The sequence below is a fragment of the Devosia sp. ZW T5_3 genome (genome assembly GCF_044987315.1).
Taxonomy (GTDB): domain Bacteria; phylum Pseudomonadota; class Alphaproteobacteria; order Rhizobiales; family Devosiaceae; genus Devosia.
The window spans coordinates 1-187,017 of sequence record NZ_JBJDRE010000010.1 but is presented as its reverse complement, the minus strand read 5'-3'; the positions used below and the strand labels follow the sequence as shown (position 1 = coordinate 187,017).

The window sequence follows — 187,017 nt, the reverse complement described above, 5'->3', positions numbered from 1 at the left end:
CTGGCTCGGGAGCCGGCGTTGGTTCCGGCGCAGGTGCGGGCGTTGGCTCCGGCGCAGGCTGCGGCCGGGTTGCGGGCGTTGGCGGGGTGGGAGCGGGTTCGGGTTCCGGCGCCGGTTCAGGCTGTGCCGCCGGTGGAGGCGGGGTCGGCTCCGGCTCGGGTTCGGGCTCCGGCGGTGGTGGGGCGGATTCGGGCGCGGGGGCGCTATTGGTCACCGGCATGGGCGTTGGCGTATCGGCCGGCGATGGGGTTTCCTGATCGCGCTCGGTATTGCCGGTGGGCTGGGCCAGCTCGGCCGGCTGGTCGGATTCGGCGATGGCGGGGGTCTGGGTATCGACCACTTCGCTGTCGAGCGAGCCCATGCGGATATTGTTGAAATCGCTGACCGGCACCAGATCGACCGCAATGGCGTTTTCGACCGTGGTCATCGGCTCCGCCAGGCCCAGATTGATGAGGCCGATGGTCAGAACCGTGACATGTGCGACGATCGAAACGATGAGGCCGGTGCGCATGGGGCTGGCCTATTGATCCTGCTGCTGGGTGATAAGGCCGATCTTGGTGAAACCGGCGGCTGACAGCATCCCCATGACCCGCATCACCGAGCCGTAATTGGCCGTGGTATCGCCGCGCAGAAAGATGCGGTCTTCCGTGCCATTGGTCGCCAAAGCCGTCACCGTGTTGATCAGATCTGCCTCCGCCACAACGTCGTCACCCACATAGATGGTGCCTTCCGGCGTCACCGCAACGGTGATCGGCTGGGTCTGGCTGGAGAGTTCGGCGGCCGCCGTCTTGGGCAGGTCGATCGGCACGCCCGATGTCATCATCGGGGCCGCCACCATGAAAATGATAAGCAGCACCAGCATCACGTCGACCATCGGCGTGATGTTGATCTCGCTCATAATCGCCTTGCGGCCGCGACGGCGGCGGCGTCCGCCCCCGCCTCCACCGCCAGATGCTACACCCATGCCCATATCAGCGGCTCCGTGCTTCGAGCTGACGGCTGAGAATGGTCGAGAATTCGTCGGCAAAGCCTTCCAGCCGGCCGATCATCTTGCCGGCATCGGCGGAGAGCTTGTTGTAGGCGATAACGGCCGGAATAGCGGCAACCAGACCAATGGCGGTGGCGAACAGCGCTTCGGCGATCGGCCCGGCCACCACGGCCAGATTGGTGTTGGACGAGGCGGCAATGGCGGTAAAGGCATTCATAATGCCCCAGACCGTACCGAACAGGCCAATGAACGGACCGGCTGAGCCGACTGTTGCCAGGAATCCCAGGCGCTTTTCCAGCGTCTCGCTCTCGCGGGCAATGGCCACATCGAGCACCTTATCGAGGCGTTGCTGCATGCCCACGAAGGAGGCCGCATTCTGCTCGTGGCTGCGCTTCCATTCCTTCATTGCTGCAACAAAGACCGCGCCCAAGCCGCCGGTCGCCTTCTCCGATTGCTGCTGATAGAGCTCTTCCAGCGACTGACCCGACCAGAACACGCGCTCGAAGCGGTTCATCTCGGCCTGGGTGCGGCGATAGGTGATGGTCTTGTCCACGATGATGGCCCAGCACCAGATCGAGGCACCCAGCAGCCCGAGCATGACCGCCTTGACGATCCAGTCGGCCGCCCAGAACAGTCCCCAGATGGACAAGTCGGCGTGTGGAGCAACAGCTCCAACAGCATCCATGGCTTCCATGAAGTGATCCTTTTCGGCCCGGTCTACATGCCCGACCCACAGGCCACAGGCGATGGGGTCGAAATCTGTCAAAATTAAGAGAAATGCCCCATTTGCCGGGCTTTGCAGCGCGGCGAACGGGATCAGTGTCCCTTTGCCGCAATTATGGTCAAGGAGTAGTTAACAAAGAGAGTCAGCGTGGCCTTTATCGCCAGCCCCGCTAGGCCTTAGCGGCGAAGCGGGCGACGAGTTCGCGCGGCAAGCGAGCCGCGCCGCCCGCGGTTTTGATGGCGACGACAACCACATTGGCGCGGGTCAGCACGGTCTGATCACGTAAAATTGCCTGGGTGAGTGTCAATCGTGCACCAGTAATCGCGCCGATTTCGGTCGTCACCGTCAATAGATCATCGATATGGGCGGCGCCATCGAACTGGATGTCCATTGAGCGCACGGCAAAGGCAATGCCCTGCGCCGCGAGTTCGGAATGATGAATGTCGGCATCGCGCAAGAATTCGGTGCGACCGCGCTCGAAGAATTTGAGATACGCCGCATGATAGACATTGCCCGAAAAATCGGTGTCCTCGTAATAGATGCGGATGGGAAAACGATGCTGGGTCAAATTGATCTATCCCCGCCCAGATCGATGACCACGATCTCGGATTTTGTGCCCAGGCGGATCGGCCAGCCGGAATAGCCCAGGCCCGAAGACACGATCAAGTGACGATCCTCCTCCACGATATGGCCATAGACATAGCGGCTGCCATAGCGCGAAGGAACCACCGGCGTCTTGCCAAACAGCTTGACCTGCCCGCCATGAGTATGGCCGGACAAGGTCAGCGCGACCCGGCCGGGGACATCGGGAAAGATATCGGGTTCATGGGCCATCAGCAGGACCGGATCGGCAGTGGAGATCTGCGCCAGGGTGCCATCCAGGTCGGCAATGCCGTCGCTGCGCGCAAAGCGCCGGTCCCGCTTGGGCGCGAAGGCGAATTGGTCGCCCAACCCCGCCAGCCAGAAGCCGCGCCCGGCATGATCCAGCCGGACGGCGCGATTGATAGACCGGGATGCCGGCGGCAATCAGCGCCCGTTCGGCCTCGATCGGCCCATGCGCCAGATCGGCGCGGCGATAGCCGTCATAATCGTGATTGCCCAGAATGGCGTGCACGCCCAGCGGTGCTGACAGCATGCCCAACTGGGCCGCCCACCCGCTCGCATCCATGGGGCGGGAAAACCGCGGCCCCGTGACGTAATCGCCCAGTAGCAGGATGATATCGGCGCCCAAGCCATTGGTTTGGCGACAGAAGGCGCTGAACTGCGCTGGGCCCGTCCAGGGCAGGCAAGCATGCAGATCGGTCAGCACGGCGATGCGCAATGGCAGATCTCTGGGCCATGGGGGCAATTCGGGCGCATAACGCGTGACGTGCAGGGTCAAGTGAGCATTGGCCTGCGGCTCACGCCTCCGGCTCCTCGAACAGGCTCGCCTGCATGCCGACGAAACCCTGCGGCACGGCCCGGCCCATATGCTGGAAGGCCAACCCGGTGAGCATGCGGCCCCGCGGCGTGCGCTGGATGAAGCCTTGCTGGATGAGATAAGGCTCGACGATTTCTTCGATCGCGTCGCGCGGCTCGCTGAGCGCGGCCGAAATGGTTTCGACGCCCACCGGGCCGCCATTGTAGAAATCGGCAATGGTGGTGAGATAGCGCCGGTCGAGCTGATCGAGCCCGCGCGCATCCACATCGAGCCGCAACAGAGCCTTGTCGGCCAGCTTGCGATCGATTTCGGCGGCGCCATCCACCAGCGCAAAATCGGTGACCCGCCGCAACAGGCGCCCCGCGATACGCGGCGTGCCGCGCGAGCGGCGGGCAATTTCCAGGGCGCCATCGGCCGCCATGGGCATGCCGAGCAGCCGCGCCCCACGCGTCACGATCTGCACCAATTCCTCGGGTGTATAGAAATTGAGCCGCACCGGAATGCCGAAGCGGTCGCGCAAAGGCGTGGTGAGCAGGCCCGCACGGGTGGTGGCGCCGACCAGCGTGAATTTGGCCAGATCAATCCGCACCGAGCGGGCGGCGGGGCCCTCACCGATGATCAGATCGAGCTGGAAATCCTCCATCGCCGGATACAGGATTTCCTCGATGGACGGATTGAGTCGATGGATTTCATCGATGAACAGCACATCGCGGTCTTCAAGATTGGTCAGCAGCGCCGCCAGATCGCCCGCCTTGGCGATAACCGGGCCTGACGTGGCGCGGAAGCCGACACCCAACTCACGCGAAATGATCTGCGCCAGCGTCGTCTTACCCAGGCCCGGCGGCCCTACGAACAGCACGTGATCGAGCGCCGCCCCGCGCTGCTTGGCGGCCTGAATGAACACTTCAAGATTGGCCCGCGCCGCCGCCTGCCCGACAAACTCGGAAAAACCGGAGGGGCGCAGCGACACATCGAGGGGATCATCGCGCCCGGCGGCTGGGGAAGTCAGATCGGTCACGCGAGCAATTCCATTCCCGGTATGCGTTTAGCCGCCGTTTTGTCGAATGTCATGGTGGCGGCACAACCGGCCCGTGACGCGATCTCGGCAATGAGCACATCTGCCAATCCGAAGCGATGAGCGCCGGCAGTATCGACGGCGGCGAGAACAATGTCCCGCGCTTCGACAGCAAAATCTGCGCTGTCGAGCAGCGCCATGACCGCTTCCAGAATTGCCTGGTGCGGGTAATCGTAGGTTCGCCTGAGCAGCCACGCCAATTCCGCGATGACCACGAGACTGACAAAGGCGGGATCGGATGGCGTCCGATCGGCAAAAAACCGGTTGGCAAGCTCCCGCTGCCGATCGTCGTCATCGACAAACAGCCGGGCCAGAATATTGGTATCGACACCAATCATTCTCTCGTTGCCCGCCTGAACCGCTCGGTGACAGCTTCGGCGATAGCGTCGTCCATGTCCTCGACCGTGACGTGACGGCCGTTAGGCGGCTTGCCCAAAAATCCGGCCAGGTCGACTGCGCGCAATGTCTTGGGCTTTACGATCGCCGTCCCATCCTGTTCGTTGACGATCCACTCCATCAAGGTGCCCTCCTTCAACTTAAGGAGCGAGCGGACTTCCTTGGGAACAGTGGTCTGCCCCTTGCTGGTCATTTTGGACCGGGCCGAAATTTTCGGGTGTTCATTCATGTCCGCCTCCAAATTCCTTACTTTTTAACATAGTAAGGAATGGCGCTATTCGCAAGGAATCAACTGCTCAACTCCCGCAGGCCCAGGCGGATCAGCTTCTCGGTTGGCGTGTCGTCGCCTTCGCGCGCCACGATGCGGGCCAAAGCGGCCGAGGCCTGGGCGCTGGAATAGCCCAGATTGACCAGGGCGGAAACGGCATCGGCCACAGTGCCGGCGGCGCGGCCTTCACCGAGCGCGGTTTGGAGGCCCAACGTGCCGGCATCGATCCCCGGCCCGGTGGGCACCTTGCCCTTGAGTTCGGTGACGAGGCGCACGGCCAGCTTTGGCCCCACGCCATTGGCGCGGCCGATCATCGCCTTGTCTTGCAGGGCAATAGCGCTTGAAATTTCCGACGGCGACAGGGCCGACAAAATGCCCAGCGCGACGCGGGCGCCCACGCCCTGCACCGTCATCAGCAGGTTGAACCAGGCCTTTTCGGTTTCGCTGGAAAAGCCATAAAGCCGGATCATGTCCTCGCGCACGATGGTTTCGATGAACACGACAGTGGCTTCGCCCACGCGCGGCAAGGCCTGCAGCGTGCGGCTGGAGCAAAAGGTCTCATAGCAGACCCCGCCGACATCGATCAGCGCGAAATCGTCGCCAATGCTGTCGACCAAGCCCTTGAGCTTACCGATCATGCCAAAGCCCTCAGCCGCTGCTGCGATACCCGGTGATGGGCATGGCAGATGGCAATCGCCAGGGCGTCGGCAGCGTCGGCGCCTTTAAATTGCGCCGCCGGCATTAGGGTTCGCACCATCAGCTCCACCTGCCCCTTTTCCGCGTGGCCGGTGCCCACGACGGACTTTTTCACCAGATTGGCCGCATATTCGGCTACCGGCACGCCACGGGCCGCCGGAGTCACCAAGGCGATGCCCCGCGCCTGCCCCAGGATCAGCGCCGAACGCGCGCCCTGATTGACGAAGGTTTCTTCGACGGCAGCCTCGTCTGGCGTGAACTTGTCCAGCACTTCGCCAAGTCCCGCGAACAATACCGCAAGCCGGTCGGCCAGCGCGCCATCGGTGGGCGGCGTCAGCGTGCCGGCTGCCACAAAGCTCAGCCGATTGCCCTGCGTTTCAATCACGCCCCAGCCGCAGCGGCGCAGGCCCGGATCAATGCCAATGATTCGTACGCTCGCATTCATGGCTTCATCCTTAGTGTGGCCGGCCCAACTTACCAAGCCGAATGTGAACAAAGCGGCAACAAAACCCGGTGGAAAACCGGGGAAAGATAAAATTGCAGCTAAGCTCACAAGACCATGTTCAACAGCGCCTCCTAGTCTCACGCTTGGGAATGCAAGGACGAAACAGATGACCGGACTCCACCGGAGCCTCCCCAAGCGGGCCTGGGCTCATGTCTATCGTGTGACCGGAGGGATCGTTGCCGTTTCAATCGTCATTTCGATCATTCTGACCAACCTCTTCATGGAAGTCCTTTCGAACGGCGTGAATGTGCAGGGGCTGGCTGTCTCGGTGATCATGCCCATCGTGCTGGGCGGCCCGATGACGTTTTTTCTTGTGCTCAAGCATGAGCAATTGCGCTTCGCCAATGAGCAACTCGCCCATATGGCCACTGTGGACTGGCTGACCGGGTGCCTCAATCGCGGGGCCTTTACCGGCAAGGTCGCCACCTATCTCGACCGGCGCAACCAGCGCCCCGGAGAAGGCGGGGCTTTGCTCATCGTGGATGCGGATGATTTCAAGCGCGTCAATGATACGTATGGCCATCACAATGGCGACGAGGCCCTGCGGCTAATGGCCGGGGCCATCCGCGGCGCCGTGGGACGGCATGATCTGGTGGGGCGGCTAGGCGGCGAAGAATTCGGGATCTTTCTGGCGGGTGCCAATCTCGACGCTGCCGACACGGCGGCCGAGCGCATCCGGCAGGCCGTCAATGCCATCGCCTTTGCCCCGGGCGAGGCGCCCTGCCCGCTTTCGGTCAGCATAGGCGGCGCCGCCTATGTCAACCGCACCCGCTTCACCGATCTTTATCGCCTCGCCGACCAGCGGCTTTACGAAGCCAAGAATACCGGACGCGACCGCGTCGCTATCATGCAGGCCGCCTGACCATGGAACACTCATTGTACACCTGAACGACATTTCCCGGCATCCGATTTTTCTCAGCAGCGAGTTTTTCATGCTTCCTTCCAAGACCTTGACTGCATTGCAAAGCTGGTCGGGCGTGGCCCGCTCGACCCTTTTTGGGACTCTGGCTTGTGTCGTGGTGTCGGTGGTGTTCAACGCGCTGTTCTTCGATGATCTGGGCACGCGCGCCTTGCACCGCTCGCTCATCAGCGCCACGGTGCTGCCGGTCATCCTTGGCTTGCCGCTGTTCTGCTATGTCAGCCTCAAATTGCGGGACCTGGCCACCACCAATAGGCGCCTGGGCAAGGTCGCCCGCACCGACAGCCTGACCGACTGCCTCAATCGCGGCGCCTTCACCGCCAAGGTCGCGGCCCAATTGGCTAAAAGCCAGAAACACCCGAGCGGCGCGCTGCTGATGATCGACGCCGACAATTTCAAGGCAATCAATGACCTGTTCGGTCACGATGCCGGCGACGAAGCGCTGACCATCATCGCTCGCTCGATCCGCGCCGTGCTGCGCAGTGGGGATCTCGTGGGCCGCATGGGTGGCGAGGAATTCGGCGTCTATCTGCCGGGCGCCGATATGCGCGACGCCGAAGTGATCGCCGAACGCATCCGCCGCTCGATCAACCTGGCCGTGTTCCAGCCGCACGGCCGGCCACGCTCGCTTTCGGTCAGTGTCGGCGGCGCCGTGTTCGACCAGCCCACCAGCTTTTCCGAGCTGTTCCATATCGCGGACCAGCGTCTCTATGGCGCCAAGCAGACTGGCCGCAATCGCGTGACCATCGCCCATGCCAGCGATTATCCGGTGCTCGACCTCAAAATCGCATAAAAAAGGGCGACGCCGCAGCGCCGCCCTCAAAATTTCCAGCTCGAACCAGCCTCAGCCTTCGAGCTTGGCCATGTCCTCTTCGCTCATCTCGAAATTCGAATAGACGTTCTGCACGTCATCGTCTTCTTCGAGCGTCGCGATCAGCTTCATTAGCGTCGCGCCCTTTTCGGCGTCGATCGGGGTCTTGGTCTGCGGCTCCCAGATGGCCTTGACCGATTCGGCCTCGCCCAGCACCTTTTCCAGTGCGGCGGCAACTTCCACCATCGCCTCGAACGAGGTGTAGATATAGTGGTTTTCCTCGTCGCTCTCGACGTCGTCCGCGCCCGCTTCGATGGCCGCTTCCATCACCTTGTCTTCAGAGCCGACCTTGGCCGGATAGGTGATTTCGCCAATCTTGTCGAACATGAAGCCGACCGAATTGGTTTCCCCCATCGCGCCGCCATTCTTGGAGAAATAGGAGCGGACATTGGAGGCGGTGCGATTGCGGTTGTCGGTCAGCGCTTCGACGATGATGGCGACGCCACCAGGGCCATAGCCCTCATAGCGGATTTCATCATAATTCTCGCCATCGCTGCCGATCGCCTTCTTGATGGCGCGGTCGATATTGTCCTTGGGCATGGACTGGGAACGGGCATTGGTCACCGCCAGACGCAGACGCGAATTGAAGGCCGGGTCGGGCATGCCCATCTTGGCGGCGACGGTGATTTCGCGCGCCAGCTTGGAGAAAATCTTGGAGCGCACCGCGTCGGACTTGCCTTTGCGGTGCATGATGTTTTTGGCGTGGGAATGGCCTGCCATTCGAAACCCTCGGAACAGTCGGAACTTTGAATTTGGCCCGCTTATAGGGGCAGGCCGCCCAAAAATAAAGCGCTAGCCGAAGTCGGGCTCCGCCTGGGCCAGCGTGCCGCCTAGGCGCAGCGGCAGCACCCTGCGAGCAAGGCCCGTGCGCGGATCCGTCTCAACCGCGACACCGCACAGCGTTGCCTCCCCTTCGGCCGGAGTGAAGCGGCCATTGGGAATACCGGTGAGGAAGCGATTGAGCGGTTCATCGGTTTCACTGCCGATGATGGAATCGAAATCCCCGCACATGCCCGCATCCGCCATCAGCGCCGTACCGCCGCGCAGCACGCGCTGGTCGGCCGTGGGGATATGGGTATGGGTGCCGACGACGAGGCTCACCTTGCCATCGAGAAACTGCCCCATGGCCTGGATTTCCGAGGTCGCCTCGGTATGAAAATCCACGATGATCGCATCAGCCTGCTCGCCCAGCGGGCAGGCGGCGACGGCGGCTTCCACCGCCCGGAACGGATCGTCGGCCGGCCCCATGAAGACGCGGCCCAAAGCATTGATCACCAGTACGCGATGGCCATTGCGGCCCTCGACGAACATCGCCCCGCGCCCCGGCGTGCCGGGCGGCATGTTGATGGGACGGATCAGCGTCGTCTCGCGCTCGATATAGGAAATCGTCTCGCGCTGATCGAAGGCATGATCGCCCAGGGTGACCACATCGGCCCCGGCATTGCGGATGGCATTGAAATGGGCCTCGGTCAGGCCCTTGCCATGGCTGGCATTCTCGCCATTGACCACGACGAAATCAAAGCCATAGCGTTCGATAATGCCCGGCAGGCGTTCATTGATCGCGTCGCGGCCGGACCGGCCCATCACATCGCCCAGAAACAGAAACTTCATTGGCTGGCGCCAAAGCGGCGAAGGCCTGTTTCGGTGATGATGGCATCGAGCGGAATGTCATGCGCTTCGCGCGGGAGTTGGGGGAACTCCTGCGCGGCAAAGGCGAGCCCGATCAATTGCGGTTTCTTGGTCATGCGCACGATAGTCCTGTCGTAATGGCCCTTGCCATATCCCAGCCGTGTGCCCGTGCTGTCAAAGCCCAAAAGCGGGATCAGCATGATATCGGGCTCCACCACCGGCGCCGTTTCGATCGGCGCCAGCGTGCCGAAGCCGGACGGATAAAGCGCTTCGCCATCCTGCCAGAGGCGCATGGTCAGCGGCTGATCGCCTTCGGTCACCGGCAGGCAGACGGGCTGGCCAGAATCCATCAAGCGCACCAGGATTGGCCGGCAATCGAACTCGTCGCGGATCGGCCAATAGCCGGCCACGATCCAATCGGCATCGAGCGCGAAATTGTCAAAAAATGCTTTGGCCGCGGTTGCGGCGGCCTCGGCGCGGATATCGGCGGAAACGGCAGCGCGGGCGGAGCGCGCCTTGTCGCGCAACCCCGCCTTGGCGTCTTCGATGTAATCGTCAGCCATGCGCGCCGCTCGAAACAAAACTAGGTGCCACCCTGGCCGTGGGATATGCGATCCCGGGAACCTACTTTACGTAGGTGGGCGCCGTATATCTAAGCCCAGGGGCTCAGTCAGGGACAGCTCCCATGAGATCGTTAAGGCCCCGGGGATATTGTTATCCACACGCACCGGGCAGCACCAGAGATATAGGCGCTTCAGCGGCCGGCTGCAAAGGGGGGAACCTGCTAAAGCTGTTCAAACCAGTTCTGCAGACCATGCAGCACGCGTAGGATGATCACATCATCGGCGTCGACGACGTACAATATGTTGTGCGCACCGACGGGCATCAGCCTGATAGATCCCGCTGCGCTGTGCCGCTCCACTGCCATGTAAGGATTGGCGGCCAGCATGTCGAACATATCAACCAATTGAAGTTCATACACCTCAGATTGAGCAAATCCGAACTGCTTGGCGCCCTCCGCGGCAATGTGATCGATGTCGGCAATCGAGTCGGCCGTTAGTATCCACGCCACGAACTAGGCGCTTTTCTTCTGGCCGACAGCCGCAGCCGCCTTTTTGCGCATTCGCGCCAGCAACTCATCCCGGCTCATTTCGACTAGACCACTGGCAAGAGCGCTATCGACCATTTGCTGCAATTTTGCTCGTGCCTCGGTTCGCTCCTGATCTCGCCGGACCAGATCGCGCACATAATCGCTGGAATTGCCGTAGCGCCCCGTCTCGACCTGGGCCTCGACCCATTCCTTCATCGCGTCGGGCAGCGAAACATTCATCGTGGCCATAACAGGTCTCCTTCCACCTCAAAAATAGTGCAACTGGCAAACTTTGCCAAGGTTGGTGATTTTACGTCCCCTCCCCTTGCCGCCCGGCGCAGGCGCCCCCACTATTCACGCGCTGTTGCCGGGCCCCGTACATGATCGCTCAGATTCTCATCGTCATCATCGCCGCCATAGCGGTCACGGTCTTTGCCGAGCGGCGCGATATCCAGCCGCCACTGCTAGTGGCCATGGTGGGGCTGGCCGCATCGTTCATTCCGGGCATGCCGCGGCTGGAACTGGAACCGGAGATCATTCTGGGCCTGGTGCTGCCGCCCATGCTGTTTTCGGCAGCGGCCGACTTTTCGTTTTTCAGCTTCATCAAGCGGCTCGGCTCGATCGTCAATCTGGGCGTGTTCCTCGTCGTGGCGACGACCTTTGCCGTGGCGGGCGTTGCCAGCTTCGCCATTCCCGGCATGACCTTTCCGGTCGCCCTGGTGCTGGCCGCCGTGATCGCGCCGCCCGACGCGGTCACCGCCATTACCATTGGCCGCAAGGCAGGCTTGCCCTCGGGATTAATGACGGTGCTCAAGGGCGAAAGCCTGATCAATGACGCGGCCGCGCTGACCCTCTTCGCTGCCGCCGTTGCAACGGTCGCCGGCACACCCGCCTTTATCGACAATCTGACGCTCTATTTCATCTATTCGGCCATCGTCGCCATCATTGTCGGCGTGGCTTTGGGCTGGGCCGTGCAATCCTTCCGCGTCCGGCTGAGCAATCCCTCGCTTGCCACCGTGGTTTCCGTACTCACCCCGTTCGCCGCCTATTTGCTGGCCGAAGAATTGCATGCTTCCGGCGTTATCGCCGTGGTCGCTGCCGGGTTCTCGCTGGGTCACAACGCGGCGGCGGTCAGCTATGCCGAGCGCATGCAGGAGCGCCAGTTCTGGCGCACCATCGATACCCTGCTCGAGACCTTCGTCTTTGCCTATATCGGCCTGCAATTGCGCTTCGTGATTGACGACGCCCAGGGTGCCGGCTTCGAATTGCCCGAGCTGCTGGCTATTGCCGGGCTGATCCTGCTGGCCACCATTGTGGTGCGCTTCGCCTGGATCTACGGCACCGCCGTGCTGGGCCGGCTGCGGCATCGCGGCATCGAAAAACGGCTCCAACACGTCAAGGCGCCACGCGGCCGCCGCTTCGAATTGCTCGCGCCGTTCAGTTGGAAGGAAAACTTGGTTCTGTCCTGGAATGGCATGCGCGGCGTGGTCACCTTGGCCGCTGCGGCCGGTATTCCGCTACTGACCGCCAGTGGCGAGGAATTCCCCTGGCGCGACGCCATATTGGCACTGGCCTTTCTGGTCACCATCGGCACGCTGCTGCTGCAAGGTCTCACCCTGCCCTGGCTGATCAAGAAGCTCGACGTGTCCGATCCGCGCGATGCCGAGCACGAGCAGCAGCAGCGCAATCTGGCCCGCTCACTGTCGCTGGAGGCTGCCAATAGTGCGGTGGACGATTATCTGCGCGACAATGATTCAGAGGACGACCGGCGGCTTGGCGAGATGATGCGCCGTCGCATGCCTGGCAACCAGAAGCTCGCCGGCACCGACCGCAATCTCGACCGCGCCAAAATGCTGACGCTCAGCCAGACCATGCTCGCCGCCCGCCGTAACCGGCTGATCGCAGCACGCGATGCCATGGAGCTGGACGACAGCGTGGTGCGTGAAATGCTCGAACAGATGGATCTGGAACAGGCGGTGGCCGACAATATGCAGAGCCGGATGCGCTAGCCCTGCGGCAGCGGCGCCGTTTCGTCGAGCGCAACAGCCGCCCCTTCAAGCGCCCGCGCGGCATCGCCGAGCTTGGACGCAAATTTGTGTTCCAAGGCCTCATATTCGGCGGCAACTTCCTGCCCGGCCCGCGTCAGCACGACCACTTCGGTCTCGAGCGCCTTGATCTTGCGTTCGGCCTCGGCCAACTCGTCGACGACCGCTATGCCGGCCATGACCGTCAGGCGATTGTCGCCGATTTCCCCGACTGCGCCCTTGAGCGCCTCGACCTGGCTGTTGAAGCGCTCGGCCAGCCCGATCAGGTGTTTTTGCTGGCCCTCTTCACAGGCCATGCGGTATTTACGGCCATTGATCTCGACATTGACTTCAGGCACCGGTCTACTCCGCCTTGGCCAGCACGTGCCGGACCGTTTCCATCGCCTCGACCAGGCGCCGCGACACGTCATGGGCACTGTCGTCGAGCCGCTTGGCCCGCGCCGAAGCCTTGTCAAGTTCGGTCGCTAGCCGCGCGCGCTCCTGCACCAGCCTTTGGGTATCGACCTCGATGCGGTTATGCTGGCGCATCCGCGTGCCAAGATTTTTGACGCTCTGATCCAGTCGCGCCATGGCCCGGTCGAACCGCGCCGTAGCAGCCGTCAATCCGTCTTCAAGTTCATTATCGCTCATCGCCGTCAATGCCTTTCCGGCTCATCGGGCCCCTGCCGAATCCTGCCTCAGCCATGCCGCCAATGCAACCACTGCGCCAATCGGCCGTCATTGACAGGCAATCCTAACCTGTTATGCCTCGAACCGCCTTTTGGGAGGAGGCGCCCCACGCCTCTTCTCCCCAGTTTTAGAGCAATTCAAGAGAGCGGAAGCCGCGATGACGAATACAGCCCAGCAGAACGATTTGGCCAATGCGATCCGGTCCTTGTCCATGGACGCCGTCGAAAAAGCCAATTCCGGCCATCCGGGCCTGCCCATGGGCTGCGCCGATATCGCCACTGTGCTGTTCACCAAGGTGATGAAGTTCGATCCCGCTGACAGCAAATGGGCTGACCGCGACCGCTTCATCCTCTCGGCCGGCCACGGCTCGATGCTGCTCTATTCCAGCCTCTATCTGCTCGGCTACGAAGACATGACCCTCGACCAGGTCAAGAACTTCCGCCAGCTCGGCTCTAAAACCGCTGGCCACCCCGAATATGGCCACGCCACCGGCATCGAAACCACCACTGGCCCGCTCGGCCAGGGTCTGGCCAATTCGGTCGGCTTTGCCGTCGCCGAAGCCAAGCTTGCTGCTGAATTCGGCTCCGACATCGTTGATCACCACACCTGGGTTCTCGCCGGTGACGGCTGCCTGATGGAAGGCATTTCCCAGGAAGCCATTGCTCTGGCCGGTCACCTCAAGCTCAACAAGCTGACGGTGATCTGGGACAATAACTCGATCACCATTGACGGCGCGGTCTCCAATTCCGACAGCACCGACCAGATCGCCCGCTTCAAGGCGGTACAGTGGAACACTATCGAGATCGACGGCCACGACCAGGACGCCATCGAAAAGGCGCTGCTTGCCGCTAAAAAGAGCGACAAGCCGACCCTGATCGCCGCCAAGACCACGATCGGCTTCGGCGCACCCAAAAAGGCCGGCACCGAAAAAGTGCATGGCGCTCCGCTCGGCGCCGAGGAACTGGCTGGCGCCAAGGCCGCGCTCGGCATCACCTACCCCGCATTCGAAATCCCCGCCGAAATCCTGGCCACCTGGCGCGCTGCCGGCACCCGCAGCCAGAATATTCGCGGCGAATGGCAGTCGCGCCTCGCGGCTCACCCGCAAAAGGCCGAGTTCGAACGCCGCATGAAGGGCGATCTGCCTGCCGCATTCAAACCCGCTATCGACGCCTTCAAGAAAAAGCTCGTTGAGGACAAGCCAAAGGTCGCGACCCGCAAGTCGAGCCAGATGGCGCTTGACGTGATCAACGCCATCTTGCCCGAAACCCAGGGCGGTTCGGCCGATCTGACCCACTCGAACCTGACCAACACCAAGGAAATGGTGCCGTTCCAGGCCGATAACTACCTGGGCCGCTATATGATGTACGGCATCCGCGAGCATGAAATGGCCGCGGCCATGAATGGTATCGCGCTGCATGGCGGGCTCATTCCCTATGGCGGCACGTTCATGGTCTTTACCGACTATGCCCGCCCTTCCATTCGCCTTGCTGCGCTGATGGAAGTGCGCTCGATCTATGTCATGACCCATGACTCGATTGGCCTGGGCGAAGACGGCCCGACCCACCAGCCGGTGGAACATTTGACGGCCCTCCGCGCGATTCCCAACCTCTTGGTCTTCCGCCCGGCCGATGCCGTGGAAGCGCTCGAATGCTGGCAGCTGGCGCTGGAATCGACCCATGCGCCGTCCATCTTGGCCCTGTCGCGCCAGAACCTGCCGGCCCTGCGCACCGAATATCAGGCCGAAAACCTGTCGGCTAAGGGCGCCTATGTCATTGCCGGCGACAAGAATGCTGACGTCGTGATCTTCGCCACTGGCTCGGAAGTTGCAATCGCCGTCGAGGGCCAGAAGCAGCTCGCCGAGCAAGGCATTGCCGCCAAGGTCGTGTCGGTGCCCTCGATGGAATTGCTGGCCAAGCAGTCTGATGCCTATAAGGCCGAGCTCTACGGCAATGCCAAGGCGCGCGTCGCCATCGAAGCCGGCATCGAAATGAGCTGGAGCAAGCTGCTCGGCGACAAGGGCCGCTTCATCGGCATGCATAGCTTCGGCGCTTCCGGCCCGATCGACGCGCTCTATGATCACTTTGGTATTACGGCCAAAGCCGTTGTTGAAGCCGTCACCGCACAGTTGTAAGAGAGCCCCGCCTCCCTTTTCCACCTCCCACCTTTGAGGAGCCTCCTATGGCAGTTCGCGTCGCCATCAATGGTTTTGGCCGTATCGGCCGCAATGTTCTGCGCGCCATCATCGAATCCGGCCGCACCGATATCGAAGTCGTTGCGATCAACGACCTCGGCCCGGTCGAAACCAATGCCCATCTGTTCCGCTTTGACAGCGTGCATGGCCGTTTCCCGGGCACGGTGACGGTTGATGGCGACACCATCGATGTGGGTCGCGGCCCGATCAAGGTGACTGCGGTCCGCAATCCCGAAGAGCTGCCGCATGCCGCCATGGGCGTCGACATTGCGCTCGAATGCACCGGCATCTTCACCTCCAAGGAAAAGGCCGCGCTGCATCTCAAAGCCGGCGCCAAGAAGGTGCTGATCTCGGCACCGGGCGAAGGTGCCGACCTGACCGTGGTCTATGGCATCAACCACCAGAAGCTGGCCAAGGAGCACATCATCGTCTCCAACGCCTCCTGCACCACCAATTGCCTGGCCCCGCTCGCCTATGTGCTGAACGAGACCGTCGGCATCGAAAAGGGAATGATGACCACCATCCATTCCTATACCGGTGACCAGCCGACCCTCGACACCATGCACAAGGATCTTTATCGCGGCCGCGCTGCGGCCCTGAGCCAGATCCCGACCTCGACCGGCGCTGCCAAGGCCATTGGCCTGGTGCTGCCCGAGCTCAAGGGCAAGCTGGACGGCGTCTCGATCCGCGTGCCGACCCCGAACGTGTCGCTGGTGGACTTCAAGTTCATCGCCAAGCGCAACACTACCGCCGACGAGATCAACGAAATCGTGCGCAAATATGCCGATTCCAGCCTCAGGGGCATTCTGGGCTATACCATCCACCCCAATGTCTCGATCGACTTCAATGGCGACAGCCATTCCTCAACCGTGGCGCTGGACCAGACCAAGGTGATGGACGGCAATTTCGTCGCCGTGCTCTCCTGGTACGACAATGAATGGGGCTTCTCCAACCGCATGGCCGATACCGCCGTGGCGCTGGGCAAGACGCTCTAAGCTTTCGCCTGCATTGCATTAAAGGCCCCGTCGTGATCCACGGCGGGGCCTTTGTGCTGCTGACAGCTTTTGTCATATCGATTTGTTCTGTGACGATCAGGAGGGCCTCGCATGGACAAGATCGATTTCAAGACCGAGCTGAAACATCTCTACCAGCCCGGCTCCCGGGATTTTGTCTTTGTCGACGTGCCCGCCATGAACTTCCTCATGGTCGATGGCCAGAGCGACCCCAACACAACCGAGAGCTACCGAGTGGCCGTGGAATGGCTCTATTCGGTGAGCTATGCCATGAAATTCGCCTCCAAGGACTTGGGGCAGGACTATTTCGTGCCACCGCTGGAAGGCCTGTGGTGGGCCGATAATCCCGGTGATTTTCTCGCCCGCAACAAGGCGAACTGGCACTGGATCATGATGATCATGGTGCCCGATTTCATCACCCGCACCATGTTTAACGCCGCCGTCGAGAAATCCGCTGAGAAACTGACCGAGGCGCCGGCCAGCCTGCGTCTCGAGACTTTGGACGAGGGCCGCGCCCTGCAAATCATGCATCTGGGCAGCTATGATGACGAAGGCCCGGCATTGGAGCATCTGCATGAAGTGGAAATGCCGGGGCGCGGCCTGACCTTTAATGGTCATCACCACGAAATCTATCTCAACGACCCGCGCAAGACCGCGCCCGCCAAGCTCAAGACCATCCTGCGCCAGCCGGTCAAGCCTGCCTGAGCGCTTGCCAGTGAGGTCTCCGCGCCCCTAATCTCCGCTCAAAGCCACCATTTCCCCGAGATGCCGCATGAGCCTAGACCGATCCATCCGTTGGCGTGGTCTTGATCCGGTCAGCCTTGAGCATTGCCACGTCATCTCGACCCCGCGCGACACCCGCATTCGCGGCGCCATCGTCACGCCGGCCTATGGCCTGTTCTACCGCATCAAGCTGGACGATACCGAGCAGGTCCGTACGGTGAGGCTCGAGCGCACCGATGGGGCGGTGCTGGAACTGTTTTCCGACGGCGCCGGCAATTGGTCGGATGACCGCGCCGAGCCGCTGCCCAACCTGGCGGGCTGTATCGACATCGATATCTGGCCAACCCCGCTGACCAATTCGCTGCCCATCTGGCGCGCCCAATGGACCATCGGCACGCCGCAACGCTTCGCCATGGCCTGGATCGACGGCGACGAAATGACAGTGCAGCGCAACGAGCAGATCTATACCAAGCTCGATCCCAGTCATTTCCGCTTCAAGGGCGCCAATGGCTTCGAGCGGGTGCTCGAAGTGGATGGTGATGGTCTGGTGCTCGACTATCCCGGCCTGTTTGCGCTGGCGCCCTAGCCGTCATCGCAGAGTCATCAAATCAGCCCAAAATCGACCTCGTTCATGTCGTTGGGGCGAGCAACCATGTTCCAGATTATGCGGCACATCTTTGCGGGCCTGCCGATTGCGTCGGTCCTGATCGGCTTTGCCGGGCAACCTGCCGCTCTCGTGGTGCCGCCCGCGCTCACCGCCGGGTTCGTACTGATCCGCGACCGTATCATCCGCCGCCGCGTGGGCCTTGCCGCCTGGCCCAGCGATGGCTTTGCCCGCCATGTGCTGGTTGATGACCTGGGCTGGCTGCTGTTCCTGACCTTGGCCGGCCTGCCGCTCTTCTTCATCGGCACCCTTCTGCGCGGCTTGCTCATTGCGGCCTGACACCGCAATTTTTGCCGCCCCGGCTTCCCCCTCCTCTCATGCTCTGCTACGCCACGGCTGATATTTCTCCGGAGGCCCGACTGTGACCGCAACCTTCAAGACCCTCGACGAACTCGACCTGACCAACAAGCGCGTGCTGCTGCGGGCCGACCTCAACGTCCCGGTCGCCGATGGCAAGGTTAGCGACGCCACCCGCATCGAGCGGCTGGTGCCCACCATCCGCGAAATCGTCAAGCATGACGGCAAGGCCATCCTGCTCAGCCATTTCGGCCGCCCCAAGGGCAAGGTCGATCCAGAATTCTCGCTCGAGCAGGTCTGCTCCGCCGTAGCCGACCAGACCGGCCACCCCGTCGGCTTCGTCGCCACCGACTGGAACGATGTCAGCGCCGCCAAAAAGGCGATCGACGCCGCCCCTGCCGGCTCGGTGCTGGTGCTCGAAAACACCCGCTTCCACCCCGGCGAAGAAGCCAACAATCCCGAATTGGCCCAGCGCATGGCCAGCCTTGGCGATGTCTACGTCAACGACGCCTTCTCGGCCGCCCACCGCGCTCATGCCTCCACCGAAGCGCTGGCGCATCTGCTGCCGGCGGCGGCGGGCCTGGCCATGCAGGCCGAGCTCGAAGCTCTCGAGGCAGGCCTGGGCAAGCCGAAAAAGCCGGTGGTCGCCATTGTCGGCGGCGCCAAGGTGTCTTCCAAGATCGATCTGCTGGAAAACCTCGTCACCAAGGTAGATGGCCTCGTCATCGGCGGCGGCATGGCCAATACCTTCCTGCATGCCCAGGGCCATGGTGTCGGCAAATCGCTGGCCGAAAAGGACCTGGCGGAAACTGCTTTGCGCATCATGGACAAAGCCATCGATAGCGGCTGTGCCATCATCCTGCCGATCGACGCTGTGGTTTCCTGGCATTTCAAGGCCGATAGCCCCACCCGCCTCTATGGCGTGGACGCCATCGATCCCGACGGCATGATCCTTGATATCGGCCCCTCCTCCATCGAGCGCATCACCGGCGCCATCGACGACGCCCATACCGTGGTCTGGAACGGGCCCATGGGCGCTTTCGAGATGAACCCGTTCGACGCGGGCACCGTGGCCATCGCCAAACATGTGGCCAAACGCACCCATGACGGCAAGCTGGTCTCGGTGGCCGGCGGCGGCGACACGGTTTCGGCCCTGGCCCATGCCGGCGTCAAGGACGCCTTCACCTATGTCTCCACCGCCGGCGGCGCCTTCCTCGAATGGATGGAAGGCAAGCCCCTGCCGGGCGTTGAAGCGCTGAAGAAGTAGGCAGACATGCCTCATCCGGTGGTCGCTCCGACGCTGACGACCGAACGGCTGACGCTGCGCCCACAACGGCGCAGCGACTTCGATCTGCTGGTTGCGCTCTATACGACCGATCGCTCGCGCTTCGTCGGCGGCCGCAGAGCCCCAGCCGTCGTTTGGCGGGACTTCATGAACTCGGTGGGCCATTGGCCAATCTGTGGCATGGGCGGTTGGGCGATCGACATTACGGCGAGCGGCCAATGCATTGGCGAAGTCGCCGTGTGCCAGCCTCCAGAATATCCCGAGACCGAAATCGGCTGGGTGCTGTTTGAGGGTTTCGAGCGACAAGGCTTTGCCCTCGAGGCGGCAAAAGCCGCCCGGGACTATGCGCGCCTGACGATCGTTCCGCCAAGTCTTGTGTCCTACATCGACCCCGACAACGCCCCCTCGATCAAGCTCGCTCAGCGACTGGGTGGCCAACTGGACAAGACGGCAGCAACGCCGAATGGTGATGCGTGCCTGGTGTTCCGCTATTGGTAGGAGCGCAAGCCATGCAACTGGTCAGCATTGATCATTCCGAGCTTGGCGGCGCGTTGGCAAGGCAGACCCAAGATCTGCTTGATCTGGCATTTCCCGACATGGCCGGACAATATTACCAGGGCGAGATACCCCGGAAGCTCATTCTGCTGCTGGATGATGACACGGTTGTAGGGCATCTCGCAGCCTATATCCGACAGGTGAGCGTCGGCGGAGAGCCCATGGAAATTGGAATTCTGGGCGGCGTTGCCATCGCGCCGAACTATCGCGGCAAGGGGCTGTCAAAACGTCTCATCGCAGCGGCACACCAGTTGCTGGTCAACGCCAATATTGGCTTTGCGGTGCTCTTCGCGTTCGAACCCGAACGCTATCTGTCATCGGGCTATCGCCGCATGACCACGCAAATGCGGTTCACCGAGCACGGAGAAATCAAGCAGTTCGTCTATCGCGGCGGCATGGTCGCTGAGCTTGGTGATCGACCATGGCCCGACGCCCTGCTCGATCTAAAAGGGCCCACGGTCTAGCCTTCCATACAAGATACATCTTTCGTCTAATAACCCTAGGTCTAATCGAAGCCGGCGTGACGAAAGTCTAATCTGCCACCAAGTTCACCACTTGAGGCTGATATCCATGACGAAGTCGCTTAACGCCATCGCGCAGAAATTGATGGAATCCGGCAAGGGCATCCTGGCTGCCGACGAATCCGAGGGCACCATCGGCAAGCGTTTCGCCAAGATCAACCTGCCCAATACGCTCGATCTGCGCCGCGATTATCGCGAGATGCTGTTCCGCTCGACCAATGCGATGCAGAACTACATTTCGGGCGTCATCCTGACCGAAGAGACACTCGAGCAATCGGCCGCCGATGGCACCGCATTCCGCGCCATTCTGGCCGATGCCGATGTCATTCCCGGCATCAAGGTCGATCGCGGCACCTTCCCCATGCCCGGTGATGGCGGCGAAAAGATCACCGAGGGTCTTGATGGCCTGCGCCAACGCCTCGCCCGTTATGCCACCCTAGGCGCCGGCTTTGCCAAGTGGCGCGCCGTCATCACCATCAATGACATCGCCCCCACCCGCAACAATATCCGCGCCAATGCCCATGCGCTGGCCCGCTATGCCATTCTTTGCCAGGAAGCCGGCATCGTGCCGGTGGTCGAGCCCGAAGTGGTCGGCGATGGCGAGCCGGGCAACCATTCACTGGAGCGTTGCGCGACCGTGACCGGCGAAGTGCTGGAAAACGTGTTCAAGGAACTGCGCCTCGCCGGTGTCGATCTCTCCGGCATGCTGCTCAAGCCCAATATGGTGTTGCCCGGCATCAATTCGCGCGATCGCCCTTCGGTTGAGGACGTTGCCAAGCGTACGGTCGAAGTGCTGCGCGAGCATGTGCCCGCCGCCGTCCCCGGCATTGCGTTCCTCTCAGGTGGGCAGACCGACGAAGAAGCCACCGCGCATCTGTCGGCCATGAACCGGATCCCTGGCAAGCCCTGGCCGATGACCTTCTCCTATGGCCGTGCGCTGCAGAACGTTGCCCTGCGCACCTGGGCCGGCCGCCGCGAGAATTTCCCCCAGGCCCAGGCCGCCTTCAGCCACCGCGCCCATATGAACTCCCTGGCGGCGCTGGGCACCTGGACGGGCGAGCTGGACCGCGCCGCCTGACATAAAGTTCCCTGCGACGTTCTCCCAGTCGCATCCGAAATGCGCGCCTCCCTCCCGGGGCGCGCATTTTCTTTGCGCGAGCCCTGCCACTTCGCCTATTGCAAGAGCCGTCCCTTTTGTCGCCAAAATGGCGATCTATTGAGCACGCGCGTCGAGTATCCGGAAGCCATGGCCCCTCAGCTTTATCTCATCACCCCCGCTGCCGCCGATCCGGAAAGCTTTCCCGCTCTCCTGATGAGCGTATTGAGCGCTGCCGAAATCTCCGCGCTGCTGGTGCGCCGGGGCGACTTGGCCGATGCGGCTTATGCCGCGCTGGCCGGCAAGATTGTCAATATCGGCCAGGGCGCCGGTTGCGCGGTCTTGCTGGAAAACGACACGGCGCTGGCCAAAAAGCTTGGTGCCGATGGTGTGCATGTCACGACCGGCAGCAAGGACACCAAGGCCGCCATCGCAGCGCTCAAGCCCGCCGCCATTGTGGGCGCCGGCAATATCAACAGCCGGCATGACGCCATGACCATGGGCGAGCTCGACGTCGACTACGTGTTTTTCGGTCCGTTCCACGGTCAGGCCGACGCCACTGCGGCCGATCTGGCGCAATGGTGGGCCGAGACCTTCGAAATTCCCGCCGTGTTCAGCGATCCGGCGGCGACCAGCGGGCTGCATCACGGCGCCGAATTCCTCGCGCTTTCGGACTCCATCTGGTCCGCCCCTTCTCCGGCCGCCGCCATTGCCGCGATCGCCGCTTCGTTCGAGGAAACTGCATGACCCGGCTGCTCCCCGCCATCGCCCTGCTGCTGGCGCTCGCCCCCCTGCCCGCCCTAGCGCAGGACGAAGCGGCCGAGGCCATCAGCAGCGAGGTCTTCGGCCCGCGCGCCAATGTGGACTATGCCTTTGGCGCATTTCAGCGCGGCTATTTCCTGACGGCGCTCGAATATGCCCTGCCGCGTGCGGAAAAGGGCGATGCCGCCGCCCAGACGCTGATCGCCGAAATCTACGCCAAGGGCCTGGGCGTGACGCAGAATGATGAAAGCGCCGCCAGCTGGTATCAGCTGGCCGCCAATAATGGCGGCGTGCTCGCCATGTTCGAGCTAGCGCTCTACTATCAGGACGGCATTGGCGTACCCAAGAACCGCGCGCGCGCCGCCGATCTGTTCAAGAAATCCGCCGAGGGCGGCTATATTCCGGCCAAGTACAACCTGGCTTTGCTGCATGTCGAAGGCATCTATGCCTCGCCCAGCCTCACGGAAGCGGCAAGCCTGATGAAGGAAGCCGCCGACGCCGAATTGCCCGAGGCGCAATATGACTACGGCACCATGCTGATCGAAGGCGCGGGCCTGGCACCCAACGAGGCCGAAGGCGCCAAATATGTCAAGCTGGCGGCCGAGCAGGACCTGATCGCCGCCCAGATCGATTACGCTACCTTGCTCTATCTCGGCCAGGGCGTGGAAAAGAATGTCGAGGAAGCAGCTAGCTGGTATCAGCGCGCTGCCGAGGCGGGCAACGCCGTGGCGCAGAACCGCTATGCCAAGCTGCTCGCGGTGGGCGAAGGCGTGCCGCTCAGCCTCGAGGACGCGGCCATGTGGCGCGCTTTGGCGCGGCGCCAAGGGCTGTCCGACCCATCGCTCGACCGGCTGCTGGTCTCCATCCCCAGCGATCAATTGGCCAAGGCCGAGGAGCGCGCCCGCTTCTGGCCCTCTACCCCGCCAACCGCAGAAACCATCGCCACCATTCCCACCACCACGCCGGCGCCGCAGGATGGTCCGCCGGTGCTGCCGGCACCGACCGACCCGAACGAGGCCCCTGCCGCGCCGGCCGAGCAAAGCAGCGATCCGGCACCCCAACCGCAAAACCCTTGAACCTTTGGGCATTCTGGGGCAATAAGCCCGCCACACACGGGTTAAGCGCAGCGGGTCGTCATTCGGCCTCATGATGAGCCTGTCGAAACCCTGATCGAACGGGCATGGCGCGCGGATCCGGCATTTCGGCAAGCCCAGGATGAGGTTTGTTGCCAGCCGGCCCCGTCGCCCCACAGCGAGAAAAGACTTTCTTCATGGCCAAGATCAACGGCAACGAAATCCGCCCCGGCAATGTCGTCAACCACCAGGACCGGCTCTGGGTCGCGGTCAAGGTCGATCACGTCAAGCCCGGCAAGGGCGGCGCCTACGCCCAGGTCGAACTCAAGGCCATCCTTGGCGGCACCAAGCTCAACGAGCGTTTCCGTTCGGCGGAAACCGTGGAAACCGTCGAACTCGAATTCCGCGACTTTACCTATCTTTACGAGCAGGGCGACAGCCTCGTATTCATGGATCAGGACAGCTACGAGCAGGTCGAACTGGCCAAGGACTTCGTCGGCGAGCGCGCCGCGTTCCTGCAGGACGGCATGAAGATCACCCTCGAAATGCACGAGGAAACCCCGCTCGGCATCAAGTTCCCGGCCAACGTCATTCTCGAAGTCACCGAAGTCGATCCGGTGCAGAAGGGCCAGAGCGTCTCCAGCCAGTTCAAGCCGGCGATCATGTCGAATGGCCTCAAGGTCATGGTGCCGCCCTTCATTGCCGTGGGCGAACGCATCGTCGTCGACACCACCGAAGCCACTTACATGCGCCGGGCAGACTGATCATGGCACGTTCCGCAATTCTCAATGTCATGGTTTCAGCCGCGATCAAGGCTGGCCGTTCGCTGACCAAGGACTTTGCCGAGGTCGAAAACCTGCAGGTTTCCCGCAAAGGACCGGCCGATTTCGTCTCCAAGGCGGATCTGCGCGCCGAGCAGATCGTGTTCGACGAACTCAAGAAGGCCCGCCCCACCTATGCCTTCCTGATGGAAGAAGGCGGGGAAGTCACCGGCACCGATGGCCAACACCGCTGGATCATCGACCCGCTCGATGGCACCACCAATTTCCTGCACTCGATCCCGCTCTTTGCCGTTGCCATCGCGCTGGAACGCGCCAATGAGATCGTGGCCTCGGTGATCTACAATCCCGTGCTGGACGAGCTCTACACCGCCGAAAAGGGCGGCGGCACCTGGGTCAACGACCGTCGCCGCCTGCGCATTGGCGGCCGCCGTCATCTGGCCGATGCCGTGGTCTGCACTGGTATCAAGACCCAGGGCACGGCCAATGACAGCCTGCAGCTGCGCCAGCTGGCCGCCATCAATCCCGCCGTGGCCGGCATCCGCCGCTCCGGCTCGATTTCCATGGACTTGGCCTGGCTCGCTGCCGGCCGCTATGACGCGGTCTGGGAAGCCGGGCTCGCCCCCTGGGACGTCGCGCCGGGCCTGCTGATGGTCAAGGAAGCCGGCGGCACTATTTCGGACTTTGCCGGCAGCCCCGGCTCGGTCTGGAATGGTCAGGTCGTGGCCGGCAATGAAGCCCTGCATGCCGCGCTGCTGAAGCAACTCAGGCGGATCCAGTAACGACGAATCCGCAGCGGCCCAGGCTTGCATCTTGCCCGGCCGCTGCGCATCTATGCTGCCGGAGGCGTTTTCCCATGGCAGTGCCCACGCTCTATGACTGGATCGGCGGCATCGAGCCGTTGCGCCGTCTGACCGCCGAATTCTACCGCCGCGTGCCCGATGATCCGGTGCTGGCGCCGGTATTCGCCCATATGGCGGCCGACCACCCCGAACATGTCGCGCTGTTTCTCGCCGAAGTGCTGGGCGGCCCTGCGCTTTATTCACGCGAACATGGCGGCCATCCCGAAATGGTGCGCCATCATCTGGGACGGCATCTGAGCGAGGTGATGCGGCGGCGCTGGATTGGCCTGCTGCTCGATACCTATACCGATCTGGGCCTGCCGGCCGATCCCGAATTTGCTTCGGCGCTGGTTGGCTATCTCGAATGGGGATCGCGGCTGGCGGTCATCAATTCGGCGCCCGGCGCGACCGTGTCCGAACAGGCACCAATGCCCAAATGGGGCTGGGGTGAAACTGGCGGTCCCTATATTCCCAAAGCCGACTAACCGAGTGGCAGCAGCTCCTCGAACCAGTTCATATCCTCAAAGCTGCAGAAGGCCGGCGTGCGCAATTCCAGCACCGGCGCCTGCACACGGATCATGGCCAAGGCATCGTCCAACATATCCTGCCAGCCGGGCAGCGCCGCCTCGTCGAACCAGTCGATCAGATAGGCGAAGGTGATGTGGAATTCGTAGCTGTCGTGATCGGGATGCCGATAGCCCAACAGCGCCGCCAGATCATTGCGCCAGCCGGCCATGGCGCGCCGATCGGCTTCGGTAATCCCCTGCACCGCCAGCCCCGTGGGCAGCGCCCGGACGGCTTCCACCGCGAATGCCGTCCCGCCCGCATAGGGCGCCAGCCGCTCCAGCATCAGCTCGGTCATCGTATCGACGGACGTATCGGGCGACACGCCCATCGGCCAATAGGTCGGCTCGCGGCGGGTTTCGATAATGCCCTGGAACAGCGTCATATGCAGGCTCTCCGCCGCCGTAAAGGCCAGCTGGCGCGCTTCGGGCATGTCTAGATAATGCTGCCGCGCCGCACGCAGGACGCGCTCGGTATCCGAACCCTCCTGCAGATGACACACCACGGTATTGCCCCGCTCAGGCAGGAAAATGCCGTCCTTGTTGTAGCGCTGGCCCAGATGGCGCGGCGCGGCGGGACGGTGGGTGCGGGAAAATGCCTGTAGATCGGGCGAGATCATGGCCATGGACATGGCGGGGCTCCGGATAAGGTTTGCTGGGCACAGCGCTATCCGCCCTAAACGAAACCTCTGTGACAGCGATGCCAACACACAAACCTTTGTCATTGCCCTGCCACGCTGCACTGACTAGTCTTGGCAGTGATTTGCGCGCATGAGGCAAGGTTCCGGCAAAGATGACGCAAGGCTACGATCCATACCATCTCGCCAGCCCGACTGTTTACCTCATCAAGATCGTGATTTTTCTGGTGCTGGTGGCGCTGGTGGGGGCGATCCTGTTCACCACGATCGTCACCTTCTTCTGGGCCAATCCGTTCATCAATTCGATGATCTTCCTGGCCTTGTTCGTCGGCATTTTCCTCAGCTTCCGCCAGATATTCCGCCTGTTTCCCGAGGTGAAATGGGTCAATTCGCTGCAGGACGGTAATGTCACCAATGTGCGCCCGCCCGTGCTGCTGGCGCCCGTCGCGGGCCTGCTGCGCGAGCGGATCGGGGAAGCGATCATCACGCCTTCCTCCATGCGCTCGATCCTGGACAGCGTGGGTAACCGGCTCGATGAAGCCAAGGATACCTCGCGCTACCTGACCGGCCTTCTGGTGTTTCTGGGCCTGATGGGCACGTTTTACGGCCTGCTCGAAACCGTCAGCAGCGTCGCTGGCGTGATCAATTCGCTCGACGTGACCAATGGCGATAGCGCCGCGCAATTCTCAAGCCTGCGCGAGGGCCTGTCGGCCCCGCTGGCCGGCATGGGCACCGCGTTCTCCTCCTCGCTGTTCGGTCTTGCCGGCTCGCTCGTGTTGGGCTTCCTCGACCTGCAGACCAGCCAGGCGCAGAACGCCTTCTATACCGACCTTGAGGACTGGATGACCTCGATGACCGAGCTAGACCATCCCGTTTCGGCCATGCAGGCCAATGCGGGTGGCCCCGAAATGCAGGCCATGTTCGACAAGCTCGGCAGCTCGATGCAGAACCAGAATTCCTCCCAGAACGCCATCCGCGCCATGGCCGAACTGGCGCGCGGCATTGACGGGCTGGTCAAGCATATCCGCACCGAGCAGGACGATCTGCGCAAGCATATTGCCGACCAGGCCGAGACCAATCAGAAGCTGCGCGAGTTGATCGAGGCCGTACTGTCCCAGGCAGATAGCGAGCGGCGGAACTAATGCCAGGAGCCCGCTCCCGCCGGCGCATCGAGGCCAATTACTGGCCCGGCTTCGTGGATGCCCTCTCGAGCCTGCTGCTCGTCATCATCTTCCTGCTCTCCCTGTTCATGCTGACCCAGTTTTTCCTGGGCCAGGAATTGCAGGGCCGCGACACCGCGCTCTCCCGGCTCAATAGCCAGATTGCCGAACTGACCGACCTGCTCCAGCTCGAGCGGTCCAATTCCGATGACTTGAACTCCCAGATCGCCAATCTGACGGCCACGCTCGCCACCGCCCAATCCGACAATGCCGAGCTGACCGGCCAGCTTTCGGGCATCGGCGCGGGACTGGCGGGCAAGGACGAGACCATTGCGGGCCTGCAATCCGAGCTGGCGGACGCCCAGGACCTGTCCGACGAGGCCAATGCGCAGATCACCCTGCTCAACCAGCAATTGGCCGCGCTGCGCACCCAGATCGGCGCGTTGGAAAACGCCCTCGAAGCGTCCGAAAGCCGCGACACCGAATCGCGCACCCAGATCGCCGATCTGGGCCGCCGCCTCAATCTGGCATTGGCTCAGCGCGTGCAGGATTTGAGCCGCTATCGCTCCGACTTCTTCGGTCGCTTGCGGCAAATCCTGGAAGGTCGTGCCGATGTGCGCGTCGTCGGCGACCGTTTCGTGTTCCAATCCGAAGTGCTGTTCGATCCCGGCCAGGCCGATATCCAGCCCGGCGGCACGCCCGACCTCGATGCCTTGGCCGCGGCCATATTGCAGCTCGAAACCGAAATCCCGCCCGACATCAATTGGGTGCTGCGCATCGATGGCCACACCGACAAGCGCCCGATCTCCAATGCCCGCTTCCCCTCGAACTGGGAACTGTCAGCCGCCCGCGCCATTTCGGTGGCGCAATATCTGGTGACCAAGGGCGTCTCACCCAACCGGCTGGTCGCCGCCGGCTTCGGCGAATTCACCCCGCTCGACCCCGCGGATAATGACGAAGCCTACCGCCGCAATCGCCGGATTGAGTTCAAGCTGACCGAGGGGTGAGCCAAACCTGGGCCCCGACTTCGTCCTTCGACAGGCTCGGGATGAGGTCTACTGGTCGGTCTGCGCTCTAGAAGTAGACCTCATGGTGAGCTTGTCGAACCACGAGGTCGTGGCACCTAAGCCAGATCATCCAGCCGGAACTGCAGCCGTGCCAGTTCGGCATAGCGGCCGCCCTTGGCAACCAGTTCGTCATGGGTGCCCTGGTCGATAATGTGACCGCCATCAAGCACCAGGATCTTGTCGGCATCGCGGATGGTGGCCAGCCGGTGGGCGATCACCAGCGTGGTACGGCCCTGCATCAGATGCTCCAGCGCCTTCTGCACCAATTGCTCGCTCTGGGCGTCCAATGCACTGGTCGCCTCGTCGAGCAACAGGATCGGCGCATTCTTCAAAATCGCCCGCGCAATGGCCAGCCGCTGCTTCTGCCCGCCCGACAGCATCACCCCGCGCTCGCCGACAATGGTGTCATAGCCCAACGGCAGATCGGTGACGAAATCATGCACCAAAGCCGCCGTGGCGGCCGAGATCACTTCAGCATCGCTCGCATCGGGTTTGCCGAAGCGGATATTGTCGGCAATCGTGCCGGCAAAAATGGTCGGCTCCTGCTCGACATAGGCAAAGCGCTGCCGCAACTCGCTCAGCCGCACCTGGCGAATGTCGATACCGTCGACCAGGATGGCGCCGCTCTTGACGTCGTAAAAGCGCTGCAGCAGCGACAAAGTGGTCGACTTGCCCGAACCGGAGGCGCCCACCAGAGCCACAGTTTCCCCATGCCCCACGGTAAAGCTGAGATCGGTCAGCACATGCTCGTAGCCGCCGGTATCATAGCCGAAATTGACTTGCTCGAATGCCACGGTGCCCAGCGGCGGATTGGGCAGCGCCACCGGCTTTACCGCTTCGGTAATGCTGGGTTCGGTATCGAGGATTTCGGTCAGCCGCTCGGTGGCGCCGGCCACCGTCTGCAGGGTGCCTAGCACTTCGCTGACATTGGTCAAAGCGCCCGAGGCCATCAGCGCATAGACCAGGAACTGCGCCAGTTGGCCGGCGGTGACAGTGCCCTCGAACACCGAACGGGCGCCCCACCAGACCAGGAACACAATGGCCGCCGAGCCGAGGAAAATCACCATGCCCACCAGCACCGAACGGGCAGCGAGGCGCTTGGTTTCGGCCACATAGCTGGCTTCGCTGCGCTTGCCGTAATGGGAGGATTGCGCATCTTCCTGGGTGAAGGATTTGACCGTGCGGGTGGCGCCCAGCATTTCGGTGGCCATGGCGGACAGATCCGCCAGCGCATCCTGGGTCCGGCGCGACATGCCGCGCAGGCGGCGCGAATAGGCGATCAGCGGCAGCAGGATCAGCGGCGCAGCAATGACCACGGCAATGGTCAGCACCGGGCTGGTCAGCAGCATCATGATCAGCGCGCCGATAATGGTGACGATGGAGCGCAAAGCCAGCGTCATGCTGGAGCCCACCGCACTGCGAATCGTGGCGACGTCGCCATTGAGCCGGCTGGTCAGCTCACCCACCCGATGGGTATCAAAGAACCGGGCATCCAGCGCCAGCAGGTGCGAAAACACCGCCTGGCGCAGATCGGCCAGCACGCGCTCGCCAATGACCGAGATGAAATAAAAGCGCAGTCCGCTGGCAATGGCCATCACCAGGGCAATGGAGACGATCAGCCAGCCATAGCGACCGACATTTTCCAGGTTCTGCTCGACAAAGCCCTGATCGATCGCCCCGCCCAGCATGGCGGGAATGGCCAGCGAAGAAATCGCCGAGACGAGGAGAAAGAGAATAGCCAGGACCAGCCGCCACGGATAACGCAGCACAAAGGGCATAAGGCGCCGCAAGGGTTGCAGCTTGCGCGGATTCATATTGGGCGTTTCGAGTAGTTTTTCGGCCCCGGTCGGTGCCTGGGTCGCCTGATCTGTCATCGCTCGGATACGCCACTCTGGTGGAGTTGGGGTCCGGAAGAGCCCGGGCCGCGCTGCGGCTTCGATATAGGCGCTGCCCGAAATGCCCGCAACAGCTTTGTCCCGCGCAATTTTGCCACGCCCATACCCTTGCAGACCGGGCCTGCTTTCTGTATGAAGCCGCCAACACCAGTTTTAGATGCTCTCCGGGCGCCACGGCGCCCGTTTGATTTGAGGCGATACCGATGAAGGCTGACATCCATCCGGACTACCACACGATCACTGTGGTCATGACCGACGGCACCAAGTACGAAACCCGTTCGACCTACGGCAAGCCCGGCGATACGCTGCAGCTCGACATCGATCCCAAGACCCATCCGGCCTGGACCGGCGGCACGGGCCAGCTGCTTGACCGCGGCGGCCGCGTCTCGCGCTTCAAGGAGCGCTTCAAGGGCCTGGGCATCTAAGCCAGTCCTTCTCGGAATTCGAAAAGCCCGGCCTTGTGCCGGGTTTTTCTTTTGCCGGTAAGCCCTTATCCTGGTGCAAGATTTGGGGATTGCCATGCGCGCCTTGCTGTTTGCCGCCGCTGCCGTGTTTGAAATCGGTGGGTGCTACCTGGTCTGGCAGGCCCTGCGCCTTGGCCAAGTTTGGTATTGGGCGCCGGCTGTGGTCCTGCTGGGCCTCTTCGCCTGGTGCCTGGCTCTGACCGGAACCGACAGCGCCGGCCGGATTTTCGCGGTCTATGGCGGCATCTATATCGCCGCGTCGGTGATCTTCATGGTGATGGTCGAGCGGGTCCGGGCCGATATCTGGGATATTGCTGGTGTGCTGATCTGCCTATTGGGTGCGGCCGTGATCTATTTCGGCCCGCGCGGTGCCTAGGCCCGCCCGAACGCGGCCTTGAGACGTGCCAACTGATCGGCAATGCCATTGGCGACGCCGATATCGAGCTCGGGCAACTTGCCGCGTTCCAGCGTATCGAACTGCATCACCCGGTCGAACAGGCGGTCGCCCTTGTCGATATAATCGCGCAGAGGCGCGGGCAATTGGGCATAACCCGGCCCGCCGCGCTCGGATGGCGTGGCGGAGAATTTGACCTTCTCCTTTTCGGAGCGGGCATTTTCCTTGGTGATTTCGCCTTCGTTGACCGCGCGCTGCAGCAAGAGCCAGGAGGCCAGCTGCATCAGGCGCGTGGTCAGGCGCATCGATTCGGTGGCGTAGAGAAACGAGGCTTCGCGGCCCAGGATGCGGCTATCGCCACGGCCCTCGCCATCGAGATAGGCCGCAACCTCCTCGATCAGCGCCATGCCTTCGCGATACAGCAGGTCAAACCCGCCGGACGCCACGATGCGCGGCCCGATGGCAATCGCCCTACCCTTTTCGCTCAGTTCCGTCACGCGACCTCCTCGCTCATCGTTCCATGCTAGGCGCAAACGCTGCAAGCGTCACCCGCCACTTCGCATCAAGCTGAAAAGAGCTTTAAGAACATGAAGATAGTGACGATAAAACGGCCCTGGAAAAGAAAAAAGAGCCGTAAGAACGGCTCTCGAAGTTAACAGGGAGGCGTCAAACAGAGGGAGAAACCACTCTGAAAAATTCAGAAGAACCTGAATAATGAGAGGTTACCGCGCAAACATTAATTGCCGGTTAAAGCGTGGCGATTTCTTAACCCTGTACGTTTGCGGAGCGTTGACCGCTCCGCTGGTTAGAACTTGAACACCGCATCGGCCGCCTTGCGCGTGGCGCCGCGCGCTTCGATGGCCGCGCGCAGACGGACGATCTCGGCCTCGAGCAGCCCGATGCGTTCGCTCAATTCTTCCACCGACATGGTATCGATCGGCATGCCCACTTCGTGGCGTTTTGGCTTGCTGACTTCCTCGTCATCCATGCTCAGCCTCCTGTTGTTTACCCCATAGGATAGCGTACCGCTCTTGCCGGGCAAGATCACTTCGTCCAGCATATCGCCCATGACCCTCCCCGACAGCATGACCGTGATCGCCATCGCCAGCCCCGGCGGCCCTGAAGTCTTGACGGCACGACAGCAGGAATTGCCCCAGCTGGGCGCCAATGACGTGCTGATCCGGGTTGCGGCAGCCGGCGTCAACGGCCCCGACCTGGCCCAGCGCCGTGGCCATTACGATCCGCCGCCCGGCGCCTCACCCCTGCCCGGCCTTGAAGTCGCCGGCGAAATTGCCGCCATCGGCGCGGCGGTAACCGGCTGGCGGCTTGGCGACCGGGTGATGGCACTGACCAATGGCGGTGGCTATGCCGAATATGTGGCTGTGCCGGCCGGCCAGGTGCTGCCGGTATCAGACCAGTGGCTTTTGAGCGAGGCGGCGGCCCTGCCCGAAACCTGGTTCACCATCACCCAGACCCTGGTGATGCGCGCCGGGCTTACCGCGGGCATGAGCGTGCTGGTGCATGGCGCGGCGGGCGGCATTGGTGGAGCGGCCATCCAGATCGCGACGATTTTGGGCGCCAAGGCCATTGCCGTGGTCTCCTCGCGCGAAAAGGCGGACTATGCCCGCGAACTCGGGGCCGTGGCGGTGATCGACTATACCAGCGAGGACATCGCTGCTCGTGCATTGGCGCTAACGGACGGCAACGGCGTTGACCGCGTGGTCGATATTATCGGCGGCGCCATGGCCCAAACCAATATCGCCGCCTCGACGCGAGGCGGGCATATCGTCCAGGTCTCGACGCTGGAGGGCGGCAAGGCCGAGCTGTCACTGGGCCTGCTGATGGCCAAGCAATTGACGCTGTCGGGATCGACGCTGCGGCCACAGTCTGCGGAATTCAAGGCAAGTGTCGCGGCGCGGATCCGGACCGATTTATTGCCGGCACTGGCGGCGCCAGGATTCCGCCGGCCGCGCGTGACAAATTTTGCATTGGCGGACGCGCCAGCGGCGCATGCGGCCATGGAGGCGCGACAGCATATCGGCAAGATCGTGCTGGTGACCCCGTTTGGGGGAGCGCAGTGACGGGCGCCACATCACTATAGTTACAATCTCATTGCAGATTGGCCGAGCAAGCCATATATTAGGCATCTGTTCCCCTCAGCAATGAAGCACGAGGCGGAGCGGTCCGGAGGAATACCGGCCGCGCCACGAGGAGTTATGTATATGACCCAGCCCCTGTTGATGCCCAAGGCGACCGCCGTTTGGCTCGTCGACAACACTGCGCTGTCATTCGAGCAGATCGCGGCCTTTTGCACGCTGCATCCGCTGGAAGTCCAGGGCATTGCCGACGGTGACGTCGCAGGCGGGATCATGGGTGTGAACCCGATCCAGAACGGCCAGCTGACGCGCGAGGAAATCGAAAAGGCCGAGGCCGATCCCAATTATCGCTTGAAGCTCAGCGAACCCAAGGTGCGTGTCGCCGCGGCCAAGCGTAAGGGCCCGCGCTACACCCCGATTTCGCGCCGCAACGAACGCCCCAATGCCATCAAATGGCTGGTTCGCAATCATCCCGAGCTCAAGGACGCGCAGATCATGCGTCTTGTCGGCACGACTAAATCAACCATCGAATCGGTGCGCGAATCCACCCACTGGAACGCCGCCAACCTGACCGCCATGGACCCGGTGACGCTGGGCCTGTGCAGCCAGATCGACCTCGATCTTGAAGTCAAGCGCGCCTCCAAGGGCGGCCCTGGTGTTGATGAGGCCGATGAGGGCACCACTCTGATGACCGCAGAGGAAGCCATGGCCCGCTCCGGCAGCCGCAGCAATGCCCCTGCCGAAGACGGCGAATACGCCGAAGGCGACCACCGCCCCCACCACAGCCCGGCCCAGGAAGAGTTCGACGCGGATTCCGTGTTCGCCAAGCTCAAGTCGCTCAAGAGCGATACGGATAACTAAGGCCGGTTTGGGCCTCAGGTTTGATGAGAATGAGATCCCCGCGCGCGCGGGGGTCTTTGTTTTTGGGGCTGTACGAGTTGCCCACTAGACCGATCACCCCCTCAATGTCATTCCGGCGCAGGCCGGAATCCATGCTGAGGACCATCAGCCACATCGTATGCCGGGATAGAGCACAGCATGGATTCCGGCCTGTGCCGGAATGACACCGCGGTTTGTTGGGACATGGCATGCAAAACCCGATGCCTCAAATTCACGTCACCAGCGACAATACCTCGACAGCGCCACTTCCCCGTCCCATGATTTGCCGGCGCAGCTTTGTGAGAGACCCGGTCGTTGGAAAACAACATCTTGCTGGCCATTTTCGTTCTGCTGGCTGCCAGTGTCGCGCTCGCGCCGCTGGCCAAGGCGCTGGGACTGGGCACGGTGCTGGGCTATCTGGCCGCCGGCATTCTGATCGGTCCCTATGGACTGGGGCTGGTCTCCGATAGCGAGCTGATCCGCCAGATTGCCGAATTCGGTATCGTCATGATGCTGTTCCTGATCGGGCTCGATCTGCAGCCCTCCGAAGTCTGGCGCATGCGGCACAAGGTTTTAGGCCTGGGCGTCACCCAGTTGGTCATCACCACGGTGATTCTGGCCCTGGCCTTGCTGGTCGCAGGCTTCACGCTCAACACCGCCATCATTGTCGGGCTGGCGCTGTCCATGTCCTCCACCGCCATTGCCATCCAATCGGCCCAGCAACGCGACATCACCCGCACCGATGCGGGCCGGGCGAGCCTGGCCGTATTACTGGTGCAGGATGTCGCCGTCATTCCCATCCTGGCGGCCATTCCCCTGCTGGCCGTGTCAGGCAGCCGGCACGCCGTGCATGTGGAACTGGACCACGCGGTGCAGGCCATTGCCGACCCGCTCGATTGGGTGACCCCGCTGATCCTGATCGGGGCCTTTATCGGGGCCATTGTGGCGGGGCGCTATCTGGTACGCCCGGTGCTGGGCTATGTGGCGCGCACCGGCGTGCGCGAGGCCTTTACCGCTCTGGGGCTGGCCATCGTGTTTGGCGCCGCGCTGCTGACCCAGCTCGAGGGTCTGTCCCCCGCTCTGGGCGCCTTTATCGGCGGCGTGCTGCTGGCCGATAGCGAATATCGCCATGAGCTTGAAAGCAATCTGGAGCCGTTCAAAGGCCTGCTGCTGGGGCTGTTCTTCATCTCGGTGGGCATGTCCATCGCCTTTTCGGTGCTGTGGTCCGAGCCGCTGCGGCTGCTGGCGCTGGTAGGCGGCTTTGTCGGGGTCAAGATCGCTGTCATGTTTGGGCTCGCCAGCCTGTTCCGCATGCATCTGGCCGATCGGCTGCTGCTGGCAATCCTCTTGAGCCAGGCAGGAGAATTCGCCTTCGTCATCCTGCAATTTGCCCAAAGCGCCGGAGCCCTGAGCGCCGAGGATCATGGCCTGCTGGCCGTGGCGGTGGCGCTGTCCATGGCGACCACGCCGCTGCTTCTATTGGCTTTCGACCGGCTGGTGGCGCCCCGGCTTGATGCGCGCAATGCCCGCGACAGCGATGACATTACCGAGCACCGCAAGATCGTGGTGCTGGGCTATGGCCGTTTCGGTCAGATCATCACCCGCATGCTGCGGGCGCAGGGCTTCGAGACCACCCTGATCGATGACGATCCGGCGCAGATCGAACTGGTGCGCAAATTCGGCGTCAAGGTATTCTACGGTGATGGCTCGCGGCTCGACCTGCTGCACGCCGCCGGCGTCGGGGAGGCCGAGCTGGTGGTCGTGGCGGTAGGCGGAGCCGACCGGATCCTCGACATCGCCCGCAAGGTGCGGCGGCATTTTCCCGACGTGACCATTGCCGCCCGGGCGATCGATCGCGGCCATGCGCACGAATTGATGGCCATGGGCGTGGAAGTCTTCGAGCGCGAAACCTTCCTGTCGGCCATCAGCCTGGGTGCCAAAGTGCTGGTGCAGTTGGGGGTGGCGCCGATCGACGCGCACCACATGGCACAGGCCTTCGAGCGACACGACAATCAATTGCTGACTGATTCCTTTGCAGTGCGCGAGGACGAGGACGCCTATGTCGGCATGGTGCGCCAATCTATGAGCCTGCTCAACGAAACCATGGAAGGCGACGAGCCACCCACCCCGCTCGACAAGAAGGACTCGCCACGGGGCGAATAGCGCGCTAGCCATTGAGACCTACCGCCTCCTCCCCACCCGCCGGAATGCCCCAAAATGTTCGATCCCTATTTCGTCACGATCGCCGCGATCGCGGTGCTGATCGTTGGCCTCTCCAAGGCCGGTCTGTTGGGCAGTCTGGGCATGGTCGGCGTGCCGCTGCTGAGTCTGGTCATGCCTGCCCGCGACGCCGCCGGCATGATGCTACCGGTGCTGCTGGCCATGGATATCATCGCGGTCTGGACCTATCGCAAGGAAGTGGACTGGCGCATCATCCGCATCATGCTGCCCGGCGCGGCCATCGGCACCATTGCGGGCTGGGTGCTGTGGTCCTTCGTTTCCGACGATGCGGTGTTGTTGTTTGTGGGCGTAGTGACGCTGCTCTTCATCCTCGATGCCATCCTGCCGCTGCGCAAGAAGCTCGAAGGCCTGCACCCGTCAAAGCCTTGGGGCGTTTTCTGGGGCGGCTTTGCCGGCTTCACCAGCTTTATCAGCCATACCGGCGGCCCCCCATTCCAGATCTATGTGCTGCCCCAGCGCCTGTCGCCCGCCATCTATGCCGGCACCACGGCGGTGTTCTTTGCCATCGTCAACACGGCCAAGCTAGTGCCCTATTTCTTCTTGGGCCAGCTTAACCTGCACAACCTGACCCTCTCGGCATCGCTGATCCCGGTCGGCCTTGCCGGCGTGCTCATCGGGGTCTGGCTGGTGCGCCGCATCTCCATGGTCTGGTTTTACCGCATCGCCTATTGGCTGGTCTTCATCCTGTCGCTCTACATCATCTGGAAAGGCGCAACGGGGCTGTTTGGCGGGGCCTAAAAGCGTTTCCAGCAAAGTGGCAACGGTTTTGCGGTTCGGAAACGCGACCAACAAAGCACAACAAAAAAGGGCCGCAGCCGTGTGCTGTGACCCCTTCCGTTCCTGTTTGAGGAACAACGCCGCTTTTACTGTGAACTCGCCGCGTATTTGTACAATTCGTCCTTCACTTCGAGTTTTTTGCGCTTGAGTGCGCTGATCGCCATCTCGTCATACCGTGTGCTTTTGATCTCGGCCTGGATCTGGCGATCCAACTCCTGGTGACGCCGTTCCAGCGCCGCAACATGGCCTTCAGTCGTCATAACAACTCCTTGAAGCTTGGTGGACATCCCGATGGTCACAAATAATTCACGCTTTGTCGACCACCTTCCGCTGGCCTTTGGAAATCTGGTGCAAAACCTATTGTGATCGGTTAACCAAGGGTGAGGGTTGAGGGCCGGAGAAGCATTAAATTCGATGTTGCCATTAACCAGAGAGCAGGAAGCCAATCTTGGGCTGGAGCTGGCCACAAAACGCCAGGAACACTCCGATCTCAATGCGGCGATCGATACGCTAACCCAATCCCATGTCGCCGATCGAATGCTGTTGCAGCGCCTCAAAAAGCGTAAGCTTCAGCTGAAAGATCGCATCGTCCAGCTCGAGAATATTTTGCTGCCCGACATCATCGCTTGAGGACTCGCCGCGCTTGTTTTGTGGCGGCAATTGGGCTAATTCCCCGTTTTGCAACGACCGATAGGGATCAGGCCTTTGCTCACCAAGCCTTCCGTTGCCATCGTCATGGGCAGCCAGTCCGACTGGCCCACCATGCGGCTTGCCGCCGAAACGCTCGAAACCCTCGAAATCGAATATGAGGCGCGCATCGTCTCGGCCCATCGCACGCCCGAGCGCATGGTGGAATTTGCCACCAATGCCCGCGCTGAAGGGTTCAAGATCATTATCGCCGGCGCTGGCGGGTCTGCCCACCTGCCCGGCATGATCGCCGCCATGACGCCGCTGCCGGTGTTCGGTGTGCCCGTCAAGTCCAAGGCGCTGAACGGGCAGGATAGCCTGCTCTCAATCGTGCAAATGCCCGGCGGCATTCCGGTGGGCACGCTGGCAATTGGCGAGCCAGGCGCCATCAATGCGGCGCTGCTGGCCGCTGCCGTCCTGGCTTTGTCCGACGAAGACCTGGCCGACCGGCTTGACCATTATCGCGCCCAGCAAAGCGCGCGCGTGCCCCTTTTCCCCTCCGACACCGAGTAATTTAGTGGCCCACGACCTCTCAGCCCTCCCTCCCGGCAGCATGATCGGCATTCTGGGGGGTGGGCAGCTGGGCCGCATGCTCTCGCTGGCGGCCGCCAAATTGGGTATGCGCACGCATATCTATTGCCCCGATGCCAATAGCCCGGCCTTCGAGGTGACTCCGCACAAGACGATCGCCGCCTATGACGACGAAGTGGCTTTGGCCGCCTTTGCCGATGCGGTCGATGTCATCACCTATGAATTCGAGAACGTGCCGGCCGCCACGGCCGAATTCCTCGCCGCGCGCAAGCCGCTGCGGCCCGGCGCCAAGGCATTGGCCATCTCGCAGGACCGGCTGGCGGAAAAGGGTTTTCTGGCCAGCAAGAACATTCCGGTAGCGCCGCATCGCGCTGTCGAGACGCTGGCGGAGCTCGAAGCCGCAATCGAGGCCCTCGGCCTGCCCTCCGTGCTCAAGACCACGCGGCTGGGCTATGACGGCAAGGGGCAGCGGGTCATCCGCGAGCGGGGGGAAGCCGCCGAGGCCTTTGCCGCACTTGAGCCCAAGCCGCTGGTGCTCGAAGCCTTCGTGCCCTTCGAGAAGGAAATCTCGGTGGTCGTGGCGCGCAATCTGGGCGGCGAAGTCAGAAGCTTCGACGCCGCCGAAAATGTGCACCGCCATCATATCCTTTTCACCAGTACCGTGCCGGCTGATATTGCGCCGGGGCTGGAAAAGCACGCCGCCATGCTGGCCAAGGTGATCGTGGTGGCCCTCGACTATGTCGGTGTGCTGGGTGTCGAGTTCTTCGTCGTGCCCGGCGAACGGCCCACGCTGATGGTCAACGAGATTGCCCCGCGCGTACACAATTCGGGGCACTGGACGGAGGCTGTGTGCCTCACCGACCAGTTCGAGCAGCACATCCGGGCGATCCTGGGCTGGCCGTTGGGCGATCCGGCGCGCCTGGCCGATGTTGTCATGGAAAACCTCGTCGGCGACGAAGTGACCATCGTGCCCGGTGGGATCGATGGGAATACGCAGCCGCATTTGTACGGCAAGACCGAGGTCCGGCCGGGGCGGAAGATGGGGCATGTGAACAGGATTGTGCGGGGGTAGACGCTACCTGGCGAGCCACGTCCGCATGACCGCCACTACCGCGCCCGGATTCTCCATCGTCGGCAAATGCGCGCTATCGGGAAACACCACCAGCTCCGCCCCAGCAATCCCGGCCGCCATTTCCTCGGCCATGGCGCGCGGGGTCAGCACATCCGCCTCGCCCACGCCCACCAGCGTCGGCACCTTTATCGCCCCCAGACTCGAGCGGGAATCGACTCTACCGAGAATCGCCGTCTGCTGGCGGACATAAGCCTCCTGCCCGACGCGCTCCGACATCGCCTGCACTTCATCGGCCAGCGGCGTACCCTGATGCTCTGGCGTCAGCAGCGACGCCAGCAAAGCCCGCGACACGCCGATGAACTTGCCCAGCTTGATGCTCTCGATCCCCGCCCGGCGCTTGGCGCGGCGTTCTTCGTCATCGGGGCGGGCGCTGGTGTCCAGCAGCGCCAGATGGGTGACACGCTCGGGCGCCTGTCGCATGATCTCGAGCGCCACATAACCACCCATGGAGAGGCCTGCCAAAGCGAAGCTTTCCGGGGCTTTGGCCAGGGTGCGGGCGGCCATGGCAGCGATGGAATCGTCCTGTGTCAGGTCGGCGACCATCGGGGAAACCGCCTCGCCCATCGCCGCCAGTGGGTCGCGCCACAACCGGCTATCGCATAATAGGCCAGGCAGCAGCACGAGATTGCGGGTCATTCTGATCTCCATTATTCTGGATTTGCTCTCAAAACTGCGCCGGCCGGGTGGCGGGAGCAAGCCCGGACACGGGTTTGCGCGGTTTTTCTGAGCGTGACAGTGGACAAGCCCCCGAGCTTGGGCTATAGACCCACCCACGGTGACTGGCTCTGCTGGTCGGCGGCGTGGTTGTTTTGGCCCCGCTGCTTCCATCCAAACACATTGTCCAAGCTTCGAAAGGGCGGTTGACCTTTGCAAGTAGTCGTTCGCGATAATAACGTTGATCAGGCGCTGCGCGCGCTGAAGAAAAAGCTGCAGCGCGAAGGCGTCTTCCGTGAAATGAAGCTGCGCAACTACTACGAGAAGCCCTCTGAGAAGAAGGCTCGCCAGAAGGCCGAGGCCGTGCGCCGCGCCCGCAAGCTGGCTCGCAAGCGCGCCCAGCGCGAAGGCGGCCTGCCCGCTCCGACCACGACGCGCCCCGGCGCTCCAGTCCGTCCGAGCGCAGCCAACGTTCGCAGCTAAGAGCTGCAACGCAGAATTTGAAAACGCCGTCCTTCGGGGCGGCGTTTTTGTTTTGGGGCTTTGACATGTGCGGGGGGGCACCCAGCCTCCCTAACCCATACAGTGTCATTCCCGCGAAAGCGGGAACCTCTGTTTGCTTGGAGAGCCCGGTCAACGGAGGTTCCCGCTTTCGCGGGAATGACATTGTGGAGATGATAATTTTTGGTGGGAGTGGCTAGGCCCCCACGAGGGGAGAAGGAAGACCCCTCAGGTCTCCGGCGGCGCTTCAGCCACTGGCCTTGCGGAGATGCGGCGCCAGAGGGCGACGAGGACGGCAAGGCCTGCCATGATCGGCAGTAGCGTTACGATGGCGCTGCGCGCGTCGGGGAAGAGCACGCTGGCCAGCGTCGAGCCGATAAAGCCGCCGCCGACCTGGAACACGCCGGTCAGCGCGCCAGCGGCGCCAGCAATGGTGCCGAAGCCGGCCATGGCGGCGGCTGTGGTGCTGGGGCCGATAAAGGCCAAAGCCAGCATCCAGAGCCCCACCGGGATCATCACGGCAAACAGCGAGTCGGGAAAAAGGCGCGGGCCGATAGCAAAGCCCAGCCCGGCCAGCACGAGGAGCACGAGGCCAATCCGCACCATCTGCAGCCCCGAGGCGCGGCGGGCCACCTGCCCGGCCACCAGATTGCCGGTGATGAAGGAGCCAGTTTGGATCAGCATGGTCATGGCGAACTGGAAGGTGGTAAGCCCCAGATCGTCGAGCAGTACGAAGGGCAGCAGCGCCGAAAAACCGTAAAAGCCGCCAAAGGCGATGGCCAGCAGCAGCGCGGGGGCCATGAACTGGGCGGAGGCCAGCAGGCGCCGGTAATTGGCGAGAATGCGGCTGGGCTTGAGCGGAGTCTGCGCGGCCACGGGCTGGGTCTCCCGCGCACCCCAGGCCAGCATGGCGATGATGGCCATGCCGAACCCCGCCATGACCACGAACAGCAAATGCCAGCTGCCGGCCAGCAGCAGCACGCTACCTAGGGTCGGCGCCACGGCAGGGGCGACGGTGAGAATCAGATTGATCAGGGTGAGGATGCGGATCGATTCCGAACCCACGAATTGATCGCGCACCATGGCGCGCGACAGGGCGACGCCCGCCGATACGCCCACCCCTTGCAGGGCGCGGCCCAGCAGCAGCATTTCAACGCTCGGAGCCAGCGCGGCGGCAAAGCTGCCCAGCACGTAAAGGGCAAAAAACGCCATGGCGACAGGCTTGCGCCCGAAACGATCGGAGAGCGGTCCGCAGACCAGCTGTGCCAGAGCGAAGGCGCCGAAATAGACCGAGAGGGTCAGCTTGCCCATGGCCTCGGTGGTCATCAGGTCGGCGACCATGGTGGGCAAAGCGGGCGCATAAAGCGTGATGCTGAGCGGCCCCGCGGCCACCATCAGCCCCCCGATGATGGCGGTGCGCCGCGCACTCATGGGCTGGCTGGTGGAGGGCGATGTCATAGCGTTCTTCCGCGAGGGCCTAAAGGAGAGGCGTGAAGGCCAGCGCTATCCCGTGGGAAGGTCAAGCCACATTTGCATGGGATCAATGCCCCGCGGCAGCTTCCGCACGCTCGAAGAAGGGCTCGGCATGGCTCCAGATGTTGAGTTTCCAGAGGTCATTGTGGTCCGCGCCGGGCTCGATCCACAGCTCGTCCTTGTTCTTGGCCAGGGCATAGACGCGCTCGCCATTGGAAACGCCAATGGTCTGGTCGGCCGTACCATGGGCCACCAGCACGGGTTCGTCGACCTTGGCGATCCAGTCATTGACCGGGAATTGGTCCTGCATCACCCAATAAACCGGCAGGATGGGATAGCGCTCGGCGGCCACGTTGACCGCCGAATAGAACGGGGTTTCGAGCAGCAGCGCATCGGCGGCACGTTCGCTCGCAACATAGGTGGCCGGCCCAGTGCCGATCGAGCGGCCCCAGATGACGATGGGCGCGCCCCGCGCCTGCGCCCAATCGAACGCTGCCAGGGCATCCTCAAGAATATTGTCCTGGCTGATCGTGCCGGGCGAGAGCGGGAAGCCACGATAATCAAAGGCCAGAAAACCGTAGCCATCGCCCACCCAGCGCTCGAAGCGCTCATGCTCGGAGGAGAAGCTGCCGGCATTGCCCTTGTAATAGATGATGAGAGGCTTGCCGACCTGTGGCGGCTGATACCAGCCATTGATCGTCCCATCGCCCGAAGGAATGGCGACCTCCCTGGCCTGCGGCAAAGCCGTATCGGCCAAGGCCACCACGTCTCCACTGGGGTCATACTGCAGCGCACGCTGGTTGGCATACATGTAGATGACCACCGCCGCGTAGAGCACGACAACGGCGATCAGCACAGCAAGGACGATGCGGCGCAACAGCTTCATGGGAGAGCCTCAGAGAGTCGGGACAAACCACACTAATGCGGTTTTCCCATCCGTCTAGAGTTCCTCGATGATCTGCGCCAGCGCCTTGTCGAACACTTCAGCCGGCTGGGCCCCCGAGAGAGCGTATTTTTCCCCGAAGATGAAGAAGGGCACGCCGCGAATACCCTGCTGGGCAGCGTCGGTTGCCAATTGTTCGGTGATCGCCAACTCATTCTCGTCATTCATGGCGTCAAGTGCATCGCCCCGATCATAACCGAAGGTCACCGCGATATCGGCCAGCACATTGTCGTCGTTGATCTGGCGATGCTCGAGGAAATAGGCCTCGGCAATGGCATTGGCCAGCTCGTGCTGGATACCCAGGGGCTTGGCGAGACGGGTGATGGTATGCGCCTTGGCAGTGTTGAACATGCGCGGCTGCTTGCTCAGATCCAGCTCGATCCCGGCTTTCTGTGCCTCGCCTTCAACGCGTGCCCACATCTCGCGCGGGTCTTTGCCGTATTTGGCGCGCAGCATTTCGCCGACGTCGACGCCTTCGGGCGGCACGCTCGGATCGAGATAGAAGGGATGGTTCTCCACCACTACCTCGATATCGTCAGGGAGTGCCGCCAGCGCCGTATCGAGCCGCGCCGAGCCGACCAGGCACCAGGGGCAAACGACATCGGTGAACACATCGATCTTGAGGATTTTGGACATCGGGCAATCCTTGCCAATTCACATTGCCCAATCACATGGCGCGGAAACGCCCCGCCTGCAAGAACGCACGTCGAGGTAACTTAGCTCAGTTCTGATTATTGGTGGGCCCGAAGGGCGGCGACCAGCCGCTGAGAAAGCTCAGCCCCATCAGTGCGCTAAAGCCCATCCAGGCCAGGCCCGGCGCCATCAGCAGCGCCGCGCGGGGCGAGACCTTGCTGACGCGGGCGATAGCGGCCAGGCCCACAATCAGCAGCGCCATGGCCACGGCGCTCAATGCGAGGGAATCAAGTGGGGCGACAAGGAAGGGGAAGGCGATCGTGCCGGCCATCAGCCCAACCACCCACCGGCCGGCGACACGGCCAGCGCGGCCCCTGCCAGCGACCATCCAGCGCGCCGCGCCGAACAGCGGCAAGGCGCCAAGATGGAGCCCTGCGGCAATCGCTGCCGGCATGCCGAACGGGGCAAAGAACATGGGCCGCGTACCGACCAGATGAGCCATGCCGTGGGCGAGGATGAACAGGGCTAATGGCAGGGCTGCGCTAAGCACCAGCCCGAGGACATCGGACCGATCCACGTAGGGCGCCGAACCATAGGGGATCGCTATTGTCTTGGCGGCCATGACGGCACCTGTTGCGCGTTATCACGCCCAACCAATGGCCCAAACGCCAAGAGAGTTCCCTATACGTCAACACGCTCGCGTGATGCAGAATTCCCGGCCCATGGGCCGGGGATAGTTTTAGCGGTGGCCGCGCGCAATGCTTGTGGGATTACTAATACCAGCAGCCTGTACACTGGCCGTCAGGGCCAGCACAGCTGCAACCACGATCATAAACGTCTTCATTTTATCTCCTAAAATGAGCCCGGAGCCCGTTGTTGCTGGGAACGGGGACTATCTTCAGCGCCCGCTGTAAAAGGTCTTGCCCGGGATTGAATTGCCGGTGTGAGCTGTAGACGACCGCTGCGTGCCGGCGGCCTGCGCGGTGACGGTCAGGGCCAGGACGGCCGTGGCCACAATCATGATCAACTTCATGGATCATCTCCTAAAATGGGCCAGAGGCCCGCTGCGACTAGGTAATTTCCCGGTCCGTGAGCCGGGATTAGCTTCAACGTCCCGAGTAAACGCTCCTGCCTTGGGGCAATTCACCCACGTTATGGCCGCCGTTCCGGGCCGGACCGGCGGCATAAACGGTAGTGGTCAGGGCCAGAATAGCCGTGGCCACGATCATGATCAGCTTCATGGGTCATCTCCTCAAATGGGCCGAAGCCCTGGCGCGGCAAACCAATAGCGGAGGGCGCCCCCGCGCCATGGACCGCCCCGAGGATGACTTCTAGAAGCTGGAGGCGACCGATCAGATACGACCGATGCCGTATTTCGTGCCTGCGTCTGCGGCGGTAGTTACCGAGAGCTTGCCTTTATGGCTTGCTTTAGCGCATCGGGATCGACCGGCTTGTGCAGCAGCTTATGCCCGCTGGCAGTGGTCTCGCGCAGACGATCGGGCGCGGTGTCGCCGGTGACGATGATGATGGGAATGGTCCGCCCCAGATGGCGCCACACCGCCTCGGCGGCGGCAATGCCAGTGATGCCGTCGCCCAGCCGATAGTCAGTGACCAGCAGGTCCGGCGTGCCGCCTCCCATAGTGGCGATAAGCTGCTCGGCCGAGATGCCGGCCCATACGTGATGGCCCCACACCTCGAGCAGGTTGACCAGCCCATCGAGAGCGTCCTGCTCATCATCGATCACGGCGATATTGAGCGGCGCGGCGCCCATGTCCTGCGCGATATCCTGTTTCACCACACCGGGAACAGCAGCCGCAATGAGAATGGAAAACACCGACCCCCTCCCCTCCTTCGAGCGCAAATGCAGATGATGGCCCAGTAGATCGGCCGTGCGCCGCACAATGGAGAGGCCCAGCCCCAAGCCCTGTTTCTCCGCATTGGGAAGTTGCACGAATTCATCAAAAATCGCTTCGGTCTGGCCGGCGGGAATGCCCGCGCCGGTATCGAGCACCGCAATTTCGAACTGCCCCTTCCGACACCGCACACCCAGCAGCACTTTGCCTGTTTTGGTATAACGAAAGGCATTGGTCAGCAGATTGCCCAGAATGCGCCGAAGCAAGGCCGGATCGGTGTCGACCCAGCCCGTGCTGCCCACGACGCGCCAATCGAGCCCCCGTTCTCGGGCAATGTCGGCAAATTCGCCCTTGAGCTCGTCCAGCAAATGGGCGAGCGAAACCGGCTCCTTCTGCATTTTGACGACGCCCGCATCGAGCCGGGAAATATCGAGCAGGCCATTGAGCACGCCGCCGAAATTGCCGATTACCGCACGAAGGCGCCCGGCAATATTGCGGGCTTCGGCAGCGAGCACATCGCCGCGCTGCGCCATGACCGACAGGGCCTCGACGAACAGGCTCATGGCATGCACCGGCTGGCGCAGGTCGTGGCTGGCCGCGGCCAGAAAGCGGGATTTGGAGCGATCGGCCGCCTGGGCGCGGTCGCGCTGCTGTTCGAGATCGCCAATCAGCGCCAAGTTTTCCGAGCGCAGCCGAACGGTTTCGGACAGCATGCGGAAGGTCTGGCGGCTGTAATAGAGATTGACCGCGACGAGGCACAGGATGAAGAGCAGATAAATGCGGAAGATCTCGCCCTCGCCCAGCACGCATCTTATCGCCATGGGCAGCAGCATGAAGACGGCCGTGCCGGCATAGGCGGGCGGAAAGGCCGAGAGCGAGGGCACCGCGCCGCAGGCAAGGCCGGTCAACACGATGCAGGTAAAAGCTGCCAGGTTTGGATCGCCGGGGATAAATCCCACCCAGCCGATCGCGCCCCACAGCGCGGCGGACGCCCAGGAGAAGGCCGTGGCCCGCCAGGCCCAGCGCAGGGCATCCTCTGCGGCTTCATGGCTAAAATAGAGCTTGGCCAAGACAATACGGGCGCCAGTCAGCAGATACATCGCGCCGATCCAGCCGATCAGCGCCGGCTCCGGCACCTCATTGCGGAACACATAGGCCACCGGCAGCGGAATGACGAAATTGGCGAACAGAATGGCATAGGATTGGCGGTAGAGCAGCGCGATAAGGGCTTCCCAAATGGGTCTTTCCTGCACGATCCTGCCCTCCATTTCGTCCAACCATAGTCAGGCAGGCCATGATTCGCGCGCTGAAGGTCATCCTGGCCGATGATCACGCCATTGTTCGCGAAGGGCTCAAGCTGCTGCTCTCCACCATGGAGGGGATCGAGGTGGTTGCGGAAGCCGCCGACGCCGCCGCAGTGCTGGCGCAGCTTGTGGCAAATGACGCAGACCTGCTGGTGCTCGATCTGGGCATGCCGGGCATTGCCGGGGTGCAATTCATCCGCGATCTGCGGGGGGCTCATGCAAAGCTGCGCATCCTGGTGCTGACCGCCAATGTGGAGCCGCGCATGGTCACAGCGGCGCTCGAAGCGGGCGCCGATGGCTATCTGACCAAGCATGGCGATGCCGCCGAGATCGGCCTGGCCATTGCGGCTATGCGGGATGGCCGCCCCTATATCAGCCCGGTGACGGGCGCCGCTTCCCAATCGCTGTCGCCCATTCCGCTGACCCGGCGCGAGCGGGAAATTCTGGCGCTGATCGCCAATGGCACCACGACCCCGGAAATTGCCGCCCGGCTGGGCATCAGCCCGCTGACGGCCCGCAAGCACCGGGAAAACCTGATGCGAAAACTGAACCTGCACAATGCGGCGGAGCTGACCGCCTATGCGGTGCGATTGGGGCTGCCGGCCGGATAAACCGCGGCTCTCAAATGCTCCTGCACTCCTTCACCCTTTCTTCACGACGAAACCCGACGCCACGCCGAAATACGACAGCCGGCGTATGCCGCCCGCCACCCCGGCGCAGCTATTGACTGCTCCCAGGCGCAGCAGCGCATTGGGGGAGCCTCATGTTGGCGATCGAGCCGTGGATTCCGTTTATCGTGGCGACAATGCTGTTTGCCTGCATGCCCGGACCCGCCATTCTCTATATGACGGCACAGACCTTGGCGCATGGCCGCAAGGCGGGCGTGATGGCCGCTTTGGGCATTCATGTCGGCTGCTATGTCCATATCATCGCTGCCGCGGTGGGGCTTGCGGCCATTCTCGAACATCTGCCCGGGCTTTATGCCGCCATCCGCCTATTGGGCGCGGCCTATCTGGTGTGGCTGGGCGTCTCCATGCTGCTGGGCCGCGCGCAGGCTGGCGATCATGCCATTGCGGGCAATGGCCGTGCCATTTTCCGGCAAAGCGTCGTGGTGGAAATGCTCAACCCCAAGACGGCGCTGTTCTTCCTGACCTTCCTGCCGCAATTCGTGAACCCATTGGCTGGTATGCCCGTCGGCCTGCAATTTCTCGGCCTGGGAATGATCGTCAACCTGGCTCTGTCCATGGCCGATCTGGCGGCAGTGGGGCTTGCGTCCCTGGTGTCCCGCCATCTGCTCAGACACGGCGCGGGCAACCGGGTCCTGCCCGCGGTGAGCGGTTCGGTATTGATCGGGCTTGGCGTCATGCTGGTCTGGCCACCAATGTGATTTTTGCCTTTCACACCGGCCGCAGCATGCGACCGGCCTGGCTTGCCGCCTCGGCGGCCTGCAATTCGGTGAGCGTGGCGCCTTCCTCCAGCAGCGCATTGAGCCGATAGGGCGTGAGGCGACGCGCGAGTTCATCGCTTAGCCGCTGATGCGTCACTTGCTCGGTCAATTCCCGGCTGGCCGTGCCCCTGGCATAAAAGGCGCTGGAAAAACCCAGCAAGCGCGCACCCAGATCCGCATCCCCGCTCAGCGTGGCGACCAGCGCCAGATGCTCGCCGGCGCGCACGATGGCACCGGACCACCCCAAGGCCCGCGCCTCGCGCAGGCTTTCGAACGCCGCCTGTGCGGCCTGCTCGACATTGCCGGCCGCCAGCAGATAGGAGGCCAGATTGGCAAGACCCAGCGTGGCCTGGCGGCGATTATGGTCGCGGCCTTCCAGCATCAGGCGGACGCCATCAATGGCGTCTTCCACCTTCCCGGCGCCGAAATCGAGTTCGGCCAGGGCGATCTGTGCGCTGGCCGTGCCCCGAGAATCGCCCACGCTGCGGCAGACCGCCATGGAGCGGCCGATCAGCGTGCGCGCCGCGCTGAAATCGCCACCGAGATAGGCCGCGACCCCTTTGGAGCGCAGGCAATTGGCCAGCGGCTTGGTCGGCCCCATTGGCTCCAATGCGGCCAGCGCGTCATCCAGATAAGGCAGCGATTTGGCAATCGTCTGCGGAGTGAGCAGCGCCGCCCCCGCCCGCGCCAGCGCCTCGCCCAGATCGAGCGCCCGCCCGCTGGTGCGAAACAGCTGCACGGCCTGGTCGGCATAGGAAAACCCCGATTGATCGCCGTGGGCGCTATTGGAGGTGCGCGCCAGGCACAGCCGCCCCACAATGGCCGGCGGGGTATCGGCCTGGCGATGGGCCATCGCCGTTTCCGTCCACCGCTTGCGCTCGCGGAACAGCGACAGCTCATCCCACAGCCGCATGCTGTGCCCGGCCAGTTCCACGCCCAATACGGCATCGCCATCGCTGCCAAAGGCCCATTCCAGCGAGGCGCGCAGATTGTCGAGCTCGGGTTCATACCGCGCCAGCCAGGTCACGGTGGGGGTGGCAGGCCAGCTCTCGCCTGCATCGGCAAAACGGTGGATGAGATACTCGGCCAATTGGCGCTGCCGCCCCGGCTCGCCCTTTTCGCGCTGCTTGTCCATGGCATAGCGGCGCGTGGTTTCGAGCAGCCGGTAGCGCGGCTCGGCCTCGGACAGGTCCGCCGTCAGCAGCGATTTTTCAACCAGCGAAGAGAGCAGGTCGAACATGTCATGCTCACCCACCGGCGAGCCGCCAATCACCCGGGCGGCAGAGGTCAGCGTGCAGCCACCGGCAAATACTGAGAGCCGGCGCAGCAAGGTCTGCTCAACCGGCGGGAGCAGGTCATAGCTCCAGTCGAGCATGGTCTGCAGCGTGCGGTGGTGTGGCGGGGTGGCCTGGGCGGCGCCGCGCAGGGTCAGGAAGGATTCGCTTAGATTGGCGGCCAACCAATCGGGTCGCATCATCTTGAGTCGCCCCACGGCCAACTCGATGGCTAGTGGAATGCCATCGACCTGTCGGCAAATGCTGGCTACAGCAGGCGCCGTTGATGCATCGAGCACAAAGCCATCAATGGTGGCAGCGGCGCGTTCGACGAACAATTGCACCGCGCTGTAATCAATGGCGGCGTCGGGCGTGATCACTTCGGTATCGGCGGGAAAGGCCAGCCGCGGCACGCGATAAAGGCTTTCCCCACCCACTGACAGGCTTTCGCGGCTGGTGGCAAGGATTGCGATGGACGGACAATTGCGCAGCAGAGCCTCGGCCAGCCGCGCCGAATTGGCCACCAGATGCTCGCAATTGTCGAAGATCAGCAGCGCTTCCTTCTGCGCCAGATAGGCGATGGCGCTTTCCACCGCCGGCCGGTCGCCGGCCACGGGCACACCCAGTGCACCGCACAGGGCCTCGCCCACCAGTTGCGGATCGGCAATGGAGGCAAATTCCACCAGCCAGATGCCATCGGCATAGGAACCCACCAGGCGAAAACCGGTATCGATGGCCAACCGCGTCTTGCCGGCCCCGCCCGGCCCGGTCAGCGTCACCAGCCGGTAGCGGCGCAGCCGGTCGAGCACTTCGCCCACTGCAGTATCGCGGCCCACCAAAGCATTCATCTGCCGGGGCAGGTTATGGGCCCGATGCGGCCGGAACTGTTCGTGCAGGAATGGCGCCGGCCCACCCAGTTCTGCCACCGGCTCGGCCGCCATCCGCAGCAGCGCCTTGGTTTCCGCCGATGGCTCGACCGATAATTCCCGCGCTAGGATGGCCCGGCAGCGCTGATATTGCCGCACCGCCATGGCGCGCTTGCCCCCCGCCAGTAGCGCCCGGATCAAGGCGCGGTGCCCCTCCTCGGCCAGCGGATCGATCTCGATGAGCCTGGTGGCCACCGGCTCGGCTTCGGCATGGCGCCCCGCCTGCGCATAGGCGCTCAGCAGCCATTCGAAGCGCTTGGTGGCAATCGCCCGCAATTCGGCGCGCCGCCCCTGCAGCCATTCCTGGGCCAACGGATCGTGAATGCTGATGCCTTCGAGAAACTCCCCGCCATATTGGCCCACGGCCCGCTCCAGCTCCTCGACCGGACTATCGGGCGTGCACCGGACCAGCAGGCCCACATCGGACTGCACGGCGCCGGGAGTAAAGGCCACCGTCTCGCGATCGATCCCTAGAATCTTATCGGCCAGCTCGGCCAGTTCTACCCGGCTCACCGCCAGAGTCTGGCGCAGGCTTTGATGCGCCTGAGCCTCGCTGCGCTCGCTCCACAGCAGCGCGCCGATCTCTTCGCGACTGCCGCTTTGCCCCCGCCGCAGCGCCAGCCAGGCCAGCAAAATCCGCGCCCGCTTGAGCTTGAACGCCAGCCGGCGCCCGTCATTGGCCCGCGCCTCGAACGGCCCCAAAAGACGGAGATAAAGATGCGGCGCGTCCATAAGCCGTTGCAATTCCTGCTACCAACTTGCAGCAGGCTAGCAGAACCAAGAAAAAATCACGAGTAAATCACGCATCTACTTGGCCGGCATCACGACGCCATGACGTTGCCCCCCTATTTCATATATCGAGGGGCACGAAATACAGTGCTGTCCAAAGAAAAGTGGCTTCCAGTGTTGCCCTGGTTGTCCACCCATCGAGGGAGCGGCGCCTTTCCGCCGCACATGGGTGCTGCTTCCTCGACCTTTAGTTGACCGCCGCTAGCCCCCGCCTAACCAGCGGGGGCGCTTTTTTATGGCCGAATCATCGATATGGTAAAACTTTCGTAAATATGTAACGATCCCCTCGGTCATCTCGGGGGAATGTCGATGGCGGAGCTGAACGTTCAACTGGCGCGCGCGGTCAAGACCAGCGCGGTCTACGACCTAGTTACTTGCCTGCCGCTGGCTTTGCCGGGCATTGCCGGGGTTTACCTGACCATTCTTGATACGCTCAATGGCGCGGTTGGGCTGGGCGGCCATGTCGGCGACCTCTCGCCGCTGGCCATGATGTTCATCAATTTCCTGGGCTCGCTGATCTCGATCTGGGCCGTGCTGCGGCTGATCAATCCCAGCTGGGCCAACGGTCTGACCGACGTGGTGGTCCGCGCCTTCTTCTCCATCGCCATGCTCAACGCCATTTTCAACGGCGTGCCGGGGCTGATCGGCGTGCTCTGGGTGTGCGAACTGGCCCTGCTGCTGGTCCAAGCCTATCTGGTGCACCGCGTCTGGCGCTCCGAACACGCCGCCGTGTTGCGTCCATCGGCTGCCCCCGGTTTCCAGGCCCACGCGCCGGCAGAATGATTTAGCGCATCGCGCTCACAACGAACCCATAGAGGGCCCGTCGCTCCCCACTCGGAGCGGCGGGTTTTTTTAAGTGCAGTGACGCGCTTGCCGACGGCAGCCAAACACCCTAAAAGCTAAAGTAACATTGAGCTTTTGAAGGTCGCCATGGCTCTTGGCATGAGCGTGGGTGAAATTGCCGCGCGCAGTGGTGTGGCGGTATCAGCGCTGCATTTCTACGAAAGCAAGGGGCTGATCCATGCCCACCGCACGCCGGGCAACCAGCGCCGCTACGATCGCGATGTGCTGCGGCGTCTCGGCATTATCCGCGTCGGCCAGGAATTAGGCATTCCGCTCGCCGAAATCGCCACCGCGCTAGCCGATCTGCCGCGCGATCACACCCCCAGCCGCGCCGATTGGTCGGTGATTGCCAGCGCCTGGGGCAAGGCTCTTGACCGCCGCATCGAAAGACTGCAGAGCCTGCGTGAAGGGCTCGACAGCTGCATTGGCTGCGGCTGCCTGTCGCTCGACCACTGCCCGCTACGCAACCCGCATGATCGGCTGGGCGCAGAGGGCAGCGGCCCCCGCTTGCTGCTCGACCCCGATGATGGAGATTCCCCATGAGCGATTTCGCCGAGCGGCTCGAGGCCCTGGAAACCCGCATCGCCTTCCAGGACCAGACCATCGAGGAACTGAACGCCACCATAACGGCGCAATGGCGGGTGATCGATGGACTGACGCGCAAGCTGACGACGTTGGAAGAGCAGGTGCGCTCCGGTAGCCAGATTGCCGATCCCAGCACGGAAGCCCCGCCGCCGCATTACTGAGCCAATCGTACGGAGAGCCGACAGATGACGTTTGCCGATGATGAGCTGATCGCCTTTGCCGAACACGGCGCAGCACCTTTGCCCGCCGCATTGACAGAAGGCCACCTGCCCCATGACGGCGCCCGCATCTGGTACGCGACCTATGGCAGCGGCACCCCCGTGGTGCTGTTGCATGGCGGCCTCGGACATTCGGGCAATTGGGGCTATCAACTGCCCGCGCTGATCGAAGCAGGCTACCAGCCCATCCTCATCGACAGCCGCGGCCATGGCCGCAGCACCCGCGACGAGCGGCCCTATACCTATCACCTGATGGCATCCGACGTGCTTGCCGTGCTCGATCACCTGGGCATTGCCCGCGCCGCGGTGATCGGCTGGAGCGATGGCGCGTGCATCGGCATGGTGCTGGGGCACCAATCGCCCGAGCGCGTTGCCGGCGTGTTCTTTTTCGGCTGCAACATGGACCCCAGCGGCTCCAATGTGGAAGTCGCCGGCGGCCCCCTGCTCGAGCGCTGCTTTGGCCGCCACGGCAAGGATTATGCTGCTCTTTCGGCCACGCCCGACCAGTTCCAGAACTTTGTCAGCGCCGTCGGACGCATGATGGCCAGCGAACCCAATTACACTGCGGCCGATCTCGCTGAGATCGCCGTTCCGGTCACCATCGTGCAAAGCGAGCACGACGAGTTCATCAAGCCCGAACATGCCCGTTATCTAGCGGACACCATTCCGAGCGCAAAGCTGGTGGAGCTAAAAGGCGTCAGCCATTTCGCACCGCTGCAGCGGCCGGATCTGTTCAACCGCGTGGTGTTGGAGTTTTTGGAGTCTGTAACGGGTACCCCCTCCTAGTCTCCCCTGACAGGGGAGGGACCGCCTTGTGGTTAGAACGCGATCCAGTTCCAAGAGTGGAGATACCCCCCATCAACGGGAGGCCAGGTAGGGCTACTCCGATCTACGAGTCAACGATCGTATTCTGCCCCGCCACGATCCTCCAGCCGTCAATCTCCAGCCCGATCACGTATAGAGCTGCGCCATGGCCGCCATCGATGGCTATTCCATCCGCATCCGTCGGAGTCTGGTCGACGCCAACCGCGAGCAGATCAGGTCGGAGGGCGACAATGGATGCTATCTCGTAGCGCGCGTAGCTGTCCTTGAGCCTCGAGATGACCGAGTGACCGAATTCCGCAACGGCCGCTCGACCCAGCAGTCGCCTTCCCATCGCATTGGTCCAGACCGTGTTTTCGGAATAGCACGCGGCCAAGGCATCTGGATCATGCGCGTTGAACGCGGCCTCAAGGCTACGCACCACCTGCTCGACGGCGTTGCGGTGCCAGCTATCGGCAAAACTGGCGGCATGTTCGTTCATCATCTTGCTCCTCTTGGGTGAGAAAACTGCCTACAACCTCAAGTAAAGTCGAGGTCAAGCGAGCAAACAAGGAAAAAGCCCGCCGAAGCGGGCTTGGTTTTGGTTGCCGAAAGAGGTGTCCCCCTAGTGCCCCAGCGCCTTGACAATGTCCTCGGTGACCTTCTTGGCGTCGCCGAACAGCATCATAGTGTTGTCGCGGAAGAACAATTCGTTCTGCACCCCGGCATAGCCCGCCGCCATGCCGCGCTTGATGAACAGCACCGTGCCGGCATCTTCGACATTGAGCACGGGCATGCCGTAGATCGGCGACGTCTTGTCCGTCTTGGCAGCCGGGTTAGTCACGTCATTGGCGCCGATGACGAAGGCGACGTCGGACTGGGCGAATTCGGAATTGATATCTTCCAGCTCGAACACTTCGTCATAGGGCACATTGGCTTCGGCCAGCAGCACATTCATATGCCCCGGCATGCGGCCGGCCACCGGATGGATGGCGTATTTGACGGTGACGCCTTCCTTTTTGAGCATGTCGGCCATTTCGCGCAAAGCATGCTGGGCCTGGGCCACGGCCATGCCATAGCCGGGCACGATGATGACCTTGCCGGCATTTTTCATCAGGAATGCCGCGTCTTCAGCGGCGCCCTGCTTGACCGGGCGGTCATCTTCGGCCGCGGATGCCGCGGCGCTGCTATCGGCGCCAAACCCGCCCAGGATCACCGAAATGAAGCTGCGGTTCATCGCCTTGCACATGATGTAGCTCAGGATCGCGCCGGACGAGCCCACCAATGCGCCGGTGATGATCAGCGCGGTATTGCCTAAGGTGAAGCCAATGCCGGCGGCGGCCCAGCCCGAATAGGAATTGAGCATCGAGACCACGACGGGCATATCGGCGCCGCCAATGGGGATGATCATCAACCCGCCCAGCACCAGCGCCAGGAGCGTGGTGAGCCAGAACAACCAGGGATTGCCGGTGACGACAAAAGCCCAGACGAGCCCGATCAGCACCAGACCCAGCGCGATGTGGATCGCATGGCGGGCCGGCAACAGAATGGGCTTACCCGACATGTTGCCATTGAGCTTGGCAAAGGCGATGACCGAGCCGGTAAAGGTGAAGGCCCCGATGGCGACGCCCAGGCTCATTTCGATCAGCGCCTGGGTATGGATCGCGCCAACCTCGCCGATATTGAACGCCTCGGGCGCATAGAGCGCCGCGGCGGCGACGAAGACGGCGGCCAGGCCCACCAGCGAGTGGAAGGCCGCGACCAGTTGCGGCATGTCGGTCATCTTGATGGTGCGCGCCATATAGGCGCCGATGCCGCCACCAAGGGCAATGCCGCCGATGATCAGCGCCCAGCTCACCCAATCGGAGGGCGCGGCCAGGGCCAGCGTGGTGACGATGGCAATGCCCATGCCGATCATGCCGAAGCGGTTGCCCTGCTGGGCCGAACGAGGATTGGAGAGGCCCCGCAGCGCTAGGATGAACAGCACCCCGGCAACGAGATAGAGCAGGGCTGCGATATCTGCAGAGATCATCGGCTCAACCCTTTTTCTTGTACATGGCCAGCATGCGCTGGGTGACGAGGAACCCGCCAAAAATGTTCACGCTGGCAAAGACCAGGGCGATGAAGCCGAACAGCTTGGACACCCAGCTGGCATCAGCCGCCAGATGCACGCCCACGGCCAGCAAGGCGCCCACCACGATCACCGAGGAAATCGCATTGGTGACGCTCATCAGCGGGGTGTGCAGCGCCGGAGTCACCGACCAGACCACGAAATAACCGACGAAGATCGCCAGCACGAAAATGGCCAGGCGGAAGGTGAAGGGATCGATCGCGCCGCCCAGCGCGCCATGCGCCACGGCCGCAATCACATCGGCGCTTTGTCCTGCCGTCGTTTCCATTTACTTGGCCCCCTTTGGCGTGGTCGGCTTCTTGGCCGCCGGTTTCTTGGCGGCGGGCTTTTTGGCAGCAGCCGGCTTGGGTGCTTCCGCCGCAGCTTCGATCACCGCACTGGCCTTCTTGACGGCGGCACGCTTACGTGCCGGAACCGGTGCTTCGGCGGCGGCAGGAATCGATTGCTCTACGCCCGGCGCAGCCTTTTTCGGCGTGTCGGCCATGGCAGCGCTTTCGGTCTTCTTGGCCGCAGGCTTTTTGGCAGGCACCGGCTTGGCAGCACCGGTCTTGACCGGGGCAGGCTTGGCTTCGACCTTGGCAGCCGGCGCCTTGGGCGCGGCTTTGGGTACCGCGACCGGCTTTGCCTCGGCCGCCGGAGCAGCGGCAGCAAAACTTGGGTGCACCACGGCGCCATCGCGGGTCAGCACCGTCGCCTTGACCAATTCGTCATCCCAATTGATCGCCAAAGCCTTTTCCTTGGCGTCGATCAGCGTGGTGACAAAGGCCAGCAGATTGCGCGCATAAAGCTGGCTGGCCGTGGTGGGGATGCGGCCCTGCACATTGGTATAGCCGATAATGGTCACGCCATTATGCTCGATGACCTTGCCGGGCACGGTCAGTTCGACATTGCCACCGCGCTCAGCGGCTAGATCGACGATCACCGAACCGGGCGCCATGGATTCCACCATGGCCTTGGTGATCAGCCGCGGCGCCGGGCGCCCAGGGATCAGCGCGGTGGTGATGACGATATCCTGCTTGGCAATGTGACTGGCGGTCAGTTCCGCCTGCTTGGCCTGATATTCGGCCGACATCTGCTTGGCATAACCGCCGGCGGTTTCGGCCTGCTTGAATTCTTCATCCTCGACGGCGACGAACTTGCCGCCCAGGCTTTCCACCTGCTCCTTGGCCGCCGGACGCACATCGGTAGCCGAAACCACCGCGCCCAGCCGCTTGGCGGTGGCGATGGCCTGCAGCCCCGCAACCCCTGCCCCCATGACAAAGGTCTTGGCGGGCCGCACCGTGCCGGCGGCGGTCATCATCATGGGGAGCGCGCGATCGAACTGCGCGGCGGCTTCGATGACGCCCTGATATCCGGCTAGGTTCGCCTGGCTGGAGAGGATATCCATCACCTGCGCGCGGGTAATACGCGGCATGAATTCCATGGCAATGGCGGTAACGCCCGCCTTGGCCAGAGCCGCCACGTCCTTGTCATTGCCATAGGGATCGAGCGCCCCGATCACCAGGGCTCCTTTGGCCACGCCGGCGAGCGTTGAAGCAGCGGGCCGTCGCACGGTCAGCACAATTTCGGCACCCTTGAGGGCCGCATCGGCACTGGCCGCTATCGTCGCGCCAGCGGCGACATAATCGGCATCGAGAATGCGCGAGCCCAGGCCCGCCCCCTTCTCCACCGTCACGCTGCCGCCCAGAGCCACGAGCTTGCCGACGGTTTCCGGCGTAGCCGCGACGCGGTTCTCGCCTTCAAAACGTTCACGGACGATGGCGATCTTCATGCACTACCTCCTGCGGCGGCAATGCACCTAGCGTGCACTGCGGCATGCCGACGACGTGCGGCCGGGCCATGGCCCGACGCGCTGCTGACCCAGTGCGGCACCTGCCGCAGGGCTGCTATTTCTTGGATATCTCGCTCAGCACGCCCACCACCGGCGGCACGACGAAAGAGGCGAGCACCAGCACCAGGCCCAGCACCGGCTGGCCGGCGATCACGGCGAAATAGAGCCCCACCATCAGGATGGCGATGCCCATGATGGTATACTTGGTGACCGTCACGAAGCCGCTATAGGTGGCCTCGTGCTGGGCATAGTCCATCGGGGATTCTTCGCGCAGGGGCGGAAGCGGTTCGTGCTTGCTGGCTGCCATTCTCGTCCTCAATAATTCGCGTCGTCAAAATCTTTGCGCCATACTGGCGTCTAATGGGCTGCTCGCTTCCAACGCGTCGATCATCGACGAAATACCGCTCCGCAAAGCCCGCATTGGCTTTCTCATACTGCGCGTGGCGCGAGTTCACAAGGCAGTCATGGATTGGTGAGAAGCCTCTCGCCCAAAGCATTGGCCGAGTTACGATTGGTCAACAAAAACCCGCCACGACGGCGCGCGGCGGGTTCCAATAGATGCACAATCACGATGAACTCAGAACGACCAGTTGAGGCCGGCGGTGATCTGATGCGTCCTCAAGCTCAGCGGCTCGGTAATCCCGACCAGCGTCATATCCTTGTCGCCATAGTCCGAATACCGGTACAGCAAGTCGATCGACAGGTTTTCCGTGGCAGCAATTTCCACGCCCGCACCAATGGTCCAGCCGGCATAGGTTGCCGACGTGCTATCAACTGGAATGTCCAGCGACACGCCAGCGACCGCAAGACCGCCCGTCAGGTAGGGCAAAAAACTCCCGCCATTATAGCCGATGCGTCCGCGCACCGACCCGACCCAATCCAGATTCACGTCGGCACCCCCGGTAACCCCGGATATGTTGCTCCAGGCAACATCGGCGACGAGACCGGCAACAATCAGATCGGACAGGGCGAAATTGGCGCCAACCGCACCACCCGCCAGCCAGCCGTCAATATCGCTATCGGCACCGAACGCATTCGCGGTGCCCTGGCCATACCCGCCAAACACGCCGGCATAAAACCCGCTCCAGTCGTTTACCGCTGCGCTCGGCGCATAGATAGGATCGATGACTAAATCCGCCGCCATCGCGGAAGTGGTGGCAGTCGCGGCTAAAAGGCCAATAACCAACGAACGAATCATTTCCAACGCCCCTCCAAGACCCCTCTAAAGTCTTGAGATCATAAGAAGGCTGCAATCAGCATAAGTCAAACGGCTGCCATCGCCAGATCAACAACAGCCATCAAATGTTGCAAGATAGTCTCAGCGCTTTTTCTTACGCTATCAACTTCAAGGACTTGATTGCTCCAACTCGTCGATCAATCCTTCGATCATCGACAGGCCCAGCGACCAGAATTTGGGGTCCTTCGCGTCGAGCCCGAAGGGGGCCAGCAACTCGGAATGGTGCTTGCTCCCGCCGGCCTTGAGCAGTTCGAAATACCGCTCCGCAAAGCCCTCACTGGCCTTCTCATACTGCGCGTAAAGCGAGTTCACAAGGCAGTCCCCGAAGGCATAGGCGTAGACATAGAACGGGGAATGGATGAAGTGCGGAATATAGGCCCAGAAGATGTCGTAGCCTTCATTGGAAATGATGGCGTCGCCGAGGGATTCCGCCTGCACGTCCAGCCAGATCTGGTTGATCTCCTCGGTGCGCAATTCCCCCTGCCGGCGGGCGGTGTGGACGCGCCGCTCAAAGGTATAAAAGGCGATCTGCCGCACCACCGTATTGAGCATATCCTCGACCTTTGAGGACAGCAGCGCAAAGCGCTGCTGGGGATCGGTGGTCTTGTCGAGCAGCGAGCGGAAGGTCAGCATTTCGCCGAACACCGAGGCGGTTTCGGCCAGGGTGAGCGGGGTATTGGACAGGATCGGCCCCTGCGCCGCTGCCAGCCGCTGATGCACGCCATGACCCAATTCATGGGCCAGCGTCATGATATCACGCGAGCGGCCCATATAATTGAGCATCAGATAGGGATGCGCGCTGGGCACGGTGGGATGCGCGAAAGCGCCCGAGAGCTTGCCTTCGGCCACCGGCGCGTCGATCCAGCCCGAATTAAAGAACGGCTTGGCGACCTCAGCCAGTTCGGGCGAGAATTTACCATAGGCCTCGAGCACGGTGGAAACGGCGCTATCCCAATCCCAGGTGCGCTCGTCGCTGGTCGGCAGCGGCGCATTGCGGTCCCAGGCATTGAGCTTGTCCTTGCCGAACCACTTGGCCTTCATCTTGTAATAGCGGTGACTGAGCTTGGGATAGGCGTCGGTCACCGCCTTTTGCAGCGCATCGACCACTTCGCGTTCCACCGAATTGGCCATGTGGCGGCTATCGGCAATGTCTTCGTAACCGCGCCAGCGATCGGAAATTTCCTTGTCCTTGGCCAGCACATTGGTGATGTGGGTGAAGAGCCGCGCATTGTCCTTCAGCGTCTTGCCCAGCGCCTTGAAGGCGGCTTCACGCTTCGTCTCGTCCTTTTCCGACAGCAGATGCAGCGTTGATTCCATATTGAGAATCTCGCCATCCACCTCGAATTGCAGGCTGGACAAAGTCTCGTCAAACAGCCGGTTCCAGGCCGAATAGGCTGTTACCGACTTGTCGTGGAATAGTTCTTCCAGCTTGTCATCGAGCTGATAGGGCTTGGCCTTGCGCAATTCGGCAAACCAGGTGCGGTAGCGCGCCAGTTCCGCATCGCTGGCGAAGGCGGTTTCGAGGTCCGCGTCCTCGATGCGGTTCAGTTCGAGTTCGAAAAACAGCACTTTGGTGGAGAGATTGGTCAGCGCCTCATTGGTATCGCCCATGAACTTGGCGCGATCCGGATCGGTCGACTTCTGCGCATATTGTAGGAAAGAAAACGAGCCGATGCGGCCGCTGATATCGCCCAGCTCTTCGCTGGCCTTGATCGCCTCGACCAGCTTGCCCGCCTTGGTCAGCTCGACCAGCTTGCCCTTATAGGTCGCCTCGAACTGCGTCGCGAGCGCCTTGGCCTCGTCCAGCGCGGCAGCAAATTCCTTGCTGTCCTTGCCCGGATAAAGGTCGGAAAGGTCCCATACCGGCAAGGCGCCGAACTGATTGTGGCCCTTTTGGCTGCTTGCTTCGGTCATGGCGTGCTCTCTCCGGCTGGTCCAATTGCGCGCGGACCTTAGCCAGCGAGGGCGGCGATTGGAAGGGCAGCGCGCTCAAATCCGGGCGAGAACCATGATGTCATTGCCCGCTGCATCGAGCAGGATCAGCTTGCCGCGAGCATTGTCGAGCCGATAGCTCGCCACCCGCCCCAGCGCGTCGAGGAATTTGCCCTCCTGGTCCATGATGGCCGGCGCGCAAGCCATCTCGTTCGAAAACAGATCGCCAAAGCTGAGCGCCGAACCATCGATGCTGGCCTTGCCACCAAAACGGTTGCAACCGGCCATGCCACCCACCTGCCCGTCAGGCGCCAGTTCCAGAACGGTCTGCAGATTATCGATTACCCCAGCGCCATCAATGTCCTCGGCCAGCCAGCGCCCGTCCGGCCAGCCATCGCTCGCCGCTGAAATGGCCTCCGCGACCCGCTCGACCAGGATTTCGGTGGCGTCGGGGCCAGAGCCGAAGACGCTGTTATGCGTGGTCGAGATGAAGAGCAGCTTGTCGCCCTCGGTGATGCGGGCGGACACCGAATAGCGGTGGCCGGGCACGATCGCATCGGGGTCATAGGCAATGGCATAGGCATAAGGCGGCGACTTGCCGCTGGCCACGGTCTCGCCCAGCACCTTGGCGGGTGCGTCGGCCAGCGAGGTGTCGAGCAATTGCACACTTACCTTGGCCGTGTCAGGCAGCATGATGCGCTCGCGGAAGAATACCGTACCGCTGAGCACGGCGCCGTCGGCCATTGCAGGGCCGGATAGGGTGAGGGCGATGATCGTTGCCAGCGCTGCGAAGATTCTGAGGACCATAATGCCTTCTCGTTTGGTTTAGGGCGATCCTAGCGAGCGGTGGTCGGGTCGTCCATCGGAGTGCCACTCCGATGCCATTCCCCCAAAATCCCACACAGTTAATCCCCTCTTAAACCCCTTGGCCCATCTTCTTCCCAAAACGGCACACCAGATTCGCGTGCCGGGACCAAGCCTGAGGTAAGTATGACGCGTGTTCTCGTTGTCGACGATGATCCGGTGCAGCTGCGGCTCACCGCCGAAATCGCCAACCGCGCCGGCTTCAAGCCGCTGACCGCCACGGGCGGCGAGCAGGCGCTGGCAATTCTGCGCGAGGATCGCAATATCGGCGCCATGATCCTTGATCTGGTCATGCCTGATCTCGATGGCATGGCGGTGATGGAGGCGATGCGCCGCGAGCGGCTGACCACGCCCGTCATCATCCAGACCGCCAACGCCTCGCTTGAAACCGTCATTTCGGCCATGCGCCAGGGCGCGGCAGACTATTTCGTCAAGCCGGTATCGCCCGAACGGCTGGTCATCTCGCTGCGCAATGCCATGAAGCTCGATACGCTCGAAGCCGCCATCCGCGCCGAGCATGCCCGCAAGACCGGCACTTTCACTGCCGCCGACATGATCGCCAAGGCCCCCGCCATGGGTCGCGTGCTGACGCTCTGCGCCAAGGCCGCCAAATCCACTATTCCGGTGCTGATCGAAGGCGAGACCGGGGTCGGCAAGGAATTGGTCGCCCGCATCATCCAGGGTTCAGGTGATCGGGCAGGCAAGCCGTTCATCACCGTCAATTGCGGGGCCATTCCGCCCAATCTGGTGGAGTCCGTCTTGTTCGGGCACAAGAAAGGCGCCTTTACCGGCGCCATTGCCGACCAGCCGGGCAAATTTGCCGAAGCCCATAACGGCACGCTGTTTCTCGACGAAATCGGCGAACTGCCGCCCGATACCCAGGTCAAATTGCTGCGCGCGCTGCAGGATGGCGAGATCGAACCAGTCGGCGCCAGCCGCACCGAGCGGGTCAATGTCCGCGTCATTTCGGCCACCAATCGGCGGCTGCTGAACCTGGCCAAATCCGGCGAATTCCGCGAGGACCTATACTACCGCCTCAATGTCTTCCCCATCTATGTGCCGCCGCTGCGCGAGCGCATGGAGGATGTGCCGGCACTGGTCTCCATGTTCATCGCCCGCTTTTCCGCCGAGGCCGGCAAACGGGTGCTGGGGCTCTCCCCCGTCGCGCTCGACCTGCTGCTGGGCTATGACTGGCCGGGCAATGTGCGGCAGCTGGAAAACGCGGTCTATCGCGCCATTGTGCTCAGCGACGGCGCCTTCCTTGAAACCGTCGATTTCCCCCAGATCGTCGCCCAATCCGCCGGCCGCGAAACCGCCCTCTCCGATATCGAAACCGTGCCGGTACCCGCCGCGCCGACCCATATCGACACTGCAACCGCCCGCCAGCGAGCCTTTGAGGAACAACCCGCCACTCCCGACCGCTTCCTCGATGCCACGGGCGAAATCGCCGCCTTGGCGCAAATCGAGCGCGCCGCCATCGTCTTTGCCATCGAACATCATGGCGGGCGCATGTCGCGCGTAGCCCGCGCGCTCAAGATTGGCCGCTCCACCCTCTACCGCAAGCTGCACGAATATGGTCTGGCTGAGGAATTGATCAACGACGCAGCATGACGGCAGGATAATGAGCGAGCCTATTCCGGTCTTTGATGGCCACAACGATATTCTGGGCCATCTGGCAACGTCCGACGTCGCCGATCCGGTGCAAGCCTTCCTCACTGGCTCCTTTCCCAGCCATATCGACCTGATCAAGGCCAAGACCGGCGGCTTTGCCGGCGGCATGTTCGCCGTATTCTGTCCCTCGCCGAAAAAGCCGGATGGCACCCTGCCCCCGGGCATGGCCTTCGATATGGCGCCGCTGCCGCTGGACCTCGTTCCCGCCCAGGCCATGGCGATCACGCAAATCAGCCTGCTCTACCGGCTGGAAGCCGCCGGCGCCCTCGCCGTCTGCCGCGATACGACCGAGATCAAGGCCGCCATGGCCCAGGGCAGGATTGCCGCCGTGCTGCATATCGAGGGCGTCGAGGCGATCGATGCCGGTCTGCAATTCCTCGATGTGCTCTATGCCGCAGGCCTGCGCTCGCTCGGCCCGGTATGGAGCCGGGACAATATCTTTGGCCATGGCGTACCGTTCAATTTCCCCGGCTCGCCCGATACCGGCCCCGGCCTCACCGAAGCGGGCAAGCGCCTCGTCGCCGCCTGCAACCGGCTCGGCGTGCTGATCGATCTCTCCCACATCACCGAAAAAGGCTTTTGGGACGTGGCGGAGCTCTCGACCGCCCCGCTGGTTGCCACCCATTCCAATGTTCACGCCATCTGCGCCAATCCGCGCAATCTGACCGCCGACCAGCTCAAGGCGATCCGCGACAGCGACGGCATGGTAGGCCTCAACTTCGCCACCGGCTTCCTGCGGCCCGACGGCGCATGGCGGCCGGATACCGGACTGGATGTCCTGCTGCGCCATCTCGATGCGATGATCGAGGCGGTCGGCGAGACGCGCGTGGGCCTGGGCTCGGACTTCGACGGGGCCATGTTGCCGGCGGCGATTGGCTCGTCGGCTGGGCTGCAGGTGTTGATCGAGGCCCTGCAACAGCACGGGTATGATGATGCGCTGGTGCAGCGGCTGGCGCATGGCAACTGGTTGGACCTATTGGCGCGGGTGATTGATCGCTAGAGCGTTGATCCCCGCCACCACTGCTTCCGTCACCCCCGGCTCCGACATGGCGTGCCCCGCCCCTTCGACCAGCACAATCTCCGCATTCCCCCAGGCCTTTGTCAGTGCATATGACATCGCAGGCGGACAGAGCAGGTCAAACTGCCCCTGCACGATCACCCCCGGGATAGCCTTGAGCCGCCCAGCCCCGGCCACCAATTGGCCCGTCGCCAGAAACGACTCCTGCGCAAAGTAATGCGCTTCCATAAAGGCAGTTGCCGGCAGCCGGCCGCCGTTATGAACATCCTCCAGATCAAGCCGTCTCCTGCCCGAACGAGCCTCGGAGAGCACCCGTTCGGTATCGTGCCAGGCGCGAGCAGCCGGCCCGTGGATTGCCGGGTCGGGATCAAGGATGCGGCGGAAATAGGCATCGAGCGGGCTGGAACGCTCGTCTGGGGTGAGGATGCTGAGGAAGTCCTCATAGAGGCCGGGATGGAAAGTACGAAGGCCCGTGTCGAAGGCCCAATCCAGCTCGGCCCGCGTTCCCAGAAACGTCGCGCGGAGCACGATGCCGCTAACGCGGTCGGGATGGGCTTGAGCATAGGCAAGGCCCAGCGTTGCGCCCCAGCTGCCGCCCACCACCAGCCAGCGCTCGATCCCCAGCGCCAGCCGCACCAACTCCATGTCGGCGATCAGATGCTGGGTATTATTGTGCTCCCGCGACCGAGCCGGTTGGCTCCGCCCTGCCCCGCGCTGGTCGAACAGCACGGCGCGAAACCGGCTGGGATCGAACAGGCGCCGATGCGATGGCTGGCAGCCGCTGCCGGGGCCGCCATGCAGATAGACGGCAGGAATGCCATCCGCGTGGCCCACCGTTCCGACGTAAAGACTATGCCCGTCGCCAACCTCAAGCATCTGGCTGGTGAGCGGCGCGAAGTGATCACCCCCACCGTCGGGTGGCGTCATGGCAGCTCGGGCTCCAGCGTGCCGCCGGAAAAATTGCGATAGATGAAGCGGTCGCCGCCCTCGCTGGATTCGCGCTCCGCCGTCTTGAAAATGCTCTCATGCAGCGGCGAGAGATGGCAGGCCGGGTCGGTATTGCCGGCGCTGCCGGTCAAGGCAAAGGCCTGGCAGCGGCAGCCGCCATAGTCGATCTCCTTGAAGGCGCAGCTCTGGCAGGGCTCGGGCATCCAGCCGGTGCCGCGATAGCGGTTGAAGGCATCCGAATTCTGCCAGATCCAGGCAATGGAATGGTTGGAGCGCACCGATTCAAAATTGAGTTCGGTGATGGTCTCGGCGGCGTGGCAGGGCAGGATTTTGCCCGAGGGCGTGATATTAAAAAACTGCCGCCCCCAGCCGCCCATGCATTTTTTAGGGCGCAGAGCATAATAGTCGGGCACCACAAAATCGATGTCCAGAATACCGCGCAGCCGCACGCGTTCTTCCTCGACAATGGCTGTCGCCTCATCGATCTGCTCGATGGTAGGCATCAGCGCGGCGCGGTTCTTCAGCGCCCAGCCATAATATTGCACATTGGCGACCTCGATCCGGTCGGCGTCGAGCTGCACGGCCAACGCAATCATCGCACGCAGTTCATGCAGGTTCTGCCGATGCATCACCGCATTGACGGTGAGCGGCAGGCCCAATTCGCGCGACCATTGCGCCACCTCGAGCTTTTTGGCATGGCCATTCTTGAAGCCGCCAATGCGATTGGCCAGCGCCGGATCATTGGCCTGAAAGCTGATCTGGATATGGGCCAGCCCCGCATCGGCAATCTCGGTCAGGCGCTCCCTGGTAATCAACACGGCCGAGGTGATCAGATTGGTATAGAGCCCCAGATCATTGGCATGGCGCACCAGTTCCACCAAATCCTTGCGCACGCTGGGTTCGCCGCCGGAAAAATGCACCTGCAACACGCCGATTTCGGCCAGCTCGGTCAGCACTTTTTTCCACTCGTCGGTGGTCAGCTCATTGCCCGCCCGCTCCATTTCCGCCGGATTGGAGCAATAGCCGCATTGCAGCGGGCAGCGATGGGTCATTTCCAGCAGCACCGCCAGCGGAATGCCATAGGCCTGCGCGACGGACTGGCCCTCGAGAATGGCAAGGCCATCATTGGCATCGACCAGTACCGGGCTGGCATCGCTCATGGTCGGGCTCATGGCTTTACCGCCTCGACCAGAAAGCCCGAATCCGCCAGATCCTGCAGCATGGCGATGATGTCGCTGGCGATCTCCTCGCGCGGCGCGGTGTAGATATCAGCCAGATGATCGGTGATCGCGGCGACACTACGCTGCCCATCGCAAAGCTTGAGCACTTCGACGGCAATCTCGTCAGGCGCCATCACCCGCTCGGGCACCAGCAGCACCCAGCGCTGGCGAACCTCATCGAGCCGCAATTTGGTGCCGCGCGCCAGGGTGGGCACGCTGGCTTCGGTGACGCTCATGCGGCGGCGGGCGGCCGGGGCGACAATCCCGCTCATGATGCTGCCGGCACGAAAGCGCCGGGCGGCACATGCCCCTCGACATAGGCGTGATAGAGCGCGTCGAGCTGCACCCAGAGCACATTGGTCTTGAAGATCAGCGCATTGCACACCGCCTGCCGCTCGGCCGGAGTCTTGGCATTGGCCTTGACGTAATCGAGCGCAAAATTGGCGTCGCGCGGGGCCTGTTCCAGCCGGCGCTTGAAATAGGTCATCACGCCCGGATTGATGAAGTCATAGTGCTCCAGCATGCCCGAAATCCGCTCTTCATGCAGGTTGGGCGCGAAGAGTTCGGTGAGTGACGAGGCGATGGCTTCGAGCGGACTACGGTCCCGAACGAAGTGGACATAGGCGTCCACCGCAAAGCGCGTCGCCGGCAGAATGCCCTCGGCGGCTTCGACATAATCATTGTCGAGCCCCAGGCCCGAGGTCAGTTGCAGCCAGCGCCCGATACCGCCTTCGCTCCCCACATCGCCATCGTGATCCTCGATGCGGTGGCGCCATTCAATACGGGTCGCCCGGTCGCGGAAGCGCGAGATGACGACGGCGTCCTTCAGCGGGATCGAGCTTTGATAATAATAGCGGTTGAGCGCCCAGGCCTGCACCTGGCCCTTGTTGAGCTTGCCGCCATGCAGCAGGTGATGGAAGGGATGCAGATTGTGGTAGCGGGTGGCGCCAATGGCGCGCAGCTGCGCTTCCAGATCCTCGGCACTATTGAGCACCGCGTCGGACGCGACCGAAAAAGCTGTCATTGCTGTCAAAGCGTCATCTCCATCCCATCGGCAGGAATGATCCATCCTGCTTGTTCTGCTTGCAGCCGCTCGGGCGCATCGCGCCGCCAGGCCGGGTTCGAATTGTTGATATGCAGGAACACCTTGCGCCCGATCCCCAGATCAGCGAGCGCTGGCATGGCCACATCCATGGCGATATGGCCCATGCGCTGGCCGGTTTTTTGGCCCAGGCCCAGGGCGATCAATTCATCATCGCGCCACAGCGTGCCGTCGAAAAACACGAGATCGGCCCCCGCCAGTCTGTCGGCCGCTTCGGGCGTGACAGCCGCGCAGGCGGCGAGGAAAACCAGAACCTTGCCATTGCGCGTGATGCGCAGGCCCAGCGTGTCACCTTCGTCATTTTCGGCAACGCCTTCGAGATAAAGCGTGGTTTTGCCGGGCGCGATGAAGGGTTCAATCAGCAGCCCGGACCCGGAGCCATCGGGCAGCGTGGGCTCGAACGCCACGCTGGTTTCGATGGCAATGCGCGTCACCTTCTCCGGATTGAGCGCGTTGAAAATGCTGTTGGCCCGCAAAATCTCCTGCACGCGCTGATGCGCGTAAAGTGTAAAGGGCGAGCCTTCGCGCAGCGAGAGTAGGCCTGTGACGGCGTCGACCTCGCCATTGGTGAGGATCACCCCGGCAATCGGGCTGTGCCTGAGCGCACGCGGATGCAGCACCGGCGTATCCACGATCTGCTGGCGCAGATCGGGCGACGCATTGATCAAAAACCAATGTTCGCCATCCCCACTAATGGCGATCGAAGCCTGGCTCGCGCGCAAGCCCGGCTCGCGTCGTGCTGTAAGGCAATTGTCGCACCCACAATTCCATTGCGGCAGGCCCCCGCCTGCCGCGGAGCCCAGAATGACTATTTTGATCATTGTCTTCGCCCGCGGCAGGCCAGTTCCTACTTGCGCGTGGCGCAAGCGTACATGTTGATTTCCATGCTGACGGGAACTTCAACGATGGTTGGTTTTTTCCAGGCCATTTCAGGTCTCCTCACAATGCGGCGGGATTGCCGCTGGCGGTGAGGGTGACGGCTGAGCGGCCCGGGCGCACTCTATGGCCGCGATAGCTTTTGCCTATAGTGCTGGTAGCGCCTAGAAATCGTCTTCCGTATCCACCGCCAGAAATGGCGGCGTCGGCAAGATCCCCGGCAAGACATAAGCAGCCGAAGTCTGCTGCAGCAGGTCGAGCAGGCTCGCATAGGGCTCGGCGCGACGATATTGCGAAGGTACCAGAGCCACGATGCGGCGCGGCGGCGCTTTGACGCGATAGAGCTTGACCCCGCCCGGCGGCCCATTGCCGGCAATGGTGGCAAGCGCTGGCGCCAGACACACGCCGGACCCGGCCCGCACCAGGCCAATGGCTGTTTCAAAACTGCGGCATTGCGCAACAACGCGATGCTGCGGCAGCAGCCGATCATACCAATCGGCCACCCGGTTGGCCTGCTGACTGCCAAAGGTGAACTGGATGGATTGGTTGAGCAGACCCAATTGCTCCGCCGGCAATTCACCCTGCGGGTCGGCGATGCCATCGAGCGTCAGCGCCTCGGGCACCACCAGCATATAGGGATCTTCGATCAGCGGGATTTGCACGAAACCGACACCCGCCTGCGCCACCGAATTGGCCGCCAGCAGACCGATATTGACCCGCCGCCCATAGAGCAGTTCCAGAATATCGGCGGGGGCGCTTTCCTGAATGTCGAAATCAACCTCGGGAAACTGGGTCTGCATGCTGCCGATGGCCGCCGGCAGCAACACGCGCAGCACCGAATTGATCCCCGCCAGCCGCAGCGTCAGCCGCTTGCCGCCGCTGAATTGACCCAGCCCATCTTCCAACTCGCGCATATTGCGCAGCACCTGCTCGGCCTTGGGCAGCAGATAAGCGCCCGCCTCGGTCAGTTCCATTTCATTGGAACGGCGATGAAACAGCAGCGTGCCGACATTGGCTTCCAGCTTGCTCAATTGCTGGGATAATGACGGCTGCGCCAGCCCCAATTGCTTGGCGGCCTTGGTCAGCGTTTCCGAACGAGCGACAGCCCAGAAGATGCGCAATTGATGCAGCGTGACCTCGCCGGCCTTCTGGCGTGCGGCAGATTTGGCGCTGCCGGCGCGCTTGATCTTTGCGCCCGCTCGTTCATCATCCATCGCCGCCGCCCTTGCCATTTTCGCGCGGCTAGAGCTAAGGCGAAGCGGCCAGCAGTGCAAAGACCATATTGTCGACAAACTGAATACGATATAGCATCAGACCCAATAAGCGGCCCTTGAATCCGCGCCGGCCGGCTGACAAGCTATCGGCCTGATCGGGTACCAAGCCTATGGAGCAGCACTGAACATGGCCACGGCCAAGACCCAGAAAACCAAGCCGGCGGCCGAAGCCCCCGCCAATGGCCGCGTGCGCGGGCAGGGCGCCCAGACCGTTTATGAGCGGCTACGCCAATCCATCCTCGAACTGGAACTCGAACCGGGCAGCCCGCTCGACGAATCAAGCCTATCCGAACAATTCGAAATGTCGCGCACCCCGATCCGCGAGGCGCTGGTGCGCCTGTCGGGCGAAGGGCTGGTGACCACGCTCCCCAATCGCAACACGGTGGTCTCAACCATCGATTTCGTCCGCCTGCCGCTTTATTTCGAAGCCCTCACACTGATGTATCGCGTCACCACGCGCTCAGCGGCGGTGCATCACCGGCCCGAGCATCTGCTGGCCATTCGCGGCTTTGAAGGCGCCTATTCGGAGGCAGTGGCGCGACGCGATGCACTGGGCATGATCCAGGCCAATCGCGATTTTCACATGGCCATCGCCGAAGCCGGCGGCAACATCTACTTCACCAATCTGTTCGGGCGCTTGCTCGATGAGGGCCGACGCATCCTGCGGCTCTATTATTCCTCGTTCGACGACAAGCTGCCGCGCCAATATGTCGACGAACACGGCGCCATGGTTGCCGCCATCGAAGCGGGCGACGCGGACCTCGCCGATCGGTTGGGTGCCGAGCATGCCGCCCAGATCGTGCGGCAGATCCAGAGCTATATCGGCCGCGACACCGCCGCCCATATTAGCCTCTCGGACGCCCGCTAATGGCCCGTATTGCCATTGCCGGCGCTGGCATTATCGGCGCCGCCATTGCCACCTGGCTGATCGATCAGGGCCATGACGTGACGGTCTTCGAGCCCGAGCCCGATGGCCTGCCCACCTCGTCAGGCAATGCCTCGCTGATCGCCCTGCCCGAAATCGCCCCGATCGCCAGCCCCGGCATTCTGTCGGCCGTGCCGGGCTGGCTGCTCGATCCGCTGGGACCACTGACCCTGCGCTGGACCGACGTGCCGGCGCTGCTGCCCTGGCTTTTGGCATTCCTCGCCTCGGCCACCCCGGCCCGTGGCGCCAAGGCCCGTGAGGCGCTAACCCTGCTGATGACAACGGCTTTGGCCGACCACGAAGAGCTGGGCCGCAAGGCCGGCCTCACCGGCCATTTGCGGCAGACCGGCTACGTTTCGGTGCATGACAGCGAAAAAAGCGTCGCCTCCGCTCTGCATGAAGCCCGCGTCGTCAAGGCCGCATTGGGCTATGATTTCGAACGCATCACCCCCGAGCGTGCGCGCCAATTGGTGCCGCAACTGGAGGGCAATTTTGCCGGTGCCGTCTATCAGCCCAGCTATTGGACGGCCTCCAATCCCCTGACCATTTTGCGCCATTATCAGGCCTTCGTCAGTGGCCGCGCCAAGCTCGTGCCGGCCAAGGTGACACGGCTGGTACAGGGCGATAACGGCATCACCGTCACCACAGCAACCGGCAAAGAAACCTTCGACAAGGTGGTGGTCGCCGCCGGGGTGTGGTCGCGCGATCTGGTGCGCGGGCTGGGCGCCAAAGTACTGCTCGAAAACGAGCGCGGCTATAACACCACTTTCACCGATCTCGATTGGAACCTGCCCATGCCGGTGGGTTTTGCCGATCACGGCTTTATCGCTTCGCCACTGGTCGATGGCCTGCGCGTGGGCGGCGCGGTGGAATTGGCCAAGCCCGACACCGCCCCCAATTTCGCCCGCGCCAAGGCCATGCGCACCAAGATGCGGCGCTATGTGCCCGCCTTGCCCGAGGGCGGCAAGGAATGGATGGGCCGCCGCCCCTCGACGCCCGATTCCCTGCCCGTCATCAGCCGCCATCCCGGCGACGACCGCATCGTCTATGCCTTCGGCCACGGCCATCTGGGCCTGACCCTGAGCGCCGTCACCGCGCGGCTGGTCGCTAGCCTTATTGCCGACGCACCACCCGACCCGGCGCTCGCCCCTTTCAGCATTACCCGCTTCCAATAGGCCATCATGAGCAAGAAGAGCTTTTTCTGTATCGACGCCCACACAGCCGGCAATCCGGTCCGCGTCGTGGCGGGGGGCGGCCCCGACCTCAAGGGCGATACGATGAACGCCCGGCGCGAGCATTTTCTGGCCGAATATGACTGGATCCGCACCGGCCTGATGTTCGAGCCGCGCGGCCATGACGTGATGAGCGGCTCGATCCTTTACCCGGCTTTGCGCGACGATGTGGACGGCTCGATCCTCTTCATCGAAACCTCGGGCTGCCTGCCCATGTGCGGCCATGGCACGATCGGCACGGTCACGGTGATGATCGAAGAGGGGCTGGTCACGCCCAAGACCCCGGGCAAGCTCAGGCTTGAAGTGCCGGCCGGCATTATCGAGGCCGAATACACCATGGACAATGCGGGCCATGTGATCGACGTGCGCATCACCAATGTGCCCTCATTCCTCTATGCGACCGGGCTCGAAATCGACCTGCCGGGCCTCGGGCCGCTCAAGTTCGACGTCGCCTATGGCGGCAATTTCTACGCTATATTCGAGCCGCAGCCCGGCTTCACCGATATGAACCAGCTCTCGGCCTTCGATATCCAGCAGCTTTCGCCCGTCGCCCGCCGGCTGATCAACGAGAAATATACCTTCCAGCACCCCGAATTCCCCACCATCAATGGCCTGCGCCATGTGATGTGGACCGGCGCCCCGGTGAACCCCAAGGCCGATGCCCGCAATGCGGTATTCTACGGTGAAAAAGCCATCGACCGCTCGCCCTGCGGCACCGGCACCTCGGCCCGTCTGGCCCAGAAAGCCGCGCGCGGCGAGCTCAAGGTGGGCGAGAGCTTCGTGCATGAATCGATCATCGGCAGCCTGTTTGTCGGCCGGGTCGAATCCGCCACCAAGGTCGGCCCCTACGACGCCATCGTGCCCTCGATCGCCGGCCAGGCCTGGATCACCGGCTACAACACCATCTTCCTCGACGACCGCGATCCGTTCGTGAAGGGGTTTACCGTCAACTGAGGGATACCCTCCCCCCCGCGGGAAGGGTTCATTCGGGGGATTTCGTCATTTTCGCGACTCCCTCCACTCATCGTCATCACCCGGCTTGTCCGGGTGATCCATCTTTCAGCACATGCGGCGACAATGGATTGCCCGAACGAGCCGGGCAATGACGACAGAAGGGCGAGCTTGGGAGAACGCGGAGAAGTCCTCAAGTGAGCACTGCCCCGCATCGCGCGCTCCCGATCAGAACCCGTACTTCGACAAATCCGGCCGCGTCTTGAGCCCCTGCTCGACCACCGCACGGATAGCCTTTTCCTCGTCCCCAACCAGCTCCAACCGCGGCTGGCGCACCACGGGCGAGGTCCCGCGCACGATGGCTTCGCATAGCTTGATGTTCTGGACGAATTTGGGGCCGATATCGAGATGCAGCAGCGGCAGGAACCAGCGGTAGATTTCCATGGCCTCCTTGATGCGATCCTGCTGCACGAGTTTGTAAATGGCCACGGTCTCCTTGGGGAAGGCAACGACCAGGCCCGCAATCCAGCCATGGCAACCCAGCACCAGGCTCTCCAGCGCCAGATCGTCCACGCCGGTCAGCAGCTGATAGCGATCGCCCAATGCATTGATGGTCTCGTTGATGCGGCGCGTGTCGCCGGTCGATTCCTTGATGGCGACGAATTTGGGCTCGTCGGCCATCTCCTTGAGCATCTCGGCGGTGATGTTGATGCCGTAAGCCAGGGGATTGTTGTAGACGATAATCGGCAAGTTCGAGGCCGCAGCGATCGCCCGATAGTGGAACACCACTTCGCGGTCATCGGCCAGGTAGCGCATGGCCGGCAGTACCATCAGCCCCTCGACACCGATCTTTTCGGCTTCAGCGGCAAGCGCCGCGCCGACGCTGGTGGAATCCTCGGCAATGGTCAGCAACACCGGCACGCGGCCGGCAGCCGCTTCGATGGCGGCCTTGGCGATGGCGAGCTTTTCGACGACCGTCAGGCTCGAGGCTTCGCCGAGCGAGCCGCAGACCACTATGGCATCGACGCCACCCTCGATCTGAAACACCACGTCAGCTTTGACGCCCTCGAGATCGACCTGCTGGTCCGCCGTCATCTTGGTGGTGATCGCGGGCAATACACCGCGGAAATCACTCTTTTGCATGCCTAATTCCTCTTTGTCGCAATGCGTCGCTGCAATCAGATTTAGAGTTTTGTATTTAGTTTGTCGACAAGAAAAAACTACAAAGAAATATCGACCCTAAATCAAGGAGATTGCCTGGAACATGCACACCCTCACGTGTCATTCCTGCGCAGGCGGGAACCTCCGTTTTCTTGCTAGAAATGCCGGCGAGAATCCCGCTAGCCGCGCGTGAAATCCACCGGAACGCCCAGCGTCTCGCTGCCGCCGCTCGGCGGGGGCGGAAAGGGGGCGGCCCGCGTGACTGCATCGACAGCCGCCTGATCGAGCGCCGGATTACCGGAGGACTGCACCAGACTCACGCCCGCCAGCCCACCGCCGGCCGAGATGGTGAACCGCACTAGGGCCGTTCCCGTCGCCCCGCCGGCAGACCGCGGATAACGCTTGGCATTGTTGAGACGCCGCTGCACCTGGCGCTGCCACGATGCCGCTTCAGCCGCACCGCCACTCCCCTGGCTCTGCTGGCCCGCGGCAGCCCGTGCCGCGGCGCTATCGGCATTGCTCTGCCCACTATTGCCGGCCGGCGGCGGTGGCCGCGGGGCTTCGCGCGAGGCCTGCTGCGTCGGCTGTTGCTGTGGCCGCGGCCGCTGCGTGGGCGCGCTGGGCCGCTCAAAACTCAGCGTGCGGGGCACCGGAGCGGCGTTCAACTCGCTCTCCTCGACCGGCTCGAGCGATTCGGTCGCCACTGGCGCAACCGTGTCGACGGGTTCAGGGCTGGTGACCGGCGTCGCCAGCACAGCCATGTCCGTCGTCTCAGCAACCGGCTCGACAGGTTCGGCTGTGGCGGTCTCGACCGGTGGCGGCTCGTCCTGTTCTAGCGGCTCGACTGTCTCGGGCGGCACCGCCTGCTCGACCGGCACTTCGGCGACCTGCGTTTCGGGCTCCACCGGTTCGAGCGTTTCGCTCGGCGTCACCGGCACGACCTCCCCACCCGACGAGCGCAAATTCTCCGAGCTGCCCTCCTCAAGGGTCGAGGTTTCATTGCTCGAAACCGAGGTGACCGAAATAATGTCCACCGTCACGGCCCCCGGCGGCGGCGCATCCTCGGGCTGCGGCCAGGCGAAGCCAACAAAGGCCATGCCGAAAATGCCGGCATGCACCAAGACCGAACCGGGCAGGGCATAGCGCATATCAGGGGGTCCGCGCCGGCACGGTGACAAGGCCGATGCGGCTATAGCCGGCGCCCGACAATTCGCCCATCACTTCCATGATGGCGCCATAGGCCGCCGTCGTATCGCCGCGCACGTAAAGGCGCTCATCGGTGCCCTCGACAGCCAGCGCTGCGACGCTTGCCACCAGCGTGTCCAGCGTCACCGGCTCGCCCTCGATGGACAACGCGCCATCGGGCTCGACCGTCACGGTGATCGGCTTGGTCTGGAGCGGCATGGCCTGCGCCCGCGTTTCAGGTAGATCGATCGGCACGCCCATGGTCATCAAGGGCGCCGCGACCATGAAGACGATCAGCAGCACCAGCATCACATCCACCATGGGGGTGATGTTGATCTCGCTGATCGGGGCCCTGCCCCGGCCGCGCTTGCCTTTGTTATTACCCAGCGCCATGCCCATCAGAGCGACTTTCCGGCATCGAGCTGGCGCGACATCAGCGCCACCAGCCGATTGGCAAAGCCCTCGAGCCGCGCGATCAGCTTGCCCGCATCGGCGCTGAGCTTGTTATAGGCAATAACGGCGGGGATAGCAGCGAGGAGGCCCAGCGCCGTAGCCAGCAGCGCCTCGGCAATCCCCGGCGCCACCACCGCAAGACTGGTATTTTCCGCCGCAGCAATGGCGGTAAAGGCATTCATGATGCCCCAGACCGTGCCGAACAGCCCCACGAATGGTCCTGCGCTGCCGATGGTAGCAAGAAAGCCCAGCCGCTTTTCCAGATCGGCGCTCTGCTCGCTCACGGCCAGGTCAAGCGCGATTTCGAGCCGGCTCTGCAGGCCCACCGCGTTGTCGGCCTGCACGGCATGGCTCTTGTCCCATTCTTCCATGGCGGCAAGAAACACGGCCGATAGCCCGTGCTGGCCGGCGCCAGCGTAATCGGCCCGCAGCTCGGCCAGCGGCCGGCCGGAGGCAAACGCCTTGTCGAACGCCGCCATTTCGCTCTTGGCTTTGCCATAGGCGGCCAGCCGATTGGCAATGATCGCCCACACCCAGACCGAGGCAATGACCAGCCCGATCATCACCGATTTGACCACCCAGTCCGCCTGCATGAACAGGGCGAACATGGAAAAATCATGCGCTTGCGCTGCTACGTCCATCGGCTCCGTCCTCAAACGCCAAAGGCAATGTCGGGCCGCGTCGTGGTGACGAGCCCATCAAGGCACGCCGTCGCCGCAATGCCCGTGCCTTCGCAGGCGGTGACATCGTTGATCAGCAGGCGCCCGATGCCCTCGCAGCTGAGGTTCTTGAGTTCGAACTGCAGCACCTTGGTCTTGCCCTCGGCCAGTGCCTTGAAATCGAGCGTCACGATGCGGTCGATGGCGCCATCGCTGGTAAAGAACGCCACTTCCACTGCAGCCCGCTCGAGTTGCCCACCCAGCGTGTTGGTGGCGAGGAATGTCACCCGGCAGCCGTTCTCGGCGGGCTGAAGCGCGTTGAGTTCGACTGCCAGAGATGGCGCGGCGGCGGGGGCGGCCTCTTGCGCCAGCACGGGGGCGCTGAGAGCGAGTAGGCTGAACAGAAGGGCAGGAATTTTAGACATCAGGCAACCTTGCTTTGTGGTGCCGCGGCGACGAAACGCTGCGCCGACTGCGGCAAGACGAAGGGAATATTGCCGGCAGGCAGCGCGCCCACCCGCATCGGACAATCGAAAACCTCGGCGATCAGGCCATCGGTCAGCACCTCGGCGGGCGTCCCGGCGCCGGCCACCGCGCCATTGCGGATCGCCACGATCTGGTCGGCATACATGGCCGCCAGATTCAGATCATGCAGGATGGCGATAACGCCCCCTCCCGCCGCCGCGAACTGGCGCGCCACATCCATGATCATCAACTGGTGCTTGATATCCAGACTCGATACCGGCTCGTCGAGAAACAGGAACCGCGGCACCCCATCGAGCACCGGTTCCCACACCTGGCAGATCACCCGCGCCAATTGCACGCGCTGCTGCTCCCCGCCCGACAATTCGCCATAGAACCGCCCACCGAAACCGCCGAGATCCACCCGCGCCAGCGCCTCGTCCGGCAACCGCCGCAGCGCCGCGAGCGACACGCCCGGCCGGCCGGCAGTGAGCCCCAAAGCCACCACTTCACGCACCGTGAACGGAAACGGCAATGTGCTCGATTGCGGCAGCACCGCCCGCAAAGTGGCGGCCGTACCCAGATCCATGCTGGCCACATCGCGGCCATTGATGCTTATGCTGCCGCTGAACGCATAGTCCCGGCACAGCGCCTTCATCAGCGTGGATTTGCCCGAGCCATTGGGGCCGATAATGGCAGTCACCTGCCCCGGATAGGCAGAAAAGCTGACGCCATCGAGAATGCGCCGCTGGCCGATTTCAACCGCGATATTGTCGACATGGATCATGGCATCACCAGGCAAAGACCGCGCGTTTGCGCAGCAATATCCAGAGGAAGAATGGCCCACCCACCGCAGCGGTCACGATGCCGATCGGCAGTTCCGCCGGCGCGACGATCAGCCGGCTGACGGCATCGGCCATCAGCAGGAAGGAAGCGCCCAATAGCGCCGAAGCCGGCAGCAGGTAGCGATGGTCAGGCCCGATCACCAGCCGCAACAGATGCGGCACGACAATGCCGACAAATCCAATGCCGCCGCTGACCGCCACCGACGCCCCGGTCGCTGCCGCCACCGCGACAATGACCACCCGCTTGAACCGCTGTACGGGAATCCCCAGATGCCCGGCCGTCGCCTCGCCCAAGGTCAGCGCATTGAGCCCCTTGCCCAGAAACGCCGCCACAGCCAGCGCCACAACGATGATCGGCCCGGATGCCATGATCTTGGTCCAATTGGCGCCCGACAGCGAGCCCATGCCCCAGAAGGTCAGGTCCCGCAATTGCGCGTCATTGGCCACATAAACCAGCACACCCGTGACCGCCCCGGCCAGCGCCCCCAGCGCAATGCCGGCCAGCAGCATGGTTGCAATCGCCGTCTGCCCGCTGCGCGTCGCCACGCGATAAAGAATGAACGTGGTGATGAGCCCGCCGATAAACGAGGCGATCTGCAGCGCATAAATCCCCAGCAACGCCGTCAGCGGCGCCAGCAGGGTGGTACCCAACACGATAATGCCCACCGCGCCCAGCCCCGCCCCGGCCGACACGCCCACCAGCCCCGGATCGGCCAGCGGATTGCGGAACAGGCCCTGCATCAGAAGGCCCGACACCGCCAAAGCCGCCCCGATCAGCACGCCCAGGATCATACGCGGCAGGCGGATATTGTAGATCACCGCATAGTCGCGCACCGCCTGCACGTCGCTTTCGGGCACCAGCCCAAACCAGCCCCCGATAATGGTAGAGGCTGAGGCGCCGGACGCCCCGGTGGTCATCGAAATGGCCATGGTCACCACCAGCAGCAGCACCAAAGCGATTACCACCACGCGGCCAAGCCCGCTGCGGTCTCCCTCGGCACGCTCGGCAATGGCACCATGGATGGACATGACCTGGCTCATTCCCGCCTACTCGCCGTACAGCGCGTCGACGAGGTCGGAAACCGCTTCGGCCGTGCGCGGACCGAAGCCCAGCAGATAGGCGCCGTCCAGCCGGATAATGGCGTGATTGCGCCCCGCCTCGGTCAGCGCGATCGCCGGATTGCCGATCAGATCGGCATTGCTGGCGCTATGGTCCCCACCGCGATCCATCATCAGGATCACATCGGGCGCGGCCTCGATAATGGCTTCCTCGGTCAGCGCCTTGTAGCCGGAATATTCGTCGATCGCATTGACCGCGCCGGCCAGTGCGATAATGCCATCGGCCGCCGTGCCGGTGCCCGAAGCCTGGATCTTGCCGCCCTCGGCCGACAGCACGAACAGCACCCGCTTGCGGGTGGTGATATCAGCGGTGCGCTGCTCGACGGCCTTGAGCGCCGTATCGAGTTCGCTGGCCAGGGCCTCGGCCTTGTCCGGCACACCCAGCGCCTGCCCCACCGCCCGCACCTTGGTGAGGATACCGTCATGGCTGAAGCTTTCCGGCACGGTCTGGTATTCCACCCCGGCATGGGACAGCACCTCAAGCGCCTCGGGCGGACCGCTGCCCTCGATCACCAGCAACGCGCTGGGGCTGACCGAGAGCACGCCTTCGGGCGCCAATTGGCGCATATAGCCTACGTCGGGCAGCGCCGCCGCCGCTTCCGGATAGGTCGCCGTCTGGTCGCGGGCGATCAGCTTGCCCTCCTCGCCCAGCGCATAGATGATTTCCGTCAGCGAACCGCCGATCGACACCAGCCGCGAACTATCGGCGAATGGATGCAGCTCCTGCGCAGCGGCCGGCAGCGAGGCCAGCGCGACAATCGCGCCGGCAGCCAGGAAACGCTTGAAAGACAAAGTCATGACTGATCTCACGCAGCGTGGGTTTGGGCAAACAGCGGCAGCGATTCGACAATCGTCCGCCAGGCGGCCCGCTCGTCAAAACCTTCCTGACGCTTGCCGAAGAACTGGATGATCAGCTCGCGCTGCGCGTCATAGACTTCCACCGACGTCACATGGCCATCGGCAGTCGGCTTGCGCACCGCCCATACGGCGGCAACCTGGTCGAGGCGCAGATGCAGGTGGAACGTGTCGTCCATCACGTTGAGCCAGGGGCCCATGGTCTTGATGGTCTTGACCGGCCCGGCATGAATCTGGATGCAGCCGTGATTGCCGACAAAAGCCATCAGCGGCAATTCGCTCGCGGCGGATTCCTCAAACAGCTTGGCGACAGCCGCATGATCGAGCTGGAAGGCATAATCCTCGCCCACCATTTCGAGCGCATCGAGCCGGGGCAGATTGAGTGCCTTGATCATGCCGAAGAACTGGTGCGTGTCCGTCATCGCCGCCCAGCGCTCGCGCAGTTCGGCGATGCCGGCGGCTTCGCCCAGGGGCTCCGGCGCCTCGGCTTCGCTCACTGTGATCCCTTCGGACTGGTCCGCATGACGCAGATTGGCGATCAGCAGGTCCCAGGCTTCGAAATTGGTCGAGGGTCGCGCATGCACCTTGTGGACGGCCACGCCCTGCTGGTCGAAAAACTGCAGCGAACGGCGCACCGCGCCCTCCTCGCCCGCCTTTTCGACCGCAAAGCCAAAGGCCCAGCGCGAGGGGAAAATGCGCAGGTCAATCTGCTCGCCCAGCACCATCGAAGCGCGCGGACCGATCACCACCTTTTCGTAAGGCCCGATCTTTTCATGCACCGCGCTTTCATTGCGGGTCAGCGCCATCACCTCCCCGCAGGCTCGCAACCCGTTGAGCAGCAGATCGAGATCGACCTGCAGCCGCACGGCACTGCGGCCGACTTCGGCGGCAACCAGCTCGCCCTCGGAAATACCGTGGATACGGGCGAAATCACGCTCCCGCATTTCGGGGTGGCGCGCCCGCAATTCGCGGATCTGGGCAGGAGTCTTGGCAGTTTTCTCGGTCATGGCTTGGCCTATTTGGTCAGAATGAGCTTGTCCTGGCGGGTGATGCGCAACCGGTATGGCACCCCGTTATGCAGCAGCACGATTTCGTCCCCGCCGCCGAACAGTTCAGCGGTCGTGACGGTTCTGGTGCCTTGCGGCACCGCATTGGCTGGCTCGCCCGGCGGTGATTGGTCGCTTCGTTGCATCACTAATGTCTCGTCGGATCAGTGGCTTGGCTGTGCCTGACAGCGGCGGCCGATCTGTCCATAGTTTCTTGACTCTACTAGTCATGTTAATTACAGGACGCAATAGGTGATTTTAAGAGTCAGCTTAAAGACCGGGTCACGAACAGCCAGCCAGCCGCCAGCCAAAACCGACAAACCAAACAGACTACTGGAGTTAACAATGGGGCTGGTCAGGTCGCATGCAGCCGCACTGATGTGCGGCGCGGCGTTGAGTGTGGTTGGAATGGGGGCGGCGTTCGCCCAATCCACCACCACGAATGCAAGCAATATCACGATGCTGGAGCGTCTGGTGATCGGGGCGGGGGCGCCCAAGATCGCCATCGACACCCCGCAGGCCGTGACGGTGGTCAATCAGGCCGATATCGACCAGCTTCAGGCTTCGACAACGGGGGACATCTTCAAAAGCGTTCCCGGCGTCACCATTGTGGGCAGCAGCCGCCAGTTCGGCGAAGCCTTCAATATCCGCGGCATCGGCACCACCGAGAATTCCTCGGATGGCTCGCGCGTCGTCATCACCGTGGACGGTGCGCCCAAGTTCAACGAACAATACCGCATGGGCTCGTTCTTCTCCGATCCCGAATTGTATCGGCAGGTCGAAGTTCTGCGCGGGCCGGCATCCTCGACGCTATACGGCGCCGGCGCGCTTGGTGGCGTCATCAACTTCACCACCAAGGACGCATCGGATTTCATCCAGGATGGTCATACCGGCGCGCTGCGTCTCAAGACCGGCTTCGACAGCAATGGCCTGGGCACGCTGACCTCGGCGGTCCTGGCCCAGCAGGTCAATGAAACCTTCGAAATCCTGGCCGCCGGCAATTGGCGCCGCCGCGACGAGATCGACCTCGCCAAAGGCACAGAACTGCCCGGCTCGGCCTTCGACACGCTGTCGGGCCTGGTTAAGGGCACGGCCCATTTCGGCGACAATGACGAACAGACGCTGAGCCTGTCTTATCAGCGCTGGTACAGCGACGCCAAGGACCAGGCCTATGCCCAGACCGGCACCCAGGCCGCCTTTGGCGTGACCGACCGAACCGTCGTCGACCAGACAGCCGTGCTGCGCTGGGAAAACCCGGCCACGGACAATCCCTGGATCGATCTCAAGGTCAATATCAGCTATTCCGACACCACGAACGACCAGACCAACCACCGCTACGCGCTTGGCGCGCCGCCCACTGTGGTGGGTCCGGTCAGCCGCGCTTTCCCGCAGAACGTCACCGCCGACAGCATTCTGCTCGATACCCGCTATGGCTACAAAACCTGGCAGCTCTCGGCCGACAATACGATCGAATGGATCGGTGACGATTTCGAGAATTACTTCACCTTCGGCATGCAGGCCTCGACGCAGGATCGCAGCGTTGTCCGCCCGGGCACCGCTATTGCCCTACCGGCACACCCCCAGGGCACCGAGAACAAGCTGGGCATCTTCGCCCAAAACGAGTTCATCTGGGATCAGCAGCTGACCATCATGGCCGGCGCCCGCGGCGATTTCCATTGGGTGGACTCGGCAACCGGCGCCCGCGACATCGATGGCTCGGCCTTCTCCCCCAAGATTGCTGCACTCTACGATTTCAACGACAATTTCGGTGTGTTCGCCTCCCTGGCCCATACCGAACGTCTGCCGACCATCGATGAACTCTATTCGATCGCCGCGCGGACGGGGACCACCGCCGCCAAATTTGCCAGCCTCGACCTGCGCAAGGAATCCGCCAATACCGTGGAAGCCGGCTTCACCGTCTCCGGCAACGATCTGTTGCAGGCCGGTGATACTGCCAGCGTCAAGACCACTGGCTTCTACAGCGACCTGACCGACCTGATCGTCTCCACCACTGCGCCCGCTTTGCCGGCCGCTCCGGTGCCGTATTACACCAATGTCGGCGAGGCCCGCATTTACGGCCTCGAAGTCGAGGGTGCCTATAACTCGGACTGGTTCTTCGCCAATCTGGCCTATTCGCTGACCATTGGTGACAATCTGGTGACTAATTCGCCGCTGACCACCGTGCCACAAAGCAAGCTGGTGGCAACACTGGGCGCCCGCTACGCCGAGTGGAACCTTGAATACGGTGCCCGCGTCACCCTGGCGCAGGAAGGCCGTTACATCTCGCCGGAAATTTCCCGCGGCCAAGTCGTGGCCGACGGTCCCGCGGAGGCCTATGCGACGCTCGACCTCTTCGCCTCTTGGAAACCCGAATATGGCGCCCTTGCCGGAACCCAGGTTCAACTCGGCATCGACAACGTCTTCGACGCCGACTTCCGTGAAAATCTCTCGACCGATCGATCGGTCGGCCGCACCTTCAAGGTGACGCTGGCCAAGCAGTTCGACTGGTAATCAAGACGGGGGCCCCGGATGAAATTCCGGGGTCTTTTTGGTTTGTGATCACTGCACGGCCTCAGTCCCCCACAATGTCATTCCCGCGAAAGCGGGAACCTCTGTTTTACAATGCCAAGTCTGGCAAACGGAGGTTCCCGCTTTCGCGGGAATGACACCGGGGAGGAGGGAGGTGGCACCGTCCCTCAGTTCAAAAACACCGTAACCTTATCCCCCCGCCCTTCGGCATCCACCACCGAGAGCGTCACATAGCCCGCTCCATCGGGCTGCCAAGCATTCTGGCGGGCGAAAGCCGACCGACCAAACGGCGCGCCATTGGCGAAGAACGTAAAGGGCGGCACCCCGTCGCGCACCTTGACCATCAGCGAGCCGGCACTGCCCGACGCCAACCCTAGATCGACATCGACGCCATCGGCCGGAAAGGCGATTTTGGGCGCCGCGTCGCGCGCCACCACATCCTCATTGGGGTGGCGGAACCGGCGCAGCGGCGCGGGCAATTGGGTATTGGAGGCAAACAGCACGCCCGGCGGCGCCTTGCGCAGCGGCGCTGCGCGACTTCCCAGCCGGTCGAAACTCTCGAACAGGATGGGTGCTGCGCCGATAATGCCCGACAGCCCCGGCACCGGCGCACCATCCGGCCGCCCAACCCACACGCCGATCACCGTCTTGCCATCGAACCCGATGGCCCAGGCATCGCGATAGCCGTAGGAGGTACCGGTCTTGTAGGCGATACGGCCCGGCGAACCATTCAGCGGCGGCGGCACATCGGCCAGAATATCGGCGACATACCAGGCCGCCACCGGATCAAGCACCGGCGCCGGCTTTTCAAACGCCAGTGTCGTATCCGGCTTGACCCCATCGCGTAGCCGTACCGGCGAGCCGCCCCGCGCAATGGCCCCATAAATAGATACCAGATCGCGCAGCGAAATGCCCACGCCACCAAGCCCCACGGCAAGGCTCGGCGCCGTATTCACCGGCAGGCGCGGATCGGCATAGGCCCGCTTCATGCGCGAAATCAGCCGCGACGGCCCCACCGCGTCGAGCACCACCACGGCCGGGATATTGAGCGATTCGATCAGTGCCTGCCGCACCGTCACCGTGCCCCGGCTGAAGCCGTCGAAATTGACCGGCACATAGCCGCCAAACGCGGTCGGCCGGTCTTCAATCAGGCTTTCGGGATGGGCGAGGCCCAATTCGAAGGCGAGGCCATAAATCAGCGGCTTGAGTGTCGAGCCGGGCGAGCGGATCGCGCTGGTCATGTCGACATAACCAGCGCTCTCGGCATTGAACAGACCCGCCGAACCAACCGAGGCAAGGATCTCCCCGGTCTGGATATCGGCCGCAACAATAGCGACGGACACTTTGGGATCGATCTGGCGGGCACGGGCAGCACCCAGCCGCTCCAGCGCATCCTGCAATCTTTTGTCCACCGTCAGGCCGATCTGGCGCATGCCCGGCTGCGCCCGCAAGGCCTGCTCGGCCATATGGCTGGCCAGCATGGGGAATTGCTTGCGTGCGGTGGGGATCGGCTCCTGCTTGGCCGCTTCCGCCTCCTCGGCGGCAATGGCGCCTGCCGTGACCAGCCGGTCGAGCACCATGTCGCGGCTGCGCCGGGCGGCGGCGGGGTCGCGGTCGGGCCGGCGCGCTTCGGGCGATTGCGGCAGGGCGACCAGCAGGGCCGCTTCGGCCGTAGTCAGCCGCGTCGGCTCCTTGCCGAAATAGGCAAGGCTCGCCGCACGGATACCCTCGATATTGCCGCCATAGGGCGCCAGCGTCAGGTAGAGATTGAGGATCTGGTCCTTGCTCAATTGCCGTTCGAGGCTATCGGCATGCACCATCTGGCGCAGCTTGCCCCAGAGATTTCGTGTGGGCGCGCCCTCGAGCAGGCGGGCCACCTGCATGGTCAGAGTCGAGCCGCCCGAGACGATATTGCCCCCTGCCCCCACATATTGTCCCGCCGCGCGCAGCATGGAGCCCCATTCGACGCCATGGTGACCGGCAAAGCCGCGATCCTCATAGGCCACCAGCATATCCAGAAACCGCCGATCGACCTGCGCCGTGGTGACGGGCAGCCGCCAGCGTCCATCCTTGGTGGTGAACGGCCGCAGCAATTGCCCGTCCCAATCCACCACCGCGACCGATACCGGCATGGTCGCCAGATCAGGCAAAACCGGCAGCGTCGCGGCAATCTCCCCGATCACCGAGCGAACATAGATCGTGCCGCCCGCCAGCACCCCGCCGGCGACGAGGCAGGCGACAAGCGCCACCCGCCGCCAGCGCGGAGCTTTGCGTGCAGCACTGGCGCCCGTCTCGGTCATTGTCCCGCTTGGGTGACCTCGATGCGACCCGCAGCGGTATTGCCGCGGAATTCAGGCCGGTACATATCCTCGACCGTCGCGCCCGGCAGGGTGAAACTGCCCGGGGACACGGCGCGGACCATATAGGCCGTCCGGAACGTGGCGGTATCCGAATAATAGCGGAAGGCCGCGACGAACTGGTCGGTGCGCGATTCCACATGCGTCGGTGCATCCACCGTGAGCCAGGCGAAATCGGACACGCCCTCGCCCGCCGACAGGTCCGGGTTTTCGATTTCAAAACCGGCCGGCAGCGGATCGGCAATGACATATTGCCCCGAGCCCAGATGCTGCGGCTTGACCGTCAGCAACACCACCAGCCGCTCATTCTGGGCGATTGGCGCGGCCTGTGGATCAACGCTGGTGCCATCCGGCAGGAAATATTCCCGCGTGATGATAAAGCCATTGCTCGAAACCGGCGGCGGCGTCAGCGGAATGGCCGTCACCGTCACCTTGGCTTCCGTATCGGTCGCACCATTATTGGTGATCTCGACAGCAGCAGCTTCCAGCGCTTCCTGGTCAAAGCGGCGATAGACCGGACCGGTCAGCGCCTCCCCGTTCACCGATATCGAGCCATCGGCACTGTCGCGGCCCACTGCAGCCGCAGCCAACAGCGTCCAGCTGTCTTCCTGGGTCGAGGTATAGCGTGCCCGATCCCGCAGCTTGGCCAATTGGCTGGTCAATGCACCAATGTCCACACCGGCCGGCTTGAACTCGGCGACCAGTGTCAGCACACCCGCCGTATCACGCAAGAGGCTCCCATAATCGGAGCGATAGCGATTGGGCTGCTCGGCCTTGCGCAGATCCTCGACGGCAGCGAGGAAGGCGGTTTCCGAGCGGGTGCTATCGCCATAAAGCGCCAAAGCGGCGCCGAGCTGGGCCTTGGCCAGCGGCGAAGCGAAGGCATCGAGCCGGGCTTCGAGGTAATAGCGCAGATCGCCAATGGCGGCACGGCCGGCGCGGGCCAGATCGTGCAGCGCATAGGCAATGGCTTCCCCGCCATTGTCGAAATCGGTGGCGTAGGACACCTGGTTGGAGAGGTTATCCAGCGCCATGGTCATGGCATCCTCGGGCACGGCATAGCCTTCCGCCTTGGCCCGGATCAGGAAGTCGGTGACATAGGCATCCAGCCACAGATCCCCGCCATCGAACGGACCCCACAGGCCAAAACCGCCGGTGGAGGTCTGCTTGGCAAGGGTAGAGGCAATCGCCTTGGTCACTGTCTCATTGAGCTTATCGTCTGTGCCCACCCCGATCATGCTGGCCACTTCATTCAGATACAGCAGCGGCAGAGCACGGCTCGAAGTCTGCTCGGCGCACCCATAGGGGTAGCGATCAAGCGAGAGCAGCAGGCTGGGCACATCGAGACGCGCTAAGGGGCCAATGGCGAGCGTGAGCGCACCAGTATTGGCCATATAGCTATCGAAATAGCTGTCCTCGACGCTGACGGTTTTCCCCGCCGGCAGCGGGACCAGCCGGCTGGTGGTCACCGGCCCACTGGTGGCGCGGACGCCCAGCGTCAACTCCTTCTTCTGGATCGAGCCATCGGGTGCAGTAATGGTCAACACCACCGGCCAATCGCCAATCCCCGTTCCGGTGAGGCTCAGGTCGAGCGAAGTCCGCGCGCCCTGGGCCAGTTCGACATCACTATTTTCCGCATCGGTCGAAATGCCCTGTCCGGTGCTCAGCGCAATGCCATAGTTGCCGGCGGCACCGCTGACATTGTTGACCTCGACCAAGAGGCGCGATTCATCGCCCACGCGCAGGAAGCGCGGCGGGCTCAGCGTCACCACGACCGGATCGCGCACGATCACATCGGCCGAGGCATGGCCGACGGCGGTGTCGGTCCAGGCCATAGCCATCAGCCGCACCGTGCCGGAAAAGTCCGGCATCTCGAAGGTGACAGTCGCATTACCCTCAGCATCGACCTTGACGATGCCCGAATGCAAAGCCACCAGCACCGAAGTCGGCGGCGGTGTGCCCAGCCGCGAGGCCCCGCCGTCGCCGCCCGAACGCATCGCGCCGGGCAGGCCCTGGGTCGGGTCGATCAGCAGGCCATAGAGATCGCGGATTTCCATGCCCAGCTGCCGCTGGCCGAAATACCAGTCGTCAGGCGCCGGCACCTTGAAATTGGTGAGGTTGAGAATGCCCAGATCCACCGCGGCAACGGCCACATAGGCCTGCTGCCCGGCCGCCACATTGCCCAGCTTGACGGTGGCGGTGAAGCTCTGGCGCGGCAGCGTTTCCTTGGGCGCGTCGATGCTGGTGGCGAGCTTGAGATCGCCCGGCTCGACATCGGCAAAGGCCAGCCCCAATGCCCGCGATGGCATGCGCTTTTCATTGGCGTCGGACGGACGATACAGCACCGCCGTCACATAGGCGCCCGGCCCCCATTGCTCGGTGACCTGCAGCGGCACAGTCATGCCGCCTTCGGGCACTTCGACAGCAACCATATCGATGATGCGGTTATCCACCACCATCACCAAAGCCGTGCCGGCAAATTGCGGATCGAGCTTGAGATTGGCGGTGTCGCCAACGCGATAGGCCGGCTTGTCCAGCGCCACCTGCAGCGTATCCGGCGTGTCGCTGCCGGCATCGGCATAATAATAGCCGGCATAGAATTCGTAAGTCGACGAGGTCGGGTTGGGCCCGGCGCTTTCGATTTCGAGCTGGTAACGGCCCCAATTCACATTGGCGCCGATCCGGACGGGTCCGCCGTCGACGGTGTCAACAGTCCCATTGGCGGCTTCGCGCGTCGTGGTTATGGCTTCCCACTTCCAGTTGCTGCCATCACGATACCATTGGTAATTGGTTTCGATGCGCGACAGCGTCCAGTTCAGGCCCGTCTTGGCAATGGCCTCGCCCTGCGGCGAAACCGCCACGATATCGAACTCCGCCTTGCTGCCTTCGCCCAGGCCCGTCGCGTCGGTAAAGGCCGGCTTGATGCCGATCCGATCGACATCGGCCAGCACCGGACGGGTCAGCGAGCGCTCGACCGTGCGGCCACTGGTATCGACCAGCCGCAGGATGATCTGGGCTTCGAGCGGCCGTGTCGTCGATTGCGGCTCGGGCAGCACGACAGCGGCGACCGCCTTGCCGGCTTCATCGGTGGTGCCAACCACGCCCAGCGGCTCGCGATTGGTCTCGATCGTGTCGTCTTCGCGGCCAAAGGTATAGCCGGGGAATTGCTCCAGCGTGGTGCGCGGACGCAGCACCGCATCGGCTTCGACAGCAAGGCCGGGCGCCGTGGCGCCATAGAGATATTTCGCTGATACATCGATGTCAGTCTCGACGCCCGTTTCAACCGGCGCGTCGGGCGCCGTGATATCAAAGGCCAGCCGCTCGGGTTCGAAATCCTCGACAAGGAAGGCCACGCTGGTCAGCGCCGCCGCCTTGGGATCGGCATAAAGCCGGACGGTCCAGGAGCCACGCATCGCGTCGCCCACCATGGGCAGAGCGGTAAAATAGGACCCCGCCCCGCCATCGCGGAGCACATCGCGGCTGGCGACGACGCCATCCGGCCGCTCGACTTCCATGGTCAGCGGCATGTCCTTGACCGCCTGCGCCCGCGCGTCGCGCAACAAAGCCGTCAGATAAACCGTCTCACCCGGCCGATAGACACCGCGTTCCGTGGTGGCAAACAGATCCAGCGGACCCGGCGAGGGCCGGCCTTCAACACCCCGGTCAGTCAGATCGAAAGCGGGCTTGGACAGATCGAGGAAAGCGTAATCGCCACCCTTGGTTTCAGCGACCAGCAATTGCGGCGCCTTGCCGCCCGTGCCACGCGCCAGGCCCGGCGCAAACACTGCCCGGCCATCGGCATCCGTAACGCCTTCGCCCAAAATCTCATTGTTGACCGCAACCAGCCGCACATCGACGCCCGCCATCGGCTTGGCATCGCCCAGCCCGCGCACAAAGGCATGCACGCCATCGTCACCCGCAATCGTGGTCAGCCCCAGATTGGACACGATGAACCATTGCGTCGCCAAACCATCCCAATAATCGGCTTCGCTATCGGCCACCTTGGCGGTCACCACATAGGCGCCCGGCGGAATATCCTTGAGCACGTCGGCGACCGGAATGGCCGTGGTGGTCAGCGCATTGGCTGCCCCCTTGGCCAGATCAACCTTCCCATCCCAGATCTTTTCGCCGTATTGATCGGCGACATTTTCGGCCGAATAGCCGGTCAGCGAGCCCTGGAAAATCCCGTCGCGCACGGCGGCGGCGATGGACCGGTCCCCGATCCGATAGATCATCACGTCAGCGGTTTCGGCATTGACCGAAGTGATCGGCAGTCCGCCGCCCAAGCCGGCCGGCATGACATAGGCATTATTAGCAAAGGCCACGAAAGGCGAACGGTCGGGCACATAGACGTCGAGCTTGACGTCCTTGCGCAGCGTTTCGCCATCGGCCGACGGCAGGCCCGCGCGCAGCTGAATGGCATAGCGGGCGCCATGCTGCACCCCATCGATACAAATCTGGCTCTGCTCGGTTTCAATGGCCGCCTGCGGCGCATTGGGCACCACGATATAACCGGACAGGTCCGTGCTGCCCGAGGGCAGCGGATCGGAAAACACCACGCAGATGCGCGGCGAGGCGGATTCTGCATCCACTTCATGGCTGGTCACGCGGAAGCCATGCTGGGCAATCACATCATCCAGCTCCGCCTGCAATTGCTTGCTCGGTGCCAGCGCCAGGCTCGCGCGATAGGTGGCAATCACCTCGCGCCACATTTCGCGATAGGCCATGCCTTCGGCCAGCGACTTGAGTGCCACGGCACGATCATCGCGATCGGTCGAGCGCAGGAAGGCATTCATCGCCGCCGACGTGCCCGTCGAGGCCAGATCATAGCTATTGTCGCCCTCGGATTGCCCGGCCACGGCCTTGGCCCGGGCGAGCGCCACATCGGCCAGCGCCTGCCAGACGGCACGGTCATTGGTATTGATCGCCAAAGCCTGCCGGAACGCCACGATGGCGCCAGCCGGATTTTCTTCGGCCACCGCCTGCTCGGCAGCCGCGACCAGATCGGCATAGCTGGTCTTGGGCGGCGGCGCATCGGTGCTGGGCAGCCCCGAGGCAAAGCTCTTGGCCTGCGAGATCAAATCCTGCGGCGGAAACGGCAATTCAGCCTGGCGCGCGGCCTCGGTGGCAGCGGGCGTCGGCGCCCGGCTGACGCGGCCCGACGTGGCCCCGGCAAATTCGGCGATTTCATTGGTGTCGCCCTTGAGGAAACACCAATTGGACTGCGCATTGAAGGTGAAGGCGCGGCAGATATTGTCATCCACACAGGCGCTGCGGCAGGCATCGAGATCGGTGTCCCGGAGGATCGAATAATCGAACCCCGGCAGGTCGGTGTTTTCCAGCACCGTCACCTTGACGTCCGCCGCCTGCGCGCTCACGAGGCTGAGCCCCATCAGCACAGCCGCGCCCAACCAGCGCAACGCCCCCAGCTTGCCCATACCCCAGCCCTCTCCCAACGCATACTCGCGGCGCCACCTTAAGGGGCGCCGCCATGCCGGTAAAGCTGATCACGCTGGGGGAACGCAGAAAGCGTTACCGTAACAATGCGATAGGCTCCGACCGGCTCAGGCCGAGGAGGAAATCTCGCAATTGCGGCTCATATACGGCATCGGCGGCCACCGCGATGTCGAACCATGCTCGCTCGCGTTGCCCGGCCTCCGGCCAGTCATCGAGCAGCTTCTTGACCTTGAGGCTGAACACCGTCACCCGGCAGGGCAGAGCCTCGCCGGTCTTGAGGATTTTGTTATAGGCGAAGGCACCGATCGGCTTGTTGCGCATCTTGCCCTGCACACCGGCTTCCTCGAACGCCTCGATCTCCGCCGATTCCATGGCCGATTTGCCCCGCACCAGCCAGCCCTTGGGCAACAGCCAGTGCCGGCTGGTGCGCGAGGTGACCAAGAGGATTTCAAGCGTGCCACGGCGGCCGATCCGCCAGGGCACCGTGGCAAACTGCGCCGCAAAATCCAGCGGCGTCTCGCCAGCCACGATCTGATCCACTTTGGCCCTTTCCAGTACCGGCGTCTTGGCTCCCATCACTTCTGCTCCAAAGCCGGTGCCGCGCTCGCCTGATGTACCAGCCGGCTTTCGCTCAATTCGCCCATTTGTTCGAGGATCGGCACGGCCACCGAAGCCAGATGCGCATTGATGCGCTTGAGATCGCGCAGGATATCGAGATGCAGCGTACTGGTTTCCAGCGTCTCGCTGCGCAACGCCCGCACCCGCTTGAGGTGCCGCTCGCTCGACGCCGCTTCGAGCCGCCGGATTTCGACCTTGCCCGCCATCAGCGCCCGCGCCAATTCAGGGTCGCGGCCAAAAAACACCGATTGCGACAGCCGCAGGTTTTCGATGGTCTTGGCATACATTTCCTGGATTTCGGCCAGTCCCTCAGGCGAGAATTTAAGCTTGCGCTGGGTCTTCTTGGTCGCCTGCTCGCACAGGCCCCGATCGATAATGTCCCCGATATGTTCAAGATTTATTGCGTAGGACACGATCTCGGCCGCCCGCCGGTCATCGTCGGGGTCAAGCTCGCCCCGGCCCAGCTTGGCGAGGTACAGCTTGATCGCTTCCTGCAGCGCATCGACATCGTCATCGAAGCCGCCCAGCTTGTCGCGCAGCGCCGGATCGTTCTGCATCAGCCCATTGAGACTGATTTCCAGCATCTTGCCGACCAGATCCCCCACCCGCAACGTTTCGCGCGCCGCCACGGCCAGCGCGATAGCCGGCGTATCGAGCGCCCCGTCATCAAGATAAGTCGGCCCCTGCTTGCCCGCCGCCCGCGCCGGCACCAGCTTGGTGGCAAGCGCAGCAATCGGATCGAGCAGCGGCAAAAACACCACCAGCAGCACCAGGCTGAACCCGATATGGGTGGCAATGGTCAGCATATGCGCATTGGGTAGCAGCGGCAGCGCAAACGCCGCCACCGGCCCGGCAAACGCCGTCAGCACCAGCGCCCCAAGACCGCGCACCACGAGGTTACTCAGCGTCAGCCGCCGCGCTTCGACACCCTCACGCGATACCGCCAACCAGGGCGGAATGGCCCCGCCCAGATTGGCCCCTGCCACCAGGATCACCGCCAAAGTCGGCGTCACCAGCCCGGACTGCGCCAACAGAGCCACGAACAGCACCACGGCAAGGCTCGACGACGCCACGAAGGCCAGCCCCGTCGCCAGCAGCAGCGCAATCACCGGCGCATCGCCCAGTCCAGACAATACGGCGATGACCATCTCGGATTCGCGCAGCGGCTCGGTCACCTGCCCCAGCAATTGCAGCGCCAGCAGCATCAGCCCCAGCCCCAACGCTGCTCGGCCCACGCCCTTGCCTCGCGCATATTGGCTAACCGAATAGGTCACGACCCCGATCAGGATCATGGCCGAGCCAATCCAGTGCACATCCATGGACAGAATAACTGCGGCAATCGCCGTGCCGACATTGGCGCCCAGCATCACCGCCTGCGCCATGCGCTGCTCGATAATGCCGCGGCTGGCAAAAGACGCCGTGATCACCGCCGTCGCCGTGCTCGATTGCAGGGCCAGCGTCGCCAGCAGCCCCGACAATGCCGCCTTGAAGCGATTGCCCGTGCCCTTGCCGATCCACTGGCGCAACGAGCCGCCAAAGGCATTCATGATGCCGGTCTTGATCAGGCGCAGCCCCCAGATCAGCAGGGCGCCGGCTCCGAGCAGATCGATCAGATGGATTGTTGACGACATTGAAACCTGTTGATCACCAAGGCTTGCACACGGTTGCAACAGACTACGCCCTTTCGATGACGCGTCAACGCCGATCTTGCCATTGGCCTCGTTGGACAAGTTTTGCCGGGCACGCTAGTAAGCTGCCCATGCACGGGCGTGCACGTTGCGGGAGGGCAAATGGACATCAAGGCGAAAGGTTTCGTCAGTGCCGAAACGGTGGCGCGCCTGGCGGGCGTCTCACGCTCGGCCGTGTCGCGCACCTTCACCGATGGCGCCAGCGTGTCCGAAGCCACCCGCAAGAAGGTGCTCGAGGCCGCCGATGCGCTTGGCTACCACGTCAACCATCTCGCCCGCGGCCTCTCGCATGACCGCAGCAACATTATCGGCATCATCGTCTCCGAAATCCCCACGCCCTATCAGGCGCGCATGCTCGACGAAATGACCCGCCAATTGCAGGTCATCGGTAAGGTCGGCATGGTGATCAACACTACCGGCGACCAGGAAAGCGTCGCCAATGCCCTGCGCCAGACCCTCAATTTCCGCGCCGATGGCGTCATCGTGCTGTCCGGCACCCCCGACGCCTCGCTGATCGCCAGCTGCGTCGCCAATGGCCAGCGCGTCATCCTGATCAATCGCAGCGACCACATTGAAGGCCCGGCCAATTTGGCGGTCGAAAATGCCGAAACCGCGCGCGAAGCCTATCACCTGCTGCGCCGCGCCGGCTGCCAGCGGCTCGCCGTGGTTTCCTCCACCGCCGGCACGCCAAGCCTCACCGCCCGCGACAGCGCCTTCGTCGCGGCCGCTCAAGAGGATGGTTTGAGCGTCCCCATCATCCGCGCCGGCCCCACCGGCTATGCCGCCGGCGCCGAAGCCGCCCGCCAGCTCTATGGCCGCAGCGGCGGCCCCGATGGCGTGTTCGGCGTCACCGATCTGCTGGCGCTCGGCTTCATGGATGCCGCCCGCCACGCCTTTGGCCTGCGCGTGCCCCAGGATGTCAGCATTGTCGGCTTCGATGACATCGAACAGGCCGGCTGGGAATCCTACGCCCTCACCACCTTCCGCCAGCCGGTGGAAGAAATGGTCGAGCACATCATGCAATTGCTCACCCAGGCCAGCCCGGACGAATGGGCGCACACCGTGCCCCCCATCAAGCCAATCCCCATCTGGCGCAAATCGGTGCTACCGCGGCCTAGCGCGAGTTAGCGCAGCGCCCTGCCCTCGGCGTCAAACAGATGCACCCCATCGGCCGGCAGGCCGATATGCACCTGCTCATGCAATTGCAGATCCGGCGCGCCATCCAGTTTGACCGTCATCAGCTCGCCCGAGGCCAGTTCCACATAGGCCAGGGCATATTCGCCAAACTGCTCGATCACTGACAGCGTGCCGCTGAAATGTGCTGCTTCGGGGCTCGCCAGTTCCAGATGCTCGGGCCGTACGCCTAGCGTCACAGCCTTGGCCAATTGCGGATGCGACAGCGGCAGCGCCTTGCCATCGACCAGCCGCAGCTGATTGCCTTCCACCACCACGGGCAAGAAGTTCATGCGCTGGCTGGCAATGAACCCGGCCACAAACGTATTGACCGGATTGCGATAAAGCTCGAGCGGCGAACCCACCTGCTCGATCCGCCCGGCATTGAGCACCACGATCCGATCCGCCAGCGTCATGGCCTCGACTTGATCATGCGTCACATAAATCATGGTGGCATCAAGCGTGTCATGCAGCTTGGCGATCTCGACCCTGGTCTGCGCCCGCAGCGAGGCATCCAGATTACTCAGCGGCTCGTCGAACAGAAATACCTTCGGATTGCGCACGATGGCCCGGCCGATGGCGACACGCTGGCGCTGCCCGCCCGATAGCGCCTTGGGCATGCGTTCGAGATAATCCTCGATCTGCAAAATCCGCGCCGCCTCGCGCACCCGCTGATCCACCTCCGCCTTGGGCGTCTTGGCGAGCTTCAGCCCGAATGCCATGTTCTCGTAGACACTCATATGCGGGTAAAGCGCATAGGACTGGAACACCATGGAAATGCCGCGCTGGGGCGATGGCACATCATTGACCACCCTTCCCCCGATGGAAATCTCGCCGCCCGAAATCGGCTCAAGCCCGGCAATCATTCTGAGCAATGTGGATTTCCCGCAGCCCGAAGGGCCGACAAACACCACGAACTCACCCGATTTGATGTCGAGATCGACGCCATGCACCACTTCGAGCGAGCCATAGGACTTGCGGATGCCGCGCAGGGTAACATCAGCCATGATTTTCCTCCCTATTCGATAGCGGCCACCCCGGCACAAGGCCGGGATGGCCAAGTGGCCCTTAGGCCGTTTCGATCAGCAGCGTGGCGATCTCGAAGGGCCGCAGCGACAGCGTCACCGCGTTGTCGGTCAGCTCCAGCGCGTCGCCCGCGCCCTCTTCCATCAGATTGACCACCCGCACCGACTTGACCGGAATGCCGAACGTGATCGTCGCCTCGGCCCGAATATTGGCGTGCTCGAACACGCGCAGCACGATGGCGTCGGACTTTTCCGCCTTCTTGACCGTTTCCAGCGTCACATTGGACTGATCGACACTGGCAAACGAGAAGCTGCCCGCATCTTCGGCGGCATCAGCCACCGGCTGCAGCGAGCCGATCACCGCCACCGGATTGTTGAAGCGTTCGGCGGCACGATGCACATCGGCAAGATCGGCCACGCCGTCATGCACAAACAGCGCATAGCGCAGGCGATGCTCACCCAGATCGGCTTCCGGATGCGGGAAGGTCGAGCCACGCACCAGGGTCAGCCGCACCGATTGCTCCAGGCAATCATAGGCATATTTGCAGTCATTGAGCAGGGCGACACCAAAGTCGGATTCGCTCAGATCCACCCAGCGATGCATCGAGGCCTCAAACCGCGCCTTGTCCCAGCTGGTATTGCGATGGGTGGGGCGCCGCACATGGCCGAACTGGATTTCCGAGCGGATTTCGGACGTGTTGAGATCGAACGGGAACTGCGCCTTGAGCACTGTCTGGCGCTCCTGCCAGTCGATAAAGGTATCGAACTCCACCTGCCGCGCACCGGCAGCCAGCGAGACCACCTGCACCACGGTTGAGGCCTGATACTTGCGCTCGATGCGAATGGCAGCGCGATGCGGCCCGGTTTCCGTCACGGTGATCTTGGCCTTGGCATCGGCCAGCGGCCAGAACTGCTCCTCGAAATAACGGTCGATATCCCAGGCGTCCCATTCCATCGGCTTGTCTTCATAGGCAATGAGCCGATTGGCCTTCTCGCCCACCGCAATGGTTTCGCGATTACGCGTCTTGTCGAACACCGAAGTGATTTCGCCCGAGGCGTCGAACGTGACCTTGAGCAATTCATTCTCGAGGTGGCTCGTCGACACCGACAGCGGCGAGCTATTGGCCGTCGCCCCGGTGACGATCTGCGCCCCCGTCCAGCCCAGCGGCGCCAGATCGGAAACCGGCGCCACATAGGCCACCTCGCCACCAGCGCCGGTGACCTTCTGTAGGCTATGCTGATTGCCCCCAATGCTAAGCGAAGTCCCTTCGAGCCCCGCATCCGTGCCAACGCTGACCAGGCCCGAACGGGTCTGCCCGGTGAAGTTGAACAGCTTGAGCCCGCCGCCGCCCGCCTTGCTCAACGCGGCTGCCGCACTGTGCCAGGGACCATTGGCCGAACCCAGGGTCGAGAAAATCTTGCCATATTCATTGTCGCTATCGACATAGACCTCGGGGATCGACGTGCCCGGCAGGATGTCGTGGAATTGGTTGATCAGCACCAGTTCCCAGAACTCGGCCAGAATCTCCTTGGGATAGGGCGCGCCGCTGGTCGCCAGCGCCAGTGCACCGAGCAATTCGAGTTCACGCAGCAGGCGCTCAGCCCGCCGGTTATTGGCCTTGTTCTTGGCCACCGAAGTCAGCGTGCCGCGGTGATATTGCAGGTAGAGCTCGCCATTCCAGGTCGGGAACCTGTTGCCGGGCGCGTCCATCTTGGCGCCGAGGCGATCAAGGAACGGCACGATGCCTTCGAGCTTGACGCGTGGGGCGCCGGGAATGCCGCGTTCCAGCCGAATGCCGCGCTCGATCATGCCGCGGGTCGGCCCGCCACCGCCATCGCCATAGCCATAGGACATGACCACTTCATCATGGACCGCCTTGGGCTCATAGCGCTTCCAGGCGCCCATGGTCTCGCTGACCGACAGGTCACCATTATAGGTGGTGTAAACCGCCTCGCTCTCATAGCGCTGCGCCGTGATCAGCTGGGCCTTGGTGACGGTGCCATCAATGCCCTTCCAGTGGAAACTGTCATAGGGATGGCGGTCGGTATCGTTCCAGCTCAGCTTGGAGGTGACGAAATATTTGAGCCCCGACTTGTCCATGATCTGCGGCAGATTGGCCGAATAGCCGAACGTATCGGGCAGCCAGACCGTCTTGGGATCAACGCCAAACTCAGCAAGATGGAACTGCCGCCCGCGCATGATCTGGCGCACCAGGCTCTCGCCCGAGACGATATTGACGTCCGGCTCGACCCACATCGCGCCTTCGATCTCGAACTGGCCGGTTTTGACCCGCTGTTGCAGGCGATCCCACAGCTCGGGATAGTCCTTTTTGAGGAAGTCGAACAGCACCGACTGGTTATACATGAAGACGAATTCGGGATATTCCTCCATCAGGTTGAGCACCGTGGCGAAGGAACGACCCGTCTTGTCGCGGGTATGCATCACGCGCCAGAGCCAACCCACGTCGAGATGGGTGGAACCGACAGCAGTGATCTGCGGCTGGGTCTCGGTATCGACCAATGCATAGATTTCAGCCGCAATCTTTTCGGCATCGCCCAGCGAGGCCTCGAACTCGGCCGTGAAACCGCCCCGGCGATCCAGCGCACGCAATGAGCGATCAATGATGTTGAGGATCGCCTGGCGGCGCGGGTCATTCTGATAGAGACGCGTCGCCACATCCAGCGGGGTCTGCAGGTCCCAATAGAGCTTTTCGGCGCGCTCGCTGCGCGTATAGAAATCGACGGTGAAGCCGACCAGCGGCCGCTCGAAAAAGGTGAAGGCATTGACCAGCAGCACATGCTTTTGACCGGGCTTGGCATTGCGCTCGATAACCAATTCGGTGTGATTGCCATCCAGCGCCTGGGCGATCTTGCCATCGAGATAGGCCAGGCATTGCGGATCGGTCGAACCCGGCCGGTCCTGCCACTGGCTGGTGAATTTGAGCACAAAGGTCTTGCCGACCGCTGCTTCCGGCACCGTCACTTCGGCGGCAAACCAGGTGTGGCCCTGCTTCTTGGCCCAGACCGAATGCGAGCCGAATTTCTCCCAGCCGCGCCAATCCGCCTTGAGCGCGGCTTCGGTCGTCACATCGTCGCGCAGCACATGCCACTGGAAAGGCGCATCAAGAATCGGCGTCAAAATCTTCTTTTCGAGATCGGCGCAGAGCCTGAGGAGCTTGCCTTCCATCTTGAGATCATCGTCCAGCAAGCCAAGCTTGGACGAAAGGGGATTGGAATAGGTCATCCTTTAACTCCGACACCGGCGAACCCTGTGTTCATGTTCCGCCGCAATAGAAAATATACGCCGACCGCCGGCGCTGCGTAGATGATGGAATAGGCCGCCAGAAACCCGTATTGCACGGAGCCCTGCTGGCCAAAGGCCGCGTAAAGACCAACCGACATGGGAAAGCCGGCCTCGACACGCGAAAAGATCAGCGGCAACAGGAACTCGTTCCAGGCGCCCGTGAAGCTGAAGAACCACACCACTGCAATGCCAGCCCGTGACATGGGCAAGACAATCCGCGTCACGATCTGAAACAGCGAGGCCCCCTCCACATAGGCGGCCTCTTCCAGCTCGATCGGCACGGTATCGAAGAAATTCTTGAGCAGCAGCAGCGTGAATGGCAGGTTCAAAATCGTCAGCGCAATGATCACGCCAAACTGGTTGAGCAGCCCCCCGCGCTGCGCCGCAAAGTAGAGCGGCACCAGCACGCCCGCCGATGGCAGCATGCGCAGCAACACCAGCGTCCACAGGAAGGCATTGCGCCCCGGGATTTTAAGCCGCGACAGCGGATAGGCCGCGGCAATCCCCACCACCACGCTCAGCGTCGCCGTACCCGCCGCGATCAGCACCGAATTCAGAAACTGCCGCCCGGCATTGCCGCTGACGGCGAGGGCGAAATTGTCCAGCCCCACCGATTGGGGAATGGCGAGACTCCCCGTCGCCGCCGGGTTGAAGGCATTGAGGATGAGCCAGGAAAACGGGCTGACCCAGATGACAGCCATGAAGGCGAGGGCAATCGCGGTCAGCCGCGAGTGAGCGGGATTGGCTTCCATTTATTTCGGCTCCCGCAACATGCGCAGATAGACCAGCGACAACAGGCCGACGATGACCAGCATGGCCACCGAAATGGCGCTGCCAAAACCCAGATTGCCGCGCGAAAAACTCTGATTGTAGAGGAACACGGCCAGCGTCTGCGTCTGCGTGCCCGGCCCACCCCCGGTCATGGCGAAAATCAGCGGGAAATAGGTGAAGGTCCAGATCGTGATGAACAGCATATTGGTGGCGATATGCGGCCGAATGATCGGCAACATGACGAGCCAAATGCGCTGGAACGGGGTCGCCCCATCCACCTTGGCCGCCTCGACCACTTCGCGCGACACCGAATCCAGCGCCGCCGAAAACAGCAGATAGGACCAGGCCGTGCCCTTCCAGATATTGGCGATAGTCACCACCGGCAGGGCGTAATCATTGATGAAATTGATCGGCTGCAGACCCAGCGGCACGATGATCAGCGAATTGACCAGCCCGGTCTGCGACGTCGTCGCCGACCACAGAAACGCCGCCACAATATCGGGCAAGAGCCAGCCCAGCATGATGCACACTTCGACCACGGTCTTGATCGTCGACTGCGTGCCGCGCAATAGCGCCGCTAGCAAAAAGCCCAGCACCGATTGGCCGACAATGGCGGAAAAGAACACGAAGATGACTGTGGTCCACAGGGATTCCAGGAATCCGCGCCGCGTGAACAACCGCTCGAAATTCTGCAGCCCAACCCAGCTCCACTCCACCGATTTGCGGCCCACCAGGGCCAGATCGGTAAAGCTGAAGGCAAAGGCCCAGGCGGTGAAATAGAGCAGCACCCCGATCAGCAGCAAAGCCGGCAACATGCCCAGTCCCAGGACAAGCAGATTGCTGGTGAGCCAGGGATTGGCCTGGTTTTTCATCAAACTCATTCACACGGGCCCATGATTTGCTCGGTGTCATTCCGGCGCCGGCCGGAACCCATCCTGAGATTTCGCCGCTTCATCGTTCTCGGGTGACATCGCGTGTGGGGAATAGATGTCGCGACGCCATGCGACACCCAGAAATCACCCCGTCACGGCGGCCCCTATTCTGGAGACCGCCGCACCGGGGAGGTGTGGCTTATTCGTAGGTGATGACCTTGTCCTCGCCGAACTCGTCGACCAGGGCATCATGATATTCCTGCACCACGTCTTCGACTTCGGCGCCGTCCAGGATATCGGCCGTCATCTGCTGCACCAGGGCCGAAACCGTCTGGTAGCCGGGCACCGTATCGCGGCCCGTCGTGTCGGCAGCCAGCGCCGTCGCCTTGGCCAGATACGCGTCTTCCATATACTCAGGCGAGTCCGATATATCGGTACGCACCGCCATGCGGTGATTGGCCAGCGTCCAGGCCTTGAAGTTCTCGACGTCGAAAATCGTCGTTACCAGCTGGAACGCCAGATCCGGATTGGCGGCCTTGGCATTGACACCAATGGTCCAGCCACCCGAAATATTGGTGGTCGCCTTGGCGCCGGGCTCGCCCGAGCCGGGCCATGGGGTCCACCCTACCATGGCATCGCGCTCTTCACGGGTCGGCAGGTTCACCCCGTTGCAATCCCACAGGCACGCATCTTCCCACGAGCCCGAAGCATGAATGCCGAGCTGGTCATTGGCCAAAACCTCGCGCACCGCCACGCCGGGATCGGCGGCATAGTTGAGGTCGGCCGGCATACCCATATCGCCATAGACTTTCTTGTAGAATTCCAGCGTCCGGCGGATGGCCGGGCTGTCGCCGATCCACTGCCCCGTCTCGCGATTGAGCAGGCGGTTGCGGTCACCCTCGGGCGTATCGGCGCCCAGCAGCAGCATGTAGAAGCCCTGCATGGTGGAGGCTTCGCCCTGCTTGGTGCCGGCGGGCAGCTGGAAGAAATATTGCACGCCCGCATCCTTGAGCTTCTGGGCGGCGTCGAGCACATCGGCCCAGCTCTTGGGCTCCCACGGCACGGCAATGCCGGCCTTTTCGAAATTGGATTTGTCGTACCACAGCATGCGCACGTCGGTGTCGGTGGGCAGGCCATAGACCTTGCCCTCATAGGACGCAACTTCGAGCAGCCCCGGCTGGTAATACTGGAACTGGTCCCAGCCTGCCCCCTGCTCGTTGAGCGGATGCAGATATCCCGCCGACGCCAGTTCGGACACCATGAAACTGTCCATCTGGATCACATCAGCCGCCGTGCCGGCGCTCAGGTCGAGCGCAATGCGCTGGTCATAGCCCTGGCCGGGCAGCTTAATGGCATTGACTGTTTCCCCGGTCGCCGCCTCGAAATTCTTGATGCCGGGCTCGACCAGGGACGAGAGCCATTCGGCATACATGATCGTCACTTCGGCATGCGCCGGCAGGGCAGTCGTCGCGGCCATGGCAATGGCGGCCACCGTCGTCAGCAGATTCTTTTTGAGCATCAACTCCTCCTCGAGTGCTCGCGCCGCGACATTGCGCGGCTTTGCGGCGCCAGACCCTCCCCCGGCGCGGCCCAAGGTAAACACAGGAAATGCAACGTTGCAAATCCTAATTGTCTCGTGCTCTTATGAACCACGTCATATGACGTTTTTCGTAGGAATTTACGGCCATTTGGAGCGCTTTAGCCTGTTGAATACATTCTGCATCGTTGCAAGCTGAACAGCATTTGGAATATCAGACAGCCGGTGTAAAAGAGAGGCCGGGGACAAATGAAACCATGAACCAAACGCCAAAGCCGGGTTCGCGGCCAGGCAGCGCCCATCAGCGCGTGACGCTGAAGACGCTGGCCGAGTTGACCGGGCTCAGCCTTTCCACCGTTTCGCTGTCATTGCGCGGCGGCACCACGCTGAAGCAGGAAACCCGCCAGCGCGTCATGGATGCGGCGCAATCGCTGGGCTATGTGCCCGACCGCGCCGGCGTGCGCCTGCGCACCGGCAAGACCAATGTGGTCGCTTTGGTGCTCGATGGCGCCGAGGATTCCATCGATTTTTCCCGCCGGATGATCCAGGGTATCGGCCAGGCCATCAAAAATACCCGCTACCACCTAACGGTGATGCCCGAATTCGAGCGCCAGCTCTCCACCGACACCATCCGCTATATTCTCGACAACCGCACCGCCGATGGCGTGATCATCACCCATACCGGCCCGCGCGACCGCCGGGTACAGATGCTGATGGATGCCGACTTTCCCTTTGTCAGCCACGGCCGCACCGAGTTCTATAGCCCCCACCCCTATCACGATTTCCATTCGGAAACCTTCGCCGCCATGGCCGTGCAGCGCCTGGCCGAGCGCGGCTGCAAGAATGTGCTGCTGATGATCGGGGATGACAGCACCACCAATTACCACAATATCGTCACCACCTTTCACCGCACCACGGCCCAGGCCGGCATGCGCGCCAGAGTGCTCGGCGGCCCCGTCGCGCTGGGCGGCTCAGCCGATGTGCGGCGCCTCGGCGAGGAACTGGCCCGCGCGCCCGACCATCCCGATGGCATTATCAGCGACAGCGAAATGCGCGCCATCGCCCTGATCGGGGGCCTGCAGGATGGCGGGCTGCAATTGGGCCGCGACGTCCAGCTGGTCTACAAACAAACCTCCGACATCCTGCCCACCCTCTTCCCCACGCTCGACAGCATCCAGGAAGACGTCTTCGGCGCCGGCGTCGAACTGACCCGCCTCCTGCTCAAGCGCATCGACGGCGAACCCGTGGAGACGCTACAAACCCTGGCCGAACCCACCCCCCAATGGCGCAGCTGAGCGGGCAGGCTTCCAGTAGACCTCATGGTGAGCCTGTCGAACCACGAGGTCGTGGCACCGCACTCCCTGCCACGCCGCCAAGCAATCACGCCGCGCAAATGGGTCGATCCCAAGCTCTCCTCCCCACCGTTCTCCCTCGGGCCTGACTCGAGGGCCACTCTCAGCTTGCACTAAACCCAATGGCCGCCCGACCACCCCTCAGGTCCCGAGCGAAAACCGCCGCATTTGCTTGAAATCCGGGGCCTGACCCCTCTTCACGCCACCGCAAAACAAACGGCAAATACCCCTTCACGTCGTCACTTTACATATAATAGTACTTTATATATCGTCCTCTCATCGCTGAAGGTGAATACGCCTCGGCGGCCACATTGGGAGGACATCGTGAACATCATTAAAACGCTCGCCGTCGCGGCGAGCCTTGCTACTGCTTTGACGTCTGTCAGCTTCGCGCAGGATAGCCTGAACGGCCTGGTCGTCGGCTTCAGCCAGATCGGTTCGGAATCCGGCTGGCGCGCCGCCGAAACCTCGGTCACCAAGCAGCAGGCCGAAGAGCGCGGCATCGATCTCAAATTTGCCGATGCGCAGCAGAAGCAGGAAAACCAGATCAAGGCCATTCGCGGCTTCATCGCCCAGGGCGTCGATGCCATTCTGGTCGCGCCCGTCGTCGCTACCGGCTGGGAAGATGTGCTGACCGAAGCCAAGGAAGCCGAAATCCCGGTCATCCTGCTCGATCGCGGCGTCGATGCGCCTGAGGACCTCTACCTCACCTCGGTTGCCTCCGATCAGGTCAAGGAAGGCCGCGTTGCCGGCGACTGGCTGGTCAATGCCGTCGGCTCCGAGCCGTGCAAGGTCGTCGAACTCCAGGGCACTGTCGGCTCCACCCCCGCCATCAACCGCAAGCAGGGCTTTGAAGAGGCCATCAAGGGCCACGACAACATCACCATCGCCCGTAGCCAGACTGGCGATTTCACCCGCGCCAAGGGCAAGGAAGTGATGGAAGGCTTCATCAAGGCCGAAAATGGCGGCGCCGATATCTGCGCTGTCTACGCCCACAATGACGACATGGCGGTTGGCGCCATCCAGGCCATCAAGGACGCCGGCCTCAAGCCTGGCACCGACATCAAGGTGGTCTCGATCGACGGCGTGCCGGACATCTTCTCGGCCATGGTGGCCGGCGAAGCCAATGCCACGGTGGAACTGACCCCCAACATGGCCGGCCCCGCCTTCGACGCGCTCGCTGCCTACCTCAAGGACGGCACCGAGCCCGCCAAGTTCATCATCACCGAATCCAAGCTCTACACCCCTGCCGACAATCCGCAGGGCGAATATGACACCCGCAAGGGTCTGGGCTACTAATCTGGATTGACCCCCATCTAATTCCCTCCCCCTTGTGGGGAGGGCTAGGGTGGGGGTCTTATCTGGCTTGATGTTTGTGACTCACCCCTTTGCTTTTTCGCTGCAGGGCGAAAAGCTGACCTCCCCGCAAGGGGGAGGAGTGTCATGGGGGTTGAACCAGACTAATCTGGCTAGCGGGGGAAAATTGCATGACCGATAGCCCTTACGTGCTCGAAGCACGCGGCGTGACCAAGATTTTTGGCAATCACACCGCGCTCGCCGCCATCGATTTCGGGCTGCGGCCCGGCGAGGTCCATGCCCTCTTGGGTGAAAACGGCGCCGGCAAGTCCACCTTGATCAAAGTACTGACCGGCGCCTACCAGCCCGATGTCGGCGGCGTCTTTGTCGACGGCGCTCCGGTGACGCTCGACAATCCCCTTCATGCCCAGACCCATGGCATCGGCACAGTCTATCAGGAGGTCAATCTCCTGCCCAACCGCTCCGTGGCCGAAAACCTCTATCTGGGTCACCAGCCCACCCGCTTCGGCCTCGTCGACCACAAAAAGATGGAAGCAGCCGCCAAAACCCTGCTCGAACGCTACGGCCTGGCGATCGATCCCGGCAGCGATCTGGGCAGCCACTCGGTCGCCGTACAGCAGATCGTCGCCATCGCCCGCGCCGTCGAACTCTCCGGCAAGGTGCTGATCCTCGACGAACCCACCGCCAGCCTCGATCGCAACGAAGTCGAGCGCCTGTTCGAGGTCATTGCCGACCTCAAGCAAAGCGGCCTCGCCATCATCTTCATCACCCATTTCCTCGATCAGGTCTTTGCCATTTCCGACCGGGTGACCGTGTTGCGCAATGGCAAGCTGGTCGATACCCGCCAGCTCGACAGCGTCAGCCGCACCGATGTGGTCCGCCTAATGCTGGGCAAGGACATCGCCTTTTCCGGCGCCACTGATCTGGAACCCGAGCGCCCCACCACCGACGTGCTGCTCGATTTCAAATCCTATGGCCGCAAGAAAAGCGTGCATCCCTTCGATCTCACCATCCACAAGGGCGAGGTCATCGGCGTTGCCGGCCTGCTCGGTTCCGGCCGCACCGAAATGGCGCGCCTGATGTTCGGCGCCGATCCGGCCGACCAGGGCACGGTCACTGTCGCCGGCAAGCCTACCGCCATTCGCAACACCACCGACGCCATCAGCCGCGGCTTCGGCTTCTGCCCCGAGGATCGCAAGGCCGAGGGCATTTTTGGCGATCTGTCGGTGCGCGAAAACATCATCATCGCGCTGCAAGGCAAGCTCGGCTGGTTCCGCGCCCTCAACCGCGACGAACAGCTCGAAATCGCCGGCAAATTCGGCGAGGCCATGGATATCCGCGCCGCTTCGCTCGACATGCCGGTCAAGCTGCTCTCGGGCGGCAATCAGCAAAAGGTCATCCTCTCGCGCTGGCTGGCCACCGACCCGGCCTTTCTCATTCTGGACGAACCCACCCGCGGCATCGATGTGGGCGCCCATGCCGAAATCGTGCGCACCATCAATCGGCTGCGCGACGATGGCATGGCCATGGTCGTCATCTCCTCCGAGCTGGACGAAGTGGTCGCCTATAGTTCGCGCATCGTGGTGATGCGTGATCGCGAAATGGTGGCCGAATTGCGCGGCAAGAACATCAACCCCGGAGTCATCGTGCAGGCCATCGCCAATTCCGCCGACGAGGCCCAGCCATGAAGCGCCTCCATCTCGAACGCCTCGCCAATCCGCAATTGCTGGCCCTGGCCGGCGTATTGCTCATCAATTGGCTGCTCTTTCCCAATTTCTTCCGCATCACCTGGCAGGATGGGCGCCTGTTCGGCAGCCTGATCGACGTGCTCAATCGCGGCGCGCCGGTGGCGATCCTGGCCATCGGCATGACCGGGGTGATTGCCACCAAGGGCGTTGATCTGTCGGTCGGCGCCATCATGGCGGTCTGCGGCGCTGTCGCCGCCACCATGGTGGTCGCCGGCTATCCAACCCCCGTCGCTGTGATCGCAGCGCTTGCCGTCGGCATTGCCTGTGGCCTCTGGAACGGCTTTCTCGTCGCCATCCTCGATATCCAGCCCATCGTTGCAACCCTGGTGCTGATGGTGGCCGGGCGCGGCATTGCCCAGCTCATCACCGAAGGCTCCATCGTTACCTTCAACGACCCCGCTTTGATCTTTATCGGCACCGGCTCCTTCCTCGGCTTCCCCATGGCCGCTGTCATCGCCCTGGTCCTGCTGATCTTGGTGACGGTTCTGGTGCGCAAAACCGCCATCGGCCTCTTCATCCAGGCCATCGGCGTCAATCGCGCCGCCGCCACCCTGGCCGGCATCCGCAGCCGCATGCTGCTGGTCCTGGTCTATGCGCTATCCGGCTTTTGCGCTGCCATTGCCGGCATTGTCGTCGCCGCCGATATCCGCGGGGCCGACGCCAACAATTCCGGCCTCTGGCTCGAACTCGACGCCATCCTCGCCGTAGTCATCGGCGGCACCTCGCTCCTCGGCGGCCGCTTCTCGGTGCCCATGGCCGTGGTCGGCGCCATCATCATCCAGGCCATGAATACCGGCATCCTGATGTCGGGCTTCCCGCCTGAATTCAACCTCATCGTCAAGGCCGGCATGATCATCCTGATCCTGCTGATCCAGTCGCCCTTTGCCGCGCGCCTCTTCACCCGGCAGCGCCTCGTTCCCGCCAAGGCAGGCCCCAAATGAAACGCAGCCTGCGCCCCCTGGCGGCCACCGCCGTTATCTTCATCATCGCCTATGCCGCCAGCGTCGTGCAATTTCCCGGCCTGCTGTCCACCCGCGTGCTGGGCAATTTCCTCACCGACAATGCCTTCCTCGGCATTGCCGCCGTCGGCATGACCTTCGTCATCATCTCGGGCGGCATCGATCTGTCGGTCGGCGCGGTGATCGGCTTCACCGGCGTATTGGTCGCCGTGCTGATCTCCTGGTTGGGCATTCATCCCCTCCTCGCCTTTGCCATCGCGCTGGGGGTCGCGGCCCTGTTCGGCGCCGCCATGGGCCTCACCATCCATTATCTGCAAGTGCCCAGCTTTATCGTCACGCTGGCCGGCATGTTCCTGGCGCGCGGCGGTGCCTCGGTCATCACCCAGGATTCGGTGCCCATCAATCACGAATTCTATTCCACGCTGACCGGGCTCATCATCCGCCTGCCCGGCGGCGGCCGCCTCAGTTTCATTGGCCTGCTGATGATCGCCATCTTCCTCATCGGCGCTCTGCTGGCCCACCGCACCCGCTTCGGCTCCTACGTCTATGCCCTGGGCGGCAACGCCACCTCGGCCTCGCTCATGGGTGTGCCGGTGGCCCGCACCACGGTGCAGATTTACATGCTCTCCAGCGTACTTGCGGCCTTGGCGGGAATCGTCTTTTCCCTTTACACATCTGCTGGCTATCCGCTGGCGGCGGTGGGCGTCGAACTCGACGCCATCTCTGCAGTGGTGATCGGGGGAACCCTGCTCACCGGCGGCTATGGCTTCGTGCTGGGCACCTTTGTCGGCGTCATGCTGCTGGGCCTGGTACAGACCTACATCATCTTCGATGGCACGCTATCGAGCTGGTGGACCAAGATCGTTATTGGCGTGCTGCTATTCTTGTTCATCGTCCTGCAGCGGATCATATTTGCCGCCTCCGCACCCGGAGAAAAGTCACCCGAGAAAGTGTAGCATGATCGAGCCAGGCAGCCTTATTCGCTCGCTTTCCGGGCGATCCGCTGCACGGAATTTCCACACCTTCGTCATCAACGAAATCGGCCATGGCATCGTCACGGGCAAATTTCCCGTCGGCTCGATCCTGGCCAGTGATGCGGTGATGATGGAAACCTATGGCGTCTCCCGCACCGTTTTGCGCGAGGCCCTCAAGACGCTCGAAGCCAAGGGGCTGGTCGAGGCGCGGCCCAAGGTTGGCACCAAAGTCTCCCCCGCCAGCCGCTGGAGCTTTTTCGATCCCCAGGTGCTGTTCTGGCATTTCGAGGCCAAGCCCGACCGCCGCTTTTACGAAAGCCTGTTCGACGTGCGCGAGGCGCTGGAAAGCCGCGCCGCCGAACTCGCGAGCCACCGCCGCACGGCTGATGAAATCCGTATCCTCAAATATTGGGCCCACCAGATGGACATCGCCGAAGATGGCGTTGAACCCCATCTGCTGGCCGCCCTCGAGATCCACCGCGCCATCGCCGAAAGCTCCGGCAATGCCCTGCTCCGCTCGGTCACTGGCGTCGTCGAACTCACCATGGTGCTATCGGCCAAATTCGCCCCGCCAGCCGATCTCCGCCAGCGCCATGCCGACTATGTCGCCCAGCACGAAGCCCTTGTAAGCGCCATGGAACGCGGCGACGGCGACGCCGCCGTGCAGTTGATGCAGTCCATCATCACCCGCGACAAGCAGCAGACCATGGCAGTGTTCGGCTAAACGGCCCCCTGCGCGACCCTGACTCTAACCACCCACCGTGTCATTCCGGCGCGGGCCGGAATCCATGCTGAAGATCATTCCGGCGCTGGATGGCTGGATGGCTCCTCAATTCTCGCTCACCCGCTCCCCGCTCGCCGCATCGAATACATAAACATGGTGCGGCGCCGCACGGACGGTGAGCTCTCCATCGAGCGCAATATCGTCCTCCCCGCTGATCACCACGGTCACCGGCTTGCCATGCACATCCAGCGTCACAAAGGTCTGCCCGCCGGTCGGCTCGACAAAGCTGATCTGCCCGGTAACCGCCGTTCCCTCGCCGGCCACCAGCAAATGCTCGGGCCGCACGCCGACCACAACCGCCTGCCCCTCGGCCAGCTGCTGGCCCGGGGTAAACACGAAATCCGTGCCATCCTCGGTCCGCGCCACCCCGCCCTGCATCTTGGCATCGACAAAATTCATCGCCGGCGAGCCGATAAACCCGGCCACGAACAGATTGGCCGGTCGCCTATACAGCTCCATCGGCGATCCCGATTGCTGGATCACGCCCCGGTTGAGCACCACGACCCGATCGGCCAGCGTCATCGCCTCGACCTGATCATGCGTCACATAGATCGAGGTCACCCCCACCTTCTTGTGCAGCGTCTTGATTTCGCCGCGCATCTGCACGCGCAACTTGGCATCGAGGTTCGACAGTGGCTCATCGAACAGGAACACCGACGGATCGCGCACAATGGCCCGGCCCATGGCCACGCGCTGGCGCTGCCCGCCCGACAGCTGGCTCGGCTTGCGCTCCAGTAAAGGCTCCAGCTCCAGCATGCGCGCCGCCTGGATCACCCGCCGCTCGATCTCGGCCTTGGGCTTGCCCGCCAGTTCCAGGTTAAAGCTCAGATTGCGATAAACGCTCATATGCGGATAAAGCGCGTAGCTCTGGAACACCATGGCGATATTGCGCTCGCGTGGCGTCAGGTCGTTGACCACCTTGTCCCCGATCAGGATATCGCCCGCGGTGATTTCCTCCAGCCCCGCCACCATGCGCAAAATGGTCGATTTCCCGCAGCCCGACGGGCCCACCAGCGCGACGAATTCGCCGTCGGCCACCGTGAGATTAATGTCCTCGATCACCGAAACCGAGCCATAGCTTTTTTCGAGATTCCGTAATTCCAGTCCCGCCATTCATGCCTCCTCTACAGCGCCGATTGCTCGTCGCCCTTTATTTGACTGCGCCAGCGGTGAGGCCGGCAATGATGTGTTTTTGTGCTGCGAAGAACACGATGACGGTGGGCAGAATAGTGAGCGTGATGAACGCCAGGATCAGCTGCCAATCGGTGCTGAATTCCCCGCGATAAACCATGATGCCCAGCGGCCAGGGATATTTGCTCTCCGAATTGAGCATGATCAGCGGCAGGATATAGCTGTTCCAGCTGCCCACGAACGAGATGATGCCCACCGTGGCGATGATCGGCCGGCTCAGCGGCAGCGAGATATGCCAGAAAAACCGCAGATAACCCGCCCCATCCACAAACGCCGCGTCGAACAGTTCCGGCGGCAGGTTCTTGAAGTAATTGCGGAACAGCAGAATGCTCATGCCCAGCCCGAACGCCACCTGCGGCAGCACCACGCCCCAATAGGTGTCGAGCAGGCCCAGGTCGCGGATGCGGATGAACAGCGGAAGGATGGCCGTCGCCGCCGGAAACATCAGCCCGATCAGGAAATAATTCAGCAAAAAGTCCGAGCCGAAGAATTTGACATGGGCAAAGGTGAAGGCCGCCATGGAAGCGAACAGCAGCGTCAGGAACACGGTGAGCCCCGCAATCAGCAGGGAATTGCCCATCTGCATCCAATAGCGCTGGCTGGCGAGGATATTGCCGTAATTGCTCCATTGCCATTCAGCAGGCAGCCCGAACGGATTGCCGCGCAATTCGCCCAGCGTCTTGAACCCGCCCAGGGCCGTGGTCAGCAGGGGAATGATGACAATGCCGGCAATGATCAGCATCGACACATAGAGATAGGTCTGCGTACCGGCGCTCAATCGCCTGCCGCTGCTGGCGGCAATTGCCGCGTCGATGGGTGCTGCTTCAGTCATTTCGCATGAATATCCGCTTGTAGCCGAAGGCGAGGGTGACGCAGATGATGAACAGCACGACGCCCACCGCCGAGCCGAACCCGACCTGCATGCGCATGACGCCAAAGGAATAAAGGAAGGTCACCAGCGTTTGCGTGGCGTTCGATGGTCCCCCGCCGGTCAGCGGCATGATCATGTCGAACAATTGCAGCGAGCCCACCACGGCAAAGAATACCGAGAGCCGCACCGTCGAACCGAGCAGCGGCAGCGTAACCCGATAGAATTTCTGCCAGCCGGTCGCCCCATCGATATCGGCCGCTTCCAGCACGCTCTTGTCGATCGCCTGCAGCCCGGCGATGAACAGCATCATGTGGAAGCCGAAATATTTCCACACGATGACGCCGAGCACCGCATAAAACGCCACCTGCTTGTCGGCCAGCCAGAACGGCGGCGCCGCCCCGAAGAAATTCCAGATGCCGGCCACCAGGCCAAATTCGCCATCATAGACGAAGCGCCAGATCATGCCCGCCGCCACATCGGCCAGCACATAGGGCAGGAAGAACAGCAGCCGGAACGCCAGCGCGCCCTTGATATTGCGCGACACCATGGTCGCCAGCCACAGCGCCAGCGGGATCTGCACGCAGATCGAGATGACGATGATCAACCCATTATTGATCAGCGCGGTGCGGAACGCCCCATTGCGGAAGATCAGCTCGTAATTCTTGGTGCCGATCCACTGGCTGGGCAGGCCATAGCCATTCCAGTTGTAGAACGAATACCAGGCCGCCTCCCCCATCGGCAGGATGACGAACACGGTGAACAGCAACAGCGCCGGCGGCAGGAACAGCACCAGCACCGGCCATTTGCCGCGCATCTGCCCGCGCCGCCGCCGCGCCACGCTGGGCATTCTGGCCGCCGCCCGGCCATCTGCTGATAGGGAAGTCGCTTGGCTCATCCGAAATCGAGGCTCCTGGTTCGCCAGAAAGAAAACCGCCGCCTCGCTCACGCGGGGCGGCGGCGGCGCTTACATCTCGAGCGAGAAGGCGTCTTCGATCTGCTGCAGCGCGTCTTCCGGCGAGATCTGGCCGGAAACCAGTTCCACCGACATGTCATTGACCACGCGGCCGACATTGGGCCCCAGGTCCTGATCGAGGAAATTCTGGTGCCAGGTGGCCTTGGCCATCTGCGCCGCGCTTTCGGCCAGCGAGGGGTCCTTCACCCCGACATCGGCACCCAGCGTGGTGGGCAGGATATTGTTGAATTCCGCCAGCTTGGCCGCATTGTCCTTGCTGGTGAAATATTTGAGGAAGTCCTCGGTTTCGGGCGGTGCATTGGCCGTCACCACCCAGCCATTGAGGCCACCGAAATCATCGGTGATCACCCCGGCCCCGCCCTCGACCAGCGGAAACGCGAAGCGCCCGATAGCGTCCTCCGCCAGTCCCTTGCCATCCGTTGCCGCATTGGCCTGGTTCTGCGGCGTCGCGGTATTTTCAAAGCTCAGGATGATGGCAGCGCGCCCATCGGCAAACACCGCCTGGGTATCGGGCCAGGTTGCGCCCAGATAGCCTTCCTGGAACGGCTCGAGCGCCCCCAGGTCAACCAGATGCTGGCTGGCCTTGACGAACGCCTCCCCGGTAAAGCCCTCGCCACCCTTGGCCGCGGCAAAACCGTCCTGGCCCGCTTCGCGCATGGCCAGATAGCTCCAGTAGAAATGCAGCGGCCACTTGTCGCCGCCACCGCCGGCAATTGGGGTAATGCCGGCTTCCTTGAGCTTGCTCACTGCCGCCAGGAAATCATCCCAGGTGGCGATGGCGCTGGCGTCGACGCCCGCCTTTTCGAACAATGCCTTGTTGTAGAAGAACGACACCAGGCCCGACTGGATCGGGGCGGCCCACACCTTGCCGTCAATGCTCAGCCCATCCACCGCCGCCGGGGAAATCGAATTGCGCCAGGCCCCGCCATCGGCATCCATGGCCGCGGTCACGTCGCGGATCGCGCCGGTTTCCGACTGCGCCTTCAGCACGCCACCGCCCCAGGTATAGAACATGGAGGGCGCGTCATTGGATTGCAGCAGCGTCGGCAGCTTGGCCTTGAAGGCCTCGTTTTCGAGGAACTGGAATTCGATTTTGACATCGGGATGCTCGGCCTCATAGGCCGCCGCAATGTCCTGCCAGGTCTTGAGCCGGTCCGCATTGGCTTCCAGATGCAGCCATTTGATGGTGCTCTGCGCATAGCCAGCGGTGACACCGCCGAACAGCGTCACAGCGCTGACGGCAAGCAGAAGCGTATCCCGCCAAGGGCGGGCAAAGCCGTGATTCATGGTGATCCTCCCAGATCCGGACATATTTGTCCTTGATGCGTATTAAATAGCGCCCGCCTGTTTCCATCTGTCAAGAGGGTGTGCAAAACGCCCGCCAAAAGCGCCACGTTTCAGCGCTTTGCGCTTGCTTTGCCCACCTTGCCATGCCTAGAAAGACAAAACTTAATTCGCGTCACGTAGAAATGAACGCGTGAGGAGCCTCCCCGTCTGTGAAGACCGCCGATCCCGAATTGATGCGGGCGATCAATCGCTTTCACGTGCTCGATACCATCAGGCGGTTCGGCGCGATTTCGCGTGTCGAGATCGGCGAACGCATCCAGCTTTCGGCCACCACCGTCTCGGCCATCACCGCCTCGCTCCTCGATGACGGGCTGATTTCCACCCGCCACGAAGGCGATTTGCGCAGCGGCGGCAGCCGTGGCCGGCCCCGCGTCATGCTGACGCTCAATCCCGAAGCCGCCCGCGTCGTCGGTGCCAAGATCGCCACCAACCGCCTGGTCTTTACCGTCACCAATTTCCAGGGCGACGTGCTCGCCAATCTGACGCTCCCGGTGCGGGTCGATCGCCTGCCGGTCGATGTCATCGCCGATCTGGTCGAAGATGGCGTGCGCCGCTGCGTGCTCGATGCCGGCCTGGCGCTGGACCAGATCAAGACCGTCGCCCTCTCCCTGCCCGGCATTGTCGAACACGGCACCGGCCGCGTCCGCGCGTCCAGCATTTTCCGCGACACCAACGTGCCGCTCAAGGAAGCCATTGTGCAGCGCCTGGGCATCGACACCATTGTCGAAAGCGACGCCAATGCCATCACCATGGCCGAACACTGGTTCGGTCGCTGCCGCGACTGCGATGATTTCGTCCTCGTCGCCATCGAGGAAAGCCTGGGCCTGGGCGTCATGCATGGCGGCCAGCTGTTCCGCGGCGCCCGCGAGCTCAGCCTCACTTTGGGCGACATGATCATGGGGTCGGACCCCGATCACGCGCTAAAGCTCTCCGAAGTCGCCAGCGAGCGCGCCATCCTCAATGGCGAGCATAACGACCCGCAAATTCGCGATGCCATCCGGCTGGGCCAGGGCATGAGCCGGGTGCGCGGGCTGATCGAGGCCGGCGATAACCGCCTCAAACACGCGGCCGGCCGCGCCGGCGCCGCACTCGGCATTGCCATCGCCAATCTGGTCGCCCTGTTCGCCCCGCCAAGGGTGATCCTCGTCGGCTCCACCCTGGCGCTGGGCGATCATCTGCTTGATCCCCTGCGCACCGCCTTTGCCCGCGCCACCCCGGAAAGCCTCGCCAATGTCGCCCAGATCGTCATCGACGAGGTCAGCGACGAGCTCTGGGCGCGCGGCGCCGCCGCCGTGGCTTTAGGCGAACTTTATGGCTCGCCCTGGGGTACGACAGGCCCGGCGCGCCGCAGCTACACTGAATTTTCAAATGCCGGAACGAGGAGTGAATGATGGACAAGGTCGGTATTGGCATTATCGGGCTGGGCAATATTTCCGCCGCCTATCTCAAGGCGAGCCAGGATTTCCCGGTGCTCGACATCCGCGCCGTGGCGGATATGAACCCCGCCGCCGCCAAGGCGCGCGCCGATGAATTCGGCCTCAAGGCCGTCGATCTCGACGCGATCTTCACCGATCCCTCCATCGACATCATCCTCAACCTGACCATCCCCAAGGCCCATGTCGAGGTCGGCCTGCGCGCCATCGACGCGGGCAAGCATGTCTATTCGGAAAAGCCGCTCGGCATCGTCTTCGCCGAAGGCAAGAAGCTGGTCGAAGCCGCCAAGGCCAAAAACCTGCGCGTCGGCTCGGCCCCCGACACCTTCCTGGGCGGCAGCCACCAGACTTCCCGCCGCCTCGTCGATGAGGGCGCCTTGGGGCAGCTGGTCGGCGGCACCGCCTATTTCATGTGCCCCGGCCATGAGCGCTGGCACCCCAATCCCGCCTTCTATTACGAAGCCGGCGGCGGCCCCATGCTCGATATGGGCCCCTATTACATCACCGACCTCGTCAACCTGCTCGGCCCCGTCGCCAAGGTGTCCGGCTTCGGCACCAAGCTGCGCGACACCCGCACCATCACCTCCAAGGACCGCAACGGCGAGATCATCCCCGTCCATGTCCCCACCCATGTCTCGGGCACCTTGGTGTTCCATAATGGCGCCGTGGTGCAGGTGACGATGAGTTTTGACGTCGCCGGCCACAAGCATGTGCCGCTCGAAATCTACGGCACCGAGGCCTCGCTCATCGTGCCCGATCCCAACCATTTCGGCGGCCAGATCCAGCTGCTCGAAAAGGGCGGCGAATGGACCGATATCGCCACCGACATGCCCTATGCCGAAGGCAATTATCGCTCCATTGGCCTCGCCGATATGGCCCATGCCATCATCGAGGGGCGCCCCCATCGCTGCAATGGCGACCTGGCCCTGCATGTGCTCGAAGTGATGGAGGCCTTCCAGACCTCCTCGGACACCGGCCGCGTCATCGACATCACCACGCCGGCCGAGCGGCCCGCCCAATTGGGCAGCTCGCTCGTCAACGGCATACTGGCCTGATCGAATTTAAGGAGGAATGGAATGCGTGAAGCACTGATCGTTTGGGGTGGCTGGAGCGGGCATGAGCCCGAACAATGCGCCGCCATCATTCGCACCATGCTCGAGGAAGACGGCTTCAAGGTCTATGTCGAGAACACGACCGAAGCCTTCGCCGATCCCTCCATCCGCGATCTCAGCCTGATCGTGCCGATCTTCACCATGAGCAAGATCGAAAAGGAAGAGCTGTCAAACCTCACCGCCGCTGTCGAAGGCGGGGTGGGTCTGGCCGGTTATCACGGCGGCATGGGCGACGCCTTCCGCGATGCGGTCGATTACCAATTCATGGTCGGCGGTCAATGGGTGGCTCACCCCGGCAACATCATCGACTACCGCGTCAATATCACTCGCCCCGATGATCCGGTGATGGCGGGGATCGAGAGCTTCCCCTACCATTCCGAGCAATATTACATGCATGTCGACCCCTCCAACGAGGTGCTGGCAACCACCACCTTCACCGGCGAACACGCCGCCTGGATCGATGGCGTCACCATGCCGGTCGTCTGGAAACGCAAACACGGCCAGGGCCGCGTCTTCTATTCCTCGCTCGGCCACGTCGCGAGCGAGTTCAGCGTCCCCCAAATGAACACCATCCTCCGCCGCGGCATGAACTGGGCCGCACGGTAAGCGAGAGCCACGATACAGCACCTCCCCCTTGAGGGGGGAGGTTGAGAGGGGGTGTCGCGAGCCCCAACATCTGGGCTCACGACGGAGAAATGCCCCGAAACTACCTCACCCACCGTGTCATTCCGGCGCAGGCCGGAATCCATGCTGAAGGCCATCCCCGCGCTGGATGCACGTAAGGCGCCACGGACCTGGATTCCGGCCTCCGCCGGAATGACTCCGTGGTCTGAACAAGCCCAAGACACGCGGCTCCTGCCCTCCCTCCCCCTTGAGGGGAGGGCCGGGGTGGGGGTCGTCTGATTTGCGCAAGACCCCACGGACCCCCTCCTCCAATCCCTCCGCAATAGAGCCCTGAGCCCGTGTCGTAGGGACAGCCCCCCTACCGCAATCGATCCGCATAATCCCCCAAGAACACCTCAAAGCTCCGGGCCTTCTTGCCCGTCACCCTCTCGACATCCCCGCTGATCCCCGCCGCCTCGCCGCGATCGTAATGGGCATAATCCTCGATCAGCCCATCGGTCTGCCATTCCGGAAACTGGTAGCTCAGCATGATCTGGCGCATCTGCTCGGGCGCCAGCTGCACATGCTCGATCCGCCGCCCGATGGCCCGCCCGATCTGGTCGGCCAGCTCGGCATGGCTCAGTGCCTCCGGCCCCGTCAGGTCATAGCTCTTGTTGTCATGCCCCGACCCGGTCAGCGCCGCGACCGCCACTTCGGCCAGGTCGCGCACATCCACCAGGCTCACCGGCGCCTCCCCGATCGGCGCAAAGATGCGGCCCTGCTGCCGGATCGGCTCGCGGAAGGCCAGCATTTCCTGCATGAACAGGTTCGCCCGCAGGAAGGTATAGGCCATGCCACTGGCCTTGATCGCCGCCTCCACCACCGCGTGATAGCGCAGGAACCGCACCGGCGAAGCCACATCGGCATGCACCTGCGAGAATTTGACGATATGGCGCACGCCCGCTGCCTTGGCTGCCGCGACGAAACCCAATTGCTGGGACTCGGCCCGCTCGGACGATTTGGTCAGCAGGAACGCTATCTCCACCCCCGCCAGCGCCGCCGCCACCGAGGCAGCATCGTCCAGGTCCCCCATAACCGGAATAATATGGCTGAGCCCGGCCAGCTTTTCCGCCGCTTCAGGCGAGCGAACCAAAGCCTTGGCCGAAACGCCCTTTTGGTCGAGCAGCTTGGCAATCTCAAAACCGACAGTGCCGGTCGCGCCAGTGAGCAGGATCATTTTTTCTCTCCTTGAATGGTGCCGTGGAGCTACCCAGCCCCGCATCGGCCCACCCAATATCGCCCCTCCGGTCCCTGCAATAAATTGACAATACCTGCCACCCAGCTCATACAAAATGTATGAGCACACCAATTGACTGGGAACGACAACGCGCCTTCCTCGCCGTGCTGCGCGAGGGCAGCCTGTCCGGCGCCGCCCGCGCACTCAATCTGGCGCAACCCACCATCCGCCGCCGCATCGAGGATTTGGAGCGCGACCATGGCGTGGCGCTGTTCACCCGCGCCTCCAGCGGGCTCATCCCCACCGCCATTGCCCTCGAACTGGCCGGCCATGTCGAGGCCATGGCCAATGCCGCGGCCGCCTTTGCCCGCACCGCCTCGGCTGAAGCCGGCTCCGCCTCCGGCATTGTGCGCATCACTGCCAGCGAAATCGTCGCCGTCGAAGTGCTCCCGCCCATCCTGGCGCAATTGCGCGATGCCCATCCGGGGCTCGTGATCGAACTGGGCCTCAACAATCGCAGCGAAGACCTGCTCGGCCGCCAGGCCGATATCGCCGTGCGCATGACCCGTCCGCTACAGGAAGCCCTGCTCGCCAAGCGCATCGGCACCATCCGGCTGGGCATGCACGCGCGGCGCGATTATCTGGATCGCCACGGCACCCCCGCCACCATGCAGGATTTGGCGCGCTTCGCCCTGGTCGGCTTTGAAACCGATCCCGTTGGCATCGCCACCTATCGCGACCAGGGCGTCACCCTGCAAAGCGAGGATTTCGCTTTTCGCTGCAATAGCGATATCGGCCAATTGGCCGCCATCCGCGCCGGCATCGGCATCGGCATCTGCCACACGGGCCTGGGCAAACGCGACCCCAACCTGGTCCACGTCCTCCCCGACGCCTTCGGCATGGACCTGCCAACCTGGGTCGTCACCCACGAAGACCTGCGCCACGTCGAACGCATCCGCCTAACCTTCGACGCCCTGGTCCAAGGCCTGCAAGACTACGCTGCGACTTAGGCAAGTGCCTCTGCCCCTGCCTCCGACCCACCCCACCCACCGTGTCATCCCGGCGGAGGCCGGGATCCATGCTGAAGGTCATCGACACCGCGATGTGGAGAGATGTGTCCCAGCCCTGCCCCCGCTCTCCCTCGGGTTCGACCCGAGAACCCAAACCGTTCTCGGCCACCGAGGACCGGTCGATATTCGGCTCAGGCCGAGGCGAAAATGGTGGTTTTCGAGAACCGGAGCGGAGCGTACATCAGTACGTGAGCACCGGAAGCGCAGAACACCGCCATTTGCAGCCCGGCCTCAGCTGAATAGCACCGGTCCGCTAGCCCTTGACCCCAGCCGACAGCATAATCGCCTGCGTCACCCGCCGCTGGAAGATCAGGTATACGATCGCCACCGGCAACCCCGCCGCCACGGCCGAAGCCATCTGCTTGCCATAGATGATGCCATAGGCATCCTTGACCTGGGTAATGCCCACCGGCACCGTCATCGTGGCCTCCCCGGTCGCCGCCAGGAACGGCCACAGGAAGCTGTTCCACGCCCCGATAAAGGTGATGATGGCCAGGGCCGCCGTCACCCCCCAATTCATCGGCAGGTAGATGCGGAACAGGATTTTGAAATGTCCGGCGCTATCCATCTGCGCCGCCTCGCGGAATTCCTTGGGCACCGAGTCGAAGAACTGCTTGTAGACGATGATCACCACCGGCACGATCAGCTGCGGCAGGATGATGCCGGCCCAGCTATTGAGCAGCTTGAACTGCGCCATCAGCACGAAATGGTTCACGATCAGCGCCTGCATCGGCACCATGAAACAGGCCAGGATCAGCACATAGATCACCCGCCGCCCTGGGAAATCCAGCTGGCTCAGCGCATAGGCGCAGCCGGCCGAACTAACGATCACTAGAGCCGTGATGATCAGCGAGGTCACCATGGAATTGACGTACCAGATGGCGATATTGGTGTTGTTCCAGATATGGATATAGCTGTCGAAGCTGAACCGGCTGGGCCACAGGCTGTTGCTGCCCGAAATCACCTCGCCATCGGGCTTTACCGAGGTGATGATCGCCCAATAGATCGGGAAAAACGCCGCCAGCGCCGCAGCGAAGGTGATGATGGTCAGGATCAGCCCGCCAATATCGATGGCGCGGTCTCGCCCGCCAGGCGCGCTGGCCTCGGCCAGCCGGGGAAGAGCCTCGACACTCATTTCTGACCTCGCGCGCGCAGCAATTGATATTGCAGGACGCTCAGGATGATGATCATCCCGAACAGCAGCATGGCCGCCGTCGCCGCCTCCCCGCCCTTGTTCTGCTGGAAGGCCAGCTTATAGACATATTGCACCAACACGATGGTGGCGTCCTGCCGCCCGCCGATCGAGAACAGATAGACCTGGTCGAAAATCTTGAGCTGGGCGATGAGCTGAATGGTCAGCACCAGGGCCGTCACCGGCCAGATCAGCGGCCAGGTGATGCGGGTGAATTGCCGCCACCGCCCGGCGCTATCAAGCGCCGCTGCCTCGTAGATTTCCGGCGAAATATTGCGCAGGCCCGCAATGAACAGCAGCACATTAAAGCCCAGCGTCCACCAGATCGTAACGAAAGCCACGGTCGGCATGAACAGCGGAATAGTGCGCGTCAGCGAAATCGGCTGGCCGCCATTGAACAGCCGCACCCCATATTGCACCAGCCCATATTGCACATCGATGATCCAGTTCCATGCCAGAAACACCACCGAGACGGGCAGGATATAGGGCAGGAAGAAACAGGCCAGCACAAAGCCCTGTTGCCACCCCTTGAGCCGATTGACCGCCAGTGCGATGGCGAGGCTGATCAGCGTATTGGGGATCACCGTCAGAACAACGAAATAGGCGGTATTCCAGAACGCTAAATGAAACAGCTTGTGGCTGAGGATTTTGACATAATTGTCCCACCCCACCCATTCCCCCGGCCCGATCAGCGGCGCCTTGGTAAAACTGAGCAGCGCCATCTGAATGGTCGGCCACACGAACAACGCGCCATAGATCAGCACGAACGGCCCCACCAGAATGAAGGCGGTGAGATATTCCTGGCGTTTATCCCTGAGCATGATGTTCTCCGGTCTCTTGACGGCGCCGCTCTTGCCTATGACACCGCAGGAAAAGGGGCGCGAGCCATGCTCGCACCCCAAGGCCCTACAATTGCCCGTTCAGATCATCCCGCATCTGCGCCGCAGCATCGGCGGGTTCGAGATCGCCCGTGGTGGCCGGATTGATGTAGTTGGTCCACGCATCGCCCAGCGGCGCGGCAGGCCCCGCCAAAATGGTGCGCGGGTCGAACACGGCGGTGTCGGCAAAGCCGGCATAGTCCGATTGCGGCTTCAGCGCCTTGAATTCGGCACTGTCGCGCACCGCATTATAGGCCGGGATATGGCCAGCGCCGGCCCAGTCGAGCGAGTGCTGATCCATCCAGGCGATGACCTTCATCACCGCTTCCCGCTTGGCCGGATCGGCTTCCTTGCCGGCATTGGCCGGAATGACGAAGGCATGCGAGTCAGACCAGGCGGCCTTGTTCTCGAACAGCGTCGGCAGTTCCACCGCGCCCCATTCGAACAATTCCCCCTTGGCATGGAGGTCGACAAAGGTGGGGACTTCCCAATTGCCCATGATGAAGAAGGGGGCTTGGCCCGAGGTGAACAGCGCCAGCGCCGCCGGGCTTTCCACCTGCACCGGCGTATAGCCCTTGTCCACCCAGCCCTTGACCACTTCGATTGCATTGGTCAGCTTGGTCAGGTCCTCGTCAGTCGGGAAGAACCCGCCCGCGGCTTCGTCGAACATAGTGCCGCCCTGCTGGCCGAACAGGCTATAGATGGTGCGATAGCGGTCGCCCGTCGGCGTCGAAATGCCATACTTGCCCTCGCCGGTAAACTTGGCGAGCACGGCATCGAAATTCTCGAGCCCGTCGAGCCCGGTGGGCAGCCCGTTCGCGTCGAGCATGCCGGCTTCCCCCAGCATGTCCTTGTTATAGTAGAGAATGAGGCCATGCTGGTCGAACGGCACGGCATAGCGGGTGCCATCGACCTTGCCGGCGTCCGAGGCCGCCGCGGTGAAATCGCCATCGGCAATGCCAGCGCCTGCCATATCCTCGTCGGTGATTTCGCTCAGCGTGCCGCTATCGACCGCCAACGGAATGCGGCTGAGGTGATAGGTGGCTATATCGGGCCCCTCCCCGATCGCCGCCGACGTCTGCAGCTTGGTATAGAACGGGGTGCCCCATTCCAGCGTCGTGCCCTGGATCTGGATTTCCCCCTGATGCTCGGCATTGAAGCCGTCGATCAGTGCCTTCATCCGAATGCCGTCGCCGCCGGCGAGAAAGTCCCACCAGACCACGTTCTGCTGCGCCATGGCACCGGTTGCCAGGGCCATGAAAGCGCTCGAAACCAGCGCCAATCGTCTCAATGATTTCAGCATGATTCACTCCTCCCGAAATGGATGCCCAATGTCTCCTCCTGTCGGCAGCCCGGCGCATTGAGCGCTCGCCCGGCCCCCGTTATGCGAAATCAGCCGGCGTGATAGGCTCTCCCATCCGCGCCAAAAATATGCGTCGCCGCCCCGTCCGCCCGCAGCGATACGTCCATGCCCGGCTCCAGCAGGCTGTTGCCCGCGTCCTCCGCCACCACCAGCGCGCCATCGCCCAGCCGCACATGCACCAGCGTCCGGTCGCCCAGCCGCTCGACGATATCGATCGTGCCCGTGAGGCTCCCCGAACCATCCGCCGCCACCCGCAAGGCATCCGGCCGCACGCCCAGCGTCAGCCCCTCCGCCCCCGGCAGCGCCCCGAACGCAATGCCCGTGTCGATCACCGAACCGCCCGCACTCACCGCCGCCTTGCCGCCCTTGTCGGCAATTCCCGTCACGGCCAAAAAATTCATCGACGGCGAGCCGACAAAGGCCGCGACAAAGCGCGATGCCGGCCGCGAATAGACCTCCATCGGCGTGCCGATCTGCTCGATCCTGCGGTTGTTCATCACCACGATCCGGCTCGCCAGCGTCATGGCCTCGGTCTGGTCATGGGTGACGAAAATCATCGTCGCCTTGATGCGGTTATGCAGTTGCGCCAGCTCCACCCGCGTCCGCACCCGCAGCCCCGCATCGAGGTTCGACAGCGGCTCATCGAGCAAAAACGCCTCCGGCTCCCGCACGATGGCCCGGCCGATCGCTACGCGCTGCCGCTGCCCGCCCGAAAGCTGCGCCGGCCGCCGCTCCAGCAGCGGCACGATTTCGAGCATCCGCGCCGCATCCTCCACCCGGCGGGTGATTTCCGCCTTGTCGGTGCCGATATTCTGCAGCCCAAAGCTCATATTGGCGCGCACCGTCATATGCGGATAAAGCGCGTAATTCTGGAACACCATGGCCACGCCCCGCTGGTTGGGCGGCAGCTGATCGACCCGGCGGTCCCCGATATGGATCTCCCCTTCATTGACCGCCTCAAGCCCAGCAATCATCCGCAGCAGCGTCGATTTCCCGCAGCCCGAAGGCCCCAGAAACACGATGAACTCGCCCGATTTGATGTGCATCGACACCTTCTCGAGCACACTCACCGCGCCATAGGACTTGCTGACCTCGTTCAGCACGATATCGGCCATATCATTCCTCCTCCTGGCCCCGGCGGCGGCATTTTCGCCATCTCACCTCGGCCATTCATGCCGATTTCTCGGCTCATTCGTCGCCCCGCCCACCGGCCCTTCCCTCGCCCCTTGTGGGAGAGGGACAGGATTTTTGCGTTCAGCAAAAATCCAGGGTGAGGGGTTCTCTCCTCCGCAGCGGCGCTAGTGCCCCCTCATCCGCCCCTAACGGGGCACCTTCCCCCACAAGGGGAGAAGGGAAAGTGCTCACCCAAAAACCCCGCGATCCACCTGCAATTCCGCCGCCGTCTGCACCACGGCGTCAAACAATGCCGCCGCCACCGGATCGGCGCCGGGCGCTTCCCGCGTCAGCCGGAACGTGGTGGCAACCACCCCGCCGCGCCCCACGCGCTTTTCCCCGATAATGGCTGCGGGCTTATGCACCCAGCCCACCACCATGCCGGCATGCACGTTGGAGCCATATTCCCATGGCCGGAACCCGGTCAGCAGGTGATGCGGCACCACGTCCGAAAAGCTCAGGTCAAAGATCGGCCCACCGGGAATGTCGGCAAATGGCCCATCGCGCCGCACCCAGGAAAACCCGGCAATCCAGTCGCCGCGCCAGATCGTGCCATCGCGCTCGACCAGGCTAATCCCCGGCAAATGCTGATCCAGACTCGGCCGGAACTTGCGCCCATCGGCCACGATGCTGCGATGCGGCAGCTCGCCATCCGGCATGTCGGTGCGCAGATTATTGTTGGTCTTGACCGAGCCATCGGCCAGGATCACATAGCGCGCCCCCGCCTTGATGGCCTCCACGTCCTCTCCATCCACCGCATGGCACAGCACGATATCGGCCTCACCCGCCGGCACCACGCGATAGCCCAGCCCCTTGGCGTAATCCGCCAGCTTTGCATCAGCCGCCGCAATGCCGGGCAGTTCGCTCGTCCCGCGCGCCGCATAAAGGGCGATATCGCAGGAATTGCGCGCCAGCTCTTGCCCGCCCGCCTCCAGCACGAAATCGATCCGCGCCATCTGGTTTGCCGTGGCCGCCGGCATGGCCAGCTGCGCCTCGATAGCAAATGTCGAAACCGCCCCCGTCGCCCCCACCGACAGCTCGCCACTCACCGCCCCGCTCCAGCGCAACACCGCGCCCTCGGGAATGCTCAGCCCACCCGTCGCGACCTTAATGGCAAAGGGCAACTGCTCCCCGGCATAGGCCGAATACCGCGCCGGCCGCGGCACGATGACGATATCGGTATTGATACTGGCAAACACATCGTGGAACACGCGCGGATTGCGCTCGATATCGAGCAGGCCATTGGCCTCCCAATGCACATCGGTGAATTCGGTGATGACATAGCCCATGATCGAGGCATGTTCGCGCATGGTCTCGATTTCGTAGCGCAGGTTCATGAACTGATACCATTGCACCGCCTCGATAAACCCGTCGAACGAGCCAAAGGTACGGTCCAGATCCAGCGCCCCAAAGCGCTCCTCGATGCCATGCGGCAGCGCCACGCCATCGCCCCACAGCGAACCGGTCTCGAACCAGTCCGGCTCGGTTCCGTCCTTGCGACGCAGCTTCTTCGGGTCAGGCAGCCCCCAGACGCCGAACTCGGAGACGATCAGTGGCTCGTCGCCCCGTCGTTCGGCGTCGCCCAGGGAGGAGAAGGTCCAATCGGCGCCGGCGGCGAATTGGGCAGTGATATCGTCCCATTCCTGCCGCCGCTCCGGCACCGAGCGGTAATAATGATAGTCGTTGATATCGGTCTTGACGTGGAAATTGGGGAAGCAGGCCGAATTGTCGACCACCAGCCGCGTCGTGTCCTTGGCCTTCAGCCAATCATAAGTGTCCTTCACCCATTGGCGATGCTCCCCATTTTCGAGCATCCGGGTGCCCCAATCCTCATTGATGATCGTCCAGGCGATGATCGAAGGATGATTGCGGTCGCGTTGGAGAATACCCTCCATGGTGGCGCGCATCCGCGCTGCCGCCTTGGCGGTGAAATTGGCCACATTGGGAATTTCGGTCCAGATCAACAACCCGAAGCGGTCCGCCACGTCATAATAGCGCGGGTCCGGCACCTTGATGTGGCAGCGCAGCAGGTTCAGCCCCAGATGCTTGGCCTTCCTCGCCTGGTCCTCGAGGAATTCCAGCGATGGCGGCGTATAGATGCCGTTCGGATAATAGTCCTGGTCCAGCGCCCCGCGCATATACAGCGGCTCGCCATTCAGCAGCAGCTTGCCATCCCGCGCCTCGATGCTGCGGAAACCGAAATTATGCGTCGCCGCATCGGCATCCGCCAGTTCCACCGTCAGCGCATAAAGATTGGGACTATCCGGTGACCACAGCTTTGGGTCAGCCACCGACAGCTTTGCCGTGACGCTTTCGCCCGCCGCCACCTCGGTTTCCGCTACGACGCCGCCATCGGCATCCACGACAACAACCCGAACCGGCAGCCCCACGGCAGCAGCCGTAAACCCGAGATCAACACTGACCGCGCCATCAATGCCCGCTGATATCGCCACGCTCTGCACATGCCGTGCGTCCCGCGCTTCCAGCGACACCGACTGCCACAGCCCGCCAATCCGGCCATACCAGCTGATCTTGCCATGCGGCACTTCGCCAAACGGATAATCGGGATAGGCCCGCTGGTCGGCCGACGGCATGGTCACCCGCACCTCGACCTCGTTCTGCGCCTTCAGCAACTTGCCCGGCAGCACGATTTCAAACGGCAGGAAGGCGCCTTCGTGGCTACCGACCTGGGTGCCATTGAGCAGCACTTCGCAGAAATAGCTCACCGCCCCGAATTTCAGCGCCAGCTCGCCCACGCCCCAGCCCTCGGGCAGCGTGAAACTGCGTTTGTAGACCGCCCGCCCGCTGGTATCGACCAGGTCGGAAAATTCGGCCTGCCAGGGCGAAGGCACATGCGTCTCCCGCCATGGCCCATCCTCATGCCGGAACTGCCAGACCCCGTCCAGCGACAGGCTGCGGCGTGCCGCCGGTCGTGTTTGCTCGGCTCTGGCTTGAGCGCCTTCCATCCTCATCCCTCGAAGTATTAGTTATATTATTATCACCTTATGACCCTTCCGCGGTGCTGGCAAGGGGGCACGATTTGCGAGTCTCAACGCTAACAGTCCGTGCACGAATTCAGCTAAAAGGCTGCTCAATGCCGTTGTGATTTGAGGGACCAAAATCTTGGAAAAGCGCGCGACCATGGTGGATGTGGCCGAATTGGCCGGCGTGTCGCAGGCCACTGTGTCCCTGGTCCTCAACGGCGTCACCAATGCCCGCATCTCCAAGCTTACCCGCCGCCGCGTGCTCGATGCCGCCGAAACCCTGGGCTATCGCCGCGGCAAGGCCCACCCGGTGCCCGAGGGCCGCCAGCGGGTCATCGGCCTCATCATCGACGAAGTCTCCACCACCCCCTTCGCCCCGCCCTTCATCGTCGGCGCCCGCGACGAAGCCGCCCTGCAGGATGTCACCGTCGCCACCTTCTGCACCCGCTCCGATCCCGCCCTCGAGCAAGCCGCCATCGACCTATTGGTCTCGCAGAAAACCATTGGCATTCTCTATGCTTCGCTGATCACCCGGCAGGTCAGCGTGCCCGACAGGTTCGGCGAATTGCCCCTGGTCCTGCTCAATTGTTACGAACGCAAATTGCGCTATCCCTCGGTGGTCCCGGGCGATCTGGTGGGCGGCTTCACCGCGGCCGAAGCCCTGCTCAAAGCGGGGCATCGCCGCATCGCGCATCTGGCCGGGGAAACCATTCTCGAAGCCTCGGTCGATCGCGAAAAAGGCTTCCGCCAGGCCATGGATAAATGGGGTATTCCGCAACAGGACCAGCTGGTCACCCTGGGCGGCTGGACCATCCGCGCCGGCCGCGAACGCGCCCTGGAACTGCTCTCCCAGCCCAATCCGCCCACCGCCATTTTCTGCTTCAACGACCGCATGGCCATCGGCTGCTACGAAGCCGCCCGCACCCTGGGCATGCGCGTCCCCCAGGACCTCTCCATCATCGGCTTCGACGACGAAGACCTCTCCGCCTATCTCGATCCGCGCCTCTCCACCATGGTCCTCCCCCACGACGAAATGGCCCGCTGGGCCGTCGGCCAATTGCTCGACGGCTACCAGGCCGCCGACCAGGACGAGCGCCTGCAAAAAATCAAGATCGAATGCGAATTCATCGAACGCGAATCCATCGCTCCGCCAAGGGGTTAGTGGTCCAAGCGAGCCACGATCCGCCTCCCTCCCCCTTGAGGGGAGGGATTGAGGGTGGGGGTGTCGAATTATCCGCCGGCATAGAGCTCGTGGAGGTCGCGACACCCCCACCCCGCCTTTCGCTAGCGAAAAGCGGAGCCCTCCCCTCAAGGGGGAGGGGATTGGATCGGGGCTCCCTTACCCCTTCGGCCCCGCCACCGAATCCCGTTCCACCAACGGACACTCCAGCTTCGTCAGCGGATACCGCCCCGCCGCCTGCCCCGCCAGCTCGTCGATCTGCTCGACAATCCATTGCCCCATCGCCCGATGCGGCAGGATCGAGGTGGTCAGCCGCGGATGCAGATGCCGCGAGATTTCCTCGTCGTCATAGCCGATCACCGACATGTCCCGCGGAATGTCGAGCCCGGCTTCCTTCAGCGCCTCATAGCATCCGATCGCCGTGCGATCGTTCTGGCAAAAAATCGCCGTCGGCGGCTCGGCCAAGGCCAGCAATTGCCGCGTCGCCGCATAGCCCGCGCTGGCCGACCAATCGCCCTCTACGACCAGCGCCGCGTCGAACGGAATATCGGCCGTCGCCAGCGCCCGCCGATAGCCCTTGAGCCGGTCCTGCGCCGCCTCCATCCAGATTTCCCCGGTAATGGTGGCGATGCGCCTATGCCCATGTTCGATCAGGTGCCGCGTGCTGCGCTGCCCGCCCGCAATCTCGCTGGGCACCACCGCAGGATGGGACTGCCCTTCCGTATAGCAATTGAGCAGGAACACCGGGATATCGAGCCCCAGCAGCGCCGGATTGAGCTCCACCTCGCGGGTAAAAATCGTCATATAGACCAGCGCCGACACGCCCTGCTCGACAAAGGCCTGCACCAGACCCGCCTCGGTCTCGGCGTCATTAAAACTCTGTGATACCAGCACCATGTCGCCCCTGGTCCGCGCCGCCGTACTGACGCCCTCAATGGCAATCGCCGCCTCGGGGCTGGTCGCCAGCTGGTCGGCAATGAACCCGATCCGCCGTCCGCCGCCTGCCACCCGCGCCTGCCGTCCATTGGAGCCCGAGGCATAACCCAGCCGCCGCGCCGCCTCGAACACCCGCTCCCGCGTCTCGACCGACAATTTTATCCCCGGGGCATGATTGAGCACGAATGATACGGTGGCCTGCGAACACCCCGCTTCGCGCGCCACATCGGTCATGGTCACTCGCCGCGATTGCCCCCGCCGCGCCCGGCCCGCGCCGGCAGCACTCCCATCCTCGGTTTGCCTTGTCATACAAGTTGGCCCCAGACCCCTGCTCGTCGCTAATACTATCAATAAATATTATCAAGTATAAGCACTTTTCGCCCGCACCGCCATACCGGCCCGCACCCCAAGGCGCGGGCCGGATCGCGCTAGATGCTGGCCTGCACCTTATGCAGCCCGGCATAGAGCCCATCGGCCGCCATCAGCGCCTCATGGGTTCCCTCCTCGCCAATGCCATCCTCGGTCAGCACCAGGATACGATCGGCATTGCGCACCGTGGACAGGCGATGGGCGATGACGATCGTGGTCCGCCCCCTTGTGAGCTCGAGCAGAGCCTGCTGCACCGCCCGCTCGCTCTCATTGTCGAGCGCACTGGTGGCCTCGTCAAAGATCAGCACCGCCGGATTCTTGAGGAATGCCCGTGCGATAGTCAGCCGCTGCTTCTGCCCGCCCGAGAGCTTGACCCCGCGCTGCCCGATATCGGTGTCATAGCCCTGCGGCAGCGCCGCGATGAAGTCATGCGCATTGGCCGCCTTGGCCGCCGCCACGATTTCCTCGAAGCTGGCATCGGGCCGCCCATAGCGGAGATTATCGGTCACCGTGCCGCTGAACAGGTAGATGTCCTGCTGCACCACCCCCACATTGCGCCGCAACGAGGCCATGGTGACATCCCGCACATCCTTGCCATCGATCAGGATCGCCCCGCCGCTCACCTCATAAAACCGCGGAATCAAAGCACAAAGCGTGCTCTTGCCCACACCGGACGGGCCGACCAAGGCAACGAATTCCCCCGGCGCAATGTCGAGCGACAGCTTGCTGAGCACATGCGGCCCTCCCTCCTCATAGCGGAAGCTGACATCGCGGAACGCAATGGCACCGACCACCTTGTCGAGGTCCACCGCCCAAGGCCGGTCCTCGATATCGGGCGCAACGTCCAATATCTCCATGGCCCGCACGAAGCCGGTATAACCTTCCTGCCAAAGCCGCACGAAATTGGCCAGTCGCTGCACCGGATCGACCAAAACCGCCACGCAGAGCAGGAAAGTCAGCATGTCGGCCACCCCCAGCCCCGCCGTGAGCACCCGCACGGCCCCCACCACGATGACCAGCACGGTCACCAACTGCGCGAAGGTTTCCGTGCCGGCGGAGAAATAGGCCTCGCTGCGATAGCCCTCGCGGCGGCTCTCCAGAAACCGCTGATTTTCCGCCTCGAAGCGCCTCGATTCCATCGTCTCATTGGCGAAGGACTGCACCACCCTGATGCCTGAGAGGGCATCCTCCACCCGCTCATTGACCGACGCGATCCGCTCCTTGCTCTGCCGCAGGGCAATATTCATGCGGCGATTGAAATAGAGCGCATAGAGCACCGCCAGCGGCGTCAATGCCGCGATCAGCCCCGCCAATATCGGATCGATGAAGAACAGGATGACCATGGCGCCGCCAAATTTGAGCACGGCAATGGAAATATCCTCCGGCCCATGGTGGAACAGCTCGCCCAGCCACAGCGAGTCATTGGTGATCCGGCTCATCAATTGCCCGACGCGTTGCCGGTCGTAGAAGCTGAAGGACAGCTTCTGGCAATGCTCGAACAATTCCTTGCGCACCAACGCCTCGATCTTGGCGCCCATCATGTGGCCCTGGTAATCGACGAAAAAGATCGCCAATACCTGGATAGCCAATACGCCCAGCATCAAGCCGCCCGTGGCATAGATCTGCCCGAGCGCCTCAGGCACCTGGGGCAATTCAATCAGCTGTTTAGTGACGTAATTGGCGCAGAGCGGCAGCAGCAATGCGGTCGCCGCGACCAGCAGCGCGCAAGCAAGATCGGCCGCCAACAGCGGCAGATGCGGCCGGTAATAGGAGAGAAATTTTCGCACATAGGCCCAGCGCTCGCCCCCGCTGCTCTGCGGTTGCGGCAAAAACCCTGCGAAGAAGTGTTTTAGAGAATGGCTACGGCGTGCCTGTGCATGCGCCCTCACCCGTGGAAATCGGATCTGCATAAAGCTTCATGTCCTGTTGAACTTTTCCTTTCTGATTGGACATGGCGGCTTTCATTGCGCTCTCCTGATAACGGGCTTGATAGCGGCGCGACTATGCCCCGATCTGCCGGTGCAAACAAGTGCGGCGCCTCCGAATGTGCGACAATTTAACTCAGGCCGTTTGAGCACGAGGTCGAATTTTTCGAGCGCTCACAGCGCCCTAGGCCCGCCCGGCTTGTCAGTAAATTAACCTAAGGGCTGCATGTTTTGCCTGAACGACATGCCCCATCCAGCCAGAACGGCTGATGCCCTGCCAGGAGGCCACTGCCTTGATCGCATTCGCGCGCGCCGCGCCTTAGCCGGATTCCCCACCCGGCTCCCCAAGCCGATCGCTTCCCTCTTCGAATCCCATCAGAGTACACATTTCATGCTCAAGATCGTGACTGGCAGCATTGCGCGCCGGATGTCCGCGCTGCTGCTCTTGTTCGTCGTCGGCTTCGCCGGCCTGACCGCCTACCAGCTGACCAATATTCACAACAATCTCATCGATCTCAAAAAGGCCGAGATCAAGAGCGTCATCGAAACTGCGGTGACCATGCTCGGCAATTACGATGCGCGCGTGCAGGCCGGCGAAATGACGCTGGAAGCAGCCCAGACCGAAGCCAAGGCCATGCTGCATGCCATCAACTATTCGGGCGATGACTATGTGTTCGCCGTGACCCATGACTATGTCATGATCGTCAATGCCAACCCCGCCGTGGTCGACACCAATATGCGCGACCGCACCGACACCAATGGCAAGCGCTTCATCGAAGAATATACCGATGGCGCCCGCACCCAGGGTTCGATCTTCACCACCTTCATGTTCTCGGGCGCAAATCCCGATGCGCCGGCCATCGAAAAGCTGACCTATGTGCAGAATTTCGCGCCCTGGTCATGGGCCATCGGCACGGGCGTGCTGCAGACCGATATCGACGCCATCTACCAGGAAAATGCGCTGAGCAGCGCCCTGATCGCCCTCGGCGTCATCGCTGTTCTGGTGCTGGCCGGCTGGCTCATCGTGCGTAGCCTGACCAAGCCGATCACCGCGCTCAATGGCCAGATGGCCGAACTGGCCGATGGCAAGTTCGACATCACCATCCAGGGCACCGACCGGGCCGACGAAATCGGCGCCATGGCCCGCGCCGTCGACGTGTTCCGCGACAATGGCGAGAAGATCGCTCACATGACGCAGGCCGAAGCCGCCCGCATCATTCGCGACGAGGAAACCCGCAAGGAAATGATGACCGAGCTGCAAAGCGCCTTCGGCTCGGTGGTCGATGCCGCCGCCGAAGGCGATTTCTCCCAGCGCGTCACCGCCGACTTCCCCGATCCGGAACTCAATGCCCTGGCCAGCAGCGTTAATAGCCTGGTCAAGACCGTCGATACCGGCCTGGCCGAAACCAGCCAGGTGCTCTCGGCCCTCGCCAATGCCGACCTGACCAAACGCGTCGAAGGCCTCTATGAAGGCGCTTTCGGCCGCCTCAAGGACGACACCAACGCGGTAGCGATCAAGTTCTCCGACATTGTCGGGCGGCTGCGCGACACGTCGGGCCAGCTCAAGCTCGCGACCGGGGAAATCCTGTCGGGTGCCAATGATCTGTCCGAGCGCACCACCAAGCAGGCGGCGACGATCGAGGAAACCTCGGCCGCCATGGAACAGCTGGCCGCCACGGTCACGCAGAACTCGACCCGCGCCAAATCCGCCAGCGACAATGCCATTGCTTCGACCCGTTCGGCCGAAGAAGGCGGCGTGGTCATGGCCGAAGCCACCCAGGCCATGGAGCGCATCGCGACCTCCTCGTCCAAGATCTCCAACATTATCGGCATGATTGACGACATCGCCTTCCAGACTAATTTGCTGGCCCTCAACGCCTCGGTGGAAGCGGCCCGCGCCGGTGAAGCCGGCAAGGGCTTTGCCGTGGTGGCCGTCGAAGTGCGGCGCCTGGCCCAGTCCTCCGCCCAGGCCTCGACCGAGGTAAAAGCGCTGATCGAGCAATCAGCGCTCGAAGTGCGCGGCGGCACCAAGCTCGTGGCCGACGCAGCTGCCAAGCTTGATGAAATGCTGGACGGCGTGCGCGCCAATTCCGAACTGCTCGAAGGCATTGCCCGCGACAGCTCGGAACAGGCCAGCGCTATCCAGGAAGTGGGCGTTGCCGTCCGCCAGATGGACGAAATGACCCAGCACAACGCCGCCCTGGTCGAGGAAATCAATGCCTCGATCGAGCAGACCGAGGGCCAGGCCATCCAGCTCGACGGCATTGTCGAGATCTTCTCGGTGCATCAGGCGCCGGCCGAGCCGGTGCGGCATGCTGCGCCGCCCCGCCGCAAGGCTGCTCCGGCGGCCTATCGCTCCCAGGGCAATGCCGCGATCAAGATGGACGATTGGGAAAGCTTCTGATCTGTCCCTAGACCGAACCAGAAAGGCCCTTCCTCGCGGGAGGGCCTTTTCTATTGCGCGGCGGCAGCGTCGAGATCGAGGAACCCGCCGGATTGGCGGTGCCAGAGCTGAGCATATTGGCCGCCCAGTGCCAGCAGCTCGGCATGGGTACCCTGCTCGACGATCTGCCCCTTTTCCAGCACGACCAGCCGATCCATCGCAGCGATGGTCGATAGGCGATGGGCAATGGCGATGACGGTCTTGCCCGCCATCAGCCGCTCCAACTGGCTTTGAATGGCCGCCTCGACCTCGCTATCGAGTGCCGAGGTCGCTTCGTCGAGCACCAGGATCGGGGCATTCTTGAGCAACACGCGGGCAATAGCCACACGCTGGCGCTGGCCGCCCGAGAGCTTGACGCCCCGCTCGCCCACCTGCGCGTCATAGCCCGTGCGACCCCGGAAATCGACCAGGGTATCGATGAATTCGTCAGCCTCGGCCATCTGCGCGGCGCTGACCATTTCCTCTTCGCTGGCATCGGGGCGACCGAAGACGATATTGGCCCGCACCGAGCGATGCAGCAGCGCGGTGTCCTGCGTCACGACGCCAATATTGGCACGCAGCGACGCCTGGGTGACCTTGGAAATATCCTGCCCATCGATGGTGATGCGGCCACCCTCCAGATCGTAAAACCGCAGCAACAGGCTCATCAGCGTGGATTTGCCCGCCCCCGAGCGCCCAATCAACCCGACCCGCTCGCCCGGCGCGATATCGAGATCGAGATGATCGATAATGCCGCTCGGCTTGCCATAGTGGAAATCGATAGCGTCGAAATGGATATGGCCCGCCGTGACCGTCAATGGCGGAGCGCCCGGCACGTCGACCAGCCCCAGCGGGCGGGCGATCAGCTCGGCCGAGTTCTGCGCCGTGCCGTAATTGCGCATCAGCCCGTTGAGCTGGTTCATCATGCGGCCCAGCAGATTGTAAAGCCGCAGCACCAGCCCCAGCGTGAACGCCACGCCACCCACCGAGATCAGCCCTTGCGTCCACAAATGCACGGAGAGCGCGCCGATCCCGGCTATAGCGACGCCCGACAGCATGCCCATGGCCGAGCGCACCCCGACCAGCGTGCGCGCCAGCGTGGTCATGGCGCCCAGGAAATTGTCGAAGCCGCGCCGCACGAAGCGGTCGTCTTCGTCGCTTGAACCAAACAGCTTGAGCGTCTGGATATTGGCAAAACTGTCGACAATGCGCCCGGTCAGCGCGGAGGCCGCTTCGGCGGCCAATGTGGACCGCTTGCGCATGCGCGGCACGTAATACCAGGCGAGAAAAGCAAAGGCGACGATCCACAAAGCCACGGCCGCGCCCAGGCGCCAATCAAGCTGGCCGACCAGCACCAGCGTGGTGATGGCATAGACGGCGATGAACCAGACCACCTGGAGCAGGGCCACCATGAAATCGCCCACCGCCCCGCCGCTCTGCCACACCTTGCTGGCAATGGCGCCGGAAAAGTCATTCTGGAAAAAGCTCAGGCTCTGGCGGATGACATGGGCATAAGCCTGCCAGCGGACCAGGTTATAAAACCCCAGATTGACCGTCTGTTCTTCGACCACTGCGGAGAGCCACGTCACGATGAACCGCACGCCCAGCACGACGACGAGCATGAACGCCAGTTCGGTGCCATTGGCGGCAAGCAGCCCGCCCCAGCCTTCGCCCTGATTAGCCGCATCGAGAATGTCGACCAGCCGCCCCACATAATAAAATAGTGCCGCCTCGACCAAAGCCACCGCGCCACCCAGGATCAGGAGCGACAGGAAGGGCAGCTTGGCCTGACGGATATAATGCCAGAAAAACCGCGGCCCGGTGGCGGGCGGCTGCAGATTGTCGGTATGGCGGAACGGATCGAGCCAGGACTCGAAGATTTTGTGCAATGGGCTGAACAGGCTCATGAACGCACGCTAAGGCCCAAATTGCGTCGGAACGACGATTGCATCCGGCACATCTAGCATGGCTGGCAGGCACGCAGAAGCTTTCGGCGTCAGCCTCCCAGCCACAGCGCAAAAATAATCTGCATCGGCACCCAAGGACTACCCAGGCTCAAGCGTCAAAACAGCAATGACAGGACAAATGGGGGCCCCAATGTATCGAAGCGACGGCATTTTTTCTCCGCAGACCTGGCCTCCAAGGGCATGTCAAGGTGGATATGGACCTCCTCTGGGCAGATTCGAGCATGCTCTGCCGCTTGACAGAGTCTTGGCAGGCATGATGGTCAAAGATGGCTATAAACCGCTGTGGCTGCCGGGAACCGTCTCTTCTGGAAACCTGAAATGAATTGCAAATCCTTGGTATTGGCGCTGGGACTAGTGGCGCTCGGTTCGGCCACGCAAGTGTGGGCGCAGGATGTACTCGGCCCGCTTGCCGGCGCGGTGGATCAGCAATTGGTGAAAGGCTGGCAGGCCGGGGAAGAAGGCGGCTGGTTCGTCCTGCGCAATGACACGCTGGAAGGCTCCGAGCAGACACTGGCGATCAATGCCGGCCCGCCGCCCACGGACGGACGAGAAATCACCGTCAATGTCACGCTAAAATCCCAGATTCCGGAAGCCGCCATTGGCCTGCTCGCCCGCAGCGCCACCAATAATGACGTCTGCCTGATGGAGATCACCGCCGAGGCCAAGGGCAATCTGTTCTGCGTCATCGAGGGCGATTTCAAGTCCATCGCCTCGGTACCCAATGCCGCCCGCATGGATGGCAGCGACATCATCACCATGGTCGAAGTGCCCGGCGCCGCGCGTTTCTTCATCAATGACACCCAGATCGGTGACGTGACCTATGCCACAGCGCTTGGCGCCGAAATCGGCATTATGGCCTATGAACGCGGCACCTTCGGGCTGGCCGATTTCCAGATCAGCGGCCCCGAGGCCAGCAGCGGCGCGGGCCTGCCACCCAAAGGCGGCTCGGGCGGCACCGGCCTGCCACCCAAGGGCGGCGCCAGCGCTGGCGGCTCGGGATCGGGCACCGCGCCCAGCGGCGGCGGTGGCAGCACGGGGGAAAGTTCAGGTGGCGGTGACAATAAAATGGCCGCCATCATGGGTCCGCTGGCCGACACCATCAATGGCAGCGATGACAAGGAAGGCTGGGAGCTGTTCTTCGAGGATAGTTGGCTGGTCCTGGTCAATTCGGCGACCGCTTCGAGCGAACTGGTCTATAAAATGCCGGTCGGGCCGCTGACCTCGGGCGAACGCGTCACCAGCCTCGATATCGGCATCCTGCCGCCACAGGGCGAGGACGCTGCGAACTTCACCAAATCCGCAGCCGGCATCCTGATCGAGAGCAGTGATGGCAGCGCCTCCTGCATCGGGGAAATCACCGCCGCCCGCGATGGGCTGGTGCTGTGCTTTGGCGCCGACGGCAAGGGACGTGAAGTCGGCCGGCTTGCGGGCGCCGCCCAGGGTGGCGGCAAGGACGTGCTGCAATTTGTCGAGCGCCCCGGCTTTGGCGAATTCCGGCTCAATGGCCAGGTCATCGCCCAGCTCCAGGACGATCCCGCCCTCGGCGGCGATATCGGCATTCTGGCCTATGAACGCGGCGAATTCTATGTCGGTGGCTTCACCATCTCCTCAGGCGCCGGCGCGGCATCGGCCGGAACGCCTGCTTCCAGCGGGACACCCTCTTCGGGCGGAACGACATCGGTGGGCGCTGGCGTGCCGATGTTCGGCCATGACGAAGCGCGCCTGATCGGGGTGTACCTTGGCCTCACCAACAGCATTTTCATGCATGAATTCGGCCATGCGCTGATCGGGGAATTGCAGATCCCCTCCACCGGCCCGGAAGAAGATTCGGTCGACATCTTCTCGGCGCTCAAGGTGGTCGAGCCCACCATGTACCCGACAGAAGACGAGGGGATCAACGCGATCGGCCGGGAAGTGGCGACCTATTCGGCCCTGCAATGGTATTATAGCGGCATGCTGGCGCAGCAGCAGGGCGGCGGCGAAACCCCCTGGCAGGACGAGCATACCCCCGACCTCAAGCGGTTCCGCAACGTGTTCTGCGTGATGTATGGCGGCAATCCGGCAATCTTCACCGACATGGCCGAACAGATCAAGTTCGACGAGCGCACCCTGGGACGCTGCGAGGAAGAATTCACCAAGCAGAACCGCGCCTGGCGCACCATCCTGGCGCCGCACACCAGGGTCGACACCTGGTTCCCCGAAGGGCAATTGCCGGCCGATGCGCCCGGCGCCAAAGTCGAAGTGACCTTTGAGCCATCCAACAGCGAGATCGGCACCTTCCTGGCCACCACGTTTGGCGACGGGTTGCGCGGCTTTGCCGATAACCTGTCCAAGAACTATGCCCTGCCCCGCCCAATCGCCGTCACCTACAAGGATTGTGGCGAGCTCAATGCCTGGTACGATCCCCGCGAGGGGACCATCACCATGTGCTACGACTTGATCGAGCACTTGGCCCTGATGATCTCCGACATCGAGATGGGCACCGGCGACACCGGCAGCGCGACACAGACCCAGCCGACCAGCAGCGCCGGCAATGTCGCCAAGACCAGCACCGCATCGGTGGGCAATGCCACCTCGGCCGACGAATTGGCCGATCTGGGCGTGCCGGTCACCAGCGTGCTGTTTCCTGCGCCCTACAAGGGACCCACCCCGGCCAGCCATAGCAAGGCCCAGATCCTGACCACGCAAGACCTGGCCGCCGCGCTGAACGAGGGCACGCCGATGTTGCTGGTGGATACCAGTGGACTGGCCGAAACCATTCCCGGCGCGCTGTCGGTGACCGATGCGGGCAAGGATGGCAGCCTGACCGACCGTTTCCAAAGCGCCGTCGATGGCTGGCTCAAGGAGGAAACCGCCACCGACGCCAAGATGCCCGTCATCTTCTTCGGCCGCGATCGGCAGGACCGCTCATCCTATAACGGCGCCCTGCGCGCCGGCGCTCTGGGCTGGAACGCTTTCTGGTATCGCGGCGGCATCGAGGCCTGGCAATCCAACGGCCTGCCCTTGGCAGCCGTGGAATAGCCGCCTAATCCTGCAGCAGGCTGATCAAGGCCGAATGGTCCTTGTCGCCCAAGCCATCGGCCAGGGCCTTGTTCATCAATTGCTGCAGGCTGGCGGCATGGGGCAGGTATAGTTCGAGAGACTTGGCTGCCTCCATCGCCAGCCCGATATCCTTACGATGCAGGCGGATCCGGAAGCCGGGATCGAAGGTGCGCTTGATCATGCGCTCGCCATGAACCTCGAGGATGCGCGACGCGGCAAAGCCGCCCATCAGCGCCTCGCGCACCTTGGCCACATCAGCGCCGGCCGCCTTCGCCAGGGCCAGCCCTTCGGCCACCGCCTGGATGGTGAGGCCGACAATGACCTGGTTGGTCACCTTGGCGGTTTGCCCGTCGCCCACCACGCCGATGCGAGTAATGTTCTTGCCCATCAGCTCAAACAGCGGCTTGGCCCGGGCGAAATCGGCCTCCGAACTGCCCACCATGATGGTGAGAGACGCAGCCTTGGCGCCCACTTCGCCGCCCGAAACGGGTGCGTCGGCATAGGATGCGCCGGTCTCGGCGATCCGCGCAGCAAAGGCCTTGGTGGCGCCGGGGGAAATCGAACTCATGTCGATGACCAGCTTGCCGGGCGCGCAGCCCTCGGCAACCCCATCTGGCCCGAACAGGACCGCCTCGACGTCCGGGGTGTCGGGCAGCATGAGAATGATGATTTCCGCCGCTTCGGCCACGGCGCGGGCAGTTCCCAGCGCCTTGCCGCCGGCCTCGACCAGAGGCTGCGACGCATTCTTGACGCGATGCAGAAAGACATCGTGCCCGGCCGCAATCAGATGCCCTGCCATCGGGCGTCCCATGACGCCCAACCCAATAAAACCGATCTTCATGCCCGTTCCCTCCAGGGTGCAAACCAGCCGAGGCCCGCACTGGTGGCGGCCTTCGGCTTGTATTCGGCGCCGACCCAACCGGCATAGCCAGCTGCGTCCAGTGCCGCGAAAATGTTGGAATAGTTGATCTCGCCGGTCCCCGGCTCATGGCGCCCCGGATTGTCCGCCACCTGGACATGAGCAATGCGCGATTGCAGTCGGCTAAAGTTGGGCAGCAGGTCTCCCTGCACCACCTGCATGTGGTAAAAGTCATATTGCAGATAGAGATTGTCGGCGCCGACCGCCGCCGCGATCCGCTCATAATCATCGGTGGAATTGATCAGAAAGCCCGGAATATCGCGGGTATTGATCGGCTCGAGCAACAGCTTGATCCCGGCCTCAGCCAGAAGCGGCGCGGCATAGGCGATATTGTCGATTAGCACGCGCTCGAGCGCGGCGCGATCATGCCCGGCCGGAGCGATGCCGGCGAGGCAATTGACCTGTTCGCAGCCGGTTGCCTTGGCGTAATCGATAGCTTTGGCGATGCCATGGCGGAATTCCTCGACCCGGTCGGGGTGGCAAGCGATGCCGCGTTCGCCCGCGGCCCAATCGCCCGCCGGCAGGTTGAATAGCGCCTGCACCAAGCCGTGCTGGTCGAGCAGGCGCCGCAAGGCTGCGGGATCCTGGTCGTAGGCGCCGACATATTCCACCGCCTTGAACCCATCGGCGGCCGCTGCCGCGAAGCGGTCCATGAAAGGCAGGTCGGGGTAAAGCATTGAAAGATTGGCTGAAAAGCGCGGCATGGATCAGGCTCCCTTGAGCGGCCCGGGATAGGTGATGAAATCGCCGCCACGGCAGGCCTTGAGATAGTTCAGGGCGTGCACTTGTCCCACCATTTCCAGCTCTTCGCGATAGACCGGATCGTGCCAGCCTTCGATGTCGATCGAGCCGGACCAGCCGGCCAGGCGCAATTCGGAAATGACGTCGGTCCAATTGGTATCGCCGAAACCCGGCGTGCGCATCCAGACGGCTTTCTCCTTGCCGCCATAGCCCTGCGACTTGATGACGTCCCAGCGGATGGTCGCGTCCTTGCCGTGCACATGGAAAAACTTATGCGCCCATTTGCGAATTTGCGGAATGGGATCAATGAGATAGACTATCTGGTGGCAAGGCTCCCATTCGAGCCCGAGATTGTCTTCCGGCACCTCGTTGAACATCATTTCCCAGGCGTCGGGATTGTGGGCAATGTTCCAATCGCCGGTTTCCCAATTGCCGCGCATCGCGCAATTTTCAAAGGCGATCCTGACGCCCTTGTCGGCGGCTCGCTTGGACAGTTCGGTCCAGACTTTCTTGAACTGCGGCAGGCTTTCGGGCAGCGGGCGATTGCGGATGCGGCCGGTAAAACCGGCGACGCAGGTGGCGCCGAAATGGCGGGCATTGTCGATTAGCGCTTCCCAACCGCGTAGGGTCTCAATGTCTTTTGGTTGTTCTTCCAAGGGGTTACCGAACATGCCCAGGGTCGAGATGGTCACATCGCGGTCGCCGATGACGTCCTTGAGGCGCTTGGCGAGTTCGGGGAGGTCCTTGTTCACGGTCTGCCAGAAATAGGGTTCGATGCTCTCGAAGCCATGCGGCAGGATCTTTTCGAGATAGCCGACGGGATCGGGTTCGTGGCCGCGGATCATGGTGCCGATGCGAATGGCTTTGGGGTCTAATGCCATGAAATATCTCCTAAATTGTAATTTCGACACGCCTGCCCTGCCCAAGGCTGTCGATGGCGCCGAGAACCATGGCGAGGCTCTTGATATTTTCTCGTCCCACCGTTTCCGGCTCCGGGCCGCCGCGGGTGGCGGCGATGAAATCGCTGATGACGCCGAGATGCCCGCCAATGCGGTCGGCGGGATCTAGCGCAGGAATTTCAATGACTTGCGTGTCGGGGAACAGCTTTCCGGCGACATGGAGCAGCGAGCGTTCGGCGCGGATGTTGTCGGCGCCGTCCCACAGGATGGAGCCGATCGTGCCGGTGATGCGCCAGGCGCTTTCCCAGCTGGTGCGGAAGCCTGGGGCGGCCCAGGAGCCACGGTAAGTCATTACGGCGCCTTGCGAAAATCGGAAGCTGGCGAAGGCCGAGGCGTCGCGCTGATACCAGGAACCGGCGGGATTCCATTCCTCGGCATAGACCGAGGTCGCGGCATCATCGATGACGAAGCGGGCGGCATCGAAAGTGTGGACGGCCATGTCGAGGAGGAGGACATGCGCCATCTGTTCGCGGAAGCCACCGAAGTGCGGATCGAGGAAGAAATCGCAATGCACGCCGGTGATATCCCCGATGGCGCCGGAGGCGACGAGGCGGCGGATACGGCGGAGTTGGGCGAGGTAGCGGCGGTTCTGGATGACGACGTGCAGACGCCCGGCGGCTTCGGCGCGAGCGACCAAATCGCGTGCTTGATCAAGGGTTTCCGCCATCGGCTTTTCCGACAGCACATGCGCGCCGGCGGCCAGGGCGGTGGAGACAATGCCGTGGCGAACGGCAGGAATGGCGACGTCGAGAACGATCTCCGGGGCGAGCTTATCCAACATCGTCTTGAGGTCGGTGCCGATCTCGGGATTGATGTTCTGCTCGGCGGCGCGGGCCTCGGCATTGGCCGGATTGATATCGACAATGCCGACGATATCGACGCCGCCGATGGTCTTGATGGCGTCGAGCCATTTGCGGCTCATGGCGCCGGCACCGGTAAGCACGGCACGCTGATTAAGTGTCATTTGGTTAGCGGACTGTTAGCGTTGAGAGAGCGGAAAGGCGCGTTCGGTGCAACATGCGCTTGTGGCGCGGATCGGGATTGGGCACGGCCGAAATCAGCGCGCGGGTATAGTCGGCGTCGGGGGCGGTACAGATCTTTTCGGCGGGGCCGACTTCGACCAGTTTGCCGCGATGCATGACGGCGACGCGGTCGCAGAAATAGCGGACGACCGAGATGTCGTGCGAGATGAAGATGAAGGAAAGATCGAGCCGGCTCTGGATCTCGAGCAGCAGGTCCAGGATCTGGCTGCGGGTGGACACGTCGAGCGCGGAGGTCGCTTCATCGGCAATGATGATGCGCGGATCGAGCGCCAGGGCGCGGGCAATGCCGATGCGCTGGCGCTGGCCGCCGGAGAAGGCGTGCGGATAGCGCTCCATGACATCGGGCGAGAGACCGACGAGGCGGAGCAGCTCGGCAACCTTCTCCTCGATCTGTTTGCCCTTGAGCTGGCCGTCGACGACCAGGGGGTCGCCGACGATCTGGCGGATGGTCATGCGCGGGTTGAGCGAGGCGAAGGGGTCCTGGAAGATCAGGCGGACATCGGCGTGGAATTTGCGCAGCTCGGATTTTGAGAGCGCGGTGACGTCGATCTCCGTGCCGTCCTTCTGGCGGTAGAGCACCTGGCCGGCGGTGGGTTCGACAACGCGCAGGATGAGACGGCCCAGCGTGGTTTTGCCGGAGCCGGATTCCCCGACCACGCCGAGATTTTCGCCGGCGTGGAGGACCAGGCTCACATCATCCACCGCCTTGAGGGCGAACTTCTTGGTGCCGAGAAAACCCTTGGAGCCGCCATAGACCTTGGTGAGGCCTTTGACCGTCAGAATGGGTAGCGGGGTGACCACCGCCTCGGCGCGGGCGTCGGCGGGTTGCTCGAGCTTGAGGGTCGAAGCGAGAAGGCGCTGCGTATAGGGGTGCTGGGGCGCATGGAAGATGTCGTCGACGCTGCCGGTTTCCACAATGCGGCCGAAGCGCATGACGGCGACATCGTCGGCGACTTCGGCCACCACGCCCATGTCGTGGGTGATGAGCAGCATGGCCATGCCGCGTTCGGTCTGGAGGCGCTTTATGAGGTCGAGAATTTCGGCCTGGGTAGTGACATCGAGCGCGGTGGTCGGCTCGTCGGCAATCAGGATATCGGGATTGCAGGCCAGGGCCATGGCGATCATGGCGCGCTGGCGCATGCCGCCGGAGAATTCGAAGGTGTAGCGGTCCGCCATTTCGGCCGGATTGGGAATTTCGACCTGGCCGAGCAGCTCGATGGTGCGGGCGCGGGCGGCGGATTTATCGAGCCGGGCATGGAGCCGCAGCACTTCATCGATCTGGCTACCGATGGTGTGGACCGGCGAGAGCGAGGACATCGGCTCCTGAAAAATCAGGCCGATGCGGGCGCCGCGCACCGCGCGGACTTCCGAGCTGTTGACGGCCAGCTGCGCAAGATCGACCTCGCGACCCTGGGTGCGCAGCATAATCTTGCCGCCGAGCATCACGCCCGGCCGATCGACAATGCGCATGAGCGAGCGGGCAGTGACCGACTTGCCTGAGCCGCTTTCACCCACGAGAGCCAGGGTGCGGCCACGATGCAGCTCAAAACTGACATCGCGCACGGCATGCAGGATATGGGTGCGCAAGTGAAAATCGAGCGACAGGTTTTCAACGCTGAGGACTGGCTGTTCCATAGTGTGCTCCTCAGGTCTCATAGGGATCGGCGGCATCGCGCAGGCCATCGCCGAAGAAGTTGAAGGACAGTACTGCGATCACCACGGCAAGGCTGGGCCAGATGAGCAGCCAGGGGGCGGTCGAGATGGAGCGGATATTCTGCGCGTCCTGCAGCAACACGCCCCAGCTGACCACGGGCGCCTTGAGGCCGACGCCGAGGAAGGAGAGCGAGGTTTCCGCAATGATCATTGAGGGCACGGCCAGCGTCACCACGGCCAGGATATGGCTGGTCAGCGAGGGCAGGATGTGGCGGAAGATGACGCGGCGCTCCGACGAGCCATCGAGCTTGGCGGCGGTCACGAAGTCCTCGTTGCGGAGGGAGAAAAAGCGGCCACGGACTTCGCGCGCCAGACCGGTCCAACCCAAGAGCGAGACGATGATGGTGATGACGAAATAGACGTTGATGGGTGACCAGGTGAGCGGGATGGCGGCGGCCAGTCCCAGCCAGAGCGGAATGGTGGGCATGGCGCTGACCACTTCGATGACGCGCTGAATAACGGTATCGACCCAGCCGCCGAAATAGCCCGAGATGGAGCCGAGTACGACGCCGAGAAACAGCGACATGCAGACCCCGATGAGGCCGATCGACATGGAAATGCGCGTGCCATAGATCAGCCGGCTGAGCAGGTCGCGGCCGAGGCGATCGGCGCCGAGCAGATACATGGTCTGGCTGGGATCGAGCGGGCCGATCAGGTGCCGGTTGGATTCGAACAGGCCCCAGAACTTGTAGGCGGGACCTTCAACGAACAGGCCGACCGGGACGATGACATTCTCATCGACCACGAAGGTGCGACGCAGCGCGGCCTTGTCGATGGCGATTGTATAGCCCTTCACATGCAGCTGGAATTGGCCATCGGGCGTGAACAGACCAATGCTTTGCGGCGGGGCATAGGTGTATTGGGCGCGGCTGGTGTCTGGAAGACCCGGGGCCAGGAATTCAGCAAAGGCGCCGATGAGATAAAGGGCCAAAATAATGCCGCCACAGAAGAGGGCGACCTTCTGGCCGAGAAACTTGCGCCAGATCAGCGTCCATTGCCCGGCAGCGGCATCGGAAATGGGGTCCATGCCGGGCTTGAGGCCGGAAATGGCGGGGCCATCTTCGGCAAGCTTGGCGTCGAGGGCGGGAGACGTGGTCATTCCATCACCTCAATTATAGCGGATGCGCGGATCGAGCAGCGCCAGCAGGATGTCGGAAATGAGCATCCCCACCAGGGTCAGCACGCTCAGCAGCAAGATGAAACTGCCGGCCAGATACATGTCCTGCGCCACGAGAGCTCGCAGCAGCAGCGGGCCGGCGGTCGGCAGGTTCAAGACGATGGCGGTGATGGTGACGCCGGAGACCAGCTCGGGCAGCACCCAGCCAATGGCCGAAATGAACGGATTGAGCGCAATCCGTACCGGGTATTTCACGATCACCTTGTATTCGGGCAGGCCCTTGGCGCGGGCGGTGGTGACATAGGGCTTGGACAGCTCATCGGTGAGATTGGCGCGCAGGATGCGGATCATCGAGGCCGTGCCGGACATGCCGATGACCAGGATGGGAATCCACAAATGCATGATGAGGTCCCACAGCTTCCCCCAGCTCCAGGGCGCTTCGACATATTCGGGCGAGAAGAGACCGCCCACCGATTGGCCGAAGACGCGGAAGGAGACATACATCAGCGTCAGCGCCAGAATGAAATTGGGCACGGCCAGGCCAATGAAACCAAGGAAGGTGAAGACGTGGTCGCCCAGTGAATTGCGGCGCACGGCCGAATAGATACCGATGGGCAGCGACACGCCCCAGACCAGCAGCAGCGCGGCGAAGGAAATGGCCAGGGTCGACCCCATGCGCGACCAGATGATCTCGGAAACCGGCTGGTTCCATTCAAAGGAAAAGCCGAAATCGCCGCGCGTCAGGATGCCCAGCATCCACTTGCCATATTGCACCCAGATGGGCTGATCGAGCCCATATTGGCCGCGCAGGCGCTCCACCGTCGCCGCATCGATCGGCGCACCGCCATCGGCAAGCGTCGACATCAGCGAGGTGAGATAATCGCCCGGCGGCAGTTGGATGATGGCGAACGAAATGATCGACATGCCGAACAGGGTCGGGATCATGTAGACTAGGCGCTTGAGTATATAATTCAGCATTGCCGCTCCTCTTCCGGCTTTGCGGGTGGCCCGGCGCGGTGAGCGTCGGACCGTCTATTCTGTGGTTTCATCTCAGCCGGGCCCCTCTATTCCCAGCTCAGATGGACCACCTCCATGGTCTCGATATCGGGCACGCTAACCGTGGCGCGATTATCGGCGATGTCGAATGGCACAGCCTGGCCGCTGACCAGCAGGCGGGCGGACTTGACACTTTTGCCCTGGGGGATTTCGAGGGTGACGGTGAGCGGGCCGACCGGCCAGGTGTCGCGCAGCGGGCCTTTCATCATCATCGGATTGGTCAGGTTGAGCAGGCACAGCGCCCGGCCCTTGTCGTCGCTATGCAGGCCCACATCGAAGACACCGCGGCCGGTGACCTCGATTTCGGGCCGCTTGCCCAGCGCCCATTTGACGGCATTGGCGATCAGCCGCCCCTGATCGGGCGCCATATAGGTCCAGAACACTTCCCCGATATTCCAGGGGATATAGACCACGCGCCCGCCGGCTTCGGTGGTGCGGGCGGCGACGCCAACGCCTTGCGGCGGCAGGCGCGGATAGACTTCTTCCATCGGCAGGTCGGGGAAATCGGGGATGGCGAGGAAGGGCTGCTCGATCTCGGCAATGGGCGCGACCTCGACGACTTCGGTGCCGCCGATAATGCGCTGGGCGCCGTCATAGCCCTGGTTGATGGGATGGCTACCATTGAGGGCGACATAGGAATTGCGCACGCCGCTGCGCGGCGGGCTTTTCATGGTGACGCCAAACACATCGGCCAGGCCGAAATCGCCGCGGGCGGCACCTTTCTCGTCATGGAGCGAGGTCTGGTGGGCGGCAACCACACTGCCGCCGGCGGCGACGAAATCGCGCAACGCCTGGCATTGGGCGTCGGACAGATAGGTGGCATTGGCCAGGATGACGAGCTTGTAACGGCTCAGCGTCTCGGCACTCATGATCTGGTCGGAGAGGAATTCGAAGGGCAGCCTCGCCTCGACCAGGGCGTGGTAGAAGCCCAGATCGTTCAGCTCCGCCAGATGCCGCTTGTCGGGGTCCCAGTGGCGCAATGTGGTTGCCGGATCGATGATGGCAATCTCGGCCGATGGCAGCATGGAGCCGATCACCGGCTCGACCTCGGCATGCAGGTTGAAGGCATTGGCGACGGGCTGCACCCAGCGATCGTCGGGGATGCAGGCATTGAACTTGGTGAACCAGGGGAACAGGCCCTGCGTGATGCCGGCATGCACCCATTGCTCGATTTCGGGGCCGGTCTGCACCGAATCCTTCCAGCGCGGGATTTCCTCGGGGCCGATCGAGGTGATCAGGCCCACCGGACGATCGCGGAAGGTGGCGCGGATGCGCTTGCCATTGCGGCCAGCCGACCAGGCGGGCTCGACATTGCGGCGGCCCTGGTGATCGACGAACAGGATGGGGCAGTGCTTCTTGATGACCGAGAGGTCGAATTCCATGAGCGAGGAGCCGCTCATATTGGGAATGAAGCTGGCATGCGGGCGCACCTTTTTGACCTCATTGTCCCAATGGGCAACGAGCTTGGTCAGCGTGGTGCGGCGCCAGGCGGCCCAGGCCTGCCAGACGGGGTCCGAAGCGGTGCTGGTTTCGGGCAGGTCATACCCGCTGGCGGCGCGGAAATTGTCCTCGCAGGCCTTGCAATAGCAGACGCCATGCCCCTGCCAGCGATTACCGAACAGCGCGTCGATATCGTATTTTTCGGCGATCTCGACGATGACCTGGGTCATGAAATCGAAATTGTAGCTCGAATAGGCGCAGGTGACGAAAATGCCGGGCATGGCCCAGTGTTCGCGCGGCTGCCGGTCCACGGTCAGCGAGACCCATTCGGGATGCGCCTCGGCGGCATCGGCATGGATGGCGTGGGGATCGACGCGGGCCATGACATGCATGTCGAGCTTGCGCGCCTCGGCCACCAGCGTGCCGAAGGGATCGGTATCGCCGATGAATTTGGAGACATAGTGCAGCGGGATTTCGCTGGGGTAATAGGCGATATAGCCGCCGGCCGACAGGCAGATGGCATTGGATTTAGTGCGCTTGAACACATCGACCCAGAAGGCGGGGTCATAGCGCTGCGGATCGTCCTCGACGAATGTGAGCTGGGTCCAGCGCGTGGCGGTCTTGTACCAGTCGGGCGTGCGCAGGCTGGACGCAGCTGGGCTGTCTTCGATCTTGAGCATCGGGGCAATCCGGGAAAGGTCGTGGTGTGGGAGGCGCCGGCGGCATCGCACCGCCGGCGGATGGCTGGGGTCAGCTGATGTAATATTGCTCGGGATTGGTCGGCGCCGGCGTCGGGTAGCCCCAGGAATTGGGCATGGACGGCGCAACGTTCTTGAGCCGGTTGGCGACGATGCCATAGCCATCGAGCGGCAGGGTGACGCCGAAGACGTAGAATTCGTCCGCGGCGATCTGCAGGATCTCCTTCATGAGCTCCTGCTGCTTGGCAGTGTCGCTGGTCTGGCGCAATTCGTTATAGGCTTCGAACTGGCGCTTGGTGGCCGCCGGCGGCTCGACCGCATCGGGCGAGGACGGATCATTGTACCAGATCTGCCAGCCCTTGGCGTACATGGCCTCGGTCGTATTGGGGAAGAAATAGCGCGGATCGAGAATGGCGACGATGCCGCCATTGCCGCCGAACTTGTGCACGGTGGCATCGTATTCCCCGCCCTGGCGGACGCGGACTTCCCACAGCGAGCGATCCATGGTGCGCATCTGCGCATCGATGCCGGCAGCGCGGATCATCGGCAGCACGAGCTGGAAACTGTCGACAAAGGTCTGGCGGACCTGGTCGATCTCGAAGATCAGCGTGATGCGATTGCCGTTCTCGTCGAGCCGATAGCCCTCGCCGTCCTTGTTGGGGACGACGCTGTCGAGCAACTCATTGGCCTTGGCAAGGTCGAACGCGGTATATTGGGTGGCCAATTGCTCATTGTAGAGCGGGTCTTCCGGCCGCACCGAAGGCTGGGCGGGCGCGCCCTGGCCGATGAAGACCGTATCGATCACCGCCTGGCGATCGATGGCGTGGGACAGGCCGGCGCGGAAATTCTTGTTCTGGAACAGCGCGCGCTTGACCGGATCCTTGTGGGTCAGGTTGAGCTGGAACACCATCTCGTTGGGCTCGGTCGAGGTGGTGGTGTAAAAACCATATTGGCCGGTTTCCTGCCCGTCATAGAGCACGGCCCGGTTGGCGGGGGTGCAGATCCACTGATCGATCAGGTCGATCTCGCCCTGCAGCGTTTTCAGCAACAGCACTTCATTGTCGGCAGCCACGGCATAGGTGATGCGATCGAGATAGGGCAACTGATTGCCCTCGCTGTCGACCTTGAAATAATAGGGATTGCGCTGGGCGATGGCGAATTCGGCTGACTCGCCGATGGGCTGGGTGACGGTCCAGCCATAAAGGGTCGGCATCTCCTTGTTCTTGAAGATTTCGCCATCGACGGCGATGCCGCTCTTGATCTGGAACAGCTGCACCCAGCCGGTCATGCCCTGATCCCGCGCGATCTGGTCTGCATCGGGATTGTACTTGATGTGGAACTGCTCGAGATAATGGCGCGGCGTGCGCGTGGTGCGGTCGTCATTGGCCCAGGCCAGGCGCAGCGGCAGCAGGCCATTGGGCTGGCTGAAGACGATGCGGAACGTGGTGGCATCGACCTTTTCAAACTTGGCCTGGGTGCCATCGGGGGAGCGCAGATGGCCCTGCGGGGACGGCGTCAGCTCCTCGTTGAGCATCACGTCTTCATAGAAGAACATGATGTCATCGGTGGTGAAGGGCTGCCCATCGGACCATTTATGGCCTTCGCGCAGCTTGAACGTATAGGCCGAGGCGTCGGCGCTGGCCTCGAAGCTTTCCGCGACATTGGGGATGACGCCCAGGAAATCGGGCGTGTAGCGCACCAGCGGCTCATAGCCCTGGTAGCGATGCATCATGTTGAGCGAGCCGCCGCCCACCAAAGCCGTCCGCAAATCCCCGCCATAACGGCCAACGCCCTCGAAGGGCTCGACCACCATGGGATTGAGGGGCAGCCGCTCGGTCACGGGCGGCAATGTGCCGGCTGCCACGGCCTCAGCAAGGGCCGGCGCCTCCTTCGCCGCAGCCTGGGCGAAACTGGGCATGGCGGGTAAGACAAGCGCCGCACCGCTGGCGGCCAGAAAGGTTCTGCGGGAAATCCTGGTCATCGTTTTCCTCCTCATCCGCGACACTCTTTTCGAGCGCTTATTCTGGAATAACGATAACGTGCAAAGTTGCGTCTGTTAGGTCAATAACCTTCGTTCAAGAATTTTTTGTTCTTACAAATTTCCTATATCATATTGATATATAATCATAATTTATGACGCAACTTTCGCAACTTGCAATAAATAAGCGGCATGCTATTACCTAACAAATCTTAGGAAGGCATCCGTGAGCAAAATCACCCTTCAGGCCATCGCCGACCAATTGGGCATTTCCAAATTCGCCGTCTCGCGCGCTTTGTCCGGCAAGGTTGGCGTCAGCGAGCAGACCCGTGCGCTGGTGCGCAGCAAGGCGGTGGAGCTGGGCTATTTCAAGGGTGCGGGCGCCGCGCCGCGCGCCGCGATCCACATCGTCTTTCACGATCATGACCCGGTAAACAGCGAACTGTGGATGCAGATGCAGAACGGCATCCAGTCCGAAGCCGCCCTGTCGGGCTATGAAGTGCAACTGCATTGGACGCGCAGCGCTGAGCAGATCGAGAACGTCGCCAGGGCCAGCGCGGGCATGGTGCTGGTCGGCCAGCATGGCGAGGAAACCCTGGCCGCACTCCGGCGCACCCGCAAGCCGGTGGTGCGGCTGGGCTGGGTGTCCCCCCTCGATCCGGTCGACCAGGTTACCGGCGCCGACCACGAGGCCGGCAGCGCCATCGGCCAATATCTACGCGAGCGGGGCCACCGCATTGTCGGCTTCGTGCATGGCACGCGCGTGCTGCGCGGCCGCATGGAGCGCCTGTTCGGTCTGAACGAAGCCTATGTGGGTTGCCCGGGCGCGCGGGTGCATGAAATCCAATATGGCGAAGAAGGCTTTGCCACCGCTTTCAAGACCTTGCTGGACGAGGGAGATCGCCCCACGGCCCTGTTCTGTTCGCATGACGGGCTGGCCGTGCATGTCATCTCCGAGCTGCACCGGCTCGGCTACAAGGTGCCCGAGGATATTTCCATTATCGGCTATGGCGATTTCGCCGCGGCGCTGCAGATTTCCCCGCCTCTCACCACCATTCGCCTGCCAGGCGAGGACATGGGCATAGCCGCTTTCCGCCTGCTGCTCGAACGCATGAACAGTTCCCGCCGCCAATTGCCGCCCCAGCGCGTCATGATCGTGCCCAAGCTGATCGAGCGGGAATCCGTGTTCCGGCTGCAGCAGGATTAACATCCCACAGTCCAGACGTGCCTTTGCGCATAATAAATGGCACAATCGCATAAGCCGTTATTGGTGTAGGCCCGCGCGCCATGCGGCAAAGGCTTGGGGCGCGGATTGACCTTCTGGGGGCGGGTGGATGCAGGATTGGCTGTTTGCCAGTGGCGATAGCAGGTGGAGGCATGATTTCGGCCGGCACGAGCGGATCAATTTCGCCGCCGGGCCGGTGCGGGCCTTCATGGAACAAAAGCAGATGTTCCCCGGCATCCTGCTCTATCGCGCCGGAACCGATGGCAGCAGCGCCTTTCGCATTGCCATGGAGGGCGTGTCCAATACCGGCCAAATGGTGCTGGGCGGCATGCTGGGTGGGGCCGGCACGGTGGCCATGGAGGGCTGCGACGAGCAGAGCTGGCGCGAGGAGGGCCGGTTCTTTTCGCTGACGCCGATCGAGCGCCGGGTCGTCTATGACGTGCGGGCGCAAGGCGATTGGCAGGCCGTGGCCATTCGGCTGGAAGAAGAGGCGCTCGATTTCCTGGGCGCCGAGAATGACCTGCCGCCGGCGGTGCGCGAGGCCCTGAGCGGCAAGCGCAACGACATGGCGGCGACGGCGCCGCTGCCCGCGCCCATGCGCACGCTGGCGCAGGCCCTGCTGCGGCCCGCTTATGGCGGGGCCATGGCCCATATCTACCGGCAGGCCAAGGTGCTCGAATTGCTGGCCCATCAATTCGATATTCTGGGTGAAATGCGCACCGGTCTCGCCATGCCGCTGGGGCCTGAACTGCGCCGGGTGCGCGAAGCGCGCGAGCGGCTATTGGCCGACCTGCGCGACCCGCCGGACCTGGCGAGCCTCGCCGCTGCGGTGGGCATGACGCCAAGGCGACTGAACCGCAGCTTCCGGCTGCTGTTCGGCACCACCATTTTCGACTATCTGCGCGATGCCCGGCTGGATGCCGCCCGGGCGGCGCTGGAGGCCGGCTCCACCCTGCCGCTCAAGCAATTGGCCTGGGAGCTGGGCTATAATCAGGCGAGCAATTTCGTCACCGCCTTCCGCCGCCGCTTCGGCGTGCCGCCCGGCTATTACCGCCGCGTCCGCGAGAGCGACCGCTAGGCAGAAATCGACCTTCGGCTTTCTGATCGCCGCGCTCCAATCCTCTCTCTTTCGGGGGGTGTTCACGCCAGACGCTTTTAAGAATGCGGTGTCATCCCGGCGCAGGCCGGGATCCATGCTGAAGGCTATCCGAGCACCCCATGCGCGGGGAGAACACAGCATGGATTCCGGCCTGCGCCGGAATGACACCGTGGTTGGTATGAGTCCCGGGCAAACGCCCCCCTCAAGGGGAGGGAGGCAGATCGGGGTGTCGCCTGCCCTGCGCCGATTATGCGGGACGGCAAATGTTATGCTGCAGCGTTCCCCGCGTTGATCGCGGGCGCGCGGGCAACTACCGCAGCCTTGAGGCTCCCCGATTTGGGAGCGAGGGCAAGGGGCTGCAGGGGATGAAGACGAGACGGAAACGGCTGGCCGCGTTGCGGCGTGGCACAGCGCTGGTGGCAATCGCCGGGACCGGTGTACTGATCGGGATGCCGCGCACCGAGGCGCAAAGCCGCATCGATTACGTCTATTCGGTCGAACCGAGCCCGGGAGGCGCCTTTTTGTCCGGTATCAACCGGGCGGGCACCCATGTGATCGGGCAATGGCACAAAGAGTCGTCGGGCTTGGCCCGGGCAACGCTATGGGGGCCGGACGGCGAGCCGGTTGATCTCGATACGGATGTCTTCTCCAGTTCTTACGCCACCGGCATTTCGGACGATGCTTCGGTGGTCGTTGGCTACAATACCGCTTTAGCTGTACCGGGAGCGTTCCGCTGGAGCGCCACTGAAGGCATCGAATATATCGGCACACTCGGCGGCAATCGAAGCTGGGCCTATGACGTGTCCGGTGACGGCAATATTGTTGTCGGCCGCGCCAGCCGTGCCGATGCCGACATTCGGGGTTTTGTCTGGATCAATGGTGCCACGACCGGTGTTGCCGGCAACGCGCAGATGTATCAGCTGCAGGAACTCAGCAATCTCGCGACGGATCACTATGTCGAGGGTATCTCCCGCGACGGTCGCTATGTAATCGGCAGCGAGAACGGTGCCGATGGCTGGCAACCCATACGCTGGGATATCGACGACATCGAAAATGGCAACGGCGACGTCATGGGATTGGGCACCCTGACCGGCACGGGCGGTGACTACGCCTTCGGGTCGGATATCTCCGACAACGGCAATGTGGCGGTGGGATACAGCCACGACGACAACGGTGACTACCACGCCTTTCGCTGGGTCGAAGGAGCCACCGGTGGGGTGGCCGCCAACGTGCAGATGTACGATCTGGGGACGCTGGGCGGCGACCACAGTTGGGCCTACGCCCTCTCGGGCACCGGCGACGCCGTGGTCGGAGAATCAGTGCTCGCCGACGGAACAAATGCGGCGTTCCGGTGGAGCGAAGCGACGGGGATGGTCGCTGTTTCCGAATGGCTGGAAGCCGCCGGAGTCGCGATCGGAACAGATCACCTGATAAGCGCCAACGACGTATCGGGCGACGGCAATGTCATCGTGGGCCGGATGTCCACGCCGGATGGCGAATTCAGGGGCTATATCGCCCGGGTCATTCCGCCCGATCCTGGTCCTGGTCCTGGTCCTGGTCCTGGTCCCGGTCCGGGCCCGGGACCTGGCCCTGGCGGTGGTTTGATGGACATCGAGGAGTATCATCACTCGCTGTTTTCGAGCACCCAGATTGCCAATGCCGGCCAGTTTCTGGCCTGGTTGCCGTTTAATGGCGCCCATCACCGGCCGCTGCTGAGCCAGAAAAGCCTGTCGCAGGACTCCTGCGTCTGGGCGACGGGCGATCTGGCCCGGCATGGCGATAGCGGCACGGGGCTCGGCCTGGCCGAAATCGGCGCCTGTACCGACCTGTTCGGCGGCGCGGTGCGCGCCGGCATCAGCGTGGGCACCAGCCATTCCTGGCAGGATCTGGCCCATGGCGGCCACAGCGATCTGTCGGGGCAATATCTGCTGGGGGAAGTGGATTGGCAGCCCGATGGCACGCCCTTGCTGTTCTCGCTCACCGGCATGCTGGGCGGCTGGCAGGCCGAGCTGCATCGCGGCTATAGCAATGGCGCGGCGACGGCCTATTCCGACGGCCAGACCGATCTGGGCAGCGGCGTCATCCGGCTGCGTGCCGACTGGCTGGAAGCGGCCACCATCGGCAATACCACGCTCAACCCATGGGCCTCCATCGCGGCCGGGCGCACCGATATTGATGGTTTCGTCGAAAGCGGTGGCCCCTTCCCCGCTCGCTTCGACGGACAATCGCTGACCTCCTATGAGGCGCGGCTGGGCCTGACGGCGGTGACCGAATTCTCGGCCAGCACCGCGCTGAGCACGACTTTGGAAGTCGCCCACCGTGTCGGGGATGGGGCGGCAGCCAACGGCAATGTGATCGGGCTGTTCGACTTCAGCATGGGCGGCGGCCAGCAGGGCCAGACCTGGCTGCGGATCGGCGCCGATCTCGATCACAAACTGAGCGACAATGTCGGCCTTTCGCTATCGGTCAATGCGGCAACCCGTGGCCAGGATGCCAGCATTGGCGGCAGCCTTGGCCTCAAAGCGGTATTTTGAGGATGCGCGCGATGATCACAATGTTCAGATCGGTATCGCTGGGCTTCTTTGCGGTGCTGGCTTTGACCGGACCGGGCTGGACCCTCGACCAGCGGGAAGCCGAAATTGTCGTGGGCATTATGGAGCAAGTGGCCGCCATCAGCGGCGAGCCCATTTATTATGGCGGAGGCGGCGAATTGTTTGACTATGATACCCAGAACGGCGAGCTGATCCCCGCCGCGGGCTTTGACCACGACAGCTGGATCACCGCCCATGACGCGGTGCTGACCGGCTTCATGGCGAGCATTCCGGAGCCCGAATTCGACGCCATCTTTGCCGGGCCGCTGGCGCAGCTGGACGCCAGCACCAGCCTGTCCGCCGAACAAAAAGCCGCTATCCGCGCCGATCTCGAGCCCGAAATCGCCGCGGCACGGGTAGCGCGCGAGAGCGGGCGGGCTTATGCCGACGCCGTGCGGCCGCTGCTGCCGCGGCTGCAGGTGCTGGTGTTCGGCGAATAGCCCTGCGTGGTCCTCAGGCGTCGATAGCGCCGTTGACCACGATCTGGGGAACCTTGAAGCCCATGGCGATCCACGCCACCAGCAACTTGCGGTAGAAACCGGCGGTGGCGAGGGCTCCCGAGGGCACGTCGTCCGGCACGCTTGAGCGGTCGGGGGCGTCCTGGATCATGGTGCGCAGCTGCAGCGGCGGCAGTTCGCCGGATGGCCACAGATTGCCGTAGAGGCTGAGCCAATGGCCGCCTTTGAATTCCAGAAACAGCGGCGTGTTGCAGCAGGAGGCCAGCACCCGCCGCGTCGTCGCGTCGGGACCGAGGCGGAATGCGCTGAGATTGTCGGCGCCGGCGAGAACGCTGACCCGGTCCTTGCGGTAGAGCACATAGCGCGTACCGCCCTGCGGCGTGAGAATAGGCTGCGGCAGATCGAGCGCTCCGAGCCTTTTGCCTGCCTCGCTGCAACTGGTGCAGTGGCATTCTGTGCTGATGATAGGCGTGCCGCGCACCTCGAGGCGCACGGCTCCGCAGGCGCAACTCAACTGGGTCGTATTCATGGCCATGGCCCCTCCTCCACAATCAAACTAGACGGTTTGGTTCCGTAAATAAAAACTAGACGGTACAGTTTGATTGTGTCAAGCAGGATTTGGCGATGGAGTGCGACAATGCCGATAGCAGACAGCGAGATCCCGGCCGGCACGCGCTCGGAGCGCAAGCAGGCGGCCATTGTCGGCGCGGCGGCCGAAGTCTTTCTGAGCACGGGCTATGCCGGCGCCAGCATGGACGAAATCGCCAGCCGCTCCGGGGTGTCCAAGCAGACCGTCTACAAGCATTTCACCAGCAAGGAGGCGCTGTTCATTGCGGTGATGGGCCAGATGATGGGCGAGGCCGATATCGCGGTGCATCAGGGCCTGCCCAAGGTGGAGAACCGCGCCCAGCTTGAGGCCTATCTGCTGGATTATGCCGTGCGCCAGCTCGCCATCGTGCTGACGCCCGGCCTGATGCAATTGCGCCGGCTGGTGATTGCCGAGGCCCAGCGCTTCCCCGAACTCGCCAGGCAGCTTTATGCCCGCGGCCCGGCCCGAGCGGTCGAGGCCATGGGCGCCGCTTTCGAACAATTGGCCGCAAAAAATCTGCTGCAATTCTCCGATGCCAGCATGGCGGCATCCCAGTTCAACTGGCTGGTCATGGCCGACCCAGTCAACCGCGTCATGATGCTGGGCGACGCGGCGCTGCCAAGCCAGGCTGAAATCCACCGCCACGCCGAAGCCGCGGTGGCGACGTTCCTTGCCGCATTCCTGCATCCAGACCAGCGGTGAACGGGCCGGGCCTTGTGTCATCAAGCTGATATGGACAGGATAAGAGTGCGGCACCAAAATTCGGGGTCTCATGAACATGCGCGCCGGGGCTTCCTTTGAAGAAGCGAACGTCGTCGAAAACTACGTCTTTCGGCCGCCCTATCCGCATGCTTTGTTCCAAAGGCTCCTTGAGATCGCGCCAGCCCGCACGGCCCTGCTCGATATCGGCTGCGGCCCAGGGAAAATCTCGCGCCCCATGGCCCGGCACTTCGAGCGGGTAACCGCCGTCGATCCTTCCCGGGCCATGATCGCGCTCGGCCGATCCATGCCGGACGGCGATGCACCCAATATCGAATGGGTAGAAGGCTTTGCCGAGGACTTTCCGATCGCGGACCGGAGGTTCGACCTGACGGTCGCGGCGGCGAGCATCCACTGGATGGATCACGAGCGGCTGTTTTCCCGCCTCGTGGCGCATGGACGTCCCGGCCATGTCGTGGCGGTGGTTGCGGGCGACGACGCGTTCGAACCGCCATGGCGCGCAGATTGGGTCAACTTCCTGGAGCGCTGGGTGCTGGCGGTCACGGGCGAGCCGTTCGACCCCGTTGGCAAACCGCGGCAATGGGATCGTTACGCCGCGCACCTCGACATCAAGGGCGAAGAGTATTTCGTCTCCGCCCCGTTTGAGCAGACCGTGGACGCGTTCATTGCCTGCCAGCATTCGCGCGATACATTTGCCCCCTCAAAGCTCGGCGCCCGGCTCCCGGACTTTGACCGCGAGCTCGAGCAAATCCTGCGCCCCCATGCCAGTGCCGGCTGGCTGACATATCGCGTGCGCACCAAATTGGTCTGGGGGAGGATCAAAGCGGATTAAATGCGCCAGCCCCGGGCAAACCATCTTGTCAGCCGCGAAACGCGGGCACGCTCCTGGTGCAGCGGCTTGACACAGGCCAGCTGCAACGGTTCGATCTTACCCCCAGCAGGACCAGCGACAAAGGAGCGACCGTGATGCGACCCCTCATCTACTCCATCAACGTCACCCTCGATGGCTGCGTCGACCACAGCGCCATCCCTTCGGACCCGGCGCTGCAGGAGATGATGCTGCGGGCCACCCATCTGCACGCCACCGAAACCATTGGCCGGGCCGATGCGCTGCTCTTTGGTCGCGTCACCTACCAGATGATGGAAGCGGCGTGGCGCCTGGAGACGCGAACCATGACGCCGCCCGACTGGACCGAACCTTTCGCGCGGACCATCGACGCGATGAAGAAATACGTCGTTTCAAGCACGCTCGGCCAGGTCGGCTGGAACGCGGAGCTGCTGAGCGACAATTTGAGCGAGGCCGTCCAGCAGCTCAAGCAGCAACCGGGCAAGGCGTTGTTCACGGGCGGCGTGAAGCTGCCGATGGCGCTGGCAGAGCTCGGCCTGATCGATGAATACGAATTCGTGGTGCAACCCAGACTTGCCGGTCACGGTCCCACCTTGTTCGCCGGGCTCGCAAAATATATCGAGTTGAAGCTCGTTGACCGCAAGGAGCTCAGCTCAGGCGCCGTCGCGCTACGCTACGAGCCACGACGCTAGCGGCGCCCGCGGAGCCCGACATTTCGCCACAACCCAGGCGGCACGCTTGCCGCTTGCACGGCATGAGCGGGGCAATGGATGGTGCCGTCAGGGCGAGCACCGAGGCCGTCGGCAGTAGGCGTCGGCAGCCCATGCCCACCGGGAAGTCCCTGCCAAGTTCAATTGTTCAGGCGCAACAGCATCTGGGCCGGAGGGTCACCATGCCGTCACGGGGCTGGGACATAGTGCCTTCATGCAGCGCAATATGGCTAAAAGCACAACACCCGACCGGCTTCGCAGCGCCTGCGAGGAGCTGCTGAAGGCGGCCACTCACCCCGAAGTCGTGACCGTGCGCAGCATAGCGCAGCGCGCGGGCACCAGCATTGGTGCGGTCAGCTATCATTTCGGCAGTGTCGAGCAGTTGATCTTCTCGGCTGCCGAACGGGTCTATCTCAGGCTCAATGCCGAGCGCCTGGCCTTGCTGCAGGCCGCGGTACAGCGCGCGCACCCTGCCCCTGCGCCGGTCGAGCACATTATCGTGGCGCTGATCGGTCCCTCGATCCGCTGGAGCCTGGATCCACGCTCGAGCTATAGCGTGCTCAGGCATATGACCACGATTGCCCAATCGAGCGATCATCCCGAGATTTTCCGGCCGATGGTCGAGGATATCGACCACCATCGCCTGTTCATCCCGCATTTTCGCAAGATCGCGCCCTGGCTGAGCGACGTGGACATCGGCTTTCGCATCTCGTGCCTTTTGGGGGTGCGCTCGCAGATGACGCGCAGCCGGCAGCGGACGGATGAGCTGACCGACCACAGGCTTGACCTGAGCGATCCTAATGTCGTGCTGGCTCAAGTCGTGGCTGCGACAGCGCCCATGTTCACCGCGCCTCCCACGCATTCAAACACTGTTCCAAACTCGTCACGTCACTGAGACGAGACCGGCATAGGTCGTGTCCCAGCAAAGGGAGCATGGCCGATGGGCGAGACCAGTTTCATCCACATCACCGACCTGCATGTCGGCAATCCAGCGGTTGCCGACGATCATCTGTTCAGCGACACCGCGGCGACGCTGACCCGCGTGCTTGAGCTGATCGGCAGCATGGAGCAGGCGCCCAAATTCATCATCGCCAGCGGCGACCTCACCAATCGCGGCGACGTCGGCAGCTATCGCCAGCTCAGATCGATCATGTCGGCCACCGATCTACCCGTAGTCTACGCGCTGGGCAATCACGACACCCGCCCCGGCTTTTACCAGGGCATGCTGGATCGAAACGTCGATCTCGATATGCCCTATGACCATGAACAGGTGATCGGGGGCGTGCATGTCATCACGCTCGATACCAGCACTCCCGGCCAGATCGGTGGTTCTATCGAGCCGGAACAATTCGCCTGGTTGGAAGCGGCACTCGCCGCCAATCCCGACCTGCCCAAGCTGATCGTGGCGCACCACGCCCCCGCGCTCGGCGATACGCCGCCCTGGGATCATTGGCGCACGATCGAGTTCAGCCAGTCGCAAAAGCTGGCCGAACTGCTCAAGGGTCGCAATGTGTTGGGCATACTTTCCGGCCATATCCACCATGACCGTTTCTCGGTGTGGTACGGAATTCCCGTTATCGTCGGCATGGGCCAGCATGCGGCGACCGACATCCTGACCTCTGATGTGCTGCGCATGGTGGAAGGCGCCTCGTTCGGCATCGGCACCATCCGCCGCTCCGGCCTTACTATGGCACTGGTGCCCTTGCCCCAGACCCGGGCCGAACTCAATCGCTACGACCTCAAGCTGCTCCGGCAAAAGCAGGAATCGGCTCTCGCCGAGGCCGCTGCAAGCTGATCCCTCCCCAAGGACAATCGCCATGATCAAACGCAATTTCCTCAAGCTTCTGGCCGGCGCGAGCCTGGGCTTTACCACCCTTTCCGGCATGGCCTTCGCACAGATGGCCGATGCCATTACCGAACCGGTGACCATCACCTTCTACAATTACAACCTGGCAACTGCGAGCGCCGGTGCAGATGCCACGCGCGAGCTGCTGGCCAAGTTCGAAGCAGAAAACCCCAATATCAAGGTCGAAACCGTTGGCGTGCCGTCCAACGAAATCGTTACGCGGCTCCAGGCCGATATGGCCGCAGGCCGGCAGCCGGATGTGGCCCAATTGGTGTTCCGCGACCTTTACTACATTGCCAGTGATCTGGGCGCCAACGCGCTGGAAGATATGACGGGCGCTGATGGCTATGCCGCGCTCGCCGACGGCATGCTCCCGCGTGGTCTGGACCTGGGCAAGATCGACGACAAGACCTATGGTCTTGCCTACACGTTCTCGACGCCGATCCTTTATTACAATGCCGACCTGTTCCGGCAGGCGGGTCTCGATCCTGACAATCCGCCCAAGACCTGGGCCGAGGTCAAGGCAGCTGCCGAAGCCATCGTAGCCAAGACCGACGCGGAAGGCTTCTTCCCCGGGGCTTATGGCCCGGCCGATGGCACTTTCGTCTACCAGGCGATCCTGATGTCCAATGGCGGCAAGGTGCGCGATGGCAATACGCTGACCTTTGCCAATCCCGAGGGCATCGAGGCTGTGCAGATGCTGCGCGACATGGTCGATAGTGGTGCACATGCCCGGCTCGACCCGACCAATCCAAGCGAAGCCATGGCCGCGGGCCAGCTCGGCATGTTCCTCTATACCAGTGCCGTGCAAAACAGCCTCTCCACCGCTTCGGAGGGCAATTGGGAGCTCCGCGTCGCCGCCATGCCGAGCTTTGGAGACAAGCCGACCGCGCCGACCAATTCGGGCAGTGCGCTCTATGTCTTCTCCAAGGACCCGGTCAAGCAGCGGGCATCCTACGAGCTGATGAAATTCCTCACCTCGAAATACGGCTACACGATCATCACCAGTAAGATCGGCTACCTGCCGCTGCGCCTCGATATCGTGGACGATCCGGAATTCCTGGGTCCGTGGACGCAGAGCCACCCGCTGATCCGCCCGAACCTGGAGCAGCTGTCGCGCCTCACCCCCAATGTCGCCTTCCCCGGCCCGAACTACCGCCAGGCCGAGGCCATGATGAAGGAATCCGTCGTCGAAGCGGTGCTTGGTGATGGCGATGTCACCGAAGTGCTCAGCTTCGCCCAGGACAATGCCCAGAGCCTGATGCCCTGACCCCTGCCGGGCGCGGCCAAGCCGCTGCGCCCATTTCTTCGCACTGTTTGGAGGCCGCCATGAGCTTGGCAGCGACGCGTCACTGGCCCTTGCCAGACACCCACAATATCCGCGACCTGGGCGGCTATGCCCGCAGCAATGGCGGCACCACCCAATGGGGCCGCATCCTGCGCGGCGAGGCCTTGCATCCCCTGCGCGACGACAGTGTTAGCAGGCTCATCGATGATGGCCTGACGCTGGTCATCGACCTGCGTGGTCCCCATGAGACCGGTCTAACCGCCCACCCATTTCGCGAACACACAACAGTCGCCTATCGCAATGTCCCGCTGTTCGACGCCCTGGCCCCGATCGCCATGAGCGAGACGCCGTTCGACATGGCGCGGCGCTATTGCGACGCCCTGGACAAATGCGGCACGCAGCTGGCCGAGGTATTGCGGGCCATCATTGCTGCGCCGCTGGGGATCGTGCTGTTTCACTGCACGGCCGGCAAGGATCGTACCGGCATTATTGCCGCGCTCCTGCTGCTAATTGCTGGTGTCGACCGCACTGACATCGTTGCTGATTATACGCTTACCGCGGCGGCAGACGGTCTGATTGGCCAATTGCGCGAGCGGGCTCTTTCAGCCGGCGGGCGGCCCGAACATGTCGAACGCGTGCTCGCCAGCGATGGCGCGACCATGCTGGCCATGCTCGACCATCTCGAAACCGCCCATGGCGGGATCGACGCCTTTCTGGCGGGGATCGGCCTGTCCCAATCCGAGGTGGCATTGCTGGCCGAGCGGTTATGCGGTTGACCGCCTCAAGCGGCGATGGCGGCCCAGCACATGGCCGCCACCAATTGCCGGTCCGTGGCGCTCAGCGTGGTCTCGGTCATCCGGCGGCGCTTGAGCGTGTTGCGGATGGAGCCGCGTACAAAGCTCATGATCATGGTGGGAGGACCAGCGCGGACCACGCCGGCTGCCTGCGCCGTCTCGATCATGGCGATGCCGTGCTCGACGAAGGCAGCGAAAATGGTCCTGGCATCGCTCAGCGTGATCAGTGGGTTATTGTCGAGATAGTCGAACAGAACCGCGCGATCGGCGTCCTCCCAGATGAAGTCGATATAGTTCTCGATATAGCGGCGAACCGGCTCTTCTCCGTCGCTGTCGGGATCGGGCGGGGTCACCAGGCGCTCGGTCATCAATTCGGTGACGCGCGTATAAACGCCCAGCACCAGCGCTTCCTTGGAGTCGAAGTAATTGTAGAGCGAGCCGGTGGCCACATTTGCCTCTTCGGCAATGGCGGCCATGGAACATTGCAATCCATTGCGGACAATGAGCCGGGCCGCCGCCGCCAGGATGCGCTCGCGCTTGTCGAGGACAATATCCATAAACTGAATGAACCTTCATTCACCTGTCATGCAGGGACGGTAACCCTATCCATGTCGCCACACAAGACGTTTTGAATAAAAACGAGTCGAAACAAATAGTTACAGTGAAATTTTGCCGTTTAGGCCCCAGCCGAGGCAAGGAGAGCGCTCGTGTCCGAACCCGTCACCTTCATCCATCTGACTGACCTGCATGTCGGCAATCCGGGCGTTCCGGATGATCATCTTTATTCCGACACCACGACGACGCTGCGCGCCATTCTGGCTGACATCAAAACGCTGGTGCCGCAGCCCAAATTCATCGTCGCTAGCGGCGATCTGACCAATCGCGGCGACAAAGGCAGCTACGAAAACCTCAAGGCGCTGATTGCCGAATCCGGCCTCGACATGCCGATCCTCTATGCATTGGGCAATCACGATCGCCGCGACGGTTTCTATCCGGTCATGCTCGGCCGCACCGACAATGTCGATGCACCCTATGACCATGCCGCTGTCATTGCCGGCGTGCATGTCATCATCCTTGACTCCAGCGTGCCCAACAAGGTTGGCGGCGCGTTCGAGCCGGGCCAGATCGATTGGCTCAAGACCGAGATCGAGAACCACGCCGAGCTGCCCAAGCTCTTGGTCATGCACCATGCCCCGGCGCTCGATACCCATGATCCGGACATGGAGTGGGAATCCCTGTGCTACGCCGATACCGAGGCGCTGCGTCAGCTCGTTGCCGGCAAGAACGTCATCGGCATCCTGTCAGGCCATATCCATTATGACCGCGTCTCCAACTGGTACGGCATCCCCACCGTCGTCGGCATTGGCCAGCATGCCGCCACCGACGTGCTCTGGCTGCATGAGGGCCTGCGCATGCTCGAAGGCGCGGCCTTTGCCATTGGCACGGTCCGTCCCTCGGGTCTTTCCATCACCTTCGCACCGCAGCCGGCCACCCGCCGCGAACTGCACAGCTTCAGCTTTTCCGGCATGGCCGAAATGCTGAAGAAATATGAGGCCGACACGGCCGTCGCCGCCGCTGAATGATGGGAACCAGAACCATGCTCCGCACAAGTATCCTTGCCGGCTTGCTGGCGCTGTCCACGGCCGTTCCCGTGCTCGCCCAGACCATGGCGGCCAGCGTCGATCAGCCCGTCACCATCACCTTCTATAATTACAATCTCGCCACGGCGGGTCTGGGCGCGGAAGCCACCCAGAAGCTGATCAACGAATTCATGGCGGCCAATCCCAATGTCACCGTGACCGGCGTGCCCTATAGCAGTGCCGATGGCAGCCGCATCCAGGCCGATCTCGCCGCCGGCCTGCCGGTTGACGTGGTCCAGACCGTGTTCAGCGATCTCGACTTCTCGGTGACCAATTTCGGCGCCCAGGCGCTGGAAGACATCGTCCCCGCCCAGGAAATCTCTGCCCACCTGCAAGGCATGCATCCCAATGGCACCAAGCTGGGCGTGCTGAACGGCAAGACCTATGGCCTGGCCTATACATTCTCGACCCCGGTGCTGTTCTACAATGCCGATCTCTTCCGCGCGGCGGGCCTTGATCCGGAAAATCCGCCCAAGACCTGGGTAGACGTCAAATCGGCTGCCCTTGCCATCGAGGAAAAAACCGACGCTGAAGGCTTTACTGCGGGCATTACCGGTCCTGGCGCGGTCGACTGGCTGTTCCAGGGCGTAGTTCGCTCCAACAATGGCGAAGTGATTTCGCGTGATCGCAAGACGCTTAAATTCGCTGAGCCGGAAGCGGTAGAGGCCGTCACCATGCTGCGCGACCTCTACGACGCCGGCGTCTATGAGAACTACGACTCTGCCGGCGCCGTCGATGCCATGGCCTCGGGCAGTCTGGGCATGTATTTGCAGACCAGCGCGCTCCAGGGCTCGCTGGTGGCCGGGGCCAACGGCAATTACGAGCTGCGCTCGTCCACCATGCCCCGCTTCGGCGACAAGCCAACCCGCCCGAATAATTCGGGAAGTGCCCTGACCATCCACACCACCGATCCGCTCAAGCAGCGCGCTGCCTGGGAGCTGATGAAGTTCCTGACCTCCGAGCATGGCTATACCGTCATCACTTCGGAAATCGGCTATTTACCGCTGCGTCCGGCCATCGTCACCGATCCCAAATACCTGGCCGGCTGGGTTGCCGAGCATCCGCTGGTTGCCCCAAATCTGGAGCAGCTGGATCGCCTTGAACCCTGGGACCCGATGCCGGGCCCGAATTACCGCCAGATCGGCAAGACCATGATGGATGCTGTCGAAATGTCGGTTTTTGGTGGCGCCGATGTCGCGGCCACCCTGGCCGACGCCCAAGCCAATGCCCAGGCGCTGATGCCCTGACCCTTTGGCCCGCCCAGCGGGGCGGGCCGTTCACTCTCTTTGGAGGAGCGCGAAATGGCCATTGCTGCCCACGCCCCCACCCGTTTGCGACGCATCAGCAAGGCGCGCTGGGTCCCCTGGCTTTATCTGGCGCCGGCCCTGATCACCCTGGTCGTGTGGATCTATTGGCCGCTGGTCGACGCCGTGCGCCTCAGCTTTTTCCAGTGGAACATGCTGCCCAATTCTCCCCAGACCTTTGTCGGCTGGGAGAATTATCAGCGCATCTTTGCCCTCGCCAAATTCTGGCAGGCCTTGCGCAATACCGGTGTCTACATCCTGGGCCTGCTGCCGCTCGCTGTCCTGATCCCGCTGGCCATAGCCATCTATACCCATGACCTGCCGGAGCGGAGCCGCAATATCTACCGCGCCATTATCTTCGTACCGATGATCATCGCCCCGGTTGTCGCCGCCGCGGTCTGGCGCTGGCTGCTCGACCCCGCCTATGGCCTTGCCAATCAGGCCATCAAAAGCATCGGACTCGATCCGGTGAAATTCCTCGCCGATCCGCACGTCGCCATCTGGACAATCATCGCCATCACCGGATGGAAGCTGATGGGCTTTTCCACCCTCATCCTCTCGGCTGCCAATGCCAATATCAATCCAACGCTGATCGAGGCTGCCCGCATGGACGGCGCCGGCAAGTGGGAAATCATCCGCGACGTGCGCTTGCCGCTGCTCGGCTCCACCGTGCTGTTTCTCGTGGTCATGACCATCCTGCTCGGGGCGCAATGGAGCTTCACCTATATCAATGTGCTGACCGGTGGCGGCCCGCTCGGCGCCACCACCAATATCTATTACCTGCTCTGGGATTTTGGCTTCTCCACCATGTCGGTGGGTTGGGGTTCGGCCTCGGCGGTTATCCTTTTTCTTGGCTTCGGCGTGCTGGCCTTCGTGCTGTTCCGCCTGATCGACAGGTATTCCTTCCATGACAATTGATGTGATTGCCCGTCCGGCCCGCGCCCGGCCCGTCACCCTGCGCCGTATTTCGAACCGGTCCGGTCTCAATACCGCGGCAGGTCACCTGCTGATGGTGCTGCTGTCGATCTTCTGCCTGTTCCCGGTCTATTGGATGCTGGTCAGCTCGTTCCGCCCGGCCAATACGCTGTTCGAAACCAGCCTGTGGCCGACGCAGCCCTCGCTCGACAATTACACGCGGGCCGTGGACGCCATCCCGATCGCCCGCATGCTGGTCAACACGCTGGTGTTCTCGGCGGTGTCGACCATCTTCCAATTGCTGACCGGCATTCTGGCCGCCTTCGCCTTTGCCCGCTGGAAGTTCCCGTTCGACAAGCTGGTCTATACCGGGGTGGCGCTGACCTGGCTGGTGCCGTTCCAGGTGGTGATGATCCCCAATTACCTGCTGATCGCGCAAATGGGCCTGCTCGACAGCGTGCTCGCACTGATCCTGCCCAATCTCGCGGCGGCGCTCGCCATCATGTTGCTGGCCCAGGCCATGCGCGGCTTCCCCAAGGAAGTCATCGAAGCGGCCCGCATGGACGGGGCTAGCAATTGGCGGGTTCTATGGGAAGTGCTGGTGCCCAATCTACGCGGCACCATCGCCTCGCTGGCCATCCTCATCTTCATCTCGACCTGGAACGAATATTTCTGGCCGCTGCTGCTCAGCCGCACCGCCGAAAACAGCGTCATCCAGATCGGCATCCAGATGTTCATGACCGCCGAAGGCAACCAATGGGGACCGCTGATGGCTGCCTCCACCCTGGCCAGCCTGCCGATCCTCGTCATCTATGTCGTCCTGCAGCGCCAGGTCGTCCAATCCTTCATGAAATCCGGAATCCGCTGATGCAATCCGCACCAACCCGTCACCTGCCCATCAAGGGCACCTATAATGTCCGCGACCTGGGCGGCTATGCCGCTGCCGGCGGCCAGACCCAGTGGCGCCGCATCCTGCGCGCCGACGCATTGCACCGGCTCGATGGCGACGGGGTTGCGGCGATGCTGGCTTCGGGCATTACCACCGTGATCGACCTGCGCCATGGTGACGAGCTGACCCACCAGCCCAACCCGTTCAACGGACATGGCGCGGTGGTCTACCACAATGTGTCGCTGCTCGATGGTCTGGCACCCAGCCTGATGGGCGAGGGCGACGTGCTGCTCGAGCTCTACAAGCTCGCCCTGACCCAGCGCCAGCCGGCTTTGGCCCAGGTGCTGCGCATCATCGCCGACGCGCCGCCCGGCGCCGTGCTGTTCCATTGCACCGCCGGCAAGGACCGCACTGGCATCGTCGCTGCCCTGCTGCTTGGCGTCGCGGGTGTCGAAGCCGGGCTCATCGTCGAGGATTATGCGCTGACCGCCGACCTCATCGCGCCGATCATCGCTGATATCACCGCCGGCGCTGTCGCTCGCGGGGCAGACCCCGCCAGCTTTCAACGCCTGCTTGCATCCGAGCCCGCCACTATGGCGGCGACCCTTGCTTTCATCCAGGCCGAGTTCGGCTCGATCGCAGCTTATGTGGAACGGATTGGACTGGACCAGGTCACGATCGAACGCCTGCGCAACCGCCTTCTGGGAGAGTTCTGATGGCCGATGTCACGATCACCAATGTCAAGAAAACCTATGATGGCAAGCCCGTGTTGCACGGCATCGACGTGGCCCTGCCTGACGGCCATTTCGTGGTCATCGTCGGCCCGTCGGGTTGTGGCAAATCAACCTTGCTGCGCATGATTGCCGGCCTCGAGGATATCACCTCGGGCACAATCGCCATTGGCGGCACGGTGATGAATGACATCGAGCCCGCCGATCGGGGCTGCGCCATGGTGTTCCAGAACTATGCGCTCTATCCGCATATGAGTGTGCGACAGAACATTGCCTATCCGCTCCGCCTCGCCAAACTCCCCGCTGCCGAACGCGATCTTCGCGTCGACCAGGCCGCCAAAATCCTCGACCTCACCGACTATCTCGACCGCCGCCCTGCGCAACTCTCGGGTGGCCAGCGGCAGCGCGTCGCCATGGGCCGCGCCCTCGTGCGCGAACCCGATGTCTTTCTGTTCGACGAGCCGCTCTCCAACCTTGATGCCTTGTTGCGGGTGCAGATGCGCATCGAGATCAAGCGCCTGCACAAACGCCTCAAAGCCACCTCCATCTTTGTCACCCACGATCAAGTGGAAGCCATGACGCTGGCGGATACGCTCATCGTCATGAATGCCGGGCGAGTCGAGCAGGTCGGTTCACCCGCCGAGATTTATCGCAAGCCCGCCTCGGTCTTCGTTGCCGGATTCATGGGCTCGCCGGCGATGAACCTACTGCCCGCCACCATTGGCGAGACTGGCGCCATTACGCTTGACGGCATTGCCGGCAATGCCACGATCGCCCATTCCAGACTGGCCAAGGGCACCCCACTCACCGTCGGTATCCGTCCCGAGAGCATCTTGCTCTCAACAACGCCCAACAAAGGATTGTCGGTCGCCATCGACCTGGTGGAGGAACTGGGCGGCTCCCGCGTGGTCTATGCCGATCTGGGCGGTCGCGAGCTGTCTGTCGTCCTGCCACCCGGTAACGAAAATCTTGAAGGCGAAACCGTGTGGCTGACATTCCCGCCCCAAGCCTTGCAAGGCTTTGACCGCGTCACCGGCAAGCGCCTCGATGCCGACCTGGCTGCGGGCAATTCCGCCCCGGCCAGCGCGAGTGCTCAACCTGCGGTGGTCTGATGACTCAGGCGGCCGGTTTCGTCATGCCATTGCCAAACAGGCTGGTTAAGTCCGCCGCATTGTTGCGAACAGTCCTGCCGCAACCTGACCTCGGGGCTGCCATGCGAATCCTTCTTGCCGCCGGCCGGGCAAGGTTCCTCCCTTGTCGCCCCCGTGTTCTGCTGAAGCCAATGTCGGCAAGGCCGCGATCGTCAAGCTCTTGCCGCACGATCTTCAAAGCTGTTCGCGATGGCAGGGCTGAACTATCTTTGCGGCGATAGCCAACATGGCCTGGCTCATCGAACCGCCTCGATAAGGACTGGAAATTCGCCCCCTGACGTGGAGAGCCTCATAGCCTTCACCAAAGCGGCCGAGGCGGATCAGGCCGGGATGCTCGTAATCGGCATAGAACATCGCGAGGTTGCCCCAAGGCTTGAAGTAACAAAGATCGTAAGGCTGTTCGTTGCCGAACGCTCCGCTGCCTTCCTCGGTGAGCTTTCGCGGCAGGTGCACTATTTTCTCGTTGTGCCCAAAATCCTCGATCGTGAGATCGAGCGGCAACATCGAGTAGAAGTCCTGCGCGGACGGGTTGTCGTACAGGGTGGCGATCATGGTTCGGCCGTCAAACCTCATCCTGACCTTCATGTCGATCCTCCTCTGGCTTGCCGGTTCACTCCCCTGTTGGGCCTTCGCCAGGGCGGGCAATAGAACTGTGGCGATGCCGGCAGCGATCAGGGCTCGGCGATTGATCGGGCTCATCTCGACGGCTCCAGTCTGGCCTGGGAGGCGTCCCCGCCCGGAAGCAAGGCCGCCTCCTTCTGCCCATCTCTGACCGGCCTGCCGCCACAGGCTTGCTCGTCGAAGCCTCCGGTCAGGCTGATGGCAAGCCAGTCGAATTGAGCGCCGATGCCGCCCGCGAGTGTGCGGCACCAGAACTTTCGCAGGCTCATGCGCGCGGCTGACATCAGACCAGGTGTTGCTCGAAGAAGGATTGCAGCTTGTCGAAGGGAATGATGTCCATTTGATCGTAAAGATCGGTGTGGCTTGCGCCCGGGATGATCATGAGTTCCTTCGGCTCCGCCGCAGCTTCATAGGCTGTCTCGCTGAGATAGCGGGAATGCGCATTTTCACCGTGGACCAGAAGCGTCGGCCGCGGAGATATCTCTGCGATGTAGGTCAGCAGCGGCATGTTCATGAACGACAAGCCGGATGTCATGGCCCAGGCATTGCCCGAGTTGACTGCGCGCGGATGATAGCCGCGTGGCGTCATGTAGTAGTCGTGATAATCCACCAGGAACTGCGCTTCCCCGCCCTTGAGTTCGTTGGAAGCCGGGCCATATGCCGGAACGCCGGCTTCCGCATCCTGCCACCGCTGCTGGCCCAGTTGCTCCAGCATCTGGGTGCGCTGTTCCAAGGTCACGCTGTCATTGTAGCCACGGGCGGAAACGCGGCTGATGTCATACATCGTGCTGGCCACAACCGCCTTGATGCGCTTGTCGATCGCAGCGGCATTTAGAGCCATACCGCCCCAACCGCAGACGCCAATGATGCCGATCCGTTCGCGATCAACGTCAGGTTCCAGGCCCAGAAAATCGACTGCCGCGCTGAAGTCTTCAGTGTTGATGTCGGGCGATGCAATGTTGCGGGGCTCGCCGCTGCTTTCCCCGGTATAGGACGGGTCGAAGGCCAGGGTGATAAACCCGCGTTCAGCCATGGTCTGGGCATAAAGGCCTGACGACTGCTCTTTGACAGCCCCGAAAGGGCCGCTCACCGCGATTGCCGGCAAGCGTTCACCCGAGCGTCCCTGAGGGGAATACAGGTCCCCCGCCAAGGTAATGCCGTACCGGTTCTTGAAGCTGACCTTCCGGTGATCGACGCTTTCGCCTTTCGGGAAAACCTTGTCCCAGTCTGTAGTCATGGTGGTTCCTTCCTGCGCTGCAGCTGGCAGCCCGGCGATTGCGAGTGCACTCACCGCGATGGCCCCGGCACCGGCTGCCTGAAGGAGATTGCGCCGGGACATGCCGGCCTGTGAGAAGTCGGTTTCATTGTCGAAATTGCTCATCTGAAATCTCCTATGAGGTTTGGTTGAGTTTGAGGGTTGAGCGCCAGGCCACGACGGCAAGAAGCGACGAGGCGCCCAGAGCGGCAGCGGCGAAGGCAAAGGTGCTCCACCATCCTGCCGTGTCGAATAGGAAGCCCCCGAGGGCGGCGCCCGTGGTGATGGCGAGTTGGATGATTGCGACCTGCAGGCCGCCGCCGGCTTCGGCGTCATCGGCCAGATACCGGCTGAGCCAGGTGCCCCATCCAACAGGCGCAGCGGTGCCAAAGAGGCCCCATGCGACCAGCAGGATCGCGGTTAAGACGGTCGAGGGTCCGAAGGCGATCAGCCCGAGAGCGAGCGCGGCCATGACGAGCGGGATCGTGCCGACAATGCTGAACAGACGCTTTTCCAAGAGCCGGCTGACCAGGTAAGTGCCGACGACACCGGCAAGCCCCATCAGCAGAAGAAGCAGCGACAGGGTTGTTACGGAAACGCCCGTGACGGTTTCCAGAAATGGCCGAAGATAGGTGAAGAGCGCAAACTGGCCCATGAACAGCAGGAAGATCGAGGCCATGCCAAGGGCCACCTGCGGACGAAGCAGGAGGCAGAAGACATTGGGAGAGCTTTCGGCACGTTCTGGTGGCAACGAGGGCAGCTTGACCCACTGCCAGAGCAGAGCCACGAGAGCGAGCGGCACGACCAGGAAGAAGGCGCCGCGCCAGCCGATATAGTCACCAAGCAGGCTGCCGAGCGGTGCCGAAATCGTCGCCGCAATCGCGTTGCCTGCGTTGATCATCGCGAGGCCTTTGGGCACCGAATCTGCGGGCACGAGGCGCATGACAATTGCCGTCGACATCGACCAGAAGCCGCCGATGGCGACGCCCAGCAGGGCACGGCCGATCATCAGCACCGCATAATTGGGAGCAAAGGTGACGGTCGCCGCCGACAGAACCAAGGACGCAGAAAAGGCGATCAACACGATGCGGCGATCGAGCCGGCGGGTCAGGCCGGAAATAAACAGGCTCGTTATGACAGCGAACACGCCTGAAATTGAGATCGCTTGCCCGGTCTGGCCTTCGGTGACCCCCAGTTCGGTCGCGATCGGCGTCAGAAGGCTCACGGGCATGAACTCGGATGCGATCAACACCGCGACGCAAAGCGACATCGAGAGGACGGCGCTCCAGGCAGCAGGGCTTCGGACCAGGTTTTCATCGCAGGTGGCGGCAGAATGCTGTGTCATGCCGAGAAATTAGGCCCTAACCGTTTCCCTGATTAGTCCCCGCAATCGGCAAAGACTTATTGCCTGCTGACATAAATCGGATGAAGATGCGGTATGAAGCGCGAAGACCTCATCGATATGCTTTGGTTCATGGCGGTTGCCGAAGAGCGCAGCTTTACCAGAGCGGCCGCTAGGCTGGGCACATCGCAATCCACGTTGAGCCACACCATCAAACGTCTTGAGACGCGAATGGGCCTCAGGCTTCTCACTCGCACCACCCGAAGCGTGTCACCAACCGAAGCGGGCGAGAAGATCTTGCGCTCGTTGGCGCCGCGTATTTCTGAGATTGAGCACGACATCGACGCCGTGTTGGAGATCCGGGACAAGCCCTCCGGGACGGTGCGGATCACCCTCTCCGATCACGCGCTGGAAAGCGTGGTCTGGCCGAAGCTGCAGCCGGTCATGCAAGATTATCCGGACATCAAGGTCGAGCTGAACAGCGACAATGGCTTTCGCAACATCGTCGAGGAGCGTTTCGATGCTGGCGTGCGGCTTGGCGAAAGCCTCGACAAGGACATGATCGCGGTCCGGATCGGCCCTGATTGGCGCTTGGTTGCCGTGGGTTCGCACGCCTATTTTGAGGCGCATGGCGTCCCGCAGCACCCTCAGGAATTGGTTGGTCATAATTGCATCAACCAACGCCATATCAGGTCAGGAGGTCTCTATGCTTGGGAGTTTGAAAAAGACGGAAGAGAGCTCCGGGTGCGCGTGGATGGGCAGTTCATTTTCAACGGCTCCTATCCTCAGATCGAAGCCGCAAAAAGCGGTTACGGCATTGCCTATCTTCCCGAAAATCTGGTGATCAAAGACATTGCAAGCGGCGGACTCGTGCAAGTTCTTGACGACTGGTCGCCGTTTTTCCAGGGCTACTACCTGTACTATCCCAGCAAGCGGCAGAATTCTCCCGCCTTTACTGTCGTCATGGAGGCCTTGCGTGTCCGGTCGCCTCAAAGCGAATAGTGTCGGTGCTGAAACCGATATCACCTGATCGAAGACCAGCGTTGGACCTCTGTTGTCTTGCCTAGAAGCAGACAGTCACAAATCCAGCCCTTCAGCCGCCCAGAGTGTCGAATGCCTCAACCAGGTGGTTGAAAGCTGTTCTCACGCGCGAGGTCAAGGACCGAGGACAGCCATCTTGATCCGTCAATCTCCCCGTCACCGCTTGCGGCTCACCTGCACATGGTCGACAAGCGCGCGCAATTTGGGTGCGAGATTTCTGCGGCTCGGAAAGTAGAGGAAAAAACCGGCAAAACTGGGCAGGTATTCTTCGAGCAACAGTACGAGTTCGCCCCGCTCGACAAAAGGGCGGAAGGTTTCTTCCATTCCGAAGGTGATGCCGCTCCCGGAAAGTGCCATGCGGAGCATCAGGCCCATGTCATTGGTCGTCACTTGCGGCGCGACCGCCACGTCAAAGGCCTGTCCATCTTCCTCGAACTCCCACCGATAGGGGGCCACCGAGGGCGCGGGGCGCCATCCAATACAGCGATGCCCGGTCAGGTCTTTGGGATGCAGCGGGCGTCCATGTCGCGCGAGATAGGCCGGGGATGCCACGGTTGCCTGGCGCTGGTCATCAGAAACGGGGATAGCGATCATGTCCTGTTCGATGATTTCGCCCAGGCGGACGCCGGCATCATAGCCTGCGGCAAAGATGTCGAACTCGTCATCGGTGATGAAAACGTCCAGTTCAATTTCCGGATAAGTCTCGACAAAACGAGCCAGCAATGGCCCGGCAATGAATCGCTCGGCTATCGAGGATACGGCGAGGCGGAGCAGGCCACTGGGTCGCCCGGCCAGTTCCTGGGTGCTGGTAATGGCCGCCGACAGGTCCGCCATAGCCGGCGCGACGCGGTTCAACAGAAGCTGCCCCGCCTCGGTCAGGTTCACGCTGCGCGTCGTCCGCACGAACAGCGCAATGCCCAGCTCCGCCTCAAGCCGTCCAATGGCTTGGCTGACGGCCGACCTGGTAACGCCGGCACGATCCGCTGCCGCTCGAAAACTCTTGGCCTGCGCGACCGACAGGAGCAGCTCGATCGCATTGACATCTACCGCCATTGGTTAACTCCACTTACCATTGACGTAAGAATATAGCGAATTGTCCAGCGCGCAACGCAGAACTACCTTCGCTCAAGCCTGCCGGCCAATCTGGCAGACGTGACAGGAGAACACCCATGACCACCGATCAACATTCGGCCAGCAGCCATGAACAGACCGTCGGCCAGTTGCAGCGTCGCTGGATTCTCGAGGGTTGGGAAAAGCAGCCGGGCGAGCGCTTCGTGTTCAAGGACAAGGTCGGCCATTTCTACGACTGGGACCACCCTGCTACCTCGCTTCACGACACATTCGATCCGCAATCGCGCGTTGCCCACAGTCCTCACGAATGGGCAGAGGCGTTCGAGACATCCTTTGATTCCATGCAGAGCGCGCTCCACGCCGTGACCGACGAACCCGACATATTGGTCAGCGGCGACATGGCTTCTGCGACCTTCGAATTCTGCGCACGGCTTGAGGCCGCCGACGGCAAGGTCACCGGCGCGGTGTGCCGCACCTCCCACGTCTGGGGCCTCAAGGATGGCCAGTGGACGATCATCCGCGAACACACATCCTGCCGCGTCGTGCCGCTCGAAGAGGTGCATGCACTGCTCGGCAAGTTCGAACCGCAAAAGCTCTGATGCAGTCGAGTTCGACGACGCCTCGTCATCGAGGTCACCAAGGAGAATATGATGACAAAGCTCACACTGGTTCTGGCAGCAACGGCTCTCACTCACCCGGGCCGATGGCCCAGGAGACCGCCCCAACCCCGATCGGATCACCAGAGGAACAACGTCCCATGCAGCAGCATCCCTATATCGGCATGTGGGTCACTGCTGACGGTGTCATCCGTCAGGAATTACTCCCCAACGGACGTTACGACGAAGCGCGGGGCTCGCGGCAGAGCGCCTACCAGGGACGCTACGAGGTCGAGGGCAACATGATCTTTTACTGGGACGATACCGGCTTCACCGCTGATGGCGAGTTCGTCACCGACGATGAACTCCACCACGGCGGCATGATTTTCTTCCGGCGCGATTAGCATGGCCGTCGTTGATATCGCCCGCCCGGGGCAATCGCCCGCTGCGCGTCCGCACCCAACGAAAATCACGCGCCCAATGAAAGAAATTACGCGACTTCTTGGAAGGGCGTAACGTTGCTCCCCTGCCACAAATCCTGCTCACAACTTTGCGAGCAATTGCTCCCGTTAAGGTTTGCAAGTTATTGCTCGTACTACCCCGCAGCCTGCCGAATCGGGTTCAGGCGCGGCCCGCGTCGCCGTGCATGGAGCTCGCATGAACAGGATTTTGGTTGGTTTGCTCGCCGCTCTTGCCGGTGCGGGTGTGGCTTTGCCTGCGGTCGCCCAGGATGTGGCGAGCCTGGCCGTCTCGCCAGTGGTGATTGCGCCGGCACAATCGGATCTCGCCAGAACCATCAAATCCGGGCTTGCGGCCACTTATTACGGCGCGCGCAAGGATTCTCTGGCCTATCGCGAGGCGCAAAAGCTCTATTTCTTCTATGGTGCACGCCATTTCGAGCCCATCTGGCTGGATGAGACCAACGGCGCCGTCGGCTATTCGCCTGCCGCACAGAAGATCATGAAGCTCTTTGGCGCCGCGGCCAGCGAAGGCCTGCGCCCTTCCGACTATCTGACCTCAGCGCTCGACGTCACCGCAGTCGGCAATGACCCGGCCAAGCTGGCGGCGCTCGAAACCGCCTTTTCGGCGGCCACTATGCGCTATGCCACCCATATCTATACCGGCCGCATCGAACCGCTCTCGATCGATGCCAACCTGGATATCCAGCCCAAGCAGCTCGACCAATCGGCGCTGATGCTGGAATTGGCGACGAGCGATGATCCCGCTGCGGTACTGGCCAAGCTCGAGCCGACCCATCCCGAATTCCTCGCCCTCAAGGCGCGGCTGGCGACGTTCGACGCGACGCAGGCCGAACGCCCGATCACCATCGAAGCGGGCGCCACGCTCAAGCCCGGCATGAGCGATCCGCGCGTGCCCGCCTTGCGCCAGCGCCTGGAACTGCCGGCGGTCGATGGCCTGGTCTATGACGAGGCGCTGATTGCCGCGATCAAGACCTTCCAGGCCGGTGCAGGCCTGGAAGACGACGGCGTGATGGGCCCGGCGACGTTGACTGCGCTCAATGGCGGTGCGCCGGTGACGCGCGAGGACATTCTGGCCAATATGGAACGCTGGCGCTGGATGCCGCGCGACCTGGGCAAATTCAACGTCTTCGTCAACATTCCCGAATACCGCCTGACCATCAATCGCGACGGACAGGAAACCTATGCCACCCGCGTCGTGGTGGGCAGCACCAAGAACCAGACCCCGATCTTCTCGGACAATATCCGCCACATCGTGGTCAATCCCTATTGGAACGTGCCCTCTTCGATCATCAAGAACGAGATCGCGCCCAAGACACGCTCCAATCCTGGCTATATCGCCAGCCAGAATATGGAACTGATCTATCAGGGCAATGTGGTCAGCGCCTATCAGGTCAATTGGGCCGCCGTGGGCGACAGCTTCCCCTTCCGCGTGCGCCAGAAGCCCGGCCCCAGCAATTCGCTGGGCCAGATCAAATTCCTGTTTCCCAACAAGCACGACGTCTATCTGCACGATACCCCATCCAAAAGCCTGTTCGGCCGCGCCTTCCGCGCCGCCAGCCATGGCTGTGTGCGCGTGCAGAACCCGATGGAATTTGCCGCCGCATTGACCGCCAATGAACCCAATATCGACCGCGCTTCGCTTGAGGCCATGTTTGGCTCGGCCGAGCGCTGGGTGAACCCGGAACAGCAGGTGCCGGTGCATCTGGCCTATTTCACCCTGCGCGTCGGCGCCGATGGCGAGCTGCGCTCCTATGCCGACGTCTATGGGCACAATGCCAAGCTGATCAAGGCGCTGGGCCTGGGCGACGCGGCCGCCCCGGTGATCGCCGACGCGGCCCCGGCGGACACCACGCTCTCCCCCTGAGTGGCGCTGCGGGGTGGCTCGGGCCGCCCCTCTTAACCTCCGCTTTACAATTTCGCCTTGGTTCAGCCGGGTTTTCCCCGTAATAACACTGCCGTGAAGGGGTCCGGGTGCGGGCCATTTGACATCTCGTTAGCGTTAATAAAATCGAGCGATTTTCACGCTAATGTCGGACGACAACTGGCAATCAACCGGGCAGAGTTTGGCGTGACGGGGACTTACCTTTTGATACGGCACCATATCGTGCGCGCCTGCGTGGCCGCCCTTATGAGCATCACCGTGATCCTGCCGCAGGCCGTTATTCCGGCGCAGGCAGCGAGCGAACGCGCGATCTATCTATATTATACCCATACCAAGGAGACGGCCCGCATCGTCTTCAAGCGCAATGGGCAATATGTGCAGTCCGGCCTCAACGAGCTGAATTATTTCCTGCGCGACTGGCGCCGGAACGAGCCCGCCCGCATGGATCCGCGCCTGTTCGATCTGGTCTGGGAAGTCTATCAGGAAGTGGGCGCCACCCAGCCCATCAATGTCGTATCCGCCTATCGTTCGCCCAAGACCAATGAAATGCTGCGGGCCACCTCCTCCGGCGTTGCTGAAAATTCCCAGCACACCAAGGGCCATGCCATGGATTTCTTCATTCCGGGCATTCCGCTCTCCAAGCTGCGGGCCGTGGCCATGCGCAAGCAGGTCGGGGGCGTCGGCTTCTATCCTACCTCGGGCAGCCCCTTCGTGCATCTGGACACCGGCTCGGTGCGCGCCTGGCCGCGCATGACCCGCGCCCAGCTCAAGGAAATCTTCCCCGACGGACGCACCATGCATCTGCCCACCGATGGCAAACCGCTGTCGCAGGAGGGCTATCAGGTCGCGCTGGCCGAATGGAAGCAGTGCCACGCCTATCCCTGCAATGGCGGCAGCAATTCGGGCACCCGCGTCGCCAGCAATAGCGGCAGCGGCCGCACGCTGATGGATATGTTCTTTGGCGGCAATGACAGCCAGCCGGCTTCCGCCCCCGCCTCGGCGCCCGTGCAGATGGCAGCCGTAGCGCCGCAACAGACCGCGACACCTGCGGCAGCGCCCATGCCGATGATGCGCCCGGCCGATCTGGGTGGCGCGCCCACCGCGGTGGCTGTTGCCGATGTCGCGCCGCAACCGGTAGCGCCCGGCGCCATTCCCATTCCGTTCTCGACCCGCGGCAGCGCGCCGCTCGACGCGGCCGAATTGCTGCCCGATACCACTGCGCCTATGCCGGCCATGAAATCGGAAACCCTGCGCGTGGCCACTGCTGCAGCCATGCCCTCGGGCGATGCTGTCACCGCGCTCGCCTCTTTTACCGCGCCGATGCCGCAACCACGCCTCATCATGTCCGAACCGCCGGAATCGGTCACCGCCTATATGCCGCCCATGCCACAGACGCCCGATTCACAGCGGGCGCTGGAAATGATCATCGAGCGGGACACCACCGTGACGGCCGCAGTGCCGCCCCAGCCGGCCGATCGCCTGCCCATCCTGCCGCCACTGACGGCCGCGACCGGCGTGCGCACCGCTTCGCTGGGCGATGATCCGGCCACTGCTGCGCTGGCCGGCTTCTTCTCGGGCACCTTTGGCGCCGCCCAGCAGAGCAATAGCGCTCCCGTGGCGGCCGCTCTGGCCAACCATCTGGCCAATCGCACCCCGCCCGGCGGCATGCGCAAGCCCGATCTGGTTGCCCCCGATCTCGAACATGTCGCCGAAATCTTCACCGCGCCCTCCACGATGAGCTCGGACCATTTCGCGGTGATCTTCGATCATGACGAGGCCGATTTCAGCCCCGCCACCGAGATGGGCGAATACGTCACCACCCTGCGCGCGGGCGACTTCCCTGCCGTGCCCAGCCACACCAGCTTCGTGGTCACCGCCACCAATTAAAAGCTCCGGCCAAAGCCTCATTTCGGGCACGATATGACCCTATCGCTCGCCGCGCCTGCATAAAGCGTGGCGAGCGGGCCATGTTGCAAAGCCTCTGCAGCGGGCCTAAAGAGTTCATATATTGCCGTTTCTGGCGAAGGATTGCCGCTTGGCCGACCGCCCCTCGACACCATTGCTCGACACTGTCCACACCCCCGCCGATCTGCGCGCCTTGCCGCGCGCCGAGCTGCGCCAGGTGGCCGACGAATTGCGCGCCGAAGTGATCGACGCCGTCTCGGTGACCGGCGGGCATCTGGGCTCGGCATTGGGCGTGATCGAGTTGACCGTGGCGCTGCATGCCGTGTTCGATACCCCGCACGATCGCATCATCTGGGATGTCGGCCACCAGGCCTATCCGCACAAAATCCTGACCGGCCGCCGCGAGCGCATCCGCACCCTGCGCCAGAAAAATGGCCTGTCCGGTTTTACCCGCCGCGCCGAAAGCGAATACGACCCCTTTGGCGCCGGCCATTCCTCGACCTCGATTTCGGCTGGGCTGGGCATGGCCGTGGCCAGCGAATTGCAGGGCGTGCCGCGCAATGTCGTGGCTGTTATCGGCGACGGGGCCATGTCGGCTGGCATGGCCTATGAGGCGATGAACAATGCCGGCGCCATGGATGCGCGGCTGATCGTCATCCTCAACGACAATGACATGTCGATCGCCCCGCCCACCGGCGCACTCAGCGCGTATCTCGCGCGGCTGGTCTCGGGCCCCGTCTATCGCGGCACGCGCGAAGCGGCCAAGAATTTCGTCAGCAAGCTGCCGCCCTTCCTGCACGAGCCGGCCCGGCGCACCGAGGAATTCGCCCGCTCCTTCTTCACCGGCGGCACGCTGTTCGAGGAACTGGGCTTCTATTATGTCGGCCCCATTGACGGGCACAATCTGGATCACCTGCTACCCATTCTCGACAATGTGCGCGAGGCGGCCGAAGGCCCGATCCTGATCCACATCGTCACCAAAAAGGGCAAGGGCTATGCCCCCGCCGAAGATGCCGACGACAAATATCATGGCGTGTCCAAGTTCAACGTGGTCACCGGCGCGCAGGCCAAGGCGGTCAGCAATGCACCGTCCTATACCAATGTCTTTGCCGAAAGCCTGATCCAGGAAGCCAATGATGATCCGCGCATCGTGGCGATCAATGCCGCTATGCCTTCCGGCACCGGGCTGGACAAATTCGGCGAGGTGCACCCCACCCGCGTCTTCGATGTCGGCATTGCTGAGCAGCATGCGGTGACGTTTGCGGCGGGCCTGGCCAGCGAGGGCATGAAGCCGTTCTGCGCCATTTATTCCACCTTCCTACAGCGCGCCTATGACCAGGTCGTGCATGACGTGGCCATCCAGCATCTGCCGGTGCGCTTCGCCATCGATCGCGCCGGCTTTGTCGGCGCCGATGGTCCCACCCATGCCGGCAATTACGACAGCGCCTATCTCGGGGCCATTCCAGGCCTCGTGCACATGGCCGCAGCCGACGAAGCCGAATTGCGCCACATGGTGGCGACCGCTGCCGCCTATGACAATGGCCCGATCGCCTTCCGCTATCCGCGCGGCGAGGGACTGGGTGTGGATATGCCCGCCCGCGGCCAGGTTTTGCCCATCGGCAAGGGCCGCATCGTTCGCCAAGGCGCAACCATCGCCATTCTGAGCTACGGCACGCGCCTGGGCGAAGTGCTTGCGGCTGCCGACAAGCTGGCCGCTCTGGGGCTAAACCCCACCATTGCCGATGCGCGCTTCCTCAAGCCGCTCGACGAGGAACTGATCGCCCGCCTTGCCAGCACCCATGACGTGCTGCTCACCACCGAAGAAGGCGCCATTGGCGGCTTCGGCAGCCACGTCGCGACGTTCCTCGCCAGCAATGGTCTGCTCGACGGCAAACTGCGCTTCCGCCCGCTGATGATTCCTGATCGGTTTGATGAGCATTCGACGCAAGCCGATATGTATGCGGCCGCGGGGCTCGATCGGGCTGGCATCGTCGCCACGGCGCTGACGACGCTGGGTTATGACGAGGCCGCCATGGCGGCGGCTTTGGGTCAGATCAGCTAGGAAATTTACCGGCATCGGAGTACCCCCTCCTAACCTCCCCCTGATAGGGGGAGGGACCGCCTAGTGGTCAAACTCAATTCAGCCGCAAGAGTGGAGAGATCCCTCCCCCTATCAGGGGGAGGCTAGGAGGGGGTACTCCGAACTCTCGGCCTACCTACTTCCAGGTAAAGGCCCGCGTCACGGCATAATTGAACACCGAGCTCATGATCGCGCCCGAGAGGCCAGCGATAAACGTCTGGTGATTGGCCTGGTAGATCGCATTGGCCACCGAGATATTGGCAATGCCGCCCAGCGCGCAGATGCCGCAGAAGCCGATCAATCCGGTGATCAACTTCATCCCATGCAGCTTGCGATCGGCATAGGTCAGGTTGTTGTTGAGGAAGAAATTCCACGTCATGGCGATCAGCGTGGCCGCGATCTGCGACACCACGAAGTTGGCGCCGATGGCCGAGGTGAAGAGCCACAGGCTCGCCAGATGCACCACGACGCCCGTGCCGCCGACCAGGCCGAACAGCAAGAAGCTCGGCGGTAGGACGCCACCGGTCAGCTTGGAGAACCACAGGCCCAGATATTGGATGACGATGAGCGGGTTCATCTTGCTCTCGCCCGCATGGCGCGGCCGGAACACATAGGGGACTTCGGCGATTTTAAGCGGGCTGCCCATGCGGGACGAGGTGACGATCAGATCGATCAAAATCTTGAAGCCATCGCTGGCGAGCTTCGGCGCGGCTTTCAGTGCCGCATCGCGCCGCATCAGGAAGAAGCCGCTCATCGGATCGCTGACATCCTGCCCGGCAATCATTACGGCCAGCTTGGTCGCCAATTGGCTGCCCGACAGCCGCGTCTTGCTCAACCCATCCCCGGCCGAACCGCCGCCGATAAAGCGCGACCCGATGACCAGATCCGCGCCATTCAGCGCTGCTTCCAGCATTGTGGGGAGGATGGCTTCGTCATGCTGCAGATCGGCATCGATGACCGCCACATAGGGCGCCGAGGTCACGGCCATGCCTTCGATACAGGCCGAGGCCAGCCCCCGCCGGCCGAAGCGGCGCAGGCAGCGCACATTGGCATAGACGCGCGACAGCTCATTGACCACATCGGCCGTGCCATCGGGACTATTGTCGTCGACGACAATCATTTCCCAGGCCGTATCGCCCAAAGCTATGGCGAGCTTTTCATAGAGCAACTCAATATTGCCCCGCTCATTGTAGCTGGGAACAATAACCGCCAATTGGGCAGGGCTGAAAGTGGTGGTCTGTACGGTAGGAGTATCGATAGCGGGGCCGACCGACATGGGTGTTACCTGTTGCTTAATTTTATACCACCACCCGCGAAGCGCTACAAAGCACGAGATTGCCAATTGGTTGCACGCAAATAACGGATGGCTGCCTTGCAAATGACGCAGATGTCCCCACGCATGGATTTATGTCAACCAATCTTGCTTGGCGTTTCAGGGTGAGCCCATGGCGATTTTCGAGAACCGCGGCACTGACATATATCGAGAGGCTACGGCCACGCCCGCCCCGGTAGAGGCTGGCCTGACGCTGCCGGCGACAAGCGTTTTCGATATCCCCCGCTCCCCGGCGCTCTCCTACATTCTGCTATTGCCGCTGGTCTTTCTGCTCAGCGGACTGCTGCTGCGTTTCCTCGCCTTCCGCACCGCCATGCCTGCGGCCGAATTCACCGAATATTTCGACGAACTCTGCCGCTGGGATTGCAGCTGGTACGTCAAGATGGCCGAAACCGGCTATGATCGCTTTCCCGTGCCCGGGCGTATCAATGCCGGCAATTGGGCCTTCTTTCCCTCTTTCCCCATGCTGGTCGGCGGCGTGCGGGCGCTGCTGCCCTTCCCCACTATTGTTACGGCAAGCCTGGTTTCGCTGGTCACCACTTACATGGCGGTCCTCGCCGCCTGGCCGCTGCTGAACCGTGACCGCGCCGCCTATGCACTTTATGCCGCCTTCATGCTGAGCGGGCCGGTCTCGTTCTATTTCACCAGCTTCTTCACCGAGCCGCTTTATGTGCTGATGACCACTTTGGTCTTCGCCCAATTGGCCCGTTCGCGCTATCTCAGCGCTGGCGTCGCTGCTGCCATCCTGTCGGCCACCCGCATTGTCGGCGTGTTTGCCTCGCTCGCCATTGGCCTGCAGGCCCTGCTCGATTATCGCCGCAGTGCCGGCACCTGGCGCGGCGCCATCCCGGCGCTGCTGGACAATCCGCAATTGGTGCTTGCCCTGTTCGTCGCCCCGCTCGGGCTGTTTGCCTATATGGCGTTCCTGCATTTCTGGGTGGGCGACGCCCTCGCTTTCAGCCATGTGCAGCGCGCCTGGGCCCGCACCATCGCCAATCCGCTGACCTATCTCTGGCAGGGCTTCGGCAATCGGCCGGACGAAGGCTGGGCGCCGACCAGCTCACAAATCCTGGCCACCGTCGCGCTCGCCGGACTCATTCTCACGGGTGTCCTCGCCTGGCGGCGGCAATGGCCGGCAGCGCTGTTTTGCCTGCTCGCCATCATCGTCCCACTGGCGGCGGGGCTTGCCTCCATGCTGCGCTTCATGTCGGCATTGACCCCGCTCACCATCACGCTGATGACCTTGCTGGCGCGCCGCCGCTGGCTGTTTTGGCTCAGCCTTGCCGCCATCCTGCTGGGCGCCTACGCCACGACCCTGGCCTGGTTCGGAGGCAATGTTGCGCTGGTCTGATCGCCCCTGGGCCATTCCGCTTTATGCCCTGGCGGGCGTGCTCGCCCTGGGGGAGCTGGCCGTCGTCTGGTTGATGCTGCACCCCAATGTGCCGCCGGATTACCGCGCCTATTATATCGACAGGACCACGACCTGCCTGCCCCAGCCGGTGACGGCCGCCTATACGCTGGGCACCAGCATCGACTTCCGCTCCGGCGGCCCGGATACACGCGAGCTGCGCCCGTGTGGCTGGGAAGGCCCGGCAGGGGACGGCATGCATGCTTTGGGTGAAAGCGCCCAGCTGGCCTTTACCGTGCCCGCCGAAAACCTGACGCTGACCCTGGAGCTGACCGGCGTCACCCTGCCCGGCCCGCGCCAGCAGCGGGTTATGGTCTCGGCCAATGGCATATCGCTGGGCCGGGCCATGGTGATCCCCGGCAGAACTGGCCGCTTCAGCTTTCCCCTGCCCGCCAGCGCCATCGTTAATGGCCGCGCCGACATCACCCTGGACCTGCCCGATGCGGTAACCACCAGCCCCGGCCAGTCCAATGTGCGCAAGCGCTCGATCAAATTGGTCATGGCGAGCCTGACACCGGCCTCCTGACCTCCCCCGTTTCGTGATCGAACCGTCGCAGGTCCCACGCGTTGGTCTGGTTGAACCTCTTTTCGGAGATTTCACCATGCCTGCTAAATCAGCTGCTCAACAAAAAGCCGCCGGCGCGGCCCTCTCGGCCAAACGCGGCGATACGCCCAAGGGCGAACTCAAGGGCGCATCCAAATCCATGCTGTCGATGAGCGAAACCGAGCTGGAGAAAATGGCCTCGACCAAGCGCAAGGGCAAACCCGAGCACAAATCCAAGCCGCACTGAGCCGGCTTGCTCGCGCCGATTTGCTCGCTTGAACGCTACTGGACCGGCCTTAGAAAACCGCGTTAATCTGCCTTGCGGGAGGCCAGAACATGCGGAACGAGAATATCGTGCGGGATCTCGAAGTCTCGGATGGGCATGCCAGCCTGCGGGCGACTTATTTCGTCGAACGCGGCGTGCTGCATGCCAATATCGGCGGCAAAACCATCCTGCTGCCGGTCGGCGATCGCGGTCATGATGAAAGCGTACGGCAATTGCTGATCGGGCAATTGCGCACCCGCTCGTGGAGGGAGCGCATCGCCGATTATTGGCGCCAGCGGCGGGGCTGAACGCCGCAACCTTTCCCTCAATCGCCCCGTTATCGGGGCATTGGGAGGTTTGACATGTCCAATGATCAAGAAAAGCCCCTCTCGCCGGCCTATGAGCCGATGACTGTGCGGGGCCATGATGGCCGGGCTTACAAGACCGAGCGGATGGAACGCCGCGAAAAAGAAGCTAGCCCACAGCAAGCCGGGATTCGCAGCGGCAGGTTGCTTGCAGCGCTGTTCAGATTTCCCAACTAACCTGGGATATACCGGCAGTGAGATGGCGCGAACCCCGGGGTTCGCGCCATTCTGGTTTTAGGCCGCCTGCTTGTTGACCGCGCCCAATGCCACTTGGCTCAGTTTCTTGTCGGTGGCGATTTCTTCCTTGAGGGTGGCATCGAACAGGGCCACGGCCTGCTTCAGGCCAAGCAATTCCGCCCAGCTCTTGAGCGTGCCATAGCGGGCGATTTCGTAATGCTCCACCGCCTGCGCCGCCGAGACCAGCCCGGCATCGAGCGCCGGCGTGCCCTTGAATTCTTCCATGATGCTCTTGCCTTCCTCGATAATGCCCAGGATGGCGTCACAGGTCTTGCCGCGCGGCGTCTTGCCCAATAGCTCGAATACCTGTTCGAGGCGTTCGACATGGCCTTCGGATTCACTCAGATGCTGCTCGAAACCGGCTTTCAGTTCCGATGCTGTCGCCGCCTTGGCCATTTTCGGCAGTGTCTTCACGATCTGCCGTTCGGCGTAATAGATGTCCTTGAGCGTATCGAGAAACAGATCGTCGAGGGTTTTCTGCTCAGCCATTTGTCTACTCTCCGTGATGAGGTTGGACGCTGCTCGGAAAACGAGCCGCCTTGGCTGAAGTTCCCCACTGGCCCTCTCGTGCACGATATTTGTTGGTTGGCAAAACGCGCCGGCCCATTGCCAGCCCAAGGGCGGACGGGCAAGGATGCAACTGGCGTCAAACCTCTGATCAACCCTCCATCAAGTGAGTACCTTCGTGGACACCAGACCAGATTTCGCTGCGGCCGCGCGCCTGGCAGCGATCATCGACAGCTCTTTTGACGCGATCATCAGCAAGGACCTGAACAGCGTCATCACCAGCTGGAATATCGCGGCCCAGCGCATGTTCGGCTACACGCCCGAGGAAGCCGTCGGCAGCTCCATCCTGATGCTCATCCCCCAGCATCTGCGCAGCGAGGAAACCGACATCATTTCGCGCATCCGCAATGGCGAGCGCGTGGAAAGCTACGATACGACGCGCCTGCGCAAGGATGGTTCGACCATCTACGTGTCCATCACGGTTTCACCGATCAAGGACGCCGACGGCAGCATTATCGGCGCGTCCAAGATTGCGCGAGATATCAGCCAGACGCGTGAATCCGAGCAGCGCATTCGATTGCTGCTGCGCGAGGTCAACCACCGCATGAAGAACCAGTTCGCGGTGATCCTCTCGATCATCCGGGAATCGAGCAATCGTGCGCTGTCGGCCAAGGATTTCGAAGAGCAGGTGCGGGCTCGTATCATGGCCCTCTCCCGCTCGCATGACCTGCTGGTCAATTCCAACTGGTCGGGTGCCGGCCTGTTCGAGCTGGCGCAGGAGCATCTGAGCATCTTTGCCAATGCCGAGCAGGTGACCCTGTCGGGCCCGCTGATTATGCTGCAGCCGGGCGCAGTGCAGAATCTGGGCATGGCTTTTCATGAACTGGGCACCAATGCCGCCAAATATGGCGCCCTGTCACCGCGCGGCGGCCATGTGCAATTGTCCTGGGAAATCGAGGAGTTCGACGATGGCGTGCGCGGCCTGACTTTAACCTGGGATGAGCAGGCAAAAGGGAGCGAACCCGCCC

General features: G+C 62.7%; 177 protein-coding genes, 1 other RNA gene and 4 pseudogenes. 84 read left to right on the top strand and 98 right to left on the bottom strand.

Going from position 1 to position 187,017, the window contains the following annotated elements; all coding sequences use genetic code 11:
• The 11 genes and pseudogenes from ACI3KW_RS14310 to ruvC form a co-directional block, all read right to left on the bottom strand.
• Nucleotides 1–511, bottom strand: a pseudogene (locus ACI3KW_RS14310) (hypothetical protein); the annotation flags it as partial.
• 9 nt (nucleotides 512–520) lie between these two features.
• A complete protein-coding gene (gene tolR, locus ACI3KW_RS14305; protein ID WP_113120083.1) occupies nucleotides 521–970 on the bottom strand; it encodes a protein TolR in 450 nt (149 codons plus the stop codon).
• Between the two features lies 1 nt (nucleotide 971).
• Nucleotides 972–1,673, bottom strand: coding sequence for a protein TolQ (gene tolQ, locus ACI3KW_RS14300; RefSeq protein WP_035100132.1), 702 nt, complete (start codon nucleotides 1,671–1,673; stop codon nucleotides 972–974).
• Between the two features lie 208 nt (nucleotides 1,674–1,881).
• Nucleotides 1,882–2,280, bottom strand: coding sequence for a tol-pal system-associated acyl-CoA thioesterase (ybgC, locus tag ACI3KW_RS14295; protein ID WP_404848626.1), 399 nt, complete (start codon nucleotides 2,278–2,280; stop codon nucleotides 1,882–1,884).
• Nucleotides 2,277–2,738, bottom strand: coding sequence for a metallophosphoesterase (locus tag ACI3KW_RS14290; RefSeq protein ID WP_404848630.1), 462 nt, complete (start codon nucleotides 2,736–2,738; stop codon nucleotides 2,277–2,279). The genes ybgC and ACI3KW_RS14290 overlap by 4 nt, the downstream gene beginning before the upstream one ends.
• Nucleotides 2,739–2,847: 109 nt before the next feature.
• Nucleotides 2,848–3,021: pseudogene (locus ACI3KW_RS14285) on the bottom strand (metallophosphoesterase); the annotation flags it as partial.
• Between the two features lie 91 nt (nucleotides 3,022–3,112).
• Entirely contained in the window at nucleotides 3,113–4,150 is a 1,038-nt protein-coding gene (gene ruvB / locus ACI3KW_RS14280; RefSeq protein ID WP_404848625.1) for a Holliday junction branch migration DNA helicase RuvB, read from the bottom strand.
• A complete protein-coding gene (locus ACI3KW_RS14275; protein ID WP_404848624.1) occupies nucleotides 4,147–4,545 on the bottom strand; it encodes a PIN domain-containing protein in 399 nt (132 codons plus the stop codon). Before ACI3KW_RS14275 ends, ruvB begins: the two co-directional genes overlap by 4 nt.
• Entirely contained in the window at nucleotides 4,542–4,832 is a 291-nt protein-coding gene (locus ACI3KW_RS14270; protein WP_404848623.1) for an AbrB/MazE/SpoVT family DNA-binding domain-containing protein, read from the bottom strand. The genes ACI3KW_RS14275 and ACI3KW_RS14270 overlap by 4 nt, the downstream gene beginning before the upstream one ends.
• Nucleotides 4,833–4,891: 59 nt before the next feature.
• Nucleotides 4,892–5,509, bottom strand: a complete 618-nt coding sequence (gene ruvA, locus ACI3KW_RS14265; protein WP_404848622.1) for a Holliday junction branch migration protein RuvA — start codon at nucleotides 5,507–5,509, stop codon at nucleotides 4,892–4,894.
• Entirely contained in the window at nucleotides 5,506–6,012 is a 507-nt protein-coding gene (gene ruvC, locus ACI3KW_RS14260; protein WP_404848621.1) for a crossover junction endodeoxyribonuclease RuvC, read from the bottom strand. Before ruvC ends, ruvA begins: the two co-directional genes overlap by 4 nt.
• 166 nt (nucleotides 6,013–6,178) lie before the next feature.
• Here ruvC and ACI3KW_RS14255 point away from each other — a divergent pair, with 166 nt between their 5' ends.
• Both ACI3KW_RS14255 and ACI3KW_RS14250 read left to right on the top strand, forming a co-directional pair.
• Complete coding sequence (locus tag ACI3KW_RS14255; protein ID WP_404848620.1) at nucleotides 6,179–6,934, top strand: GGDEF domain-containing protein; 756 nt, start codon at nucleotides 6,179–6,181, stop codon at nucleotides 6,932–6,934.
• Between the two features lie 70 nt (nucleotides 6,935–7,004).
• Nucleotides 7,005–7,784 (top strand): GGDEF domain-containing protein, encoded by a 780-nt coding sequence (locus ACI3KW_RS14250; protein WP_404848619.1) that lies wholly within the window; start codon nucleotides 7,005–7,007, stop codon nucleotides 7,782–7,784.
• 51 nt (nucleotides 7,785–7,835) lie between these two features.
• Here the strand turns inward: ACI3KW_RS14250 and ACI3KW_RS14245 are convergent, their stop codons facing one another.
• The 6 genes from ACI3KW_RS14245 to ACI3KW_RS14220 form a co-directional block, all read right to left on the bottom strand.
• Complete coding sequence (locus ACI3KW_RS14245; RefSeq protein WP_113120074.1) at nucleotides 7,836–8,582, bottom strand: YebC/PmpR family DNA-binding transcriptional regulator; 747 nt, start codon at nucleotides 8,580–8,582, stop codon at nucleotides 7,836–7,838.
• Between the two features lie 72 nt (nucleotides 8,583–8,654).
• Nucleotides 8,655–9,473: a TIGR00282 family metallophosphoesterase gene (locus ACI3KW_RS14240; RefSeq protein ID WP_404848618.1), complete on the bottom strand. Its 819-nt coding sequence runs from the start codon at nucleotides 9,471–9,473 to the stop codon at nucleotides 8,655–8,657.
• The gene (locus ACI3KW_RS14235; protein ID WP_404848617.1) at nucleotides 9,470–10,054 is read right to left on the bottom strand and encodes a 5-formyltetrahydrofolate cyclo-ligase; all 585 of its coding nucleotides are present in this window, start codon (nucleotides 10,052–10,054) and stop codon (nucleotides 9,470–9,472) included. The genes ACI3KW_RS14240 and ACI3KW_RS14235 overlap by 4 nt, the downstream gene beginning before the upstream one ends.
• Before the next feature lie 20 nt (nucleotides 10,055–10,074).
• Nucleotides 10,075–10,232: non-coding RNA, 6S RNA (gene ssrS / locus ACI3KW_RS14230), on the bottom strand.
• A gap of 43 nt (nucleotides 10,233–10,275) precedes the next feature.
• Entirely contained in the window at nucleotides 10,276–10,563 is a 288-nt protein-coding gene (locus ACI3KW_RS14225; RefSeq protein ID WP_404848616.1) for a type II toxin-antitoxin system RelE/ParE family toxin, read from the bottom strand.
• Between the two features lie 3 nt (nucleotides 10,564–10,566).
• Entirely contained in the window at nucleotides 10,567–10,830 is a 264-nt protein-coding gene (locus ACI3KW_RS14220; RefSeq protein WP_404848615.1) for a type II toxin-antitoxin system ParD family antitoxin, read from the bottom strand.
• 131 nt (nucleotides 10,831–10,961) lie between these two features.
• Between ACI3KW_RS14220 and ACI3KW_RS14215 the strand changes: the two genes are divergently transcribed.
• A complete protein-coding gene (locus tag ACI3KW_RS14215; RefSeq protein ID WP_404848614.1) occupies nucleotides 10,962–12,590 on the top strand; it encodes a Na+/H+ antiporter in 1,629 nt (542 codons plus the stop codon).
• On the opposite strand, the gene ACI3KW_RS14210 is transcribed toward ACI3KW_RS14215, so the two are convergent.
• Together ACI3KW_RS14210 and ACI3KW_RS14205 are read right to left on the bottom strand one after the other, a co-directional pair.
• Entirely contained in the window at nucleotides 12,587–12,964 is a 378-nt protein-coding gene (locus tag ACI3KW_RS14210; protein WP_262171760.1) for a cell division protein ZapA, read from the bottom strand. The genes ACI3KW_RS14215 and ACI3KW_RS14210 overlap by 4 nt on opposite strands.
• A gap of 4 nt (nucleotides 12,965–12,968) precedes the next feature.
• Nucleotides 12,969–13,256, bottom strand: a complete 288-nt coding sequence (locus ACI3KW_RS14205) for a DUF4164 family protein (RefSeq protein WP_052153400.1) — start codon at nucleotides 13,254–13,256, stop codon at nucleotides 12,969–12,971.
• Nucleotides 13,257–13,452: 196 nt separating this feature from the next.
• Between ACI3KW_RS14205 and tkt the strand changes: the two genes are divergently transcribed.
• From tkt to ACI3KW_RS14135, 14 genes are all read left to right on the top strand, one after another.
• Nucleotides 13,453–15,426 (top strand): transketolase, encoded by a 1,974-nt coding sequence (gene tkt, locus ACI3KW_RS14200; protein WP_404848613.1) that lies wholly within the window; start codon nucleotides 13,453–13,455, stop codon nucleotides 15,424–15,426.
• A gap of 47 nt (nucleotides 15,427–15,473) precedes the next feature.
• Nucleotides 15,474–16,481, top strand: coding sequence for a type I glyceraldehyde-3-phosphate dehydrogenase (gap, locus tag ACI3KW_RS14195; protein WP_404848612.1), 1,008 nt, complete (start codon nucleotides 15,474–15,476; stop codon nucleotides 16,479–16,481).
• A gap of 111 nt (nucleotides 16,482–16,592) precedes the next feature.
• Entirely contained in the window at nucleotides 16,593–17,204 is a 612-nt protein-coding gene (locus ACI3KW_RS14190; RefSeq protein WP_404848611.1) for a GyrI-like domain-containing protein, read from the top strand.
• A gap of 67 nt (nucleotides 17,205–17,271) precedes the next feature.
• Nucleotides 17,272–17,808 carry a putative glycolipid-binding domain-containing protein gene (locus ACI3KW_RS14185; protein ID WP_404848610.1) on the top strand — a complete coding sequence of 179 codons (537 nt, stop codon included), beginning with the start codon at nucleotides 17,272–17,274 and terminating at the stop codon, nucleotides 17,806–17,808.
• A 66-nt stretch (nucleotides 17,809–17,874) separates the two neighbouring features.
• Complete coding sequence (locus ACI3KW_RS14180; protein ID WP_404848609.1) at nucleotides 17,875–18,165, top strand: hypothetical protein; 291 nt, start codon at nucleotides 17,875–17,877, stop codon at nucleotides 18,163–18,165.
• 82 nt (nucleotides 18,166–18,247) lie between these two features.
• Entirely contained in the window at nucleotides 18,248–19,450 is a 1,203-nt protein-coding gene (locus ACI3KW_RS14175; RefSeq protein ID WP_262171751.1) for a phosphoglycerate kinase, read from the top strand.
• 6 nt (nucleotides 19,451–19,456) lie between these two features.
• Nucleotides 19,457–19,966, top strand: coding sequence for a GNAT family N-acetyltransferase (locus ACI3KW_RS14170; protein ID WP_404848608.1), 510 nt, complete (start codon nucleotides 19,457–19,459; stop codon nucleotides 19,964–19,966).
• Between the two features lie 11 nt (nucleotides 19,967–19,977).
• Entirely contained in the window at nucleotides 19,978–20,487 is a 510-nt protein-coding gene (locus ACI3KW_RS14165; RefSeq protein ID WP_404848607.1) for a GNAT family N-acetyltransferase, read from the top strand.
• 106 nt (nucleotides 20,488–20,593) lie between these two features.
• Nucleotides 20,594–21,622: a class I fructose-bisphosphate aldolase gene (locus tag ACI3KW_RS14160; protein ID WP_113120059.1), complete on the top strand. Its 1,029-nt coding sequence runs from the start codon at nucleotides 20,594–20,596 to the stop codon at nucleotides 21,620–21,622.
• Nucleotides 21,623–21,760: 138 nt separating this feature from the next.
• Nucleotides 21,761–22,387: a thiamine phosphate synthase gene (locus tag ACI3KW_RS14155; protein WP_404848606.1), complete on the top strand. Its 627-nt coding sequence runs from the start codon at nucleotides 21,761–21,763 to the stop codon at nucleotides 22,385–22,387.
• The gene (locus ACI3KW_RS14150; RefSeq protein ID WP_404848605.1) at nucleotides 22,384–23,478 is read left to right on the top strand and encodes a tetratricopeptide repeat protein; all 1,095 of its coding nucleotides are present in this window, start codon (nucleotides 22,384–22,386) and stop codon (nucleotides 23,476–23,478) included. Before ACI3KW_RS14155 ends, ACI3KW_RS14150 begins: the two co-directional genes overlap by 4 nt.
• A 194-nt stretch (nucleotides 23,479–23,672) precedes the next feature.
• Entirely contained in the window at nucleotides 23,673–24,239 is a 567-nt protein-coding gene (gene efp / locus ACI3KW_RS14145; protein WP_113120056.1) for an elongation factor P, read from the top strand.
• A gap of 2 nt (nucleotides 24,240–24,241) precedes the next feature.
• A complete protein-coding gene (locus ACI3KW_RS14140; RefSeq protein WP_404848604.1) occupies nucleotides 24,242–25,036 on the top strand; it encodes an inositol monophosphatase family protein in 795 nt (264 codons plus the stop codon).
• A gap of 74 nt (nucleotides 25,037–25,110) precedes the next feature.
• A complete protein-coding gene (locus ACI3KW_RS14135; protein ID WP_404848603.1) occupies nucleotides 25,111–25,581 on the top strand; it encodes a group II truncated hemoglobin in 471 nt (156 codons plus the stop codon).
• Here ACI3KW_RS14135 and ACI3KW_RS14130 read toward each other — a convergent pair.
• Entirely contained in the window at nucleotides 25,578–26,291 is a 714-nt protein-coding gene (locus ACI3KW_RS14130; RefSeq protein WP_404848602.1) for a DUF1868 domain-containing protein, read from the bottom strand. The two genes, ACI3KW_RS14135 and ACI3KW_RS14130, sit on opposite strands and share 4 nt — an antisense overlap.
• A gap of 161 nt (nucleotides 26,292–26,452) precedes the next feature.
• On the opposite strand from ACI3KW_RS14130, the gene ACI3KW_RS14125 reads away from it, so the two are divergent.
• Both ACI3KW_RS14125 and ACI3KW_RS14120 read left to right on the top strand, forming a co-directional pair.
• Entirely contained in the window at nucleotides 26,453–27,439 is a 987-nt protein-coding gene (locus tag ACI3KW_RS14125; protein WP_404848601.1) for a flagellar motor protein MotA, read from the top strand.
• Nucleotides 27,439–28,464 carry a peptidoglycan -binding protein gene (locus ACI3KW_RS14120; RefSeq protein WP_262171739.1) on the top strand — a complete coding sequence of 342 codons (1,026 nt, stop codon included), beginning with the start codon at nucleotides 27,439–27,441 and terminating at the stop codon, nucleotides 28,462–28,464. Before ACI3KW_RS14125 ends, ACI3KW_RS14120 begins: the two co-directional genes overlap by 1 nt.
• 116 nt (nucleotides 28,465–28,580) lie before the next feature.
• Here the strand turns inward: ACI3KW_RS14120 and ACI3KW_RS14115 are convergent, their stop codons facing one another.
• Complete coding sequence (locus ACI3KW_RS14115; RefSeq protein WP_404848600.1) at nucleotides 28,581–30,398, bottom strand: ABC transporter ATP-binding protein; 1,818 nt, start codon at nucleotides 30,396–30,398, stop codon at nucleotides 28,581–28,583.
• A 224-nt stretch (nucleotides 30,399–30,622) separates the two neighbouring features.
• On the opposite strand from ACI3KW_RS14115, the gene rpmE reads away from it, so the two are divergent.
• Together rpmE and ACI3KW_RS14105 are read left to right on the top strand one after the other, a co-directional pair.
• Nucleotides 30,623–30,844 (top strand): 50S ribosomal protein L31, encoded by a 222-nt coding sequence (gene rpmE / locus ACI3KW_RS14110; protein WP_035100046.1) that lies wholly within the window; start codon nucleotides 30,623–30,625, stop codon nucleotides 30,842–30,844.
• A gap of 94 nt (nucleotides 30,845–30,938) precedes the next feature.
• Complete coding sequence (locus tag ACI3KW_RS14105) at nucleotides 30,939–31,259, top strand: YnfA family protein (protein WP_404848599.1); 321 nt, start codon at nucleotides 30,939–30,941, stop codon at nucleotides 31,257–31,259.
• Here the strand turns inward: ACI3KW_RS14105 and ACI3KW_RS14100 are convergent.
• Together ACI3KW_RS14100 and ACI3KW_RS14095 are read right to left on the bottom strand one after the other, a co-directional pair.
• The gene (locus ACI3KW_RS14100) at nucleotides 31,256–31,774 is read right to left on the bottom strand and encodes a DUF1465 family protein (protein ID WP_404848598.1); all 519 of its coding nucleotides are present in this window, start codon (nucleotides 31,772–31,774) and stop codon (nucleotides 31,256–31,258) included. The genes ACI3KW_RS14105 and ACI3KW_RS14100 overlap by 4 nt on opposite strands.
• A gap of 308 nt (nucleotides 31,775–32,082) precedes the next feature.
• Nucleotides 32,083–32,346: a DUF1192 domain-containing protein gene (locus ACI3KW_RS14095; RefSeq protein ID WP_404848597.1), complete on the bottom strand. Its 264-nt coding sequence runs from the start codon at nucleotides 32,344–32,346 to the stop codon at nucleotides 32,083–32,085.
• Here ACI3KW_RS14095 and ACI3KW_RS14090 point away from each other — a divergent pair.
• From ACI3KW_RS14090 to ACI3KW_RS14075, 4 genes are all read left to right on the top strand, one after another.
• Nucleotides 32,345–33,358, top strand: coding sequence for a zinc-binding dehydrogenase (locus ACI3KW_RS14090; protein ID WP_404848596.1), 1,014 nt, complete (start codon nucleotides 32,345–32,347; stop codon nucleotides 33,356–33,358). The genes ACI3KW_RS14095 and ACI3KW_RS14090 overlap by 2 nt on opposite strands.
• Nucleotides 33,359–33,499: 141 nt before the next feature.
• Nucleotides 33,500–34,234, top strand: coding sequence for a DUF1013 domain-containing protein (locus ACI3KW_RS14085; protein ID WP_113120047.1), 735 nt, complete (start codon nucleotides 33,500–33,502; stop codon nucleotides 34,232–34,234).
• 333 nt (nucleotides 34,235–34,567) lie between these two features.
• The gene (locus tag ACI3KW_RS14080) at nucleotides 34,568–36,415 is read left to right on the top strand and encodes a monovalent cation:proton antiporter-2 (CPA2) family protein (RefSeq protein WP_404848595.1); all 1,848 of its coding nucleotides are present in this window, start codon (nucleotides 34,568–34,570) and stop codon (nucleotides 36,413–36,415) included.
• A 54-nt stretch (nucleotides 36,416–36,469) separates the two neighbouring features.
• A complete protein-coding gene (locus tag ACI3KW_RS14075; RefSeq protein ID WP_162740051.1) occupies nucleotides 36,470–37,231 on the top strand; it encodes a sulfite exporter TauE/SafE family protein in 762 nt (253 codons plus the stop codon).
• Nucleotides 37,232–37,356: 125 nt separating this feature from the next.
• Here ACI3KW_RS14075 and ACI3KW_RS14070 read toward each other — a convergent pair whose 3' ends face one another.
• Nucleotides 37,357–37,530 carry a YdcH family protein gene (locus ACI3KW_RS14070; protein ID WP_162740050.1) on the bottom strand — a complete coding sequence of 58 codons (174 nt, stop codon included), beginning with the start codon at nucleotides 37,528–37,530 and terminating at the stop codon, nucleotides 37,357–37,359.
• A 154-nt stretch (nucleotides 37,531–37,684) separates the two neighbouring features.
• On the opposite strand from ACI3KW_RS14070, the gene ACI3KW_RS14065 reads away from it, so the two are divergent.
• From ACI3KW_RS14065 to ACI3KW_RS14055, 3 genes are all read left to right on the top strand, one after another.
• Nucleotides 37,685–37,900: a DUF465 domain-containing protein gene (locus ACI3KW_RS14065; protein ID WP_113120042.1), complete on the top strand. Its 216-nt coding sequence runs from the start codon at nucleotides 37,685–37,687 to the stop codon at nucleotides 37,898–37,900.
• A gap of 105 nt (nucleotides 37,901–38,005) precedes the next feature.
• Nucleotides 38,006–38,470, top strand: coding sequence for a 5-(carboxyamino)imidazole ribonucleotide mutase (gene purE / locus ACI3KW_RS14060; protein WP_113120217.1), 465 nt, complete (start codon nucleotides 38,006–38,008; stop codon nucleotides 38,468–38,470).
• 4 nt (nucleotides 38,471–38,474) lie between these two features.
• Nucleotides 38,475–39,560, top strand: coding sequence for a 5-(carboxyamino)imidazole ribonucleotide synthase (locus tag ACI3KW_RS14055; RefSeq protein ID WP_404848594.1), 1,086 nt, complete (start codon nucleotides 38,475–38,477; stop codon nucleotides 39,558–39,560).
• 3 nt (nucleotides 39,561–39,563) lie between these two features.
• Here ACI3KW_RS14055 and ACI3KW_RS14050 read toward each other — a convergent pair whose 3' ends face one another.
• Entirely contained in the window at nucleotides 39,564–40,256 is a 693-nt protein-coding gene (locus tag ACI3KW_RS14050; protein WP_404848593.1) for an alpha/beta fold hydrolase, read from the bottom strand.
• Nucleotides 40,257–40,487: 231 nt separating this feature from the next.
• On the opposite strand from ACI3KW_RS14050, the gene rpsU reads away from it, so the two are divergent.
• Nucleotides 40,488–40,757 (top strand): 30S ribosomal protein S21, encoded by a 270-nt coding sequence (gene rpsU, locus ACI3KW_RS14045; protein ID WP_035100030.1) that lies wholly within the window; start codon nucleotides 40,488–40,490, stop codon nucleotides 40,755–40,757.
• A 246-nt stretch (nucleotides 40,758–41,003) separates the two neighbouring features.
• Here the strand turns inward: rpsU and ACI3KW_RS14040 are convergent, their stop codons facing one another.
• The 7 genes from ACI3KW_RS14040 to ACI3KW_RS14010 all read right to left on the bottom strand — a co-directional run bounded on the left by ACI3KW_RS14040 (nucleotide 41,004) and on the right by ACI3KW_RS14010 (nucleotide 46,930).
• Nucleotides 41,004–42,233: a multidrug effflux MFS transporter gene (locus tag ACI3KW_RS14040; RefSeq protein WP_404848592.1), complete on the bottom strand. Its 1,230-nt coding sequence runs from the start codon at nucleotides 42,231–42,233 to the stop codon at nucleotides 41,004–41,006.
• 82 nt (nucleotides 42,234–42,315) lie between these two features.
• On the bottom strand, nucleotides 42,316–43,134 hold the full coding sequence (locus tag ACI3KW_RS14035) for an alpha/beta hydrolase (RefSeq protein WP_404848591.1): 819 nt from the start codon (nucleotides 43,132–43,134) through the stop codon (nucleotides 42,316–42,318).
• Nucleotides 43,135–43,188: 54 nt separating this feature from the next.
• The gene (locus ACI3KW_RS14030; RefSeq protein ID WP_404848590.1) at nucleotides 43,189–43,827 is read right to left on the bottom strand and encodes a DsbA family oxidoreductase; all 639 of its coding nucleotides are present in this window, start codon (nucleotides 43,825–43,827) and stop codon (nucleotides 43,189–43,191) included.
• Nucleotides 43,828–43,912: 85 nt separating this feature from the next.
• Entirely contained in the window at nucleotides 43,913–44,446 is a 534-nt protein-coding gene (locus tag ACI3KW_RS14025; protein WP_404848588.1) for a tryptophan-rich sensory protein, read from the bottom strand.
• A 276-nt stretch (nucleotides 44,447–44,722) separates the two neighbouring features.
• The gene (locus ACI3KW_RS14020) at nucleotides 44,723–44,857 is read right to left on the bottom strand and encodes a hypothetical protein (RefSeq protein ID WP_262171706.1); all 135 of its coding nucleotides are present in this window, start codon (nucleotides 44,855–44,857) and stop codon (nucleotides 44,723–44,725) included.
• Nucleotides 44,858–44,930: 73 nt separating this feature from the next.
• Nucleotides 44,931–45,065, bottom strand: a complete 135-nt coding sequence (locus tag ACI3KW_RS14015) for a hypothetical protein (protein WP_262171704.1) — start codon at nucleotides 45,063–45,065, stop codon at nucleotides 44,931–44,933.
• Nucleotides 45,066–45,223: 158 nt separating this feature from the next.
• A complete protein-coding gene (locus ACI3KW_RS14010) occupies nucleotides 45,224–46,930 on the bottom strand; it encodes an ATP-binding protein (protein ID WP_404848587.1) in 1,707 nt (568 codons plus the stop codon).
• Between the two features lie 41 nt (nucleotides 46,931–46,971).
• Here ACI3KW_RS14010 and ACI3KW_RS14005 point away from each other — a divergent pair, with 41 nt between their 5' ends.
• Together ACI3KW_RS14005 and ACI3KW_RS14000 are read left to right on the top strand one after the other, a co-directional pair.
• Nucleotides 46,972–47,592, top strand: coding sequence for a response regulator (locus ACI3KW_RS14005; protein WP_404848586.1), 621 nt, complete (start codon nucleotides 46,972–46,974; stop codon nucleotides 47,590–47,592).
• 152 nt (nucleotides 47,593–47,744) lie between these two features.
• Nucleotides 47,745–48,368 (top strand): LysE family translocator, encoded by a 624-nt coding sequence (locus ACI3KW_RS14000; RefSeq protein WP_404848585.1) that lies wholly within the window; start codon nucleotides 47,745–47,747, stop codon nucleotides 48,366–48,368.
• A 10-nt stretch (nucleotides 48,369–48,378) separates the two neighbouring features.
• On the opposite strand, the gene ACI3KW_RS13995 is transcribed toward ACI3KW_RS14000, so the two are convergent.
• Nucleotides 48,379–51,360 carry an AfsR/SARP family transcriptional regulator gene (locus ACI3KW_RS13995; protein ID WP_404848584.1) on the bottom strand — a complete coding sequence of 994 codons (2,982 nt, stop codon included), beginning with the start codon at nucleotides 51,358–51,360 and terminating at the stop codon, nucleotides 48,379–48,381.
• Between the two features lie 366 nt (nucleotides 51,361–51,726).
• Here ACI3KW_RS13995 and ACI3KW_RS13990 point away from each other — a divergent pair, with 366 nt between their 5' ends.
• The 4 genes from ACI3KW_RS13990 (at nucleotide 51,727) to ACI3KW_RS13975 (ending at nucleotide 53,849) form a co-directional block, all read left to right on the top strand.
• On the top strand, nucleotides 51,727–52,200 hold the full coding sequence (locus tag ACI3KW_RS13990) for a hypothetical protein (protein WP_162740168.1): 474 nt from the start codon (nucleotides 51,727–51,729) through the stop codon (nucleotides 52,198–52,200).
• 159 nt (nucleotides 52,201–52,359) lie between these two features.
• A complete protein-coding gene (soxR, locus tag ACI3KW_RS13985; protein ID WP_404848583.1) occupies nucleotides 52,360–52,803 on the top strand; it encodes a redox-sensitive transcriptional activator SoxR in 444 nt (147 codons plus the stop codon).
• A complete protein-coding gene (locus tag ACI3KW_RS13980) occupies nucleotides 52,800–53,006 on the top strand; it encodes a SlyX family protein (protein ID WP_113121250.1) in 207 nt (68 codons plus the stop codon). Before soxR ends, ACI3KW_RS13980 begins: the two co-directional genes overlap by 4 nt.
• Nucleotides 53,007–53,030: 24 nt before the next feature.
• Nucleotides 53,031–53,849, top strand: a complete 819-nt coding sequence (locus ACI3KW_RS13975; RefSeq protein WP_404848582.1) for an alpha/beta fold hydrolase — start codon at nucleotides 53,031–53,033, stop codon at nucleotides 53,847–53,849.
• A gap of 103 nt (nucleotides 53,850–53,952) precedes the next feature.
• Here the strand turns inward: ACI3KW_RS13975 and ACI3KW_RS13970 are convergent, their stop codons facing one another.
• From ACI3KW_RS13970 to ACI3KW_RS13935, 8 genes and pseudogenes are all read right to left on the bottom strand, one after another.
• Nucleotides 53,953–54,366 carry an SgcJ/EcaC family oxidoreductase gene (locus ACI3KW_RS13970; RefSeq protein ID WP_404848581.1) on the bottom strand — a complete coding sequence of 138 codons (414 nt, stop codon included), beginning with the start codon at nucleotides 54,364–54,366 and terminating at the stop codon, nucleotides 53,953–53,955.
• A 123-nt stretch (nucleotides 54,367–54,489) separates the two neighbouring features.
• Nucleotides 54,490–55,896, bottom strand: coding sequence for an NAD(P)(+) transhydrogenase (Re/Si-specific) subunit beta (locus tag ACI3KW_RS13965; RefSeq protein ID WP_404848580.1), 1,407 nt, complete (start codon nucleotides 55,894–55,896; stop codon nucleotides 54,490–54,492).
• A 4-nt stretch (nucleotides 55,897–55,900) separates the two neighbouring features.
• Nucleotides 55,901–56,263 carry a proton-translocating transhydrogenase family protein gene (locus tag ACI3KW_RS13960; protein WP_113121247.1) on the bottom strand — a complete coding sequence of 121 codons (363 nt, stop codon included), beginning with the start codon at nucleotides 56,261–56,263 and terminating at the stop codon, nucleotides 55,901–55,903.
• A gap of 243 nt (nucleotides 56,264–56,506) precedes the next feature.
• A pseudogene (locus tag ACI3KW_RS13955) lies at nucleotides 56,507–57,766 on the bottom strand (Re/Si-specific NAD(P)(+) transhydrogenase subunit alpha); the annotation flags it as partial.
• 115 nt (nucleotides 57,767–57,881) lie between these two features.
• Nucleotides 57,882–58,133, bottom strand: coding sequence for an aa3-type cytochrome c oxidase subunit IV (locus ACI3KW_RS13950; RefSeq protein ID WP_113121245.1), 252 nt, complete (start codon nucleotides 58,131–58,133; stop codon nucleotides 57,882–57,884).
• 270 nt (nucleotides 58,134–58,403) lie between these two features.
• On the bottom strand, nucleotides 58,404–59,024 hold the full coding sequence (locus ACI3KW_RS13945) for an outer membrane protein (RefSeq protein WP_404848579.1): 621 nt from the start codon (nucleotides 59,022–59,024) through the stop codon (nucleotides 58,404–58,406).
• 147 nt (nucleotides 59,025–59,171) lie between these two features.
• Complete coding sequence (locus ACI3KW_RS13940; RefSeq protein WP_404848578.1) at nucleotides 59,172–60,977, bottom strand: M3 family oligoendopeptidase; 1,806 nt, start codon at nucleotides 60,975–60,977, stop codon at nucleotides 59,172–59,174.
• Nucleotides 60,978–61,052: 75 nt separating this feature from the next.
• Entirely contained in the window at nucleotides 61,053–61,802 is a 750-nt protein-coding gene (locus ACI3KW_RS13935; RefSeq protein ID WP_404848577.1) for a YbaY family lipoprotein, read from the bottom strand.
• Between the two features lie 183 nt (nucleotides 61,803–61,985).
• Between ACI3KW_RS13935 and ACI3KW_RS13930 the strand changes: the two genes are divergently transcribed.
• Nucleotides 61,986–63,470, top strand: coding sequence for a sigma-54-dependent transcriptional regulator (locus ACI3KW_RS13930; RefSeq protein WP_404848576.1), 1,485 nt, complete (start codon nucleotides 61,986–61,988; stop codon nucleotides 63,468–63,470).
• 10 nt (nucleotides 63,471–63,480) lie between these two features.
• Nucleotides 63,481–64,530 carry a dipeptidase gene (locus ACI3KW_RS13925; RefSeq protein ID WP_404848575.1) on the top strand — a complete coding sequence of 350 codons (1,050 nt, stop codon included), beginning with the start codon at nucleotides 63,481–63,483 and terminating at the stop codon, nucleotides 64,528–64,530.
• Here the strand turns inward: ACI3KW_RS13925 and pip are convergent.
• The 7 genes from pip to ACI3KW_RS13890 form a co-directional block, all read right to left on the bottom strand.
• A complete protein-coding gene (pip, locus tag ACI3KW_RS13920; protein ID WP_404848574.1) occupies nucleotides 64,504–65,475 on the bottom strand; it encodes a prolyl aminopeptidase in 972 nt (323 codons plus the stop codon). The two genes, ACI3KW_RS13925 and pip, sit on opposite strands and share 27 nt — an antisense overlap.
• Nucleotides 65,472–66,656, bottom strand: a complete 1,185-nt coding sequence (pqqE, locus tag ACI3KW_RS13915) for a pyrroloquinoline quinone biosynthesis protein PqqE (protein WP_404848573.1) — start codon at nucleotides 66,654–66,656, stop codon at nucleotides 65,472–65,474. Before pqqE ends, pip begins: the two co-directional genes overlap by 4 nt.
• Before the next feature lie 8 nt (nucleotides 66,657–66,664).
• Nucleotides 66,665–66,988, bottom strand: a complete 324-nt coding sequence (gene pqqD / locus ACI3KW_RS13910) for a pyrroloquinoline quinone biosynthesis peptide chaperone PqqD (protein WP_404848572.1) — start codon at nucleotides 66,986–66,988, stop codon at nucleotides 66,665–66,667.
• Entirely contained in the window at nucleotides 66,985–67,740 is a 756-nt protein-coding gene (gene pqqC / locus ACI3KW_RS13905; protein ID WP_404848629.1) for a pyrroloquinoline-quinone synthase PqqC, read from the bottom strand. The genes pqqD and pqqC overlap by 4 nt, the downstream gene beginning before the upstream one ends.
• A gap of 5 nt (nucleotides 67,741–67,745) precedes the next feature.
• Nucleotides 67,746–68,639 (bottom strand): pyrroloquinoline quinone biosynthesis protein PqqB, encoded by an 894-nt coding sequence (gene pqqB / locus ACI3KW_RS13900; protein ID WP_404848571.1) that lies wholly within the window; start codon nucleotides 68,637–68,639, stop codon nucleotides 67,746–67,748.
• A gap of 26 nt (nucleotides 68,640–68,665) precedes the next feature.
• Entirely contained in the window at nucleotides 68,666–68,746 is an 81-nt protein-coding gene (gene pqqA, locus ACI3KW_RS13895) for a pyrroloquinoline quinone precursor peptide PqqA (RefSeq protein ID WP_113121237.1), read from the bottom strand.
• Nucleotides 68,747–68,858: 112 nt separating this feature from the next.
• Nucleotides 68,859–69,908, bottom strand: a complete 1,050-nt coding sequence (locus ACI3KW_RS13890; protein WP_404848570.1) for a LysR family transcriptional regulator — start codon at nucleotides 69,906–69,908, stop codon at nucleotides 68,859–68,861.
• Between the two features lie 187 nt (nucleotides 69,909–70,095).
• On the opposite strand from ACI3KW_RS13890, the gene ACI3KW_RS13885 reads away from it, so the two are divergent.
• Genes ACI3KW_RS13885 through ACI3KW_RS13875 form a run of 3 tightly spaced genes read left to right on the top strand, consistent with a single transcriptional unit; the run spans nucleotide 70,096 to nucleotide 73,079 of the window.
• Nucleotides 70,096–70,836 carry a GntR family transcriptional regulator gene (locus tag ACI3KW_RS13885; protein ID WP_404848569.1) on the top strand — a complete coding sequence of 247 codons (741 nt, stop codon included), beginning with the start codon at nucleotides 70,096–70,098 and terminating at the stop codon, nucleotides 70,834–70,836.
• Nucleotides 70,836–72,068, top strand: a complete 1,233-nt coding sequence (locus ACI3KW_RS13880) for an NAD(P)/FAD-dependent oxidoreductase (RefSeq protein WP_404848568.1) — start codon at nucleotides 70,836–70,838, stop codon at nucleotides 72,066–72,068. The genes ACI3KW_RS13885 and ACI3KW_RS13880 overlap by 1 nt, the downstream gene beginning before the upstream one ends.
• Before the next feature lie 6 nt (nucleotides 72,069–72,074).
• Complete coding sequence (locus tag ACI3KW_RS13875; RefSeq protein ID WP_404848567.1) at nucleotides 72,075–73,079, top strand: 4-hydroxyproline epimerase; 1,005 nt, start codon at nucleotides 72,075–72,077, stop codon at nucleotides 73,077–73,079.
• A gap of 225 nt (nucleotides 73,080–73,304) precedes the next feature.
• Here ACI3KW_RS13875 and ACI3KW_RS13870 read toward each other — a convergent pair whose 3' ends face one another.
• The 11 genes from ACI3KW_RS13870 to ACI3KW_RS13820 form a co-directional block, all read right to left on the bottom strand.
• The gene (locus ACI3KW_RS13870) at nucleotides 73,305–74,219 is read right to left on the bottom strand and encodes a dihydrodipicolinate synthase family protein (RefSeq protein ID WP_404848566.1); all 915 of its coding nucleotides are present in this window, start codon (nucleotides 74,217–74,219) and stop codon (nucleotides 73,305–73,307) included.
• 197 nt (nucleotides 74,220–74,416) lie between these two features.
• Nucleotides 74,417–75,385 carry a TonB family protein gene (locus ACI3KW_RS13865; protein WP_404848565.1) on the bottom strand — a complete coding sequence of 323 codons (969 nt, stop codon included), beginning with the start codon at nucleotides 75,383–75,385 and terminating at the stop codon, nucleotides 74,417–74,419.
• A gap of 1 nt (nucleotide 75,386) precedes the next feature.
• Nucleotides 75,387–75,821 (bottom strand): ExbD/TolR family protein, encoded by a 435-nt coding sequence (locus ACI3KW_RS13860; protein ID WP_404848564.1) that lies wholly within the window; start codon nucleotides 75,819–75,821, stop codon nucleotides 75,387–75,389.
• Nucleotides 75,821–76,516, bottom strand: a complete 696-nt coding sequence (tolQ, locus tag ACI3KW_RS13855; RefSeq protein ID WP_404848563.1) for a protein TolQ — start codon at nucleotides 76,514–76,516, stop codon at nucleotides 75,821–75,823. Before tolQ (ACI3KW_RS13855) ends, ACI3KW_RS13860 begins: the two co-directional genes overlap by 1 nt.
• Nucleotides 76,517–76,527: 11 nt before the next feature.
• Complete coding sequence (locus ACI3KW_RS13850; RefSeq protein WP_404848562.1) at nucleotides 76,528–76,959, bottom strand: hypothetical protein; 432 nt, start codon at nucleotides 76,957–76,959, stop codon at nucleotides 76,528–76,530.
• Nucleotides 76,959–77,783, bottom strand: a complete 825-nt coding sequence (locus ACI3KW_RS13845) for a heme ABC transporter ATP-binding protein (protein WP_404848561.1) — start codon at nucleotides 77,781–77,783, stop codon at nucleotides 76,959–76,961. The genes ACI3KW_RS13850 and ACI3KW_RS13845 overlap by 1 nt, the downstream gene beginning before the upstream one ends.
• A 4-nt stretch (nucleotides 77,784–77,787) precedes the next feature.
• A complete protein-coding gene (locus tag ACI3KW_RS13840) occupies nucleotides 77,788–78,870 on the bottom strand; it encodes a FecCD family ABC transporter permease (protein WP_404848560.1) in 1,083 nt (360 codons plus the stop codon).
• 18 nt (nucleotides 78,871–78,888) lie between these two features.
• A complete protein-coding gene (locus ACI3KW_RS13835) occupies nucleotides 78,889–79,758 on the bottom strand; it encodes a hemin ABC transporter substrate-binding protein (RefSeq protein WP_404848559.1) in 870 nt (289 codons plus the stop codon).
• A gap of 8 nt (nucleotides 79,759–79,766) precedes the next feature.
• A complete protein-coding gene (locus ACI3KW_RS13830) occupies nucleotides 79,767–80,822 on the bottom strand; it encodes a hemin-degrading factor (protein ID WP_404848558.1) in 1,056 nt (351 codons plus the stop codon).
• 8 nt (nucleotides 80,823–80,830) lie between these two features.
• The gene (gene hemP / locus ACI3KW_RS13825) at nucleotides 80,831–81,007 is read right to left on the bottom strand and encodes a hemin uptake protein HemP (protein ID WP_404848557.1); all 177 of its coding nucleotides are present in this window, start codon (nucleotides 81,005–81,007) and stop codon (nucleotides 80,831–80,833) included.
• 90 nt (nucleotides 81,008–81,097) lie between these two features.
• The gene (locus tag ACI3KW_RS13820) at nucleotides 81,098–81,313 is read right to left on the bottom strand and encodes a hypothetical protein (RefSeq protein WP_404848556.1); all 216 of its coding nucleotides are present in this window, start codon (nucleotides 81,311–81,313) and stop codon (nucleotides 81,098–81,100) included.
• A gap of 7 nt (nucleotides 81,314–81,320) precedes the next feature.
• Here ACI3KW_RS13820 and ACI3KW_RS13815 point away from each other — a divergent pair, with 7 nt between their 5' ends.
• Nucleotides 81,321–83,372, top strand: a complete 2,052-nt coding sequence (locus ACI3KW_RS13815; RefSeq protein ID WP_404848555.1) for a TonB-dependent receptor domain-containing protein — start codon at nucleotides 81,321–81,323, stop codon at nucleotides 83,370–83,372.
• A gap of 185 nt (nucleotides 83,373–83,557) precedes the next feature.
• On the opposite strand, the gene pbpC is transcribed toward ACI3KW_RS13815, so the two are convergent.
• From pbpC to ACI3KW_RS13795, 4 genes are all read right to left on the bottom strand, one after another.
• Nucleotides 83,558–85,690 (bottom strand): penicillin-binding protein 1C, encoded by a 2,133-nt coding sequence (pbpC, locus tag ACI3KW_RS13810; RefSeq protein WP_404848554.1) that lies wholly within the window; start codon nucleotides 85,688–85,690, stop codon nucleotides 83,558–83,560.
• Nucleotides 85,687–91,185 (bottom strand): MG2 domain-containing protein, encoded by a 5,499-nt coding sequence (locus ACI3KW_RS13805; protein WP_404848553.1) that lies wholly within the window; start codon nucleotides 91,183–91,185, stop codon nucleotides 85,687–85,689. Before ACI3KW_RS13805 ends, pbpC begins: the two co-directional genes overlap by 4 nt.
• A 94-nt stretch (nucleotides 91,186–91,279) precedes the next feature.
• On the bottom strand, nucleotides 91,280–91,780 hold the full coding sequence (locus ACI3KW_RS13800; RefSeq protein WP_404848552.1) for an NUDIX hydrolase: 501 nt from the start codon (nucleotides 91,778–91,780) through the stop codon (nucleotides 91,280–91,282).
• Nucleotides 91,780–93,453 (bottom strand): Na/Pi cotransporter family protein, encoded by a 1,674-nt coding sequence (locus ACI3KW_RS13795; RefSeq protein WP_404848551.1) that lies wholly within the window; start codon nucleotides 93,451–93,453, stop codon nucleotides 91,780–91,782. Before ACI3KW_RS13795 ends, ACI3KW_RS13800 begins: the two co-directional genes overlap by 1 nt.
• 159 nt (nucleotides 93,454–93,612) lie before the next feature.
• Here ACI3KW_RS13795 and ACI3KW_RS13790 point away from each other — a divergent pair, with 159 nt between their 5' ends.
• On the top strand, nucleotides 93,613–94,638 hold the full coding sequence (locus tag ACI3KW_RS13790; protein ID WP_404848550.1) for a LacI family DNA-binding transcriptional regulator: 1,026 nt from the start codon (nucleotides 93,613–93,615) through the stop codon (nucleotides 94,636–94,638).
• Here ACI3KW_RS13790 and ACI3KW_RS13785 read toward each other — a convergent pair.
• The 5 genes from ACI3KW_RS13785 to ACI3KW_RS13765 all read right to left on the bottom strand — a co-directional run bounded on the left by ACI3KW_RS13785 (nucleotide 94,635) and on the right by ACI3KW_RS13765 (nucleotide 102,174).
• A complete protein-coding gene (locus tag ACI3KW_RS13785; RefSeq protein WP_113121217.1) occupies nucleotides 94,635–95,690 on the bottom strand; it encodes an ABC transporter ATP-binding protein in 1,056 nt (351 codons plus the stop codon). The genes ACI3KW_RS13790 and ACI3KW_RS13785 overlap by 4 nt on opposite strands.
• Nucleotides 95,691–95,751: 61 nt before the next feature.
• The gene (locus tag ACI3KW_RS13780; RefSeq protein WP_404848549.1) at nucleotides 95,752–98,952 is read right to left on the bottom strand and encodes an alpha-mannosidase; all 3,201 of its coding nucleotides are present in this window, start codon (nucleotides 98,950–98,952) and stop codon (nucleotides 95,752–95,754) included.
• Nucleotides 98,949–99,764: a carbohydrate ABC transporter permease gene (locus tag ACI3KW_RS13775; RefSeq protein ID WP_404848548.1), complete on the bottom strand. Its 816-nt coding sequence runs from the start codon at nucleotides 99,762–99,764 to the stop codon at nucleotides 98,949–98,951. Before ACI3KW_RS13775 ends, ACI3KW_RS13780 begins: the two co-directional genes overlap by 4 nt.
• A complete protein-coding gene (locus ACI3KW_RS13770; RefSeq protein ID WP_113121214.1) occupies nucleotides 99,765–100,664 on the bottom strand; it encodes a carbohydrate ABC transporter permease in 900 nt (299 codons plus the stop codon).
• A gap of 190 nt (nucleotides 100,665–100,854) precedes the next feature.
• Nucleotides 100,855–102,174 (bottom strand): extracellular solute-binding protein, encoded by a 1,320-nt coding sequence (locus ACI3KW_RS13765; protein ID WP_404848547.1) that lies wholly within the window; start codon nucleotides 102,172–102,174, stop codon nucleotides 100,855–100,857.
• Nucleotides 102,175–102,449: 275 nt separating this feature from the next.
• Here ACI3KW_RS13765 and ACI3KW_RS13760 point away from each other — a divergent pair, with 275 nt between their 5' ends.
• The 6 genes from ACI3KW_RS13760 (at nucleotide 102,450) to ACI3KW_RS13735 (ending at nucleotide 109,266) form a co-directional block, all read left to right on the top strand.
• Nucleotides 102,450–103,487, top strand: a complete 1,038-nt coding sequence (locus ACI3KW_RS13760; RefSeq protein ID WP_113121212.1) for a LacI family transcriptional regulator — start codon at nucleotides 102,450–102,452, stop codon at nucleotides 103,485–103,487.
• A 381-nt stretch (nucleotides 103,488–103,868) separates the two neighbouring features.
• Nucleotides 103,869–104,843 (top strand): galactofuranose ABC transporter, galactofuranose-binding protein YtfQ, encoded by a 975-nt coding sequence (ytfQ, locus tag ACI3KW_RS13755; protein WP_404848546.1) that lies wholly within the window; start codon nucleotides 103,869–103,871, stop codon nucleotides 104,841–104,843.
• A 188-nt stretch (nucleotides 104,844–105,031) separates the two neighbouring features.
• Nucleotides 105,032–106,549, top strand: a complete 1,518-nt coding sequence (locus ACI3KW_RS13750; protein ID WP_404848545.1) for a sugar ABC transporter ATP-binding protein — start codon at nucleotides 105,032–105,034, stop codon at nucleotides 106,547–106,549.
• Nucleotides 106,546–107,550 (top strand): ABC transporter permease, encoded by a 1,005-nt coding sequence (locus ACI3KW_RS13745; protein WP_113121210.1) that lies wholly within the window; start codon nucleotides 106,546–106,548, stop codon nucleotides 107,548–107,550. The genes ACI3KW_RS13750 and ACI3KW_RS13745 overlap by 4 nt, the downstream gene beginning before the upstream one ends.
• A complete protein-coding gene (gene yjfF, locus ACI3KW_RS13740; protein WP_262171628.1) occupies nucleotides 107,547–108,524 on the top strand; it encodes a galactofuranose ABC transporter, permease protein YjfF in 978 nt (325 codons plus the stop codon). The genes ACI3KW_RS13745 and yjfF overlap by 4 nt, the downstream gene beginning before the upstream one ends.
• Nucleotide 108,525: 1 nt before the next feature.
• Nucleotides 108,526–109,266, top strand: coding sequence for a FadR/GntR family transcriptional regulator (locus ACI3KW_RS13735; RefSeq protein ID WP_262171627.1), 741 nt, complete (start codon nucleotides 108,526–108,528; stop codon nucleotides 109,264–109,266).
• A 105-nt stretch (nucleotides 109,267–109,371) separates the two neighbouring features.
• Here ACI3KW_RS13735 and ACI3KW_RS13730 read toward each other — a convergent pair whose 3' ends face one another.
• The 4 genes from ACI3KW_RS13730 to ACI3KW_RS13715 form a co-directional block, all read right to left on the bottom strand.
• Entirely contained in the window at nucleotides 109,372–110,439 is a 1,068-nt protein-coding gene (locus ACI3KW_RS13730; protein ID WP_404848543.1) for an ABC transporter ATP-binding protein, read from the bottom strand.
• A gap of 37 nt (nucleotides 110,440–110,476) precedes the next feature.
• Entirely contained in the window at nucleotides 110,477–111,259 is a 783-nt protein-coding gene (locus ACI3KW_RS13725; RefSeq protein WP_390888836.1) for an ABC transporter permease subunit, read from the bottom strand.
• 82 nt (nucleotides 111,260–111,341) lie between these two features.
• Entirely contained in the window at nucleotides 111,342–112,235 is an 894-nt protein-coding gene (locus ACI3KW_RS13720; protein ID WP_404848628.1) for a carbohydrate ABC transporter permease, read from the bottom strand.
• 117 nt (nucleotides 112,236–112,352) lie between these two features.
• Entirely contained in the window at nucleotides 112,353–113,648 is a 1,296-nt protein-coding gene (locus tag ACI3KW_RS13715; RefSeq protein WP_404848542.1) for an extracellular solute-binding protein, read from the bottom strand.
• Nucleotides 113,649–113,857: 209 nt separating this feature from the next.
• On the opposite strand from ACI3KW_RS13715, the gene ACI3KW_RS13710 reads away from it, so the two are divergent.
• Genes ACI3KW_RS13710 through ACI3KW_RS13700 form a run of 3 tightly spaced genes read left to right on the top strand, consistent with a single transcriptional unit; the run spans nucleotide 113,858 to nucleotide 116,859 of the window.
• The gene (locus ACI3KW_RS13710; RefSeq protein ID WP_404848540.1) at nucleotides 113,858–115,099 is read left to right on the top strand and encodes an ROK family protein; all 1,242 of its coding nucleotides are present in this window, start codon (nucleotides 113,858–113,860) and stop codon (nucleotides 115,097–115,099) included.
• A complete protein-coding gene (locus tag ACI3KW_RS13705; protein WP_404848627.1) occupies nucleotides 115,099–116,196 on the top strand; it encodes a Gfo/Idh/MocA family protein in 1,098 nt (365 codons plus the stop codon). Before ACI3KW_RS13710 ends, ACI3KW_RS13705 begins: the two co-directional genes overlap by 1 nt.
• A gap of 21 nt (nucleotides 116,197–116,217) precedes the next feature.
• Entirely contained in the window at nucleotides 116,218–116,859 is a 642-nt protein-coding gene (locus tag ACI3KW_RS13700; protein ID WP_113121202.1) for a ThuA domain-containing protein, read from the top strand.
• A gap of 376 nt (nucleotides 116,860–117,235) precedes the next feature.
• Here ACI3KW_RS13700 and ACI3KW_RS13695 read toward each other — a convergent pair whose 3' ends face one another.
• A complete protein-coding gene (locus ACI3KW_RS13695; protein ID WP_404848539.1) occupies nucleotides 117,236–118,093 on the bottom strand; it encodes an SDR family oxidoreductase in 858 nt (285 codons plus the stop codon).
• 119 nt (nucleotides 118,094–118,212) lie between these two features.
• Between ACI3KW_RS13695 and ACI3KW_RS13690 the strand changes: the two genes are divergently transcribed.
• A complete protein-coding gene (locus tag ACI3KW_RS13690) occupies nucleotides 118,213–119,103 on the top strand; it encodes a LysR family transcriptional regulator (RefSeq protein ID WP_404848538.1) in 891 nt (296 codons plus the stop codon).
• Nucleotides 119,104–119,416: 313 nt separating this feature from the next.
• On the opposite strand, the gene ACI3KW_RS13685 is transcribed toward ACI3KW_RS13690, so the two are convergent.
• From ACI3KW_RS13685 to ACI3KW_RS13665, 5 genes are all read right to left on the bottom strand, one after another.
• Nucleotides 119,417–120,298, bottom strand: coding sequence for a carbohydrate ABC transporter permease (locus ACI3KW_RS13685; RefSeq protein WP_404848537.1), 882 nt, complete (start codon nucleotides 120,296–120,298; stop codon nucleotides 119,417–119,419).
• Nucleotides 120,295–121,176 carry a carbohydrate ABC transporter permease gene (locus ACI3KW_RS13680; protein ID WP_404848536.1) on the bottom strand — a complete coding sequence of 294 codons (882 nt, stop codon included), beginning with the start codon at nucleotides 121,174–121,176 and terminating at the stop codon, nucleotides 120,295–120,297. The genes ACI3KW_RS13685 and ACI3KW_RS13680 overlap by 4 nt, the downstream gene beginning before the upstream one ends.
• A gap of 85 nt (nucleotides 121,177–121,261) precedes the next feature.
• Nucleotides 121,262–122,536, bottom strand: a complete 1,275-nt coding sequence (locus ACI3KW_RS13675) for an extracellular solute-binding protein (RefSeq protein WP_262171615.1) — start codon at nucleotides 122,534–122,536, stop codon at nucleotides 121,262–121,264.
• 89 nt (nucleotides 122,537–122,625) lie between these two features.
• Entirely contained in the window at nucleotides 122,626–123,711 is a 1,086-nt protein-coding gene (locus tag ACI3KW_RS13670) for an ABC transporter ATP-binding protein (RefSeq protein ID WP_404848535.1), read from the bottom strand.
• A gap of 246 nt (nucleotides 123,712–123,957) precedes the next feature.
• Complete coding sequence (locus ACI3KW_RS13665) at nucleotides 123,958–126,735, bottom strand: glycoside hydrolase family 2 protein (protein WP_404848534.1); 2,778 nt, start codon at nucleotides 126,733–126,735, stop codon at nucleotides 123,958–123,960.
• Nucleotides 126,736–126,892: 157 nt separating this feature from the next.
• Between ACI3KW_RS13665 and ACI3KW_RS13660 the strand changes: the two genes are divergently transcribed.
• Nucleotides 126,893–127,915 (top strand): LacI family DNA-binding transcriptional regulator, encoded by a 1,023-nt coding sequence (locus ACI3KW_RS13660; RefSeq protein ID WP_404848533.1) that lies wholly within the window; start codon nucleotides 126,893–126,895, stop codon nucleotides 127,913–127,915.
• 177 nt (nucleotides 127,916–128,092) lie between these two features.
• Here the strand turns inward: ACI3KW_RS13660 and ACI3KW_RS13655 are convergent, their stop codons facing one another.
• Both ACI3KW_RS13655 and ACI3KW_RS13650 read right to left on the bottom strand, forming a co-directional pair.
• A complete protein-coding gene (locus tag ACI3KW_RS13655; RefSeq protein ID WP_404848532.1) occupies nucleotides 128,093–129,178 on the bottom strand; it encodes a LacI family DNA-binding transcriptional regulator in 1,086 nt (361 codons plus the stop codon).
• Between the two features lie 119 nt (nucleotides 129,179–129,297).
• A complete protein-coding gene (locus tag ACI3KW_RS13650) occupies nucleotides 129,298–131,148 on the bottom strand; it encodes an ABC transporter ATP-binding protein (RefSeq protein ID WP_404848531.1) in 1,851 nt (616 codons plus the stop codon).
• A gap of 406 nt (nucleotides 131,149–131,554) precedes the next feature.
• Between ACI3KW_RS13650 and ACI3KW_RS13645 the strand changes: the two genes are divergently transcribed.
• Nucleotides 131,555–133,567 (top strand): methyl-accepting chemotaxis protein, encoded by a 2,013-nt coding sequence (locus tag ACI3KW_RS13645; protein WP_404848530.1) that lies wholly within the window; start codon nucleotides 131,555–131,557, stop codon nucleotides 133,565–133,567.
• Between the two features lie 50 nt (nucleotides 133,568–133,617).
• Here the strand turns inward: ACI3KW_RS13645 and ACI3KW_RS13640 are convergent, their stop codons facing one another.
• Nucleotides 133,618–135,492 (bottom strand): ABC transporter ATP-binding protein, encoded by a 1,875-nt coding sequence (locus ACI3KW_RS13640; protein ID WP_404848529.1) that lies wholly within the window; start codon nucleotides 135,490–135,492, stop codon nucleotides 133,618–133,620.
• 378 nt (nucleotides 135,493–135,870) lie between these two features.
• Between ACI3KW_RS13640 and ACI3KW_RS13635 the strand changes: the two genes are divergently transcribed.
• Complete coding sequence (locus ACI3KW_RS13635) at nucleotides 135,871–138,573, top strand: DUF4344 domain-containing metallopeptidase (RefSeq protein WP_404848528.1); 2,703 nt, start codon at nucleotides 135,871–135,873, stop codon at nucleotides 138,571–138,573.
• A 4-nt stretch (nucleotides 138,574–138,577) separates the two neighbouring features.
• On the opposite strand, the gene ACI3KW_RS13630 is transcribed toward ACI3KW_RS13635, so the two are convergent.
• The 9 genes from ACI3KW_RS13630 to ACI3KW_RS13590 all read right to left on the bottom strand — a co-directional run bounded on the left by ACI3KW_RS13630 (nucleotide 138,578) and on the right by ACI3KW_RS13590 (nucleotide 150,261).
• Nucleotides 138,578–139,435 carry a 2-hydroxy-3-oxopropionate reductase gene (locus ACI3KW_RS13630; protein ID WP_404848527.1) on the bottom strand — a complete coding sequence of 286 codons (858 nt, stop codon included), beginning with the start codon at nucleotides 139,433–139,435 and terminating at the stop codon, nucleotides 138,578–138,580.
• Nucleotides 139,432–140,217 carry a hydroxypyruvate isomerase gene (gene hyi, locus ACI3KW_RS13625; protein WP_404848526.1) on the bottom strand — a complete coding sequence of 262 codons (786 nt, stop codon included), beginning with the start codon at nucleotides 140,215–140,217 and terminating at the stop codon, nucleotides 139,432–139,434. The genes ACI3KW_RS13630 and hyi overlap by 4 nt, the downstream gene beginning before the upstream one ends.
• A gap of 3 nt (nucleotides 140,218–140,220) precedes the next feature.
• Nucleotides 140,221–141,135, bottom strand: a complete 915-nt coding sequence (locus ACI3KW_RS13620; protein WP_404848525.1) for a sugar phosphate isomerase/epimerase family protein — start codon at nucleotides 141,133–141,135, stop codon at nucleotides 140,221–140,223.
• A gap of 10 nt (nucleotides 141,136–141,145) precedes the next feature.
• The gene (locus tag ACI3KW_RS13615; RefSeq protein WP_404848524.1) at nucleotides 141,146–142,177 is read right to left on the bottom strand and encodes a Gfo/Idh/MocA family protein; all 1,032 of its coding nucleotides are present in this window, start codon (nucleotides 142,175–142,177) and stop codon (nucleotides 141,146–141,148) included.
• Between the two features lie 4 nt (nucleotides 142,178–142,181).
• Nucleotides 142,182–143,891 (bottom strand): ABC transporter ATP-binding protein, encoded by a 1,710-nt coding sequence (locus tag ACI3KW_RS13610; protein ID WP_404848523.1) that lies wholly within the window; start codon nucleotides 143,889–143,891, stop codon nucleotides 142,182–142,184.
• A gap of 10 nt (nucleotides 143,892–143,901) precedes the next feature.
• Nucleotides 143,902–145,068, bottom strand: a complete 1,167-nt coding sequence (locus ACI3KW_RS13605; protein ID WP_404848522.1) for an ABC transporter permease — start codon at nucleotides 145,066–145,068, stop codon at nucleotides 143,902–143,904.
• Between the two features lie 9 nt (nucleotides 145,069–145,077).
• A complete protein-coding gene (locus ACI3KW_RS13600; RefSeq protein WP_113122491.1) occupies nucleotides 145,078–146,064 on the bottom strand; it encodes an ABC transporter permease in 987 nt (328 codons plus the stop codon).
• A gap of 86 nt (nucleotides 146,065–146,150) precedes the next feature.
• Complete coding sequence (locus tag ACI3KW_RS13595) at nucleotides 146,151–148,262, bottom strand: family 10 glycosylhydrolase (protein ID WP_404848521.1); 2,112 nt, start codon at nucleotides 148,260–148,262, stop codon at nucleotides 146,151–146,153.
• Between the two features lie 70 nt (nucleotides 148,263–148,332).
• On the bottom strand, nucleotides 148,333–150,261 hold the full coding sequence (locus ACI3KW_RS13590; protein WP_404848520.1) for an ABC transporter substrate-binding protein: 1,929 nt from the start codon (nucleotides 150,259–150,261) through the stop codon (nucleotides 148,333–148,335).
• Nucleotides 150,262–150,484: 223 nt separating this feature from the next.
• On the opposite strand from ACI3KW_RS13590, the gene ACI3KW_RS13585 reads away from it, so the two are divergent.
• The 4 genes from ACI3KW_RS13585 to ACI3KW_RS13570 all read left to right on the top strand — a co-directional run bounded on the left by ACI3KW_RS13585 (nucleotide 150,485) and on the right by ACI3KW_RS13570 (nucleotide 155,613).
• On the top strand, nucleotides 150,485–151,465 hold the full coding sequence (locus tag ACI3KW_RS13585; protein ID WP_404848519.1) for a LacI family DNA-binding transcriptional regulator: 981 nt from the start codon (nucleotides 150,485–150,487) through the stop codon (nucleotides 151,463–151,465).
• Nucleotides 151,466–151,592: 127 nt separating this feature from the next.
• Complete coding sequence (locus tag ACI3KW_RS13580; RefSeq protein ID WP_262171597.1) at nucleotides 151,593–152,561, top strand: AraC family transcriptional regulator; 969 nt, start codon at nucleotides 151,593–151,595, stop codon at nucleotides 152,559–152,561.
• A 386-nt stretch (nucleotides 152,562–152,947) separates the two neighbouring features.
• Nucleotides 152,948–155,116, top strand: coding sequence for an autotransporter domain-containing protein (locus ACI3KW_RS13575; RefSeq protein ID WP_404848518.1), 2,169 nt, complete (start codon nucleotides 152,948–152,950; stop codon nucleotides 155,114–155,116).
• An 11-nt stretch (nucleotides 155,117–155,127) separates the two neighbouring features.
• Nucleotides 155,128–155,613: a hypothetical protein gene (locus ACI3KW_RS13570; protein WP_404848517.1), complete on the top strand. Its 486-nt coding sequence runs from the start codon at nucleotides 155,128–155,130 to the stop codon at nucleotides 155,611–155,613.
• Between the two features lie 13 nt (nucleotides 155,614–155,626).
• On the opposite strand, the gene ACI3KW_RS13565 is transcribed toward ACI3KW_RS13570, so the two are convergent.
• Nucleotides 155,627–156,166 carry a GFA family protein gene (locus tag ACI3KW_RS13565; protein ID WP_404848516.1) on the bottom strand — a complete coding sequence of 180 codons (540 nt, stop codon included), beginning with the start codon at nucleotides 156,164–156,166 and terminating at the stop codon, nucleotides 155,627–155,629.
• Between the two features lie 102 nt (nucleotides 156,167–156,268).
• Between ACI3KW_RS13565 and ACI3KW_RS13560 the strand changes: the two genes are divergently transcribed.
• The 7 genes from ACI3KW_RS13560 (at nucleotide 156,269) to ACI3KW_RS13530 (ending at nucleotide 162,407) form a co-directional block, all read left to right on the top strand.
• Nucleotides 156,269–156,922 carry a TetR/AcrR family transcriptional regulator gene (locus ACI3KW_RS13560; RefSeq protein WP_404848515.1) on the top strand — a complete coding sequence of 218 codons (654 nt, stop codon included), beginning with the start codon at nucleotides 156,269–156,271 and terminating at the stop codon, nucleotides 156,920–156,922.
• A gap of 70 nt (nucleotides 156,923–156,992) precedes the next feature.
• Nucleotides 156,993–157,772, top strand: coding sequence for a class I SAM-dependent methyltransferase (locus ACI3KW_RS13555; RefSeq protein WP_404848514.1), 780 nt, complete (start codon nucleotides 156,993–156,995; stop codon nucleotides 157,770–157,772).
• Nucleotides 157,773–157,906: 134 nt separating this feature from the next.
• Nucleotides 157,907–158,479 carry a dihydrofolate reductase family protein gene (locus tag ACI3KW_RS13550; RefSeq protein ID WP_404848513.1) on the top strand — a complete coding sequence of 191 codons (573 nt, stop codon included), beginning with the start codon at nucleotides 157,907–157,909 and terminating at the stop codon, nucleotides 158,477–158,479.
• Between the two features lie 244 nt (nucleotides 158,480–158,723).
• Nucleotides 158,724–159,392, top strand: coding sequence for a TetR/AcrR family transcriptional regulator (locus ACI3KW_RS13545; protein WP_404848512.1), 669 nt, complete (start codon nucleotides 158,724–158,726; stop codon nucleotides 159,390–159,392).
• A gap of 45 nt (nucleotides 159,393–159,437) precedes the next feature.
• Entirely contained in the window at nucleotides 159,438–160,292 is an 855-nt protein-coding gene (locus tag ACI3KW_RS13540) for a metallophosphoesterase (protein ID WP_404848511.1), read from the top strand.
• 22 nt (nucleotides 160,293–160,314) lie between these two features.
• Nucleotides 160,315–161,613 carry an ABC transporter substrate-binding protein gene (locus ACI3KW_RS13535; RefSeq protein WP_404848510.1) on the top strand — a complete coding sequence of 433 codons (1,299 nt, stop codon included), beginning with the start codon at nucleotides 160,315–160,317 and terminating at the stop codon, nucleotides 161,611–161,613.
• 59 nt (nucleotides 161,614–161,672) lie between these two features.
• Complete coding sequence (locus tag ACI3KW_RS13530; protein WP_404848509.1) at nucleotides 161,673–162,407, top strand: tyrosine-protein phosphatase; 735 nt, start codon at nucleotides 161,673–161,675, stop codon at nucleotides 162,405–162,407.
• A gap of 5 nt (nucleotides 162,408–162,412) precedes the next feature.
• On the opposite strand, the gene ACI3KW_RS13525 is transcribed toward ACI3KW_RS13530, so the two are convergent.
• A complete protein-coding gene (locus ACI3KW_RS13525) occupies nucleotides 162,413–162,982 on the bottom strand; it encodes a TetR/AcrR family transcriptional regulator (RefSeq protein WP_404848508.1) in 570 nt (189 codons plus the stop codon).
• A 150-nt stretch (nucleotides 162,983–163,132) separates the two neighbouring features.
• Here ACI3KW_RS13525 and ACI3KW_RS13520 point away from each other — a divergent pair, with 150 nt between their 5' ends.
• The 6 genes from ACI3KW_RS13520 to ACI3KW_RS13495 are packed head-to-tail and all read left to right on the top strand — an operon-like array spanning nucleotide 163,133 to nucleotide 169,016.
• Entirely contained in the window at nucleotides 163,133–164,008 is an 876-nt protein-coding gene (locus ACI3KW_RS13520; protein ID WP_404848507.1) for a metallophosphoesterase, read from the top strand.
• Nucleotides 164,009–164,022: 14 nt separating this feature from the next.
• On the top strand, nucleotides 164,023–165,312 hold the full coding sequence (locus ACI3KW_RS13515) for an ABC transporter substrate-binding protein (RefSeq protein ID WP_404848506.1): 1,290 nt from the start codon (nucleotides 164,023–164,025) through the stop codon (nucleotides 165,310–165,312).
• A gap of 54 nt (nucleotides 165,313–165,366) precedes the next feature.
• Entirely contained in the window at nucleotides 165,367–166,287 is a 921-nt protein-coding gene (locus ACI3KW_RS13510; RefSeq protein WP_404848505.1) for a carbohydrate ABC transporter permease, read from the top strand.
• Nucleotides 166,277–167,152 (top strand): carbohydrate ABC transporter permease, encoded by an 876-nt coding sequence (locus tag ACI3KW_RS13505; RefSeq protein ID WP_404848504.1) that lies wholly within the window; start codon nucleotides 166,277–166,279, stop codon nucleotides 167,150–167,152. The genes ACI3KW_RS13510 and ACI3KW_RS13505 overlap by 11 nt, the downstream gene beginning before the upstream one ends.
• Entirely contained in the window at nucleotides 167,152–167,889 is a 738-nt protein-coding gene (locus ACI3KW_RS13500) for a tyrosine-protein phosphatase (RefSeq protein ID WP_404848503.1), read from the top strand. Before ACI3KW_RS13505 ends, ACI3KW_RS13500 begins: the two co-directional genes overlap by 1 nt.
• Complete coding sequence (locus ACI3KW_RS13495) at nucleotides 167,889–169,016, top strand: ABC transporter ATP-binding protein (protein ID WP_404848502.1); 1,128 nt, start codon at nucleotides 167,889–167,891, stop codon at nucleotides 169,014–169,016. The genes ACI3KW_RS13500 and ACI3KW_RS13495 overlap by 1 nt, the downstream gene beginning before the upstream one ends.
• 275 nt (nucleotides 169,017–169,291) lie before the next feature.
• Here the strand turns inward: ACI3KW_RS13495 and ACI3KW_RS13490 are convergent.
• The 3 genes and pseudogenes from ACI3KW_RS13490 to ACI3KW_RS13480 form a co-directional block, all read right to left on the bottom strand.
• Nucleotides 169,292–169,754: pseudogene (locus ACI3KW_RS13490) on the bottom strand (cyclophilin-like fold protein).
• 205 nt (nucleotides 169,755–169,959) lie between these two features.
• Nucleotides 169,960–171,057 (bottom strand): alpha/beta hydrolase, encoded by a 1,098-nt coding sequence (locus ACI3KW_RS13485; protein WP_404848501.1) that lies wholly within the window; start codon nucleotides 171,055–171,057, stop codon nucleotides 169,960–169,962.
• Nucleotides 171,058–171,067: 10 nt separating this feature from the next.
• A complete protein-coding gene (locus ACI3KW_RS13480) occupies nucleotides 171,068–172,276 on the bottom strand; it encodes an MFS transporter (protein WP_404848500.1) in 1,209 nt (402 codons plus the stop codon).
• 93 nt (nucleotides 172,277–172,369) lie between these two features.
• Here ACI3KW_RS13480 and ACI3KW_RS13475 point away from each other — a divergent pair, with 93 nt between their 5' ends.
• The gene (locus ACI3KW_RS13475; protein ID WP_404848499.1) at nucleotides 172,370–173,275 is read left to right on the top strand and encodes a LysR family transcriptional regulator; all 906 of its coding nucleotides are present in this window, start codon (nucleotides 172,370–172,372) and stop codon (nucleotides 173,273–173,275) included.
• A 195-nt stretch (nucleotides 173,276–173,470) separates the two neighbouring features.
• Here ACI3KW_RS13475 and ACI3KW_RS13470 read toward each other — a convergent pair whose 3' ends face one another.
• Entirely contained in the window at nucleotides 173,471–174,367 is an 897-nt protein-coding gene (locus tag ACI3KW_RS13470; RefSeq protein WP_404848498.1) for a LysR substrate-binding domain-containing protein, read from the bottom strand.
• A gap of 116 nt (nucleotides 174,368–174,483) precedes the next feature.
• Between ACI3KW_RS13470 and ACI3KW_RS13465 the strand changes: the two genes are divergently transcribed.
• From ACI3KW_RS13465 to dxs, 5 genes are all read left to right on the top strand, one after another.
• Nucleotides 174,484–174,984, top strand: coding sequence for a YybH family protein (locus ACI3KW_RS13465; protein ID WP_404848497.1), 501 nt, complete (start codon nucleotides 174,484–174,486; stop codon nucleotides 174,982–174,984).
• 104 nt (nucleotides 174,985–175,088) lie between these two features.
• A complete protein-coding gene (locus tag ACI3KW_RS13460; RefSeq protein WP_404848496.1) occupies nucleotides 175,089–175,385 on the top strand; it encodes an Atu4866 domain-containing protein in 297 nt (98 codons plus the stop codon).
• A gap of 253 nt (nucleotides 175,386–175,638) precedes the next feature.
• Nucleotides 175,639–177,327: a murein L,D-transpeptidase gene (locus ACI3KW_RS13455; protein ID WP_404848495.1), complete on the top strand. Its 1,689-nt coding sequence runs from the start codon at nucleotides 175,639–175,641 to the stop codon at nucleotides 177,325–177,327.
• A gap of 204 nt (nucleotides 177,328–177,531) precedes the next feature.
• A complete protein-coding gene (locus tag ACI3KW_RS13450; protein WP_404848494.1) occupies nucleotides 177,532–179,232 on the top strand; it encodes a DUF882 domain-containing protein in 1,701 nt (566 codons plus the stop codon).
• A gap of 148 nt (nucleotides 179,233–179,380) precedes the next feature.
• Nucleotides 179,381–181,312 carry a 1-deoxy-D-xylulose-5-phosphate synthase gene (dxs, locus tag ACI3KW_RS13445; RefSeq protein WP_404848493.1) on the top strand — a complete coding sequence of 644 codons (1,932 nt, stop codon included), beginning with the start codon at nucleotides 179,381–179,383 and terminating at the stop codon, nucleotides 181,310–181,312.
• 154 nt (nucleotides 181,313–181,466) lie between these two features.
• Here the strand turns inward: dxs and ACI3KW_RS13440 are convergent, their stop codons facing one another.
• Nucleotides 181,467–182,606 (bottom strand): glycosyltransferase family 2 protein, encoded by a 1,140-nt coding sequence (locus ACI3KW_RS13440; RefSeq protein WP_404848492.1) that lies wholly within the window; start codon nucleotides 182,604–182,606, stop codon nucleotides 181,467–181,469.
• A gap of 169 nt (nucleotides 182,607–182,775) precedes the next feature.
• On the opposite strand from ACI3KW_RS13440, the gene ACI3KW_RS13435 reads away from it, so the two are divergent.
• From ACI3KW_RS13435 to ACI3KW_RS13415, 5 genes are all read left to right on the top strand, one after another.
• Nucleotides 182,776–184,014, top strand: coding sequence for a hypothetical protein (locus ACI3KW_RS13435; RefSeq protein WP_404848491.1), 1,239 nt, complete (start codon nucleotides 182,776–182,778; stop codon nucleotides 184,012–184,014).
• On the top strand, nucleotides 183,998–184,597 hold the full coding sequence (locus ACI3KW_RS13430; RefSeq protein ID WP_404848490.1) for a hypothetical protein: 600 nt from the start codon (nucleotides 183,998–184,000) through the stop codon (nucleotides 184,595–184,597). The genes ACI3KW_RS13435 and ACI3KW_RS13430 overlap by 17 nt, the downstream gene beginning before the upstream one ends.
• A gap of 76 nt (nucleotides 184,598–184,673) precedes the next feature.
• Entirely contained in the window at nucleotides 184,674–184,862 is a 189-nt protein-coding gene (locus ACI3KW_RS13425; protein WP_404848489.1) for a DUF3008 family protein, read from the top strand.
• An 89-nt stretch (nucleotides 184,863–184,951) separates the two neighbouring features.
• A complete protein-coding gene (locus tag ACI3KW_RS13420; RefSeq protein WP_404848488.1) occupies nucleotides 184,952–185,188 on the top strand; it encodes a hypothetical protein in 237 nt (78 codons plus the stop codon).
• A gap of 54 nt (nucleotides 185,189–185,242) precedes the next feature.
• Nucleotides 185,243–185,422, top strand: coding sequence for a hypothetical protein (locus tag ACI3KW_RS13415; protein WP_404848487.1), 180 nt, complete (start codon nucleotides 185,243–185,245; stop codon nucleotides 185,420–185,422).
• A gap of 57 nt (nucleotides 185,423–185,479) precedes the next feature.
• Here the strand turns inward: ACI3KW_RS13415 and ACI3KW_RS13410 are convergent, their stop codons facing one another.
• A complete protein-coding gene (locus ACI3KW_RS13410) occupies nucleotides 185,480–185,971 on the bottom strand; it encodes a ferritin-like domain-containing protein (protein ID WP_113122468.1) in 492 nt (163 codons plus the stop codon).
• A 196-nt stretch (nucleotides 185,972–186,167) separates the two neighbouring features.
• On the opposite strand from ACI3KW_RS13410, the gene ACI3KW_RS13405 reads away from it, so the two are divergent.
• On the top strand, nucleotides 186,168–187,017 hold an 850-nt coding region (locus ACI3KW_RS13405), incomplete at its 3' end, for a PAS domain S-box protein (RefSeq protein ID WP_404848486.1).

Excerpts from the sequence above, each read along its gene's own strand:
- tolR (WP_113120083.1), bottom strand. The coding sequence starts at position 970 with ATGGGCATGGGTGTAGCATCTGGCGGTGGAGGCGGGGGCGGACGCCGC.
- tolQ (WP_035100132.1), bottom strand. The coding sequence starts at position 1,673 with ATGGATGCTGTTGGAGCTGTTGCTCCACACGCCGACTTGTCCATCTGG.
- ACI3KW_RS14275 (WP_404848624.1), bottom strand. The coding sequence starts at position 4,545 with ATGATTGGTGTCGATACCAATATTCTGGCCCGGCTGTTTGTCGATGAC.
- ACI3KW_RS14270 (WP_404848623.1), bottom strand. The coding sequence starts at position 4,832 with ATGAATGAACACCCGAAAATTTCGGCCCGGTCCAAAATGACCAGCAAG.
- ruvA (WP_404848622.1), bottom strand. The coding sequence starts at position 5,509 with ATGATCGGTAAGCTCAAGGGCTTGGTCGACAGCATTGGCGACGATTTC.
- ruvC (WP_404848621.1), bottom strand. The coding sequence starts at position 6,012 with ATGAATGCGAGCGTACGAATCATTGGCATTGATCCGGGCCTGCGCCGC.
- ACI3KW_RS14255 (WP_404848620.1), top strand. The coding sequence starts at position 6,179 with ATGACCGGACTCCACCGGAGCCTCCCCAAGCGGGCCTGGGCTCATGTC.
- ACI3KW_RS14250 (WP_404848619.1), top strand. The coding sequence starts at position 7,005 with ATGCTTCCTTCCAAGACCTTGACTGCATTGCAAAGCTGGTCGGGCGTG.
- ACI3KW_RS14245 (WP_113120074.1), bottom strand. The coding sequence starts at position 8,582 with ATGGCAGGCCATTCCCACGCCAAAAACATCATGCACCGCAAAGGCAAG.
- ACI3KW_RS14240 (WP_404848618.1), bottom strand. The coding sequence starts at position 9,473 with ATGAAGTTTCTGTTTCTGGGCGATGTGATGGGCCGGTCCGGCCGCGAC.
- ACI3KW_RS14235 (WP_404848617.1), bottom strand. The coding sequence starts at position 10,054 with ATGGCTGACGATTACATCGAAGACGCCAAGGCGGGGTTGCGCGACAAG.
- ACI3KW_RS14220 (WP_404848615.1), bottom strand. The coding sequence starts at position 10,830 with ATGGCCACGATGAATGTTTCGCTGCCCGACGCGATGAAGGAATGGGTC.
- ACI3KW_RS14215 (WP_404848614.1), top strand. The coding sequence starts at position 10,962 with ATGATCGCTCAGATTCTCATCGTCATCATCGCCGCCATAGCGGTCACG.
- ACI3KW_RS14205 (WP_052153400.1), bottom strand. The coding sequence starts at position 13,256 with ATGAGCGATAATGAACTTGAAGACGGATTGACGGCTGCTACGGCGCGG.
- tkt (WP_404848613.1), top strand. The coding sequence starts at position 13,453 with ATGACGAATACAGCCCAGCAGAACGATTTGGCCAATGCGATCCGGTCC.
- gap (WP_404848612.1), top strand. The coding sequence starts at position 15,474 with ATGGCAGTTCGCGTCGCCATCAATGGTTTTGGCCGTATCGGCCGCAAT.
- ACI3KW_RS14190 (WP_404848611.1), top strand. The coding sequence starts at position 16,593 with ATGGACAAGATCGATTTCAAGACCGAGCTGAAACATCTCTACCAGCCC.
- ACI3KW_RS14185 (WP_404848610.1), top strand. The coding sequence starts at position 17,272 with ATGAGCCTAGACCGATCCATCCGTTGGCGTGGTCTTGATCCGGTCAGC.
- ACI3KW_RS14180 (WP_404848609.1), top strand. The coding sequence starts at position 17,875 with ATGTTCCAGATTATGCGGCACATCTTTGCGGGCCTGCCGATTGCGTCG.
- ACI3KW_RS14170 (WP_404848608.1), top strand. The coding sequence starts at position 19,457 with ATGCCTCATCCGGTGGTCGCTCCGACGCTGACGACCGAACGGCTGACG.
- ACI3KW_RS14165 (WP_404848607.1), top strand. The coding sequence starts at position 19,978 with ATGCAACTGGTCAGCATTGATCATTCCGAGCTTGGCGGCGCGTTGGCA.
- ACI3KW_RS14160 (WP_113120059.1), top strand. The coding sequence starts at position 20,594 with ATGACGAAGTCGCTTAACGCCATCGCGCAGAAATTGATGGAATCCGGC.
- ACI3KW_RS14150 (WP_404848605.1), top strand. The coding sequence starts at position 22,384 with ATGACCCGGCTGCTCCCCGCCATCGCCCTGCTGCTGGCGCTCGCCCCC.
- efp (WP_113120056.1), top strand. The coding sequence starts at position 23,673 with ATGGCCAAGATCAACGGCAACGAAATCCGCCCCGGCAATGTCGTCAAC.
- ACI3KW_RS14140 (WP_404848604.1), top strand. The coding sequence starts at position 24,242 with ATGGCACGTTCCGCAATTCTCAATGTCATGGTTTCAGCCGCGATCAAG.
- ACI3KW_RS14135 (WP_404848603.1), top strand. The coding sequence starts at position 25,111 with ATGGCAGTGCCCACGCTCTATGACTGGATCGGCGGCATCGAGCCGTTG.
- ACI3KW_RS14130 (WP_404848602.1), bottom strand. The coding sequence starts at position 26,291 with ATGTCCATGGCCATGATCTCGCCCGATCTACAGGCATTTTCCCGCACC.
- ACI3KW_RS14125 (WP_404848601.1), top strand. The coding sequence starts at position 26,453 with ATGACGCAAGGCTACGATCCATACCATCTCGCCAGCCCGACTGTTTAC.
- ACI3KW_RS14120 (WP_262171739.1), top strand. The coding sequence starts at position 27,439 with ATGCCAGGAGCCCGCTCCCGCCGGCGCATCGAGGCCAATTACTGGCCC.
- ACI3KW_RS14115 (WP_404848600.1), bottom strand. The coding sequence starts at position 30,398 with ATGACAGATCAGGCGACCCAGGCACCGACCGGGGCCGAAAAACTACTC.
- rpmE (WP_035100046.1), top strand. The coding sequence starts at position 30,623 with ATGAAGGCTGACATCCATCCGGACTACCACACGATCACTGTGGTCATG.
- ACI3KW_RS14105 (WP_404848599.1), top strand. The coding sequence starts at position 30,939 with ATGCGCGCCTTGCTGTTTGCCGCCGCTGCCGTGTTTGAAATCGGTGGG.
- ACI3KW_RS14090 (WP_404848596.1), top strand. The coding sequence starts at position 32,345 with ATGACCCTCCCCGACAGCATGACCGTGATCGCCATCGCCAGCCCCGGC.
- ACI3KW_RS14095 (WP_404848597.1), bottom strand. The coding sequence starts at position 32,346 with ATGGGCGATATGCTGGACGAAGTGATCTTGCCCGGCAAGAGCGGTACG.
- ACI3KW_RS14085 (WP_113120047.1), top strand. The coding sequence starts at position 33,500 with ATGACCCAGCCCCTGTTGATGCCCAAGGCGACCGCCGTTTGGCTCGTC.
- ACI3KW_RS14075 (WP_162740051.1), top strand. The coding sequence starts at position 36,470 with ATGTTCGATCCCTATTTCGTCACGATCGCCGCGATCGCGGTGCTGATC.
- ACI3KW_RS14070 (WP_162740050.1), bottom strand. The coding sequence starts at position 37,530 with ATGACGACTGAAGGCCATGTTGCGGCGCTGGAACGGCGTCACCAGGAG.
- ACI3KW_RS14065 (WP_113120042.1), top strand. The coding sequence starts at position 37,685 with ATGTTGCCATTAACCAGAGAGCAGGAAGCCAATCTTGGGCTGGAGCTG.
- purE (WP_113120217.1), top strand. The coding sequence starts at position 38,006 with ATGGGCAGCCAGTCCGACTGGCCCACCATGCGGCTTGCCGCCGAAACG.
- ACI3KW_RS14050 (WP_404848593.1), bottom strand. The coding sequence starts at position 40,256 with ATGACCCGCAATCTCGTGCTGCTGCCTGGCCTATTATGCGATAGCCGG.
- ACI3KW_RS14040 (WP_404848592.1), bottom strand. The coding sequence starts at position 42,233 with ATGACATCGCCCTCCACCAGCCAGCCCATGAGTGCGCGGCGCACCGCC.
- ACI3KW_RS14035 (WP_404848591.1), bottom strand. The coding sequence starts at position 43,134 with ATGAAGCTGTTGCGCCGCATCGTCCTTGCTGTGCTGATCGCCGTTGTC.
- ACI3KW_RS14030 (WP_404848590.1), bottom strand. The coding sequence starts at position 43,827 with ATGTCCAAAATCCTCAAGATCGATGTGTTCACCGATGTCGTTTGCCCC.
- ACI3KW_RS14025 (WP_404848588.1), bottom strand. The coding sequence starts at position 44,446 with ATGGCCGCCAAGACAATAGCGATCCCCTATGGTTCGGCGCCCTACGTG.
- ACI3KW_RS14020 (WP_262171706.1), bottom strand. The coding sequence starts at position 44,857 with ATGAAGTTGATCATGATTGTGGCCACGGCCGTCCTGGCCCTGACCGTC.
- ACI3KW_RS14015 (WP_262171704.1), bottom strand. The coding sequence starts at position 45,065 with ATGAAGCTGATCATGATCGTGGCCACGGCTATTCTGGCCCTGACCACT.
- ACI3KW_RS14005 (WP_404848586.1), top strand. The coding sequence starts at position 46,972 with ATGATTCGCGCGCTGAAGGTCATCCTGGCCGATGATCACGCCATTGTT.
- ACI3KW_RS14000 (WP_404848585.1), top strand. The coding sequence starts at position 47,745 with ATGTTGGCGATCGAGCCGTGGATTCCGTTTATCGTGGCGACAATGCTG.
- ACI3KW_RS13995 (WP_404848584.1), bottom strand. The coding sequence starts at position 51,360 with ATGGACGCGCCGCATCTTTATCTCCGTCTTTTGGGGCCGTTCGAGGCG.
- ACI3KW_RS13990 (WP_162740168.1), top strand. The coding sequence starts at position 51,727 with ATGGCGGAGCTGAACGTTCAACTGGCGCGCGCGGTCAAGACCAGCGCG.
- soxR (WP_404848583.1), top strand. The coding sequence starts at position 52,360 with ATGAGCGTGGGTGAAATTGCCGCGCGCAGTGGTGTGGCGGTATCAGCG.
- ACI3KW_RS13980 (WP_113121250.1), top strand. The coding sequence starts at position 52,800 with ATGAGCGATTTCGCCGAGCGGCTCGAGGCCCTGGAAACCCGCATCGCC.
- ACI3KW_RS13975 (WP_404848582.1), top strand. The coding sequence starts at position 53,031 with ATGACGTTTGCCGATGATGAGCTGATCGCCTTTGCCGAACACGGCGCA.
- ACI3KW_RS13970 (WP_404848581.1), bottom strand. The coding sequence starts at position 54,366 with ATGAACGAACATGCCGCCAGTTTTGCCGATAGCTGGCACCGCAACGCC.
- ACI3KW_RS13965 (WP_404848580.1), bottom strand. The coding sequence starts at position 55,896 with ATGATCTCTGCAGATATCGCAGCCCTGCTCTATCTCGTTGCCGGGGTG.
- ACI3KW_RS13960 (WP_113121247.1), bottom strand. The coding sequence starts at position 56,263 with ATGGAAACGACGGCAGGACAAAGCGCCGATGTGATTGCGGCCGTGGCG.
- ACI3KW_RS13950 (WP_113121245.1), bottom strand. The coding sequence starts at position 58,133 with ATGGCAGCCAGCAAGCACGAACCGCTTCCGCCCCTGCGCGAAGAATCC.
- ACI3KW_RS13945 (WP_404848579.1), bottom strand. The coding sequence starts at position 59,024 with ATGATTCGTTCGTTGGTTATTGGCCTTTTAGCCGCGACTGCCACCACT.
- ACI3KW_RS13940 (WP_404848578.1), bottom strand. The coding sequence starts at position 60,977 with ATGACCGAAGCAAGCAGCCAAAAGGGCCACAATCAGTTCGGCGCCTTG.
- ACI3KW_RS13935 (WP_404848577.1), bottom strand. The coding sequence starts at position 61,802 with ATGGTCCTCAGAATCTTCGCAGCGCTGGCAACGATCATCGCCCTCACC.
- ACI3KW_RS13930 (WP_404848576.1), top strand. The coding sequence starts at position 61,986 with ATGACGCGTGTTCTCGTTGTCGACGATGATCCGGTGCAGCTGCGGCTC.
- ACI3KW_RS13925 (WP_404848575.1), top strand. The coding sequence starts at position 63,481 with ATGAGCGAGCCTATTCCGGTCTTTGATGGCCACAACGATATTCTGGGC.
- pip (WP_404848574.1), bottom strand. The coding sequence starts at position 65,475 with ATGACGCCACCCGACGGTGGGGGTGATCACTTCGCGCCGCTCACCAGC.
- pqqE (WP_404848573.1), bottom strand. The coding sequence starts at position 66,656 with ATGAGCGATGCCAGCCCGGTACTGGTCGATGCCAATGATGGCCTTGCC.
- pqqD (WP_404848572.1), bottom strand. The coding sequence starts at position 66,988 with ATGAGCGGGATTGTCGCCCCGGCCGCCCGCCGCCGCATGAGCGTCACC.
- pqqC (WP_404848629.1), bottom strand. The coding sequence starts at position 67,740 with ATGACAGCTTTTTCGGTCGCGTCCGACGCGGTGCTCAATAGTGCCGAG.
- pqqB (WP_404848571.1), bottom strand. The coding sequence starts at position 68,639 with ATGATCAAAATAGTCATTCTGGGCTCCGCGGCAGGCGGGGGCCTGCCG.
- pqqA (WP_113121237.1), bottom strand. The coding sequence starts at position 68,746 with ATGGCCTGGAAAAAACCAACCATCGTTGAAGTTCCCGTCAGCATGGAA.
- ACI3KW_RS13890 (WP_404848570.1), bottom strand. The coding sequence starts at position 69,908 with ATGGATGATGAACGAGCGGGCGCAAAGATCAAGCGCGCCGGCAGCGCC.
- ACI3KW_RS13885 (WP_404848569.1), top strand. The coding sequence starts at position 70,096 with ATGGCCACGGCCAAGACCCAGAAAACCAAGCCGGCGGCCGAAGCCCCC.
- ACI3KW_RS13880 (WP_404848568.1), top strand. The coding sequence starts at position 70,836 with ATGGCCCGTATTGCCATTGCCGGCGCTGGCATTATCGGCGCCGCCATT.
- ACI3KW_RS13875 (WP_404848567.1), top strand. The coding sequence starts at position 72,075 with ATGAGCAAGAAGAGCTTTTTCTGTATCGACGCCCACACAGCCGGCAAT.
- ACI3KW_RS13870 (WP_404848566.1), bottom strand. The coding sequence starts at position 74,219 with ATGCAAAAGAGTGATTTCCGCGGTGTATTGCCCGCGATCACCACCAAG.
- ACI3KW_RS13865 (WP_404848565.1), bottom strand. The coding sequence starts at position 75,385 with ATGCGCTATGCCCTGCCCGGTTCGGTCTTGGTGCATGCCGGCATTTTC.
- ACI3KW_RS13860 (WP_404848564.1), bottom strand. The coding sequence starts at position 75,821 with ATGGGCATGGCGCTGGGTAATAACAAAGGCAAGCGCGGCCGGGGCAGG.
- tolQ (WP_404848563.1), bottom strand. The coding sequence starts at position 76,516 with ATGGACGTAGCAGCGCAAGCGCATGATTTTTCCATGTTCGCCCTGTTC.
- ACI3KW_RS13850 (WP_404848562.1), bottom strand. The coding sequence starts at position 76,959 with ATGTCTAAAATTCCTGCCCTTCTGTTCAGCCTACTCGCTCTCAGCGCC.
- ACI3KW_RS13845 (WP_404848561.1), bottom strand. The coding sequence starts at position 77,783 with ATGATCCATGTCGACAATATCGCGGTTGAAATCGGCCAGCGGCGCATT.
- ACI3KW_RS13840 (WP_404848560.1), bottom strand. The coding sequence starts at position 78,870 with ATGTCCATCCATGGTGCCATTGCCGAGCGTGCCGAGGGAGACCGCAGC.
- ACI3KW_RS13835 (WP_404848559.1), bottom strand. The coding sequence starts at position 79,758 with ATGACTTTGTCTTTCAAGCGTTTCCTGGCTGCCGGCGCGATTGTCGCG.
- ACI3KW_RS13830 (WP_404848558.1), bottom strand. The coding sequence starts at position 80,822 with ATGACCGAGAAAACTGCCAAGACTCCTGCCCAGATCCGCGAATTGCGG.
- hemP (WP_404848557.1), bottom strand. The coding sequence starts at position 81,007 with ATGCAACGAAGCGACCAATCACCGCCGGGCGAGCCAGCCAATGCGGTG.
- ACI3KW_RS13815 (WP_404848555.1), top strand. The coding sequence starts at position 81,321 with ATGCTGGAGCGTCTGGTGATCGGGGCGGGGGCGCCCAAGATCGCCATC.
- pbpC (WP_404848554.1), bottom strand. The coding sequence starts at position 85,690 with ATGACCGAGACGGGCGCCAGTGCTGCACGCAAAGCTCCGCGCTGGCGG.
- ACI3KW_RS13805 (WP_404848553.1), bottom strand. The coding sequence starts at position 91,185 with ATGGGCAAGCTGGGGGCGTTGCGCTGGTTGGGCGCGGCTGTGCTGATG.
- ACI3KW_RS13800 (WP_404848552.1), bottom strand. The coding sequence starts at position 91,780 with ATGGGAGCCAAGACGCCGGTACTGGAAAGGGCCAAAGTGGATCAGATC.
- ACI3KW_RS13795 (WP_404848551.1), bottom strand. The coding sequence starts at position 93,453 with ATGTCGTCAACAATCCATCTGATCGATCTGCTCGGAGCCGGCGCCCTG.
- ACI3KW_RS13790 (WP_404848550.1), top strand. The coding sequence starts at position 93,613 with ATGGACATCAAGGCGAAAGGTTTCGTCAGTGCCGAAACGGTGGCGCGC.
- ACI3KW_RS13785 (WP_113121217.1), bottom strand. The coding sequence starts at position 95,690 with ATGGCTGATGTTACCCTGCGCGGCATCCGCAAGTCCTATGGCTCGCTC.
- ACI3KW_RS13780 (WP_404848549.1), bottom strand. The coding sequence starts at position 98,952 with ATGACCTATTCCAATCCCCTTTCGTCCAAGCTTGGCTTGCTGGACGAT.
- ACI3KW_RS13775 (WP_404848548.1), bottom strand. The coding sequence starts at position 99,764 with ATGGAAGCCAATCCCGCTCACTCGCGGCTGACCGCGATTGCCCTCGCC.
- ACI3KW_RS13770 (WP_113121214.1), bottom strand. The coding sequence starts at position 100,664 with ATGAGTTTGATGAAAAACCAGGCCAATCCCTGGCTCACCAGCAATCTG.
- ACI3KW_RS13765 (WP_404848547.1), bottom strand. The coding sequence starts at position 102,174 with ATGCTCAAAAAGAATCTGCTGACGACGGTGGCCGCCATTGCCATGGCC.
- ACI3KW_RS13760 (WP_113121212.1), top strand. The coding sequence starts at position 102,450 with ATGAACCAAACGCCAAAGCCGGGTTCGCGGCCAGGCAGCGCCCATCAG.
- ACI3KW_RS13750 (WP_404848545.1), top strand. The coding sequence starts at position 105,032 with ATGACCGATAGCCCTTACGTGCTCGAAGCACGCGGCGTGACCAAGATT.
- ACI3KW_RS13745 (WP_113121210.1), top strand. The coding sequence starts at position 106,546 with ATGAAGCGCCTCCATCTCGAACGCCTCGCCAATCCGCAATTGCTGGCC.
- yjfF (WP_262171628.1), top strand. The coding sequence starts at position 107,547 with ATGAAACGCAGCCTGCGCCCCCTGGCGGCCACCGCCGTTATCTTCATC.
- ACI3KW_RS13735 (WP_262171627.1), top strand. The coding sequence starts at position 108,526 with ATGATCGAGCCAGGCAGCCTTATTCGCTCGCTTTCCGGGCGATCCGCT.
- ACI3KW_RS13730 (WP_404848543.1), bottom strand. The coding sequence starts at position 110,439 with ATGGCGGGACTGGAATTACGGAATCTCGAAAAAAGCTATGGCTCGGTT.
- ACI3KW_RS13725 (WP_390888836.1), bottom strand. The coding sequence starts at position 111,259 with ATGCTGATCATTGCCGGCATTGTCATCATTCCCCTGCTGACCACGGCC.
- ACI3KW_RS13720 (WP_404848628.1), bottom strand. The coding sequence starts at position 112,235 with ATGCCCAGCGTGGCGCGGCGGCGGCGCGGGCAGATGCGCGGCAAATGG.
- ACI3KW_RS13715 (WP_404848542.1), bottom strand. The coding sequence starts at position 113,648 with ATGAATCACGGCTTTGCCCGCCCTTGGCGGGATACGCTTCTGCTTGCC.
- ACI3KW_RS13705 (WP_404848627.1), top strand. The coding sequence starts at position 115,099 with ATGGACAAGGTCGGTATTGGCATTATCGGGCTGGGCAATATTTCCGCC.
- ACI3KW_RS13700 (WP_113121202.1), top strand. The coding sequence starts at position 116,218 with ATGCGTGAAGCACTGATCGTTTGGGGTGGCTGGAGCGGGCATGAGCCC.
- ACI3KW_RS13695 (WP_404848539.1), bottom strand. The coding sequence starts at position 118,093 with ATGATCCTGCTCACTGGCGCGACCGGCACTGTCGGTTTTGAGATTGCC.
- ACI3KW_RS13690 (WP_404848538.1), top strand. The coding sequence starts at position 118,213 with ATGAGCACACCAATTGACTGGGAACGACAACGCGCCTTCCTCGCCGTG.
- ACI3KW_RS13685 (WP_404848537.1), bottom strand. The coding sequence starts at position 120,298 with ATGAGTGTCGAGGCTCTTCCCCGGCTGGCCGAGGCCAGCGCGCCTGGC.
- ACI3KW_RS13680 (WP_404848536.1), bottom strand. The coding sequence starts at position 121,176 with ATGCTCAGGGATAAACGCCAGGAATATCTCACCGCCTTCATTCTGGTG.
- ACI3KW_RS13675 (WP_262171615.1), bottom strand. The coding sequence starts at position 122,536 with ATGCTGAAATCATTGAGACGATTGGCGCTGGTTTCGAGCGCTTTCATG.
- ACI3KW_RS13670 (WP_404848535.1), bottom strand. The coding sequence starts at position 123,711 with ATGGCCGATATCGTGCTGAACGAGGTCAGCAAGTCCTATGGCGCGGTG.
- ACI3KW_RS13665 (WP_404848534.1), bottom strand. The coding sequence starts at position 126,735 with ATGGAAGGCGCTCAAGCCAGAGCCGAGCAAACACGACCGGCGGCACGC.
- ACI3KW_RS13655 (WP_404848532.1), bottom strand. The coding sequence starts at position 129,178 with ATGACAAGGCAAACCGAGGATGGGAGTGCTGCCGGCGCGGGCCGGGCG.
- ACI3KW_RS13650 (WP_404848531.1), bottom strand. The coding sequence starts at position 131,148 with ATGCAGATCCGATTTCCACGGGTGAGGGCGCATGCACAGGCACGCCGT.
- ACI3KW_RS13645 (WP_404848530.1), top strand. The coding sequence starts at position 131,555 with ATGCTCAAGATCGTGACTGGCAGCATTGCGCGCCGGATGTCCGCGCTG.
- ACI3KW_RS13640 (WP_404848529.1), bottom strand. The coding sequence starts at position 135,492 with ATGAGCCTGTTCAGCCCATTGCACAAAATCTTCGAGTCCTGGCTCGAT.
- ACI3KW_RS13635 (WP_404848528.1), top strand. The coding sequence starts at position 135,871 with ATGAATTGCAAATCCTTGGTATTGGCGCTGGGACTAGTGGCGCTCGGT.
- ACI3KW_RS13630 (WP_404848527.1), bottom strand. The coding sequence starts at position 139,435 with ATGAAGATCGGTTTTATTGGGTTGGGCGTCATGGGACGCCCGATGGCA.
- hyi (WP_404848526.1), bottom strand. The coding sequence starts at position 140,217 with ATGCCGCGCTTTTCAGCCAATCTTTCAATGCTTTACCCCGACCTGCCT.
- ACI3KW_RS13620 (WP_404848525.1), bottom strand. The coding sequence starts at position 141,135 with ATGGCATTAGACCCCAAAGCCATTCGCATCGGCACCATGATCCGCGGC.
- ACI3KW_RS13615 (WP_404848524.1), bottom strand. The coding sequence starts at position 142,177 with ATGACACTTAATCAGCGTGCCGTGCTTACCGGTGCCGGCGCCATGAGC.
- ACI3KW_RS13610 (WP_404848523.1), bottom strand. The coding sequence starts at position 143,891 with ATGGAACAGCCAGTCCTCAGCGTTGAAAACCTGTCGCTCGATTTTCAC.
- ACI3KW_RS13605 (WP_404848522.1), bottom strand. The coding sequence starts at position 145,068 with ATGACCACGTCTCCCGCCCTCGACGCCAAGCTTGCCGAAGATGGCCCC.
- ACI3KW_RS13600 (WP_113122491.1), bottom strand. The coding sequence starts at position 146,064 with ATGCTGAATTATATACTCAAGCGCCTAGTCTACATGATCCCGACCCTG.
- ACI3KW_RS13595 (WP_404848521.1), bottom strand. The coding sequence starts at position 148,262 with ATGCTCAAGATCGAAGACAGCCCAGCTGCGTCCAGCCTGCGCACGCCC.
- ACI3KW_RS13590 (WP_404848520.1), bottom strand. The coding sequence starts at position 150,261 with ATGACCAGGATTTCCCGCAGAACCTTTCTGGCCGCCAGCGGTGCGGCG.
- ACI3KW_RS13580 (WP_262171597.1), top strand. The coding sequence starts at position 151,593 with ATGCAGGATTGGCTGTTTGCCAGTGGCGATAGCAGGTGGAGGCATGAT.
- ACI3KW_RS13575 (WP_404848518.1), top strand. The coding sequence starts at position 152,948 with ATGAAGACGAGACGGAAACGGCTGGCCGCGTTGCGGCGTGGCACAGCG.
- ACI3KW_RS13570 (WP_404848517.1), top strand. The coding sequence starts at position 155,128 with ATGATCACAATGTTCAGATCGGTATCGCTGGGCTTCTTTGCGGTGCTG.
- ACI3KW_RS13565 (WP_404848516.1), bottom strand. The coding sequence starts at position 156,166 with ATGGCCATGAATACGACCCAGTTGAGTTGCGCCTGCGGAGCCGTGCGC.
- ACI3KW_RS13560 (WP_404848515.1), top strand. The coding sequence starts at position 156,269 with ATGCCGATAGCAGACAGCGAGATCCCGGCCGGCACGCGCTCGGAGCGC.
- ACI3KW_RS13555 (WP_404848514.1), top strand. The coding sequence starts at position 156,993 with ATGAACATGCGCGCCGGGGCTTCCTTTGAAGAAGCGAACGTCGTCGAA.
- ACI3KW_RS13550 (WP_404848513.1), top strand. The coding sequence starts at position 157,907 with ATGCGACCCCTCATCTACTCCATCAACGTCACCCTCGATGGCTGCGTC.
- ACI3KW_RS13545 (WP_404848512.1), top strand. The coding sequence starts at position 158,724 with ATGGCTAAAAGCACAACACCCGACCGGCTTCGCAGCGCCTGCGAGGAG.
- ACI3KW_RS13540 (WP_404848511.1), top strand. The coding sequence starts at position 159,438 with ATGGGCGAGACCAGTTTCATCCACATCACCGACCTGCATGTCGGCAAT.
- ACI3KW_RS13535 (WP_404848510.1), top strand. The coding sequence starts at position 160,315 with ATGATCAAACGCAATTTCCTCAAGCTTCTGGCCGGCGCGAGCCTGGGC.
- ACI3KW_RS13530 (WP_404848509.1), top strand. The coding sequence starts at position 161,673 with ATGAGCTTGGCAGCGACGCGTCACTGGCCCTTGCCAGACACCCACAAT.
- ACI3KW_RS13525 (WP_404848508.1), bottom strand. The coding sequence starts at position 162,982 with ATGGATATTGTCCTCGACAAGCGCGAGCGCATCCTGGCGGCGGCGGCC.
- ACI3KW_RS13515 (WP_404848506.1), top strand. The coding sequence starts at position 164,023 with ATGCTCCGCACAAGTATCCTTGCCGGCTTGCTGGCGCTGTCCACGGCC.
- ACI3KW_RS13510 (WP_404848505.1), top strand. The coding sequence starts at position 165,367 with ATGGCCATTGCTGCCCACGCCCCCACCCGTTTGCGACGCATCAGCAAG.
- ACI3KW_RS13505 (WP_404848504.1), top strand. The coding sequence starts at position 166,277 with ATGACAATTGATGTGATTGCCCGTCCGGCCCGCGCCCGGCCCGTCACC.
- ACI3KW_RS13500 (WP_404848503.1), top strand. The coding sequence starts at position 167,152 with ATGCAATCCGCACCAACCCGTCACCTGCCCATCAAGGGCACCTATAAT.
- ACI3KW_RS13495 (WP_404848502.1), top strand. The coding sequence starts at position 167,889 with ATGGCCGATGTCACGATCACCAATGTCAAGAAAACCTATGATGGCAAG.
- ACI3KW_RS13485 (WP_404848501.1), bottom strand. The coding sequence starts at position 171,057 with ATGAGCAATTTCGACAATGAAACCGACTTCTCACAGGCCGGCATGTCC.
- ACI3KW_RS13480 (WP_404848500.1), bottom strand. The coding sequence starts at position 172,276 with ATGACACAGCATTCTGCCGCCACCTGCGATGAAAACCTGGTCCGAAGC.
- ACI3KW_RS13475 (WP_404848499.1), top strand. The coding sequence starts at position 172,370 with ATGAAGCGCGAAGACCTCATCGATATGCTTTGGTTCATGGCGGTTGCC.
- ACI3KW_RS13470 (WP_404848498.1), bottom strand. The coding sequence starts at position 174,367 with ATGGCGGTAGATGTCAATGCGATCGAGCTGCTCCTGTCGGTCGCGCAG.
- ACI3KW_RS13465 (WP_404848497.1), top strand. The coding sequence starts at position 174,484 with ATGACCACCGATCAACATTCGGCCAGCAGCCATGAACAGACCGTCGGC.
- ACI3KW_RS13460 (WP_404848496.1), top strand. The coding sequence starts at position 175,089 with ATGGCCCAGGAGACCGCCCCAACCCCGATCGGATCACCAGAGGAACAA.
- ACI3KW_RS13455 (WP_404848495.1), top strand. The coding sequence starts at position 175,639 with ATGAACAGGATTTTGGTTGGTTTGCTCGCCGCTCTTGCCGGTGCGGGT.
- ACI3KW_RS13440 (WP_404848492.1), bottom strand. The coding sequence starts at position 182,606 with ATGTCGGTCGGCCCCGCTATCGATACTCCTACCGTACAGACCACCACT.
- ACI3KW_RS13435 (WP_404848491.1), top strand. The coding sequence starts at position 182,776 with ATGGCGATTTTCGAGAACCGCGGCACTGACATATATCGAGAGGCTACG.
- ACI3KW_RS13430 (WP_404848490.1), top strand. The coding sequence starts at position 183,998 with ATGTTGCGCTGGTCTGATCGCCCCTGGGCCATTCCGCTTTATGCCCTG.
- ACI3KW_RS13425 (WP_404848489.1), top strand. The coding sequence starts at position 184,674 with ATGCCTGCTAAATCAGCTGCTCAACAAAAAGCCGCCGGCGCGGCCCTC.
- ACI3KW_RS13420 (WP_404848488.1), top strand. The coding sequence starts at position 184,952 with ATGCGGAACGAGAATATCGTGCGGGATCTCGAAGTCTCGGATGGGCAT.
- ACI3KW_RS13415 (WP_404848487.1), top strand. The coding sequence starts at position 185,243 with ATGTCCAATGATCAAGAAAAGCCCCTCTCGCCGGCCTATGAGCCGATG.
- ACI3KW_RS13410 (WP_113122468.1), bottom strand. The coding sequence starts at position 185,971 with ATGGCTGAGCAGAAAACCCTCGACGATCTGTTTCTCGATACGCTCAAG.